At 65.2% G+C, this 230,686-nt stretch carries 195 protein-coding genes, 3 tRNA genes, 1 pseudogene and 2 other annotated features (2 of these 201 only partly in view); of the genes and pseudogenes, 90 read left to right on the top strand and 109 right to left on the bottom strand.

Translation table 11 applies throughout. The annotated features are described in order from the left end of the window. On the bottom strand, positions 1 to 13,478 hold the 5' end (the start) of the coding sequence (locus tag ACOOHB_RS17790; RefSeq protein WP_420446135.1) for a fibronectin type III domain-containing protein. Its footprint begins 13,789 nt before the window's first position; 13,478 of the gene's 27,267 nt are visible here — the first part of the coding sequence; the start codon lies at positions 13,476 to 13,478; its stop codon lies beyond the left edge, outside the window. Between the two features lie 526 nt (positions 13,479 to 14,004). Between ACOOHB_RS17790 and ACOOHB_RS17785 the strand changes: the two genes are divergently transcribed. The 3 genes from ACOOHB_RS17785 to ACOOHB_RS17775 all read left to right on the top strand — a co-directional run bounded on the left by ACOOHB_RS17785 (position 14,005) and on the right by ACOOHB_RS17775 (position 22,346). Further along, positions 14,005 to 17,001, top strand: coding sequence for a DEAD/DEAH box helicase family protein (locus ACOOHB_RS17785; RefSeq protein WP_420446134.1), 2,997 nt, complete (start codon positions 14,005 to 14,007; stop codon positions 16,999 to 17,001). Between the two features lie 20 nt (positions 17,002 to 17,021). Further along, positions 17,022 to 19,613 (top strand): DNA methyltransferase, encoded by a 2,592-nt coding sequence (locus ACOOHB_RS17780; protein WP_420446133.1) that lies wholly within the window; start codon positions 17,022 to 17,024, stop codon positions 19,611 to 19,613. 168 nt (positions 19,614 to 19,781) lie between these two features. Next, the gene (locus tag ACOOHB_RS17775) at positions 19,782 to 22,346 is read left to right on the top strand and encodes a DEAD/DEAH box helicase (protein ID WP_420446132.1); all 2,565 of its coding nucleotides are present in this window, start codon (positions 19,782 to 19,784) and stop codon (positions 22,344 to 22,346) included. 194 nt (positions 22,347 to 22,540) lie between these two features. Here the strand turns inward: ACOOHB_RS17775 and ACOOHB_RS17770 are convergent, their stop codons facing one another. From ACOOHB_RS17770 to ACOOHB_RS17760, 3 genes are all read right to left on the bottom strand, one after another. Continuing rightward, entirely contained in the window at positions 22,541 to 22,993 is a 453-nt protein-coding gene (locus ACOOHB_RS17770) for a TatD family hydrolase (RefSeq protein ID WP_420446131.1), read from the bottom strand. 150 nt (positions 22,994 to 23,143) lie between these two features. Then, on the bottom strand, positions 23,144 to 23,893 hold the full coding sequence (locus tag ACOOHB_RS17765; RefSeq protein WP_420446130.1) for a transposase: 750 nt from the start codon (positions 23,891 to 23,893) through the stop codon (positions 23,144 to 23,146). Position 23,894: 1 nt separating this feature from the next. Further along, the gene (locus ACOOHB_RS17760) at positions 23,895 to 24,467 is read right to left on the bottom strand and encodes an integrase core domain-containing protein (RefSeq protein WP_420445356.1); all 573 of its coding nucleotides are present in this window, start codon (positions 24,465 to 24,467) and stop codon (positions 23,895 to 23,897) included. On the opposite strand from ACOOHB_RS17760, the gene ACOOHB_RS17755 reads away from it, so the two are divergent. Beyond that, positions 24,457 to 25,026 (top strand): hypothetical protein, encoded by a 570-nt coding sequence (locus ACOOHB_RS17755; protein WP_420443610.1) that lies wholly within the window; start codon positions 24,457 to 24,459, stop codon positions 25,024 to 25,026. The two genes, ACOOHB_RS17760 and ACOOHB_RS17755, sit on opposite strands and share 11 nt — an antisense overlap. Here ACOOHB_RS17755 and ACOOHB_RS17750 read toward each other — a convergent pair. Together ACOOHB_RS17750 and ACOOHB_RS17745 are read right to left on the bottom strand one after the other, a co-directional pair. Beyond that, on the bottom strand, positions 24,954 to 25,277 hold the full coding sequence (locus tag ACOOHB_RS17750; protein WP_420443611.1) for a hypothetical protein: 324 nt from the start codon (positions 25,275 to 25,277) through the stop codon (positions 24,954 to 24,956). The two genes, ACOOHB_RS17755 and ACOOHB_RS17750, sit on opposite strands and share 73 nt — an antisense overlap. A 74-nt stretch (positions 25,278 to 25,351) precedes the next feature. Then, entirely contained in the window at positions 25,352 to 26,218 is an 867-nt protein-coding gene (locus ACOOHB_RS17745; RefSeq protein WP_420446129.1) for a transposase, read from the bottom strand. 493 nt (positions 26,219 to 26,711) lie between these two features. Between ACOOHB_RS17745 and ACOOHB_RS17740 the strand changes: the two genes are divergently transcribed. Further along, positions 26,712 to 27,170: a hypothetical protein gene (locus tag ACOOHB_RS17740; protein WP_420446128.1), complete on the top strand. Its 459-nt coding sequence runs from the start codon at positions 26,712 to 26,714 to the stop codon at positions 27,168 to 27,170. A gap of 34 nt (positions 27,171 to 27,204) precedes the next feature. Continuing rightward, entirely contained in the window at positions 27,205 to 27,699 is a 495-nt protein-coding gene (locus tag ACOOHB_RS17735) for a TIR domain-containing protein (protein ID WP_420446127.1), read from the top strand. Here the strand turns inward: ACOOHB_RS17735 and ACOOHB_RS17730 are convergent. Further along, a complete protein-coding gene (locus tag ACOOHB_RS17730) occupies positions 27,696 to 28,508 on the bottom strand; it encodes an RDD family protein (RefSeq protein WP_420446935.1) in 813 nt (270 codons plus the stop codon). The two genes, ACOOHB_RS17735 and ACOOHB_RS17730, sit on opposite strands and share 4 nt — an antisense overlap. Positions 28,509 to 28,758: 250 nt before the next feature. Between ACOOHB_RS17730 and ACOOHB_RS17725 the strand changes: the two genes are divergently transcribed. The 10 genes from ACOOHB_RS17725 to ACOOHB_RS17680 all read left to right on the top strand — a co-directional run bounded on the left by ACOOHB_RS17725 (position 28,759) and on the right by ACOOHB_RS17680 (position 37,756). Continuing rightward, the gene (locus ACOOHB_RS17725) at positions 28,759 to 30,297 is read left to right on the top strand and encodes an IS1182 family transposase (protein WP_420443206.1); all 1,539 of its coding nucleotides are present in this window, start codon (positions 28,759 to 28,761) and stop codon (positions 30,295 to 30,297) included. 211 nt (positions 30,298 to 30,508) lie between these two features. Next, entirely contained in the window at positions 30,509 to 31,156 is a 648-nt protein-coding gene (locus tag ACOOHB_RS17720; RefSeq protein WP_420446126.1) for a phosphotransferase, read from the top strand. Between the two features lie 352 nt (positions 31,157 to 31,508). Next, positions 31,509 to 31,820 carry a DUF3800 domain-containing protein gene (locus ACOOHB_RS17715; protein WP_420446125.1) on the top strand — a complete coding sequence of 104 codons (312 nt, stop codon included), beginning with the start codon at positions 31,509 to 31,511 and terminating at the stop codon, positions 31,818 to 31,820. A 32-nt stretch (positions 31,821 to 31,852) separates the two neighbouring features. Continuing rightward, a complete protein-coding gene (locus ACOOHB_RS17710; RefSeq protein ID WP_420446124.1) occupies positions 31,853 to 32,392 on the top strand; it encodes a phosphotransferase family protein in 540 nt (179 codons plus the stop codon). Then, positions 32,299 to 32,586 (top strand): helix-turn-helix domain-containing protein, encoded by a 288-nt coding sequence (locus tag ACOOHB_RS17705; RefSeq protein ID WP_420446123.1) that lies wholly within the window; start codon positions 32,299 to 32,301, stop codon positions 32,584 to 32,586. Before ACOOHB_RS17710 ends, ACOOHB_RS17705 begins: the two co-directional genes overlap by 94 nt. Next, positions 32,579 to 33,646, top strand: coding sequence for a protein kinase domain-containing protein (locus tag ACOOHB_RS17700; RefSeq protein ID WP_420446122.1), 1,068 nt, complete (start codon positions 32,579 to 32,581; stop codon positions 33,644 to 33,646). Before ACOOHB_RS17705 ends, ACOOHB_RS17700 begins: the two co-directional genes overlap by 8 nt. 2 nt (positions 33,647 to 33,648) lie before the next feature. Further along, positions 33,649 to 35,385, top strand: coding sequence for a tetratricopeptide repeat protein (locus ACOOHB_RS17695; protein ID WP_420446121.1), 1,737 nt, complete (start codon positions 33,649 to 33,651; stop codon positions 35,383 to 35,385). Between the two features lie 685 nt (positions 35,386 to 36,070). Continuing rightward, positions 36,071 to 36,289 carry a hypothetical protein gene (locus ACOOHB_RS17690; RefSeq protein ID WP_420446120.1) on the top strand — a complete coding sequence of 73 codons (219 nt, stop codon included), beginning with the start codon at positions 36,071 to 36,073 and terminating at the stop codon, positions 36,287 to 36,289. A 304-nt stretch (positions 36,290 to 36,593) separates the two neighbouring features. Beyond that, entirely contained in the window at positions 36,594 to 36,947 is a 354-nt protein-coding gene (locus ACOOHB_RS17685; protein WP_420446934.1) for a class I SAM-dependent methyltransferase, read from the top strand. Beyond that, positions 36,944 to 37,756, top strand: coding sequence for a phosphotransferase (locus tag ACOOHB_RS17680; RefSeq protein ID WP_420446119.1), 813 nt, complete (start codon positions 36,944 to 36,946; stop codon positions 37,754 to 37,756). Before ACOOHB_RS17685 ends, ACOOHB_RS17680 begins: the two co-directional genes overlap by 4 nt. 206 nt (positions 37,757 to 37,962) lie before the next feature. Here the strand turns inward: ACOOHB_RS17680 and ACOOHB_RS17675 are convergent, their stop codons facing one another. Further along, positions 37,963 to 38,286 carry a hypothetical protein gene (locus tag ACOOHB_RS17675; protein WP_420446118.1) on the bottom strand — a complete coding sequence of 108 codons (324 nt, stop codon included), beginning with the start codon at positions 38,284 to 38,286 and terminating at the stop codon, positions 37,963 to 37,965. 294 nt (positions 38,287 to 38,580) lie between these two features. On the opposite strand from ACOOHB_RS17675, the gene ACOOHB_RS17670 reads away from it, so the two are divergent. The 4 genes from ACOOHB_RS17670 (at position 38,581) to ACOOHB_RS17655 (ending at position 40,215) form a co-directional block, all read left to right on the top strand. Next, positions 38,581 to 38,778 carry a hypothetical protein gene (locus ACOOHB_RS17670; RefSeq protein WP_420446117.1) on the top strand — a complete coding sequence of 66 codons (198 nt, stop codon included), beginning with the start codon at positions 38,581 to 38,583 and terminating at the stop codon, positions 38,776 to 38,778. After that, entirely contained in the window at positions 38,775 to 39,203 is a 429-nt protein-coding gene (locus ACOOHB_RS17665; RefSeq protein ID WP_420446116.1) for an SRPBCC family protein, read from the top strand. The genes ACOOHB_RS17670 and ACOOHB_RS17665 overlap by 4 nt, the downstream gene beginning before the upstream one ends. Before the next feature lie 305 nt (positions 39,204 to 39,508). Next, a complete protein-coding gene (locus tag ACOOHB_RS17660) occupies positions 39,509 to 40,030 on the top strand; it encodes a hypothetical protein (protein WP_420446115.1) in 522 nt (173 codons plus the stop codon). 14 nt (positions 40,031 to 40,044) lie between these two features. Next, positions 40,045 to 40,215: a hypothetical protein gene (locus ACOOHB_RS17655; protein WP_420446114.1), complete on the top strand. Its 171-nt coding sequence runs from the start codon at positions 40,045 to 40,047 to the stop codon at positions 40,213 to 40,215. A gap of 354 nt (positions 40,216 to 40,569) precedes the next feature. Here ACOOHB_RS17655 and ACOOHB_RS17650 read toward each other — a convergent pair whose 3' ends face one another. Next, complete coding sequence (locus ACOOHB_RS17650) at positions 40,570 to 40,866, bottom strand: DUF1971 domain-containing protein (RefSeq protein ID WP_420446933.1); 297 nt, start codon at positions 40,864 to 40,866, stop codon at positions 40,570 to 40,572. A 396-nt stretch (positions 40,867 to 41,262) separates the two neighbouring features. On the opposite strand from ACOOHB_RS17650, the gene ACOOHB_RS17645 reads away from it, so the two are divergent. Beyond that, positions 41,263 to 41,418, top strand: coding sequence for a hypothetical protein (locus ACOOHB_RS17645; RefSeq protein ID WP_420446113.1), 156 nt, complete (start codon positions 41,263 to 41,265; stop codon positions 41,416 to 41,418). Here ACOOHB_RS17645 and ACOOHB_RS17640 read toward each other — a convergent pair. From ACOOHB_RS17640 to ACOOHB_RS17630, 3 genes are all read right to left on the bottom strand, one after another. Next, entirely contained in the window at positions 41,415 to 41,831 is a 417-nt protein-coding gene (locus tag ACOOHB_RS17640) for a hypothetical protein (protein ID WP_420446112.1), read from the bottom strand. The genes ACOOHB_RS17645 and ACOOHB_RS17640 overlap by 4 nt on opposite strands. A gap of 12 nt (positions 41,832 to 41,843) precedes the next feature. Continuing rightward, positions 41,844 to 42,521 (bottom strand): DUF433 domain-containing protein, encoded by a 678-nt coding sequence (locus tag ACOOHB_RS17635; protein ID WP_420446111.1) that lies wholly within the window; start codon positions 42,519 to 42,521, stop codon positions 41,844 to 41,846. 182 nt (positions 42,522 to 42,703) lie between these two features. Further along, on the bottom strand, positions 42,704 to 43,003 hold the full coding sequence (locus tag ACOOHB_RS17630; RefSeq protein WP_420446110.1) for an AAA family ATPase: 300 nt from the start codon (positions 43,001 to 43,003) through the stop codon (positions 42,704 to 42,706). Between the two features lie 155 nt (positions 43,004 to 43,158). On the opposite strand from ACOOHB_RS17630, the gene ACOOHB_RS17625 reads away from it, so the two are divergent. The 4 genes from ACOOHB_RS17625 to ACOOHB_RS17610 all read left to right on the top strand — a co-directional run bounded on the left by ACOOHB_RS17625 (position 43,159) and on the right by ACOOHB_RS17610 (position 45,495). Further along, complete coding sequence (locus ACOOHB_RS17625) at positions 43,159 to 43,842, top strand: DUF6338 family protein (protein WP_420446109.1); 684 nt, start codon at positions 43,159 to 43,161, stop codon at positions 43,840 to 43,842. A gap of 230 nt (positions 43,843 to 44,072) precedes the next feature. Continuing rightward, positions 44,073 to 44,270 carry a hypothetical protein gene (locus ACOOHB_RS17620; protein ID WP_420446108.1) on the top strand — a complete coding sequence of 66 codons (198 nt, stop codon included), beginning with the start codon at positions 44,073 to 44,075 and terminating at the stop codon, positions 44,268 to 44,270. Between the two features lie 201 nt (positions 44,271 to 44,471). Then, positions 44,472 to 45,095: a nucleotidyltransferase domain-containing protein gene (locus ACOOHB_RS17615; protein WP_420446107.1), complete on the top strand. Its 624-nt coding sequence runs from the start codon at positions 44,472 to 44,474 to the stop codon at positions 45,093 to 45,095. Between the two features lie 19 nt (positions 45,096 to 45,114). Next, positions 45,115 to 45,495: a HEPN domain-containing protein gene (locus ACOOHB_RS17610; RefSeq protein ID WP_420446106.1), complete on the top strand. Its 381-nt coding sequence runs from the start codon at positions 45,115 to 45,117 to the stop codon at positions 45,493 to 45,495. A 21-nt stretch (positions 45,496 to 45,516) separates the two neighbouring features. Here ACOOHB_RS17610 and ACOOHB_RS17605 read toward each other — a convergent pair whose 3' ends face one another. Both ACOOHB_RS17605 and ACOOHB_RS17600 read right to left on the bottom strand, forming a co-directional pair. Beyond that, positions 45,517 to 46,293 carry a dienelactone hydrolase family protein gene (locus ACOOHB_RS17605; RefSeq protein WP_420446105.1) on the bottom strand — a complete coding sequence of 259 codons (777 nt, stop codon included), beginning with the start codon at positions 46,291 to 46,293 and terminating at the stop codon, positions 45,517 to 45,519. Positions 46,294 to 46,300: 7 nt separating this feature from the next. Continuing rightward, the gene (locus ACOOHB_RS17600; RefSeq protein WP_420446104.1) at positions 46,301 to 46,888 is read right to left on the bottom strand and encodes an AAA family ATPase; all 588 of its coding nucleotides are present in this window, start codon (positions 46,886 to 46,888) and stop codon (positions 46,301 to 46,303) included. 217 nt (positions 46,889 to 47,105) lie between these two features. Between ACOOHB_RS17600 and ACOOHB_RS17595 the strand changes: the two genes are divergently transcribed. The 3 genes from ACOOHB_RS17595 to ACOOHB_RS17585 all read left to right on the top strand — a co-directional run bounded on the left by ACOOHB_RS17595 (position 47,106) and on the right by ACOOHB_RS17585 (position 49,811). Continuing rightward, the gene (locus ACOOHB_RS17595) at positions 47,106 to 47,351 is read left to right on the top strand and encodes a hypothetical protein (protein WP_420446103.1); all 246 of its coding nucleotides are present in this window, start codon (positions 47,106 to 47,108) and stop codon (positions 47,349 to 47,351) included. Between the two features lie 2 nt (positions 47,352 to 47,353). Then, a complete protein-coding gene (locus ACOOHB_RS17590; protein WP_420446102.1) occupies positions 47,354 to 47,734 on the top strand; it encodes a twitching motility protein PilT in 381 nt (126 codons plus the stop codon). Between the two features lie 385 nt (positions 47,735 to 48,119). After that, complete coding sequence (locus ACOOHB_RS17585) at positions 48,120 to 49,811, top strand: cation:proton antiporter (protein ID WP_420446101.1); 1,692 nt, start codon at positions 48,120 to 48,122, stop codon at positions 49,809 to 49,811. Between the two features lie 410 nt (positions 49,812 to 50,221). Here the strand turns inward: ACOOHB_RS17585 and ACOOHB_RS17580 are convergent, their stop codons facing one another. From ACOOHB_RS17580 to ACOOHB_RS17565, 4 genes are all read right to left on the bottom strand, one after another. Beyond that, a complete protein-coding gene (locus ACOOHB_RS17580) occupies positions 50,222 to 52,042 on the bottom strand; it encodes a nitrite/sulfite reductase (protein ID WP_420446100.1) in 1,821 nt (606 codons plus the stop codon). Then, a complete protein-coding gene (cobA, locus tag ACOOHB_RS17575) occupies positions 52,039 to 52,830 on the bottom strand; it encodes a uroporphyrinogen-III C-methyltransferase (protein ID WP_420446099.1) in 792 nt (263 codons plus the stop codon). The genes ACOOHB_RS17580 and cobA overlap by 4 nt, the downstream gene beginning before the upstream one ends. Then, positions 52,827 to 53,516: a precorrin-2 dehydrogenase/sirohydrochlorin ferrochelatase family protein gene (locus tag ACOOHB_RS17570; RefSeq protein ID WP_420446098.1), complete on the bottom strand. Its 690-nt coding sequence runs from the start codon at positions 53,514 to 53,516 to the stop codon at positions 52,827 to 52,829. Before ACOOHB_RS17570 ends, cobA begins: the two co-directional genes overlap by 4 nt. Before the next feature lie 115 nt (positions 53,517 to 53,631). Beyond that, positions 53,632 to 54,810, bottom strand: a complete 1,179-nt coding sequence (locus ACOOHB_RS17565; protein ID WP_420446097.1) for a trans-sulfuration enzyme family protein — start codon at positions 54,808 to 54,810, stop codon at positions 53,632 to 53,634. A gap of 328 nt (positions 54,811 to 55,138) precedes the next feature. Between ACOOHB_RS17565 and ACOOHB_RS17560 the strand changes: the two are divergent. Beyond that, positions 55,139 to 55,213: pseudogene (locus ACOOHB_RS17560) on the top strand (hypothetical protein); the annotation flags it as partial. 814 nt (positions 55,214 to 56,027) lie between these two features. After that, positions 56,028 to 57,026: a hypothetical protein gene (locus ACOOHB_RS17555; protein WP_420446096.1), complete on the top strand. Its 999-nt coding sequence runs from the start codon at positions 56,028 to 56,030 to the stop codon at positions 57,024 to 57,026. 54 nt (positions 57,027 to 57,080) lie between these two features. Here ACOOHB_RS17555 and ACOOHB_RS17550 read toward each other — a convergent pair whose 3' ends face one another. After that, positions 57,081 to 57,842, bottom strand: a complete 762-nt coding sequence (locus ACOOHB_RS17550) for an AAA family ATPase (RefSeq protein WP_420446095.1) — start codon at positions 57,840 to 57,842, stop codon at positions 57,081 to 57,083. A 136-nt stretch (positions 57,843 to 57,978) separates the two neighbouring features. Between ACOOHB_RS17550 and ACOOHB_RS17545 the strand changes: the two genes are divergently transcribed. Then, positions 57,979 to 58,443, top strand: coding sequence for an inorganic diphosphatase (locus tag ACOOHB_RS17545; RefSeq protein WP_420446094.1), 465 nt, complete (start codon positions 57,979 to 57,981; stop codon positions 58,441 to 58,443). A gap of 336 nt (positions 58,444 to 58,779) precedes the next feature. After that, complete coding sequence (locus tag ACOOHB_RS17540) at positions 58,780 to 59,022, top strand: type II toxin-antitoxin system Phd/YefM family antitoxin (protein WP_420446093.1); 243 nt, start codon at positions 58,780 to 58,782, stop codon at positions 59,020 to 59,022. Between the two features lie 247 nt (positions 59,023 to 59,269). On the opposite strand, the gene ACOOHB_RS17535 is transcribed toward ACOOHB_RS17540, so the two are convergent. Then, a complete protein-coding gene (locus tag ACOOHB_RS17535) occupies positions 59,270 to 59,647 on the bottom strand; it encodes a DUF2784 domain-containing protein (protein ID WP_420446092.1) in 378 nt (125 codons plus the stop codon). A 217-nt stretch (positions 59,648 to 59,864) separates the two neighbouring features. Here ACOOHB_RS17535 and ACOOHB_RS17530 point away from each other — a divergent pair, with 217 nt between their 5' ends. The 3 genes from ACOOHB_RS17530 (at position 59,865) to ACOOHB_RS17520 (ending at position 62,313) form a co-directional block, all read left to right on the top strand. Next, positions 59,865 to 61,244 carry a hypothetical protein gene (locus tag ACOOHB_RS17530; RefSeq protein WP_420446091.1) on the top strand — a complete coding sequence of 460 codons (1,380 nt, stop codon included), beginning with the start codon at positions 59,865 to 59,867 and terminating at the stop codon, positions 61,242 to 61,244. Between the two features lie 100 nt (positions 61,245 to 61,344). Beyond that, positions 61,345 to 61,695: a TA system antitoxin ParD family protein gene (locus ACOOHB_RS17525; RefSeq protein WP_420446090.1), complete on the top strand. Its 351-nt coding sequence runs from the start codon at positions 61,345 to 61,347 to the stop codon at positions 61,693 to 61,695. 45 nt (positions 61,696 to 61,740) lie between these two features. Then, complete coding sequence (locus ACOOHB_RS17520; protein ID WP_420446089.1) at positions 61,741 to 62,313, top strand: zeta toxin family protein; 573 nt, start codon at positions 61,741 to 61,743, stop codon at positions 62,311 to 62,313. A gap of 17 nt (positions 62,314 to 62,330) precedes the next feature. On the opposite strand, the gene ACOOHB_RS17515 is transcribed toward ACOOHB_RS17520, so the two are convergent. Next, entirely contained in the window at positions 62,331 to 62,612 is a 282-nt protein-coding gene (locus tag ACOOHB_RS17515) for a DUF2237 family protein (protein ID WP_420446088.1), read from the bottom strand. 143 nt (positions 62,613 to 62,755) lie between these two features. Between ACOOHB_RS17515 and ACOOHB_RS17510 the strand changes: the two genes are divergently transcribed. The 8 genes from ACOOHB_RS17510 to nagB all read left to right on the top strand — a co-directional run bounded on the left by ACOOHB_RS17510 (position 62,756) and on the right by nagB (position 71,462). Further along, positions 62,756 to 63,856 carry an ROK family protein gene (locus ACOOHB_RS17510; protein ID WP_420446087.1) on the top strand — a complete coding sequence of 367 codons (1,101 nt, stop codon included), beginning with the start codon at positions 62,756 to 62,758 and terminating at the stop codon, positions 63,854 to 63,856. Positions 63,857 to 63,992: 136 nt separating this feature from the next. After that, positions 63,993 to 65,408, top strand: coding sequence for an ABC transporter substrate-binding protein (locus tag ACOOHB_RS17505; protein ID WP_420446086.1), 1,416 nt, complete (start codon positions 63,993 to 63,995; stop codon positions 65,406 to 65,408). 46 nt (positions 65,409 to 65,454) lie between these two features. Continuing rightward, positions 65,455 to 66,426 (top strand): carbohydrate ABC transporter permease, encoded by a 972-nt coding sequence (locus tag ACOOHB_RS17500; protein WP_420446085.1) that lies wholly within the window; start codon positions 65,455 to 65,457, stop codon positions 66,424 to 66,426. Between the two features lie 44 nt (positions 66,427 to 66,470). Then, a complete protein-coding gene (locus tag ACOOHB_RS17495; protein ID WP_420446084.1) occupies positions 66,471 to 67,301 on the top strand; it encodes a carbohydrate ABC transporter permease in 831 nt (276 codons plus the stop codon). Between the two features lie 42 nt (positions 67,302 to 67,343). Continuing rightward, the gene (locus tag ACOOHB_RS17490; RefSeq protein ID WP_420446083.1) at positions 67,344 to 68,525 is read left to right on the top strand and encodes an ABC transporter ATP-binding protein; all 1,182 of its coding nucleotides are present in this window, start codon (positions 67,344 to 67,346) and stop codon (positions 68,523 to 68,525) included. Then, positions 68,522 to 69,469: an ROK family protein gene (locus ACOOHB_RS17485; RefSeq protein WP_420446082.1), complete on the top strand. Its 948-nt coding sequence runs from the start codon at positions 68,522 to 68,524 to the stop codon at positions 69,467 to 69,469. Before ACOOHB_RS17490 ends, ACOOHB_RS17485 begins: the two co-directional genes overlap by 4 nt. Further along, on the top strand, positions 69,466 to 70,671 hold the full coding sequence (gene nagA / locus ACOOHB_RS17480; protein ID WP_420446081.1) for an N-acetylglucosamine-6-phosphate deacetylase: 1,206 nt from the start codon (positions 69,466 to 69,468) through the stop codon (positions 70,669 to 70,671). Before ACOOHB_RS17485 ends, nagA begins: the two co-directional genes overlap by 4 nt. A gap of 5 nt (positions 70,672 to 70,676) precedes the next feature. Further along, entirely contained in the window at positions 70,677 to 71,462 is a 786-nt protein-coding gene (gene nagB / locus ACOOHB_RS17475) for a glucosamine-6-phosphate deaminase (protein WP_420446080.1), read from the top strand. Positions 71,463 to 71,540: 78 nt separating this feature from the next. On the opposite strand, the gene ACOOHB_RS17470 is transcribed toward nagB, so the two are convergent. Together ACOOHB_RS17470 and ACOOHB_RS17465 are read right to left on the bottom strand one after the other, a co-directional pair. Beyond that, entirely contained in the window at positions 71,541 to 71,912 is a 372-nt protein-coding gene (locus tag ACOOHB_RS17470; protein ID WP_420446079.1) for a DUF2237 family protein, read from the bottom strand. 62 nt (positions 71,913 to 71,974) lie between these two features. Next, complete coding sequence (locus ACOOHB_RS17465) at positions 71,975 to 72,592, bottom strand: TetR/AcrR family transcriptional regulator (protein ID WP_420446078.1); 618 nt, start codon at positions 72,590 to 72,592, stop codon at positions 71,975 to 71,977. Positions 72,593 to 72,814: 222 nt separating this feature from the next. On the opposite strand from ACOOHB_RS17465, the gene ACOOHB_RS17460 reads away from it, so the two are divergent. The 8 genes from ACOOHB_RS17460 to ACOOHB_RS17425 are packed head-to-tail and all read left to right on the top strand — an operon-like array spanning position 72,815 to position 81,962. After that, complete coding sequence (locus tag ACOOHB_RS17460; RefSeq protein WP_420446077.1) at positions 72,815 to 74,437, top strand: AMP-binding protein; 1,623 nt, start codon at positions 72,815 to 72,817, stop codon at positions 74,435 to 74,437. Beyond that, positions 74,434 to 75,228, top strand: coding sequence for an alpha/beta fold hydrolase (locus tag ACOOHB_RS17455; protein WP_420446076.1), 795 nt, complete (start codon positions 74,434 to 74,436; stop codon positions 75,226 to 75,228). The genes ACOOHB_RS17460 and ACOOHB_RS17455 overlap by 4 nt, the downstream gene beginning before the upstream one ends. Then, on the top strand, positions 75,225 to 76,238 hold the full coding sequence (locus ACOOHB_RS17450) for an LLM class flavin-dependent oxidoreductase (RefSeq protein ID WP_420446075.1): 1,014 nt from the start codon (positions 75,225 to 75,227) through the stop codon (positions 76,236 to 76,238). The genes ACOOHB_RS17455 and ACOOHB_RS17450 overlap by 4 nt, the downstream gene beginning before the upstream one ends. Continuing rightward, positions 76,238 to 76,999, top strand: coding sequence for an SDR family NAD(P)-dependent oxidoreductase (locus ACOOHB_RS17445; RefSeq protein ID WP_420446074.1), 762 nt, complete (start codon positions 76,238 to 76,240; stop codon positions 76,997 to 76,999). Before ACOOHB_RS17450 ends, ACOOHB_RS17445 begins: the two co-directional genes overlap by 1 nt. Continuing rightward, on the top strand, positions 76,992 to 78,161 hold the full coding sequence (locus ACOOHB_RS17440) for an amidase (protein WP_420446073.1): 1,170 nt from the start codon (positions 76,992 to 76,994) through the stop codon (positions 78,159 to 78,161). The genes ACOOHB_RS17445 and ACOOHB_RS17440 overlap by 8 nt, the downstream gene beginning before the upstream one ends. Next, positions 78,158 to 80,554, top strand: coding sequence for a xanthine dehydrogenase family protein molybdopterin-binding subunit (locus ACOOHB_RS17435; protein ID WP_420446072.1), 2,397 nt, complete (start codon positions 78,158 to 78,160; stop codon positions 80,552 to 80,554). Before ACOOHB_RS17440 ends, ACOOHB_RS17435 begins: the two co-directional genes overlap by 4 nt. Further along, complete coding sequence (locus ACOOHB_RS17430) at positions 80,551 to 81,417, top strand: FAD binding domain-containing protein (protein WP_420446071.1); 867 nt, start codon at positions 80,551 to 80,553, stop codon at positions 81,415 to 81,417. The genes ACOOHB_RS17435 and ACOOHB_RS17430 overlap by 4 nt, the downstream gene beginning before the upstream one ends. Next, positions 81,414 to 81,962 (top strand): (2Fe-2S)-binding protein, encoded by a 549-nt coding sequence (locus ACOOHB_RS17425; RefSeq protein WP_420446070.1) that lies wholly within the window; start codon positions 81,414 to 81,416, stop codon positions 81,960 to 81,962. The genes ACOOHB_RS17430 and ACOOHB_RS17425 overlap by 4 nt, the downstream gene beginning before the upstream one ends. Here ACOOHB_RS17425 and ACOOHB_RS17420 read toward each other — a convergent pair. The 6 genes from ACOOHB_RS17420 to ACOOHB_RS17395 all read right to left on the bottom strand — a co-directional run bounded on the left by ACOOHB_RS17420 (position 81,942) and on the right by ACOOHB_RS17395 (position 89,775). Beyond that, the gene (locus tag ACOOHB_RS17420) at positions 81,942 to 82,517 is read right to left on the bottom strand and encodes a hypothetical protein (protein WP_420446069.1); all 576 of its coding nucleotides are present in this window, start codon (positions 82,515 to 82,517) and stop codon (positions 81,942 to 81,944) included. The two genes, ACOOHB_RS17425 and ACOOHB_RS17420, sit on opposite strands and share 21 nt — an antisense overlap. Before the next feature lie 24 nt (positions 82,518 to 82,541). Beyond that, complete coding sequence (locus ACOOHB_RS17415; protein ID WP_420446068.1) at positions 82,542 to 83,492, bottom strand: membrane dipeptidase; 951 nt, start codon at positions 83,490 to 83,492, stop codon at positions 82,542 to 82,544. Then, positions 83,489 to 85,123 (bottom strand): hypothetical protein, encoded by a 1,635-nt coding sequence (locus ACOOHB_RS17410; protein ID WP_420446067.1) that lies wholly within the window; start codon positions 85,121 to 85,123, stop codon positions 83,489 to 83,491. The genes ACOOHB_RS17415 and ACOOHB_RS17410 overlap by 4 nt, the downstream gene beginning before the upstream one ends. Before the next feature lie 189 nt (positions 85,124 to 85,312). After that, the gene (proX, locus tag ACOOHB_RS17405) at positions 85,313 to 86,413 is read right to left on the bottom strand and encodes a glycine betaine/L-proline ABC transporter substrate-binding protein ProX (RefSeq protein ID WP_420446066.1); all 1,101 of its coding nucleotides are present in this window, start codon (positions 86,411 to 86,413) and stop codon (positions 85,313 to 85,315) included. 168 nt (positions 86,414 to 86,581) lie between these two features. Then, positions 86,582 to 88,552: an ABC transporter permease gene (locus tag ACOOHB_RS17400; RefSeq protein ID WP_420446065.1), complete on the bottom strand. Its 1,971-nt coding sequence runs from the start codon at positions 88,550 to 88,552 to the stop codon at positions 86,582 to 86,584. Beyond that, positions 88,549 to 89,775 (bottom strand): quaternary amine ABC transporter ATP-binding protein, encoded by a 1,227-nt coding sequence (locus tag ACOOHB_RS17395; protein ID WP_420446064.1) that lies wholly within the window; start codon positions 89,773 to 89,775, stop codon positions 88,549 to 88,551. The genes ACOOHB_RS17400 and ACOOHB_RS17395 overlap by 4 nt, the downstream gene beginning before the upstream one ends. 294 nt (positions 89,776 to 90,069) lie before the next feature. Here ACOOHB_RS17395 and ACOOHB_RS17390 point away from each other — a divergent pair, with 294 nt between their 5' ends. Beyond that, positions 90,070 to 90,312 carry a type II toxin-antitoxin system Phd/YefM family antitoxin gene (locus tag ACOOHB_RS17390; protein WP_420446063.1) on the top strand — a complete coding sequence of 81 codons (243 nt, stop codon included), beginning with the start codon at positions 90,070 to 90,072 and terminating at the stop codon, positions 90,310 to 90,312. Beyond that, positions 90,309 to 90,707 (top strand): PIN domain-containing protein, encoded by a 399-nt coding sequence (locus ACOOHB_RS17385; RefSeq protein ID WP_420446062.1) that lies wholly within the window; start codon positions 90,309 to 90,311, stop codon positions 90,705 to 90,707. Before ACOOHB_RS17390 ends, ACOOHB_RS17385 begins: the two co-directional genes overlap by 4 nt. 191 nt (positions 90,708 to 90,898) lie before the next feature. On the opposite strand, the gene ACOOHB_RS17380 is transcribed toward ACOOHB_RS17385, so the two are convergent. Both ACOOHB_RS17380 and ACOOHB_RS17375 read right to left on the bottom strand, forming a co-directional pair. Then, complete coding sequence (locus ACOOHB_RS17380; RefSeq protein ID WP_420446061.1) at positions 90,899 to 91,396, bottom strand: protein phosphatase 2C domain-containing protein; 498 nt, start codon at positions 91,394 to 91,396, stop codon at positions 90,899 to 90,901. A 308-nt stretch (positions 91,397 to 91,704) separates the two neighbouring features. Continuing rightward, a protein-coding gene (locus tag ACOOHB_RS17375; RefSeq protein WP_420446060.1) for an IS3 family transposase occupies positions 91,705 to 92,984 on the bottom strand; the annotation gives its coding sequence in 2 pieces (ribosomal slippage) (positions 91,705 to 92,705 and positions 92,705 to 92,984; 1,281 coding nt in all). Next, positions 92,578 to 92,706, bottom strand: a sequence feature (AL1L pseudoknot). (Overlaps the previous gene by 129 nt.) 90 nt (positions 92,985 to 93,074) lie before the next feature. On the opposite strand from ACOOHB_RS17375, the gene ACOOHB_RS17370 reads away from it, so the two are divergent. Then, positions 93,075 to 93,455: a hypothetical protein gene (locus ACOOHB_RS17370; protein ID WP_420446059.1), complete on the top strand. Its 381-nt coding sequence runs from the start codon at positions 93,075 to 93,077 to the stop codon at positions 93,453 to 93,455. Positions 93,456 to 93,679: 224 nt separating this feature from the next. Here ACOOHB_RS17370 and ACOOHB_RS17365 read toward each other — a convergent pair whose 3' ends face one another. Together ACOOHB_RS17365 and ACOOHB_RS17360 are read right to left on the bottom strand one after the other, a co-directional pair. Continuing rightward, complete coding sequence (locus ACOOHB_RS17365; protein WP_420446058.1) at positions 93,680 to 94,528, bottom strand: hypothetical protein; 849 nt, start codon at positions 94,526 to 94,528, stop codon at positions 93,680 to 93,682. Positions 94,529 to 94,738: 210 nt separating this feature from the next. Further along, positions 94,739 to 94,867, bottom strand: a complete 129-nt coding sequence (locus ACOOHB_RS17360; RefSeq protein WP_420446057.1) for a hypothetical protein — start codon at positions 94,865 to 94,867, stop codon at positions 94,739 to 94,741. 445 nt (positions 94,868 to 95,312) lie between these two features. Here ACOOHB_RS17360 and ACOOHB_RS17355 point away from each other — a divergent pair, with 445 nt between their 5' ends. After that, complete coding sequence (locus ACOOHB_RS17355; RefSeq protein ID WP_420446056.1) at positions 95,313 to 96,293, top strand: hypothetical protein; 981 nt, start codon at positions 95,313 to 95,315, stop codon at positions 96,291 to 96,293. Continuing rightward, positions 96,283 to 97,791 (top strand): hypothetical protein, encoded by a 1,509-nt coding sequence (locus ACOOHB_RS17350; RefSeq protein ID WP_420446055.1) that lies wholly within the window; start codon positions 96,283 to 96,285, stop codon positions 97,789 to 97,791. The genes ACOOHB_RS17355 and ACOOHB_RS17350 overlap by 11 nt, the downstream gene beginning before the upstream one ends. Positions 97,792 to 98,431: 640 nt before the next feature. Here the strand turns inward: ACOOHB_RS17350 and ACOOHB_RS17345 are convergent. Genes ACOOHB_RS17345 through ACOOHB_RS17335 form a run of 3 tightly spaced genes read right to left on the bottom strand, consistent with a single transcriptional unit; the run spans position 98,432 to position 103,026 of the window. Next, positions 98,432 to 98,611: a YegP family protein gene (locus ACOOHB_RS17345; RefSeq protein WP_420446054.1), complete on the bottom strand. Its 180-nt coding sequence runs from the start codon at positions 98,609 to 98,611 to the stop codon at positions 98,432 to 98,434. Positions 98,612 to 98,671: 60 nt separating this feature from the next. After that, positions 98,672 to 101,782: a type I restriction endonuclease subunit R gene (locus ACOOHB_RS17340; RefSeq protein ID WP_420446053.1), complete on the bottom strand. Its 3,111-nt coding sequence runs from the start codon at positions 101,780 to 101,782 to the stop codon at positions 98,672 to 98,674. Next, the gene (locus tag ACOOHB_RS17335) at positions 101,779 to 103,026 is read right to left on the bottom strand and encodes a restriction endonuclease subunit S (RefSeq protein ID WP_420446052.1); all 1,248 of its coding nucleotides are present in this window, start codon (positions 103,024 to 103,026) and stop codon (positions 101,779 to 101,781) included. The genes ACOOHB_RS17340 and ACOOHB_RS17335 overlap by 4 nt, the downstream gene beginning before the upstream one ends. 121 nt (positions 103,027 to 103,147) lie before the next feature. Between ACOOHB_RS17335 and ACOOHB_RS17330 the strand changes: the two genes are divergently transcribed. Next, positions 103,148 to 104,427 (top strand): IS3 family transposase gene (locus ACOOHB_RS17330; RefSeq protein WP_420446051.1). Its coding sequence is split into 2 segments (ribosomal slippage): positions 103,148 to 103,427 and positions 103,427 to 104,427, totalling 1,281 coding nucleotides; the frame shifts between segments, so codons are not numbered across the junction. Continuing rightward, positions 103,426 to 103,554, top strand: a sequence feature (AL1L pseudoknot). Its footprint overlaps the gene before it by 129 nt. Before the next feature lie 7 nt (positions 104,428 to 104,434). Here ACOOHB_RS17330 and ACOOHB_RS17325 read toward each other — a convergent pair. After that, positions 104,435 to 106,561, bottom strand: coding sequence for a type I restriction-modification system subunit M (locus ACOOHB_RS17325; protein ID WP_420446050.1), 2,127 nt, complete (start codon positions 106,559 to 106,561; stop codon positions 104,435 to 104,437). 279 nt (positions 106,562 to 106,840) lie between these two features. Here ACOOHB_RS17325 and ACOOHB_RS17320 point away from each other — a divergent pair, with 279 nt between their 5' ends. The 3 genes from ACOOHB_RS17320 (at position 106,841) to ACOOHB_RS17310 (ending at position 109,575) form a co-directional block, all read left to right on the top strand. Next, positions 106,841 to 108,028 carry a hypothetical protein gene (locus ACOOHB_RS17320; protein ID WP_420446049.1) on the top strand — a complete coding sequence of 396 codons (1,188 nt, stop codon included), beginning with the start codon at positions 106,841 to 106,843 and terminating at the stop codon, positions 108,026 to 108,028. Further along, positions 108,025 to 108,423: a hypothetical protein gene (locus ACOOHB_RS17315; protein ID WP_420446048.1), complete on the top strand. Its 399-nt coding sequence runs from the start codon at positions 108,025 to 108,027 to the stop codon at positions 108,421 to 108,423. Before ACOOHB_RS17320 ends, ACOOHB_RS17315 begins: the two co-directional genes overlap by 4 nt. A gap of 87 nt (positions 108,424 to 108,510) precedes the next feature. Continuing rightward, a complete protein-coding gene (locus ACOOHB_RS17310; RefSeq protein ID WP_420446047.1) occupies positions 108,511 to 109,575 on the top strand; it encodes a hypothetical protein in 1,065 nt (354 codons plus the stop codon). Positions 109,576 to 109,708: 133 nt separating this feature from the next. Here the strand turns inward: ACOOHB_RS17310 and ACOOHB_RS17305 are convergent, their stop codons facing one another. Both ACOOHB_RS17305 and ACOOHB_RS17300 read right to left on the bottom strand, forming a co-directional pair. Continuing rightward, positions 109,709 to 110,374, bottom strand: coding sequence for a hypothetical protein (locus ACOOHB_RS17305; protein WP_420446046.1), 666 nt, complete (start codon positions 110,372 to 110,374; stop codon positions 109,709 to 109,711). A 222-nt stretch (positions 110,375 to 110,596) separates the two neighbouring features. After that, positions 110,597 to 110,881, bottom strand: coding sequence for a hypothetical protein (locus ACOOHB_RS17300; protein WP_420446045.1), 285 nt, complete (start codon positions 110,879 to 110,881; stop codon positions 110,597 to 110,599). A 701-nt stretch (positions 110,882 to 111,582) separates the two neighbouring features. Between ACOOHB_RS17300 and ACOOHB_RS17295 the strand changes: the two genes are divergently transcribed. From ACOOHB_RS17295 to ACOOHB_RS17280, 4 genes are all read left to right on the top strand, one after another. Then, positions 111,583 to 113,238 carry an N-6 DNA methylase gene (locus tag ACOOHB_RS17295; protein ID WP_420446044.1) on the top strand — a complete coding sequence of 552 codons (1,656 nt, stop codon included), beginning with the start codon at positions 111,583 to 111,585 and terminating at the stop codon, positions 113,236 to 113,238. Positions 113,239 to 113,279: 41 nt separating this feature from the next. Beyond that, on the top strand, positions 113,280 to 114,410 hold the full coding sequence (locus ACOOHB_RS17290; RefSeq protein WP_420446043.1) for a DNA cytosine methyltransferase: 1,131 nt from the start codon (positions 113,280 to 113,282) through the stop codon (positions 114,408 to 114,410). 23 nt (positions 114,411 to 114,433) lie between these two features. Next, positions 114,434 to 116,434, top strand: coding sequence for an ATP-binding protein (locus ACOOHB_RS17285; RefSeq protein WP_420446042.1), 2,001 nt, complete (start codon positions 114,434 to 114,436; stop codon positions 116,432 to 116,434). Between the two features lie 303 nt (positions 116,435 to 116,737). Continuing rightward, positions 116,738 to 117,076 (top strand): hypothetical protein, encoded by a 339-nt coding sequence (locus ACOOHB_RS17280; protein ID WP_420446041.1) that lies wholly within the window; start codon positions 116,738 to 116,740, stop codon positions 117,074 to 117,076. 65 nt (positions 117,077 to 117,141) lie between these two features. On the opposite strand, the gene ACOOHB_RS17275 is transcribed toward ACOOHB_RS17280, so the two are convergent. The 3 genes from ACOOHB_RS17275 to ACOOHB_RS17265 form a co-directional block, all read right to left on the bottom strand. After that, positions 117,142 to 118,371: a GmrSD restriction endonuclease domain-containing protein gene (locus tag ACOOHB_RS17275; RefSeq protein ID WP_420446040.1), complete on the bottom strand. Its 1,230-nt coding sequence runs from the start codon at positions 118,369 to 118,371 to the stop codon at positions 117,142 to 117,144. A 132-nt stretch (positions 118,372 to 118,503) separates the two neighbouring features. After that, positions 118,504 to 118,656: a hypothetical protein gene (locus ACOOHB_RS17270; RefSeq protein WP_420446039.1), complete on the bottom strand. Its 153-nt coding sequence runs from the start codon at positions 118,654 to 118,656 to the stop codon at positions 118,504 to 118,506. A 1,067-nt stretch (positions 118,657 to 119,723) separates the two neighbouring features. Next, positions 119,724 to 120,032, bottom strand: coding sequence for an XRE family transcriptional regulator (locus ACOOHB_RS17265; RefSeq protein WP_420446038.1), 309 nt, complete (start codon positions 120,030 to 120,032; stop codon positions 119,724 to 119,726). A gap of 441 nt (positions 120,033 to 120,473) precedes the next feature. Here ACOOHB_RS17265 and ACOOHB_RS17260 point away from each other — a divergent pair, with 441 nt between their 5' ends. The 4 genes from ACOOHB_RS17260 (at position 120,474) to ACOOHB_RS17245 (ending at position 126,167) form a co-directional block, all read left to right on the top strand. Next, a complete protein-coding gene (locus tag ACOOHB_RS17260; RefSeq protein WP_420446037.1) occupies positions 120,474 to 121,508 on the top strand; it encodes a hypothetical protein in 1,035 nt (344 codons plus the stop codon). After that, a complete protein-coding gene (locus tag ACOOHB_RS17255; RefSeq protein ID WP_420446036.1) occupies positions 121,501 to 123,213 on the top strand; it encodes a hypothetical protein in 1,713 nt (570 codons plus the stop codon). The genes ACOOHB_RS17260 and ACOOHB_RS17255 overlap by 8 nt, the downstream gene beginning before the upstream one ends. Before the next feature lie 517 nt (positions 123,214 to 123,730). Beyond that, the gene (locus tag ACOOHB_RS17250; RefSeq protein WP_420446035.1) at positions 123,731 to 124,924 is read left to right on the top strand and encodes a hypothetical protein; all 1,194 of its coding nucleotides are present in this window, start codon (positions 123,731 to 123,733) and stop codon (positions 124,922 to 124,924) included. Positions 124,925 to 125,183: 259 nt separating this feature from the next. After that, positions 125,184 to 126,167 carry an SDH family Clp fold serine proteinase gene (locus tag ACOOHB_RS17245; RefSeq protein WP_420446034.1) on the top strand — a complete coding sequence of 328 codons (984 nt, stop codon included), beginning with the start codon at positions 125,184 to 125,186 and terminating at the stop codon, positions 126,165 to 126,167. Between the two features lie 93 nt (positions 126,168 to 126,260). On the opposite strand, the gene ACOOHB_RS17240 is transcribed toward ACOOHB_RS17245, so the two are convergent. Both ACOOHB_RS17240 and ACOOHB_RS17235 read right to left on the bottom strand, forming a co-directional pair. Next, on the bottom strand, positions 126,261 to 126,464 hold the full coding sequence (locus tag ACOOHB_RS17240; RefSeq protein WP_420446033.1) for a hypothetical protein: 204 nt from the start codon (positions 126,462 to 126,464) through the stop codon (positions 126,261 to 126,263). Continuing rightward, on the bottom strand, positions 126,461 to 126,661 hold the full coding sequence (locus ACOOHB_RS17235) for a hypothetical protein (RefSeq protein WP_420446032.1): 201 nt from the start codon (positions 126,659 to 126,661) through the stop codon (positions 126,461 to 126,463). The genes ACOOHB_RS17240 and ACOOHB_RS17235 overlap by 4 nt, the downstream gene beginning before the upstream one ends. A gap of 117 nt (positions 126,662 to 126,778) precedes the next feature. Here ACOOHB_RS17235 and ACOOHB_RS17230 point away from each other — a divergent pair, with 117 nt between their 5' ends. The 3 genes from ACOOHB_RS17230 to ACOOHB_RS17220 all read left to right on the top strand — a co-directional run bounded on the left by ACOOHB_RS17230 (position 126,779) and on the right by ACOOHB_RS17220 (position 130,574). Then, entirely contained in the window at positions 126,779 to 128,890 is a 2,112-nt protein-coding gene (locus ACOOHB_RS17230) for a hypothetical protein (protein WP_420446031.1), read from the top strand. Between the two features lie 234 nt (positions 128,891 to 129,124). Further along, complete coding sequence (locus tag ACOOHB_RS17225; RefSeq protein WP_420446030.1) at positions 129,125 to 130,312, top strand: hypothetical protein; 1,188 nt, start codon at positions 129,125 to 129,127, stop codon at positions 130,310 to 130,312. 189 nt (positions 130,313 to 130,501) lie between these two features. After that, a tRNA-Arg gene (locus tag ACOOHB_RS17220) sits at positions 130,502 to 130,574 on the top strand. A gap of 206 nt (positions 130,575 to 130,780) precedes the next feature. On the opposite strand, the gene ACOOHB_RS17215 is transcribed toward ACOOHB_RS17220, so the two are convergent. Beyond that, complete coding sequence (locus ACOOHB_RS17215) at positions 130,781 to 130,954, bottom strand: hypothetical protein (RefSeq protein ID WP_420446029.1); 174 nt, start codon at positions 130,952 to 130,954, stop codon at positions 130,781 to 130,783. On the opposite strand from ACOOHB_RS17215, the gene ACOOHB_RS17210 reads away from it, so the two are divergent. Together ACOOHB_RS17210 and ACOOHB_RS17205 are read left to right on the top strand one after the other, a co-directional pair. Beyond that, positions 130,942 to 133,113, top strand: coding sequence for a YncE family protein (locus ACOOHB_RS17210; RefSeq protein ID WP_420446028.1), 2,172 nt, complete (start codon positions 130,942 to 130,944; stop codon positions 133,111 to 133,113). The two genes, ACOOHB_RS17215 and ACOOHB_RS17210, sit on opposite strands and share 13 nt — an antisense overlap. Positions 133,114 to 133,303: 190 nt before the next feature. Beyond that, on the top strand, positions 133,304 to 134,338 hold the full coding sequence (locus tag ACOOHB_RS17205) for a TIGR03617 family F420-dependent LLM class oxidoreductase (RefSeq protein WP_420446027.1): 1,035 nt from the start codon (positions 133,304 to 133,306) through the stop codon (positions 134,336 to 134,338). Positions 134,339 to 134,368: 30 nt separating this feature from the next. On the opposite strand, the gene ACOOHB_RS17200 is transcribed toward ACOOHB_RS17205, so the two are convergent. The 9 genes from ACOOHB_RS17200 to ACOOHB_RS17160 form a co-directional block, all read right to left on the bottom strand. Then, complete coding sequence (locus ACOOHB_RS17200; protein WP_420446026.1) at positions 134,369 to 135,250, bottom strand: DM13 domain-containing protein; 882 nt, start codon at positions 135,248 to 135,250, stop codon at positions 134,369 to 134,371. A gap of 80 nt (positions 135,251 to 135,330) precedes the next feature. Continuing rightward, complete coding sequence (locus ACOOHB_RS17195; protein WP_420446025.1) at positions 135,331 to 135,837, bottom strand: disulfide bond formation protein B; 507 nt, start codon at positions 135,835 to 135,837, stop codon at positions 135,331 to 135,333. 54 nt (positions 135,838 to 135,891) lie between these two features. Further along, a complete protein-coding gene (locus ACOOHB_RS17190) occupies positions 135,892 to 137,472 on the bottom strand; it encodes an MFS transporter (protein WP_420446024.1) in 1,581 nt (526 codons plus the stop codon). Between the two features lie 98 nt (positions 137,473 to 137,570). Next, positions 137,571 to 138,401 carry an enoyl-CoA hydratase-related protein gene (locus ACOOHB_RS17185; RefSeq protein ID WP_420446023.1) on the bottom strand — a complete coding sequence of 277 codons (831 nt, stop codon included), beginning with the start codon at positions 138,399 to 138,401 and terminating at the stop codon, positions 137,571 to 137,573. Positions 138,402 to 138,483: 82 nt separating this feature from the next. Continuing rightward, positions 138,484 to 140,091 carry a S1C family serine protease gene (locus ACOOHB_RS17180; RefSeq protein ID WP_420446022.1) on the bottom strand — a complete coding sequence of 536 codons (1,608 nt, stop codon included), beginning with the start codon at positions 140,089 to 140,091 and terminating at the stop codon, positions 138,484 to 138,486. A gap of 13 nt (positions 140,092 to 140,104) precedes the next feature. Next, entirely contained in the window at positions 140,105 to 141,124 is a 1,020-nt protein-coding gene (locus ACOOHB_RS17175; RefSeq protein WP_420446021.1) for a phosphotransferase family protein, read from the bottom strand. Beyond that, positions 141,125 to 141,979, bottom strand: a complete 855-nt coding sequence (locus ACOOHB_RS17170; RefSeq protein ID WP_420446932.1) for a 3-hydroxybutyryl-CoA dehydrogenase — start codon at positions 141,977 to 141,979, stop codon at positions 141,125 to 141,127. It abuts the gene before it with no gap. Positions 141,980 to 142,058: 79 nt separating this feature from the next. Beyond that, positions 142,059 to 142,472, bottom strand: a complete 414-nt coding sequence (locus ACOOHB_RS17165; protein WP_420446020.1) for a cobalamin B12-binding domain-containing protein — start codon at positions 142,470 to 142,472, stop codon at positions 142,059 to 142,061. A gap of 9 nt (positions 142,473 to 142,481) precedes the next feature. After that, a complete protein-coding gene (locus tag ACOOHB_RS17160) occupies positions 142,482 to 146,186 on the bottom strand; it encodes an adenylate/guanylate cyclase domain-containing protein (protein WP_420446019.1) in 3,705 nt (1,234 codons plus the stop codon). A gap of 102 nt (positions 146,187 to 146,288) precedes the next feature. On the opposite strand from ACOOHB_RS17160, the gene ACOOHB_RS17155 reads away from it, so the two are divergent. Further along, positions 146,289 to 147,071: an ABC transporter ATP-binding protein gene (locus ACOOHB_RS17155; protein WP_420446018.1), complete on the top strand. Its 783-nt coding sequence runs from the start codon at positions 146,289 to 146,291 to the stop codon at positions 147,069 to 147,071. A 15-nt stretch (positions 147,072 to 147,086) separates the two neighbouring features. Continuing rightward, on the top strand, positions 147,087 to 149,639 hold the full coding sequence (locus ACOOHB_RS17150; RefSeq protein WP_420446017.1) for an ABC transporter permease: 2,553 nt from the start codon (positions 147,087 to 147,089) through the stop codon (positions 149,637 to 149,639). Between the two features lie 508 nt (positions 149,640 to 150,147). On the opposite strand, the gene ACOOHB_RS17145 is transcribed toward ACOOHB_RS17150, so the two are convergent. The 9 genes from ACOOHB_RS17145 to ACOOHB_RS17105 all read right to left on the bottom strand — a co-directional run bounded on the left by ACOOHB_RS17145 (position 150,148) and on the right by ACOOHB_RS17105 (position 162,837). Continuing rightward, positions 150,148 to 150,621: a hypothetical protein gene (locus tag ACOOHB_RS17145; protein WP_420446016.1), complete on the bottom strand. Its 474-nt coding sequence runs from the start codon at positions 150,619 to 150,621 to the stop codon at positions 150,148 to 150,150. 51 nt (positions 150,622 to 150,672) lie between these two features. Further along, positions 150,673 to 155,433, bottom strand: a complete 4,761-nt coding sequence (locus tag ACOOHB_RS17140; RefSeq protein WP_420446931.1) for an Lhr family helicase — start codon at positions 155,431 to 155,433, stop codon at positions 150,673 to 150,675. Beyond that, positions 155,403 to 155,606, bottom strand: a complete 204-nt coding sequence (locus ACOOHB_RS17135) for a CDGSH iron-sulfur domain-containing protein (RefSeq protein WP_420446015.1) — start codon at positions 155,604 to 155,606, stop codon at positions 155,403 to 155,405. Before ACOOHB_RS17135 ends, ACOOHB_RS17140 begins: the two co-directional genes overlap by 31 nt. Continuing rightward, positions 155,599 to 157,839: a HelD family protein gene (locus tag ACOOHB_RS17130; RefSeq protein ID WP_420446014.1), complete on the bottom strand. Its 2,241-nt coding sequence runs from the start codon at positions 157,837 to 157,839 to the stop codon at positions 155,599 to 155,601. Before ACOOHB_RS17130 ends, ACOOHB_RS17135 begins: the two co-directional genes overlap by 8 nt. An 80-nt stretch (positions 157,840 to 157,919) precedes the next feature. Continuing rightward, positions 157,920 to 159,389, bottom strand: coding sequence for an apolipoprotein N-acyltransferase (gene lnt, locus ACOOHB_RS17125; protein WP_420446013.1), 1,470 nt, complete (start codon positions 159,387 to 159,389; stop codon positions 157,920 to 157,922). Further along, positions 159,386 to 161,020 carry a protoporphyrinogen oxidase gene (hemG, locus tag ACOOHB_RS17120; protein WP_420446012.1) on the bottom strand — a complete coding sequence of 545 codons (1,635 nt, stop codon included), beginning with the start codon at positions 161,018 to 161,020 and terminating at the stop codon, positions 159,386 to 159,388. Before hemG ends, lnt begins: the two co-directional genes overlap by 4 nt. A 50-nt stretch (positions 161,021 to 161,070) precedes the next feature. After that, positions 161,071 to 162,219, bottom strand: a complete 1,149-nt coding sequence (hemE, locus tag ACOOHB_RS17115) for a uroporphyrinogen decarboxylase (protein WP_420446011.1) — start codon at positions 162,217 to 162,219, stop codon at positions 161,071 to 161,073. Positions 162,220 to 162,283: 64 nt separating this feature from the next. Next, positions 162,284 to 162,595, bottom strand: coding sequence for a type II toxin-antitoxin system PemK/MazF family toxin (locus ACOOHB_RS17110; RefSeq protein WP_420446010.1), 312 nt, complete (start codon positions 162,593 to 162,595; stop codon positions 162,284 to 162,286). Next, on the bottom strand, positions 162,589 to 162,837 hold the full coding sequence (locus ACOOHB_RS17105; protein ID WP_420446009.1) for a ribbon-helix-helix domain-containing protein: 249 nt from the start codon (positions 162,835 to 162,837) through the stop codon (positions 162,589 to 162,591). Before ACOOHB_RS17105 ends, ACOOHB_RS17110 begins: the two co-directional genes overlap by 7 nt. A gap of 72 nt (positions 162,838 to 162,909) precedes the next feature. Between ACOOHB_RS17105 and ACOOHB_RS17100 the strand changes: the two genes are divergently transcribed. The 3 genes from ACOOHB_RS17100 (at position 162,910) to ACOOHB_RS17090 (ending at position 166,937) form a co-directional block, all read left to right on the top strand. Continuing rightward, positions 162,910 to 163,107, top strand: a complete 198-nt coding sequence (locus ACOOHB_RS17100) for a hypothetical protein (protein WP_420446008.1) — start codon at positions 162,910 to 162,912, stop codon at positions 163,105 to 163,107. 404 nt (positions 163,108 to 163,511) lie between these two features. Beyond that, positions 163,512 to 164,981 carry an ATP-binding protein gene (locus ACOOHB_RS17095; protein ID WP_420446007.1) on the top strand — a complete coding sequence of 490 codons (1,470 nt, stop codon included), beginning with the start codon at positions 163,512 to 163,514 and terminating at the stop codon, positions 164,979 to 164,981. Between the two features lie 9 nt (positions 164,982 to 164,990). Then, positions 164,991 to 166,937 (top strand): Druantia anti-phage system protein DruA, encoded by a 1,947-nt coding sequence (locus ACOOHB_RS17090; RefSeq protein ID WP_420446006.1) that lies wholly within the window; start codon positions 164,991 to 164,993, stop codon positions 166,935 to 166,937. Between the two features lie 21 nt (positions 166,938 to 166,958). Here ACOOHB_RS17090 and ACOOHB_RS17085 read toward each other — a convergent pair whose 3' ends face one another. From ACOOHB_RS17085 to ACOOHB_RS17060, 6 genes are all read right to left on the bottom strand, one after another. Then, positions 166,959 to 168,182: a PD-(D/E)XK nuclease family protein gene (locus ACOOHB_RS17085; protein WP_420446005.1), complete on the bottom strand. Its 1,224-nt coding sequence runs from the start codon at positions 168,180 to 168,182 to the stop codon at positions 166,959 to 166,961. Continuing rightward, positions 168,166 to 173,697 carry a DEAD/DEAH box helicase gene (locus ACOOHB_RS17080; protein ID WP_420446004.1) on the bottom strand — a complete coding sequence of 1,844 codons (5,532 nt, stop codon included), beginning with the start codon at positions 173,695 to 173,697 and terminating at the stop codon, positions 168,166 to 168,168. The genes ACOOHB_RS17085 and ACOOHB_RS17080 overlap by 17 nt, the downstream gene beginning before the upstream one ends. Beyond that, a complete protein-coding gene (locus ACOOHB_RS17075) occupies positions 173,694 to 174,407 on the bottom strand; it encodes a hypothetical protein (protein ID WP_420446003.1) in 714 nt (237 codons plus the stop codon). Before ACOOHB_RS17075 ends, ACOOHB_RS17080 begins: the two co-directional genes overlap by 4 nt. A gap of 353 nt (positions 174,408 to 174,760) precedes the next feature. Then, complete coding sequence (locus ACOOHB_RS17070) at positions 174,761 to 177,679, bottom strand: hypothetical protein (protein WP_420446002.1); 2,919 nt, start codon at positions 177,677 to 177,679, stop codon at positions 174,761 to 174,763. Between the two features lie 213 nt (positions 177,680 to 177,892). Beyond that, a complete protein-coding gene (locus tag ACOOHB_RS17065; RefSeq protein ID WP_420446001.1) occupies positions 177,893 to 178,120 on the bottom strand; it encodes a type II toxin-antitoxin system HicA family toxin in 228 nt (75 codons plus the stop codon). Beyond that, a complete protein-coding gene (locus ACOOHB_RS17060) occupies positions 178,117 to 178,386 on the bottom strand; it encodes a type II toxin-antitoxin system HicB family antitoxin (RefSeq protein ID WP_420446000.1) in 270 nt (89 codons plus the stop codon). The genes ACOOHB_RS17065 and ACOOHB_RS17060 overlap by 4 nt, the downstream gene beginning before the upstream one ends. A gap of 82 nt (positions 178,387 to 178,468) precedes the next feature. On the opposite strand from ACOOHB_RS17060, the gene ACOOHB_RS17055 reads away from it, so the two are divergent. The 3 genes from ACOOHB_RS17055 (at position 178,469) to ACOOHB_RS17045 (ending at position 181,768) form a co-directional block, all read left to right on the top strand. After that, entirely contained in the window at positions 178,469 to 179,869 is a 1,401-nt protein-coding gene (locus ACOOHB_RS17055; RefSeq protein WP_420445999.1) for a glycosyltransferase family 4 protein, read from the top strand. 62 nt (positions 179,870 to 179,931) lie between these two features. Continuing rightward, a complete protein-coding gene (locus tag ACOOHB_RS17050; RefSeq protein WP_420446930.1) occupies positions 179,932 to 180,714 on the top strand; it encodes a class I SAM-dependent methyltransferase in 783 nt (260 codons plus the stop codon). After that, on the top strand, positions 180,704 to 181,768 hold the full coding sequence (locus ACOOHB_RS17045) for a prenyltransferase (protein ID WP_420445998.1): 1,065 nt from the start codon (positions 180,704 to 180,706) through the stop codon (positions 181,766 to 181,768). The genes ACOOHB_RS17050 and ACOOHB_RS17045 overlap by 11 nt, the downstream gene beginning before the upstream one ends. Here ACOOHB_RS17045 and ACOOHB_RS17040 read toward each other — a convergent pair. The 4 genes from ACOOHB_RS17040 to ACOOHB_RS17025 form a co-directional block, all read right to left on the bottom strand. Then, positions 181,749 to 182,378: a class I SAM-dependent methyltransferase gene (locus ACOOHB_RS17040; protein ID WP_420445997.1), complete on the bottom strand. Its 630-nt coding sequence runs from the start codon at positions 182,376 to 182,378 to the stop codon at positions 181,749 to 181,751. The two genes, ACOOHB_RS17045 and ACOOHB_RS17040, sit on opposite strands and share 20 nt — an antisense overlap. After that, positions 182,378 to 182,809, bottom strand: a complete 432-nt coding sequence (locus ACOOHB_RS17035) for a GtrA family protein (protein WP_420445996.1) — start codon at positions 182,807 to 182,809, stop codon at positions 182,378 to 182,380. The genes ACOOHB_RS17040 and ACOOHB_RS17035 overlap by 1 nt, the downstream gene beginning before the upstream one ends. A 44-nt stretch (positions 182,810 to 182,853) precedes the next feature. Next, on the bottom strand, positions 182,854 to 183,357 hold the full coding sequence (locus tag ACOOHB_RS17030; RefSeq protein ID WP_420445995.1) for a DoxX family protein: 504 nt from the start codon (positions 183,355 to 183,357) through the stop codon (positions 182,854 to 182,856). 66 nt (positions 183,358 to 183,423) lie between these two features. Continuing rightward, positions 183,424 to 183,924 (bottom strand): GNAT family N-acetyltransferase, encoded by a 501-nt coding sequence (locus tag ACOOHB_RS17025; RefSeq protein ID WP_420445994.1) that lies wholly within the window; start codon positions 183,922 to 183,924, stop codon positions 183,424 to 183,426. A gap of 70 nt (positions 183,925 to 183,994) precedes the next feature. Here ACOOHB_RS17025 and ACOOHB_RS17020 point away from each other — a divergent pair, with 70 nt between their 5' ends. Continuing rightward, positions 183,995 to 184,858, top strand: a complete 864-nt coding sequence (locus ACOOHB_RS17020) for a PAC2 family protein (protein ID WP_420445993.1) — start codon at positions 183,995 to 183,997, stop codon at positions 184,856 to 184,858. Positions 184,859 to 184,871: 13 nt separating this feature from the next. On the opposite strand, the gene ACOOHB_RS17015 is transcribed toward ACOOHB_RS17020, so the two are convergent. The 11 genes from ACOOHB_RS17015 to ACOOHB_RS16965 form a co-directional block, all read right to left on the bottom strand. Next, a complete protein-coding gene (locus tag ACOOHB_RS17015) occupies positions 184,872 to 187,160 on the bottom strand; it encodes a [protein-PII] uridylyltransferase (protein ID WP_420445992.1) in 2,289 nt (762 codons plus the stop codon). Beyond that, the gene (locus ACOOHB_RS17010; protein WP_420445991.1) at positions 187,157 to 187,672 is read right to left on the bottom strand and encodes a hypothetical protein; all 516 of its coding nucleotides are present in this window, start codon (positions 187,670 to 187,672) and stop codon (positions 187,157 to 187,159) included. The genes ACOOHB_RS17015 and ACOOHB_RS17010 overlap by 4 nt, the downstream gene beginning before the upstream one ends. Next, a complete protein-coding gene (gene larE, locus ACOOHB_RS17005) occupies positions 187,672 to 188,553 on the bottom strand; it encodes an ATP-dependent sacrificial sulfur transferase LarE (RefSeq protein WP_420445990.1) in 882 nt (293 codons plus the stop codon). Before larE ends, ACOOHB_RS17010 begins: the two co-directional genes overlap by 1 nt. A gap of 51 nt (positions 188,554 to 188,604) precedes the next feature. Further along, positions 188,605 to 190,470 carry an acyl-CoA dehydrogenase gene (locus tag ACOOHB_RS17000; protein WP_420445989.1) on the bottom strand — a complete coding sequence of 622 codons (1,866 nt, stop codon included), beginning with the start codon at positions 190,468 to 190,470 and terminating at the stop codon, positions 188,605 to 188,607. Positions 190,471 to 190,541: 71 nt separating this feature from the next. Then, positions 190,542 to 191,285 carry a chlorite dismutase family protein gene (locus ACOOHB_RS16995; protein WP_420446929.1) on the bottom strand — a complete coding sequence of 248 codons (744 nt, stop codon included), beginning with the start codon at positions 191,283 to 191,285 and terminating at the stop codon, positions 190,542 to 190,544. 18 nt (positions 191,286 to 191,303) lie between these two features. Further along, positions 191,304 to 192,152, bottom strand: coding sequence for a formate dehydrogenase accessory sulfurtransferase FdhD (fdhD, locus tag ACOOHB_RS16990; protein ID WP_420445988.1), 849 nt, complete (start codon positions 192,150 to 192,152; stop codon positions 191,304 to 191,306). 127 nt (positions 192,153 to 192,279) lie between these two features. Next, positions 192,280 to 192,699 carry a PIN domain nuclease gene (locus ACOOHB_RS16985; protein ID WP_420445987.1) on the bottom strand — a complete coding sequence of 140 codons (420 nt, stop codon included), beginning with the start codon at positions 192,697 to 192,699 and terminating at the stop codon, positions 192,280 to 192,282. A 1-nt stretch (position 192,700) separates the two neighbouring features. Then, positions 192,701 to 192,907 carry a DUF2191 domain-containing protein gene (locus ACOOHB_RS16980; RefSeq protein ID WP_420445986.1) on the bottom strand — a complete coding sequence of 69 codons (207 nt, stop codon included), beginning with the start codon at positions 192,905 to 192,907 and terminating at the stop codon, positions 192,701 to 192,703. A 129-nt stretch (positions 192,908 to 193,036) separates the two neighbouring features. Continuing rightward, positions 193,037 to 194,656 carry a chaperonin GroEL gene (groL, locus tag ACOOHB_RS16975; RefSeq protein ID WP_420445985.1) on the bottom strand — a complete coding sequence of 540 codons (1,620 nt, stop codon included), beginning with the start codon at positions 194,654 to 194,656 and terminating at the stop codon, positions 193,037 to 193,039. A 180-nt stretch (positions 194,657 to 194,836) separates the two neighbouring features. Further along, a complete protein-coding gene (locus tag ACOOHB_RS16970) occupies positions 194,837 to 195,874 on the bottom strand; it encodes a glycerate kinase (protein ID WP_420445984.1) in 1,038 nt (345 codons plus the stop codon). A gap of 5 nt (positions 195,875 to 195,879) precedes the next feature. Then, positions 195,880 to 196,497 carry a LytR C-terminal domain-containing protein gene (locus ACOOHB_RS16965; protein WP_420445983.1) on the bottom strand — a complete coding sequence of 206 codons (618 nt, stop codon included), beginning with the start codon at positions 196,495 to 196,497 and terminating at the stop codon, positions 195,880 to 195,882. A 223-nt stretch (positions 196,498 to 196,720) separates the two neighbouring features. Between ACOOHB_RS16965 and upp the strand changes: the two genes are divergently transcribed. Next, positions 196,721 to 197,350: a uracil phosphoribosyltransferase gene (gene upp, locus ACOOHB_RS16960; protein ID WP_420445982.1), complete on the top strand. Its 630-nt coding sequence runs from the start codon at positions 196,721 to 196,723 to the stop codon at positions 197,348 to 197,350. On the opposite strand, the gene ACOOHB_RS16955 is transcribed toward upp, so the two are convergent. Next, positions 197,335 to 198,297 (bottom strand): ribokinase, encoded by a 963-nt coding sequence (locus tag ACOOHB_RS16955; protein ID WP_420445981.1) that lies wholly within the window; start codon positions 198,295 to 198,297, stop codon positions 197,335 to 197,337. The two genes, upp and ACOOHB_RS16955, sit on opposite strands and share 16 nt — an antisense overlap. Positions 198,298 to 198,301: 4 nt before the next feature. Then, positions 198,302 to 199,453 carry an aromatic ring-hydroxylating oxygenase subunit alpha gene (locus tag ACOOHB_RS16950; protein ID WP_420445980.1) on the bottom strand — a complete coding sequence of 384 codons (1,152 nt, stop codon included), beginning with the start codon at positions 199,451 to 199,453 and terminating at the stop codon, positions 198,302 to 198,304. Between the two features lie 91 nt (positions 199,454 to 199,544). Between ACOOHB_RS16950 and ACOOHB_RS16945 the strand changes: the two genes are divergently transcribed. Further along, entirely contained in the window at positions 199,545 to 200,666 is a 1,122-nt protein-coding gene (locus ACOOHB_RS16945; protein ID WP_420445979.1) for an alcohol dehydrogenase family protein, read from the top strand. A 21-nt stretch (positions 200,667 to 200,687) separates the two neighbouring features. On the opposite strand, the gene ACOOHB_RS16940 is transcribed toward ACOOHB_RS16945, so the two are convergent. From ACOOHB_RS16940 to ACOOHB_RS16915, 6 genes are all read right to left on the bottom strand, one after another. Beyond that, positions 200,688 to 200,760, bottom strand: a tRNA-Thr gene (locus ACOOHB_RS16940). A 33-nt stretch (positions 200,761 to 200,793) separates the two neighbouring features. Beyond that, on the bottom strand, positions 200,794 to 201,753 hold the full coding sequence (gene rlmB / locus ACOOHB_RS16935) for a 23S rRNA (guanosine(2251)-2'-O)-methyltransferase RlmB (protein WP_420445978.1): 960 nt from the start codon (positions 201,751 to 201,753) through the stop codon (positions 200,794 to 200,796). Between the two features lie 7 nt (positions 201,754 to 201,760). Continuing rightward, on the bottom strand, positions 201,761 to 202,333 hold the full coding sequence (gene ispF, locus ACOOHB_RS16930; RefSeq protein WP_420445977.1) for a 2-C-methyl-D-erythritol 2,4-cyclodiphosphate synthase: 573 nt from the start codon (positions 202,331 to 202,333) through the stop codon (positions 201,761 to 201,763). 11 nt (positions 202,334 to 202,344) lie between these two features. Then, the gene (locus tag ACOOHB_RS16925; RefSeq protein WP_420445976.1) at positions 202,345 to 203,040 is read right to left on the bottom strand and encodes an IspD/TarI family cytidylyltransferase; all 696 of its coding nucleotides are present in this window, start codon (positions 203,038 to 203,040) and stop codon (positions 202,345 to 202,347) included. Between the two features lie 185 nt (positions 203,041 to 203,225). Then, complete coding sequence (locus ACOOHB_RS16920) at positions 203,226 to 204,050, bottom strand: hypothetical protein (RefSeq protein WP_420445975.1); 825 nt, start codon at positions 204,048 to 204,050, stop codon at positions 203,226 to 203,228. Positions 204,051 to 204,097: 47 nt separating this feature from the next. Further along, complete coding sequence (locus ACOOHB_RS16915) at positions 204,098 to 206,599, bottom strand: ATP-dependent Clp protease ATP-binding subunit (protein ID WP_420445974.1); 2,502 nt, start codon at positions 206,597 to 206,599, stop codon at positions 204,098 to 204,100. 165 nt (positions 206,600 to 206,764) lie between these two features. On the opposite strand from ACOOHB_RS16915, the gene ACOOHB_RS16910 reads away from it, so the two are divergent. Beyond that, positions 206,765 to 207,766: a polyprenyl synthetase family protein gene (locus ACOOHB_RS16910; protein WP_420445973.1), complete on the top strand. Its 1,002-nt coding sequence runs from the start codon at positions 206,765 to 206,767 to the stop codon at positions 207,764 to 207,766. 2 nt (positions 207,767 to 207,768) lie between these two features. Further along, positions 207,769 to 208,659: a dihydropteroate synthase gene (gene folP / locus ACOOHB_RS16905; protein ID WP_420445972.1), complete on the top strand. Its 891-nt coding sequence runs from the start codon at positions 207,769 to 207,771 to the stop codon at positions 208,657 to 208,659. A 31-nt stretch (positions 208,660 to 208,690) separates the two neighbouring features. Here the strand turns inward: folP and ACOOHB_RS16900 are convergent, their stop codons facing one another. After that, complete coding sequence (locus tag ACOOHB_RS16900) at positions 208,691 to 210,052, bottom strand: 3-hydroxyacyl-CoA dehydrogenase family protein (protein ID WP_420445971.1); 1,362 nt, start codon at positions 210,050 to 210,052, stop codon at positions 208,691 to 208,693. Between the two features lie 9 nt (positions 210,053 to 210,061). Beyond that, positions 210,062 to 211,216 (bottom strand): acyl-CoA dehydrogenase family protein, encoded by a 1,155-nt coding sequence (locus ACOOHB_RS16895; RefSeq protein ID WP_420445970.1) that lies wholly within the window; start codon positions 211,214 to 211,216, stop codon positions 210,062 to 210,064. 87 nt (positions 211,217 to 211,303) lie between these two features. Here ACOOHB_RS16895 and ACOOHB_RS16890 point away from each other — a divergent pair, with 87 nt between their 5' ends. After that, positions 211,304 to 212,005, top strand: coding sequence for a PaaI family thioesterase (locus ACOOHB_RS16890; RefSeq protein ID WP_420445969.1), 702 nt, complete (start codon positions 211,304 to 211,306; stop codon positions 212,003 to 212,005). Here ACOOHB_RS16890 and folK read toward each other — a convergent pair. The 7 genes from folK to ACOOHB_RS16855 form a co-directional block, all read right to left on the bottom strand. Next, positions 212,002 to 212,520 carry a 2-amino-4-hydroxy-6-hydroxymethyldihydropteridine diphosphokinase gene (folK, locus tag ACOOHB_RS16885; protein ID WP_420445968.1) on the bottom strand — a complete coding sequence of 173 codons (519 nt, stop codon included), beginning with the start codon at positions 212,518 to 212,520 and terminating at the stop codon, positions 212,002 to 212,004. The genes ACOOHB_RS16890 and folK overlap by 4 nt on opposite strands. Before the next feature lie 121 nt (positions 212,521 to 212,641). Beyond that, complete coding sequence (folB, locus tag ACOOHB_RS16880) at positions 212,642 to 213,019, bottom strand: dihydroneopterin aldolase (protein WP_420445967.1); 378 nt, start codon at positions 213,017 to 213,019, stop codon at positions 212,642 to 212,644. 8 nt (positions 213,020 to 213,027) lie between these two features. Next, positions 213,028 to 213,546 (bottom strand): hypothetical protein, encoded by a 519-nt coding sequence (locus tag ACOOHB_RS16875; RefSeq protein WP_420445966.1) that lies wholly within the window; start codon positions 213,544 to 213,546, stop codon positions 213,028 to 213,030. 80 nt (positions 213,547 to 213,626) lie between these two features. Next, positions 213,627 to 214,178 carry a hypoxanthine phosphoribosyltransferase gene (gene hpt / locus ACOOHB_RS16870; RefSeq protein ID WP_420446928.1) on the bottom strand — a complete coding sequence of 184 codons (552 nt, stop codon included), beginning with the start codon at positions 214,176 to 214,178 and terminating at the stop codon, positions 213,627 to 213,629. Between the two features lie 91 nt (positions 214,179 to 214,269). After that, entirely contained in the window at positions 214,270 to 215,202 is a 933-nt protein-coding gene (tilS, locus tag ACOOHB_RS16865; RefSeq protein ID WP_420445965.1) for a tRNA lysidine(34) synthetase TilS, read from the bottom strand. Further along, the gene (locus ACOOHB_RS16860) at positions 215,186 to 216,271 is read right to left on the bottom strand and encodes a zinc-dependent metalloprotease (protein ID WP_420445964.1); all 1,086 of its coding nucleotides are present in this window, start codon (positions 216,269 to 216,271) and stop codon (positions 215,186 to 215,188) included. Before ACOOHB_RS16860 ends, tilS begins: the two co-directional genes overlap by 17 nt. 8 nt (positions 216,272 to 216,279) lie before the next feature. After that, the gene (locus ACOOHB_RS16855) at positions 216,280 to 216,414 is read right to left on the bottom strand and encodes a hypothetical protein (RefSeq protein ID WP_420445963.1); all 135 of its coding nucleotides are present in this window, start codon (positions 216,412 to 216,414) and stop codon (positions 216,280 to 216,282) included. 78 nt (positions 216,415 to 216,492) lie between these two features. Between ACOOHB_RS16855 and ACOOHB_RS16850 the strand changes: the two genes are divergently transcribed. Next, positions 216,493 to 216,564 (top strand) — tRNA-Thr (locus ACOOHB_RS16850). Here the strand turns inward: ACOOHB_RS16850 and ACOOHB_RS16845 are convergent. The 8 genes from ACOOHB_RS16845 to betC all read right to left on the bottom strand — a co-directional run bounded on the left by ACOOHB_RS16845 (position 216,546) and on the right by betC (position 228,791). Continuing rightward, positions 216,546 to 218,237 carry a SulP family inorganic anion transporter gene (locus ACOOHB_RS16845; RefSeq protein WP_420445962.1) on the bottom strand — a complete coding sequence of 564 codons (1,692 nt, stop codon included), beginning with the start codon at positions 218,235 to 218,237 and terminating at the stop codon, positions 216,546 to 216,548. The genes ACOOHB_RS16850 and ACOOHB_RS16845 overlap by 19 nt on opposite strands. Beyond that, positions 218,231 to 219,514, bottom strand: a complete 1,284-nt coding sequence (locus ACOOHB_RS16840) for a hypothetical protein (protein WP_420445961.1) — start codon at positions 219,512 to 219,514, stop codon at positions 218,231 to 218,233. Before ACOOHB_RS16840 ends, ACOOHB_RS16845 begins: the two co-directional genes overlap by 7 nt. Positions 219,515 to 219,524: 10 nt before the next feature. Then, positions 219,525 to 220,247, bottom strand: coding sequence for a dTMP kinase (gene tmk, locus ACOOHB_RS16835; RefSeq protein ID WP_420445960.1), 723 nt, complete (start codon positions 220,245 to 220,247; stop codon positions 219,525 to 219,527). Next, complete coding sequence (locus ACOOHB_RS16830) at positions 220,244 to 221,698, bottom strand: MFS transporter (RefSeq protein ID WP_420445959.1); 1,455 nt, start codon at positions 221,696 to 221,698, stop codon at positions 220,244 to 220,246. The genes tmk and ACOOHB_RS16830 overlap by 4 nt, the downstream gene beginning before the upstream one ends. An 85-nt stretch (positions 221,699 to 221,783) precedes the next feature. After that, positions 221,784 to 224,597: a type I DNA topoisomerase gene (gene topA, locus ACOOHB_RS16825; protein WP_420445958.1), complete on the bottom strand. Its 2,814-nt coding sequence runs from the start codon at positions 224,595 to 224,597 to the stop codon at positions 221,784 to 221,786. Between the two features lie 66 nt (positions 224,598 to 224,663). Continuing rightward, positions 224,664 to 225,572, bottom strand: a complete 909-nt coding sequence (locus ACOOHB_RS16820) for a DUF368 domain-containing protein (RefSeq protein ID WP_420445957.1) — start codon at positions 225,570 to 225,572, stop codon at positions 224,664 to 224,666. Between the two features lie 101 nt (positions 225,573 to 225,673). Beyond that, positions 225,674 to 227,047 carry an ammonium transporter gene (locus ACOOHB_RS16815; RefSeq protein ID WP_420445956.1) on the bottom strand — a complete coding sequence of 458 codons (1,374 nt, stop codon included), beginning with the start codon at positions 227,045 to 227,047 and terminating at the stop codon, positions 225,674 to 225,676. A 193-nt stretch (positions 227,048 to 227,240) separates the two neighbouring features. Beyond that, positions 227,241 to 228,791: a choline-sulfatase gene (betC, locus tag ACOOHB_RS16810; protein ID WP_420445955.1), complete on the bottom strand. Its 1,551-nt coding sequence runs from the start codon at positions 228,789 to 228,791 to the stop codon at positions 227,241 to 227,243. A gap of 187 nt (positions 228,792 to 228,978) precedes the next feature. On the opposite strand from betC, the gene ACOOHB_RS16805 reads away from it, so the two are divergent. Then, a complete protein-coding gene (locus ACOOHB_RS16805) occupies positions 228,979 to 229,977 on the top strand; it encodes a glycine betaine ABC transporter substrate-binding protein (RefSeq protein WP_420445954.1) in 999 nt (332 codons plus the stop codon). A gap of 123 nt (positions 229,978 to 230,100) precedes the next feature. Beyond that, positions 230,101 to 230,686: the 5' portion of a choline dehydrogenase gene (gene betA, locus ACOOHB_RS16800; RefSeq protein WP_420445953.1), read on the top strand. It continues 1,073 nt past the right edge of the window; only the first 586 of its 1,659 coding nucleotides appear in the window; the start codon lies at positions 230,101 to 230,103; its stop codon lies beyond the right edge, outside the window.

The raw sequence follows: 230,686 nt of genomic DNA, 5'->3' as shown, positions 1-230,686 counted from the left end.
CTGATTGTCTTGCCCTTGTTGATGACTGCGTCGTTTGACAGCAGGTGACTCGTGGTACTGGCTGCGACCTGTACGCGGTGCTCGGTGGCGCTGTTGCCGATCGTGTACACGACGTCGTAGGACGTCAGCGGTGGTCCCGTGTTCACGGGCGGGTTCCACTTCACCATGAGCGAGGTGAGGTTCTCCTGGGTGACTTCGACGCCCAACGGCGGGCCTGGCAGCTCGGCCACATTCGAGACGACGATCACGAATGTCGCCGTGGTGCTGAGCACACGATCCGCGGTGCCACTGGTGACCTTGACGACGACTTCGTACTCGTTGTCCGCCGGAGTGCTTGCGTCCTGGGGGTCCTCATAGTCGGGCAGGAATGCGGCTCCGTCTTTGACCATCGACAGCACGCCGGCGGAAGTGATCGAGAACAGCGTCGAGTCGGCGCCGCCGTCGATCGTGTACGCGGTGATCGAGTCCTCGGCGTCGGTGTCCACTGCGACCACTTGCAGGCTCAGCGCAGAATTCTCGTCGAGGCTGACGCTCAGATTCGTGTTGGTGATCTGCGGGAGTGCGTTCTCGGTGGTGTCGGCAACAGAGACCGCCAGCGTGGTCGAGAGGCCCGCGTACTCAGCGTCGTTCGATGTTGCCGACAGCGTCACGGTGACGGTCTCGTCGATGGAGTCGATGTCGGGCAGCGCCGTCGCCGTCACGGTTTGAGCTGTCTGCCAGTTCAGCGCCGTGAACGTGAGCGGCGTCGGTGCGAAGGTCGCTGCGCCGGTGTCATCAGAGGTCACCGCCACCGATACGTCGTCGGTGGGCTGCGACTTCAGCTTCACCGTGAACGTAGCAGTGCTGCCCTCATCGACATCCAGCGTGGTCGCGCTCAACTCGATCCCGGCCGCAGCGGAGTCGTCGACGTTGACGATCACCGTCCCTGACAGCCCGTTGTACTCGGTGTCAGTCGACATTGCTGACAGCGTGACGGTCACGGTTTCATTCACCGCGTCGGTGTCCGACACGCCCGTGATGGTCACGGTCTGGGCCGTTGCCCAGTTCACGGTGGTGAAAGCCAGCGGCGTCGGCGCAGCGGTCGCCGCGGTGGTGTCGCCAGAGGACAGGGCCACCGTCACTGAGTCGTCGGGCTGGGTCGCGAGCTTGACGGTGAACGTCGCTGTGCCTCCCTCTTCGACATTCAGCGTGGTCGCGTTCAACTCGATCCCGGCCAGTGCGGAGTCCTCGACGTTCACGGTGAGGGTCTTGGTGACGCCGTCGTAGTCGACGTCGTTCGATACCACCGACAACGTGAGCGTCACCGTCTCGTCGTAGGCATCGTTGTCGTTGACGGCCCGCACCGACACGGCCTGATACAGGTTCCAGTTAGCGGTTGTGAATGGGAGCGTCGAGGTCGTGACGGTCGCCGCGCCCAAGTCACTCGAGGTGACTGTCACGGTGACTGAAGCAGCCGGCTGGGTCGCCAGCTTCACCGTGAACACGCTGGTGGCGCCCTCTCCGATATCCAGCATCGATGCGCTGAGCACGACGCTGGGGGTGTCGTTGTCGATCACGTTCACCAGCGCGGACGCAGACAAGTCGGTATAGACGGCGTCGCTCGTCAACGGTTCCAGTTGGATCTCAACCGATTCGTCCTTGCCGTCGTCGTCTTCGACGCCCGTCACTGTCACGGTCTGGGGGGTGCTCCAGTCCTGCGTCGAGAAGTTCAGCGTGAATTGATCAGCGGTCGCAATGTCGGAGTCGTCGGATCGCACCAGCAAGATGACTGACGTCGTCGGTTGGGTGGCAAGCCTCACCGTGAAGGTGGCGGTTCCGCCTTCGTCAACGTCCAGCGGGTTGGGGCTCACCACAATCTCAGGATCGGCCGGTGTGTCGTCGTCGGCCACCGTCACGGCCACCGACCCGGCCAGGTTCGCGTAGTCGCCGCCTGATGCCGACAGCGACACGGTCACCGTCTCGTCGTCGGTGTCCACGTCCGACACACCGGTCACGGTCACGGTCTGGGCCGTCGCCCAATCCGTGGTCGTGAACTCCAGCGGCGTCGGCGACACCGTCGCCGCACCCACATCGCCCGAGACCACCGCGACCGACACCGACGCCGAAGGCTGCGACGCCAGCTTCACCGTGAAGGTCGCCGTGCCGTCCTCATCGACGTCCAGCGTGTCCAAGCTCACGACCAGCCCGGCCGTCTCGTCATCGTCGACATCCACAGCGACCTCAGCGGTCTCGCCCCCATAAGCCAGATCCGTCGAGGACGCCGACAGCGACACGGTCACCGACTCGTCCCACGCGTCCAAGTCCGACACACCCGACACCGTCACCGTCTGCGCCGTCGCCCAATCCGTGGTCGTAAATGTCAACGACGAATGCGACACCGTCGCCGCACCCGTGTCGCCCGAGCTGACTGCCACCGACACCGACGCCGAAGGCTGCGACGCCAGCTTCACCGTGAAGGTCGCCGTGCCGTCCTCATCGACGTCCAGCGTGTCCAAGCTCACGACCAGCCCGGCCGTCTCGTCATCGTCGACATCCACAGCGACCTCAGCGGTCTCGCCGGAATAGTCCAGATCCGTCGAGGACGCCGACAACGACACAGCCACCGTCGCATCGTCCGCGTCCGCGTCCGACACACCGGACACCGTCACGGTCTGCGCGATCGCCCAGTTCTGGGTCGTGAACACCAGCGTTGCATGCGACACCGTCGCCGCACCCGTGTCGCCCGAGCTGACTGACACCGACACCGTCGCCGACGGCAGCGACGCCAGCTTCACCGTGAATGAGCCGTTGCCGTCCTCGTCGATCTCCAGGCCCGACACCGACACCACCAGGCCCGCGGTCTCGTCATCGGCCACCGACACCGCGACCGACCCGGTCTCGCCCGAATAATCCAAATCCGCCGAGGACGCCGACAACGACACAGCCACCGTCGCATCGTCCGCGTCCGCGTCCGACACACCGGACACCGTCACGGTCTGCGCGGTGCCCCAATCGGTGGTCGTGAATGTCAACGACGAATGCGACACCGTCGCCGCACCCGTATCGCCCGAGCTAACCGACACCGACACCGTCGCCGACGGCAGCGACGCCAGCTTCACCGTGAACGAGCCGTTGCCGTCCTCGTCGATCTCCAGGCCCGACACCGACACCACCAGGCCCGCGGTCTCGTCATCGGCCACCGACACCGCGACCGATCCGGTCTCGCCCGAATAATCCAAATCCGCCGAGGACGCCGACAACGACACAGCCACCGACTCGTCCCACGCATCCGCATCCGCGACACCCGACACCGTCACCGTCTGCGCGGTGCCCCAATCGGTGGTCGTAAATGTCAACGACGCATCCGACACCGTCGCCGCACCCGTATCGCCCGAACCGACCGACACCGACACCGACGCCGACGGCAGGCTCGCCAGCTTCACCGTGAACGAACCAGAACCGTCCTCATCGATCTGGAGCGTGTCCAAGCTCACCACCAGCCCAGCCGTCTCATCATCGGCCACCGACACCGCGACCGATCCGGTCTCGCCCGAGTAGTCCAAATCCGCCGAGGACGCCGACAGCGACACCGCCACCGACTCGTCCCACGCATCCGCATCCGACACACCCGACACCGACACCGTCTGCGCGGTGCCCCAATCGGTGGTCGTGAATGTCAACGACGAATGCGACACCGTCGCCGCACCCGTATCGCCCGAGCTAACCGACACCGACACCGTCGCCGACGGCAGCGACGCCAGCTTCACCGTGAACGAGCCGTTGCCGTCCTCGTCGATCTCCAGGCCCGACACCGACACCACCAGGCCCACGGTCTCGTCATCGGCCACCTCCACAGCGACCGACCCGGTCTCGCCCTGATAATCAGCATCCACCGACACCGCCGACAACGACACAGCCACCGACTCGTCCCACGCATCCGCATCCGCGACACCCGACACCGTCACCGTCTGGGCGGTGCCCCAATCGGTGGTCGTGAACGTCAACGACGCATCCGACACCGTCGCCGCACCCGTGTCGCCCGAACCGACTGACACCGTCACCGAATGCGACGGCTGGGTCGCCAGCCTCACCGTGAAGGTGCCGCTGCCGTCCTCGGCCACCTCCAGCGCGTCCAAGCTCGACACCGACACCACCACACCCGCGGTCTCGTCATCGGCCACCTCCACAGCGACCGACCCGGTCTCGCCCGAATAATCCAAATCCGCCGAGGACGCCGACAACGACACAGCCACCGACTCGTCCCACGCATCCTCATCCGCGACACCCGACACCGTCACCGTCTGCGCCGTGCCCCAATCGGTGGTCGTGAACGTCAACGACGCATCCGACACCGTCGCCGCACCCACATCGCCCGAGCCGACCGACACCGTCACCGACGCCGACGGCAGCGACGCCAGCTTCACCGTGAACGAGCCGTTGCCGTCCTCATCGATCTGGAGCGTGTCCAAGCTCACCACCAGCCCAGCCGTCTCATCATCGGCCACCGACACCGCGACCGACCCGGTCTCGCCCTGATAATCAGCATCCACCGACACCGCCGACAACGACACAGCCACCGACTCGTCCCACGCGTCCGCATCCGCGACACCCGACACCGACACCGTCTGCGCGGTGCCCCAATCCGCGGTCGTGAACGTCAACGACGCATCCGACACCGTCGCCGCACCCACATCGCCCGAACCGACCGACACCGACACCGACGCCGACGGCAGCGACGCCAGCTTCACCGTGAACAAGCCGTTGCCGTCCTCATCGATCTGGAGCGTGTCCAAGCTCACCACCAGCCCAGCCGTCTCATCATCGGCCACCGACACCGCGACCGACCCGGTCTCGCCCTGATAATCAGCATCCACCGACACCGCCGACAACGACACAGCCACCGACTCGTCCCACGCATCCGCATCCGCGACACCCGACACCGACACCGTCTGCGCGGTGCCCCAATCCGCGGTCGTGAACGTCAACGACGCATCCGACACCGTCGCCGCACCCACATCGCCCGAACCGACTGACACCGTCACCGACGCCGACGGCAGCGACGCCAGCTTCACCGTGAACAAGCCGTTGCCGTCCTCATCGATCTGGAGCGTGTCCAAGCTCACCACCAGCCCAGCCGTCTCATCATCGGCCACCGACACCGCGACCGACCCGACCTCGCCCGAGTAGTCCAAATCCGCCGAGGACGCCGACAGCGACACAGCCACCGACTCGTCCCACGCATCCTCATCCGCGACACCCGACACCGTCACCGTCTGCGCAGTGCCCCAATCGGTGGTCGTGAACGTCAACGACGAATGCGACACCGTCGCCGCACCCACATCGCCCGAGCCGACTGACACCGTCACCGACGCCGACGGCAGCGACGCCAGCCTCACCGTGAACGAACCAGAACCGTCCTCATCGATCTGGAGCGTGTCCAAGCTCACCACCAGCCCAGCCGTCTCGTCATCGGCCACCGACACCGCGACCGACCCGGTCTCGCCCTGATAATCAGCATCCACCGACACCGCCGACAACGACACAGCCACCGACTCGTCCCACGCGTCCTCGTCCGACACACCGGACACCGTCACCGTCTGGGCGGTGCCCCAATTCGTGGTCGTGAACACCAGCGACGAGTCCGACACCGACGCCGCACCCGTGTCGCCCGAACCGACTGACACCGTCACCGAATGCGACGGCTGGGTCGCCAGCCTCACCGTGAACGACGCCGTACCGTCCTCGGCCACCTCCAGCGACGAATCGCTCACCACCAAACCGGCAGTGTCGATGTCGGTCACCGACACCGCCACCGACGCCGTCTTGCCCGAATAGCCCAGATCCGTCGACGTCGACGACAGCGACACGGTCACTGTCTCATTGGACACATCGCTGTCGGCCACACCGGTCACCGTGACCGTCTGCGCCGCCGCCCAGTTCTGGGTCGTGAACGCCAGCGACGCATGCGACACCGTCGCCGCACCCAGATCACCCGATACCACCGACACCGTCACCGAATGCGACGGCTGGGTCGCCAGCCTCACCGTGAACGACGCCGTGCCGTCCTCGGCCACGTCCAGCGACGAATCGCTCACCACCAAACCGGCAGTGTCGATGTCGGCCACCTCTACCGCCACCGAAGCGGTCTCGCCCTGATAATCAGCATCAACCGACACCGCCGACAACGACACGTCAACCGTCTCATCCCACGCATCCGCATCCGCGACACCCGACACCGTCACCGTCCGAGCCGTCGCCCAATCGGTGGTCGTGAACGTCAACGACGAGTCCGACACCGTCGCCTCGGTCACATCAGCCGAGACCACCGACACCGTCACCGAATGCGACGGCTGGGTCGCCAGCCTCACCGTGAAGGTGCCGCTGCCGTCCTCGGCCACCTCCAGCGCGTCCAAGCTCGACACCGACACCACCACACCCGCGGTCTCGTCATCGGCCACCTCCACGGCGACCGATCCGGTCTCGCCCTGATAATCAGCATCAACCGACACCGCCGACAACGACACAGCCACCGACTCGTCCCACGCATCCGCATCCGCGACACCCGACACCGTCACCGTCTGCGCAGTGCCCCAATCGGTGGTCGTGAACGTCAACGACGCATCCGACACCGTCGCCGCACCCACATCGTCCGAGCCGACTGACACCGTCACCGACGCCGACGGCAGCGACGCCAGCTTCACCGTGAACGAGCCGTTGCCGTCCTCATCGATCTGGAGCGTGTCCAAGCTCACCACCAGCCCGGCCGTCTCGTCATCGGCCACCGACACCGCGACCGACCCGGTCTCGCCCTGATAATCAGCATCCACCGACACCGCCGACAACGACACAGCCACCGACTCGTCCCACGCGTCCTCGTCCGACACACCGGACACCGTCACCGTCTGGGCGGTGCCCCAATCGGTGGTCGTGAACACCAGCGACGAGTCCGACACCGACGCCGCACCCGTGTCGCCCGAACCGACTGACACCGTCACCGAATGCGACGGCTGGGTCGCCAGCCTCACCGTGAACGACGCCGTACCGTCCTCGGCCACCTCCAGCGACGAATCGCTCACCACCAAACCGGCAGTGTCGATGTCTGTCACCGACACCGCCACCGAAGCGGTCTCGCCCTGATAATCAGCATCCACCGACACCGCCGACAACGACACGTCAACCGTCTCATCGAGCGCGTCCTCGTCCGCGACACCCGACACCGTCACCGTCCGAGCCGTCGCCCAATCGGTGGTCGTGAACGTCAACGACGCACGCGACACCGACGCCGCACCCGTGTCGTCCGAACTGACTGACACCGTCACCGAATGCGACGGCTGGGTCGCCAGCCTCACCGTGAACGACGCCGTGCCGTCCTCGGCCACGTCCAGCGACGAATCGCTCACCACCAAACCGGCAGTGTCGATGTCGGCCACCTCTACCGCCACCGAAGCGGTCTCGCCCTGATAATCAGCATCAACCGACACCGCCGACAACGACACGTCAACCGTCTCATCCCACGCATCCGCATCCGCGACACCCGACACCGTCACCGTCCGAGCCGTCGCCCAATCGGTGGTCGTGAACGTCAACGACGAGTCCGACACCGTCGCCACCGACACATCATCCGAGACCACCGACACCGACACCGACGCCGACGGCCGGCTCGCCAGCTTCACCGTGAAGGTGCCGCTGCCGTCCTCGGCCACCTCCAGCGCGTCCAAGCTCGACACCGACACCACCACACCCGCGGTCTCGTCATCGGCCACCTCCACGGCGACCGATCCGGTCTCGCCCTGATAATCAGCATCAACCGACACCGCCGACAACGACACAGCCACCGACTCGTCCCACGCATCCGCATCCGCGACACCCGACACCGTCACCGTCTGCGCAGTGCCCCAATCGGTGGTCGTGAACGTCAACGACGAATGCGACACCGTCGCCGCACCCACATCGCCCGAGCCGACCGACACCGACACCGACGCCGACGGCAGCGACGCCAGCCTCACCGTGAACGAACCAGAACCGTCCTCATCGATCTGGAGCGTGTCCAAGCTCACCACCAGCCCAGCCGTCTCGTCATCGGCCACCGACACCGCGACCGACCCGGTCTCGCCCTGATAATCAGCATCAACCGACACCGCCGACAACGACACAGCCACCGACTCGTCCCACGCGTCCTCGTCCGACACACCGGACACCGTCACCGTCTGGGCGGTGCCCCAATCGGTGGTCGTGAACACCAGCGACGAGTCCGACACCGTCGCCGCACCCGTGTCGTCCGAACCGACTGACACCGTCACCGAATGCGACGGCTGGGTCGCCAGCCTCACCGTGAACGACGCCGTGCCGTCCTCGGCCACCTCCAGCGACGAATCGCTCACCACCAAACCGGCAGTGTCGATGTCTGTCACCGACACCGCCACCGACGCCGTCTTGCCCGAATAGCCCAGATCCGTCGACGTCGCCGACAGCGACACGGTCACTGTCTCATTGGACACATCGCTGTCGGCCACACCGGTCACCGTGACCGTCTGCGCCGCCGCCCAGTTCTGGGTCGTGAACGCCAGCGACGCATGCGACACCGTCGCCGCACCCAGATCACCCGATACCACCGACACCGACACCGAATGCGACGGCTGGGTCGCCAGCCTCACCGTGAACGACGCCGTGCCGTCCTCGGCCACGTCCAGCGTCGAATCGCTCACCACCACACCGGCAGTGTCGATGTCTGTCACCGACACCGCCACCGAAGCGGTCTCACCCTGATAATCAGCATCAACCGACACCGCCGACAACGACACGTCAACCGTCTCGTCCCACGCGTCCGCGTCCGCGACACCCGACACCGTCACCGTCTGCGCCGTGCCCCAATCCGCGGTCGTGAACGTCAGCACCGCCGACGGCGTCGCAGACACCGTCGCCTCGGTCACATCAGCCGAGACCACCGACACCGACACCGACACCGACGGCCGGCTCGCCAGCTTCACCGTGAAGGTGCCGCTGCCGTCCTCGTCGATATCCAAGGTGTTCCGACTCACGACCAGCCCAGCCGTCTCGTCATCGGCCACCGACACCGCCACCGAACCGGTCACACCCTCATAGCCCAGATCCGTCGACGTCGCCGACAGCGACACCGCCACCGACACATCGCTGGCATCGTCATCGTCCACACCGGACACCGTCACCGTCTGGGCGGTGCCCCAATCCGTGGTCGAGAACGTCAACGTCGAACGCGACACCGTCGCAATGTCGGTGTCGCCCGAGGTCACCGACACCGACACCGACACCGACGGCCGGCTCGCCAGCTTCACCGTGAAGGTGCCGCTGCCGTCCTCGTCGATATCCAAGGTGTTCCGACTCACGACCAGCCCAGCCGTCTCGTCATCGGCCACCGACACCGCCACCGAACCGGTCACACCCTCATAGCCCAGATCCGTCGACGCCGCTTCCAGCGACACCGCCACCGTCTCATCGAGCGCGTCCTCGTCCGCGACACCCGACACCGTCACCGTCTGTGCCGCCGCCCAATCCGTGGTCGTGAACGTCAGCACCGTCGGCGGCGTCGGTGACACCGTCGCCGCACCGGTGTCACCCGAGGTCACCGACACCGTCACCGACGCGGTGGGCTGTGTCGCCAGCCTCACCGTGAACGTTGCCTGGCCGTTCTCGTCGACATCGAGCGTCGAGCGGCTCACGACCAGCCCCGGTGTGTCGATGTCGGTCACCGACACCGCAACCGATCCGGTCTTGCCCTGATAGAGGGCATCCGAGGACGTCGCGCTCAGCATCACCGACAGCGTCTCGTTGGACACATTGCTGTCCGACACGCCCTCCACCAACACCGTCTTGGGAGTGCTCCAATTGGTGGTCGAGAACGTCAACAGCGTCGGAGACACCGTCGCCGCGCCGGTGTTGCCAGAGACGACCGTGACTGACACCGACGCGGTCGGGCGCGATGCCAGCGCCACCGTGAACGACGCCGAACCGTCTTCGCTGATGTTCAACGACGAATCTGTGAGCACAAAGCCGGCCGTGTCCGAATCGTCCACCGACACAGACACCGTCTTCGACAGACTCGAATAGCTCGAATCGGCCGACGACGACACCGCCACCTCCACCAGCAACGTTTCGTCGACAGCATCGTCATCAGCCACACCCGACACCGTCACGATCTGCGCCGTTTCCCATGTCGTGGTCGTGAACACCAGCGACGAATCCGACACCGTCGCCTCGCTCGGCATGCGGGAAAACACTGCGACGGTCACGGTGCCCGTCGGCTGTGTCGCCAGCTTCACCGTGAACGTGCCCGAACCGTCCTCGCCGATGTCCAGCGACGACTCGCTCACCACCAAGCTCGGCGCATCATCATCGGCCACATCCACCGACACCGACCCGGTCTCGCCCGAGTAGTCAGTGTCCGTTGACGTCGCCGCCAGCGACACTGCCACCCGCGCGTCTGCGGCGTCGGCATCGGCGACACCAGTCACCGTCACCGTCTGGGTCGTGCCCCAGTTCTGCGTCGTGAACACCAGCGGCGTCGGTGACACCGTTGCCACGCCCGTGTCGCCGGAGGTCACTGCCACCGACACGTTCGCCGTCGGCAAGGTCGCCAGCTTCACCGTGAAGGTGCCGTTGCCGTCCTCGCCGATATCCAGCGACGAAACACTCAGCACCAGGCCGGGATCGTCATCATCGGTCACCGACACCGCAACCGATGCGTCCAGATCCTCATAGTCCGTATCGGTCGACGTCGCCTCCAGCAACACCTCGACCGACTCGTCCGACGCGTCCGTATCGGACACACCGCTCACCGTCACCGTCTGGGTCGCAGCCCAGTCCTGGGTCGTGAACTCCAACGACGCATCCGACACCGTCGCCGCACCCACATCATCGGAGGACACCAACACCTCCACCGTCGCCGACGGCTGGGTCGCGAGCCTCACCGTGAACGAGTCAGAGTCGCTCTCGCCGATCTCCAGCGACAGCCTCGACACCACCAGATCGGGATGTATCGGCGTCGTAGCCGTATCGGTGACATAGGCACTGGCGCCTTCGGCGTTGACCGCTGCGACGCGGAATACGTACGCGACGCCCGGGCTCAGTCCTGTGAACGTCTGCCTCAGCGCCGTGCCGACGAATTCGACGCTCCAGTCGGGGCTGTCGACCACGCGGTAGTTGGCCTTGTACGAAATGTCCTGGGGGCCTGTCGTGGTCGAAGCCGCCCAGTTCAGCTCGACAGTCGAGGCGGTCGTCGCCACCGCGTTCAGGTCCAGCGGCGCGGTCGGCGGCTCGAGCAGATCCCGAACGTCGATCTCGATCTCACGCGACACCGACAGCGCCCGGCCACCCGTGCCGCTCGTCAGCTCGAGTGTCACTGAGTGCGTGCCGGCTTCGTGGTCGAGGACATCTACAGAGACGAGACGCCCGTCCGCTGTGACCGAGAACACGCCTGGCGGAACCGAGTCGATCACCACGACCTCGACTGCATCATCCTCGGCATCAGGATCGACCGCGGTGATCGCGACATCGAGACGTGAATTCTCATCGACGCCAACCGGTGAGATCGGATATTCGAGGATCGGCAACTGGTTGCCCTGTCCAGGCGGCAGCGTGGCGGCTGCTGCGGGCGCAACGGCCGGAGCGTCTTGCGTCGGCTCGTCTGACCATGTGCCTTCGCCGACTTCGTTGACAGCGCGAACCCGGAACTCGTATTCGGTGTCAGGTTCAAGGCCGTCCACGAGCACTGCTTGCGAGTTGGGGTCGTCGACATGGCCCCACAGCGTCCAGCCGTCCTGGTCGGCTTCGGTCCCCGCGTTCTTCGCGCCTGGCTCAAACCCAGGAGTGCCTGGTGCCGACCGGGCTCGAGCTTGGGCGGCAGCCGCCTGCCGGTATTCGACGTCGTAGCCGGCGATGGGCGCGCCGCCGTCGTCGGGCGGGTCCCAGTTCACCTCCACGGTGGTGTCGTTCACGGGCTCGGCGCGCACGGCGCGCGTTCGGCCGGGCTGCTTCGCGCACCGTGCCGGCGCCTCGGCAGCGGTGGCTGCCGCGACGACGTACGAGCCTTGGAAGCCGCCCGACGAGGCGACCTTCATGTAATGCCAGCCAGTGGCCTCTGCCCGAAACAGCAGCCACGCGTCATTATTGCGTGCGCGTGCGTCTCCGCCGTCGTCGAGGTCGTGAGCGTCGATGTACTTGCGGTTTGGCTCCTCAGCGACCAAGTCCGCCAGCGTCGCGTCATAGAGCGACGAACCCGAGTCGAAGTGGTCGCGGGAAAGCCCGTTTTTCGAAATGCGGCCCGTTCCCTTGGAGTACGTCCGACCCGCCGCTTCATACGCGCCGTACATCGAGCCGTTTGGATCGACATACATTGCGAGCAGTTCGGGATCGGTGAGCGATCCGACTCCTGCGCCGAAGCCGCGGACCTCGAGCACATAGTCCTCGCCGGCGACCAGTTCCACTCCCACCCAGTCGAGGTCCCAATGCGGCGAGATCTTGGCCCCGTCCTCCGCCTCGAAGCAGTCGCCCACTTCGACAACGGCCGCGGTGGTGAAATCTGCAGCGGGATCATCAGCACGGGGCGACGTGGTGCCCATGGTCAGTCGGTAGGTGAATCGTCCGCGTTGAATGGCTTCCACCCGCACGTAATACGTGCCTGCGGGCAACTCGGCATTCAGCATTTCTTGCGAATTCGCGACGTTCGTACTCGAGGCAAGAACGGTCAATGACGAATCTGCCTCTAGCCGCTCGACGAACAGGTCGGCGTCGGCGGCCATGTTGATCAAGGCGACGGCGACCAAGCGGTCAGTCATCAGCGTGAACGAGTAGTAGTCGATCGCGGCGCCGCCCCCGTTGAGCACGCCGTTCCATCGACCCGTGCGTATCGGGCCGAGCACTCCGAGATCGGTGACGTCGCCGAGATCAACCGCACCACCGGGCAGCGAGTCGTCGTCGTCATGATCCGAGCGGGCCTGAATGGTTTCTTCTGCCGGAGCTTCTTTCAGAGGAGTCTCGGTCTCGGGGGTGTCGCTCCGGCCATTCGGCTCGGGGGCGACCTCGTCAGACCCTCCCAAGAACTCTGTTCCCGGTGGCGCCTCAGTGGCCATCGCGCGCAGCCGATAGGTCATAGGCCCCGAATCGACCGCAGCCACCCGTACGAAGTACGTGCCAGCCACAAGGCCGACGTCGATCGCCTCGGTGGTGTCGCCCGTGTTGACGCTCGACGCCAGCACCGTGCCCAGCGAGTCCTCCAAGTACAGGTCGGCGTCGCTCGACAGCCTCTTGACACGAAGTTTCAGCAACTGCGGTTCGTCAACGGTGAAGCTGAAATAGTCGACAGCGTCGGCGTCGGCGTCGGCGTCGGCGCCGAGGCTGTCATCGACCAACTGGGCCGAGTCCCATGCCGCCGTGATGCCAAGGTCCGTCGCTCCGGAGCTGACACCGTCCTCGTCTACGGCAGCCTGCGCGCCCGCCTCCACCGCAGGCAGCAGCCCGACAATCAAGACCGCGCACAAAGCAGCCCAACCGGAGCGGCCACGAACACCAATTCCCCGCCGACGCTGCGCACGTGCTTCATGTGCGGACGCACGTGAAGAAGCGCCGGAGAAGAAACGCATGGAGAACTACCCGCTACCGCAGCACAGCGTCAGGCGTCAGCCCGGTCGATTGAGGGGGGGGGGGGGATGACCGCCTCGAGCGGATTCTCGTTGTGCAGCGCACGCCGCTGCGCACGCCGACCCTCGCTCGAAAAGACAGATTCACAGGCAAGACGTCGTCCCCGTTGGGTGCTACTCGTTCGGTCACAGATGGACAGCTAACGATAGTAGTTCTTATTACGCCAAAGTCAACAACATGGCCCGAACCGGCAAGATGTCAACAAGCTGAACCGCCTGATACGCGGGGTAGGAGCCGGTCGCTACGAGGGGATACCTCGGCGGACCCGCGGGCTGCCGAGGCTGGGATCGTGAATGATAACGGCAATTTCACACAGCAGCCGGCTGCTGCGGCGCCGAACTGCGGTTGACCGGAATGCCCGGCGACTTGGCAGGAGAGGCCACAGAGGCCGAGTTCGATCCGTCAGTTGACCCGATCCTCTGTTCGCCTTTCGAGGAGCCGAATCGCTATTGGCCGCTCGACCGGACGGGTCGCGCCCAGCGCGGGATCGAGCCCGAGTCGGGCCGCCGTCCTTCGATGCTGCTCAGCCCTGTGCCTGACGACGAGAAGTCAGGCCATCTGCAGCTCTCGCTAGGCGACGTGCATCTGAACCGGTTGATCAACGCAGTCCGCGAGAGGGTTTCGAAATGGCGAAACGGCGGCTACCAGGGTGCGACATCAGTGTCAGTGAGGTTGCTGGAGCACTGGGCCGACGAGCGGGGCTGCAAGCTGCGGCCGTTCTTCGCCCAGTGCGAAGCGATCGAGACCTTGGTGTGGCTGCGCGAGGTCGCCACTCGACAGACGCCAGAGCGGCGCGAGCTGGAGACGCTGTCTCGTCAACACAACGACGAGATCGTTCGCCACGCGGTGAAGATGGCAACCGGCACCGGCAAGACGGTCGTGATGGGGATGCTGATCGCCTGGCAGACCCTCAACGCCGCACGCACCACTCGCCGGCGCAATCTCATGCACGGCGAACGATTCCTCGTGCTCACTCCCGGTCTCACGGTGCGCAACCGCCTCGCCGAGCTGAAGCCGTCTAGCCCGCACAACGTCTACGACGACATGGGGTTGGTGCCTCGCGACTTGCGGCCGGTGCTGAACCGTGCCCGGGTCGAGGTCATGAACTTCCAGGCGTTCAACCGTCAGAACCTCAACACGCTGGGTTTCCCGCGCAGCGGATCGAAAGGCGGCCGAGCGCACCGTGACCTGATCGGACGGCCTACCGGAGACGAGCACCTCGAGAGCTACGAACAGTCCGCCCAGCGGATTCTCAAATCGCTGCTGACAGCGAACGCGTACGGCAACCTCGTCGTGCTCAACGACGAGGCGCACCACTGCTACCTGCCCAAGTCGCACGCCAAACGCAGTGCCGAGGACAAGAAGGAAGACAAGCGCGCTGCGGTGTGGTTCAACGTCTTGCGCAGCTTGCGAGACATGGGCCAGCTCGGCTCGGTGAACCAGTACGGGCAGGCCTCGGTTGTGTTCGACTTCTCGGCCACGCCGATGTGGATCGACACCTCAGGGCGGGCCACGCCGGAACCGTTCCAATGGGTCGCATCGGACTTCGGCCTGATGGACGCGATCGAATCCGGGCTGACGAAGGTCCCACGAGTGCCCGTCGACGACGACTCGATTCAGGAGCGAACCGTCTGGCGCAACCTCTATGAGGCGACCGACAAGAAGAAGATTCCGAGGCCCACCGAGGACGGCCCAGCCGCACTCATCCCCGGGCCGCTTCGCAACGCTCTTGACGCCCAGTACGACGACTACAAGGACCACTTGGCGCTGTGGTTACGGGTGCGGCCCGAGACCGCGCCGGTGATGATCGTCGTGGCGAACACCATCGACAACGCCAATGCCCTGTACGAGCACATCGCCGGCTGGGAGGACAGTGACGGCGTCTTGCGCGAGGGCGCCTACCCGGAGCTCTCCAATGTCGCGCAGGGGCAGTGGACAGACGATCTGCGCACCATCGTCGTGCACTCCAACCTTGACGACAGCAGCGACCTGCCGGCCAAAGCAGCGAAGCTGATCAAGGCTCAGGGGCAACGTCTCAATGAGCGGCGAGGGCGCTCCAAGGACGCGCTCGAGACAGTGCGAGAGGTCCTGAACACAGTCGGCAAAGCGGGACGGCCGGGCGCCCGGGTGCGATGCGTGATCTCGGTGGGGATGCTCACCGAAGGCTGGGACGCCCGCAACGTGTCCCACATCGTCGGCTATCGGGCGTTTTCGACGCAGTTGCTGTGCGAGCAGGTCACGGGCCGCGCACTGCGTCGCACCTCCTATGAGGACTTCCGATTCGACGGCACGGGAAGGCTGCGCCCCGAGTACGCCGAGGTCGTGGGCATTCCCTTCGAGTTCATGCCCTCACGGGGCGGCAACACCGGCACCCCTCCGGTGCGCCCGGTTACTCGTGTGCACACGGTGCGAGGGCGAGGGAAGTACCGAATCGTGTGGCCGCAGGTGCGTGAGTACCGGCGGGTCACGCCGAGCCTCAAGCTCGAATTCGATGAGTCCAAGTCCAAGGCGTGGAAGATGAAGCCGCAGTCGGTCGCGTCGATGACAGTGCTCAGCCCTCATGTCGGAGAGGAGAAGATCCTCCAGACCAAGAGCCGGCGCGGCGAGGCCGAATTCAGGATCGCCCAGGAGATAGTCGGGGAGTTCCGCAGCAGCACCGATGACGACACCGACGGCACGAGCCTGTCGCTGTTCAGGTCGGCTCGGCGCATCGTCGGTGAATGGCTCGCGCTCGACTATGTCGAGTGCGGCGACCCCGCAGCGTTGCTCGTGGAAGACGAGCAGCGGCGCGACGCGGTGCTCACGATCCTCGATGCATGCACCAGCGAACGCGGCCACGAGCATCAGCGAGTAGCAGTGCTCGACAGCCCGCCGCGGCTCGACACCAGCGATGTCGACTTCGATACGACGCTGCATCACATCCACGAGGCGAAGCGCAGCGAGCTCTCCCACGCAGCGTGCCATTCCAATCTTGAGAAGCAGGTTGCGGCGATCCTCGACACCCACAAGCGCGTCGAGGCGTGGGCACGCAACTTCCAGACCGGCTGGTCGGTGCCGTATTTCTTCAACGGCTCATGGCGACGCTACGAACCTGACTTCATTGCCCGTCTTGGGGACGGCACCAACCTGATCGTCGAATGCAAGGGCGTGCGTGACGACAAGGCGATCGCAGCCGACAAGTACGTGCTGGAGCACTGGATTCCCTGCGTCGCTGGCACGGCGGCACTGCCCGATGCATTGCGCCGCTGGTCCTTTGTGGAGATCCAGGACGCCAAGTTCGCACGGCACCAGATTGACCAAGTCGGCAGCGGCACGCACCAGGTCGAGTTCGCCTTGTCGGCGACTGAGTGAGGGTCCCGGAGAGCGCAGCGATGGCAAATGACTCCTACAGGCACAAGACGGCGACTCGGCGCAACAACCCGACCCCGGAGACCGAGTCGCTGATGACCGACGAGGACCGCAGGCCCAAGCCGTTCACAATCGACCGGCACGAGATCGCCACCCCCGTGCTCGCCTGGCAACGCGAGGGAGAGACGTCCGCGCTCAGCGGGGACGCGGCCGAGGACGAGCTGTTGCGCATGGAGGCCTTGCCGCTGTACGTGCGCGAGAAGGTCGCACCCTCCGAGTTCGCCAACCAGCTGCGCAAGCCCGACAGCGGAATCCAGCTCAGCACCGACGACTTCAACGGACTGCCCGAGGGGGCCGACCCGCTCAACTTCTACGAGCACTCCGGTAACTGGCAGAACCGTCTCATTCATGGTGACTCCGCCGACGTGATGAAGAGCCTCATCGCCAAGGACGGGCTCGCGGGGCAAGTCCAGATGATCTACTACGACCCGCCGTATGGCATGTCGTACCAGTCCAACTTCCAGCCCACCACCGACAACCTCGACGTCAAGGACAACGAATCCGCGGTACCCGCGGGAGACGCACTGCCTATTCGGGCGTTTCGGGACACCTACCGCAACGGCGTCCACTCATACCTCGACGGCATCCACAAGCAATGTGTCCTCGCACGCGAACTGCTTGCCGACAGCGGCTCACTGTTCGTCCAGATCGGCGACGAGAATGTCCACCGGCTTGGCGTGCTGCTGGACGAGGTCTTCGGCGCAGACAACCGCGTTGCAACCATCACCTGGCGTCCTACCGGCATGCCCTCAGCGAAGCTGCTAGGCGAGAGTGCCAGCTACATCCTCTGGTACGCCAAAGACAAGGAGCAGATCAAGTTCAATCCGATCTACGAGCCCCGCGACCGGCAGGAACAGATGGCGGATTTCACTTCATACGCTGGCGTTGCCGTTCTGGGAGCGCCGGATCGGAAGCCGTCGAAGGAAGAGCGTGAGGATGTTGCCCTCTTGCCAGAAGGCGCGCGACTCTTCAAGCGCTCACGACTGACTTCTCAGGGCTACTCGACAACGGGCAGGTCTGTCGACTACTGGTACAACGGCAAGTGGCATTCGACCGGGCCGACGAGCCAGTGGAGGGTCTCAGTGCACCCTCCGCCACAGAGCCACGCTGAACCTGTTGCAGATGACGAACTATGTCCGGGCGACCCAGACGGTCGCCAAGCCGAGTGCGGAATGTGTGCTCTCAAGCGTCAGGATCGACTCTCCGACCTTGGCACAACGCTCCATTGGAAGCTGTTTGAAGAAGAGCGACCCGGCCGCAAGGTCGACAATGTGTGGCACTCGGTGGCCGCGCCCTCCAAGAAGCGCTATGTGGTCCAAACAGCGGATCGCATCATTGAGCGTTGCCTGCTCATGACCACCGATCCGGGTGATCTGGTCTTGGACCCGACCTGTGGCAGTGGCGTGACCGCAGACCTCGCGGAGGAATGGGGTCGTCGGTGGATCACCTGCGACGCGCAACGTGTAGCGGTGGCCGTTGCACGATCTCACCTGCTTGCGCGCGTCTACACGTGGCACAAGATCGCCGACGCTGGGCTGGACCCAGCCTCAGGCTTCGTCGAAGAGACAATTCCCCATGTCACGGCCGCCACGCTTGCCTACGGCAGGGTTGATGACCCCGAGAATCAGATCCGGCTCGTCGATCGCACAAGTGTTGACGGCCGGCGACCCCGCATCTGCTCAGCCTTCACCGTCGAGTCGATCTCGCCGTACACCTACCTGCCGCTCGACGATGGCGGACTCAGCGACCTACCCACGGCAGACCCGACCGATGCCGAGACGCTGCTGCAGTTGCTGCGCAACACGCCTGTGTGCGACGCCGACGGGCGGCCGGTCTTCGATGTGGTCGAGACGATCCCTTGGCCCGACACGAAGCTCGTCGGCTACGGAGCACGCTGCGCGTCAGCAACCCGCGAGGGCGAATTCACCGCGGGCGTGATGATCGCTGCTGCAGATGCGACGGTCAACATCGAGGTCGCCCGGCGAGCGGCAATCGAAGCCCGCGACAACGACCCAACTTGCGAGAACCTGATCATCATCGGCTACGACTTCGAAGCCGGCATCTCAGCAGCCGTGGGTCCGGTCCACGTACACCGTGTCATCGCCTCCCGCGACCTACGCCTGCCCGAGACCGTCAGCCGTTCGGCGGACGGCGGCTCATTCGTGCTGCTCGCCGAGCCCGACGTGATCCTCGACACCAGCGACGAAGGTGTCACCGTCGAGTTGCTCGGCTGTGATACCTACGACCCCGCAGCGAACCGAGCACGCGGCTACGGCACCGACGACGTCGAGTGCTGGATGCTCGACACCAACCACGACGGGTTCTCGTTCCGAGTGCGCCGCGCCTATTTCCCAAACGGATTCCGCAAAGGCAGCGACATCAAGAAGCTCATCGCCAAGATCCCCAAGCGCGAACGTGACGAACTCGCCCTCGAGAACATTCAGTCCACCGTCTCTCAGCCGTTCACGCCGCCCGACCCAGGACGCAACATCGCCATCAAGGTCATCACCACCACCGGCGCCGAAATGACCACCACCATCGACGACGGCTGGTAGCAAGATGCCATTGAACGGCTGGGTTCTCTCTGTGACGTAGCGTATCGATTTTCTCTCAGCGCAGTCGTCGATGAGGTGGTCGCGGTGGATATCAAGTGCAGCCAAGTTACTCTTACTGTTCCTATAGCGGTGCCTGAAGAACCCATGAAATGATCGGAGTCGAGGCAAATGGCATTCAGAAGTCGAGGTGGCGAACAGAGCGTCTACGACACTCCGGAACAACTTCACCGCAACCTACCAAAGGGTCCTGATGCTGTCCCCAACCTCTGGACGCATCAAGGTGATGTGCTCAGGGCATATGTGAGCGAATATCAAGACTCACCGGATATCGCGCTTGAACTCCCCACTGGTACTGGCAAGACACTACCTGGCCTCTTGATCGCCGAGTTCGTTCGGAGAACTCGAAACTGCCATGTCGCTTATGCCTGTCCAACCCGCCAACTTGCGCACCAAGTTAACCGGGTCGCATTGCGCGAAGGCATAGCCACATCGTTGTTGATCGGGCCCCACGGTACTTGGGATGCACGGGCACATGCATCTTTTGCGGCTACCAACACGGTTGCGATTACCACCTACAGTTCGATCTTCAACTCAAGTCCCAAGTTACCCGCTCTTGGTCTCATAGTATTTGATGATGCGCACGCAGCAGAGCAATACGTCGCAGGAGCCTACTCCATACATATCGACAGGCGGGAAGATGAGGAACGTTATCAAGCAATTCTAGATGCGGTTAGATCCGCTCTTGACGGTGTGCATCTTGAACGTCTGCGAGACTCCGCCGCTGTTTCATCAATCGACATTGATCTACGTGTCGTCATTCCGGCGCAGGACATCAAGGTACAGCGGCGGTTGGATTCAGCACTAGCTGAAACTTCAACAGGCAATAGGCGGTTTCAATTGGCAATGGTTCGTGATGGAATAGCGAGTTGTATCGTGCTTGTTGGTCCGCGGTCAATTCTGGTGCGGCCGCTTATCCCGCCCACAAATCAAAATGCGCTCTTTCGCGACGCTAGACAGCGCATTTACCTCTCGGCCACACTGGGTAGCGGTGGTGAACTCGAGCGTGCCTTCGGACGGGAGCACATCACGAGAATTCCGCTCTCCGATGCGTCACCGACTCCACGCGCTGGACGTCGATTCGTGGTATTTGCGGACTTGATTGACGGAATCGAACGCGAAGAGTTCATGTCGCGTCTTGTGGAACTCGCCGGAAAGGCTCTGATACTAACGCCAGATGGCTTGACTCGAGACCGGCTTGTGAGTGCGCTCCAACCAGAGAATTGGCCACTCTACGACAATGAGAACATCGACACTACCCTTGACCAATTCAGAGAGCGGGAACACGGTATCTGTGCTCTAGCGGCTAGGTACGATGGCATTGATTTGCCCGATGATGAGTGCCGGCTCGTCATATTGGAAGGACTGCCCAACAAGACGACGCTGCTTGAGGCGTTCATGAGCGGTCGGGCGAGAGCCGGAGCGGCGCTAGCTGAACGCGTGAGGACTAGAGTTACACAAGCTGCCGGTAGATGTACCAGGGGGCCATCGGACTACGCTGTCGTAGCCGTTTTAGGCCCTGAACTCACAAATTATCTTATTGCGCCCGAAAATATGAATGCGCTTGATGCCGAAGCACAAGCAGAGATTCAATTTGGTTTGGAAAACAGCGCCATCTCATACGAAGAGGCATTGGAAAATGTACGGACATTTCTTGAGCGTGATGTATCTTGGTTTGAGGATGGGGAAACGGCCATCGTTGAGATGCGATATGCCCTCGATAGACAATTGCCTCAGGGCAATGACGCGTTGACGCAAGCCGTAGCATACGAAGTGGAAGCGTGTGCAGAAGCTTGGTCTGGTCGTTGGGCGGAAGCTAGTGCCAAGATGGAGCGCGCTGCAATTAAGGTAGGTGCAGGAGCTGGAGACACACGCGCATATAGAGCTATTCTCCTCTATCTTGCAGGAGCATGGGCATATAGTGCAAGTACTGTTCAAGACCAGCAGGCTATGGTTGCGCGCGCATCTGACTTGGTTAGACAGGCCGAAGAGGCCTCACATCCTGCCCAATGGGTCAGATTGATGTCACCTATGGCTTCGGATATTCCATCGAGAATGGCACCTGAGGATGATTTTGCCGCCCGCAAGATTGCCAAGATGCTGAGCAGGCGAGGTACAAGCGGCACTGAGCAGCGTATTGAGCGCATGATCCAAAATCTATCGCAGACTGGAGCTGCATCGTATGAACCTGGTATTACCGAGCTTGGTGTCCTCTTGGGGGCTGACGCATCGAAACCGTCCGCGAAGGGCAGGTGTGATTCGGCATGGTGTTGGGGTGATCATCGATGGGTGGCATTTGAAGCGAAGAGTGCACAGCAACCAAACCGGCCGATCCCACACAGCGACATCCGCCAAGTTTGCGATCAGCTGCGGTTAATGAGACAGGATCGCGATGCCGATGGAATCCCCTCCGGTAGTGCCGCCATATTAGTCACGCCCCGTCAGCTTCTCGCACAAGATGCAATCGGAGCGGCCGAAGAGCATGTGTACCTCGTTACGCCAGCAGAGATTCTGAGTATCGCGAAGGCGGTCGCAAAGGCATGGGAGACGCTGATTCGGCCGAGCAAGTCAACCGGTCAGAGCCTAGGCCGGCGGCAGATTTATAGACACTACCAGGAGCATGGACTCTTGCCATCGCTTGTGCTGGATCGGCTGACCTTGCGACAGGCTAGTTGAGAGACTCATCAGTTGCTCTTTGGCCTATGCAGCGCGTGAAAGGTCGGCGGCTGTTTAAGTCAACGGACACGCGGACCCTGATTCCATGACGCTATGTGTCGAATGCGAAGACAATTCCTCGGTGAAGTTCGTCGAGTATTGACTCGGCCCGGAGTGACCGGCCCGAGTTCGAGCACTTGATCCGAGCTAATGGGTCATTGGCGTACCGAGAAGATGATGCCTTGAGCCTTCGTAGGCAGTCGTTCCATTGCTCCAGCGTTGTCCATGAGTTGTCCAAAATTCTGCCACGCGCGGATGCGAAAACTCTGCTGTTGTTCGGCGAGAGCGCGTTCTACGCCTTGTACCTTGCCAGGTTGCGCGTCCTTTGCCCGATCGGCGTAAGGGTGATCAGTCTCTGGGAGCAGCCGTTCAGGAGGTATGAGAGCCAATGCGGGAGCAGTTCGTAGATTGCGAGCATTGATCGAGAAGTAGCAGCCGAGATCTACTGCCCGACGTGTCTGCGTGGTTGTGCCATTCCACCAGTGCAGAACAACTGTTGAGCAGCGATGGCCTTCGAGCATTTCGACCACCTGGCCCGTTCGGCCAGCGCTGTGAACGGACGCGATGCATGCCGCATCGTCGTGGGCCTCTAGGAGGGTGGTCGGCAATTGGGGTGTGGTGTGTGTTGTTTGTTGAGCGTGCGCGGTTGTCTGGTTGGTGGTTCGGGGTGGGTTGGGCGCGGGTGTTCTGCCTGATGATGCCCAGGCACATCGTCGGTCGGCCAGTGGGGCCCGGGGTCGCCGGTCGGGGCGGGTGTTTTACCTGATGATGCCGAGGCGGCCGGCGCGGTCGAGGTTGAGGGCGGCGATGCGCAGGTCGAGCCACAGGTTGGCCTTGTCGAGGCCGCGCCAGGGGACGTTTTTGGTGCGGGACTTGATCTGGGCGATCTTGCGTTCGGCCTGGGATCGCAATCGGTATCTGGCGAGAAACTCGGGTTCGTGGCGTTGTGCTCTTGCGGGGGCGAGGAGTTCTTCGTGGGGGTTGATCTCGATGATGCGGCCGCCGTCGCGTGTGGTGCATCGGGGCTTGAGCTCGCATGCTGAACAATCCGTTGCCGCGAACCGCACCTGGCGCCGTTTGGCGCCGTTCGGCGGCGGGATGGGTGCGGTGTTTCCTTGCGGGCAGGTGACCGTCGCTGCTTCGAGGTCGATGTCGAAGTCGGCTTTGGTGAGCTTGTCGCCGCGGGTCGGGATCGGCTGGGCGGGGGCGACGAGGTCGATGCCTCGGTCGGCCATCGCTTGACGGGTGGGCCCCGATCCGTAGTGGGTGTCGGCGATGATCTCGGCGACCGGGACCGGGTCGGCGTCGATGAGGTCTTCGATCACAGCGGCGTCGTGGACAGTCGCGAGCGTCGCGGTCGCTGAGCAGATCAGGTCCGAGTCCACATCCGCGGAGACGTGCAGCTTGTATCCGTCGTAGCGGTCCGAGCGGGAACGGTGCCCGTGCCGAGCGTCGGGATCTGAGGTGTGTCTGAGTCTTCCGCGGAGATCGGCTGAGAAATGAACCAAGTCATGCTGTGTTCTCGGGGTTGTTGGTGGTGGTCCGGCGGTTGTGGTCGAGCCGTCGTGTGCGGGCTCGTTGGAGGCCTTGCCGGCGGGCCTCGCGGATCGGTTCTCCTCGTTGGTGGTGTTCGTCGTCGGGGGTGACGTAGCCGATCGCTTCGTGCAGCCGGACTTCGTTGTAGTCGATCCGGATGCGTGCCAGCTCTGTGTCGAGCAACGCCGGGTCGGTGATCTCGTCGAGGTGGGGCCATTCGTGCTTGATGTGCCCGAAGAAGCTCTCGATCCAGGCTTGGTCGGTGGGGGTGCGGGGTCGGCCGTGGTGTTGGGCGATGGCCATCATCGCCATGTAGGCGCGGGTGTGGGGGCTGGTCATGGCCGGGCCGTTGTCGGACACGGCGAGCAGGATCGGCCGGTCGGGGTCGTCGATGTCGAGATCGAGGCGGTCGTCGGTGAGCAGCTCGTCGAGATCTTGGGCTAGCAGCGCCTGGTCGAAGATGACACGCACTTGGGTGGAGGTCTCCTCGGTCGAGACCAGGCTGGTGATCCAGTAGCGCGAGACCATGTCGACGATGGCGAACACGCAGCGCCGGGCCTGCCCGAAGTGGGTGACGTCCCAGATCCAGATCCTGTTCGGTTCGGTAGACCAGCCAGTGCGGCCACGGCGTGCGGGGCCGCCGTGGTGTCGGCGGCTGTTCGGGCAGCACAAGCCCGTGGGCAGCCAGAACGCGCCGGAACGTCGAGGGGGCCACCCACACCCGGCCCACATAGGAACCGCGGTGGGCGAGCTTGCGGTGCGACCGGTCGACCGGTCCCCACTCTTCAGCGACAGCGAGGACCTCCGCGACTTCGTCGGCCAGCAAGGCATGCACCGGCGCGCCGCCCGGGGCGAGGTCGCTGAGCGTGCCCAGCTCGCGTCGGCGGGCCCGCCAGCGGTGCACCCGGTCGTCGGAGACCTGCCACACACCGGTGGCCCATGTGTGCCAGAACCCGGCGGCAACGGCGTCGTCGACGGTGTTGAGGACCAGCTCTTTGGCCTCGGCGGGGACTCTCGCCGGGACCGGTCCGTTCAGTCCCAGCCGGATTTTCCCCGGACGATGGCCAACTCGATCGCTTGGACCTTGATCGCCTCGGTGAGCTGACCGATCTCTGCCCGGGCCGCTTCGAGCTCCCAGTTCCGTTCGGTGGCCGGGCGACCCGGCTTGCGGGCCAGCGCAGCCAGCGCCGCGTCCTTCACCGTCCGGCGGATGGAGATGATCGTCGACACATCGACCCCCCACTTCCGGGCCGCGTCGGCCTGGGTGATCTCTCCGCCCGTGACCTGCAAGTAGATCTCCCACTTCGTCTCCGCGGACAGCTTCTTCGGTCGACGCCGACCCTCGCTGACAGTCATCTGATGCTCCTTCACGCGTCAGCGAGAACACGATCAGACTTGGTTCATTCCACGGTGGACCCTCCGCGGCAAACTCAGACGCACAACAGATCGACCATCGAGATGACCCGGCCGGGGGCCACTCTTTGAGCTATCCGCGGGGTTTGGGCTCCGTCGTCGTCGGCGGCGATCTCGATGTCCTGGCCCGCCACGACCCTCAGCAGCTCGACCGCCCCAGCCAGGCCCGGGTCCCCGAAACGGGCGCAGAACCCGATGACGGTCTCGGCGTCGCCGAACAGCTCCGCGACCAAAGCGGCCCGTGCGCAGGGATCAGCCCACATGATCTGCGGTTTGCCTCGCCGGTCGTAGTCCTCACGCGACAACAGCCCCGCCAGCTCCGCTGCGGCCCCGGCGTCGATCCCGCCCAGCACCTCGATGCACTTGCGGACCCCGGACCTGATCAGCGTGATCGTGTCCTGGGTCAGCACCGAGTCCGCCACACCGGTCGAGTCCATCGTGCGGCGATGGCCGATCACCCCGGCGCGTTTGGCTGCGATCTTGACACGATCCCCCAAAAAGGACTCCATCCCGGCGCGAACCAGACGCGCCCGGAACTCCACCAGCACCACATGCGCTATCCCCCGATGCTCCAACGGCAAACCCAGCGCCGCTTTCCACGACATGTCGAACCGCGAACGGCGCTCCGCCTCGCGGTCCGACACGCCATAGAACAACTGCAACAACAACAACGCCGCCACCACCGACGGCGGATGCGACCGCCGACCACGGCCAGACGCGTACAACGCATCAAAATCGGCATCACAGAACAACTCGCCCCGAGCCTGCCCCAACGTCGCCAAGAAACCCTCAGTGTCGAGCAGGCCGCCCACCATCACCCCGACATCGAAAATCGAACCCTGACCATCAGCCGAACCGCGCACCCCACCATCATCCGCGATCACGCCCCCCAACACCAGGACCCACACCCGAACTTTCCGACCACCCTCCTAGATGTGCGGTCGCAGCACAGCGCCGCCCGTCCCCCACAGACGGACAATCAGGCAGGCCAACCCTTGGCCCAAGAACGACGTACAGGACACATGGCGGACAGTCCGCATCAAATGCGATGCGGAGCCGAAGAGTAAGCAATGAGGCCGAGAGCGCCGCTGCGGACGCCTCGTCCCAACGTCCGCCCAAGACGAAGCGGAAGGAGCAAACAAATGAACCTGCAGCGTCCTCAGACACCCTCAAGGCCAGGACAGCCCCCGCGACCCGGTGGACCACCCCCGCGGCCACAACCAGGGCCGCCGCCGAATCGACCCGGCAGTCCACCGCGACCCGGCCCAATCCCACCCCCGCACCGGGGCGGCATCTAGCCAGGGCCGTACTACTACGTCAATAGGCATCGGCTGGAAGCGTCATTCGGTCGGGCGAGCCGATCACAAAGGGTCTGACATGGCCGACAAGCTTCATGCTCACCTACAGATGATCCAAGGTGTCGTGACGCGTTTGGGTCACAACTCGTTCCTGTTGAAGGGCTGGAGCGTCATTCTTATCGCTGCGCTCTTGGCTTTCGCGGCGAATACTTCGGAAAGCCTCATTCTATTGGTCACTCTCGTCCCTATCCTAGCGTTCTGGGGCTTAGACGGATATTACCTCTGGCAAGAAAGGCGATACCGTGCTCTCTACAACCATGTTAGAACGCTCAATGCGGATGATCTTGAGTATGACCTCGATGTCAATGTGAGTCCCGATACCCAAAATGTGCGGTGGTTTCGTACCGTGTTCTCTCGCACCCTAGTTGGTTTCTACGGAACGATACTCGTGACAGTGGTCGTGATAATGGTTGTTTCGCTGGCAGGAGGAAGTGACGCCACTCCCCCTTGCCCCGCAGACTGTCCAGATACCCAATAAATTGCTCTATTCCCTTGTGGAGAGGAAATAAGATATGGCCCGCAAAGCGTTCTACAGCTTCCACTATGCAGCCGATGCCTGGAGAGCATCACAGGTCCGGAATATGGGAGTAGTCGACGGAAATCAGCCTGTTCAGGACAACAAATGGGAAGAAGTGAAACAGGGCGGCGACAAGGCAATCAAGGACTGGATCAACGACCAGCTGAAGGGGAGATCAGTAACGATTGTCCTGATTGGTGCGAACACAGCAGGCCGCAAGTGGATAAAATACGAGATCGAGCAAAGCTGGAAAGGCAAGAAGGGTGTTCTCGGAATCTACATTCACAATCTTCTCGACAGCAGCGGAAACAAGTCCGACAAAGGGGGCAATCCGTTTAGCGCGTTCAAGGTCGGGGACAAGTCGCTCGCTTCAATCGTCAAGGCGTACGACCCGTCGTACTCGACGAGCACCTACGTTTACGACCACATCAAGGGCAACTTGGATACTTGGGTAGAGGATGCCATCCGCATCAGAAACAACTATGGCTAGCGGTGCCTCTGCATTGTCAGGATCAGAATAGCGAGCATGACAACGCACGCAATTGTGACCACAGCAATGAACCATTTCTCCACTCTCTTGGCCCATGCTGCCCATCGTTGGGCTACCGATAGCGGCCGTCGGCGAGCTTGCCTCACTACTACTGAGTCGGCTGCCATGTCATGCCAGCCCTGCCGGGTTCTGCTCAACAGGATCGTGCCGCCACTCACGGCGGCGATTGCAATCGCTCTCCAATCTTCTCGCAGGTCTGGCCATAGCAAAAGCAGCGAAAACCCAATGCCCAACACGCTCCATCGATTGATCGCCTCCCGCCAGCTCAATGCTCGTCCGTCCTGGAACCGCACCACGCGGATTCCGGCCAACGCTCGCCCGGGTGAGCGCCCTTGTCCCATGCCCGCCAGACAGATCAACTCATACAACGACAAACTCGCGATCAGAAGCACAAGTTCACCGTCTGAGAACGACGAATCCGTGGAATCTGATTCTGCACTCTTCGCCGCATCCACGACCTCGACATCGCGTGCTTCACCACTGCATCCAGTGAATTGAGCGCAGTGCTTCGAGAGACGGTGTGCAGCGTGTCGGCTCTCGACTTGCGTCTCGCTGGGGCTTCCCCTCGCGTCAACCTCCCAGAGGCTTCGGAACCCATCCCCAGGCAGGCCCCAGAAGTAGCTCGCCCCGCCATAGAGAAGCGCCACAACAATTAGTGCCAAGAAGGTATCTGTCCCCCGCGCTACGAGCCGCGAGAGCGGCGCGGCGAGTTCCCGAGACTGTCCGTCGCCGAGCGTGATCTTGCCCATCGCCGTCGAGCGGTCCCCGTCGGGTGTCTTCTCCATGTTCTAAAGAATGCCGCGGCGCTCGAGAATGCGCGGCATCTGTTATCCCTGATATTGAAATTTCGTGAACCTGGTGTTACTTGGACTTCGCGCGGGGGTGATGCTGACTATTGCTGTCGTGAGTTGTGCGGAGGCCTCGTGGTACCTAGGAGACTGCTGATTTATTGGGCGCGATTTCCGCGTGCGGGGTGGGGGCGCGCGGGACAATGTCGGGGTGCAGGGCTCAGCGGTTCAGGATCGGGTGTTGTTGGACGCGGCGGCGGTGTGCGGGCATCTTGTGCCGCCGGGGTCGGTGTATGCGCTGTTGGCCGAGCATCGTGGCCGGCTGTTCGGTGACGAGTTGTTCGAGGATCTGTTCGGGTCGGGTCGGGGCCGTCCGTCGGTGCCGGGCGAGGTGATCGCTGCGGTGATGGTGCTGCAGGCTCTCGAGGGCCTGTCGGACCGTGAGGCGTGTCGGCGGTTGCAGACCGATGTGGCGTGGAAGGCCGCGGCAGGGCTGGCGCTGACCGAGGCGGCGTTCCATCCCACGGTTTTGACTCTGTGGCGCAACAAGCTGCGCGCGAGCGGCCGCCCGGATCGGGTGTTCGACGCGGTGCGGGAGCTGATTGCTGTGACGGGCGCTGTGGCTGGCAGTGCTCGGCGGGTGCTCGATTCCACGGTGCTCGACGACGCTGTGGCCCGTCAGGACACTGTGACGATGGTGACGAACCAGATCCGACGGGTCCGCAGGCTGGTTCCCGAACTGGGCGAGGTGCCGGTGCGCGAACGCAATCTGGACCCGGCGGGGCCGGTCGTGGACTGGTGCGATCCCGCCGACGCCGAGCGGCTGGTGTCCGAGCTGGTCGACGACGCTGTGGAACTGGCTGCGGCTGCGGCGGATCTCGATCTCGACGCTGCTCAGGCCGACGCGGTGGGCCTGTTGGGGCTGGTCGCGGGCCAGGACGTGGAGCCCGCCGGGGGGCCGGGACGGTGGCGGATCGCCCGCGGCACCGCGAAGGGCCGGGTGATCAGCGTGGTGGATCCCGAGTCGCGTCACACCCACAAGACCTCTCACAGCTACCGCGACGGCTACAAGGCCCACATCGCGGCCGAGCCCGACACCGGGCTGGTCACCGCTGCTGATCTCACCGGCGGCGACGCCGGCGACGCGGACGCAGCGATGGGGCTGCTCGACGGCGAGCCCGCCGGCACCACGGTGCTCGCCGACAGCGCTTATGGCACCGGGCAGCTTCGCGCCGATCTCGTCGAGCGCGCCATGGACGCGGTGATCAAGCCGCCGCCGCTGAGCGTCGCCGTCGAGGGCGGCTACAGCATCGACGACTTCGACATCGACTACAGCATCGACGCCGACACAGGCGAGTTCTCCGGCACCGTGGCCTGCCCCGAAGGCCACACCGTGCACATCACCCCCAAAGGCAACGCCCGCTTCGGCCGACACTGCGCCCGATGCCCCCAACGCGACCGCTGCACCACCGCGAAGAACGGACGCGTCATCAAGATCCACCCCCACCACGAACTGCTCAAAGCAGCACGCGTCCAAGCCCGCACCGACCGGTTCCAGCACCAATACCGCACCGTGCGGCCCATGGCCGAAAGAACCATCGCGTGGATCGTGCGCCGCAACCGAAGATGCCCCTACCTCGGCACCGCCAACAACCGGCACTGGCTGCGGCTGCGCGCCGCCGCGGTCAACCTCCAACGCCTCACCAGCCTCGGACTCCACCACAACGGCACCACCTGGGCCATCACCTGACCCAACCCCCACCGACAAGCCGAACCCGCAGCCCACAACCGAACCCCGCCGCGCCCCAACCCACGACCACAGCCCAACCAAGCCCAAAACACCGACACACCAACCGACTTACTCAGCAGTCTCCTAGGGCGTGCCGGCAACGCTTGGGCGTCTAGCCCTGAGACTGACGGAGGTTGATGACAGTCGGGGTTTCTCGTGAGAGGAAGTCCTGATGGACGATCGAGAGCAGCAACGCAAGATCCGGCATCGCCTGGCGGTGCTTCGCCACGCCGAGAGCTGGCGCTTGGGCTGCAGCGAGCTGGCGTCGGTGGGGGAGCTGTTGCGGTCCTATCACGACTGCGTCGCGGGATTCGCTCCCGAGACCGGCTTCGAAGAAGGCCCCCAGGCCGTCGCGGCGGGTCAGGTCGTGTGCCACGGGGACATAGCGCCGCGCAACACCGTGTTCGGGGACGGGCGGGCGACGGCGTTCATCGACTGGGGCGGGATCTTCGTCTCGACGCCGATGTGGGACCTCGCGCACGCCGTGTGGCAGTTCGCCCCTGTCTGCGACGATGCCGATCGGTGGCTGGATGGCTGGCCGAGCCCGCCCGACCGGTCGGCGCGCATCGCAGTGTTGGTCGGCGGCTATCGGCTGAGCGCCGACCGGGCCGATGAGCTCGCAGACATGGTCGTCGAGGTCATCGCCGGCTGCACACGAGCCGTCGTGCGCAAGATCGCTGCGGGGATCGGGGCGTTTGTCCAGATGGAACGCGAAGGCATCCTCGAGACGCTCGACAGCCAGCACCGAGCCGCCGAGCAGCAACACACGCTCGTCGCACAAGCCGCTGCTGCCGCCGGATTCGCCCACACCGAAGAGTGATCAACGGACCCTCGAGAAAACCGTGCTTGTCCTCTCGGAATCCGACTGTACGGTGCGACGGCAGTGAGTAACATGTTCGCAGCGGAGAGGACCGAAGTATTCGGTGCCGTGAGCTTGCTCCTCTGCTGACTCGCAGAACGTGCCCCGCTTCGGCGGGGCACGAACGCGTCGGGGGTCAGTTTGTAGCTGTGTCTCGTAGATGAGTGCGGAACTCACGGCCTCAGTCCCGTGCTCGTCGTCGGGGGAATCATCGTTCACGAGGAAGTTGCATGGCATCTACAGCAGCGTCTTGACACATTCCTGTTCCGCAAGCTCCGCCCTTTGAGGCACGACCACACCATGTTCGAGCTTCATGGTGGAGGACAGTATGCAGAACTGGACGAATCAGTGGCGCACGGCGAGCAGTTCGCTTGGTCGAATGCGAAATCTTGCTGACGTTCCGCTGTTCGCAGATTCTCGGGCCACGAGAGCCCTCCAGGCGGCGGATCTCGTTGCGTATGCGCTGTTCAGGTACTACTCGAAACCTGGTGGACGGCCCGATGAGCGCTACGCGCGCCGTCTCTGGCCGCACTTCGATGCCGACCGCGGACGAATGCACGGCCTCATCCACGACAGTGACTACTTCGGAAGCTGCCGGTGCCCCGCCTGCGCCAGCCGGCGATGAGTGGGTGACTGTCCGCGGTGAGCTTGGGGAAGATGTCCCGTCCCGGGAGCGAGCTTGCGTCAGTCGGGGAGCTGTTGGGGTCCTGTCACGACTGCGTCGCAAGGTTCGCTCCCGGCTCGGGCTTCTCCGAAGGCCCCCAGGCCGTTGCGACGGGTCAGGTCGTGTGCCACGGGGACATAGCGCCGCGTAACACCGTGTTCGGGGACGGGCGGGCGACGGCGTTCATCGACTGGGACGCGATCTTCGTGGCGTCGCCGATGTGGGACCTCGCCCACGCCGTGTGGCAGTTCGCCCCTGTCTGCGACGATGCCGATCGGTGGCTGGGTGGCAGCGCCGGCTGGGATGGCTCTCATCGTCCTGGCGGCTCGAGGTCGCGGTCCGATCGGCGCTGGACGACATTCCCAGTTGAGCGTTCCCGGGTGCTCCGGAACTCCACATCGCCGTTGACAACTTGGTCAACACTCTTTAGGCTGCACTTGTGGACGAGCAGTCGAGCATCGCACAGGTTCTCCGCAAGGCGCGAGAGGCCAAACAGCAGTCGCTACGGAGCGCTGCGGCTGATTTGGGCGTGAACCCGTCGTATCTATCGCGGGTCGAGAACGGCGCCCGTCCGCCGTCAGCCAATCTGCGGGAGCGGGCCGAAGGGGTGTACGGGATCGACGCCGACACGCTCGCGCTGTCGTCAGGGGTCGTCCCCGAGGACGTCATGGAGATCATCCGACAGCATCCCGAGGTGCTCGCCGAGCTGAGGGCGAAGTATGGCTGACGATCCGAACGTCTTCTTGGGCATGACGATCGGCAACCGCTACCGCATCGAGGAGTGTGTGGGACGCGGCTACTTCTCGTTCGTGTTCAAGGCCTTCGATCAGCAGGACCAGGTCCCTGTCGCAGTGAAGGTGCTCAAGCTGGGACATGCGGGTTCGACAGCAGCAGTACTGGAATTCGATACGGAGGGCCGTCTGCTCCAGTCGCTTCAGAGCAGGAGCAACATCGTCGGTCTCCACTCCTCAGGCATGAGTGCTGTGCCGATCAGCGTCCAAGGTGCGAGCACTGTCTTGAATGTGCGATTTCACGCGATGGAACTCGCTGACTTGGCTCTTGTCGACCTGCTCGTATATCGGGACCAGGTCAGCTGGCTGGACAAGCTCAGCATCTTCCGCGATGTCGTGTCCGGCCTGCATCAGATGCACATAAGCCACGTCGCCCATCGGGACCTCAAGGCTGACAATGTGCTCCTTTTCATGGTCGGCAACAGACGAGTCGCCGCCAAGGTGTCCGACTTGGGCCGGAGCCGGGACCTCTACGACAGTGCCAGGCTTGACCCACCGGCGTACGAGTGGGGACGAGGCGACCGGTTTCACGCCCCGCCTGAGCACTTTCTGGGCCTCGGGAGATCATCCGAGGATGATTTCAAGTACGCCGACTTCTATCTGGTCGGATCGGTCTTGTGCGAGATCATCTCCGGTCAGCAGATGAACTCGCTGGTGCCTCCCTCTAGCGCCACGTCACAAGCATTCCTTGCGGCTCTGCCAGCTGAGCGGGAGGCCATGTTCGGCACGTGGACGTCGCGAGCCGTGATGGAGTACTCCAACGCCATCTCCCTCATCTCAGGTGACGTCCCAGCAGCCATACGGCATCAGGTCGTCGAGCTGCTGACACAGCTCTGCCACCCGGTTCCGAGGATGCGAGCGACGAGACAGCGACGCGAACAGAACCTGCCGCGATGGGGACTGGATTGGGTGCTTCGACGAGTGGACATCATCATCAGGCGACTCAAGGCTGACAACAGAGTGCCTTCCAGAGTCGCAGCGCAGACGGGGCCATAGCGATGCTTGATCAGGCAACAGCGTTGATGGACCGCCGCGAGAGCGCGAACTTCTGGAGTCACGCAAGCTTCTCGCACTTCGGAATGCAGCACCCGGCTTTGCACAGCCCTCCTTCGACGGTGGTCGAAGTCGAGACCCCCGGCGTCGGCCAGTCGGAAGCCGAGTCCGCCAGCCGGGGCCTCTTCGACGCTCGATCGCTCGCCGAGAGACATCCTGAGTCCCCGACAGCCCTCGCGAGGCTGGCAGCGGCCGAGTTCGCTGCTGGCAATCGAGTCAGCGCTGAACGAGCATCAGCGAACGTGCTCAAGTGCGATTCCTTCGATGCCCCGGCGCTGGCCGTGGCGACCCATGTGCTCGCCTCGCTGGGCGAGTTCACTGACGCAGAGCGCGCGATACGCAAAGTGCAAGCGTCAGCTTCGAGCGACGAGCAGAGGAACGCAGCAGCCGGCATCGGTGCGCGCGTCTCGCTGCAATACCGCCCACCTGAAGAAGCGTTGGGGCTCTTGCACGACTGCGACGACCCGGCGGGTTTGACGCTGCGGGCATGGATCCTGTCGAAGATGGGAAGGCCCGCTGACGCAGCTCGGGACCTCCGCGCGTCATTGAAGGCGCTGCCGGACAACCCGATCGCATGGCACGAACTCAGCTACGCCCACACATTGCTGGGTTCGCACACCAAGGCCCTCAAGGCGTCGCTCATCGCAAGTCATCTCGCACCGGCGGACATGACCATCGTGGGATCGCTGGTCGCTCTCCTTGTGATGCGGGAGCGCTACGACGATGCCAGCCGAGCCGTCGACCGTCTCGTCTCCCACCGGCCCGACAATCTTCGTTTGATCCGTCTGCGGGCCGCCGTGCAGAACGTGTCGGGCGACACTTCAGGAGCGTTGCGGCGGCTGCGCAGGGCCATGAGAACCACGGCGTGGAAAAGCGCCGATCTCGCCCAGCGAGAGGAACTGCAACTCGATGCTCGGCTGCTGAGCCTCTACGAGAAGCATGCCGCGAACGGACAAGAACGAGCCACCATAGAGGCCATCGCTGCCCTGAAACGATGCGGCTACCGAAGCCTCGACATCGCGTGCTACATCGCTGACACGACATTCTCCGTAAAGGACCTTGAAGTACTTGAACGGGCGTACGGCGAACTCAGTGCCGTCCACGAAGAAAGCTCTTCCCTGCTCGGAATCGAGAGCACCATCGAATACCTCAGGTTTGACTTCGACGCGAGCACCGAAGCCGCAGTCGAACGTGCCCGACAGCAACCCGGCTCTGACACAGCCCAAATGCGCGCTTCATACATGCTCTTGATGAGTGCCGGCGACTACGAACAAGCCGCGAGAATCTGCCGCAACGGAATCCGGCTCGGTCTGCGCGGCCCAAGCCTCCGCAACAACGCAGCCTTCGCCCTGGCCATGATGGGCGACACCGGCGCAGCGGAGCGCATGCTTCCGGACACTGACGAAGCACCCTTGTCGTTGGCGACGGCGGGACTCATCTCAATGGTCAAGGGAAATGTGCGCAGCGGCGAAGCCATGTATGACGAATGCGCCTCGCTAGCGCGTTCGCAGGGAATGGACGACACCGCAAGGCAAGTCGACATGCACAAGATCTTGGCGCGAGTAGTAGTTGGATTGCCGATCCCGCCAGACGCACTCACGCCGTTCAGCGAACTGGTCGAGACTGAGCCCAGATATGCGTTGATACACAAGGCGCTCGACAGGGAAACCGGTCGCGCCTAAGCGCAAGGCCTTCAACGAGACGCTTGCTAGACGCTACGTGCCTCTCTTGTGATCTGCCGATCGGTGGCTGGCCGAGCCTGCCTGACCGGTCGGAGCGCATCGCAGCGCTGCTGGGCGGCTACCGGCTGGGCGCCGAGCGGGCCATGAGCTCGCCGCCAGGGTCGTCGAGGTCTTCGCCGGCTGCTGCCGGGTCCGCCCAAACCGAAGAGAGATCACCGGGCCCTCGAGAAAACCGTGCTTGTCCTCTCGGAAGCTGAGTGGACGGGCCGCAGCAGGCACGGGGCAGAGCAAGCCGTGCCTGCACGGTGTGAAGGGACTCAGCGGGAGGGGGTGGGCAGAGCGTCGCTCACTGCGCGTCGAACCGAGGATGACACCGAGCGATCCTCGGCTGCGGCAACCGCTCTGATCTATTCGTACACACTCGGCGGAAAGCGCACGGCGATCGGATCGGACAGCCTCGGTGTGCGTCGTTGCGCTGGTCCTTGGGGACGCAGGTTTTCTGGTTGGCTCTAGAACTCGAATTCCTCGGCGGGGGTCATGCGCTCAGCGTTCATCTGTCCTCCATGTATTGGGCGATGAGGTGCGAGGGTGCCTCGTAGCAGCCGTTCGCTAGCGTCGCCCGAGGAGCAAGTGCCAGCGCGAAATTGACAACGCGTTGACCCAGCAATCAGGAGGGAGTAGGCAAATGACTGCGACGTACACCGGGCCAAGAGAGATCGTCGTGCATCGGCCGACTCCTGACGAGGCACGGAAGGCGCTTGAAGCGGCGATCGCCGAGACCGGATTCACACGCGAGGAACTTGAGGAACAGGCATGTGCCGGTCGGTTCGAGACCGAACTGGCGCGTCAGACCTGGTTCTGCTTGCCGCCTCGTGCCGAACGACCTCGGTGCGCAGGCACGTGATTTCCCAGCATCGCTGACGGACCTGCTCAACGACAGTCAGTTCTATGAGACACAGTTGCTAGCGGAAATCCGCCGTAATCCAGACATTGCCCGTGATGCTGTCGCGAAGCTCGACCGCAGTACGTGAGCCCGTCCAGACTTCGTTTGGCGGAAACTCCGGCTGAGAAAGCGCGGCAGGTCAGCGTCAATCCCCGCCACGGCATACGCACTCTCGCGGTCTGTCCGGTGTGCTGAAGTGGGAGCCATGTCAACAAGTCTTGGCAGGAAGGCTCACATCGAGAGTCAGTTCGGCCGAGTGGCAGACATGTATGCGGTTTCCGAGCATCGCACCGGCTCTGATCTCGACGCATTGATCGAGTTCGCAGAACCCGTCAGCGATGACGTCGTCTTGGATGTTGCGACGGGCGCTGGTCATGTAGCGCTGGCCCTGGCGCCGTTGGTCTCATCAGTCGTCGCTGCCGACCTCGCCACGGGGATGGTCGACAAGGCACGTGAGCGTGGCGGCGCTCAAGGTGAAGATGCCCGGGAAGTGTGTGAGATGTTCCGCGGCGCGCCCGATGCAGCCAAGGAGTACTTCGAGATCGAGATCGTTGACGACGTCACCGAGAGCTTCAGCGATGACAAGATCGTCATCCGAGCGACGAGTCCGAGACTTTGACGGGCGAGCCGGAGCCCAAGGCTGGGCGTGTTACCGAGTTCGTCAGGATCGGTGACACGGTCCGGCGTCCTGCGACCGGTTCCTCCGCGTCGGTCCAGCAGCTGCTCACCCACCTCGAGCACGACGGCTTCGATGGCGCCCCCCGCTTCCTCGGCGCCGAGCCCGACGGCTCAATCGTGCTCAGCTGGGTCGAGGGGTGGGTGCCGGCCGATGCCGAGTGCTGGCGGCTGGGCCTCGGCGAGCTGGCGTCGGTCGGGGAGCTGTTGCGGTCCTATCACGACTGCGTCGCGGGGTTCGCTCCCGAGACCGGCTTCGAAGAGGGCCCCCAGGCCGTCGCGGCGGGTCAGGTGGTGTGCCACGGGGACATAGCGCCGCGCAACACCGTGTTCGGGGACGGGCGGGCGACGGCGTTCATCGATTGGGACGGGATCTTCGTGTCGACGCCGATGTGGGACCTCGCGCACGCCGTGTGGCAGTTCGCCCCTGTCTGCGACGATGCCGATCGGAGGCTGGGCGGCTGGCCGAGCCCACCCGACCGGTCGGCGCGCATCGCAGCGCTGGCGGGCGGTTACCGGCTGGGCGCCGGCCGAGCCGATGAGCTCGCCGCCATGGTGGTGGAGGTCATCGCCGGCTGCACACGGGCCGTGGTGCGCAAGATCGCTGCGGGGATCCCCGCATTCGTGCAGATGGAACGCGAAGGCATCCTCGCCACGCTCGACAGCCAGCACCGCGCCGCCGAGCAGCTCCACCCGCTCATCGCCCAAGCCGCCACTGCTGCTCGCCCTAGTTCGGCTCACTGCTCAGGATGATCTCCAAGCCTCAAGAAACGACGACCGTCCAATCGAGATCGGGAAGTACGCTGCCACGGGAGCTCGAATCGAGTTCCCCGCGGAGAGGACCCGAGTATTCGGTGCCATGAGCTTGCTCCTCTGCTTTCTCGCAGAACGTGCCCCGCTTCGGCGGGGCACGAACGCGTCGGCACGTTCGAGTCCACCACGACTCGCATCGGCGTGGATCAGCTTGCGCGGCGAGCTCTGCGGACTTGCCGTACCTCCTCAACGGCAATGTCGAGTGCCTCGTCTTCGCCAAGGTCTGAGTTGTTCGCAGCGTTCGCGGCGAGGTCAGCGCTGACAGATGCAGCGTCGGCTGAGTAGAGCGCCCAAGCCGACTGTCGAGTGATGCCTAGGGCCTTGCCGATGGCTTCCCATGTCGCGCCCACCTCGCGAGCCGCAGCCACCGTCTCGCGCTTGAGATCGTCGCACTCGTCGATGGCGCGCACGAGTTCCCGCAGCACTTCGATGGGCTTCGTCGGCAGGCGATCGTGAGCGATGAGGCTCATATTCGTCAGTTTAGCCTGACAACACAACCATGACCGTTGCGGATGTTTCGGCGCTTGTGCCCCGACTCCATCAGCGAGTTGCCGCAGTTCTATTGCAAGACCGCGCAGGTAGCCCACATCGACAAACGCTGCGCTGGTGGGCGGCTGTTGGCTGAATCGACGACCGAACTGCGCTCAGTTCCCTTCGTATTCGCGGGGGTTCGTGTCACAACTGTTCGCTAGCGTCACCCGAGGAGCAGGTGCCAGCGCGAAATCGGTAACGCGCTGATCCAGGAATCAGAAAGGAGTAGGCAAATGACTGCGACGTACACCGGGCCAAGAGAGATCGTCGTGCATCGGCCGACTCCTGACGAGGCACGGGAGGCGCTTGAAGCGGCGATCGCCGAGACCGGATTCACCCGCGAGGAACTTGAGGAACAGGCACGCGCCCGTCGGTTCGAGACCGAACTGGCGCGCCAGACGTGGTTCTGCTTGCCGCTTCGTGCCGAATGACCTCGATGGTGACGCCGGCCACAGCGCAGCAGGTGATGGAGTTCGTCCTGGACTTCGAGCGGTACCGGCAAGTCGACTCCAAGATCATCGCTGTGAGAGCCGTGGTTGGACCGGACGAGAGCGGGCGCGGCCGGGTGCGGTTGTGGACGCGGCTGAAGTGGACCCCTCCCGTTCCCGACTTGCAGCTTTTCGAATTGGAACGCTGGAGCCGGCTCACGTTTACGGGCGCTCCTGGTCAGCTTGCCCGGCTCGCCTTCAGATTCACGGGCACCGTCGAGTGCGAGCCGACTTCAGGCGGCACGCTGGTGACCCACTCTTACGATCTGGCCTTTCGCGGTCCGTTCCGCATGCTCGAAGTCCCGCATCGGCGATGGCTCCAGCGCGATCTCGACGAGGAAATGGCACGGCTGGCAGGCCTCCTGTGACCCGCCTGATCGGTCGGCGCGCGTCACAGCGCTGGTCGGCGGCTGTCGGCTGAGCGCCGGCCGGGGCGATGAGCTCGCCGCCATGGTGGTGGAGGTCACCGCCGGCTGCACACGGGCCGAGGTGCGCAAGATCGCTGCGGGGATCCCCGCATTCGTGCAGATGGAACGTGAAGGAATTCTCGCCACGCTCGACAGCCAGCACCGCGCCGCCGAACAGCTCCGCCCGCTCGTCGCTCACGCCGCAAGGCAACGCGTACTGAACAATCCAGTTGACAGCCTTCGTGCGTCTGTCCTAGGCAGTCGCGGTGACACTCGCTTCAGCGGCGCTCACCATCGCCGCACTGTTGATTCCCGGAGTCGCTTTCATCTGGGGTTACGAGCGATGGAATGAGGTCTACGCCCGACGCGCGCGGGACTGGCCGTTTCGTTTGGCGGCAATCTCCGTTGTCTATCTCGCCGTCGCGTCAGGCACGATCTACTGGCTGGCTTCCAACTACTGGGCTGATCTGGCGAAGCTCGAACCGGTTCCGAAGTGGCTCGCGTTCGTACCATTCGCTTACGTCGTCGGTGCTGTCGCGATGGGTTTCGCCCTGGGAGGCCTCGTACGCTGGGTTGGCGGTTACTACGGCATAGGTTCCTACGCGTCCGCCCAAGGCCCCAAGCGCGATCTGCTCATCTCACGGGCCGTTCCCTTTGGTGAGAACGGCGCTCCGATCGCACCTCACAGCGGCACAGAGGATTCCGGCGGCCCCGAGCTACGCACGAGCCTGCTCGTCAAATGGGACGACATCGAAACACTCGAATTCACCACAACCGACAGCGGATGACAGGAGGCAGCGCAATGACGAACCGAGCAGTCCCCGGACGCGTCGGGCTGATAGAGAAGCGCGGCGGTTATGCCCCCACACGAGACTGGCCTGAGGACATCCCGATCGAGGATGTCTATGGCCCGGTGAACGACAGCTCAGGTACTCCCGAGCCAGCCGACTCGACACAGAGCGACGACGCATAGCCAGCGCCGCAGCGTCGCACGGGGTCAGCCTGTCCGCGTGGCTCAATGCCGCTGCAGAGCGGGCGATCCGTATCGAGGACGGGCTTGCGGCCGTGCGTGAGTGGGAAAAGGAGCACGGCCAGCTCAGCGCCGAGGAGCTGGCCTGGGCTGACAAGGTGATCGCTTCCGACATGAGGGCATGAGTCAGCGGCGTGCCCGGCTACACGTGAGACACCGGCGCGCTGATTGCTGCTGAACGCAATGACCGACGGGTGTGGGCGTTGCATCAGGGGGTGCTCTCCGAAGGCCTGACGCCGACGGTTCCCGCGGTCGTGTTGGCTCAGGGTTGGCGAGGTCGTCCGCAGGCGTCTCGGCTCAATCGGGGGCTTCTGGCGTGCGTTCGTAGAACTGGACATAGAACGCGGCGTCGTGCGCGGGTTCGATGTGATGGTTGGTGCCGGGAATGATCGGAACGCGTTCTCCCGACGCTGCATGGACTCGCCGCGGCGTGTCATCGACGAACAGCACCGAGCCGTCGACCACGACGAGTTCGGCCCATGTCGATGTCACATGGGACTTGGTCAGCGCCGGGGGGACGTTGGCGGCGTCGAACGTGGGTGTTCGGCGAGCTGGCGTGGCCGTAGCGGGAACCCTTGGACTGTCTGGCGTGATGAGCCGAAACTACGCGACCAAACGCTCGCGAACCGCAGCCACATCCGGAAGCGAGACACCGGTTGCCGAAGAACCGCTGCAGGGCAGATCGGCCGGGCCGGCGAGTTCGCCGTCATGGTGGTGGAGGTCATCGCCGGCTGCACACGAGCCGTGGTGGCTCCCGATCGCTGCAGCTTCCTTCAAGCTTGCTCCACGGCGAGTGACTCAGAATCCACAGTCCGGCAGGTCGAAGACTGTTGTTTCTGGGATGTGTACAGGCGCATGCCGTCCGCAGTCGGCATCCGGGTAGCGCGTGTACTTACGGCATCGCTCCCCGTCGGGTCGCAGCCTGCGGCACCGCACCCTTACGTGTCTGCGCATACGGTCAGCTTAAAATGAGCCGCTCTTGATCTCCTGGTGAGCGCTGCACAGAGTGCGAACAGGCTGTACGACCGCATGGAGCAGGAGTGCCTTGGCATTGGGTTCGACTTGGACACGTCTCTGTGGGACGAGGCGGAAACCGCAGCGGTCATCCTCGGTGCAGTCCGTGCTGACCAAGGGCTGATTCGCTAGTCAATCGGCTTCAGACCATCCCGCCGGGTCAGAGACCAGAGTGACGGACCGCTCTCGATTCCAACCTTGCGCACGATGTCATCCCAATGACGCTGGATGAGCGCTGCCATCTGGGATTTGTCCATGTTCTTGGTGCTCGTGAGGAATACCGCTCTGACTGCTGATCGCATCAGGTGATCGCGCTCGTTCTTGTCGCGGCGGATCCTCTTGTCCCGCGTGATGAAGATCAGGTCACGGCCACGTGCGCCGAGCGCGTCGAGCAGGTCGGGATCCTTGACGGACACTGGGATCTCCGGAATCGCAGGGTGCCCAACCCAGTACACGAGTCCTGGGCGGAGGGCGTCAAGCTCGTAGGCGACGCCCAGGATGTTTTCGTCAATGAAGACTCCGCTGAACGTGCTGCCTTGCGCCATGGTGTTGCGAGCTCATGCAACCCGTGAGCATCTCAGGGTGTCGTCGACGATGTCGTCGCTGATGTCCCATGTCGCCTTGATGTCGTCACGCGCTTCGCCGGCGGCAATCGCCTCGGCGATCGCGGAGACCCGCAGTCGCCGGCCCCGAATCGTCGGCTCGCCGAACCCGAATTCGGGGTCCAGCACCACGTTCGGAGTGCCGAACAGGCGGAAGCGGCGCACCTCGTCGGTCTGCTCGTACTCGGCGTCCTGCTGGAAGCGCTGAACTTCCATCGAGAGCATGACGCTTTGGTTGGTGCGCACCACGAACCGCAGCGACGGGCTCAGCACCGTCTCGTCCTGGACGCGCAGCACCAGATCCCGGCCGTCTTCGCTGAGAAACGGGCGAGCGGTCGCAAGCGGATAGTCGGTGTCGAATGCCTTTCGCAGCGCCATGATCGCCGGTCTCATCCGCACGACCGCGATGCCGCGGCTTCGGTATTCAGCGATCAGCCGCGTTTCGACGAACTCGCCCCACGTGACCACATCTGACCCAGTGGTCTCCGCACGCACCAACGGCTCATACCGGCGACTGCGCCGCTCGTAGCCGTCGATCCAACGTCGCGCCGTGCCGACGCCCAGGTCGAGCAGGCGGTCTACCTGGCTCATCACGTACACCTCGCGATGCAGCAGGGACGTGACCTGACCCATGAGAACCTCCCGGAATGCGTGCTCGTCCTGAGGATGCCACGAACGCCGCCTATGCGCCGACTGGATTACGGCCGCAAGCGACCGCTCAGCCTTGCGGGCGCGGCGGTAGTCACCCTTGCCCCGTAGTCGCTGTCAGTCATCGCGCTGGCGTCATTCCCGCCCCGGCAGTGGGTCGGACCACCTCAGGATCGGCACTCAACCAAGGGTAGGTTCGATCCCCGATCCCCGATCCCCGATCCCCGGGCCGCATGAGCACTGAGCTCGTAGCGCAGACGCAATTGCCGGACTGCCTCGGGGTCGGGATCGGCGGACATCTCGACCCGGCCGTTGATGACGAACCGCCGGAAGACGTCGCCCCGTAGATGCACCGATCGAGGCCTCTGCTGGGCCAGCGCCTCGGTCACCGTCGACTTGCCCGACGCCGGGATGCCGGTGATCACAAAGATGTCGCCCTCAGGCAACTGGACACTCGGCTCAGGCATAAGCGGTGCAACCTAGGGGCATCTTGTCGGTGCGCGTGAGGTTGCGCGCGCGACGCAGAAAAACGGTTGTGACCGTCGTGGCGATCACTCCTACTCTGCCGCCATGACGCAACGACGACGTCGAGCGTGTCGCCACAGCGGTTGAGGGCAGCTCGGTGACCTCTGGCTACGAGGCCGCACTGCTGGTGCTGGTGCTGCTGCTCCCCGGGGCGTTTGCAGCCTGGGGGTTCGAGCGGCATGTTCAGCGTTACGGCCGGCGTCTGAACGACTGGCTCTTGCGATTGGCCGGCCTGTCGGCGGTGTGCCTCGCAGTGGGGGCGGGGCCGCTGTACTGGCTGATGGCCACATACTGGCCTGACTTCGCGGAACGCGAGACGTTGCCGTGGTGGCTGTACCTCGTCCCGGGCCTCTACCTCGTATTGCCCGCTTCGGGAGGGTGGGCACTGGGCCTGCTGGTTCGCCGCTCGGGCTCTCCGATGTCAAGGCTGCTCGGCCCGATCCGTGCTCCATCTGCTTGGGACCTGCTGTTCGACACCAGAGAGGCGGGATTCGTGAGGTACCGACTGCGGTCGGGTCGCTGGGTGGGTGGCCTGTATACGGATGCCGACCCGATCAGGTCCTATGTCGGGGCGGACGGACCGGTCCAAGACATCTACCTGGCGCACGCCGCTGAGTTCGACCAGGACACCGGATATCCGGTCAGGCTCGACAGCGGCTACGTGTGGACGGGCGGCGGAATTTTGCTCAAGTGGGCCGACATCGAGTCGTTAGAATTTCGGCAGATACGTGCAATGGGAACGGAGAATGCTGATGGCGAGAAAGCGCCGCTCCAAGCGTAGGCCGTCCCGGGATCAACACCGGATCGACAGGGGTGGCTACTCGCCCAAGACCCGCGTGAATCCAGCTGATGTTCCGAAGGACGTGTTCCGTCCCAAGAGATCAGACGAGCTCAAGAGCGGCGCCCACAGCTAGAACTCCCACGCTGCTCAACTCGCGCCGACGAGCGCTAGGCGGGGTCCAACGCGCAATCGACAACGCGGTGACCCAACAGACAGAAGGGAGAGGGCAAATGACGGCGACGTATAACGGGTCAAGAGAGATCGTCGTGCATCGGCCGACTCCTGACGAGGCTCGCGAAGCGCTTGAAACTGCGATCGCCGAGACCGGATTCACACGTGAGCAACTCGAGGCACAGGCACGTGCTGGTCGGTTTGGGACCGAGCTGGCGCATCAGACGTGGTTTTGCTTGCCGCCACGTGCCGAATGACCTCGGTGCGCAGGCACGGCTCTTCGCAGCACCGCTGACTCAGCTCAAAGCGGCACGACGATTCCGAGCGCAGCATCTCGGTGTGCCCTTCTCGTGATCCACATTGTCCCCGTGCCTGCTTGACAGCGTCTGACGCTCCGATATGGGCCAAATATGCAACGTTTGTTGCATTTATGCCCGTATTAGGGCTAGGGTGCCAGCATGGATTTCGTGCATCCGGTCAATGCCGTGATCCCAGGAGCGCAAGGACAAGTGCTTGCTGTGCTCGCCGAAACTTCCGCTGAGCTCAACCTGCGCACCGTGGCTCGGCTGGCTGGCGTGAGCGCATCACAAGCGTCGCGTGTGATTCCCGGCCTCGTAGAACTCGGTTTGGTGGAACGACGAGAGGTGCCGCCGTCGTCGTTGTTCCGCCTCAATCGCGAGAACGAGGCCGCTCGAGTCGTCGTCGAGCTCGCTCGATTGCGGGACAGCGTGCTCAGGCGAATCGGCACCGATGCAGGGGATCTGCCGCAGCCGCCTGCCAGCGTGATCGTTTTCGGGTCGTTCGCCCGCCGTGAAGCTGACCGGACAAGCGACATCGATGTCGTCATCGTGCGCCCCGACGAGGTGGACCCCGACGATGACACATGGACCGAAGGGATTGACCGATGGCGCGAGAATGCCCGAGCAGTCACGGGGAACGACGTCGAGGTCATCGAGTTCGGGCTGACCACTGCCGTCGGGAAACTGTCGGACGGCGGGCATGTGTGGGAAGAAATCGCCCGCGATGGCGTAGCCATCTTCGGTGCGTCCCTCGACGAGCTTCGGGACATGGCCGATGCCTAGGTCGACGCGGACAAGACCAGTGTCGACTGCTCAAGTGCGGGCATACGCCCGCAAAGCTCAAGAGTTCGTCGACGCCGCAGCGAGCGAACTCGAAGCCGGGCGGCACATCGCAGCGGCCAGCTTGGCAATTCATGCCGCGATCAACGCAGCAGACGCAGTGTGCGGTGCCCGCGTCGGCCAACGCGCCGCGGGCGAAGGCCACGACCAAGTGGTGTCGCTGCTCGCAACAGCTGGAGCCGACGGCAATGCTGTCGCCAAGGATCTGCGCCGGCTCCTTCCGCTCAAGACTCAGGCCGAATACGAACCGGAAGGCGTATCGCACGGAATCGCCGCCAAGGCAGTCGAACGCGCTCAGCGGTGTGTGACCATTGCGCGAGCCGTGGCCGCCGGCTTGAACTAGCAGCCTCAGACCGCCGCCTCATCAATCGACGGAACGGTCATCGTGACATGACGCCGAGCGGTCCAGCACGCAATCGAGGAACGCCAGCACAGAACTCCAAGTGTGTCGAGCAGCGCGTTCGTCGTAGGCGAGGGCTGCACTGGGCCGATCCGCAATCGACTCGTTCGTGTAGCTGTGTCGAACGCCCCCATGCACGTGCATCTCCCACCGCACGCCTGCGGCCGACATCTCGGCTTCGAAGGCGTGGCGGTCCTCGGCGGTCACGAGGGGGTCGTCGCTGCCGACGTGAATGAGGACCTCGCCGACGATCCTTAGCGAGTCCGCAGGCGAGATTGGCGTCAGGGCGGGATGGAGGCCGACGATGCCTCGGAGGTCAGCGCCCGTTCGCGCGTACTCCAGCACGATGGCACCGCCGAGGCAGTAGCCGACCGCTGCGATGCGGCCGGCATCAACCCGATCATGGCCGCGAAGGATGTCGTGGCCGGCGTGGACCAGCGATCGCACGGCGAAGGGGTCGGCGAGCAGTGCGTTGCGACGTTCGACCATCGCGTCCTGCGTCGGGAAGGGTGCATGCGGCCCGTGGTAGTCGAGCGCGAATGCCACGAACCCCTGCTCGGCGAATCGTGCGGCCCGTTCTCGCTGGTACCTGTCGAGGCCGCCGCCCTCGTGGGCAATGAGAACCGCCGGCATCGGGCCCTCGCCTGCCGGAAGGGCGAGCGTACCTTCAAGGTCGAGTCCGGCCGCCCGATACCGAAGCTCCTCGGTCGTCACGCCTGCCCCCGATCCGGTGTTACTCATCGCAACGTCATCCCTCCCGGTTGACCGTGTCGGGTGGCCACGCCGCCAGTGCGCCGGTCCACCCTTCGATCTCCCGTCGAGCGGACAGCCAGACGATTGGCAGCTCGGGACGCTGTTCGGCCAATGCCCGGACTCGCGGCGCGTGCTCCGGATGAGTTCGTATCGCCCAGCGGATGATGTGGTCGGGATCGTTCAGGATCGTCCGGAGGGGTGGCTCGCGAAGCCCGTTCCACAGCTCTGTTCGGTGCAGCGACCGCCGCAGTGTCCGCCGCACGATCCGCGAGGTCACTAGCCATCGCGGCAAGTCGAGAAAGATCAGCGCATCAGCACGTTCGGCCAGCAGCGGGCGGGCGACGGGGTATTGCCACTCGTAGACCCACTCGTCAACAGCAGCCAGCGCAACGATGTCGTCGCGAAACGTCGGTCTCGGTTGCCACTGCGGACCGTGGTGGAGGGCGTCGAGTTCCACATATGGCAGTGCGAAACGAGCCGCTACCTGGCGTGCAAGCCTCGAGTTGCCGGCGCCGGTTGCACCCGCCACCAAGACTCGCTTCGGCCGCCCGGGCAGTGGATCGGACCACTTCAGGATCGGCACTCCTCCAAGGGTAGGTTCGAAGCTTGTCGGCACTCGTGTGTCGGTTGGTTCTGTCGAGCGGATTCAGTGGAGCAGATCCCACCACGCCGCCCGACTGCTCTCCAGCCGTCAGAACCGCGGAGCGACCATGTGACCGTCGCTCGGCGTTTCCCGACATCGCCGGGTCCGGGCCGGCCAGAAATCGGCTTGGTAGGAATGCGGTGCTACCGTAAGTTTCGTGGCCGTGAAGAAGCTGTCGATTGCACTGGACGAATCCGTCGCCGAGAACGCGGCCAGTGCCGCAGCGGCGAGTGGGCTCAGCCTGTCTGCATGGCTGAATGATGCTGCGGAGCGTGCGATCCGTATCGAGGAAGGGCTTGCTGCGGTGCGCGAGTGGGAACTCGAGCACGGCGAGTTGACCGCCGAAGAACTCGCGTGGGCTGACGAAGTGCTCGCGTCGGTCACGAGGCCGGATGAGTCCTAGTGGTGCCCGGATTCACCTACGACACAGGCGCGCTGATTGCTGCTGAACGCAGCGAGCGGCGCCTTTGGGCGATGCATCGGAGGGCGCTCGAGAATGGCATCATGCCGACGGTTCCCGCTGCAGTGTTGGCTCAGGGCTGGCGCGGCGGTTCACAGGCGCAGATGTCGAGGCTGCTGTCGGGCTGCCGGATCGAATCGCTCAATGAGACTCGGGCTCGCTCTGCGGGCGCGGCCTGCGCCTCAGCGGGCACCAATGACGTAGTCGATGCCGCAGTTGTGGTCGGGGCCTCCGCTCGGGGCGACGTCGTGATCACCAGCGACGAGCGCGATCTTGGGCGCATCGCAGCGGCCCTCGGCGTGACGTTGAACACACGGCAGGCCTGAGACGCCAGAGGGTCTACATCTTCAGCAGATCCCGGACTATCGCGGGGCAATGCCAGGGTGCGTGATGCTCGGATCCACAAAGCATGACGACATGCCGATCACCGCTCATGTGTCTGCCGTCCAGGCGTTGGCTGTCACGATCCCCACGGCCCAAGGCTGGCCGTCGGGTACGATCCCAGCATCGGCGGCTACGTAGCAGGCACTGTCAGGTACCTCCTCTGCGACGGCGCTGTCCCTAGTGCCAGCGTCAAATCGACGAGATCGCCGACGACAACGGCAAGGGCGTCACGTTCAGCACCCCGAGTGCACGGGAGTTGAACGAAAGTGCGTGGCACCGACCACTCCGAACACCCCCAAGGGTCGGTAGCGCCAACTGAGGCGACACATGCTGCCTGAGCTATTGGTCCCGCTGGGACTGCTCATTGTGGTGGCCAAGCTGTTCGAAGGGGCGCTGGGACGGCTTGGCCTGAATTCGATCATCGCATACGTGCTGACCGGCATCTTGCTCGGGCCGGTCCTCAATTGGGTGACGCCCAACGACGAGTTGCAGCTCTTCTTGGGCCTGGGCATTTTCGTGCTGTTCTTCAACATCGGCTTCGACGAGATCGATGTACGGGGCTTCGTGTCGATCATTGGGGGCCGCTACTTCGCCGCCGCGATCATCTCCGTTGCGATATCCACGACGGTTGCCCTGTCGGTGACGTCAGACATCTTCGGCCTGAGCTTTTCGCTCAACCTTCCGATCACCGATGCGCTCGCCTTGGCGGGCGTGCTTTCGCTCTCAAGTCTGGGCCTAGTGGCCAAAGTGCTGTCCGACAGCGGGCAGCTACGCGAGAGCATCGGTCTCAGGATCTTCGCCGTTGTGCTCATCGCCGAAGTCATGACGTTGTTGGTGGTTGGCTTCACGGTTGGCGAACACGCCCAAACGGCAGATGCCGCCGCGGCGGTCGGGTTGATCGCCCAGATCGTGGGCTTCGTCCTGGTTGCCTGGCTGCTGTCTACCCGGGTGCTGCCGACCGCCATCGCGTTGCTGCAGCGAATATTCAACGTCCCTCAGCTGTCATTTGGCCTGTTGCTGGGCGGGCTGTTCCTGATGGTGGTCGGCGCCGAGCGCATGGGCCTGCACGGCACCATTGGAGCGCTGCTGTTTGGCGCAGCCCTGTCTGGCTTGCCTGAGCAGGTGCGCGGCGACATCATGCCCGGGCTGCGCAGCGCATCCGAAGGTCTGTTCGTGCCACTGTTCTTTGCGTCGGCCGGGCTGCACTTCGATCTGTCGTTCTTGGATCTGCCTGCGTCCACTATCGCCGCGCTGGTCATCATCCCGCTGGCGGGCAAGTTCGCCGGCGCTTTCATCGGTGCATATCTCGTGCGCATCGATGCGCCGCTGACGCTCGCCACGGGCTTGATGGCGAAGGGTGTCGCCGAAGTCGGCTTCCTGCTGGTCATGCTGGAAGGCGGCGTCATCGGTGCGGATGTCTTCTCGATGCTGGTGCTCGTGATGTTCGGGTACATGCTGCTCATGCCGCCGCTCATCACCGCCTCCGTGAACCATGCGCGGGCAACCGGCGCACCTGCGACGCCGCTGTGCATGCCGCCGTCATTCGCCCGCTATGCCCTTGCTGGCGTCCAGGCCAGCAGCTTGCTCGATGCAACGCGCATGTTCCCGGGCCCGGAAGTGCCCATTGAAGAATTCCTTGAGAATTGGACCGTCCCCGGGCACACCGACTATGTCGTGGTGTCCGACGGCGAAGCCGTGGGCATCGTCTCTGCCGCCCGTCTGAAGAGGGTTCGCCGCAGCACACGGGTCAGTACGCCGCTGCACAAGGTGATGCGCCCATGTCCAATGGAAGCTCGGCCCGACGAGCCGATCAGCGACGTGCTCGAACGCATGGCGAAATACGCTGTCAACGTGACACCGGTTGTCGACGGACCGGACGGAGAGTTCCGCGGCACCATCGTCACGCACGACGTCATTGACTTGCTGGCGCTGATGGACGAGATCAGGCCACAACCCGACCGCGTACACCGCGGGCAGGGCTCTGCTGACGGTACCGGTTCAGTTTCAGACCCAGCCTGACTCGGGCAGGCGACCTCACGGGCTCATCAAGTGCCATGACAGCGCTGTTGGCCTCTTCTCATCGCGCCGACGTTCACGCTGCAACATCCGCGCCACAGCACGCGCACTGCCGCAGTTTGCCCGTTGATTCACCCTGGGTATTGCGCAGGCTCTGGGGATCCTTGGATTCGGTGGAGGCGTGATGTTGGATTCATGCCGCCGGTCCACCGTGCGGCGCTGGCAACGCATGGCCCGTGCGCCACTTACCGGCTCGGCTAGTCATACGCCGATACGCTGCCCGACGCGCAGCCTGTTCCCAGCGCAGCCCACCGGAACACAAGCTCAGCACTGGCAACCTACGCACGAGCGTCCGCCCATCCCGACACCACGCTCTTCTGAGCTGTTCTGAACACCGCGCCAGCATCACTCGCTCAGAGGCACTCGGACTCGCCGACGGCGACCGCGAAGGGACCCGTCTCGTTGTAGTCGGCGAAGTGCTCCTCGGTGTCGAAGCGATCGAGGTCTCGCAGGCTGCGCGCCACCGCTGATGCGCCGCCCGCACGCTCGAGCCAGGTTGCAAACGTCTCGCCTGCATCCCGCTCCCCCACATAGCGCTCGACGATTCGCACGACCGCGTGCGGCGCATTCTTGGCGGGCAGTCGCAGCGCCCGGGACCCGAACTTGATCTGCTCTTGGCCGACATGACCACCGAGCAGCAACTGGTACCCGGGTGCCGACTTGGCCTCGACGCGCCGCTCGATGCCGAAGAAGCCGATGTCCGCGACATGATGCTGACCGCAGCTGTTCATGCAGCCCGAGATGTTGATGCGAAGCCCTGGCACTTCGGCCAGCCCGGCTTCTTCGAGCGCATCGGTGATCGCTTCTGCCAGCCCTCTCGACTGGGTCACTGCCAGATTGCACGTGTCAGCACCCGGGCATGCCACCACATCGCGCAGCAGCTCGGCGCCGGCCGAGGCCATGCCGATCTCAGCGAGCCGGCGGTAGAGGTCTCCCAGTTGATGCTCTTGCAGGTCTCGGAAGACGAGGTTCTGACGATTCGTCAGCCGCACGCTTGCCCCCAGGGCGCGCTGGGCGTCTGCGAGGGCGCGGAACTGTGCCGTGGTGATGTCGCCGAGGGGGGCATGTGCGTAGGCAGAGACGGTGCCGTTGGTGGTGCCGCGCACCACGTTGACCCGCTCCCAGTCGGCGTATTCGCTCGCCCCGTCGACCGGGCGGCGGGCAGCAATGGTCACAGGGACCGATGCAGCGCCGTGGCCCACGAGGCTGACACCGTCCGATGCCCGCCCCGCAGGCTCGTCGCCGTCGAGCTTCACGGCATCGGGAAGCCCGCCGGGCCAGCTCGTCGAGGCAATCAGCGTTCGGCGGATGCTGAGCACTCGACGCCGGACCTCGTCGATTCCTAGCGTGTCCACGAGCCACTTCATGCGGGCGCGGAGCCTGTTGTCGCGGTTGCCCGCTTGGTCGAAGACCCGCAGAATCGCTTCGATCGTCGGCAGCAGGTCTTCGCGTGGAGTGAAGTCCTCCAATGCCAGCGCGGCATGGGGGTTGGCCCCAAGGCCTCCAGCCACATACACCCGAAAGCCGGCTTGGCGCTTGCCGTGTTCGTTCATATCGACGGCCGCTACAACACCGACATCGTTGAACATGGCCTGGCCGCAATCGGTGTCGCAGCCCGAGAAGTTGATCTTGAACTTCCGGGGGAGCCGCTGGGCGATGGGGTTGCGCACGAAGTGCTCGTATGCGGCCTCGGCCCACGGCGAGATGTCCAGAATCTCATACGGGCACGCACCGGCCAGATGGCAGCCCGCTATGTTGCGCACCGTATCTCCGCATGCCTCCCGTGTCGTGAGGCCCACACTCGCCAGCAGCCGCAGCACTTCGCCCATCTGGTCGAGTTGCACGTAGTGCATCTGCAAGTTCTGACGTGTGGTGATGTGCGCCCAGCCCCGGCTGTAATGCTCGGCGAGGTAGCCGATCATCTCGAGCTGTTCGGGCCGAATCGACCCGTACGGCACTTTCACGCGCAGCATCTGGTTGCGTCCGCCTTGGCGCTGGCCGTAGACGCCGTTGGTCAGTCGATACGTCTTGTACACGTCCTCGTCGATGTGACCGTCGAAGTACTGCTGGGTGATCGACTCCCATTTGACGATGTCGCCCAGGAACGGCTCGGCGAGCTCCGTGTCGCGTGGTACGGGCCGCTGGTGAGCAGCCGGTCGGTAGAAAATTGTCATGCTGTGCCTCCGAGGGCGCCGTGGTGAGCAGTGCTGTTGTATGCGGATTCGTGGTGGGTGGTGAGATGGTCGCCTTGCCACACCGGCAACCCTTCAAAACCCGCGACATCGCCGATCACGATGGTTGCCGGGGCGGGAACTCGGACCTGTGCGAGCCGGGCAAGGGTGGTGCGCTCCACCTGTTGACTTGCGGTTGTGGCTGAGCCGATCACCGCGACCGGCTCATCGGGCGACCGGCCGCCTGCGATCAGCGACGTGGCGATGTGAGGCGCCAAGCGCACCCCCATGAGCACTACCAGCGTGTGGTCGAGCTGGGCGAGGGCGAGCCAGTTCACGCCCGCCACGTCGTGGGCGCTGGCAGCAGTTACGACGGTGAAGCCATGCGATCGGCCTCGATGGGTCAGCGGGATGCCGGCGGCCGCGGGAGCAGCAAGAGCGCTCGACAGGCCGGGCACTACTTCCACGTGATGACCGGCGTTGAGCAACGCGAAGGCCTCCTCGCCGCCTCGGCCGAACACATAAGGGTCGCCGCCTTTGAGCCGGACAACGACCTCGTAGAGAGCCGCGTAGTGGACCAGCAGGGCGTTGAGGTCGGCCTGGGCGCCACGCGGATCGCCCGGTCGCTTGCCGACATCGACCAGCGGTGTTCCCGACGGAATGAGATCGAGGACGCCCGATCCGACGAGCCGGTCATGGATCACCACATCGGCCCGTTCCAGCAGTCGCGCTGCCCGCATCGTCAGCAAGTCCGGGTCGCCGGGTCCTGCGCCGACCAGATACACCGTCATCGAAGCGTCACCGCTTGGGTCTGCTCTGTGTCGTCGGCTGCGTCAAGGCCGAGGGCGGCGCGCAGCCTCCGCCGTGCCCACGCGCCCCGGCCAGCCCTGACGGCGTCGAGGAGGCCGTCGTCGAGGGCTTCCTGCCAGCCCGGATGCTCCGACGTCCCGGTGGCTGCGCGCAGTTCAGCCCGTGCAGCGCTCAAGAGCCGAACGAGTTCCTCTGCACCGTCGTCGAGTTCGCGCCCGAAGCGGCTGCGCAGCCACGACGCCAGCGCCGGAGTGGCGCCTTGCGTGCAGACCGAGACCGACAGCGTGCCTCGTCGCGCTACAGCCGGCAGGATGAACGAGCAATTGTCGATGTCGTCGGCCGAGTTGACCCAGACGCCGCTCGCTTCGCCGTCCGCGAACACCTGCGCGTCCACCTCGAGTTCGCCCGTGCAGGTGAACGCCAGCCGGTAGCCCGCGACTTCGCCCTGCTGATAGGGCCGGCGGTGCCATCGCACGTCATCTCGCTCGGCGATTGCGGGGACCGCAGTCGGCGCCACGACGGTGACTGCCGCACCAGTGGGCACCAAGCGCTCGATCTTGCGTGCGGCCACGACGCCTGCGCCGACCACCAACACCCGACGGCCGCGAAGGTCGAGGTACACGGGGTACGAGTGCCAGTCGGCAAGGAACGGGGCAGGTGTTGACACGGGTGTTGACATAGGCGGCAGCCATATTACCGACAAATATGATCGAATTAGTCAGGAATTAGCTGCGGCGTGTCTGGCCAGCCCGATATCGGTCCCAGATTTCACACGGTGGCGATCACGAGCAGGTGTGTGCAGCCTGCAGTGCCGAGCAGATGTCGGCTGTCACGTCGTCGGGATGCTCGAGTCCCATCGACATCCTGATCATCCCCTCGCCGATGCCGATTGCTGCACGCTCAGTGGGTGCAAGCTGGGCATGGGTCATCGACGCAGGATGGTTGACGAGCGTCTCGGGACCACCCAGCGAAGGCGCCAAGTGGGCCAGATGCAGCGCTTCCACAAATGTGCAGGCTGCCTCGTAACCCCCGACGAACTCGAAGGTGACGCAGCCTCCGCCCGATGCCATCTGCCTGGCCGCGAGTTCGCGCTGAGGATGCCGGTCGAGTCCGGGGTAGAACACCTCGGCGACGGCGCTGTGGGCGCTGAGAATGCTGGCAGCCTGCAGAGCATTCGCACACTGGCGCTCGATGCGGACCCCGAGTGTCTTGAGGCCGCGCAGCGCATTCCAGCTGTCGAACGCCGACGCCGAACTGCCCTGCACCACCCCATAGCCCCACAGTTCGTTGACCAGCGTCTTCTCGCCAGCAATCACCCCGAGAGTGGCGTCGTTGTGGCCCGACAGTGCTTTGGTGGCCGAGTGGACCACGAGGTCCACTCCGTAGTCCAGAGGACGCTGGATGAGCGGCGTGGCCATCGTCGAGTCGACCACGGTGATTGGGCCGGCGATGGCGCCCAACGCATCGAGATCGGCCAGGGCAAGCGTCGGGTTGCTGGGCGTCTCGACGAAGACCAATGTCGTGCGGCCCGGCTCGACGGCGGCCAGCCATGCCTCGGTTTGGTCCACATCCACAAAGGTGACGTCGATCCCAAATCGCGGACATACCTGGGTGAAGAGCTGCAACGTGCCAGAGAACAGTTGACGCTGGGTGACCACATGGCTTCCTTGCGAGCACATCCCGAGCACCACCGTCGAGATGGCGCCCATTCCGCTGGAACTGCAGATGGCTGCCTCGGCACCCTCCAGTTCGGCCACGGCGTCGGCGAATGCCTGCACCGTGGGATTGCCGTACCTCCCGTAGAAATCGGTGACACGGGGACGTACGGCTCTGCGCGCGGCATCCGCCGCGTCCGCCGCCCCGAACGCTGTGGATGGCTCGAGTCCAGGCGCCAGTCCGCCTTCGGCGCTGCGGCCGGCCAACAGAGCGGCCGTTTCGGGATGGTGAGCGAGTCGGTTCATTGCTGTCTCCATATGAACGACGGCTACGCCATGGACAGCCGGAAGGCCAGTGGGGATACTTGATCGCAAATCGGGATCGGCCGCATCTGTGCCGACAGAAGAAGCGCCCGGAGCACCTGCCTTATTGCCGGACGCACTGCGCCGCGACCCGCCGCTACAGATGTCGGCAGACAAACTACAAGATGCGCGACAGCACCGATACCACCGATACCACCACAGTCGCCTCAACCGTCCCTGATGCACCGGTCGTCACCGTGACTCATGGACCCATAGGCACCACCAACGGACGGCTACATTGCGGAAACGTTGAACGTGTTTTCCAGCTTGTGGGGCTGACTACGGCGCCGGATCTTCACGGGACTGGGCAGCCAAGGGCATAGCCCTACTTGGGGTTCGGGCCGTTCGACGCTTGATCACGAGAATTGCCGGATCGCCATCGAGGGTGTGTACACGTGGGAAAGGTGGACGAAGAAATAGCGAGGTAAGAGCCTGATCCAGCGCTCCTCTGCCTCACCTTTTCCTGGCTCCGTTTCCCCTTCCAGCAGAGCCCTGACCTGTGGAAATGCTGCTTCAGCGGCAGTGCTGAGCGACGTGGCTCGAAGGCTGCCAAGGCAAGAGCGGAATTCGAGCACCACCGAGACACCTTCTTCATCCCGGGCTTCTGAGACCGACATCGGCCCGTCCGTCAAACCGGATGCGGCCGCCGTCCGTACAGCCTCACAGCACACAGGCGACCGCAGGCGAACGCTGAGCCGCTAGGCATTCTGCAACTGCTCGTGCACCTCGAGCAAGCCGGTTTCGCTGGTGCCCCACGATTCCTCGGCACCGAGCCCGATGGCTTGATCGTGCTCAGCTGGATCGAGGGGTGGGTGCTGACCGATGCCGAGTGCTGGCGACTGGGACGGGATTTTCGTCTCAACGCCGATGTGGGACCTCGCGCACGCCGTCTGGCAATTTGCCCCTGTCTGTGACGCTGCCGATCCCTGGTTGGCAGGCTGGCCCAGCACGCCCGACCGTTCAGCGCGCAGAGCAGCCCTGCACTCTCATTGCCCAGTCAGCGACCGCCGCTAGCGCAGAAGCGCAATTCCGCCCCAGTCGTTGATGACTAAGTGGCGGCAGATATCGGCTCGACACGCTCCGACAGCGGCGTTCGACTTGAGAGGCGCGTCGTCCAATAAGCAATTGGCAGAAATAAGCACGTCACTTATAATATTTACATGCTTATGGAGGTAATGCAGCTGTTCGACAGCGTCGGCATCGCCGGGACTCTGAGTTCAGACGCGCATACAACTGCTCATGCAGATGTCGTGCTCGACGCCGAGGTTGACGACATGCGGGTTCGATTCGCTGTCGAGGTGAAGAGCCGCGCTCCGTATCCCGGCGAGACCCGGCGATTGGAGCCCCAGCGAGATCGTCTCGCAGCCGAGGGTGTCCCTCTGCTCGTGGCACCGTTCATTACCGAGTCCACCGGGCGAGCGCTCACCGAAGCGCAGTGGTCGTGGGCCGACACCCACGGCAACGCTGATGTCCGTGCACGCGGAATCCGCATCAGTCGGCGCGTGCCGAGCCGTTCTGTGAGGAAACCGCGTCGCGGCTTGCCGACAGGATCCGGATCGTGGTCGATCATCCGTTCACTCATTTCCGAGGGCGTCGTGGAGGGGGAAACCGAGTTCGCCGAACGAGCTGGTGTCAGCCAGCCTCGGGTGTCACAGGTGTTGTCGGCGCTGTCGGCTGCTGGGCTCGTCGAACGCCAAGGGCGATCAAGATGGGCGGCGGACCGGCCAGCGCTGCTCGATGCCCTACTGAGGGACTATGCGGGAGCGCGCGGGTTCACCAGCTGGTTCTACTCGCTTGATCCTCCTCAGCAGACGTGCGAGCGAATCGTGGCCGCTGCAGAGTCCCTGCGAGCTGACGCCGTCATCTCGGGTGACGTCGCCGCTGACCGCCTGGTCCCGTGGCGCGTCCCGACGCACTCGACCGTGTACGCCGGCGATCACCGATTGGCTGCCCACCTCGAGATGACTCCCGCTCAAGGCCCCGACGACGCGAACGTCGAGTTGATCGTGCCGGCAGATGTCTCGGTACTACGTATCCGCCAGGACGGCGATCCGACTCTTGCCCATCCGACGCAGGTGATCTTGGATCTCCAGCGACTCGGCGGGACCGACCGACACGAAACCGCAGAGAGAATTCGTGAATGGCTACTAGCCCGCTAGAACAACTCGACTTGAAGTGCGCATCGACTGCCTGCCGACCGCTGTCAGCAACAACTATGCCGTCGTCGACGTTCTGACCCTCAAGATCATGGCCCGTACGGTACGGCGCGCAGACAGCGATGCTGTCGACGTCTGGCGCGCACTTGAGGTCTGCGCCGCTGCCGGCATACGCGATATCGACTTCGGTCCCAACGAGGAATCTGTCAGACAGGTCCTCAAGACACAGTTCGCGCGCTGCGGTGACGCGATAGATGAGATCGGCCGAGCGCAGAATCTCTCTAACGTCGAAGCCACACGCCGCGAGGACAGCCAGACGATTGGGAGTTCGGGACGCTGCTCGGCCAATCCCGGGATACGCGGTGCGTGTTCGGGTTGAGTTCGCATCGCCCAGCGGACGATGTGGTCGGGATCGTTCAGGATCGTCCGGAGGGGTGCCTCACGACTTCCATTCCAGAGCTCGGTTCGGTGCAGCGCCCGCCGCAGTGTTCGCCGCACGATCCGCAAGGTCATCACCCATCGCGGCAAGTCGAGAAAGATCAGAAGATCGGCACGCTCGGCCAGCAGAGGGCGGGCGACGGGGTACTGCCACTCCGTGACCCACTGATCCTCAGCAGCCAGAGCGATGTCGTCGTCGCGAAACGTCGGTCTCGGTTGCCACTCCGGACCGTGGTAAAGGGCGTCAATCTCCACATAGGGCAGCGCCAAGTGGGCCCCTACCTGCCGTGCAAGCGTCGACTTGCCGACGCCTGTCGCACCCGCCACCAAGACTCGCTTCGGCTTCCCCGGCAGCGGATCGGACCACTTCAGGATCGGCACTCCTCCAAGGGTAGGTTCGAAGCTCGTCGGCACTCGTGTGTTGGTTGGTTCTGTCGAGCGGATTCGGTGGAGCAGGTCCCATCCCAGCGGTTCGAAGATTCCCTGAGAGGCACCTTTGCGTTTGGAGCGCGCTCACATGAGGATTCAGATGTTCGTCGAGAACCCGGCTGGGTCGGTTACCAAGCACCTCCATGACGAGGACACGCTCGTCCTCGTCGGCGAGCAAACCATTGCCGTGCCGTACCCGTACACCTACGGATTCATCCCAGGGGTCGCCGCACCCGACGGCGACTGCCGCGACTGCTTCCTCCTCGACACCGCACCTGCCGCCACCGGCGACATTGTTGAAGTCGAACTCGTCGGGCTGCTCGAAGGGTTCGAGGAAACCGGGGACCAGTGCCTCGTCGAGGACCACAATCTCCTCACCCGTCGCGTCGGCGACACCCGCCCCGCCACCGTCGATGAGATCGAGACGCTGAAGGAGTTCATCACCTCGGTATTCGGCGACACCGGTCCTGTCATGCATGTCGGCGCGGTCCGGGACGCCCGCGACGCGGCTCAACTCCTTTCCGACCGCCTCGACTGCGGAGCGGTCATGTGACGGTCACCGTCACCGCACCCGAATCCGCGCGGCGGCGCGGTTGGCCATGATCTGTTCGACCGTTTCGGCCACAGTCAACCCGCTCGAATCAAGCCAGTAGCCGATCCTCGGCGATCGTCGACTTGCCCGACGCCGGGATGCCAGTGATCAGAAAAATGTCACCATCGGGCGACTGGGTAGCTGGCTCGGGCATAAGGGCCGCAACCTAGCGAGCGGCCCGCCGCGTGTCTCCCGAATAATGGCGTTGCGCGCAAGAACCTCTGGGTGAAAGACGCCGCTCGATTGCTGGCCCGAAAATCGATCGAGATCGCAACATCGATCAGATAATCTGATTTCATGACGGAGATCAGCGCAACCGAAGCCGCACGAGGCTTTGCGTCCGTCCTCGATGCCGTCGAGCACCGTGGCCAGCAATTCACCGTCGTCCGGCGCGGCAAGGCGATCGCCCGCATCGAGCCTCTCGGCCTCGGCGAAGGTCGTGAGGTCAAAGAGTTGCTTTCCGCCACACGTCCGGACCTGGCATGGGCCGATGAGCTCGCGGACTTACGCAGGCTGCTTGAGGTCGACGATCGCGCATGACAGCGCTGCTGGCAGACACGACCGTTCTCATCGACGCCGAACGTGACCGAGAACAACTCGACCGGCTCATCGGCGACGATGACACCGTGGCCATCGCGGCGCCCACGACCTCATCATCGCCGCCACCGCACGCGCGACTAACCGTACGGTCGTCACCGCCGACCCGAAGGGCTTCGAGGGCCTCAGCGGCGTCTCCATCGCCACGTAAGGTTGACGGACCGCTTCAGATTCAGGCGACTCCGCCCCCTCAGCGTGCAGCGCGCAGACGCAGGCGTGACGCAGCGGTGTACAGCAGCCACCCCCCGCACCACACCGTCACAGCGACCAGCAGCACGGTCTCGCCGCCGGCGTCGAGGCCGGGGGCGTAGAACGGTTCGACGAAGTACTGGGAGATGAAGCCGCCTCGGTAGGGCGTGTGACCCGCGAGGCGCCAGAGATCTTTCTCCCAGACCGTCAGCGGGCACGGCAGCCCGGGCAAGTTCACCGCCGCGATAGGCGCCAGCGCAACGAGGTACCAGCGCATCACCCGGGGACTGCGCGCAGCCAGCGGTGCGCCGAACACGATGAAGACGGCCAGCAGCCCGTGGGAAAGCGCCACAGCGGCCGCCAGCAACCATGCGACCACGCATCCACGCTATGCGAGCCACCTCGGCGGCTAATGACTTGACGTCAAAGAGCTGCTCGCTGGCGCAGGTGCCGACGCGGCATGGACCGGTGCGCTGGGCGACCTGCGTAGGTTGCAGGAGTCCGACCTGGGCAATACGGCGTCAAATTGACGACAACGTTGCGTCAATCAGGCGGCGCGCCTGGCTGTGTGCAGAACGGCGTAGTACGCCTGCGACATGGCAGCGCGATTCCCGTTGCGGACCCGCACTTGGGTCTTGGGTGCTCTTGCAGTCCTCGCGGCCGCAGCGTGCGGTTCGGCCGACCGGGTGGACCAAGTCTCGACTGCCGGGATGGACACTGCCGAGGGCTCGACAACCCCAACTGCACTGGTTGCTCCCGTGACGGCCGCACCGTCGCCATCCAGCGAACCGTCGCCAACGACGTCAACAGCGGCCTCCCCGCTCAGCGCATTCGTGGCGTGCGATGACATTCCCGAGCTGGAGAGCACCGTCGAAGGCAATCTGAGCGGTACCCAGAATCCCGATGACGAGCTGACTGGCATCATCCGGGACTACGGCGGACAGCACCGTGAGACATTTGCCGATCTGTGGATCGATCGGGCGCACGGCGGGGCGCTGGTGGCAGCGTTCACCGACGGTCTTGAGTCCCACCGCGAGGCATTAGCGGCCCTGCTGCCGGACAGCGAGCGGTTCGATGTCGTCCGGGCCGACTATTCCACTGCCGAGCTCGAGGTGGTCCGGGCCGAGATCCAAGCCAACGCAGAAGAACTCGAAGGAATAAGCCATTTTGGCATCCGGACGACGCGGAACCGGGTCGAGGTCGGCTTCGTCGACCCGCCCGACGCCACGCTGGACCGGCTCGCTGAACTTGTGCCCGCAGCGCCGGTGTGCGTCGATGTGTCCTACTGGCCCGAGCCGCCCAGCGGGCCGTTGGACATCGTCCCGCTGGTCAGTGCCGACGACCCGCTGGTGGTCTGCCGCGGCATCGGATCGGTGCGCTACTCCCGGCTGGTAGAACCGCTCTCGGTCGACCAGGTGGATCATCCCGCTGTGGAGGCGTTGCGTGACGAGCTTCGATCTCCGAGCCCCGAACCACTGCCCACGGGCGACTGGTCAGTCATGCGCATCGACGACGACCGCGCCACGTTCGCCATCGTGGACGGCGACGTCATCGTCGGGCGTGCATCGTTCCGCCGGGCCGGCGAGAGGTGGGTGCTGTCAGGCTTCGGCGGACCCAACCGCCCGTGCGAAGCACTCGTGGCGCTCCCGCCGGGTCTTGCCCATGTCGAGGTCCATCTCGATCCCGGCTCGCCGCCACAGCCCGCCGACACGAGCATTCACCTGCAGGTGAGAGAGATCGACTGCGCTGGGGGCCGCAAGATGGGCGACGCCCTCCGAGGACCGCAGGTCATCGAGACCGAGGACAGCGTGCTCGTGGCGTTCGCTGTCGTGCCGATCACCGCTGGCGCTGTCACCTGCCAGGGAAACCCCTCCACACGGGTCACGGTCGAGCTGTCTCAGCCCCTTGGCGAACGCGAACTGCTCAACGCTGTCCGGGTGCCGCCCGCTCCGATCGAAATCCGCCCCGACCGCTAGGCCTGACCGTGACGAGAGTGGTCCGTTGGCGGGCATCCGGCTCGTCACAGCCGAGATTTCATCAGTAGCGTTCTGCTACCATTGCTTTGGAGATTGCGTCATGGCCACCAGCACACCTGTCCGAGTCGACGAGGACATCCACGCGTTTGCGACTTCGGTTGCGCCGTTGATGAGTCGCAGCACGGCGCAGCAAATCAGTCATTGGGCGCGCATCGGACGGGAGCTCGAAGCGTCCCCGACGGTTTCGCTGCGAGCCATCGAGCAGGTGCTCGAGTGCGAGGCCTCCTACGACGAACTCAATAGTTACGAGCAAGCTGTCGTGCGAGCCGAATGGGCCGAACGAGCCGAGCAGCGCCGGCGAGACCTCAACTTTGCAGCGGAGTTCGCAACGCAAGGCCGGTCATACGTCGAGCTTGACGACGACGGCAACATCGTCCGGCACCAGCCGTAGCGGCCACATTCGCGCTGAGGTGTTCGCGCAAGAGCGGAGTTCGTGATGTCCGCACCCGTGATGTATGTCATCGCCGGGCCGAACGGCTCCGGCAAGAGCACCTTTTGTGAGCGCGTGCTTGCGCCGTCACTGCTGGAGTTCGTCAACGCCGACGAAATCGCCGCCGAGCGTTGGCCTGGAGCTGAAACCGAGCACGGATACGACGCGGCGATGCTGGCCGAACAGCGCAGGGAGGAGCTGCTGCGGGATCGCAAGTCGTTTGTGGCCGAGACAGTCTTCTCGCACGAATCGAAGGTTGATCTGCTTCGCCGTGCGTCGCGAACCGGCTACATCGTCGTGCTGCACATCATCATCGTCCCAGAGGACCTCGCGGTCGCACGAGTCGAAGATCGAGTTGCGAACGGAGGGCATGACGTGCCCGAAGACAAGATCCGCTCACGCCATCAACGACTGTGGTCGCACTTGGCGGAGGCAATCGGGATCGCTGACGAGGCCCATGTCTATGACAACACGTCAGCGACGAGACCGTTCAAGCCAGTGGCGCTGTACCGAACAGGCACCCTTGCACGCCAGCCGCGTTGGCCAACCTGGGCACCCCCAGAACAGACGAGCCGCTGAGCGGAGCTCCACCGCTTTCACTCGCACCGGTTGCATGCGCGTGTCGAGTTGTCGCAGCGCTCAGGCCTGCGCAACAGATGCGTGCAGCGCGCGGATCGGACTGGGTCGCCGCTGAAGTGGCGGGCCTCGAGGTCGCTGAGGTCTGCCCACTCCAGGGTGCGGGCATGGGTCGCTTCCAGTACGACCTGGGGTGCGGCTGCCGCTGTGAGTGCCTCCGTCCAGCGACCCGCCTCACCGTCCCGTGATCGGTGCCCAGTTCCCTGCGGAGCCGACGCACCGCACCTGCATTTCCACCGCACAAGGCATCAGATTCCTAGCGGCACCAGCGATGGTGGGGGACCCGGAGCCAGGACCGGGTGGAAGCGGTTCAGGTCTTGACAGTTATATTTTTGTTCACTAAACAAACATATACCGCGGAGGCGCGGTCGCAGGGGGGTACACGGTGCCGTTGCGTGTAGAGGCGAAAGTCGGACAACGAGACACTCGGGCCACCAATCGGCGGTTGGTGCTGCAGGCGCTGTTTCGCTCGAACGGTTGCAGCCGCGCCGATTTGACCCGAATGACCGGTCTCGCGCCGGCGACAGTCTCAGCCCTGGTGGCCGACCTTCGCGACGAGGGCCTTGCCGAGGAGTTGGGACGAGGGCCGGCCAAGGTCGGCAAGCCCTCCCAGTTGGTGGGGCTGAACACCGGCTCGCGCAACATCATCTGCGTCGACTTGAGTGACAGCTCGGTTCTGCGGGCCGCTGTGATCGATCTGGCCGGCGAGATCATCCACCGAGTCGAACGCGAGTTCCTCGGCGTCGTTGGCGAGGCAGCCGTCGCGTTGACCGAGGAGATCATCGCTGAGGCGATCTCGGCAGCCCCCGCACGGCTGCTCGGCATCGGTGTGGGAACGCCGGGCGTGGTGACGCCTGACGGCACCGTGGTTGAGGCTGTTGGCTTCGGCTGGCTCAACCTTGATCTCGCCCAGGGGCTTCATGACCGGTTTGGACTTGCGGTTGGGATCTCCAACGACGCCAATGCGGCCGCGCTGGCCGAATACTCCTACGAGTCAATCAGCCACAACCTGATGGTCATCCAGATGGGCAGTGGCGTGGGTGCCGGAATAGTCCTCAATGGCCAGCAGTACTACGGCGAGAGCTTCGCGGCCGGCGAGATCGGCCACATCAGCGTGGAGGACGACGGTCCGCAATGTTCGTGCGGCAACCGAGGCTGTCTAGAAACCTTCGTGTCGGCTCCGCTGCTGAACGCCGCAATCGCGTCCGGCGAGGATCCGCACCAGGTGATGACGGCTGCTGGGCGGCGGCTGGGACTCGCCCTGGCCGCAGCGGTCAGCGTGCTCGATGTCCACGACATTGTCGTCTCCGGGCCCGGGCTCCCCCTCCCAGACGAGTTGTGCCGGTCCGCTCTGGCGTCGCTGCGAGAGCACACCCTTGCCGGCCTCGGCCACTCGGTCAATTTGCGGCCGTCGAAGCTCGGCGGCGACACGATTCTTCTCGGCGCGGGCGTTCTCGTGGTGAGTCAAGAGCTGGGGGTGGCCTAACGGCCGCTCTGCGGCAGCAAGGGAAGCGAACAACGGCGAATGCCGGACCGTCGCTCTGTCATTAGTACACACGATCCCATCACGGGAGGGACCTAGGAGGCCATAAGCCATGGCAAAATTAATGAGATTGCTAGCGGTGTTTCTCGCATTCGGACTGGTAGCTGCGAGCTGCGGAGACGACGGCGCCGGCGCACAGTCGGCGCCGGTTGAATCGGAGTCGGTTGACTCCGAATCAGTTGAGGCCGAGCCAGCCGAGCCGGCCGAGCCAGCCGAGTCGGAGCCGGCTGAGTCCGCGCCGGTTGAATCGGAGCCGGCTGAATCGGAGTCAGTTGAACCGGAGCCCACTGATGCTCCAGAACCGGAAGCTGAAGAGGTCACGATTACGATTGAGAGTTGGCGTTCGGATGATCAGGCGATATGGGACGAGCAGATCATCCCAGTGTTCGAGGCCGCGTATCCACATATCGACGTGGTGTTTGCACCCACGACACCGCTGGAATACCCGCCGGCCTTGCGGACTCGTCTAGAGGGCGGCATTGCCGGCGACTTGATCACATGCTTCCCCTTTGATCGTTCACGGGAGCTCTTTGAAGATGGTCATCTGGCATCGTTGAGCGACTTGGATGGAATCGACAGCTTTGGTCCTTCTGCGCAAAACGCCTGGCTCTCAGCCGATGGGTCGACACCGTACTGTGTGCCTATCGCATCGATCATTCAAGGCTTCTACTACAACGTGGATGCACTCAACGAGCTCGGATTGAGCGTACCTGAAACCGAGAGCGAGTTCTTCGGAGTGTTACAGGCGATCCTTGACGACGGTACCTACACACCGATCGGAACAGGCCTTGCTGAATGGGAGGCCGAGCACATCCTGTTCCAGAACATCGGTGCGAACTATTGGAAGGGTGAAGAAGGACGGCTGGCCCTGATAAGTGGAGAAGACAAGGTCACCGATCAGGAGTACATCGACACGTTCGCCACCTTGGCCCGCTTGGGGCCCTACATGCACCGCGGGGCGTCCGGTATCACCTATCCAGATGGCAAAATCCTCTTTGAAACCGGCCAGGCAGTGATCTACCCCGGTGGATCTTGGGAGATTTCCGGCTTCGATGCGAACGCCGACTTTGAATTCGATGCCTTCCGGACACCCCGTCCGGACAATCAGGACCAGTGCTACATCGTCGACCACATCGATTTGGCGATTGGCCTGAATCCCGCGTCGCCGAATATTGATGCCGCTCGGACATTCCTGTCGTGGGTAGCGAGTCCTGACTTCGCCAGCATCTACGCTGGCGCCTTGTCGGGCTTCTTCAGTCTGCAGGACACACCGGTCACCTATGATCATCCGGTTGCTCAGGAGTTCGTGTCCTGGCGTGACGACTGCGAGTCAGCAAATCGTACCGGCTATGATTCCCTGGACTCAGGTGATCCGGAATTCCCCATTGAGCTCAGGGAAGTGAGCAATGCCATTATCCTCGGGAACATGACTCCTGAAGACGGGGCACAGAGGCTTCAGGACGGCTTGGATTCTTGGTACACGCCAGGAGGCTGAACATCACTGCTCGCTGGCACGTTGCTGGCAGGACATGGAGAGATTGTTGACCCCGGTTGACGCGGTTGATATTGAGAGACTTCCCTCGGGCGGGGGATCTGCAGATCGGCAGATCCCCCGCCCGAAACCTGCCACTCGCCGATGGAGCAGGCAGCGGCCAATACTGGTATTCATCGCGCCGGCGACGATCATCTATTCGGTATTCATGGTCTATCCGCTGCTGGACTCACTGCGACGAAGCTTCTTCGATGATGATGGAAACTACGCAGGATTGGCAAACTACGACACTCTGTTCACGAACCCCGCGTTTTCTGACAGATTTTGGGGCGCGCTAGGCCACAATTTCCAGTTCTTTGCGTTCCACATGGTGCTTCAGAACCCGATCGGCCTAGTCCTCGCGGTCTTGCTCACTGCTCAAAGCGTTCGGGGCCTCAACATCTATCGAACATTGATCTTCTTGCCGACGACGCTGTCGGTGGTCATCGTAGGGTTCATTTGGAGACTCATTCTAAGTCCGCTATGGGGAGTTACCGAATCGATAGGCATAGACACGCCACTGCTTGGCGAGTCCGGCACGGTGCTTCCGACACTTTCACTTATATCGGTATGGCAGTGGGTGGGGATCCCGATGATCTTCTTCTATGCCGTGCTCATCGCGATCCCGAAAGATCTGATTGAAGCGGCCCGAGTTGATGGAGCTGGATCTTGGCAGGTCTTCCGGGATATCACATTGCCGCTGATATTGCCCATGCTGGGAATTGTCTCCGTGCTCACGTACATCGGAAATTTCAATGCCTTTGATTTGATTTTTCAGGTCAAAGGCATTGTCGCCGGTCCTGACTACGCTTCGGACATCATGGGCACCTTCTTCTATAGAACGTTCTTCGGTGCCTCGGGGACTACAGGCAGCGCGGCTATGGGAGCTACCGTTGCGTCTGTGATGTTTCTCATCATCTTGGTTGGGGTGTTGCTCTATATGTTTGGCTGGCAACGACGCGTCTCGACATACGAGCTGTGAGCACTGGACCTAGGTTCTCTGCACCTCTTCAGAGGACTCGTCACATGAAGCGACCTATTCGCTGGGGGCGTTGGGGCGTTCATGCCGTACTGTTGTCCTACACCTTTCTCGCGCTCGGCCCGACCTTGTTGATCATCGCTAATTCAGTGAAATCACGGAAAGCGGTGTTCGATGATGCATTCTCGCTTCCGTCTCCCGGGAACTTTGACTTGGGGGGATACGAGACAGTATTGACCGGCTCGCGTTTCGATATTTACTTTCGCAACAGTCTTGTAGTGACCGTTGCTTCGGTTTTTCTGGTCGTGCTCTTTTCCGCTATGGCGGGATTCGCCCTCGCAGAGTACAACTTCAAAGGTAACACTCTGCTAGCTCTCTACCTGGCTATCGGAATCATGATTCCGATCCGCCTTGGTACCGTCAGCATTCTGAAATTGATGGTGAGCCTCCATCTCGTCAATACACTGTGGGCGCTTATCTTAGTATACACAGCGATGGGGCTGCCATTAGGCGTGTTCTTGATGTCCCAATTTATGCGACAAGTGCCGAGCGAGCTCAAGTCAGCGGCTCGGGTCGACGGTGCCAGTGAATATCGTGTTTTTGGACTGGTCATTCCCCTTGTCAGGCCGGGCATGGCGGCGGTGGCTGTTTTTACGATGTTGCCCGTTTGGAACGACTTGTGGTTTCCGTTAATCCTAGCGCCGTCTGAAGGAACCAGGACCGTCACGTTGGGCGCTTCGGCTTTCCTCGGTCAGTTCGAAAGAGATTGGAACGCTTTGCTCGCGGCTCTGACACTTGCGATGGTGCCAATTATTCTTCTCTACATAGTTTTCTCACGTCAGTTCCTCCGAGGACTCACTGAAGGTGCCATCAAATGATGATGCAGGCCATTGTGACCCGGGAACAGATGGGGGCTTTCCATGGCTGAGATGCGACTGTCGGGAGTTTCTAAGGTATATCCCAACGGATTCCGGGCCGTTAGCGATGTGAACCTTGACATAGCCGACGGTGAGCTCCTTGTTCTTGTCGGCCCATCAGGCTGCGGGAAATCCACGATACTGCGCATGATCGCAGGCCTCGAAGACATCAGCGAGGGCGTTGTCGAAATCGACGGTCGAATAGTGAACTCCGAAACGCCGCGTGAGCGTGACATCGCCATGGTGTTTCAGAACTATGCGCTGTATCCGCACATGACAGTGCAAAAGAACATCGGATACGCTCTTCGATTGGGCAAAGTTCCCAAGGTCGAGGCGGTTCGACGGATAGAAGAAACCGCTGCGATGTTGGAGTTGAGCGATCTGCTTGATCGCAAACCCGGTGTGTTGTCAGGCGGCCAGCGTCAACGAGTAGCCATGGGTCGTGCCATCGTACGAGAGCCTGCCGCGTTCTTGATGGACGAACCGCTGTCGAATCTCGACGCCCGACTCCGAGTTCAAATGCGGGCCGAGATCATCAGACTGCAGCGCAACCTCGGCACCACAACCGTTTACGTGACCCATGACCAGGTGGAGGCGATGACTATGGGCTCGCGCGTCGCTGTCTTGCGCGATGGCGTTCTCCAGCAGGTGGACCGGCCTCAGGTACTTTATGATCACCCTGACAACGTGTTTGTTGCGGTCTTCATCGGGTCGCCCTCGATGAACCTCTATCAAGGTCGGATAGAGCGAACTACCACGGCCGCTCGCGTCGTCTTTGGCGCTCATTCATTTCCGCTGCCCGAACAGCAGACGAAGGGCGACGAGTCCTCCGATATCGACGGGCAAGAAGTTGTGGTCGGCATTCGCCCCGAGTGGCTGGTCGAGCGGACCCGCGACAACGCCGACTGGCCTTCGGTTCGGGTGCGGGTGGATCTGGTCGAAGCGCTCGGATCGGAGCTTGTTGCCCACACCACCATCGACGCGGCCGGCGCTGAGATCGACACGCCCGAACTCGCCGAGGCGTCGGTTGGCGAACCCAGGGAGGGTGCCTTGTGCCTGGCCCGCCTGTCACCCACGAGTCAAGTAGCCGTCGGCGACACGATCGACCTGGCAATCAACAGGCCGAGCCTGCACCTGTTCGATACCGCGACCGGACGCGCTCTGCGTCTTGGCGAGGACCGGTGAGCCAAGCGATGGAGCTCAGTGGCGTTGTGATCGGCGTAGATGTAGGCGGGACGAAGACCCACGCGGCTTCCTTTGATGAGGACTTCAACGTTATTTCCGACCTGAAGGTGTCGACACTGACTGGGGGAGTGGATCAGGTCGGGGAGGGCATCATCGACACGATCGCCACGCTGCAGTCCGAGGGGCAACAACTCAAGGGTGTCGGGATCGGTCTGCCCGGCATTGTGGATGGCTCAGCCGGATCGGTTCGGCACGCGTTCAACCTCGGGATCGGTGATGACGCCCTCGACATCGTGTCCCGTCTGAAAGCCACCCTCAGGGTTCCCTGCTGGATCGCCAACGACGTCGACGCGGCGGCCCTGGGCGTCTATGAGATCCTCCGTCGTGACGATTGCGGCCTTCGTGACCTCGCATATCTGAACATCGGCACAGGCGTCAGCGCGGGCGTGATCCTCGATGGGCGCATCTACCGAGGCCAAAACGGCTTTGCCGGTGAGATCGGCCACCTTCTTGCCGATCCCGACGGACCGCAATGCGCATGCGGGCTGCAAGGCTGTCTCGAGGCAGTGGCGTCGGGGCCAGCCCTCGCCCGTCAGTGGCTTCCGTCGGGCCGGCACTCATCGGTGGAGGCGCTCTTCGCCGCCGCCGGCCGCGGCGACGACAAAGCGACGCTCATCCTGCGGCGTGCCGTCGAGCATCTCACCCGCGCCATCCATACTCTTGCGCTGACATTTGACATCGACCGCATCGTGATCGGCGGTGGCGTCGCCGACGTCGGCACCTCGCTGCTCATGGACGCCCTCCGACAAGGCCTGCGCCGCCTCCAGAGTCGATCTCCATACACGCGGGCACTCAATCTCGCTGATCGAATCATGCTCAAGCCTCCCGAACCGGTCGGCGTTATCGGAGCAGCCGCTCTGACACGCTGGAGTCGGTCGGAGTGACCGCGGTCAGGATCGTCGGAGGACGATGCCTCACCACATCAGGACTCGAGGCGCTCACCCTCACCTTCGATGGCGACACCATCACTGCGCTCAGCCTCGCCGACTCCGTCGCGTCCGCGTCCCAGAAAGACCCTGAGGACACCGCAACGATTGACGCGTCTGGGCTTATGGTCTCGCCGGGGTTGATCGACCTACAGATCAACGGCGGCTACGGCCATGACCTCCAGGACGACCCGGGGGTCGTGTGGGAACTGGGGCGCAAGCTGCCCCGCAGCGGAGTGACGTCGTTCCTCCCGACGATCATCTCCGGGCCCCGCAGCCTCAACAGCGCGATGCTGGAGGCGTTGCGGGCACGACCCACCGGATACTGCGGCGCCGAGCCCCTCGGAGCCCACTTTGAGGGTCCGATGCTCAACACGCGGCTTGCTGGCGTGCACCCGCCTGAACACCTGACCGGCGTCAGCGCCGATGTAATCAACGGCTGGCATCGCTCCGCGGGCGTCGCAATGGTGACGATCGCACCAGAGTTGGCCAATGCGCTCGACGCCATAGGTGAACTCCGCCACAGAGGCATCGTCGTCGCCGCCGGCCACTCGGCAGCTACCGCCGACGAGACGCTGGCGGCCATCACTGCGGGCGTCAGCACAGTCACCCATCTGTTCAACGCGATGGCCCCTTTCGGGCATCGACGCCCCAATCTGGTCGGCGTGGCCTTGGCGGACTCGCGCCTAACCGCCACCGTGATCGTCGACGGCGTGCACGTAGCACCCATCGCGGTGGCCGCGGCCTGGAACGCCAGAGGGCCCGATGGCATCGCCCTAGTGACCGATGCGGTAGCGGCAATGGGGCAGCCTCCCGGCGCCTACCGGCTAGCTGGCATTCCCACCGTCTTTGACGGAGCGAGCGTGCGGACTGCTGACGGTGTTCTGGCCGGCAGCGTGGTGAGCATGAATCACGCTGTGGCCAATCTTGCAGAGTTCACGGGCTGTGGCGGGCACGAAGCTCTAGCGGCCGCAACCTCCGTTCCGGCGGGGATTATCGGCGAGACCCGCCGCGGGCGTCTAGATCCGGGCTCGATCGCCGACTTCGTGCTCCTTGATGATGACTACCGGGTGCACGCGACGATTTGCGGTGGTCAAGTCTCATACGTCGACGATGCAGCTCAGCAGCGTCTCCGAGGATCGCTCGCAAAGGTCTCGTAACCGCAATGGAGATCGTCATCACTGGTTCCGCCCGGGAGGCTGCGATCATCGCGGCCGACGCTTTCGAGCGTCTGCTCTGGGGCGCCGATCGTGCGGTCATCGGGCTGGCCACGGGCAGCTCCCCACTTCCCACCTACCACGAGCTCATCGAGCGTCACGGCAATGGGCGAGTGAGCTTCGCTCGCACGCGAATGTTCCTGCTCGATGAGTACGTGGGCCTTGACCCCGAACATCCACAGTTGCTCCGAAGCTTTATCGAGCGCGAGTTCATCGACCAGGTGGACGTTCCAGCGAACGCTCTGGTCGTTCCGCAATGCGCCCCAGCGGATCTCGCCACGGCGGCAGAGACCTACGAGCGGCGCATCGCAAACGCCGGTGGAATCGATTTGCAGCTGCTCGGCATCGGCCGCAACGGCCATATCGGATTCAACGAGCCGCCGTCCTCGCTGGTGTCGAGAACACGCCTGAAGACACTCACCACGGCAACCCGCGAAGACAATGCCCGATTCTTCGGCAACGATCCGGACATGGTCCCCCACCATGGGATCACCCAGGGCATCGGCACCATTCTCGAGGCTCGACATGTTGTGTTGATCGCCACCGGTGAGGCCAAGAGCGAACCGATCGCCAAGGCTGTGGAGGGACCGGTGACTGCGATGATGCCAGCATCGGCTCTACAGCTACACCCCCACACCACGGTCATCGTCGACGAAGCTGCCGGCCAGCAACTGAGACATGCCGACTACTACCGCGAGATATACCGCAACAAACCCGTTTGGCAACATTTCTGATAGCGACGTTCCTGCGGGCGTTGCCACTGCCGCGGCGCGGCGCACAGAACGCAGCGCAAGATGTTCGCGGCGCTCGGATCAGACTGAGTCGCCGCTGAAGCGGTGGGCCTCGAGGTCGCTGAGGTCAGCCCACTCCAGGGTGCGGGCATGGGTCGCTTCCAGCACGACCTGGGGTGCGGCTCCCGCGGTGAGTGCTTCGGTCCAGCGGGCCGCGCACAGGCACCAGTGATCGCCGGGGGACAGTCCACCGAAGCCGCCCGCCGGCTGCGGCGTAGACAGGTCGTTGCCAGCCGCTGAGGAGAACTCGAGGAACTCAGCGGTCATCACGACGCACACAGTGTGGACTCCGTGGTCGCCGGAGTCTGTGTTGCAGCAGCCATCCCGAAACCAACCGGTGAGCGGGTCATATGAGCAGGGCTGCAGCTCACTGCCGAGAACGTTGTGGGCCACGGCGCCCAGTCTCTCAGGTCTCGCAAGATCCTGTGGCAGCCGTCGCGGCGAGTTCGGTGCTATCAGGCTGCGGCGGGGTCGCCGTAGAAGCTGCGGTACCAGGCCCTGGTCACGATGCGTGCGACCGTCTCGACGTCCACCGGCTTCGTGTTGAGCGCGGCGTGGGCGAACGTTGTGTAAGCGGTCTGTTCGACCAGGGAGGCCATTGCGCGGGCCACCGTGGCTGGATCGAACCCGTCGAGCTGGATGCGGTCGTCGTTCTCGACCGCATGCACGAACCGGGCGACGTGGCGTTCGCGCATGGTCCACCAGATCGTGGTGAAGCGCTCTTCCACGGTCGTGGCCTCGATGAAGGCTCGCATCACGCCGCTGTTGGCGTGGTAGTGCTGCAGATACCCGAGGTTGGCTTCGAACAGAGCGGTCTCAGGGTCCTCGGCGATGGGGGTCGACGACCGGCTGTGCTGGAAGAGTTCCTCGTGGATGTCCCGGATAACGCTCCCGAAGAGGTCCTCCTTGTTCTCGAAATACCTGTACAGGCCGCCAAGGGAGAGTCCGGCCTGATCAGCGACATCGCTCATGCGAGCATCGACGTAGCCGGCCTTGGTGAAAACCTTCGACGCTGCGTCGAGGATCGACTGTCGAGTTCGTTGACCCTTAGGCGTTGTCGGCTCAATGGCCATGGGCGCCTGCGTCGTCGGAAGACAAGTTTGCGGTGTGAGGCACCCGATTGGTCCCTGTGTGGCTGGTTGCTTCGCGGGTCGTCTCAGGCCTGGACACCCGCAAGAATCGATCCTACCGTCTCGTACGTGCGCCAATTAAACAAAAGCGATATCGGTTTTGTGATAGTTTCGCGAATCTGCAGAACTGCGGCGAGCGAGCCATATCGGGAATGGTGAAGAGCAGTGGTCGATGACGTCGCAGAGCGCTACCGACTCGCTGGATGGTGGACCGGCCGCCGGCTGGTTGACCGCTTCGAGTCGCACGTCAGCGAGGGGCCGGGCGAGCTCGCCCTCGTAAGTGGCGGCAGCACCCTGTCCCGGTCCGAGCTGTGGCACGCGGCCGGTGAGGCCACCGAGAAGATCCGCTCGGTAGTCGGCGGCGGCAGGCAGGTGGTGGTGATGAATCTGCCCAACTGCACGGCTTGGGTCGTGATGTTCCTGGCCACCTTGAGGGCGGGCCACGTTCCAGCCACGCCACCGGTCACCACACCCGAGGTCCACCTGCGCCACATCCTTCATCTGATTCAGCCTGCCTTGGTCATCTGCGCCGGCCAGAACCGGCGGGCGCGCCCGGATGAGGTGATCCGGCGAGCCGCAGCCGAGGCCTCCACCGGGGTCGCTGTGGCTGCGGCGGACGGAACCTTGCTGGCGGTGCACGGCCCGGCGGCCGCCCCAGACCGGACCGTCGAGGTGCCCGATACCACCGCACACCTGATGTTCACCTCGAGCACAACCGGGCCCCCGAAGGCCGTCAGTCACAGTGAGGACTCGCTGGCCGCTCTCAACGTGCAGTTCGCCGAGCGTTTCGGACTCGACCATCGCACGCCTGTGTTCATGCCGTCACCGCTCGGCCACAGCGTCGGCGCCATTCACGGCGCCCGCCTTTCGCTGCTTCTGGGCGCACCGCTCATCCTCCAAGACGAATGGGACCCCGTCGGTGCCCTGGAATTGGTGGCCCGCCACCGCGCCGACTTCACTGCGGCTGCGACCCCGTTCCTGTTGGATCTCGTCAATGCCCGGTGGCGTGGCCGCGAGCCCAAGCTGGCACCATTGCGGAGCTTCCTGTGCGGTGGGGCCCAAGTGCCGCCGGCCCTCATCCGGCGCTGCCGAACCGAGCTGCCGAACACGTTCGTAACACCCCTGTGGGGCATGACCGAAGGCGGCCTCACCACGTGTGTGGCCGGCTCGACCCCCACCCAGGTCGAGAACACGGTTGGGGTCGGGCTGCCCGGGCTGGAACTTCGAACCCTCGACGCCGACATGGGGCTGCAGGCCTCGGGGGCTGGCGAGCTCGTCATGCGCGGGCCCGGCGTGTTCAACGGCTACTACGGCCAGTCCGAGCTGTACGCCGAGCACATCGTCGGCGACGGGTTCTTCCGCACCGGCGACCTCGCCCGCATCGATTCCGACGGCTACGTCTCGATCACGGGACGGCACAAGGACCTGATCATCCGCGGGGCCGTGAACATCTCTCCCGTCGAGACCGAGAACGCGATCGCCGCCCATCCTGACGTGGTCGGCGTGGCCGTGATCGGGTGGCCCGACGAACGTCTCGGCGAGCGCATCTGCGCGGTCGTGCAGGCCGGCGCTCCTCTCGATCTCGACGATGTCCTCGCGTTCTGCGCTGAGCAGGGCCTGCCGCAGCGGTACTGGCCCGAACGGCTGATGCAGGTCGATCACTTCCCACGAACAGCCGCAGGCAAGATACGCAAACAGCAGCTCCGCGATGAACTCGTCAGAGCCTCCTCCCTGACTGCCGCAGCCGGCGTCGGCGGCGCAGGCTCGAACCGGGGCGCGGGCCAATGAGCACCGTCGAACTGAACGACATAGTGGTCAACTACCGGCGCCAAGGCTCGGGGCCGCCGGTAGTGCTCCTGCATGGGCTGGCCGAGGACCATCGCTCCTGGGACGCAGTCGCGGCCCATTTCGGCGAGTTCACCGCCTACTCAGTCGACCTGCGGGGACACGGTCGAACAACCCCCGGGCACGGCGCTGGCACCCTGTCGCAGCTGAGCGACGACCTGGCGGCGTTCCTGAGCGCCGTGACCGGTCCTGCCGCCGTCGTCGGCTACTCGCTGGGCGGCACCATCGGGCTCAAGGCTGCGACCGTTCACCCAACCCTGATCGGCCACCTGATCGTGGCGGCCACGTCGTCGGTGGTCGGCGGCGCCGCGGCCGAGTTCTTCGAAGGCCGAATCGCCCAGCTTGAAGCCCGCGACATGGACGGCTTCGTCGCTGGCCTGCGCGACGACACGGCCCGCCAGATCGTCACCGCGGCCGACATCGACGCTGTGACCTCCCGGCGGATAGACGCCGTCGGTTACGGCCACGGTTACATCAACGCGGCCCGAGCGATGATCGGGATTCGCTCCGAGCCGCTGAATCCTCTGCTGGCGCAGATCGAAGTCCCCGTCGACATCATCGGGGCATCGGGCGATGTCTTCTGCCCGCGCCGGGCATCCGACATCATCGTCGAGGGCGTCGACGACTGCCGGTACCACGAGGTGGCCGGGGCCGGTCATCTTGTCTCCGTCGACCAACCCGACGCCTACGGCAAGCTGATCGCCCAGCTCTTGGGTGAGAGGGGACTTCCATGAGGCGCCGCTACGGCATCTCCTTGGGTGTCAGCCCCCGCGAGCCCTTGAGCCGCACGGCCGAACTGGCCCGCGACATCGACGAAAGAGGTTTCGAGGCGCTGTGGTACATCGACTTCCAGCTCGGCATGAAGGACGTGTACGCGGCGATGAACCTGGCCGCGCTGTCAACCGAGAACGTGCTCATCGGGGCGGGCGTCACCAACCTCGTGACCCGCCACCCCACAGTGACCGCCAATGCCACCGCCGCGCTCGACGAACTCTCCCATGGCCGCGCTGTGCTCGGCCTCGGCGCGGGCTGGTCAGCCGTGCTCGGCGCCGGAGGCACGCCGTCGAGGTTGGGCGATCTGCGCTCGGGGATCGACGATTTCCGCCGACTCTTCAGCGGAGAGCCGTGCGATCTCGACGGCAACCAGGTCCGCTTGGCCACTGCGAAACGCCAGATTCCCGTCTACCTCGCCGTCTCGCAACCCGCCATGTTGCGGCTCGCCGGCGAGACGTGCGACGGAGCCGTGCTCATGGGCGCTGCGGACCCCGAGTTCTGCTCTTGGCAGCTCGACTACATCCACCAGGGGCTGGAGGCCGCCGGACGTGACCGCGGTCAGCTGACCGTCGACCTGTTCGTCACCATGTCGATCGGCGACGACGAGGCGAGTGCCACCGACGACGTCAGGGCATGGGCCACCAGCCAGGCGGCCACCTTTCACCCCTGGAAGCGCATGCCGCCCGCATGGGAGAGGTTCCGTCCCGAATTCGCCCGCGCCGCCGACGCGTACGGCCTCGTCGATCACCTCTCGCTGCAGGCAGGGCACAAGCACACGGTGTCCGATGAGTTCGTCAAGTCGGTGGCGCTGGTGGGAGACCTCGACACGTGCGTCGAGCGGCTGCGTCAACTCTGGCAGCTCGACATCGACCGGATCACGTTCGCTCTGCTGTCGGGCGGGCGCACCCAGCGCCTGGCCCAGCTGGCAGACACCGTGATCGGCGCCGTCGAAGCAGAGGGAGGAAGCTGATGGGGAACTATCCGCGGGTCGCACTGGTGACCGCGGCCGCCGGTGCCGGCATTGGAGCGGCGGTGGCGAGACGGCTCGCTCACGACGGGCTGGACGTCGTGGTCACCGATGCCCACGACCGCCGGTGCCGCGAGTTCGCCGACGTCCTGGCCGACGAGGTCGGGCGCGAGGTGAGCGCCTATCACCTCGACGTGACCGACCACACCCAGGTGCAGGCCGTCATCTCAGAAGTAGCGGCCGTCAAGGGTGGGCTTGATGTGCTGGTCAACAACGCGGGCTGGTCGAAGATCGAGCCGGTGGCCGAGATGTCCACCGAGACCTGGCAGCGCTGCCTCGACGTCGATCTGACCGGCACGTTCGTGTGCATGCGCTACGCGCTCGCCGCGATGATCGCCGCAGGCGGCGGCTCGATCATCAACATCTCGTCGATAGCGGCCTGGGAGATGTCGACTGAGCATGGCGCCGCTTATTCCGCGGCCAAGGCTGGCGTCCTTGCTCTCACCCGGGTGGCTGCGGCAGAGAACGGAGTCCATGGGGTGCGGGTCAATGCGGTGGCACCGGGTCTGATCTACAACGATTTCCTGCGCAGGATCTACCCGCAAGAGTTCTTCGACAGCTACCTGTCAGACAAGGCGTTCCTGGGCCGCATCGGGCAGCCCGACGATGTCGCGAGCATGGTCTCGTACTTGGCGTCGGATGAGGCCAGCTATGTGACCGGCGAGGTGTTCACCGTCTCTGGAGGGGTGTCGGCTCGTGGATGAAGGACCCCTGTGGTGGCCGGTGCAGCGGCTTGTCGACGCCTACCGCGGCGGCTCGCTGTCACCGGTAGAGGTCTCCGAGCTGGCCCAGGCGCGCATAGCCCAGGTCAACCCGACGCTGCACGCCTTCGTCCTCGCCACCTCCGAGCTGGCCCGCAAACAGGCCGCCGCGGCCGAGACGGCCTACCGGAGCGGCAACGCTGGCCCTCTCGCCGGTGTCCCTGTCTCGATCAAGGACGCCTTCCACATCTCCGGACACGTCACCACGCTGGGCTGTTTGGCCCACGCCAACGATGTGGCCCGGCACGACTCCGGTGCAGTGCGTCGCCTGCGCCGCGCCGGAGCAGTGTTCGTCGGCAAGACCAACGTCTCGGAGTTCTGCCAGTCGGCCACAACGGACAACCTGCTGGGCCCCGACACCGCCAATCCCTTCGACCCTCGTCGAACCGCCGACGCCCGCCGCCTGCACTCGGTGTTGTCCGCCGACGGCACCGGGACCCAAGACGCCTCGGCCGGCGTGGGCCCGCGCCGCATCGCCTGGTGTCCCAAGCCCGAGGGTCGCCCGATCGACGCCGACGTCGGCAATTTGGTGGCAACCGCGGTGACACAGCTCGCGGCCTGCGGCCACGACGTGAGCCCCACCGAACTGGACCTCGGGGGCTGGGAGGAGATATTCGGTCCGCTCGTGCTGGCTGAGGAGGGCGAGCGCCGCGGCCATCTGCTTGGTGGTCCCCATGAGTTGACCTGGTACCACCGGCGGTCCCTGGTGGCGGCCGAGCAGCTCGATCCAGATGTACTGGTGGCGGCCCGTTCCGCCTTGGCTCGCTACCGCGAGCGGGTGGACCGCTACTTCTGTGACTACGACGTGATCGTCACTCCGGCCACAGCCACCACCGCCTTCGAGCTGGGCTGCCGCCCGACGGCCGTCGCCGGAGAGCCGGTTTCCCGGCTGTGGGGGGCCTTCCCGTTCGCGGTGCCCTTCAACGTCTCCGGACATCCTGCGGTGGTGCTGCCCGTTGGGTTCGTCGACGGCCTGCCGGTCGCGATTCAGCTCGTCGGACGGCACGGGGGCGACGCCGAGTTGCTGTCGCTCGCCGAGCAACTCGAAACCGCACTGGATGTGCGTCCCTTGGTCCGCTTGTCGGCCCGCTGGTCAACCTCGTGAGCACTCGTCACGTCGGGCGATCGGTGCCAAGGCGCGAGGACCGTGGCCCGCTCACCGGCCGGAGCCGATACATCGCGGATCTGAAGATCGCCGGGATGGCAGAGGTCGCCTTCGTCCGCAGCACCGAGGCCCACGCCCGGATCGCCTCGATCGATACGTCAGACGCACTGGCCACCGACGGCGTGATAGCGGTGTTCACCGCGCAGGACCTCGCCGAGGTGAATGCCTTCCCTGACTACATCGGATACATCGGCCCGGTGGGGCAGCGGCCGCTCGCTTCGGACAGGGTGCGCTACGTCGGCACCCCGTACGCCGCGGTGGTGGCCACCGATCGCTACATCGCAGAGGACGCGACGGACCTGGTGGCCGCCGGAACGGAGTTTGAGCCACTGCCGACCGTGGCAGATCTCGACCAGGCTCTCGCGCCGGGCGCGCCGAAGCTGTACGACCACTGGGTCGACAACTGCTCGGTGGATCAGGCCGTCCACAGGCCCGAGGTGGACCGGGCATTCGTCGAGGCGGACCACGCCTTCACCGATACCTACATCAGCCAGCGCCAGTCGGGGCTGCCGATGGAGACGAGGGGCGTGGTGGCGGACGCTGCCGACGGAATGCTCACGGTCTGGTCCTCCACGCAGAGCCCTCACATCGTGCGGACCACGATCGCAGAAGCGCTGGGCATGCCCGAGGCAAAGGTGCGCGTGGTCCATCCCGCCATCGGCGGAGGATTCGGCGTCAAGACCCACATCTATCCCGAGGACGTGGTGGTGCCTTGGATCGCTTTGACGCTCGGCCAGCCCGTCCGTTGGATAGAGGACCGCATGGAGAGCCTCGTGGCGTCGGTGCACGCCCGCGAGCAGCGCCACGAGGTGGAGGCCGCCTACGACGATGACGGCACGATCCGAGCCGTGCGCTGCACGTCCACCCTCGACCTCGGCTCGGGCGAGATCTTCATGCCCGGCGTGTCACCGGTTTTCGTCACCAACGCCTGCTTGAGCGGGAGCTATGACCTCGCCAACGTGGCGACGCGCACTGTCGCGGCGGTGACCAACAAGACCCCTTCTGGCGCCTACCGCGGATTCGGGGTTCCCGAGAGCACCTTCGTGATGGAACGCATCATCGACCGGGTGGCCCGGCTGACCGGGACCGACCGGGTGGAGCTGCGCCGGAGGATGCTGCTGCGTCGCCCGCAGTTGCCCTATGTCATGCACGGCGGCGGGCGCGTCGACTCCGGCTCGCACACGGAGTGCTTCGAGCGGGCTTTGGAGCTGGCCGAGCCCGCACTGGCGCGGGCACGATCAGCCCACGCCGACGATCCCGATGTACGAGTCGGTGTGGGCTACGCCAACTACATCGAGCCGACCTCGCCGAGCTACTTCCTCACGACCGGCCACTGGGCGGGCGGCGACGCGGCCACGGTGAGGGTCGAACCCGACGGCTCGGTGCGCATCGCAGCCGGGCTCAGTGCGTTCGGACAAGGCGCAGAGACCGCGGCCGCGCAGCTCGCGGCCGACGCGCTGGGCGTCTCGCCCGACGGCGTCACCGTCGTGCTGGGCGACACCGAGCGATCGCCGTACGGCTTGGGCTCATGGGGCAGCCGCGGAGCGATGATGCTCACTGGATCGGTGCTGATGGCCTCGCAGCGGTTGATGGACAAAGCCCGTGTGATCGCAGCGCACATGCTGGAGGCGGCCGAGGCCGACATGGTGCTCACCGACGGTGCATTCAGGGTGGCAGGCAGCAGCCGGCCCTCGGTGAGCTGGGCCGAGGTGGCCACCGCAGCCTGGGTCCGCACAGTGGACTTGCCCGACGGCATGGAGGCTGGCCTGGAGATGTCTGGCCATTTCCAGCCGGAGAACCTGCAGCACGAGCGCGATGGCGCCGGCAGAGTCAATTCTGCCGCCGGTTGGTCGAACGGCACGCACATCGGGACTGTCAGCGTGCGGATCAGCACCGGCGAAGTGGCCATCGAGGACTTCATCGTGGTCCACGACTGTGGCACCATTATCAACCCGGCGATCGTGGAGGGCCAGGTCCATGGCGGTGTGGCCCAGGGGATCGCCGGCGCAATGTACGAGCACTTCCAGTACGACTCCGAGACTGCCTCCCCCAGGTTTGCATCGTTCATGGACTACCTCGTGCCGACATGTGCGGAAATACCGCACATGGAGGTCGATCACATCGAGACACCGGCGCCTGAGCATCCCTTGGGGGTCAAGGGCTGTGGCGAGGGCGGCACGGTCGGCCCGCCTGCGGTGGTGGCGGGCGCCGTCTCCGACGCCCTGTCGGAATGGGACATCGACGTGACAGCGTGTCCTGTCACGCCGGTCGCGGTCCGCGATGCGCTCCGGGCCGCAGGAGCCTTCGGCGATGCAGCGGTCACAGGCCCGTGAAACCTGCACCGTTTGACTATTGCCGGCCCGCAACGTTGGCCGAAGCGGTCGAGGCTCTCGGCTCCGATGAGTCCAGCCGGGTGCTGGCGGGCGGCCAGAGCCTGATACCGACGATGAACTTCCGGCTGACAGACATTTCGCTGCTGGTGGACATTCGTTGCGTGGCAGGCCTCGACGGCGTCAACACCGACGACAACGGGGTGGTCGTCGGGGCGGCAGCGACCCAGAGCCAGGTGCTGCGCGACGCCGCCGCCGCGGGGGCCGTGCCCGGTCTGCGGGCTGCGCTGCGCCACGTGGGGCACTTGCAGATCCGCAACCGCGGCACTGTCTGCGGCAGCATCGCCCACGCCGACCCAGCTGCCGAGCTGCCCGCCCTCGCAGTCGCCACTGACGCCGTGATCGGAGTTGCGGGACCGGACGGACACCGCTCTGTCGCCGCATCCGACTTCTTCTGTGGACCCTTCTGGACCGCGCTCGACGACGCCGAGCTGGTCACCGAGGTGCGATTCCCGTCACCTCCGACCGGCTCAGTGACCGTGGTGGACGAGATCTCCCGTCGCGCCGGCGACTTCGCCATCGCCGGGCTGGTCGCGGTCGTCGACACAGACGCCGGTGCAGTGCGCTCCGCACGCCTCGTTGGCTTCGGTGTCGGCGGCATGCCCTCCCGCCTGCCAACTGCCGAGGCGGCGATCTCGGGCTGGGCAACCGGTCACCCTGGAGACGGACTCATCGAAGCCGCGATGGAGGACTCCGCCGACGCTTTCGACGACATCCACGCTTCAGGCCGGTATCGCCGCGAAGCGCTAGCGGCGTTGGTCGTAAGAGTGGCAAGGGGCGTGCTGGCCCAACAGGGGGCCGCATGACGACACTCGAGGCGGTTTCAGAAGTCGGCGTCGAGGTGATGATCAACGGTCGATCCCACCGGCATCGCGTGCCGGTCCGGCTGCTGCTGTCGGACTACATCCGCGACGTCGTCAACCTCACCGGCACCCACGTCGGCTGCGAGCACGGCTACTGCGGCGCCTGCACCGTGATCGTCGACGGGGACGCCGTGCGGTCCTGCCTCATGTTTGCCGTCCAAGCCGACGGCGCCGAGATCCGCACCGTCGAGGACCTCGCCCCCGCGGGCTCGGATTCCCTTTCGCCGATGCAGCAGTCGTTCCACGACCACCACGCCTTGCAGTGCGGCTTCTGCACTGCTGGGTTCCTGATGACGCTCGAGAGCGTCGACCCCGAAGACTGGCGAGAGCCCGAACGCATCACCGAATTGCTGTCAGGCAACCTGTGCCGGTGCACCGGCTACCAGAACATCGTGGCCGCGGTTACCCATGCGTGGAACGCCGCGCAGTCGTCGTCAACACGGGCCGTGTCGATTGCCGAGGCCGAATCAGGCGACGCAGGACCGTGAGTCGATTTCGTCGAGTGTGGACTCGGCAACCAGGTACGTCGCGGCCGCAGCTTCAAGCCTGCTGAACCAGATCCGTTCGACGGCGAGGCCGTGCCGGTACGCCTCGTTGTGGGCGTCGGCGATCAGCGCCCGACGCGCAGATACCGCCTCGTCGTCGACCAAGCACAGCTCGATGGTGGCCACCGACGTATCACCCCGGGCATCGGCGTCAAATCGGGTGGGAGCCACGCCCCGCTCCAAACTCTGCTGAAGCGTCCCTGCGATCGCGGCCAGCGGCACTCCTGGCTCAAATGTGGTCGATGTGATGTCGTCATTGCGCGCCGCGAGCTCGGCTGCCGCTAGCGCGTCGGGCGCAGCCACCCACGACGAAGCCGGGAGAGCATGGGTCTCAAGCGCCTCGCAGAACGCGCGCACTGCCGCGCCGTGATGGATTTCTGAGAACGTGACGTTATGGGCGATGCGTTCGGCCGTGCCGGCGTCGCATCCGGCGACGCAGCCGGCCCGGTAGGCGAGATCGTGGATCTCTCGTGGTGCAACCGTGATGGTCGTGCTCATGTCATCGTCTCGCCCGGTGGTTCGTCATCCGAAGAGCTCTCCGAACAGGCGCAGCCAGTTGCCGCCCAGAATGGAGTCGCGTTCGGCGGGCGAGAACCCGGCATCGTCGATGCCAGCGGCGAGCGATGCGAAGTCCCTGGGTCCCCGAAACCACGCAGGCCATTCGGGAAAGTCCGGGACCGCTCCGGCATCTGCCGGGCGATCCCAGCGCCCGCTGCGCATCCAACCCAATCCGTCGTCCTGCCAACCGAGCACCGCATCGGTGCCGATGGCCACATGCTCTACGCCGACCTGGGTGGCCAGCCGGGCGATCATGGCGCAGTACTCCTGCCGCCCAACGTCGGCCCCGCCCATGAACAGCGGGTAGAGCGTGCATCCGATCACGCCGCCGCGCGCCGTCACCGCATCGAGCACCTCGTCTGGCTTGTTGCGGGGCGAGTCGCAGAACCACAGCGGGTTCCCATGGGTGACGGCGACGGGCCGGGCCGATGCGTGAACCGCATCGATGCTCGTCCGGTTGCCGACATGGGACAGGTCGATCAGCACTCCGGCGTCGTTGAGAGCCGCCACCATGCGGTGCCCGGCGCGGGTGAGACCACCGTCGCTGGGCTCCCAGCAGCTGGCTCCCAGGTGGTTGGCGATGTTGTAGGTGAGCTGCACGACTCGCACGCCGACGTCGGCGAAGATCTGAGCCATTTCGGGGTCGTCGCCGAGCATCGAGCTGTTCTGGAAGCCAAGGACCGCGCCGAGCACGTCGTCGGCCACCGCTTGGTGCATCTCGTCGACGTTGGTGACCACCCTGATCGCATCGGCGTTGTGCCGGCACAGATGGCGGAAGTCTCCGATGCGAGTCATCGCTCCGGCAAGGTCCTCCCATGCCCCCACAGTGGCGTGGACGATGTTCACGCCACCGGATCTGACCTCGTCGATGACGGATCGGGACCAGTGGTTGATTTGGAGCCCGTCGATGATCACCCGGACCTCCTTGGACGGGCGGTCCTCCCTGGACGGGCTGGCAGCACCCAATTGTCGTCCATGTCTCTTCCCCCACAGCCGAGGCGCGGAGCGCCCCCGAACAGCGTGACCCTCAGCCAGTCGGTCGACTTGGGCTTGAAGTTGTCCATGCCGTAGGTGGCGAGCTGGAACCGCTGCAGCAGCAGCGGCAGATAGCGCGAAGAGCAGGCGTTGTCACGCGGTTCGGTGTAGATGCCGTCGCTGAGGTTGAGCCGCTCGGCTGCCAGACGGTGATCGGGTTGATCGTCGAGGACGCGATGGATCGGCGTCATGCTGTCGTAACCGTCCAGCACTGCGCGCAGGCGCCACAGGCGCAGCGCGACGTCGATGGCGACATCGCGGTGTGACGGGTCGAGCTGGTCTCGGCGTGTGCGGCGTGGCTCCTCGGTGTTGTCGCTGATGACCCACCACCATCTCTCAGCCGATGTGTCGTCGAGGTCGAGCTGATTGAGCCACGCGAAGCGTGAAGACAGCAGGGCTCGCATGTTGCCGACGGTCATGCCGGGATCGAGTGAGCAGTGCTCGTCCACGGTGAGCAGGTCGTCGATCAGGTCGTCGTCGGCGTCGTGCAGTTCGGTCAACAGCGACACGACCAGCTCGGTGGTCTCGGGATCTTGGCGCTCCGACCAGCGGTACAGGGCATCGAAAGGCAGGGGCTCGCTCCGGCAGCGTTCGAATGCGTCGCGGATCCGCTCGACGGCTGAGGCCACTTCGACAGCGTTGAGAAACGGCCGGCAGTCGTCGTCGGTCCCGTGGACGAAGTGCAGGTGCGCCCGCTCGATCCACGCCTCGAGGCGAGCGAACCTGTCTTGGGTGCCCCGCAGCGATCGGACGTCGGCCAGTGCCAGCTCTCGAACGGCAACCCACGCGTGGAGCACCCTGGGGTGTTTGAACGCAAAGGGCACCAGTCCCAAGCCGGTGGCGTTGCCGAGCCCGAAGTACCGGCTCCAGTCGGGGTCGAAGGACGCTGCGGCGCTTGACCCTCTGGCACTGGCACAGTGTTCGACCAGGTCGTACCCGAGCTCTCGGAACATCCATGCGCACACGAACTGGGCTCGGTAGGGCACCTTGAGGGGATGGTCGCTGGGGTATCCCTCAAAGGAGCGCATCCCGTATTTGCCGTTGGCGTAGAAGGCAGTGCTTCGCAGGATGTAGCCGGCGTCGGCAACCTGTGCAGGGTCGGGCTGTTCGCCTTCGGCGAGGGCATTCACGAGATAGTCGAAGAAGCGCACGCTGCGATTGCCGCGCGTGAGCACGAGGACGCGCGAGTCGAATCGACCTGCCTCTTGGCGGGGGACCTCGCGACGGAGCATGGCTGCGAACTCGCCGGTCGGCTCGCCCTCGACGAGCGCGCCGGTGACCTCCCACCGATTGGCGATCACCCGGTCGGTGTGCTCGGTCTCGTCGATCGTCGTGGTGAACGCGATGAAGCTGAGCAGGTAGCCGCCGGCGTCGACCTCGTACACCGCTTCGCCGTGACCCCGGCCGTCGATGTCGAACCGGACTCGCCGGGCCTTCCAGCCGTCGCGCGAGGCTCGGCGCAGCATGGTTCGGCTGAAGCTGTAGCGAGTCAGTCGAGCCGCGCCCATCATCGCCGGCTGCATCACCACGTGCGCGGGCCGCAACCGGGACAGTCGCGCAGATAATTCAACCTGCAGCCGGTTCTCAGACACGGACAGCTTTCACCAGTGCATTCTCACGCATGATTTTGGACCGGTCGGGCGAAGTGGGAGGATCTTGCCCGACCGGCCCTGTGCTTGCGTGCTCGACCTCGTCTGCGGTCAGCTCGCGGCGGCGAGCGCGGCCTCAATCCACGGATCGATCACGTCGCGGTTGGCGGAAATCCAATCGGCGGCCGCAGTTGCGATCTGCTCATTGGAGTTGGCGCCCGCGTCGATGGCGACGGCCTGGACGGCAACCGCCAGCGGATCCAGCTCGAAGTTCTTGAGCAGCGACGCTGCGGCCGGGTTGGCGTTCAGGAATTCGATGTTGGCGGTCACCACGATGTCTGAGGGCGTGAACATTGTCGAGCAGGGATCGTTGGTGCATCCATCGCCGACCGCGGAGACCCCGTCCTGGCCTTCGAGGGCCTGGGCGGGCTCGATGGCGAGCCACAGAACATCTCGGCCTGGCACGAGCTTGCCGACGAATGCAGTGGGCGTCCACACGTACTGCAGCACGGGGCCGCCCCCGGTGAAGCTCGCCTGGGATTCCGCAAACAGCGCCGAGTGGGTGGCCGACACCTGCGCGGCGCGGTCATCCCAGCCGTTCTTGGCAAGAGTGTCGTTGATGACCTTCTGGCAACCCCAGCCGTCATCGCAGCCGTTGATGTCGGCCTTGCCGTCGCCGTCGCTGTCAAAGTGAGCGACCGCTTCAGGATTGTCGAGCAGTTCCCCGAGTGTCGAGAATCCGAACTGCTCGACACTGGGCTTGTCGACGAGCAGGCCCTGGAGAGCGCCCGAGGCCATCATCGTGCCGATGTAACGAGCCTTATCGCCGAAGGTCCCGCCGTCGGGGCTCTCGCCTTCGAGCAGGGGAGTGTGGTTGAGCGGCCACGAAGATCCCCACAAGTCGTAGTCGCCCTGAGCCACGGCCGGGTAGAAGGTCGCCGGCGCGATTTCCTCCGGATCGCTCACTTCGTAGCCGAGTTCTTCCAGAAGCTGCTGAATGACAAAGTTCTGGAAATTGGTCTCGATCCAGTTGCCCCGCGCCATGGTGACGCTCACGCCCTCACCGGGCAGCGCTGCTTCGGGTTCGGTCATTGCGGGTTCGGTCGCCGCTGGCTCGACGTCGGACGTGGAGATGTCATCTCCACAGGCGGCCGCGAAAAGGCCGAACGCCAAGAGCAGGACAATGAGAAGTCGTCCTCGATTGGTGTGCATTTGTGTGTCTCCCTGTTACGGGTCTCTTCCTAGCCCGAACGGGCCAATAATGCAATAGCGATGTCTCCTTAGTTTTTGTGTGCAAACGAGCAAACTCTGCCTCGTGTTGCGAGGTGCAACGCGAAGTCTCAGACCGAGGGCGGCCGGTGTACTGAAGGGCCGAGTTGGCTAGGGCACAGTGCTGGCGCGCCAGCCCCAAGCCGCGAGTATGAGGCCGCCAATGACGGTGAGGAAGGCGCTGGCCCCGGGCGAGAGCGCCGGAGTCGCGAGGCGGACGAACGTCGCGATCCAGGCAGTTCCAACCGCAGCGATCGCGCATCCCAGCCCGAACATGACGAGGCCCCCGAATCGCTGCGACGAGCCGCGGCGCACGATTCGACCGAGCGCCACCACCGAGCCGACCAACGTGAGCGCCAACACGATGTAGCCGATCCGCGGGCCGTCGGCATCCAGACCGCGGGCCGTCACGCGGCGGGTCAGGGCGAGGGCTTCGGCCAGCAGTTCGGCTGCGAGACCGCCTTGGTCGGCGCCCTCGGCCTCAGCTGCCATCTCGGCAGCGATCTGGGCTGCGTCGCTGCGCTGGTCGAGTATCCACGAACCCGACGCTCCTGCGAGTGCGAGAAACAGCGCCAGCACGATGATGCCGATCACTTCTTTGGTGCCGACACGTGCCGCTTCAGCGTCAGAACTTGCCCGCAGAGCCGCGACCGCACCTCCGACCAGAACGACCAGGGCGCCGAGCAGTGCCAGCCAGGTGCCCGTGCCATGGCTGTAGTTCTCGCCGCGTGGGGAGACGCTCAGATAACCGATGACGAGCGAGACCAGCACGAGACCGGCCGCGAGGAAGGCGCCGGCGCTTGCGAAGAACTTGGCTCGACTCCGGGGGCTCCACAGTGCCGACGCGCCGCCGATCGCGACTGCCAGACCGACGAGACCGAACAGGATTCCGAACCACGAGCCGCCGGTGGCGTCGAGCCCGCTGTGTGCTCCAGGGAGGTCGTTGTCGTCGAATCGGGCATAGCCCGACAGCAGACCGGCATCGTTGCCCCAGGTCAGAAACGTTGTGAACGCACAGAACAGGCCGCCGCCGATGGCCGCGACTGCGCCGATGCGCTGTGGGGCACTCAGTCCGGCCGGAGCCGGCGCAACCGCTGGAGGGGGCATCTCGGAATCAGCCTCCATGCCGGGCACGGGGGGGACCACCGATTCAGAGCGTGTGCTCCATGCGCTGCGCATCCGTGCGAAGAGGCTGCGGCGGTCGACCTTGTCATCGGGCTGGGAGATCCGATCCAGGAGCACCCCCACGAAGTAGAGGCCGGCACCGGCAGACGCGCCGATGGGGATGTCGGCGGTGTTGAGCGCGGTGAGGATCGGCTTGCCGAGGCCGCCGCCGGCAATGATCGCCACGATGCCCACCATCGACAGCGACAGCAGCAGGGTTTGGTTGAGTCCGGCCATGATCGCCGGCCGGGCCAGCGGCAGTTGCACTTCGCGTAGCACTCGGCTCTCGGTAGCACCGAACGCCCGGGCTGCCTCAACCACGTCCGCAGGGACTTGACGGAGCCCCAGGTTCGTGAGACGAACGATCGGAGGCAGCGCGAAGACCAGCGTGGCCAGCACTCCGGGGGTTCGCCGGACGCCGAACAAGAAGATGATGGGGAGTAGATAGACGAAGGGGTGGATGACCTGCATGCCGTCGAGGACGGGGCGCAATCGGCCCCAGAACGAATCGACGCGGGCCGCCAGAATCCCCAGCGGGATACCGATCGCGGTGCAGATGAGCACCGCCACGATGATCATCCCGACCGTTTCCATGGTGAGATCCCAGTACTCGTTGCCGAGCAGTCCGCACACCAGAAGGCCGGCCGCGCTGCCGAGCCCCACCAACACATTTCGTGTGGTCAGCCCCAGCAGGAAGAAGAGCAGCAGGATGATCGGCCACGGCAGCCATGTCTGGAGCAGGTTGTCAATGATGAGCTCGAGGAGCTTGTCGACGGGCCACTTGACGGCATCGAGGAATCCCTTGATATGGGTCGTCAGCCAGAAGACGATCTCCTCGATCCAGCGACCGAAGGGAATCTCCCAGACATCGAGGGTGCGGTTGTCCCAGAAACTGGTGGCGAGCGTGTTCGATCTCACTTCTGAGCACCCTGGGTCTTGGCGCGCTCGAGTTCTTCTGAGATGCTCTCGACCCGTCCTAGCTCGGCGAGGACTTCGAGGGGGCGCACCGATCCGGTGAGTCGGCCGTCGCCGTCGATCACAGCGATGGGCAGGCCCGATCCGAAGAGTTGGTAGATCTTCGCCAGGATGGTGTCGTTGGTTATCGTCGGTACCGTCTGGACGAGCCCGCGCAGCTCGCGGGTGCCGCCGCTTTGCGCCTGCTCGGCAGACTCGCGGGTCACCACGCCGAGGGGCCGCCCGTCAGTGTCGACCACATGGGCCGCGTCAACGCCGAGACGATCGATTGCGCTCAGTACGTCGGCGACTGCCGCGTCCTCCGCTACCGCCGCGGCGTCCTCGCGCACCGTCTCGACCGCCAGCACGCGGCCTTGGTCGACATCCTGGACGAACTCGGCCACGTAGTCGGTCTCCGGGCGCATGAGAATGTCTTGGGGCGTGCCGATCTGATGGATTGCGCCGTCTTTCATGATGCACACCCGAGAACCCACGCGCAGCGCCTCGTTGAGGTCGTGAGTGATGAACAGGATCGTCTTGTGGAGCTGGTCCTGTATCGCCATCAGCTCGTCCTGCATTTGGCGGCGGATCAGCGGATCGAGGGCACTGAAGGCCTCGTCCATGAGCAGGATGTCGGGATCGGTGGCAAGTGCACGGGCCAGCCCCACCCGCTGTTGCATGCCTCCGCTGAGCTGGCGGGGATAACTGGATTCATAGCCGCTGAGTCCTACGAGGGACAGCGCCCTCTCTGCCGCAGCGTTCCGGCCGGCGACGTCGATGCCCTTCACCTTGAGCCCGAAGGCGACATTGGAGCGAACGTCCTGGTGCGGGAACAGGGCGAAGTGCTGGAAGACCATCCCGGTGCTGTCACGGCGAAAGGCCTGGAGCTCTTTGGGTTCGAGGGCGGTGACTTCGGTGTCGTCGACGAAGATCCTGCCGGCGGTCGGCTCATGGAGTCGGTTCACGCAGCGGATCAAGGTGGACTTGCCCGAGCCGGACAGGCCCATCACGACGAATATCTCGCCCTCGGAGATGTCGATGTTGGCGTTGCTCACACCCACGACATGGCCGGTGCTCTCTCGAATCACGTCCTTCGAGTAGCCGGCTCTCAGCAGCGTCAGCGCTTCACCGTCTGGCTCGTCACCAAAGATCTTGACGACATTCTCGATCTTGACCTTGGTCGACATGCGTCACCCGCACTTCGGGCCAGAGCAAGTGCGAAACAACGGGAGTGAATCGTTGAGGCTCCTCCCGGCGGCGGCTCGCACGTCCTCGACGTTCATGAACTTAGTTGCACCGCGAGAAGCCCAGCGTCGAAGAAGACACGCACTGGTCTGTACCCACCGTCAAAGTGGCCGACCACATATGAACATGATGTCACTTTTTTACACCCGCCGGTTCGAAACCGTCGCCAGTGCGCAAGCACGTCCCACATCCCAGACTGACCGAGAGCTCTCGCATTATCTGATAATCTGATTTTTGTGACGGAGATCAGCGCAACGGAAGCCGCCCGAGGCTTGGCAGATGTCCTCGACGCCGTTGAGCACCGCGGCGAGCGGTTCACCGTCATCCGGCGGGGCAGGCCGGTCGCTCGCATCGAGCCCCTCGCCCGCGGCGAAGGGCTCGAGGTCAAAGAGCTGCTCGCCGGCGCACGTCCAGACGCACAATGGGCTGGCCAGCTCGCGGACATGCGCAGATTGCTCGAACTCGACGCCCGCACATGACAGCCCTATTGCTCGACACGACCGTGCTCATCGACGCCGAACGCGATCAAGAGCAACTCGATCGGCTCGTCGCCGACGACGACACCGTGGCCATAGCAGCGATTACGGCCGCGGAACTCCTTGTCGGCGTCCACCTTGCGACGCAACGGCACCGCGCCCTTCGACAAGCATTTGCCGATGCTGTCCTCGACGTCATCCCGATACTGCCCTACGACGTCGATGTGGCCGTAGTTCACGCAGAGCTGTTGGCCGAGACCCATCGATCTGGCCGGAGGCGCGGCGCCCACGACCTCATCATTGCCGCCACGGCACGCGCATCGAACCGGACCGTTATCACCGCCGACCCGACGGGGTTCGACGGCCTCACCGACGTCTCGATCGCCACGTATAGCTGACGGCCTTTCCGCCTCGCTTGCCGGCGATGAACTGGTCCACCACCTCGACCGGAGACGTGCCCAACGGTGATTCTGTGGTCATTCGTGCTCCTTGAGATTGACCGAAGCGATTCAGCCACGCACCGGAGTGCGCCAGCCGGACGTACAGCGAACCGGGCGGGTCGGGCTTGTCAGTCGTGATCGCTCTCCCTTTAGCCCAGATATTTCGTGATGTAGCCGTAGACGCTGATGTTGCGGTGAAGGTGCCCCAGAGTCCGACCGTGCCACGCTGCTTCGCCGTCGCGCCACAGCACCACGGCTCGGGTGTCTCCGGCGATCCCGACAACGAGTCCGCCTGATGGGGTCCACGCAGTAACGCACAGCGTCGACGCTGGGCATCGGCGGCCTCCGCTCCGGGAGCACCTCAGGTGCTTCGGAGCCAGCTCGAATACGGCCTCATGAGCCGCCTTGAACGCTGCGGACATCTCGTCGGGTGTGTCGATGCGGTGAGGCAGAGACTTGATCGCTGCTCGTGCCGCAGCTCGGCCACGAGGATGACCGCCCAGGCCGTCAGCGACAGCGATCAGCCACGAGCTGTCGTAGTGCAGGCGTATGCGGGCGTGGTCCTGGTTCTCGTCCCGCGGCCCGAGTTCGCTGAGCCACTCCGCGCTGACTGCTCCGCCGGAGAGGTGCCGCCCCTCGATGGTCACGCTGCTAGCGCTTCTTGTCGCTGTGTGCATGGCGACGCAGCCTGGCGTCCCGGCGGTAGGCGGAGCAAGGAATTTGCGGCCCGCCGCTTGGAGGTTCGCCGCCGAGTGTCGTCTCGTCAGTTGCGTGGCGCTGCGTTGCGGTTGCCGGTGAGCAGCAGAGCGAGTCCGATGGTGGCGACCGCGACGCCGCCCCAGGTGACCGGTGGCACCCATGGCAGTTGTGCTGTGACGCTGAACCCGAAACCCAAATCGTTGGTTTGGCGCCCGAATCCCTGGGCGACAGCGACGGCTGCGACGCCGACGATGAATCACACCGGTTTGCGTAGAGACTCGGGTTGTTGAGTCACGGCCGGGGTGGCTGTGACGGTTTGACAGTAGTAGGCGGTTTCGTGTTCGGCGGGTGTGGTGTAGTTGCCGCGGCCGGTGAGCAGGGCGCTGTGGCTGCGTCGGTGGTTGTACCAGTCGATGTATTCGAGGGTGGCGAACTCGACATCGCGCAGTCCTTGCCACGGTCCTCGTGAGTAGATCAGCTCCCATTTGAACAGGCCGTTGAAGCTCTCGATCATCGCGTTGTCATACGAATCGCCCTTGCTGCCGACCGAGGCGACGATGTCGTTGTCGTCGAGCCGCTGGCTGTAGCGGATGGACAGATATTGCGATCCCATGTCGCTGTGATGGGTGACCCCCTCGGTGCTGCGGCCGTCGCGGCGGCGCCCCGAGACGGCCATCTCCAGGGCGTCGAGCGCCAGCTCGGTGCGCATCGACCGCGAGGCCTGCCAGCCCAGCACCCGCCGCGAATAGGCGTCGATCACGAACGACACGTACACCCAGCCGCTGCGGGTGCGCACGTAGGTGAGGTCCGCGAGCCACAGCCGGTTCGGGGCCGGCACTGTGAAATCGCGGTTCACCAGGTCCGCTGGCCGGTCGGCGTCGGGGTCGCTGGTGGTGGTGCGCACCGTGGCGCCTCGGCGGGTCCCTTCGAGGCCCAGCTGGCGCATCAGCCGCTCCACAGTGCAGCGAGCCACCGTGATGTGCTCGACGCGGTTGAGGTGGTCCCACACCTTGGCCGCCCCGTACGCGTCGTAATTGTCCCGGTGCACACGAGCGATCTCTGCGCGCAACCAGGCGTCGCGCTGCGCCCGCGCCGACGGCGGCCGGCACCTGGCTGCGTAATAGGTGGACGGGGCGATCCCGACGCCGTGCTCGCACAGCACAGCGCAGATCGGCTCGACCCCGAACCGGCCTCGATGGGCGTCGATGAACGCCACTATCGCTTCGACTGGCGGTCGAGCTCCGCCCCGAAGAAAGCCGACGCCGCCTTGAGGATCTCGTTCGCGCGGCGCAGCTCACGATTCTCACGCTCGAGCTCTTTGATCCGAGCACGCTCCGCCGACGACACCCCAGCCCGGGTCCCGCCGTCGATCTCCACGCGGCGCAACCACAGCCTCACCGTCTCCGGTGTCGGCCCCAGCTTGGCAGCGACCGAGCAGATCGCCTCCCACTGCGAACCGTAAAGACGCTCGTTCTCGAGCACCATCCGCACCGCCCGCTCACGCAGCTCGGCGGGATATCTCCCATGTCCTGGCATAGCTCCATCCTCTCAAGGAACAGAGCCTCCACGAAACTCGGGGCGATTCAAACCGCCTACGAGACCGACACCGGGAGCCTGGGAGGGTCGATGAGAGCACCGGTGGGACGAGCGGCGCCCGAGTCGGAGGCTCTCGCTGTGACGCTGCGGAAGCTGGCTGATCGTCCGGCTGACCGGGCCAAGCGTGTACTGCGTTTCGTCGCCGATCTCGACCACTGCCTCGAACGCATCGTCGCTGCCTCGGCACCTGGGGCAGTTCATGTGTGGACCGTCGGCGACCGCCACGTCGGCGGTCGGCGTGTGCCGCTGCGCAAGATCTTTTCTGAGCTGGCCGCATCGCGGGGGCTCGACAAGAAGGGAGCGATCACCCGAATGCTGCCCTCGCAGCGTCGTATGGCTGCTCGCAATGAGCACGCTCCGATGATGGCCACAGAGGACTCGCTCGTGTTCGTGACGCCGTCAAGCCGATAGAGCCGCGGACCCCGACGACGCTCCACCTGGCCCTGGGGAGGCTCCTGCTGCGCAAGCGCGCCGCGGCAAGCCGCTGAGCAGTGCGCGGAGCTTTCGAGGGGCTTCGCAGCGCCTGCGCCTTGGCGGGGTGCCGGCAGGGCGCGTGGCTCGCGATCCGCTGCCGATTGCCGGCTGGGGCCGGGACTCGTGAGGTGCGATGTCGACCTCGACGCCTGAAGTCGGGGTCAGCGAGGACTCTCAGAGCGTCGCAACGGGTCGTTCGGGCCCCAGATGATCCCGGCGTGAAGCGGGCTGCGGGCCCGTTTGTCGTCGAGCACCTCGCGCGCAGCAACGACGGCGTCATGGGTGTAGCCCAGATCGTCGTGGCCGCGGTCCCTGTTGTCGCCGAAGGGACGGCGCTCCCTGGGGAGCCGCGAAGAGCGCAATGCGAGCCCCATGGGTTCCTCGCCTCGGCGCATCTCGTCGAGCAAGTCGCTCCACAGCTGTGACCCCTCTGTCTCCGGCGACACGGTGGGATGGGGCAGGTAGCTCACATCGCCCTGCTCTTGCGACTTGTCGTCGCGCAAGGGCCTCGGGTCGAGGTCTTTGGCCCAGCGGAGCCTCGCTGACGCGCTCGTCTGGTTCGTGCCGACCAGAGCCCGCAGGTCGGTGCCTCGGATCGCGTACGCCCATTCGCCGAACCTCGCCCCGACCGAGGGATGCCACCACGGCGGCTGCGCGCCGTCCCGAACGGCGGGCCGTTCGCGGGGATCGGGCAGCACGTAGACGACGTCGGGATGGCTGCGGTCGTCGTAGGCGTCGGCCAGGTACTCGAGCTGTCGGCGGTCGATGCGGTAGCACGGCGCGTCCGGGTCAGCGACCGACTTGGCCGCGGCGGCCGTCTCGGGTGCGACAGCCACGACCACGAACCACTGCCGCAACGCGTCGGACCACACCGGCAGCCGCCGCCGGTGCGCTCGGGTGAACACCGCCGCTGTGCCGACAGGACCGCCGCCGGCTCTGCCTCCGAACGCGCGAACGATGCTGAGCGCTGCCCACATCTGCACGGTCGGCTCGGGAACGATCTGCGGCACCAGAACGGCTCCTCGGCTCGTCGAACGCGTCAGCGCCGACCACGACAGTACGCGTCACCGCTGTCCCGCTGCTGCACGTTCGCTGTCGCCATAGCGCACGCCCGTCACGGACCTGAGACACGCAGTGCTCGGGGCCGGCCGCCCAGCACGTGCCGCTCGGTGCGGGAACTCTCCGGGCGTCCGAACGTGCCGGTGATTCATGACTTCAGATCATTCTGACCAGGACGTATTGATTTTTCGCACGGCTTTCTGGCCCGCCACCAGGTCCCAGAGCGCAATCTCGAACGCAGCAGCCGCAGCACCGCCCAACGACCAATCGAACGGCGCCGCGGCTGCCACAAGAACAACTCGACATGGAACGTACCCCACCCACCCCGATCCCGAGCCGGCCAACCGCCAGCCAAACGGACCGCCGCGCGCTGCGTCACGGCCGGCGCCGCGCCCAGTCGCGCCGATTCCCGATCCCCGCAAACCCGCATGAGTGCTGCGGAATCGCGCACCGAACCGCTCCGCACAGGGTTGCCACCAGGTGGCATCGCTCACCATTTGACGCAGCAGCCGCGGCACCGATCCACGAACAAGCGAACGGCACCACGGCTGACTCACAAGACACCATGGAACCTAAACGACCCGCCACCGAGCCGAGCCGGCCAACCGCCAGGCAACGGGTTCGTCGCGGCCGGATGTTTCAGCCGGCCCGGTGCGATGTGGGGTGCACGTACACCGTTGGGCGACCTGCACCGGCGCAAGCATCACATGACCCCACAGCAGGGTGGTGGTCACAGTGAGTCTGCGCCAAGCGGTCTTGCGCGCCGACATCGCGGTGGCGGGCTCCAGCGGCCGTGCTCTCGCTGCGGCGCAGACGCTGGTCGCGGATCGCGAATGGCTGCTCGCGATGTGGTTGCCGCTGGTGCTCGAGTTGGTTGACGCCCGGTATAGGTCCAATGCGGGCACAGCACGCAAGTTGAGTGAGCTGATCGAGCGCTGCTGTTCCTTCTTGGAGGCACATGGCAAGCGCTTCCTGAACGACATCGACGCCGACACGTTCGCCGAGTGGTACTGGGCGCCGAGCCGTGATCATCGCACGGGCCGGCTGCGCCCCGTCGCCCCTCCTACGGCGAGAAACCGACGGTGGGCGGCCTCAGTACTGCTTGCCGCGTTGTCCGAGTTGGGCGCTCCGATCGACATTGCGGACCTCGCCGGGCTCTCGATCACAGCCGCTGACGCGGGACCGCGGACGCTGTTGCGCGACGACGTCCAATGGGGTCAGATCGAGACCCACGCAAGCCCCGGGGTGCTCGAGTCTCGCCGGTCCCTCATGGTTGCCTTCTCGCGGGCCGGGGGCTCCGCGCCACAGATCGCGATTGTCGCAGCTGCCGATATCGATCTGGACGAGGGCGCTGTAACGCTCTGCGGGAGAAACGGGCTGCGTGTCAACCCTCTCGATGAGTGGAGCCTCAGCACGGTCCGCCGCTATCTGCGCTTCAGGCCGCCGGCAACGCTCGCCGAGCCACTGTGCGTCGGTCCCGGCATCGCTGCAGACAGGGCCGTGCACGTCGTGTCGGTGCGCCTCCGTGGCGCTCTGCGCGACGCCGGCCTCGGCGGGATCCGGGGGATCACCCCATCGTCGATCCGGCTCACCGCTGCACGGGCTGTGCTCGACAGAGACGGGCTCGAAGCCGCAGCGCGCTTTTTGGGCGCGACCAGCCTGGACCGGACCGCCGCGTCGCTGGGCTACGACTGGGCAGGCCGCTATGGCCGCTAAACGCGCCCGCAAGCGCACCCGGTCGCAGCCAGCGTTCAAGAGCTCGTCGATCATCTCTGAGCTCGATCTGGATCTGACGATCGACGACATCTCGGTCGAGGACAAGCGCCGTCCGCGCCAAGACTCCAATTCGAGCTCCGGCAAGCGCACTATCAACGGCGAGACCGCTGATCTGTCCGGAGGTCAGATCAGCGAAGTCACGATCTCGATGTACGGACTGGCGCTTATCGCCCGCAAGCTGGAAGTCAGACTCGCCCGCAACCCGCACGACGGCGGGCGGCGCCGCGAATGCAAGGTTCTGGACGTGCTGTTGGTGTCGATCATGTCGTGGACCTTCGGCAGCACGCGCGCTGCCTGCCGTCACTTCAAGGACAAGAGAAACTGGCGGCGCTGCCGAGCCGCTCTGCGCCGCGCGTACCCAGGTCTCGACGAGGACCTGTCCAAGCGGGCACCTTCACGTGGACAGGTGAGTCGCCTGCTCAAGCGCATCAGCGAAGAACCAGAACTGGAACTGGTGCGCGACGCCGTGCAGCAGATGGCAGTGACCGCAGCTCAGTTCATCGGAATCTTCGACCAAGCGGCCAAGTTCTCCAGCCCCTCCAAGCAGAGCTGCATCACAGGAGACGGCACCGACCTCAAGAAACTCCGAGGCGACAAGCACTTCGAGTGCGTGCTCGTCTCGGCCCGCAACGAGCACCCCGGCGAACGCGTCGTGCTCGGTTCCGACGTGCTCGCTCCCCCCAGGACCAAGGAGCGCAAGGCAGAGGCAACCACCGCGACTGACATGGTGCTCAAGATCAAGAAGACACTCGACAGCCAATCCGGAGGCCTCTTCGGATTCGTCTACGACATGGCACTGCACTCAGCCGACTTCGACCGCTGCCTCAGCGCCGGTATCATCGCCATCAGCAAAGTCCAACGCACCTCCGCCGGCCAATACGCCGCCCTCAACATCGGCAAATGCAAATTCAGGCTTGCCGACGGCACACGGCACCCCATGCCCGTCATCGCCATCGACGGAGCACCAACCATCGCCATAGCCGAAGCAAGCGGCACCACCTACTACGCCAAACTCGACCGCATCAAAACGGTACGCAAAGAACGCGCCAACGACATTGTCATCTGGGGCCACTGGGCCGTCCCATCAATACAAGGCGTCCCCGCGAAACTCTGGGGAGCCATCGTCCTGCTCCAGCACAACAGCACCAAGGACGACATCGCCAAAGGCAAACCCCGCACCCGGGCCCTGCGACCGATACCCGAGAGCGACCCTTACTTCGACGAGATATTCGGGCTGCGCCCAGACATCGAATCCACCAACAACCACATGAAGTCCCGCCTTCCAGGGCGACGCGCCAAACACCTCGACACCAATCGGGTCAAGCTGGATCTCATCATGTACCAGCTCCACACCATCGTCACGGCGCTCATCAACTACCACAAGAGAACGAGCGCAGACCTCAGCGGCTGGATAGGCAAACACAAGATCGACCTCTGACGGTCGACATCCGCCAGCAACCGAACAGAACCCACTAAGCGACAATCCGTCGCGTACGCGCACGACCCATCCGCACCAATAGCGGTGTGCGCAACTCCCGCGAGCGGCCTCATTAACCTCCGACAAGCGTCAGACGATGAAAAATGGCGTTGACACCCAATTTCGCGCCACAAAAACGTCCAGCGTCCGCCCTCGTGGGACGTGCGCGAAATTCCATGTTTGAGTCGTTTCCGCAGGTCAGAGCCTTGCCGCCATTTGTGTTTCTTGACACGAGATCGCGGTTTGCTTGATTTTGGAACGCGATAGCACCATTTTCGGAACGCGAATTGTCTGGTTGCGGAACGCGATTTGCCGCTGTTGGGATCGCGCTTGCGGCGCGTCCGAAGAGGTGGAGGCTGCATCGGTCATGTCGCTGGAGGTCTGGGGCAAGCGCTCACCGTTCGCCGCAGGCTCTTCTGGGCATTGGCCTCTTCCCTCGAACTTGCCAACGGACTGTGGAGCGGATGTCTGGTCACCGGCGTAGCAGCCCATGCCGTCTGGGCGACATGGCGAATGATCCGCAACTTGGTGCCAACACGAGGCAGGCCGGATTCGGCATCAACGTGAGGTCATGCGGCAAGCCCCTCCTTCGGAACACCTTTCAGCAGTAGTCCAGCACCTGAGCGTTACCGGCATTGACTCTCACGATATGAACTGCGTTGATGGCGTCTTGCTTGTTGACGTAGGTCTCGCTGGCAGCGAGGGTCAACCCATTGCTGGCGACTATCCGCCAGAAATACGGTTGAGCAGAGTTGTTGCTGCGCACAATCTGAAATTCCATTGTCCCTCCATCTCCTTGATGTCCACCGTTGTGATTCGAGGCGAATGGGAGCGTACCGATCTAGGCCCGCGGTTCAGATCGGTTGTCAGTTTCACCGCGGATCGCCGTGAACAGTTCCTTGGCGAGCCCTCCGAAGATCACGGTTTTGAAGTCGGGGTCGCTGAGGCATCGGTTGACGAACTGGTCGTTGCCGGCCATGCGTTCGAGCATGATCGTGGCGAGCTGTTCGAACACGGCGAGCTCGAAGTTGTCGTAGGTGTTCGCGAGGGCGGTCTGACGGATCTTGTCGGACTGTGTGGCGTCTTCGCGTATTTGAGCGAGGAACAGCCGCTCCGATTCGGTGAACTGGGTTCCGAACCGTTCGTTGAGTTGTTTGATGACTTCCGACAGGGCCGCGGTGACCTCATCGAGGCCGCCGGTGCCAGTATCGGTGGGGCTGGTGACCCCGCCCTGTTCGTCGCCAGCGAGCTCGATGGCGCCGGAGGACATCTGCTGCAGCCGGTAGTACTCCAGTTCGACATCATCGGCGATGTCGAAGTCCTCCTCGGCGGGCACATACAGGGACGGCAACAGAGCCCTTCCGAACGCGGCGAGCCGTTCCAGCTCGCCGTCGCTGTAGGGGATGATCTGGCTGAGGAACCCGTAGAGCTTCACGAACGCCGACAATCGATCCCGGAACATCTCTTGGTCGTCGTCGAGTTCGCGGAATCGGCCACGGGCGGGCGCGAGTGCCTTCTCGAGCAGCGGGTGATAGTCAGCTGACTGCTTCGCGAACGGCAGGAAGAACACCCGGGCGAACTCGTCCACTTCGTCCTGGTGGTACACCTGCATCCCGTCGAGCTCGTGGCGCAGCTCTTCGAGCTTGTGCGGGTCGGAGGTGGCGAGCAGTTCGGTCTGGTCGTAGTACGGGGCGAAAGCTTCGCGGATGTCGTCGGGGTCGTTGACGAAATCGAGCACGAACGTGGCTTCCTTGTAGGGAGCGATCCGGTTGAGCCGTGAAAGGGTCTGAACGGCGTGGAGCCCTTCGAGCTTCTTGTCGACGTACATGGCTTGCAGCAGCGGCTGGTCGTAGCCGGTCTGGTACTTCTCAGCGACGAGCAGCACGTGATAGTCGGGCGAGTCGAACCGTGCCGGCAGCGCCGCTTCGCTGATCGGCTTGCCGGTCACGACGTCGATGTTCATGCCCGGCTCGGTGTACTCAGCGTCGTTCTCGGGATCCACCACGGTGCCGCTGAACGCCACCAACGACCGCACGTCGTCGTAGCCACGCTCGGCGATGTACTCATCGAACGCCTGCTTGTACCGGACGGCGTGCAGCCGAGACGAGGTGACGACCATTGCCTTTGCGTTGCCTCGGATGCGGTGCCGCACCTGGTTGCGGAAGTGCTCGATGATCACTTCGGTCTTCTGGGCGAGGTTGTACGGATGCAGAGCGGCGAACCGGGCGAGCTTCCTCGCTGTCTTCCGCTTGGGGAACTCAGGGTCGTCCTCGGCTTGCTGCACGAGCTTGTAGTACGTGTCGTAATCGGTGTAGTTGGTGAGCACGTCGAGGATGAACTTTTCCTCGATCGCTTGGCGCATGCTGTACACGTGGAACGCCCGCGGCGGCTCGTCGCCGTGTCTCGGGCGGCGGCCGAACAGTTCGATGGTCTTGCCCTTCGGGGTGGCGGTGAAAGCGAAGAACGACAGGTTCGGCTGCGGGCCGCGTGACTCAACAACAGCGTTCAGGCCGTCCTCCCAGTCCCCCACCTCGTCGCTGTCGCTGCTGGCGGCTTGGCCTCGGGCGCCGAGAATCGACTTCATCTCCTTGGCGCTGTCGCCGCTCTGGCTCGAATGCGCTTCGTCGACGATGACTGCGTACTTGCGGCCGGCGATCTTGCGTGCCCAGCCGGACACCTCCGCGTGTTCCTCGTCGGTGGCGTCCTCCGGCGTGATCGCTCCGGCGGCAGACAGAAGACCACGCATCACGAACGGGAACTTCTGCAGGGTGGTTATGACGATCTTCGTCCCGTCGGTCAGTGCTTGGCCGAGCTGCCGGGAGTTCTGATCGATGGCTTGCACGACGCCTTGGGCGTGCTCGATCTGGTAGATCGCGTCCTGCAGTTGGCTGTCGAGCACACGCCGGTCAGTGACAACGATCACGCAGTCAAAGACCTTCTCGTCTTGGTCGGTGTGGAGGCTGGCGAGCTGGTGCGACAGCCACGAGATGCTGTTCGTCTTGCCGGAGCCGGCGGAGTGCTGGATCAGGTAGTTGTTGCCGGGCCCTTCACGGCGGGCCGCGTCAAGCAGTCGTGTCACTGCGTCGAGCTGGTGGTAGCGGGGGAAGATCACATTCTCTCGCGGCTCCGTGCGCGGCCCCTTGGCGTCAACGATCTTCGCGTCACGTTTCTCTACGAACACGTAGGAGCGCAGGATCCGCAGGAACTGGTCCCGCTTGAGCACTTCCTGCCAGAAGTAGCCGGTGCGATACCCCGACAGATGCTCAGGGTTCCCGGCGCCGCAGCGCACCTCACCGGGCCGATCCCCGCGGTTGAACGCCAGGAACGTCGTACCGCTGCCGACGAGACGGGTTGTCATGTGGACTTCTTCGGGGTCCGCAGCGAAATGCACCAGGGTGCGTTTGCGGAACCGGAACAGCGGAGCGTTCGGGTCGCGGTTCTGCTTGTACTGCTGCACCGCGCTGCGCCACGTCTGCCCAGTCATCGGGTTCTTCAACTCGCATGTCGCGACCGGGACACCGTTGAGGTCGAACAGCAGATCGATCTCGTCGCCCTTGCCCGGATGGCACAAAGCCTGCCGAGTAACGGTCAACTCGTTGCGGTCATACCGAGCAACCGCCTCAGGATTCAGGCCATGCGCCGGCGCGAACCACGCCACCCGCAACGTCCGGCCCTGGAAACGGAAACCGTGGCGCAGCACATCCAGCGTGCCCTTCAAGTCGAGCTCGCGGACCAACTGCTCCACCAGCAACCCGTCGAGATCGGCGCCGTGCAGCTGCGACATCGCCTCCCACTGCTCAGGCTGCGTGTCGCGGACAAACGACGCCACACGCTCAGGGAACAACGCCCGAGCCGGATCCCATTCCCCCTTGTCGCCCGAACGCCAACCGGCATCCACCAGCATCGACTCCACCGTCGCCTCGAACGCAGCCTCAGTCTTCTGAGTCGTCACGCCTCCGTGCCTCCTGACATCGCCGGAACCTCGCCCCGGACATCGATCTTCCCCGTCACAGCCGCAGTCACCAGCGAAGAGCGGTACTCCTGCGAGCGCTCCATCGCCATCTCGACGTCTGCCGACAGCAGCGCGAGGTGTTCCGTCGCGTGATCGAGATATGCAGCGATAGCCCGTTGTTCCCGAATTGGCGGATACGGCAACCACTTCGCATACGCGTCAGCACGCGCAAGACCCGGCACGGCAGAGTCTTTCGACACAGCAGCAAGGTCTGCGCTGGCGAGGACGTAGTACAGCCATCGCAGATGTGCTTTTGTCTGGCGTGCATCTACGAAGTAGGTCGTGTCAATCGCGAATGCCGCCGCATCGCTGAAGTTGACCTTCCCGTGCGATCCTTTGCGGCCGACGACGATTGCCGGGCACAAGGTATTGGATTCGATGTGTGTCCCTACGACACCATTAGATCCGAAGACAGGGACATCGCCATCGATCCGCTCGTCAGCCTTCAGCGAGTCGCCGTACGCCAACTGGCACACATTTCGGAAAGAACGCACCTCCCAGTGCTCCGGCACGTCGCCGATCCAGCCCACGCCTGACGGTTTGGTCGCGGTCGCAGGTGCGATCCCTGCGGCTTGTGCCGCTTCGGCCGGCAGCCCACCGGTCACCGTCTGGGTGATCAGCGCTGACCGGTACTCGTCGAGCCGTTCGATCAGCAGCCGGTTCGCAGCGACCAGCTCGTCGATGCGGGCAGTCGCACGATCCAAGAACGCAGCGATCTGGCGCTGCTCAGCGAGTGGCGGCAAGGGGGTAACCGCCTCCGACACGGCGGCATTTTGCACTCCGTAGCGAGTGACCCCTGTAGACGCGACTTGAAGCTGCTGATTCACGGCCGCTGACTGCATGGCGCGGAACAGGAAGGATGGCTCAACGAGGGCAGACGGGCGGATGATGCCGAGGTGGTAACCGCACACGAAGTCACGGGCAACCTTCTCGACGAGCGCTGGGACAGCGATGTCCCTCCAGTCCTCTGAGTCTTTCGTAATGAGGACATCGCCTACCTGCAGCCCAAAGCGAGCTATCTCGTGAGCGCTGGCCGTGGCGGACATGAACTCGCCGCTGTCTTCCCTGATACGTTCCTGGTAGTAGACGTCGGTGTAGTTGCAGAGCCTGACCGACAGTTCGTCGTCGCTCGATTTCTTGTCGACGCTGCTGGTGAAGTACGAGGCCACCTGTTGCAGCCGCACAGCGCTCCAGTGTTCCGGTATCTGGCCCAGCCATTCGATCTCGGAGTCTCGATACTCCGGATACGGCTGTGTGAATCGCCCCGAGTTTCGTGGAGGCTCTGTTCCTTGAGAGGATGGAGCTATGCCAGGACATGGGAGATATCCCGCCGAGCTGCGTGAGCGGGCGGTGCGGATGGTGCTCGAGAACGAGCGTCTTTACGGTTCGCAGTGGGAGGCGATCTGCTCGGTCGCTGCCAAGCTGGGGCCGACACCGGAGACGGTGAGGCTGTGGTTGCGCCGCGTGGAGATCGACGGCGGGACCCGGGCTGGGGTGTCGTCGGCGGAGCGTGCTCGGATCAAAGAGCTCGAGCGTGAGAATCGTGAGCTGCGCCGCGCGAACGAGATCCTCAAGGCGGCGTCGGCTTTCTTCGGGGCGGAGCTCGACCGCCAGTCGAAGCGATAGTGGCGTTCATCGACGCCCATCGAGGCCGGTTCGGGGTCGAGCCGATCTGCGCTGTGCTGTGCGAGCACGGCGTCGGGATCGCCCCGTCCACCTATTACGCAGCCAGGTGCCGGCCGCCGTCGGCGCGGGCGCAGCGCGACGCCTGGTTGCGCGCAGAGATCGCTCGTGTGCACCGGGACAATTACGACGCGTACGGGGCGGCCAAGGTGTGGGACCACCTCAACCGCGTCGAGCACATCACGGTGGCTCGCTGCACTGTGGAGCGGCTGATGCGCCAGCTGGGCCTCGAAGGGACCCGCCGAGGCGCCACGGTGCGCACCACCACCAGCGACCCCGACGCCGACCGGCCAGCGGACCTGGTGAACCGCGATTTCACAGTGCCGGCCCCGAACCGGCTGTGGCTCGCGGACCTCACCTACGTGCGCACCCACAGCGGCTGGGTGTACGTGTCGTTCGTGATCGACGCCTATTCGCGGCGGGTGCTGGGCTGGCAGGCCTCGCGGTCGATGCGCACCGAGCTGGCGCTCGACGCCCTGGAGATGGCCGTCTCGGGGCGCCGCCGCGACGGCCGCAGCACCGAGGGGGTCACCCATCACAGCGACCGCGGATCGCAATATCTGTCCATCCGCTACAGCCAGCGGCTCGACGACAACGACATCGTCGCCTCGGTCGGCAGCAAGGGCGATTCGTATGACAACGCGATGATCGAGAGCTTCAACGGCCTGTTCAAATGGGAGCTGATCTACTCACGAGGACCGTGGCAAGGACTGCGCGATGTCGAGTTCGCCACCCTCGAATACATCGACTGGTACAACCACCGACGCAGCCACAGCGCCCTGCTCACCGGCCGCGGCAACTACACCACACCCGCCGAACACGAAACCGCCTACTACTGTCAAACCGTCACAGCCACCCCGGCCGTGACTCAACAACCCGAGTCTCTACGCAAACCGGTGTGATTCAGTGTCACGCGATGACCTCGCCGAGCATCCGGGTGATGTCGCTTTCGAGGCTGCGCAGGTCCGCTTCGATGGCTTCGAGCGGTCGGGGTGGTTCGTACACGTAGAAGTGCCGGTTGAGCGGGATTTCGTACCCGATCTTCGTCTTGGCGGAGTCTGACCAAGCGTCAGGGATGTGTTGCAGGACTTCGCGTTCCATGTATGCGTCGACGTCCTCACGCAGCGGGACGGTTTCGGTGCCGCGCAGGTCTGGGCCGGGCTCTGGTCTGCCGTCGCGGTCGGTGCAGATCTCGGCCTCCGGGTCGCGTTCGCTCAGCGCTGACACGACGGCTTTCATCTCGGCGGCAGTGAGCTTGAAGTCCGAGCCGGGGAAGCCGTCTCTGCCTCTGGCCTCATCGAGATCACCAAGGAAATCGTTGCGATCACGATTCAGCATCTCGCCGGTGTAGTCGCCGAGCGAGCGCAGTAACGACCGGATGCTCGCCTGTCGTTCTCGTCCGGCCTTGACCTCAGCATCATGCGTCGGCCCGGCTTTCTTCTTGCTCTTGGCGAGGTTCTGGAATGCCCGCTCGTCCTCGATCCGGGCGATGCGTTCAGGGGTGGCAGCGAAGTTGAGTCGCAGTGGCTGTTCGACGGTGATCTTGCGGTACCCGAAGTCTTCGTTGGCGAACACCTTACTGACGACTCGGGGCCGGGTGCGCGGCTGGTGTGTCACAGGGTCCTCGTCGGTGAGGTCCCGTGTCTCGCCGTCGGTGAAGTCCCCGTGGATGCAGGTCAGGTCGTTGATCTGCTCCGCAGAGATCTCGTTGCGCTTGTTGCCGAGGCTGCGGCGCATTTTCACGAAGCACTGACGGCCGTCGATGAGCTGCACCTTGCCGGCCCGGTGCGGTTCCTTGCGGTTCGTGAGCACCCAGATGTACGTCGAGATGCCGGTGTTGTAGAAGAGCTGGTCCGGCAAGGCGATCACCGCCTCGAGCCAGTCGTTCTCGATGATCCACTGGCGGATGTTGCTCTCCCCTGAGCCGGCATCGCCGGTGAACAACGGCGAGCCGTTGAACACGATGGCGATGCGGGACCCGCCCGAGCCGTCGTCTTCGACCGGCTTGCGCTTGGACAGCATGTGCTGCAGGAACATCAGCGACCCGTCGTTGATGCGCGGCAGACCCGCCCCGAACCGCCCGTCGTAGCCGAGGGTGTCCCGTTCTCGCTCCACGACGGTTTTCTGCTGCTTCCATTCGACGCCGAACGGCGGGTTGGCGAGCATGTAGTCGAACGTCCACGATTGCCCGTCGGAGCGACGGGTAAACCCGTCCGCCGTGAACGAGTCGCCGAGGACGATGTTGTCCTCGGATTCTTCGCCTTTGAGCAGCATGTCGGCCTTGCACACCGCCCACGCTTCGTCGTTGAGGTCCTGGCCGTACAGGAACGGGTTGGCGTCCTGGTTGTGCTTGCGCAGAAACTCGTCCGCGACCGACAGCATCCCGCCGGTGCCGCACGCCGGGTCGTACACGGTCTTGACGATGTGCTCAGTGCTCAGGTCCTGCTCGCCGGACAGCAGCAGATGCACCATCAACTGGATCACCTCACGAGGCGTGAAATGCTCCCCCGCTTCCTCGTTGGCCTGCTCGGCGCCAATGCGGATCAGCTCCTCGAACACGTACCCCATCTGCAGGTTGTCGACACGCTCCGGCGACAGGTCCACCGCGGCGAACCTCTTGACGACCTCATACAGCAGGTTCTTGTCGTCCATGCGGAAGATCTGCTCAGCGAACCCGAACCGGTCCATGATGTCGGCCACGTTGCCGGAGAAGCCGCGGATGTACCGATCGAGGTTGTGCGCCAGCAGATCAGGATCGTCGAGCAGCCGGTCGAAATCCAGCCTCGTCGTGTTGTAGAACGGCCGACCGGACGCCTTCACCAGCAGCCGGCGCTGCACATCCTCGCTGTGGCTCCCCGACGAAGCCGCCGCAGCCAACACCGTCTCCTTCGTGTCCGCCAGCACACAATCGAACCGGCGCAGCACCGTCAACGGCAAAATCACCTTCCGGTACTCGTTGCGCTTGTACGGGCCGCGCAGCAGATTGCAGATCCCCCAGATGAAACCGGCCAGCTCGCCGTGGGTGCGTGCGTTCACGAAGGGCTCCTAGACATCTCGAGCGGGCGGCTGCCGCAGCATGCCTCCGCCGCAGCGGCTGCGGTTCCGCAACCCAGCAGGCTGGGAAGCACCCGAAGGGCATCGCTGTCGCTCACGTGAGGCATGGCGCCACGAAACTAGTGCTGCTGAGGCCTGGCGCAGAGTGGCGCCGCTGGGTGTGGCCGCGGCTTCGACATGTGGCATGGGCGTGTCTCTCGTGGCACCAGGCGCAGCCGCGTATCGCGATCCGATACCAGGGATGCCCGCTATCGTCTTGCCGTGGTCGTTGATGGGGAGCGACCGGCTGGTGGCCGGACATTGCGATTCACTGGGGGGAGATTCTCGGCTGAGCGCTTGTCTGATGAGGCGTTCGCAGCGGCAGCCAAGTCGCTGGTCGCGTTCCGGGAAGCGGTCGTCGAGCTAGCCAAGCAGGAACACCAGAGCAACCGTCGATCATCCGAAGGCGGCATCCCCGCGACCATCAGCGGGTTCCATTTCTGTGTCACCGATCTCAGGGGCGGCAGCTTAGAAGTCGAGGTGCGACCTGACACCGAGCAGAAGATGTTCGAGGTCGAGGACCCGTGCAGCAGGAGCGCTGACCGGATTGAGACCGCCATCGACGAACTCGGGCGCGACAGCGACGGCAACAGCGAGACGCTGCCGTTGTTGTCCACGGGAGTGCTGCTGCTGATTGCAAAGATCGGAACCCCCTTCAACGACAGTGAGGCTGTCTCGTTCACCAGCCGCCGCGGCACTGCACGACTGGGGCGACATGAATGCGAGGCTCTGCGCAGGCCGAGATCGATGTGGGACGTCCCATTGGACCTGGTAGCCGGTCGTGTGCTCCGCGTCTCCGCCGATCGGTCACGGGCATCCGTCAGTGTGCTCGGATGGCAGGCGGCTCGTCCTACGAGTATCTACTACAAGGGTCTCGCAACAATCGACGACATGAAGGTCGCTCTGACTGAGGATGACGAAACTGGTTCGCTCGTCACAGTCGCCGGCCCGTTCATCTGGTCCGCCGGAAAACTGAAGCCACGAGGCTCGGCATCCTCACTACAAGAGGTAAAGGTCCACGACAAGGAAGTTGCCGAGCAGATGAACGCACTCGTGCGAGAGATCGACGAGCTCCAAGAACTCGATGACGGCTGGTACGACACCGATGGCGTCGACGGGTCAGCCCCGCATGCCGGGGCCATCCTCGGCGCCCGCCGGCTGATCGCCGCGTTCCCCCACTACGGGTTGCCCTACCCGCATGTATTCCCAGCCGTCGACGGTGGGGTCTCCATGGAATGGACGCTCGGCGACGTCGAGGCCTCGATCCGGTTCGAGGATTCCAGCGACACCGCAACGGTCGCATCATGGGACGCCTCAACCGATGAGCACCGCTACGAAGAGGACATCAACGTCGACTGCTCGTTCGTGAGGGACTGGCTGCTCGGCTTCACAGGACAGCCAGCGCGGTGACCTGGCCGCCGCTGGTGGCCGGCGAGGTCCAGATCACCAGCCCGTCCGAAAAGCTGCGTCGGCAGATCAACTCCAAATTGCTGCGGGACGGAACAATCGGCTCCGACACCTTCAAACCCAAGGACGCGAAAGCATCCACCTCCATGGACTCCGTTCTCACACCGCAACAAGCGCATGACGGCTACCCGAACGACACCGCCGGGAGCTGCTTCCTCACCGTCGGAGAAGTCGTCAACTGTGGGTTGCGAGCCATCGACGATTCCATTCTCCCCGACGTGCCTTACGGACACGCATATATCGACCTCCGGGGCCTCGGGCGTAGCGCCCGAGACAACATCGCCAAGAAACTCAAGCGGATCGCGACGGGCAACGGGATCTGGCGACCGTCCATCTGATAGCCAGACCCGGCCAAACCGAAAGCCGCTCTCGTCGGTCGAGGATTGAACCGCTTGGCGTTGCGGACCGTTCCTATGGTGCATCCCATGAGATTGTTCCCGCGACGTCGCCCAATGCTCAACCCGCTTCCAGGGTTTTGGCCTTCTGAGCGCTTGTTCTACGAATCCGCGGCGAGCGTTGTCGTTGAGCATGAAGACGGATGGGATGTGCGCACTCGGCATCCCGGCCATCGATTTGTTGCTTGGGAGTTCGCAGTTCGTTACGAGACTGCGTGCCGACTCGCGGAGTTGCACTACACCCAGATCTGCGACGGGCCGACGAACGAGGAGTACGTAGTCCGAGTCGCTGAGATCGAACGGCTGCTCGGCGAAGCTGACCGGCTGTCGCAGCTGGAGCGTTCGATGCGGCCGGCGCTTCCTGACAATGCGACCGCGATCCGATTGCTTGCCGTTTCGCCTCGCCCGCAGCCGATCATGCCTGAGGCGTCACGGCTCGAGTCGCTGGCCGAAGAGCATTTGCCCGATGTTGACCATGTGCGGTCCGAGATGGCTCGTCTGGAAGCCGCGTCGCCTCCGTTCAACCCGCAGGTCCATGAGTTCCTCATGGAGGTAGACCGCCAGATCCCCGGTGCCGGCATCCATTCAGCCGTGTGGGTCGGTTCCGACAGGTACGACTACCCCTTCGATTACGACTTCGAGAGGGTGCTGCGGCCGCTCCGGTATATCCCCACCTATCTCAGCTTGGCTTGGGGCGACCCCATCCATGTGCGCGCAGTCGTCCAGAACGCGACGGCGCACCTCGAAGGCTGTGTCAAGAAAGCACTGGACAAAGCAGATGCCAAGCAGCCCCTCGGGGCACTCCTCGGCACTCCTGCTGCGAAGAACCTCATGTCCGCTGACTCGCTCGCCGGTGCAAGCGAGTTCGTGAGGCTGGTAGGCAACCCGTCCAAACACGACTACACCAACGACCGCCACCACGGCTCCGTGTTCATCTACGAAGATGCCGTCCTCGCCTACTTCCTATCTCGCCGCTTCGGAGCCCAAGCGCTGGAAGCTAGCGGACAACTTGACGACCTGGTCGCCGCCGCCGAAGACGCGACACGTCACGACCGCTACTTCCGCGGAGCACAGCTGCCCATCTACAGCAGATGACATTGCAAGCGCCCACTCAAGACCTGCGCCTCATCGGCATCGCCTGAAGATCACTGGGTCGGCGACGTCTCCAATGCCTGCTGTGCATCTATTCGGTGGCGATCTTGTGCTTGGGGGCTCCACCCGTGGTTCCTCAAGGGTTCGTTGACGATATGGCATCACGCATTTGAACGAATGCCGTGGCCAGCTGTTGGCTCAACTTTGGCAGATATTGGAAGTGCGGCATCATATGGCGCTCTATCAAGGAGCTCTGCGTCTTCAACATGACATCAGCCGCGTCCGACCACGCTCGCTGGATATCAGTCCGATCTCGTTTGATACGAACGAGCGTCAGTAGCGGTATCCCAACGCACGTAAACAAGAGAACCTGAGTTGCGGCGTACTTGTTCTCATCCACTGGGACCTCAAGGATGCCGCCTCCCTTGGACGGGCTCTTGCAACCAGTGAGTTCGCCTGTGCTGTCGTCATACGCAGGCATACTGTGAACGAGCGAGTTTCTGACGGCCTGCCCCATCTCCATGCAAAGAGCCCATATCTCGAAACTGGGATCTGACGGGAAGAGATTGCGCAGTTCCTCCACCAGCGTGCTGGTGGTGCGCCCCGGCTTGTCATGTTCGCACCACGCTTCAACGCCAGCAGGAAGCAGCCGGATGAATTTCCCTGACTCATTCAGCAGGGAACCTCCGTGTATGTCGCTCCGTTGCGGGAGACGATCAAGGCGAATGTCCGCGAGTCCATCGAGGCCGCTGGTTCGTGCACACTCACGAACTAGCAATGCCCACAAGGTCGCTTCGTTCATGCCGTGGACTACCTTGCCGATGTCCAAGACATGACGGCTGTAAGCCGGTAGGCGTGACTCCGCTTGATCTATCCACCTAGATGCACGTCGTCGAGCCATGCTTATTCTCCTTGTGAGCGTAACGCTCATGGTCGGGTTCGGCCCCAGCCGCCTCCGTCGCGATCAGGCTCCGCTGAGACACCCAAGCGCCATTTCCATGCTCTGGAGCTCGACCTGATGCCGTTATGCGAATGCGTATTCGAGCACACCCAAACGGTGCGGTGAGGCGCCGATCCGTTCCAGCGAGAAATTGCCGCTGCCGAAGCGTCGCAGGCCAAGCTCGTATGCGACGTCCATGTCTTCGACGATCTCGACGACTGCGCCGTCGCGCATCAGAGCCATCTTCCCAGAGTGCTCAGCTTCGAGCTTCCCCTGATGCCGTTCCACGAACGCGAAATGGTTCAAGACCGCCTGATCGGACATGTCCGGATCAGGGCCGAATAGGGCCTCAGTACTTTGTTCGCTCATCAGACAAGCAGCATAGATGACGCATCAAACCTGAGACACGGAAGCTGGCAAGCGGGCAGCAGGACTTGCACGCGGGCAGCGCTTCCAGCAGCTTCTGGATCGGGCTTGGTTCGCCGGAAGCAGATCCGGCTCAGCCGAAGCGAACCGGATTCACTTTGCCGTACTTGTCCTTGACTCCGAACTCGGCGGCGGCAAGGTCGCCTTCCGGCATCCGTTTCACCTGCACGAACCCCGTTACAGGCACTCAGATGAAAACGGCCAGCTCGCCATAAGTGCGCGCGTTCACAGAGACCTCCTCGGTGCCGCAAGCCGGCCCATGATGCCAGCGCTGTTGATCAGCATTCGGGGAACCGAGCCAGCGACAGCAACGCGAACTGGGCAAGGCATGGAGCCATGAAGCTGACGCGAGCGCGTCATGAAACGGAAGGTGTGAGTGCCGGGCGCGCATGCTGGGGCGTCAGGTCCGCAGAGGTCCTGCAGGTCAACGGACATCACTATCGTCGTGCCGTGATCGATGCACTCGCCAAGTGCGAGCCCCATGACGAGCTTCGATCGGCCGTGGGAACATCTGCACTCCCCTCGTCCGGTTCTATGTGGTGGCGACTGAGGTCTGCTGATCCGCTGGGAGAACGCTGGCCCGAGATTCGGCATTCTCATCACAAGAGGAAGGCACCCGCCACGAAGGAGGTGATGTCGGCGTGATGATCCCCCAAGTGCTCCAAGACGCTTGGATTGAAATGGGCATCACAGGCGACGAACGTTCTCTGTGCGCCACAGCATGGGCGCTGGCTTGCGATGGTCACCTCGCGGACGTGAGCCGCGCCGAGCGAGACCTCATTGAGGTTGCGTCGCCATCGCCTCGGACAGATGCACTAAAGGACTTGGCGGCCGCGATCCGGGCGGGTGATGACCCCTTGGGTGCAACGTTCGCTTCGCTGCGGTCGGCGGCACAGCGCCGTCGGCATGGTGCGACCTACACGCCCGCTGCGATCGTCGGACCGATGGCGGAATGGCTGGCAAACCACAAGCGGGCTGAACGAGTTGTTGACCCAGGGGCTGGGTCTGGCCGATTTCTCTGTGCTGTCGGCCGACACGTTCCCGACGCACAACTGGTGGCCGTCGAGATCGACCCGCTTGCTGCCCTGACGGTCCGAGCGAACTTGACCGTACTGGGTTTCGACGAGCGTTCAGAGATGCACGTCGGCGACTACCGCGCGCTGGACCTGTCGCCTGCGACCGGCCCAACGGCTTTCATCGGAAACCCGCCCTACGTGCGTCATCACGACATCGATCCCGCATGGAAGGCATGGTTGCGAAAGCGAGCTGCCGGCCTAGGCCTCAAGGCATCGGCGCTGGCGGGCATGCACGTCCATTTCTTGCTCGCAACCGCGCATCTCGCTCGGGCCGGCGACTTCGGCGCATTCGTCACCTCGTCGGAATGGCTCGATGTCGGCTACGGGCAGTTGGCACGAGACTTGGTTGCCGGGCCACTCGGCGGTCTGTCCCTGCACGTCATCGACGCTCGGACGCAGGTGTTCGCAGATGCCGCCACCACGGCGACAGTGACTGCCTTCGAGGTCGGCGAACCACAGCGCCCGATTCGCATCCGCCGGATCAACCGGCTCGAAGAACTCCGGGGCTTGGCTGGGGGCAAGAGCTTCAGCCGCGAAGAGTTGCGAAGAGAGCCTCGCTGGTCGGCTCTGCTGGTGCCGCAGGCATCGAATCCCCGTGGTTTCGTCGCGCTCGGAGATTTCTGCCGCGTGCACCGAGGAACCGCCACTGGCGCCAACGCAACATGGGTCACCTCGCAGGACGACCCGCAGCTGCCTGCGACAGTGCTCTACCCCACCGTCACGAAGGCGTTGGAACTCTTCGCCACGGCATCGGGAGTGCTGACCGACAGCAGCGATCTGAGGGCCGTGGTCAGCCTGCCCGAAGACCTCGACTTCCTCGACAGCACCGACCGCGAGCTGGTTGAGCGATTCTTGGAAGTCGCGCGTCGAGCGGGTGTCGCTGACGGCTATATCGCACGTCACCGCAAATCGTGGTGGTCGGTCAAGCTGCGCAGCCCCGCCCCGATCTTGGCTACATACATGGCGAGACGACCCCCGGCGTTCGTTCGCAACCTCGTCAAGGCACACAACCTCAACAACGTGCACGGCATCTACCCCGCCGCTTCGCTCTCCGAGACAGCGCTATGCAACTTGACCAAGGCACTGCGCGACCATGCAACGCTGTCAGGAGGCCGCACCTACGCAGGCGGATTGACCAAGTTCGAACCCTCCGAGATGGAGCGCATCATGGTCCCGCCACCCGCTTGGCTGGAGTCGGACGAGCCATGGCCGTCGATTGCGTAGAGTCCGCTGGCAGCCGAGGAGTGGATGGGGAGTGCCTGCTGATGGGCGAGCATGAGCAGAGTGCAGTCCGGGGCCAGCGCACTGCGCTCTCGCCGTCCCATGCCGCTGAGTCTGCTCGCCCGCCCGGCCACGGCATCGCTGCCGTCGATGTTTTTTGCGGCATCGGCGGCCTGTCCTTCGGTTTATCTGCTGCGGGTGTTGATGTCGTGGCAGGTATCGACGTCGACGGTTCTTGTCGGTTCCCGTTCGAAGCCAACATGGCCGGCGCACGGTTTGTGGAACGGGACATTTGTGATGTCACGGCTGAGGAACTGTCCGATCTGTGGCCTGAGGGCGCTACGAGGCTCTTGGCCGGATGCGCGCCGTGTCAGCCGTTCTCGTCGTATCGCAAGGGCGTGAGCCCGTCGAGTGACCAGCGCTGGGTGCTCTTACGCGAACTCGGCCGACTCGTCGAGGAGACGCAACCGGAATTCGTCACCACCGAAAACGTTCCCCGCATTCAAGGCAAGGCAGTATTCGAGGACTTCGTGGAGATGCTCAAGGGTCTCGGCTACTCCTTGGACAGCCATGTCTGCAGGTGCACGGACTACGGGCTCGCGCAGAACCGCCGCCGCCTCGTGCTCGTCGCTTCTCGGCTGGGCCGTGCCAAAGTCCCGGAGGGGGATCAGCGCGACCGTCCCGCCGCGACTGTCAGGCAGGCGATCGGGGGCCTTCCGCCAATCGAGGCTGGCGACACCCATGAAGCCGATCCGGTGCATCGAAGCCGCGGCCTTTCAGCGCTCAACCGGAAGCGAATGGCTGCGTCTGAGCCGGGTGGAACCTGGCATGACTGGCCGGAAGAACTGCGAGCCCCATGCCATCGGCGTCCCAGCGGCGCTGCGTTCAAGAACGTGTACGCCCGGATGCGCTGGGATAGGCCGTCCCCAACGATCACGACCTACTTCCACAACTTCGGAGCGGGGCGCTTCGGTCACCCGGAACAAGACCGGACCATCTCCCTGCGCGAGGCAGCCATCCTCCAAGGATTCCCCGACGACTACCGTTTCGCACCTGACGGGGAAGTCGCGCCGCTGACGACCTTGGGCCGGCACATAGGCAATGCCGTCCCGCCGCCGCTCGGGGAAGCCGTCGGCAGAGCCTTTCTCAACTCATTCGCAGAGGTAAGCACGTGATGACGGAACAACCACCTTTCACCATGAGCATCGACATGTCGGTCCTTGAGGCGCTCGGCATCAAGCTGTACAGCAACGCAGCCGCTGTCCTCACCGAGCTCGTCGCCAACGCGTACGATGCCGACGCAACACTGGTTCGGATCAGCTGGGACGTGGGCGAGTCCGGCGTGGTTGTTTCCGATGACGGTTGCGGAATGACTCAGCAAGAACTCAATGATCGTTTTCTGAAGACTGGCTACCAAAAGCGGGCCGCGGAAGGCCCGCACTCTAAGATGTGGAACCGGCCGTTCATGGGCCGCAAGGGCATAGGAAAACTGAGCGCGTTTTCCATTGCAGACGAGATCTTCATCTATACGACTAAGGACGGCGAGAGCACAGGTTGCCGGATTTCGGTTAACGACCTCAGGGAGCAGATTTCGCTAGGCCACGCGTATCATCCAGAGAAGGTTGAGACTACCGAGGATTATTCGGGCGTTGGCACAACAATTGTTCTGAAACAGCTTACGAGCAAACGCGTCAGGCTCACCGCGGCAGCACTCCGTAAGCGGCTCGCTCGCCGATTCGACGTGCTCGATCAGACACCGCCTGAAGAGGGCGGCTTCGGAATCGAGATAGATGGACAACGATTGACATTCGAGGATCGGCAGGATCTCAAGCGGCTCGAATTCCTATGGGAGTTCGGCGAGCAGCGTCTACCAGAAGATGCACTACCGAACGATGTGGAGAGATTTGTCCTTGATGAGTGCAATGTTGGCGGCCGTGACGGCTGGGAAGTGCGAGGCTGGATAGGTACGGCCCGCACTCCTTCAGACTTAGCCGATGACGGCGAAGCAGGGTCACTCAAGAACATCATGGTGTTGGCCCGCAAGCGCCCCATCCATGAAGGCATTATCGACAAGCTTGATTTTGCTCGCGTGTTCGGCAACTACGTCACAGGTCAGATCGAAGCCGATTTTCTCGACGTTGATAGCGAAGACGATATCGCTACCAGCGATCGTCAGCGTCTTATTGAAGACGACCCGAGAGTGCAGGGACTGCATACGTTCCTACGAGAAGCCTTCAAGACAGCGTCAAGCCAGTGGAATACTGCGCGGCCGAGACGGAAGGCACATGACGTTTTTCGCGAATATCCGTTGCTGAAGCAATGGCATGATGATTTGCATCAGTGGCAGCAAGCCGCGGCACACAAGATAATCGCAACGATTGCCGCGCTACATATGGATGACGAGAATGGGCGATCACGGCGCGCCTCGCTATATAGGCATGGTGTACTTGCGTTTGCCCGGATCGGGCTCCGGGAGAATGCACAGGAACTTGACAAACTTTCTAGCGTCAATGCCGAGGAACTTCTTAGACTCCTAGGCGCTCAAGGAGAATACGAGGCAAGTCTATGGATGGACATTCTACGCGGACGTGTTGAATCCATTCGTCAGTTGGAGAATCTTACCGATGAGAACGAGGTAGAGCGCGTAGTGCAAAAGCACCTCTTCAAGAATCTCTATCTCTTGGACCCTGCATGGGAGCGCACTACTGAGGACTCCTATATGGAGGACGATCTTCGCAACGTTGACCCTGGAATTCTGGCGATGGATGACGAAGGCAGAGAAATTCGGGGTCGCCTCGATATCCGTTACCGAAAGTCGTCAGCGGGTTCTCATGTGATAGTTGAGATGAAGCGCAGCAAGCGGCCAATGAGCGTAGACGAACTCTCTGCTCAAGGCCAGAAGTACTTCACGGGTTTGAGATCTATCCTCACGCAGAGGAATCGCGAGAACGAAAAGATCGATGTCGTATTTGTACTCGGATCGCCGCCCAAAGTCGTTTCACTCCTCAACTTCCAGAGCGCATCGGAACTAGTGAATCATGAACTCAAGAAGTTCAACGGACGAATCGTTTTGTACGAAGAACTCATTGCAAATGCTCGCTCTCAATACTCTGCATACTTGGAAAAAAGTGAAGAAGCTAGCCGACTGGAGAGGCTGCTGTCGTCGCTGGAAGAGGACACAGAAGCACCTCCGCCGTAGTTGGCTACCATTTCGAATTGCAAAGCTGGTGCACTTGCCAGTATCAAGATCCTTCTCTGTACTTCAGGCCACCGAAGGTGGCCTTCGCCAAGAAGACGATGGTCAGCCGATCACGGCGTCCGTAGCTGGGTTCTGGACCGTAGTGACGAATCGAATGCGGCGATTGTTCAGACGGGGATCTCGGCACGGTGGATAGGGCCTGCTGGTGCGCGGCAGGGAAGCGACGGTGGACGGAAAGGATGTTCGGGACGGCTCGTCAGGCGTAGAGATGGAGAGCATCGATGTCGGCGGCGGCTGTTGGGGGTGGAGCCTGGTGGAGCGGTCACTGTTGTGGCGGTCCAAGCCCACGGATCGCAGGCGTTGACACTGACGTACCGCTGCGCCGACGGATCGTTGAGCGAGCGGGTGCCGTTCCGTGATGACGAAGCGGGGTTGCGCCTCGTAGCACCCGAAGCCGGCGGGTCGTTCATCTTTGACGGCGACGGTTGGCTCTTTCGGCTGGCCGCTGAGGCCCGGCGCATTCGGTTGGCGCATCTGTTCGATCCTTACTTGGCACTGGGTGCAAGCCGGGTACGGCCCCTGCCGCACCAGATCGAGGCGGTGTCGGGCACATGTTGCCGCGCCGGCCGGTCGCGTTGCTAACGGGTCCCCGTCAGATCAACTCGCGCATCCGAAGCCGTCGTTGTCTCGGTCGAGTCGGTAGGGGTCTACGCCGATTTCTTTGATGTGCTCGGGTTTCTGTTCCGATGTGAGGTCCCCGCAGTTGAGTGCGTCGCCGGGTCGGTTGGGCAGGCACGGTTCGTAGGCAGGGTGGCAGTCGTTGACGGGCTCAGGCTCGGTGTCGGTTTGCGCCGGCGCAGTTCCATCAGCGACGGTCTGCACTTCGGGCAGGCTGCTGAGGTCGTTGTCGTCGCAGCCGGTGAGGACGTTGCGGAGCGTGTCGGCTTCGGTCTGGTCGATGCGAGGTCCCAGCGGGTTTTGACCTGCACCCACGCTGCGGTGTACCAGCAGTGCACGCCTTGTGCGGGCGGCAGCCATTCGGCAGGGTCACGGGCGCCCTTGGAGCGGTTCGAGCTGGCTGACACGGCGATCAGGGAGTCGGCGTAGCCGAGGTCGTTGGCGTAGGCCTCGCGACGATCCTCGGTCCAGTTGCGCGCACCGGATTCCCATGCCTCGGCCAAGGGCACCATGTGGTCCACGTCGAAGCTGCTGCCGTTGCCGCTGGCGGTCTTGCCGTCGTAACGACTCAGCCACTCCCCGCCTGACAGCGAACAGCGCGCCCCGACGCTCGGAGCGGCCACAGCCTCAGCGATCAGCACCTCACGACGCGCATCGCAGCCGTCGCCGTCAGCGTCGACCCAGTGCTTGAACAGGGCACGGTCGTAGCCGCCACTGGTTTCGGCTGTGACGTCCAGCGCGTCGAGCAGTGACAAGATACGAGCCACACTCGATGTTTCAGCAGCGCCGACCGATGAGTCGTCTGCTTGTGGCTCGTCTCCCTCAGCAGGCTCCGAGATGTCCTGCTCGGCCGATTCCTCAACAGGTTCGCCAGACTGATCGTCCTGCTGTCCAGCGGAGTCAGCAGCGCTGGTCGTCGGCTCGTCAACCGTTGGAGGTTCGCTCGAGTCGGCTGCTCCCCCGCTGATGCCGTTCCCCGGTGATTCGGGCTTGGCGCCGACCACAGTCGTCGGAGTCGCTGCAGGGATCGTGCCAACGGTGATGCTCGCCTGTGTCGTTGCCGTCCGGTCACTGCGACTGTCATCAACAGAGGTCCCGCATGACGCCAACAGCAGCGCCATCACTGCGACAACGGACAGTGCGGCACTCCGAAGACGATCTCGAGATGCTCGCTCGGCCACGCCAAGTCCGCCGCGGTCGCCAAATTCGGCACACATGCTGTGAGGCGGGCATGGCTCGGTGTTTCGCTTTGCCCTCATGAAGTGCGGCTCCTCGTTCTCAGGGGTTGCGGTGGCACATGGGAAGGTAGAGGGCTCCCGCCTGGCTTTGGCGGCGTTGCCGGGTGCTTCGGCGGGACCAGACGCACAGAAGCGAAGATCATGTCCGCACGGTCAGCGTTCCTTTCGGCCAGCCGTGGCAGGCATGTCGGATCCGATGATGAGTTGTTCCGCTACGACGTTGGTCTCGTAGTGGTTCACCGGTGGCGGTGTGCGGACGTGCCCGATGGGCAGCAGAAGCTCGCATGAGGCATCGATCCAAGGCACTCAATCTCTGCCCTCATGATCCGCTGTGCTCTGCGCAACTGCGAGCTGCTCCGACACGACTGCCGGCGGGCTTGCCGGCTGTGGTGCCGTGTCGGCGATGGCAAGGGGCTGTGCCTGTCCTAAGGCGAGCGCAACTGCCAACACAGCCGCCGCGAGATAGAGGCAGGAGCCCCACAGCCTCACGCGAGATGCTTGCCGCCCGTATCGCGCAGCCTTCATGTTGTCGCGGGAAGCCTCCCTCCCGTCTCGGGCGGACTCCCGGTTCTCTCGGGCGGACTCCAAGTTGATCTTGGCAATTTCCAGCAGCAGGCTTTCGTGCTCCGCATCTTGCGGCTGTTGTGAACGAGGCGGAACTGTCCGACTACCGGTCGCGTCGCTTCCGGTGTGATGGTGTCGAACTGGCCGGTGTCTCCGGCAGTGCCTCGGGTTGTTGCTTTCTTCATTTGAGATGGAATTCATTACGAGCTTTACGGTGGCACTTTGTCGGCTCGCGTCGACAAGCCTCACGAAACCGCTTCGCGTCGAATCCTCACTTGCGGGTCTGCGCACACAGATGCGCGACATGGGGTGCCGCGGAGGCCGATATCGCCTTGGTCAGCAGATGCGCCAGACACTCAATGCACGGCGGGCTCGATCGTCCGCAGGGTCGCCTCGTGTCAGGCGTTCGCCCACTGTTCCATCAGTTGCCCATGACCCGGCAGCGGCCATCCGGGCGGCAGCCGATCATCGCTGCGCTACGATCCGCGGCAGCCGAGTGTGCCTCCGGCGGCGATGCGTACAGCGCGGCAGTGGGGAAGGCACACGCAGCGAGTTCCGTCAACGTCCAACGTTGACGCATCCCAGCACATGGCTGCCAGTCTCGGAATCTGGTGTTCTGCACGGACTCGGGCAGCGGCCATGTCATCACGATGCCTCCATGTCCTCGCTGGTGGGCACTCACCCCGGTGGCCGGTCAGTTGGTTAAGGTGGGCTGGTTGCCCGTGGCGTGCTCGGAGCCGGTTCAGCGCCCCGTGGAACCCCGACGTCTTGTCAATGAGCCCAGCTGCAGTCGGTGGCCGTTGTGGCCTCTAGTGACGGTGTTCGGTTCCCCATAGTTGGATGCTGAGTCCGTGTTCGATGCGGGCGAGGGTGGTCATGTCGCTCCATGTTCGTCCGTGGAGGATGTTGTGCAGGGTGGCGGGGGATGTGCCGGTGGGTTGTGCGGCGTCGCGCAGGCTGAGTTCGTGTTCTGTCAAGTGTGTGTTGAGTCGTTGAGCGATCGCTTTGGCGAGGCGTGCTTCGGGTGGCGCGTCGTGGGCGAGTTTCCCGTTGGGCCAAGTTTGTTCGGGTGCGAGGTAGTCGCTCGGATGCGGTTTGAGGCCGCCGGATCGGGGCATCGGCCCGAACGCTAGTTGTTGATGCACGCACGGCTGAAGGTGCGGTGGTGCCGCCGCAGATTCGTGTCACAGCCCCTGCATAACGTTCAATGCAATGAACACTATGCAGGGGGAAGGGCACCCTTCGGAACCGCCCATCGCCGCAACGGCACCCGCTCGATGCGAACACGGCGGCCCGGTCGCGGGAAACGCCGACATGCGCGCACGACCGCGTTACGCGGGGCTCTTCGCATCGCTGCTTGATGGGTCGGACTGCCGGAAACCCCCGTGTTTGCTGGACTTTTGGGTTTCTGGCCCCAGGTCGAGGGTTGGCAGTCCGCCACTTGACGCCGCTTTGCCGCGATCGTGGTGTACGGCATCGAAGAGTTCACGGGCCGGAACGCCCGCCCGCCCTACAAGACGACAGTGCGTTCCGGCCCGTATGTACCCGAAGGGTCCACAATGCAACGTAGCAGCAGTCAGGTCCGTCCGCTGGTCCCTGTTCGGGCGTGCGGGTTCCTCAGCGATCAGCCTCGCTTGTTCGCTGTGGGGGGCTGTGGGGGGCTGCCGCGGCTGCCGATCGTGCTTCGGGCGGCGGAGCTGGTGATGGTCGGCGTGCAGCAGATCGCGGCGTGGGTGCCGGTGCTGCTGGAAGCGCTGGCGGTCCGTTACAGGGCCAATTCGGCTACCGCTGGCAGTGTCGCTGCGAAGTCGCGGAAGCTGCTGCGCTATTTGATCTCCGCGGGGGACGGCACATGGGGCTCGGTGACCCCAGAGATGTTGCTGAGCTGGTGCTGGGCGGCAAGTCCGGACCAGTCGGGGCGGTACCGGGACGTGTCAGCGGGCACGGCGCGGATGCGCGCATGGGTTGCGGGTGCGCTGCTGGACGCGGCAGAGAGCCTCGGCGCGGGCATCGACGCCAATCGGCTGCGTCCGAGGCCGATCAGCCAGCAGCCGAGCGCGGCCGCGATGCGTCCGCTGACCGAGGCCGAGGCTCGCTTGGTGCGGGCCAACTCCCGCAGCGGGATCATCGCCACGACACTGCCGGTCCTGGTGGGGCTCGCGTTCGCGGGAGCGTCGGCATCCGAGATCGCTCGGGTCGCTGCCGCGCACATCGACGCGGACCGCGGATTCGTGCGTCTCAGCGGCGACCGTGCGCGCGTCAACCCGATCGACGAGTGGGCGCGGACCGAGATCGCGTTCCATTTGCGGAACTGCACTGACCTTGACCCGCACGCGCTGCTGTGCATCAGCGCCGGCCTGACTCTCGACCGGGCGACCCACTCCGTGACTGTGCGGCTGCGCCGGGTCCTGGTCGATGCGGGGATCTCGCACCGGCGCGGCGTCACAGCGCGCTCGATCCGCTACACGACCGCGCATCGCATCTGCCACGCCCACGGCCTCGTCGCCGCCGCGCGGTTCCTGGGCGCCAGATCGCTCGACGACACCGCAGCCGTGTTCGCGCGCGCTCTGCCAGAGGATCCCTGCCATGGCTGATGAGCCCTCTGAGGATCAGCCTCGGGCCTACCAGCCGCTGTTCGCCGACGGGGAACCGATCCGCGTCGCGGACCTCGCCAAGGCAACCGCCAACAGCCGGCCCGACGACGACGAGGCGTCCGCCGCCGAGAGCAACGGCAAACGCCTCAAAGAAAAGAAGGGTGCTGCGTTTCCGCTCACCCCCGATCAGTGGCTGCACTCCGTCGCGGCGATGAGCGGCACCCGACAGGTCGCCAAGCGGTTCGATGAACTGATCGACGACGCACGGCAAGGCCAGAACCGCGGACGCAAACGCGACTACGACGCATACGACGCGCTGATCTTCCTGTGCGGCACATTCCTGTACGGCGGCGCCAGCGGTGTCCACAACAAGAACTTCCCGCACCGCGCCGGAGGTCCCGCGCAGCGACTGGTCGACCAGCTCAACCTGCAACTCGAACACGACCGGCCCGACGACCCCGCCTGGCGGCTCAACCCCAAAGGCTTCAACCGAAGCCAGCACCGGCGGGTGCGGGAGGACTTCCTCGACGACGACGTCGTCGACGAACTCGAACGCTTAACCCGCCAGATCTGCGTCGAAGCAGCGCTCAGGATGGGCCAGTTCCGGCCCAGGGCGGGCACCTACACCCAGCCCGACACCACACAGACGGTCGCCGCCGCCGGCACCGTCGTGGGCGGCCTGTACAACAACGGCGACCCCGACAAGATCAACCATGGCACAGGCAAGCCCAAACGGCACGACCCCGAAGCGTTCACGCCTCGCAGCGCAACCGGCAAGAAGCCCAAACCACCGAACTACGAATGGGTGCTGGTCATCACCCGCACGCCCCATCCCAAAGAACGCATCATCCTCGCCGTCAACATCAAAGGCGAGGCGCAGAGATCCAACAGCGACGCGACGCTCGCCGTCGACTCGCTCCTGCAGCTCATCGAAGAACACCCCCGCATCATCAAAGGCCTCTACGCCTTCGGATACGACGGAGCGCTCTCAGCCGAGGACCGCGACCGGCTCCTCAAAGCCGGCGTCCAGCCGGTCTCCAAGCTGCGCCGCATCAGCGAGACCGTCCCCTTCATCCACAACTTCGGCCCCCACCGATTCGTCCACCCAAACGAAACCGTCGCGCACACCGCCGAGGTCATCACCATCGACGGCAACGCGACCGTCGTCATGACCGACGGCGACGGGCACGACTGCTACGTGCCGCTCACCTGCACCAACCGCCGCCGAACCAAGCAACGCACCGGCGGCTACGCCGTGAACAACACCTACGCACTGCCCCAAAACCCCATCGTCCCCCGGCACCTACAAGGCGCGACCATCACGATGCGTATGGACACCCCCGCAGAACAACTCCGAGAACACGACCCCGACGGCAACAAGAAACACAAGAAGAACCCCACGCTGCACCCCCAAACGCTCTCAGCATTCCCCGAAGCCGACCCCCACCACCAGAATCTCTACGGCGTCCGCCAAGACTGCGAATCCGCCAACCGGCAATTCAAAGCACTGCTGCGAGACAAGCGCAGCATCACCACTACGCGCAACAACAACCGATACCAAGCCATCGGCTACCAACTGCTCATAGTCACCAGCGCCCTGCTCGCGCACGCGGAACGCACCGGCAGCCAGTACACCGACATCTTCGGACAACGCCTCGTACCCCCACCCGAACCCACGTCACTGCCCACACAGCTCGCAGCCTGAACCACCACCCGGCGCCACCAACACGAACACGCTGACGCCACCCTCACCGCCAAGAACTGCGCCACGCGAGCCGAGCAACCCAACTCAGCCAACGTACCCGGACTCCCGCGCCCCGAACGGTGCCCGCGGTCCGACGAATTCCGCGCAGTATTCCGCGCAGTATTTCGCCCTACAATTCGCGCTCGTCCCGCCTGTGAGTGTGAGCGGAGAAAAACATCCATTTCTCCTGCAACGCGGCCGCTGCTTGCAACTGCTCGCCCAAGAGCACTGTCGAAGCCGCTCCATGGATCGCTTCATGGACGAATGGGCAGCACAGTGCGGTGCGTCATAGGCACTGAGGCTCATGCAACAAGCTCGCCGGGCGTCCGCAACATGCTCGAATGCGTCTTGGTGCCGATTCGGCGGGCCGCTGCCCATAATCTCTCCGCCTGGCAGTTTCACCCGCCTGATGTCACACCCCACCGGGATGATGGTGGGAAACCAATTCGCTGATGTCACCGATCAAAGGACACCCAGCATGACCATCACGACTCGATCTCGCCGACAAAGCCGAGCGGTGTTTGCGCTGCTCGCTGCAGCGCTGCTCGCTGCAGCGTGCTCCGACGATCCCGACACGTCGCAGCCGCCACCGGGCACCGAGGCACCCGAGCCGGCATTTGTGACTGTCGAGCCTGCCGACACGACGTCGGCGACCGAGCCTGCTGTCGTCGAGTCGACTGTGCCCGACGCGACGTCGGCGACCGAGCCTGCTGTCGTCGAGACGACTGTGCCCGACGCGACCGAAGCTCCTGAGCCGACCGCTGACACGGTGCCCGCGGACACGACCGAGGCCGACTCAGAAGAGCCGGTCACCGACGATCCTGATGGCGACGGCCCGGCCGGAGCGGACGAGCCGGACACGACCGAAGCTCAACCCGATGACGCTGATGACGAGGTTGGCGCGCAACCCGAAGACGAGACGTCCGCGTACAGCGTGTTCCCGGCCCGCGCCTACTTCGACCATGCCGCGATCCGGGCGCTGTTCCCGAACTGTCCGCCGCCGCCCGGAGGCTCGCTCGCTGGGTGGATCGACGACCTGTTCGACCACTGGGGCGGTGTGTACGCCGGATGGGACACCGACTCGGAACGTCTCAGCGGACTCCAGATCGCCTCGGGCTGGTGGACCGACGAACAACTCGCCGATTGGTACCCCGGCGGCGGCATCACCGCCACGTCAGCACGACGCGACGGCACCTACGACCGAGAACTCGACACCGTGAAGCTGTGGCCCGTCGGACCCGCGCCGGCGAAGGGGCCGGTTGCGCACGCCCACTACCCGTACCGCTGGCCCGATGGCACCTACACATTCCGCGACCTCTACCTGCGCGCCGAGTCGCGTGGCTACAGCGCCGACGGCGCACCCGCGGGCCAAGGAGTAACGCTGACTCACATTCGCGATGACGGGATGCCCGGCAATGCCCCGAACCCACCCGATGTGGACGTCGCAAACTTGCTGATCGAATGGATGCTGTACCGCTACACGCAGCCGCCGACGACCGGCGAGCCTGCGGCGTACGCGATGCGCACGCTGCTGGAAGCACACAACCCGAACTGTGTGGCGGCTCAGATGCGCTCAATCTGCGATTTCGACGGCAAGATCAATGAGCCGCTGCTGCACCGCGAGGATCGTTTCGGTCGGGTGCTGTGGTCGCTGGTGTGCCCCCAGGCGTGACCCGTCGGGCTGAGCGCTGCGGCCCATTGTGTGTGCCTGAGCGTGATCGGGAATCGCTGTAGCCTGTTGCCCTAAGTCGGCAGGAGTGCCCATGCATCAAGCAGAAGAACGGTCTGAGAGCATCGACCGTGTGCTCGCTCAGTCACTGCCGAAGCCGGGCCTTGCTGAAACGCTGCGCTATTGGCGGCTCTCTCAGCCGCTCACTGCGACTCCCGCGCCGCAAGCTGACAGCGAACTGCGCACCGTTTCGAGTTGACGCATGCCCAACAGGGCGCAGATCCAGCATGAGTTGAGTGCGAGCGCTCAGCAGAACAACGGTGTCCCAGACCACGACTCTGTGCGGCGTCGCCACATGGCACGCGTTCATCTACTGACCGGCCGGCCGGTCATCCTCTACTACAGCAACTGGACGGGTTCGGGCCAGATTTCAGACAAAGCCCCGATCCGCCTTGATGACATCCATGGGTTCATGGGTGCTGTGCAGGATCTCGACGGCAGCGACCTCGACCTGATCCTGCACACCCCCGGTGGCGACCCCAACACCGTTGAGACGATCGTCAACTACCTCCGTCACAAGTTCGACGGCGAATTGCGTGCGTTTGTCCCGCTTGCAGCTATGTCGGCAGGCACCATGCTCGCATTGGCCTGCGATCAAATCTTCATGGCGGCACATTCGCGTCTTGGTCCTATCGACCCGCAGGTACTCCAACCGCTCGGCAACCAACTCGCGAGAGCCCCAGCTAGCGCAGCCTTGCGTCAATTTGAGCGGGCACGTGAGGACATCATCAAGAACCCTGGGGCTGCCTCGGCTTGGGAGCCGATCCTCGACAAGTACGGAACTTTCTTGTTGGATCAGTCACGAGCAGCCCAAGCCCTCTCACAAGAATTGGTCGAACTATGGCTCATAAAGTGGATGCTCAACGGCCACTTATCTCAGACGGGCACGCATGGCCCTCGGAACTTGCGCGACAGACTGTCGAGTCGTCAGAAGAACTGGACTGCTCGTCGCAAAGCGTCGGAGATTGCAGCGTGGTTCGCCAGCTACGACAAGCACCACTCACACGGAAGGGGAATCGGTCGCGACCTCGCACGCGCCCAGGGTGTCGTCATCAGCGACCTTGAGAAGTCCCAAGCCATCCAAGACGCAGTACTCAGCGTGCACCACACACTGATGCTCACATTCGAAGTATCCCAAGTGGTCAAGGTCATCGAAAATCACCTCGGCGACTCCTACTTCGCGTAGACGCCCGTTGGTCTCAGGGCCGCCCTAGGCCAATAGCTGAAGTCGAATGCCTGATCGTTCAGCTCCCGCACGCGGGTGCGGAAGATTCGACGACTAAGCGCCAACCGGCTCAGCGGGGATGCCGACTCGTTCCTCGATGCGGGCCACCCGCTCGCGCACCCCTGCGACATCGCTGGTGAGCGTGTCGAGCTTGCCGTTCACCTGAGTGAAGTGCTGAGCCGTCTCGGCACGCCATTCTGCTACCGCACCTGCGAGCGCATCAACCTTCTTGTCGGTCGCTTCCATCTTGGTGCTCAAGGTCGTGAGTTTGGCATCCACAGCAGTTCGCTTGTGTCTGCCGCATCGATCCTGGCCGCGATAGCCGTGAGCTTGGCATCTAGCAGTTCGCTTGTGGATACGTTCGACCACCGCATCAACGACCAAAACGCGGCGACGATCAGTCCGACTGTGGTCACGACGAGTGTGAGATACGGAAGGATGTCGCCCCACTCCATGACCTCAAGCTAACAGCCGCCACCTGGCCGGCCAGCAGCAGGCCATTGGGGTGCAGCGAACGGGCCGATGCCCATGCTCTTCGGGTGTCCGGCATTGCCTGACCCTGGAGGCTCATCATGCACGCCGATTCGCTGACCGTTGCCAACCCACGCCGCTGGCGCTACGTCGGTGTTGCGCTGTTCGCTGCACTCGTCGTCACGGCGATTGCGTCTCTCACAACTACCCGAGACGCGTCCGCCAGCCATGAGACGTGCACGTTCAATGACATCACGTTCACGACCACCTGCTTCCCTGGGCATCACCCGAAGCCGCCGCCGCCTCCGCCGCCTCCACCGGATCCGCCTGATCCACAGGACACGTCGGCTCTGACGGAGCAGGATCCGAACGCGGGGGAGGGAGAGGGCGGTTTCTCTGACCCCGGAGGCGCCACGGACACGGACCCGATCGACAGTTGCGGCTTGACATGCGAATGGCACGTATGGGTGCCGGACCCGCCTCCGGTGATCGGTGTGCAGGTAGTGCAGGTAGTGGCGCCCGTGCAGGTAGTGCAGGTAGTGCAGGCTGTGCAGGTAGTGCAGGTAGTGCAGGCTGTGCAGGTAGTGCAGGTAGTGGCGCCCGTGCAGGTAGTGCAGGTAGTGCAGGCTGTGCAGGTAGTGCAGGTAGTGGCGCCCGTGCAGGTAGTGCAGGTAGTGCAGAACGTGCCTGTGCAGGTAGTGCAGAACGTGCCTGTGCAGGGTGTCGTCAACCCACCGCCTGTGGCTCCTGCGGCTCCGTCGGCTCTTCCTGCGCCGACCCCGCTTCTGGCGTGCAACTCGACGGAGTTCACCGGCTCGTTCACCGGCTGGTTTGCGAATCCGCCGTCCGGATGGGGTCGGGCGGCTGAGTACGAGGTCGAATGGCGTCACGGCAGCGATCCTTGGGAATCAGAATCGGTTGCGTATTCCGGCAACCAGGTTCTGTTCGACGGTGACGACAACCCCGGCGACAGCGTCGACGTCCGTATCCGCGGCAGAGGACGTCAACGGCGATACCGATTGGGGCAATGGTCCGCATGGTCCGCGTGGGGCCAGTGGAGCAACTGGGCCGAGTTCAGCACTCCGACGTGCCCGCCGCCGCCGTTACCGGTGCCGACTGTGATGGCGTGCCGCTCGACGGCCGGCATCGAGGTCACATGGACAGTGCCTCCCGGCACCGGCGTCGGCACCGGCTGGGGGGTCGATGTGAACGAGTGGACCGGCATTATCGGGCCCTACACCTCCTACAGCATCACCAGTTCAAACGCGTTGCCATGGGCAGACCGAGCAGTGACGCTCCCTGTGCCTGCCGGGCAGGCATACATGCTCACTGTCGTGGCATACGACGCAGGCCCGCCGGCCCGCTGGGGTTCTTACTCCACCTTGTCCGATGACACCGCGGCCGATCAGCCCGAAGCAGGCTGCGGACTACCGCCGCTGCCTGCCGTGCCTGGGGGGCTGCCCGACCCGGCACCGGCCCTCGCATGCCTCGCAACGGAGTTCACAGGCCGCTTCACGAGCTGGGCTGACTCGGCGCCGGCGAACTGGGAACGCGAAGCCGAATACGAGGCCGAGTACCTGCACAGCGGCGGTTCGTGGCAGACAGCCACGGTGACGCGGCTGCAGAACGCTCAGGTGCTCATCACCGGGCCAGCTGATCCGGGCAACACCATTGATGTGCGCCTGCGTGGCCGCGGCCGTCAACGCGAGCGGGTCAACGGCACATGGTCGGCATGGACGCCATGGGGAACATGGAGCGGCTGGCACCCGCACACGACTCCGCCATGCCCGCCGTTGACGCCGCCGGTCGCTCCTGAACGGCCGACTGTGACCTGCACGGGCAACTCAAATGGACCGTCGGACGCGACGATCGCATGGACCCCTGTCGGCACCGACACTGCGCTTGTCGAGCACCGATACGAGGCGAGTTGGTACTTCAACCTGCAGGACGTCAATGCCAGCGTGCGGCAGACCGTCATCGTCGGCCCGCATGCAACGCTGTCCACGACGATCACCGTCGACACCGACGACGTCGCAGACCCCAGCGAATTCGACGAACCGTTCGACCTGCTCTCGATTCGGGTGCGCGTATCAACACGAATCCGTGCCTCGATCAACGATCCGTGGTCGCCGTGGAGCAACTGGTCGGACCCGTCCGGACCGCCCGACATGGTCCCAGGCCAGGTGCGCTGCGTGGTGATCGTCGCCAGCTGAGCAAGACCGCGGACACAAACGTGGCCACGACGCATACGACGCGCTGATCTTCCTGTATGGGACATCCCTGTACGGCGGCGCCAGCGTGATCCACAACAAGAACCTCCCCCACCCCGCCGGAGATCCCGCGAGCGACTGGTCGACCAGCTCAACCTGCAACTCGAACACGACCGGCCCGACGACCCCGCCTGGCGGCTCAACCCCAAAGGCTTCAACCGAAGCCAGCACCGGCGGGTGCGAGAGGACTTCCTCGACGTCGACGAACTCGAACGCGCCACCCGCCAGATCTGCGTCCAAGCAGCGCTCACGATGGGCCAGTTCCGGCCCAGGGCAGGCACCTACACCCAGCCCGACACCACACAGACGGTCGCCGCCGCCGGCACCGTCGTGGGCGGCCTGTACAACAACGGCGACCCCGACAAGATCAACCATGGCACAGGCAAGCCCAAACGGCACGACCCCGAAGCGTTCACGCCTCGCAGCGCAACCGGCAAGAAGCCCAAACCACCGAACTACGAATGGGTGCTGGTCATCACCCGCACGCCCCATCCCAAAGAACGCATCATCCTCGCCGTCAACATCAAAGGCGAGGCGCAGAGATCCAACAGCGACGCGACGCTCGCCGTCGACTCGCTCCTGCAGCTCATCGAAGAACACCCCCGCATCATCAAAGGCCTCTACGCCTTCGGATACGACGGAGCGCTCTCAGCCGAGGACCGCGACCGGCTCCTCAAAGCCGGCGTCCAGCCGGTCTCCAAGCTGCGCCGCATCAGCGAGACCGTCCCCTTCATCCACAACTTCGGCCCCCACCGATTCGTCCACCCAAACGAAACCGTCGCGCACACCGCCGAGGTCATCACCATCGACGGCAACGCGACCGTCGTCATGACCGACGGCGACGGGCACGACTGCTACGTGCCGCTCACCTGCACCAACCGCCGCCGAACCAAGCAACGCACCGGCGGCTACGCCGTGAACAACACCTACGCACTGCCCCAAAACCCCATCGTCCCCCGGCACCTACAAGGCGCGACCATCACGATGCGTATGGACACCCCCGCAGAACAACTCCGAGAACACGACCCCGACGGCAACAAGAAACACAAGAAGAACCCCACGCTGCACCCCCAAACGCTCTCAGCATTCCCCGAAGCCGACCCCCACCACCAGAATCTCTACGGCGTCCGCCAAGACTGCGAATCCGCCAACCGGCAATTCAAAGCACTGCTGCGAGACAAGCGCAGCATCACCACTACGCGCAACAACAACCGATACCAAGCCATCGGCTACCAACTGCTCATAGTCACCAGCGCCCTGCTCGCGCACGCGGAACGCACCGGCAGCCAGTACACCGACATCTTCGGACAACGCCTCGTACCCCCACCCGAACCCACGTCACTGCCCACACAGCTCGCAGCCTGAACCACCACCCGGCGCCACCAACACGAACACGCTGACGCCACCCTCACCGCCAAGAACTGCGCCACGCGAGCCGAGCAACCCAACTCAGCCAACGTACCCGGACTCCCGCGCCCCGAACGGTGCCCGCGGTCCGACGAATTCCGCGCAGTATTCCGCGCAGTATTTCGCCCTACAATTCGCGCTCGTCCCGCCCTCGTAGCTCAGGGGATAGAGCGTCGGTTTCCTAAACCGTGCGTCGCAGGTTCGAATCCTGTCGAGGGCGCTGTCTGAAACTGATGGAGTTTCTTGAGAGTCAGGGTTTCTCGCGAGAGGAAATCCTGATGGACGATCGAGAGCAGCTACGCAAGATCCGGCATCGCCTTGCGGCACTGCACCACGCCGAAGAGGTTTCGGGCAATGTCGCGGCGACGTGCCGCTGCTACGGCATCAGCCCACCCACGGCACCTGGACCCAAATCAAGGACCCCTGTCAGAGCTGCCGGACCCCAAGCGCTGGCACAAACGTGTCGATCTGACGAATGAAATCCTCGAATACCTCGAAATAGGGCACAACCGACAGCCGCGGCACACCTCGCTTGGCATGGTGACGCCCATCGAGATCGAGACCCGACACCAACGACATCCGGCGGCGTGAATCCAACATCCCGCCTACGCGACACCCGCCGCATCAAGGGCTGGTCAGCTCGAGGAACAGCCGCTGTGGCGGTCTTCTTGGCAGCGCTGCTCGCGCTGTGGCTTGGCTTCCCCAGTCTGTCGAACGCACAATCCGCGGCGACGGTGTCGGTGGAACTGTCACCGGGCCGTGCCGTGCCAGCGAACACCGCCATCGACGTGACGGTGTCGGTCAGCAATCTTGAGGCCGACAGATCGGTCACGTTCCGGGCCGATGTGAAGCACTACGGCGCCGACAAGGACGAATGCGAGGGCAGCGGCATCGGCGCGGACACTCAGCACACGGCCCACAACGGCGGCTTCGTTGTCTCGGCCACAATCAGTGCGCAGTGCCCGGTGGGCGGACCCTATGTGCTCAAGATCAATCTGGTCCGGCCAGGCGCCACGCCGTCAGATCCCGAAGTTCAGCTTGCGTCCAGCAGTACCACGTTCGTGGTCTCGAGGTACCTGGTTGCGGGGGTGACGCCAGGCCCGCCGCCCCAGCCCAAGCCCGACGCATGGTTCGATCCCGATCCGCGCTCGTTGGACATGCGCGTGCACGGCGAGTGGCAGCGGATACTCGTTCGCAGCGATGTTCTGCTGTCGATGTTCGGGCATGCCTACGTCTATGTCAACGCCGCCCAGCCGGGCCAGTTCGCATCGCACGCGCAGCCCTACAGCGCCACCGAGCCGCCGTCGGTCGATCCTGCCCAGGCGTGCACGGCGCAACAAGACGACACCTCCGGATGGCGTCGCGCGATCGACCAGTCGCTGTGGATCGTGGCCTGCAAACCGGGAAGCGCCGTATTCATCTTGACAGACGAGTTCGAGCCCGGGGCGCTGTACCGCTACGAGTTCACCGTCGCTGAGGCGGATGACACGCACGCCGACGAGGACGGCGATGATGACGACGACGACGGCGGCAGCGGTGGCGACGACGGCGGCAACGGCGACGAGACCAACACGGTCGCGGTCGACCCGGCGGCGTCCGAGTGGGGTGTGCTGCCGGACAACAAGTTGCTTGCCTCAGACAACTCGGCGGCCCGGGCAATCTGGTCTGACGGGGTGACGATGTGGGTCACCAACCTGGGCGGCTACGTGTACGCCTACAGCCTGGCCGACATGACCCGCGACGCCTCCAAGGACATCAGCGCGCTGGGCTCGGCGGGCAATCACCACGCGAACGGCGTGTGGTCCGACGGCACGGTCATGTGGGTGAGCGACGACAACGACGCCAAGATCTACGCCTATGACCTGCACACGGGCGCCCGTGTGACGGACCGCGACATCGACTCACTGGACAGTGCGCACAACAACCACCCCAAGGGCCTGTGGTCCGACGGGGTGACGATGTGGGTGGCCGACCACAGCGACGACACGATCTACGCGTACGACCTGCACACCAGCGCTCGCAGGTCCGGCCAGGACATCACCGGGCTGGGCTCGGCGGGCAACGGCCGGGCTGCTGCTCTGTGGTCCGACGGCATGGTCATGTGGGTGAGCGACGACCACGACGCCAAGATCTACGCCTACGACCTGCACACGGGCGCCCGCAAGGCCGACCTGGACCTCGACGGGTTGCTCGCAGCGGGCAATGACAGTCCCAAGGGCATCTGGTCCAACGGCAGCATTATGTGGGTGGCCGACAACTCAGATGGCCGCATCTACGCCTACGACATGCCAGAGCTGAGTGCGGAGCCCGTCGCGTCAACGGTTCCGCCGTCGCACGATGGCAGCGACGACGGCAGCGGCGGCGATGACGGCGATGACAGCAACGACGACCCGACGCTGACTGCGGAGTTCGTCGCGTCGACGTTTCCGCACACGCACGATGGCAGCCGCGAGTTCACCGTGCGTGCGCAGTTCAGCGAGCCGATCGCTGTCAGCTACCGCACGCTGCGTGACGACTTGCTGGAAGTGACCAACGGCAGTGCCCTCAAGTTCAAGCGCGTCGATGGGCGCAATGACCTGTGGGAGATCCACGTCAAGCCGAGCGGCACTGGCGATGTCACGCTGTTGCTGCGGGCTGCAACCGAGTGCGCCACGTCGAGCGACGGGCAAGCACGCTCCCAGACTCAGGTGTGCACCGCAGCGGGAATGGCGCTCTCGCACGATCTCACCCTGACAGTGCCACAGCAGGTCCCGTCGTAGCGGGCGGATCGTCCCCGCGGTCTGCTTGGGCCCTCTAGGCCGGCATCACCAGCCTGGTCACCCACGTCCGCGACAGCCCGTACTGGGCGGCCACATCAGCAAGCGCCGGGCAGATGCAGCAATATGGCTCGGCGATAGGGCTCGTCGAAACGACTCGTCGACACAGCTCGCTGGAGAACAGGAGTGCCTTATGCACGTCAGCGCGACATTGCCCCAGCACAACCTGCGAGATGTGCCAGACGAGGTGCGGCGGATCGAGGCCGACGGTTACGACTGCGTTGTCACCATGGAGAATCGGCATGAGCCGTTCATCCCGCTTGGCATCGCTGCGGTGCACAGCGAGCGGGTGCGGCTGTCGACCAGCGTGGCCATCAGCTTTCCTCGCAGCCCGATGGTGACGGCGTCGACTGCGTGGGATCTGCAGGCTGCCTCGAACGGACGGTTCGTGCTCGGCATCGGCAGCCAGGTCAAGGGGCACAACGAGCGGCGGTTCAGCGTGCCGTGGTCGGCGCCGGCTCCACGGATGGCCGAGTACGTGCAGGCGCTGCGAGCCATCTGGCACACGTGGGCCACGGGCGAACGGCTCAGCTACGAGGGCGAGCACTACCGCTTCTCGCTCATGACGCCGAACTTCACGCCCGAACCGCTCGACGGTCCACCACCGCCGATCATGATCGCTGCGGTCGGTCCAGCCATGCTGCGGGTGGCCGGGCAGCACTGTGACGGGGTCCGCCTTCACGGTTTCTGCACGCCCGACTACTTGCGAGAACACGTCATGCCGCAGCTGCAGACCGGACTCGACCGGGCCGGGCACAACCGCAGCGACTTCTGGGTGACCGGCGGCGGATTCATCTGCACCGGGCCCGACGACGAGACCGTGGACCGGATGGTCGAGTGGGTTCGCTACCGGATCGGTTTCTACGGCAGCACCCGGGCGTACTGGCCGGTGCTCGAACAGCACGATCTGGGCGAACTCGGCGAGAAGCTCAACCATCTCTCACGCAACGACGGCTGGGGCAAAATGGCCGGCTGCATCGACGACGACGTCGTTCGGCTGTTCGCCGCCGTCGGACGACACGACGAGATCGCCAGCGCCATCGCGGACCACTTCGACGGGCTCGTCGACGAGGTCAACGCCAACGTCGCCGCCGACATCGGCGCCGATCTGCCGCCCGACGTGATCCAAGACATCCAGGCCGTCCCGACCGCTGGCAACTCAGCCTGAGCACGAGCGTCATCGCGTCCGCTCGAACAACTAACCCATCGGCTCCAATTCGGCCGTACCGAAGACGACGCTGAAGCGGACACACCAGATCGCCACCGTGCGGTAACGGTCGAGGTCCACACCGGCGGGGATCTCGTAGTTCTGCGCCCCGATGTTGCCCTTGAGATCGCCCAAGTCGACGAAATCGGCTGCGAGATCGCCGACCGAGGCGTCGGGGCCTGCCGCCGTCAGGTACACGTTGAGATCGGGACCGTTGTCGGTGGCGAAGTCGTCGTCGAACCGCAGGAACGTCTGGGTGCCGTCAGTGATCACCACGGCAACGCCGGAGGCGGGATGCGACCGGGCCCCGAACGTGCCCACTGAGGTCACCCGCACGCCGCCGTCATCGGCCATGTCGACCGCCTCGGGTTCATCAAGCATGTGCTCGGCTACTGACATCGAGTGCTCGGTGATCTGCTTCTCGGCTTCGGCAGCCTGCTCGACTTCAGTCGGGGTCATCAGCCGCTCACGCTCGGCCTGCAACTCCGCAAGCTCGGCCTGCAGCGCATCCACCTGCTGGTACATGGCCTCCATGGCCTCTTCGGTGTCCTGTGCCATCGCGGCATCACGCACGCTGACGATCTCTGATTCCAGCTCGGCGATCTGCTGGTCGACCGCGGCGCGCTCGTCGTCAGCGGCCGCTGCGTCAGTGTCGTCGCCCCGCGCCTCGCTGATCAACTCGTCGATGTCGGCATCACCGCCGACGAACTCGGGGGCCTCCTCGTCCACCACCTCGTCTACGAAGATCAGGTGGAAGCCAAACACGAAGAAGGCCAGGAAGAAGGCCAGCGCGGCTAACACCGCAGTGCCGGCAGCAGCAGCCCAGCAGCCGCCTGTGGTCCGGGGAATCAACCTGTTCAGCAATTGCCTCATCGCTCGGTCGCTCTCCTGTTAGTCATGCCTTCAACCGTAGGAGCCAAGTGCACTGGTGCATGGTCACCAGCCGCACAGGGTCAGGAACGGCGACGCGAGAGGTTCAGGAGCACTCCAGCCAGGACGAACACGCTGCCGGCCATATACGGGATCGACACGAAGCCGAACTCCCATGCGTACCGAACTGTGCACGGGCTGGTGAGGCTGCACGTCGTGGCGCCCTCGAGGCCTGGGAAATGCTGCAGCAAGTAATGCCAGGTCGACATCGCGGCGCCGGCAACGCACATCGGCAGCCCGTGGCGGTACACCCCCCGGTCGCGGACGAGCAGGCCGATCACCAGCACGAGCGCCAGCGGGTACATGGCGATGCGCTGGAACCAGCACCAGCGGCACGGCTCGAGGTGCGTAATCTCCGACAGGTACAACGAGCCGAGCATGGCGCCCACCGCCAGCGCCGCGGCCATTCCCGTGACGGCACGAGCACTCAGTTGCCGTCCACGTGCGCGGCGGAACAACACCACAGCGGTCGCCGCATTGCAGGCAAGCGCTACCACCGCGAACAGCCGGAGCATCTGGTCCAACGACACAGGTAATCAGCGTGTCATACGCGATTGCACGGCACCATTCGCAATATGTGATCGTTAGCTGCGCGAGCGATCAGGTCGTCCGATGGGAACCCACAGCGACACGAACGCCACAATTGCGAAGACCAGGAAGAACGCCAGCACATGCTGGTAGTAAACGAGCGCTCCGTCGCCGGATTCGTCCTTCAGCAGCGCGAACAGGCCAGCAATGCCAATCGCAGAAGCCGCATACCGCAGCGTGTTGAATAGTCCGCTGACCTCGCCGAAGTACGACTCGTCCACCCAGGCCAGCGCCACGCTGTTGAGCAGCGGCACACACATGCCCCAGCCCAACCCAAATAGGGCGATCGTCGGCGCCATCTCGCGGAGATAATCCGCCTCGGTGCCCAGCCGCACCACCTGCCATCCGATGGCCAGGATCTGTATGGCCGCACCGGTGCGGCACAGGGTGATCGCGCTCCATCGTTCGCCCAGCCGGCTGAAGAACACGGTGGACGCGCCCGCCACGATGGGCCCGACCGTGACGCCGAGTCCGACTTGGTACTCGGAGTACCCCCAGAAGTTGAACATGAACAGCGGCCAGATCAGCCAGATCGCCTGCGACGAGACGCCCACCAGGAAGTTGGCCAACTGCGTCACCCACACGCCCCGTCGACGCAACAAGTGCAAGTTGAGCAACGGCTCGGGATGGCGCAGCGAGTTGTTGACGAACCAGGCGAACGCGCCCACACCCACGGCCGCCACGGCGAGCGTGACCGGTGACGTCCAGCCCCAAACCCGGCTGCCCTGCATGATTGCCGTGACCAACGCGGCGAGCCCCACCGTCCCTGCTGCCGCGCCGGTGACGTCGAGCCGGTGAGAAATCTCGGGAGTCGGGAGTTCGGTGAGGACCCGCCGCGCCACCACGAACATCAGCGCGGCCACGGGAGCACTCACGAAGTACAGGACCCGCCAGCCGGCTGCCCCCAACAGGACCGCGGCCACCCCAGGAGCGATGCCCGCAGCCAGCGGACCGGCAGCGGACCACAGACCGACAGCGGTGGTGCGTCGTGACGTAGGAAAGAGCGGCAGCACCAAGCTGAGGGAGGCCGGCAGGATCGCGGCGCCGCCGACGGCTTGCAGCACCCGAGCCAGATTGAGCGTCCACACGGTGGGCGCCAACGCCGAGGCGACCGCGGACAGTGCGAACAGCACCAGCCCGGCCTGGAAGATCAGCTTGCGCCCGACGCGGTCAGCCAGGCGGCCTGCCAGCGGCAAGAACGCGGCTGTGCCGACCATGAAGCCGGCGATGCCCCACCCCACATCCGCGGCGGTGGCACCGACGTAGCTCTCCTGGATTGCGTCCAAGGCGAGGTTCGTCGCCGTGCTGTTGAAGCCGACGAGCACCGTGCCCAGCGACGCCACGGTAAGCGCCCGCCACGCCCGACCCGATACCGCTTCGCGGGCTCGGGGACGACTCGGCGGACCCGCAGCAACAGCGGGCGCCATCCGGGGCGGCGCGACCGAGCCGTCGCGCTGATTGGGGTCGACGACATCAACCCCATCGCGGCGCTCGATAGCCGGCGCTGCCGCGGCGACGCGAGGCACCTGCGGCACCCGCGCCGGATCGACCCAACCGGGGTCGATCTCGTTTCGCATCCGCATAAGCGTACGGCGCAGCCCGCGCCGCCGACCGCAAGAATCGAACGGCGATTAGAGAAGCCGTTTTACGCCCGCTCCTCTGGCGGGCGCGTCAGCTACCGGCCGTGGAAGACCGGTTCGCGCTTATCCACGAAGGCCTTCGCCGCTTCCTTATGGTCGTCGGTCTGCCCGCAGTGGATGTGGTGGGCGGCCTCCATGTCTAGGCACTCGCCCATGTCGCCGTTGACGGCCCGATTCAGGTTCTCCTTCATGTACCGGAATGCCACGGTCGGCCCGTTGGCCAGCCGCCGCGCAATGGCTCCCACCTCGTCCATCAGGCTCTCGGCGGAGAACACGCCGTTCACCAAGCCCAGCGACACCGCCTGGTCCATGTCGACCCGGTCAGACAGGTAATACAGCTCGCGGGCCTTGGCCGAGCCGATGAGGCGCGACATGAACCACGTGCCGCCGTAGTCGCCGCTGAAGCCGACGCGGGCAAATGCCGTCGTGATCACGGCGTTGGGCGCCGCGTAGCGCAGATCGCACGCCAGTGCCATGGACAGGCCCGCGCCCGCGGCCGCACCGGGCAGCGCGGCGATCGTCGGCTTGGGCATCTCGTACAGCTTCCCGGAGGTGTCGCGCTGACTGCGCCGCTGCCCGTGCACCCGGGCGTCGTACTGCAATGGGCTGCCGCCGCCCTCGCCGCCAGCGGCGGCCATGCCCTTGACGTCGCCGCCGGCGCAGAAGGCCCCGCCGGCCCCGGTCAGCACCAGTGCGCCCACATCGGAGGCCACCTCGGCGTCGGCGATCGCAGCGACCAGTCCGTCCATCATCGGAGTGGACATCGCATTGCGGCGCTCGGGACGGTTCAGCGTGATGGTCATCACGCCATCGGTGATCTCGACGATGATGTCGTCGGTTCCGGTGTCGAAGACTCGATCTGTCATGACGCTCCCTTTGTCCCCCGCAGTATCGCGAACACCTGCGAGACGCGCTGAGCTAATCACCGGCCCAAGCCAGCGGCGCCACCTACTCCTCTGACTCGTCCTCTGACTCGAAAGAGCCCAGTTCCAGCTCGACCTTGCGAAGTCTTCCGTCCAGGCCGATCACGCCCATCTCGACCTGATCCCCCGGCAGCCGCGCCAAGATCTCCACCACCAGGTCGTTGCTCGTCCGGATCGTCTCGCCTTCGAATTCGACGATCACGTCGCCCCGCTCGATACCCGCCCGATCGGCAGCTTCGCCAGGGTCGACGCCGACGACTAGCGCCCCGTAGGTGACCTCGGGCGCGACCTCGATATCGGCGAGTTCGTCGTCGGGCTCAGGTCCAGGCTCCACCGTCTCGGGACCCAAATCGCCGATTCCGCCGTCGGGCTCCGGCTCCGAGTCGTCGGCATCGGGCGGGTCGTCCTGATTGATCCAGTCCTCGACCGAGACGATGCGCACGCCGAGGTACGCCTTGGCCTGCACTACACCCTCGAGCAGCAGGTCGATGATCGGTCGAGCATGATCGATCGAGATGGCGTATCCGATGCCCTCGGCGAGCCTCCCGGCAATCGCCGTATTGACCCCGATGACTTCTCCGGCGGCGTTGACGAGAGGTCCCCCGGAGTTGCCCAGATTGATCGCAGCGTCGGTCTGGATGAGACGCACCAACCGCTTCCCGTCCTCAAACACGATGTAGCGGTTGAGTCCCGACACGATTCCCGACGTGACGGTCGGCTCGCCGATGATGTCGAGGGCATTGCCGATGGCAATCACCTCGTCGCCGACTTCCACACCGTCAGTGGAACCGAGCCGCACCGTCGGCAGGCCGTCCCGTTCGATCTGAAGCACCGCGAGATCCCGCGTGGGATCAGTGGCCATGACCCGGGCAGGCACCAGCTCTCCTCCGAAGAGCCGCACGTCCACCGTGATCGCATCCTTGATCACATGCTCATTGGTGACGATGCGCCCCTGCGGCGTCACGATGAAGCCGGAACCTGCGGCTTCGCCCTCATCGGTCGCGACCTTCACGATGACCACCGACTCCTGGACTTCGGTGAGAACGGCCTTGATATTGATGCCTTCGATGCGGCTTCCCAACGGCGAGCCTGGCTCGATCTCCTCGCCGGTCAGCAGCCGCGCCCAGTACTCAGCGACGACAGTGGGTTCGAGCAGCGGGTAGGCGTCGTCCTCGTAGACAAGAGCGCTGTCGCTCACCGGCTCGTCATCGGCGGCGGCCGAGTCAGGACTGGTCGACTCGGGAGCCTCCTCAGGTGTGGTGCTGGTTGCCCCAGGCATCTCGGACGTGTCGTCGGCAGCCGGCGACGCCGAGCCAGTCTGCGTCTCGGCCGCCGCGACTGTGCCGGTCGGCCTGGCGACATCGGAGTCGTCGCCGCTGAGGGCCACCAGCAGGATCAGTCCCGCGATCAGCGCCCCCGCCAGCGCGCCCACCGCTCCGGCAATTCCGGCCAGCAGGCATCCCGACCGCGCCAGCGGCTCTCGCACCGACGTACCTCGCGACGACCCATCCTGCGTATCGGCCACCGGCTCAGCAGCGGGCGCCGGTTGAGCATCGGCCGCCGGCTCAGCTTCGGGTTGGGGATCCCGCGCCGGATCGTCGGGTTCGGGTCGGCTGTCGGGTCCCTGTTCCATCAGCGATCAGCCGTCACCGGACGGCGAGCCGTTCGGCTGCGCTCGCCGACAGGAAATCGACGCTTTGGCGGAACACGTCTGTGTCGGTTTCTTCAGCGTCGGCCATCACGCCGCGCAGGTACCGGTTCAGCACTCCTTCGGATATGGCAGCCAACCGCCAATACGAAAACGCACGGTAGTAGTCGACATTCGACACGTCACGCCCGGACGCATCGGCGTACCAATCCAGCATGTCGCTGCGGGCCGCAAAGCCGCCCGCCTGCGTGGGTGCAGACGTGCCAGCCGACGGTTCGTCGGGTGACACCCAGTTGTTCATGAGGAACCCCACGTCGGCCATCGGGTCGCCGAGCGTGCACAACTCCCAGTCGAGCACCGCCACGATGTCCCCGCCGCTCGTCAGCATGTTGCCCAGCCGGTAGTCGCCATGGACGATGGCCGAGCCGATCTGTTCGGGCTTGCGGGCGTCCAGCTCGGTGGCCAATTCGTCCATGATCGGCAGTTCGCGCGTCTTGGACTGCTCCCATTGACGGGTCCACCGCCGCAGCTGCCTCCCGAGATAGTCCTCGCGGCGACCCAGGTCGCCCAGGCCCACGTCATCAGGCTCGACGGAATGCAGCAGGGCCAGCACATCGGCCACTCTTCGGCTCAGCGACATGCGCTCGCCAGCAGGCACCAGCGCTGACTCCTCAGCGGAGTGCAGCACTGCGCCTTCCTCGTAGCTCATGACGTAGAACGGCGCCCCGTTCACGTTCTCATCAGTGCAGAGCGCGATCGTACGGGGCACCGGCATGTCGGTCTGCCCCACTCCCGAGATGATCTTGTGCTCACGGGACATGTCGTGCGCTGTGGCCAGCACGTGCCCCAGCGGCGGGCGGCGCAGCACCATCGAGTCGCTGTCGGCGCAATGCACCCGGTAGGTCAGATTCGAATGCCCGCCTGCGATGAGCTCGAAGCGAAGCGGCTGCGCGGCCTGCGGAACGTGGGTGGCGAACCAACTGCTTACCGCCGGGGCATCGATGCCCGCGGGAGACATCTAGCCGCCGTAGGTGTAGAAGCCCCGGCCGGTCTTGCGACCCAGCAGGCCGGCGTCGCACATGCGGCTGAGCATCGGCGGCGGTGCGTAGAGCTGCTCGCGGAACTCCTCGTAGAGCGACTCTGCCACCGCCTGGGTCGTGTCGAGGCCGATGAGATCGCACAGGGCCAGCGGGCCCATCGGGTGATTGCACCCCAGCACCATGCCGGCGTCGATGTCCTCGGTCGAGGCGAAGCCAGATTCGAGCATCCGGATGGCGGACAGGATGTAGGGGATCAGCAGGGCGTTCACCACGAATCCGGCCCGGTCCCCGCTGTCCACCACCCGCTTGCCGAGCCGTTCAGTTGCGAACTTCCGGCACTTCTGAGCGGTCTCGGTGGCGGTCAGCAGCGAGGAGATGACTTCGACAAGCCCCATCACGGGCACCGGGTTGAAGAAGTGCATGCCGATGACCTGCGAGGGCCGGTCGGTCGCCATGGCCAGCTTCATGATCGGGATGGCAGAGGTGTTGGACGCCATCACAGCGTTGGGATCGGTGAGCACCTTCGACAGCCTCCCGAACACATCCAGCTTGGCCGCCTCGGACTCGACGATCGCCTCAATCACAAATTCTCGATCCGCCAGATCGTCGAGGTCGAGCCCGAACGACATGGCGCCGAGCGTCGTTTCCCTCCCGGCTTCGTCGAGCTTGCCGGTGTTGACCGCTCGGTTCAGGCTCTTCTCGATGCGCGCCATGCCGGCCGCGAGTGCATCCTCGTCGACTTCGACAATCTTGACGTCGCAACCGTTGCGAGCAGCTACTTCGGCGATGCCGGACCCCATCAGGCCGCAGCCCACCACCCCAATTCGCTCCATAGGCACGACGGGCAATCTACCGGTCTGTCTGCGTTTGCCTGCCGGTAGGTCGGTCTTTGCTCAGCCAACGCTCGCGTTGTCACCCGCGAAATCGGTCGATGGCGTCACGCACGGCGGCCACCACTTCGTTGGAGGTCGCGCCCGGGGTCAGCACCGCTGCCACGCCGGCCTCAGCCATCGCCTCGATGTCAGCACCGGGCACGATGCCGCCGAGAATGACCGGAATGCTCTCGGCACCCGCTTCGCGTAGGCGTTGGACAACCAGCGGCATCAACGCCTCATGGGCGCCCGACAGCATGGAAACCCCGATGGCGTCGACGTCCTCGTCAATGGCGGCAGCGACCACGCTCTCTGGGGTCTGGAACAGGCCGGTGTAGATCACCTCGAAGCCGGCGTCGCGCAGCATCCGGGCCACGACCTTGACCCCGCGGTCGTGGCCGTCGAGACCGAGCTTCGCAATCAGCACCCTTCCGCCCTGAGCCTGCCCAGACATGCGGCGACCCTACAGGTCCGCCTCTCCGGGAAACGGAATCGCCTCGGGCAGCGGGCCGGTGATGACGGGCACCGCTGCTTCGAGCCCCGCGGCCAACCGAAACGCCGTTTCCCAGCCGCTCGGGCGTGCACCGAGCTGGGCCATCGCCACCTCCGCCTCCGAGCGCAGCGCTGCCGTGTCGGGCGCTTCGAAAGACTCGTGGCCGATGGCGCGGGCCAGCCGCACCACCGCTTGGCTGAGCCGGCTGTCGGTGGCGTCGATGAGCACCAAGGCCTGCTCAAACGCAATCTCCATCGCCGGTCGATCCGCGTCGCGCGCATGCGCCAGCGCGCGGGCCACCAGGGCGGTGCGCACATCGAGATAGGTACCGGTGCCGCTCGCCATGGCGAACCGGGACTGCTCCAGCGCATCAATCGTGCGCCCGACAGCCGTATATGCGATGGCCAAGCTGGAGTGCAGGTAGGTGGACGGCAAGTCGTCGGAGCTCACGGCTTCGAGTGCTGTGATCGCATCCTCCGGCCGGCCCAGCTGCAACAGCGCGAGCCCCAGGGAGACCTCCAGGTCGAGCTGGCCGACTACGGCGGTCCGCTCTGTTCGCCTGGTGGGCTCGGGCTGGCTCGCCCCAGCGTGCGGATCGTGCCCAGACGTCCGGTCCCAGCCAGCGCGCACCAGATCGTCCGTGACTGTCTCGGGGTGCCCCATCTGGACCGCGGCGCCCGCTCGGACCGCCCGGGCGAATCCTTCAAGCGGACGACCTGGCATGTCGCTGGCCCGCTGGAAGCACTCCGCCAGCACCGCCCGGCTGCGCTGAAGCTCGCCCACTGCGGCATAGGACCGGCCCAGCAGGCCCAGCGCCTGCACGACGCCGAAGTCGCTGTGCACATCACGGAAGACCTGTTCCGCGGCGCGAGCCCGTTCCACAGCTGCAAGCGCCCGCCCCGACCACAGCCCGAGCGACGCCAGCAGCAGGTCCATCATCGCCTCGGTGAACCGCTCACCGCGCTCGTGGGCGATGGTGTACACCGAGCCAGCCAGGTCCTCGGCCTCGTCGCGATCGCCCGAGTGGAAGCGCAGGAACGCCAGGAGACCTTCGGCGGTCGCCAGGCCGACGGTGTCGCCCAGGTCGACGAATCGTTCGATTGCGGTGGTCAGCCGGCGACCGGCCTCGGAGATCAAGCCCTGCTCGAATGACAGCCACGCGAGGTTCTGCAAGCACCACGCCACGCCGCTCTCGTCGCCGAGATGAGCGAAGGTGCCGTTCGCCTCGTTGATGTAGCGGTCGGCACGTGCGTAATCGCCCGCCCGCAGCGACGCAATTCCTCGAAGCCGCAGCGACTCGGCGGCCTCGCGCACTTCGCCCATGGTGCGGAATTGGTCCAGCGCCTCGGCCAGCAGCTTGTCGGCGGCGGCATGCTCGTCGCCGGCGAGCGCAACTTCGCCCAGCACCCGCAACCCGTGCGCCGCTGCGACCCGGTTGCCGTTCAGGGTTGCCATGGCCCGTGCGAGCTCGGCATCGGCCCGGGCGCCATGCAGCTCGCCGAGCCTCAGTCGGGCCGCGGCCCGGCCTAGTGCCATGTCGATGAGCCGCGGGTCGGCGTCACCGAGCATCTCAATGGCGCGGCGGTAGAACTGCGCCGATGCGTAATGGCTGTCGCGGGCGGCGGCCCACCTGCCGGCCCGCCCGAGCCACTCGATCGCCACCTCAGTCATGCCGCCTTCGAAGGCGTCGCCGTCTCGGTGATCTCGCTCGTTAGCACCAACCCCGAGCTCGACGGCCGAAGCGAAGTGATCGGCGATCAGCCCGACCGCCTCGCTGGAGGGGTCCTCGCGGTTCTGTGCCAGCCACAGCGCGACATCGAGGTGCCGCTCTGCCCGCGCCACCTTGGTCAGCATGCTGTAGGCCACATCGCGCACCACGTCGCTGCGGAACGTCCAGCCGTCTACCTCGCTCGTAAAGATGTCCTTGTCGACCAGTCGCTGAAATATCGCTGGGTCCTGTTCTGCGTTGGGGTCGGGTTCGGGCGACGCTGTCATCTCCAGCAGCTCGCTGATCGAGCCGCCGCCGCCGATCACCGACGCAGCGTCCACCAGCCGGCGTTCGGGTGGGCTGAGCGTGTCGAGACGGGCCGCAACCAGTCCCCGCAGCGTGTCGGGCATTTCCGCCAACGAGCGTTCCTCGTGGTCTGGCCGAGCGCCGGGACCCACCACGCCCGACTCACGCAGCAGGACGCACATTTCCTCCAGGAAGAAGGGGTTGCCCCCGCTGCGCTCATAGAGCTGCTCTGCCACGTGATTGGGAACGCTCACGCCCAGCAGCTCGGTCACCAGGTCGGTGGTGGCCTCGCGGTTGAGCGCGTCGAGGTTCAGCACCACCGTGCTGTGGCGGCCCGGCGGGACCGTCCAGCGATGCTCGTCCATGTTCCAGCGGGCCGTCGTGATGACGATGAAAGGCTGGTTGGCCAGTGCCGCCAGCAGCTGTTCGAGCACTCTGAGCAGCCGTTCCTCTGCCCAATGCACATCGCTGAGCAGCAGCACCACGGGCTGGCGCCGCGCCAGCGCCCCAAGGAATCGACGCAGGGAACGGAACGTGGCTTCGGCGCGCCATTCGATCTCGGCGGGATCGCCGGTGCCGACCCGCCCGAGCACGGCCAGCACCACATCGGTGATCTCGTCGATCTCCTCGAACGTGACGGCGTCGGATGAGCTGGCAACGCCGTTCGGGTTGCCGTTTGTGTTCTGCAGGACATCGGCCACGAGCGACGAGATGCGCCTGGTGGCCAGCACCGTCGAGTCGCGGGCGCTCACCCCCGCTGCAACCGCGATCGCATCGCCCAGGCAGCGCAGCGGGTTGGTCTCGTCATAGGGCAGCGCCATGCTCTCGAGCACCATCGCGCCATGGCGTTCCACGGCGCCCTCCGCCGCCTCACGAGCCAGGCGTGTCTTGCCCATGCCGGCCTCGCCCACGATCTGGCACAGCTGAGCACGCCGCCGGGCCACGGAGGTGTCGATTGCGGAGTCCAGCAGGGCGCTCTCGAGATCGCGCCCGACCAGCGGCGACAGCGACGCGCTGCGGCGGCGGCCGGGCGGCGCCAGCTCGCCGCTGGCCGAAAACACCGTCACCGGCTCGTCGCGACCCCGCAGGCCGATCTCGCCCCGCGGCGTGTATGCGACGATGCCCACCGTGGCTGCCTGGGTGGCGTCTCCCACCAGCACTTCGCCCGCTTCGGCGATGGTCTGGAGACGGCTCGCGATGTTGACGGTGTCACCCATTGCCGTGTAGTCGCCGCCGGCTCGCAAGGCGCCCACCAGCACCTCGCCCGTGTTGATGCCGATACGCATCTGGAGGTCCATGCGGCGCTCGGCGCTGAACGCCTCCAGCGATCGACGCATCCGGAACGCGGTGCGCAGCGCCCGCTCGGGATCGTCCTCGTGCGCTGTGGGCGCGCCGAACAGGGCGAGGATCGCGTCGCCGATGATCTTGTCGACGGTGCCTCCGAACGCGGTGACATCGCCCACGAGCCGCCCGAAGCATTGGTCGACAAGATGCTTCAGCTCTTCGGGGTCGGCGGACTCGCCCATCGAGGTGAACCCGACCAGATCGGCGAACAGCACCGTGACCACACGGCGTTCCTCGGTCTGGACGAGCAGGTTGCCGCAGCTCGGACAGAAACGTGCGCCCGGCGGGACCTCAGTAGCGCAGGCAGGGCACGTCATCACGGCATTCTAGAAACGGCGCCGGAAACGGACCGCATGAATGTTTCCTGAGAACGCTTTGTCCGCGAACGACACGGGCGAAACGCTCAGTAGCGTTCGGCCATGCCTCGCCCTCGAACAGCCACTGCACCTCATCACGCCGTGCAATTCGCCGACGACTCCGCCGTTGCCGCGCAGGCGGTGGATGCCGCGAAGATCTACGGCTCGGGCCCCACGGCGGTGCGAGCCCTCGACGGGCTCAACGTGAGCTTCGCCCGGGGCGAGTTCACCGCCGTGATGGGGCCATCGGGTTCGGGCAAGTCGACGCTCATGCACTGCATGGCCGGCCTGGACACGCTGACCTCGGGCGGGGTCGTCATCGACAACGTGCCGCTCGCCGACCTGTCCGAACGAGAGCTGACGCTGCTGCGACGCGACCGGGTGGGCTTCATCTTCCAGGCCTACAACCTGGTCCCCACGCTGACGGCGTACGAGAACATCGTGCTGCCGCGCCGGCTCGGCGCGCGCGAAGTCGACCGCGAATGGCTCGACGAGGTGGTGGACGCAGTAGGGCTGACCGACCGCCTCAGCCACCGGCCCAGCGAACTCTCAGGCGGCCAGCAGCAACGCGTCGCAGTGGCCCGGGCGCTTGCAGGACATCCTTCGATCGTCTTTGCGGACGAGCCCACCGGCAACCTCGACAGCCGAACGGGCAATGAGATTCTGGAATTCATGGGGACCGCCGTGCGGCAACTCGGACAGACGATTGTGATGGTCACCCACGATCCTGTGTCGGCGTCATACAGCGACCGGGTGGTGTTCCTCGTCGACGGTCGCATCGTGAACGAGATGAGCAACCCACAGGCCGACGACGTGCTCGACGTGTTGAAGCACCTCGGCGACTGAGGCTGCGCCAGAACGATGCTGAAGCTCACTCTCAGGTCCTTCTTCGACCGCAAGATCCGCCTGGCACTCACGACGTTCGCCGTGGTGCTCGGTGTGGCCTTCGTGTCGGGATCGTTCGTGCTGGCCGACAGCCTGCGAGCGGTCTTTGACGACATCGCGGAGGAAGTGGGCGCGCCGATCTCCGTGCGGGTGCGCGGCATTTCAGCGATCGAGAGCAACGACCTCAGCCGCCCCCCCTCGCCGGACTCCCTCGTCGACGAGCTTGAAGGCGTCGATGGGGTGGCCAGCGTCACCGGCATCGTCGAGGGCTTCCCATTCGTCAGCATCGCCGACGGCGAGTTGGTGCGCAGTCAGGGACCCACACTTGCCTACAACTACGAAGCTGACGCCGTCTCGGCGATCGAGATCGTGCGAGGCGATGCACCGGGGACCGGCGAGGTCCTCTTCGACGAATTCGCCGCCGATCGATACGACATCGCGATCGGCGACGTCGTCAATGTCCGCACCCTTGCCGAGCCCGAGGACTTCACGGTGTCGGGCATCGCCAGCTTCGGCGACGAGGACTTCGGCGCCGTATTCGTGCTGTTCGACACGCCGACGGCCCAGCGCCTGTTCGGTCTTCCCGACAGCTTCTCCTACATCAATGTGAGTGCAGCGGGGGCCTTGAGCCCTGACGAGTTGGCCGAACGGGTCAATGCAACCCTGCCCGCAGACTTCGAGGCCGTCACCGGCGAGGTCGTCTCCGACGAGTTCAGTGCGTTCTTCGATGTCATCATCACGGTGTTCCAGAGCGCGCTGCTGGCGTTTGCGGCCGTCGCGCTTGTGGTGAGCGCCTTCATCATCAACAACACGTTCTCGATTGTGTTGGGGCAGCGCATCAAGGAGTTGGGACTGCTGCGCTGCCTGGGCGCGTCGGGCCGACAGGTGCGCACGTCGGTGCTGGTGGAGGCGCTGCTGATCGGCGGTGTGGCCTCGGTGGCGGGTCTGTTCGGCGGTCTCGGCGTGGCGGCGCTCATCAACCAGATCATCAGTGCTGCCGGCGATGGCGGCGGGTTGCCGAGCGGGGGGATCATCTTGGCGCCGCGTACCTGGATCGTGGCCATCGTCGTGGGAATCGGAGTGACGCTGCTGGCATCGCTGTCCCCGGCGCGACGGGCGGCCAGCATCCCGCCGATTGCCGCTCTCAGCGACGACTTCGTGCTGTCCGTGACGCGCACCCGCCGGCGCGTGCTCGTTGGCCTGGCATTTGCCGTCTTGGGCGGGCTGGCAGTGATCCTGGGAGTGCTCGGTGCAGGAGACACCACGACACGCCTGCTCGCGCTGGGAACTGGGGCGCTCTTGCTGTTCATTGCGGTGGCGCTGCTCAGCCCGCAGGTTGCCGCGCCGATCGCTCGGGCGGTGGGTGCGCCCATCGCCTGGATAGGCCGCATCTCGGGAACGCTGGCGCGCAACAACGCTGCGCGCAACCCGCATCGCACCTCGGCCACTGCTGCCGCGCTCATGGTGGGCCTGGCGCTGGTCACCATGGTGCTGGTGGTGGGGACCAGCTTCAAGAAGACGGTGACCTCGCTGCTGGAGACCTCGATCACCGCTGACTACTACGTCGCACCTGCACAGCAGCAGGGACCGGGCGTGTTCAGCCGCCAACTCGCAGTCGAGCTGAACGAGTTGCCAGAGGTGGATCTGGCGATCAGCTTTCGCGGCGGGCCGGGCACGGGCGCGCGGGCGCTGATCGGCGGCGCTGGTCGTGACGTTGCCGGGGTCCCCCGTGCCGCGTTCGGTTCGGTCGTGCATGCGGGCATCATCGATGGCGCCTACGACGGACTCGAGAACGACGGTGTGCTCGTGCATACCGACCCGGCGACTGATCTCGGGCTGTCGCCTGGCGACACGTTGACCGCGGTATTCCCTGACACCACGCGGACCCTCACCGTTGTCGGCGTCTACGACGACGCCAGCATCGTGGGCAACTGGGCGGTTGACCTGTCGACCTACGAGGAGGTGTTTGGGTCATCAATGCAAGATGACGTCTTCGTCGCCGCCTCGGTGGCGCCTGGCATCGATCCCGCCAGCGTCCGTCCTGCGATTGAGACCGTCACCGATCGCTACCCCGAAGTGACGCTGCGGGACGCCGACGAGTTCGCCCAGAACGCTGAAGACCAACTCAACCAGCTCTTGCTGACAGTCAACGCTCTGCTGCTCTTTGCAGTCGCCATCGCCGTGCTGGGCGTGGTCAACACGCTCATGTTGTCGGTCTTCGAGCGCACCCGAGAGATCGGGCTGCTGCGAGCCGTGGGGATGACGCGGTGGCAAACCCGGTGGATGATCGCGGGGGAAGCGGTGATCGTGGCGGTATTCGGTGGCCTGATGGGCATCGTGCTCGGGCTGGTACTGGGTGCGGTTTCGGTGGCGGCGATGCCCGAGTCGTTCGTGAGCGAGTTCGGCGTTCCCATCCTGTGGTTTGTCCTCATCCTGGTGTTCTGTGTGGTGATGGGCACCATGGCAGCGATCCTGCCCGCCCGCCGCGCCGCCCGCATGGACGTCCTGCAGGCCATCTACCACGCCTGAGCAGCGGTTCGCCGCGTCGCGCTGGCTCAGATCGCTACGGGACGATGTGACACCCTGAGGCGAGACTCACGCTGTCCATTCGCGATGTCGAGGAGCTCCCAGTGCCGTTCGCCGAGTACCGCCGATCCCTGCGTACGACCTTCAGCAGTGGACAGGCGACGGAGCACAGCTACCGGCCCCCTCGACGTCCAAGAACTCCCAAGCTCGTAGCGGCAGCTTCATGCCATCGGTGATCGAGAGCCTGCGCAATGCCCGAGGCAAATCAGCGATCTGTTCTCGATGGCGGCGTCGTTCAGGACCGCTGGTCCGCGCGCTGAACACGCATGCGCTCGCGCTTCGTCAACTCGTCTTCAGCGTCGTCCAGCATCGATTGGGCGTGCGGTCGCGCCGAGAACTCATCGTGCAGATCGGTTAGTGGTCGTAACCGGAGATCACGACGCCGACGGAACCGAACCATGCCACCGACGTTAGTTTCGTCGAGCAGCCATCGCATGGCTCGGTCAGGACTTCAGGTCCGCTGAGCGACATCGTGCGGCGGCTTGAATCGCTGCACGACCTGTCCGTGTGCAATTGCTCGCTCGCGTTCTGAGATCATCTCGTCGATGCGCTTTGCGGCAGCGCGGTTGTCGACGATCTTTGCTTCGACCTCGTTGGGGTATGCCTCGTAGAACTGCATCGCAAGTCTGACCTGTCGAACACACAAATCGGCCTCGATGCACACTGTTTCGACAGGGTCGTGCTCGTCGGAAGGCACTTCGTGCAGTGCTCGAATGACCTGCCAGACGTCCGGACCGTCGGCCAAGCTGGCCCGGCGTCCCGACGGACCGTCCATGTACACGATGCCGGGGAACTGGCGGGTCTTCAGGCCCTCATCGATGAGCGAGGCGGCCAACACGGGAGGCGGTAGGTCACTCGCCTCACCCTCGGCGCGCAGACGTTCAGCGAGATCCTCGGAAATCGGAAGAGACACCGCGCGTGCCATGACAAAGAGCGTAGGCGTGTGCCTCGTGCATCAGCTAACGGTTTTTCGCGATCAAGCGCGCAGCGTGGGGCCTCGGTAGCCGGGGGTGAAGCCGTTGGCCAGCAGGGTGTCGTGCATCGGGCGCTCGGCGGCTGGAGCGGCATCGATGCGCGCTAGCTCGACCTTGGCAAGACGCCCGATGGAGAGCGCGTCGCGGAGCGCATCGATCCAGCGCAGGTCGGTGTTGGCGTGCTCGAAGGTGTGCAGGCTGCGGCCGCCCCGGTCAAGCATGACGAGCGGGAAGCCGTCGCAAAGCACCACTTGGCCCCCGGCGGTTCGACTGGGCCGGCCATCGCTTTGCGGCCAGCTGAGGGCGGCGCCGTAAGGCTGGGCCGGATCTGCCGCCCCCAGCATCACCATGTCGCCGGAGCCCTCGCGGTGGTCCCGCAGGCGCTCCACCGCCGCGGCGGTGGCGAACTGAGCGGCGCCGAGGCCCTCCACGAAGTGACCACGCCGCACACTGCCCCGCTCCTCGAGCGCACGCAGGATGCCGTAGGCCGCGGCGAAACCTCCTGGGTGACCCTCGGCCAGCACGCCGGGACGGGTGACGATGCCGTGGCGTTCCAGCAGCGCTTGCGCCGCACCGTGGGCACGCTCAGTCGGCGACGGTGCGGGTTCGCGCAGCGACGACACCAGCGACCAGCGACCCGCCGCGCTCGGCGGCCCGCCGGCACGCAGGCGTCCCGGACGGGGCCGATGACTAGGACCCGAGCGTGTCAGCACACCCGATCGGCCTCGTGACGCACCAGCTGCGCGCCTGCCGGGCCGCTTGGCCTTCGCCGCTCGGCCCTTGCGTGGACCGAGGGCTCGCAGCGGGGCGAAGGTGTCATTGGTGACCAGACCGGCCCACACCAAGTCCCACAAGGCTGCCAGCACCCGCTCGGACAGTCCGGACAGATCGGCTGGCGCATCGCCTGAGGTGGCAGCGTGCACCGCCGCGAACAGATCAGTCCAGAACGCGGCGCCGCGCTCGCCGAGGTGATGGAGCACGGCTGCCGCCACGGGGTCGTCGGGCTCGTCGTCGGGCGGCGGCGCCAGGGTGGCGATCTCGTCGCGCCAGTAGAGGCGGATGCGACCGTCGTTGGGGCCGAGCGATCCCGCACCAATCCACACCAGCTCTCCACTGGCCAGCAGCGCGTCAAGATCGGTCCCGCTGTAGCGGGCCAGGCGAGCCGGCAGCACGTCGGTCTCCAAGATCGACGCCGCAACTGGGGCGCCCGCCAACTGGGTGATGGCATCGGCCAGCGCATCGGCACCCCGTCGGGGCCGGTCGATGCTGTGCCAGGCGGACAGAAAGCGGGCGTAGGCCTCGGGCGGCACCGGTTCCACCTCGCGGCGCAGTCGGGCCAGGGAGCGCCGGCGCACGGTTCGCAGCACCGTCATGTCGCACCACTCGGTGCCCGTGCCGTCAGGCCGGAACGCACCCCGGGTCACCCGGCGGGCCGCCTCGAGGCGGTTGAGCGCCGCGGTTGCCCGAACCTCCGGAATGCCCAGTCGCTGCGCGGCCGACTCGGCTACAAACGGCACATGCGTTGCTGCGAAGCGAGCAACCAATTCGTCGAGCGGATCGGTGCCTTGATAGGCATCGACTGTCAGCGCAGCCGGCAGGCCGACCGGCAAGGCGCACCCCAGTGCGTCACGGCAGCGCGCTGCGTCCTCGACGGCGACGTAGCGGGTCTCATCGGCAATGCGAACCTCGACCGCACGGCGCTCGGCCACCAGCTCGGCCAGCCAGCGCTCTCCCGGCGGCGAGCCTGACGGGTCCGGCTCGCAACGGTGCGTGATTTCCAACGCCGTGAGATCGCCAACTCGGCTCAGCACATCAGCGAGCTCGTCCCCATCGCGGGCACGGCGGCCGTCAGCCAGGCGCTGAAGCTCGAGCTCGAGGGTTGCCAGTACCTCGGCGTCGAGCAGCTCGCGCAACTCTTCGGCACCCAGCAGGTCGGCCAGCAGGTCGCGATCCAGCGCCAGTGCCGCGGCCCGGCGTTCAGCCAGCGGCGCGTCGCCGCCGTACATGAAGATCGAGATCCAGTCGAAGAGCAGGCTCTGGGCCATCGGTGAGGCACCGTCGGTGTCGACGGTCACCATGCGGATCTTGCGGGACTTGATGTCGCCCAGCACCTCGGTCAGCGCCGGCACGTCAAACACTTCCTGCAGGCACTCGCGGGAGGTCTCCAGCAGCATCGGGAAGCTCGGGTATTTCGCCGCAACCTCCAGCAGTCCTGCCGAGCGCTGGCGCTGCTGCCAGAGCGGGACCCTCTCGCCCGGCCGTCGGCGCGGCAGCAGCAGGGCCCGGCCGGCAACCTCCCGAAAGCGAGACGCGAACAGTGCCGTCGAGGGCAGGTGGTTCACGATGGCTTCGCGCACCTCGTCGGGATCAAGCGCCAGATCGGGAGCATCGAGGCCCGGCCTGCTTTGCAGACCCGCCTCGTCGTCTGGAGACCAGACGTCGCCCAATCGAAGCACGATGCCGTCGTCGCTCCACAACAGCTCGACTGATCCTTCGCCGCTGTGGGCAGCCCCTTGCGCGAGCTTGGCCTGCAGCGCAATGCCCCACGGGGCATGCACCCGGGCGCCGAACGGGGTGAGGATGCAGATCCGCCAGTCGCCGATCTCGTCACGGAACCGCTCCACGACGATCGTGCGGTCATCGGGCACAACGCCAGTCGCAGACCGCTGCGCGTCCAGATACCGCAAGATGTTCTCTGCGGCGGTGCGGTCCAAGCAGTTTTCGCGCTGCAGACGCTCAATGAGCCCAGTGACTGCATCGTCAGAGCTGTCGGTGGCGAAGTCGAGCGGCAGTGGGTCGGGCAGCGCGTCGCCGACCGAGCGGATGAACGCCCCCACCGCCCGGCCCAGCTCGAGCGGCCGGCCGGGCCCGTCGCCGTGCCAGAACGGCATCTTGCCAGGCTCGCCCGGAGCGGGTGTGACCACGACACGGTCGAAGGTGATCTCGGCAATTCGCCAAGTGGACGCCCCCAGCAGGAACGTCTCGCCCACGCGGGCCTCGTACACCATCTCCTCGTCGAGCTCACCCACACGCGATCCGTCGGTGGTGAACACCGCGTACAGACCCCGGTCGGGAATGGTGCCGGCGTTGGTGACCGCCAAGCGGCCTGCCCCCTGGCGAGCACGGAGCATCCCGGTGGTGCGGTCCCAGACGATGCGCGGCCGCAGCTCGCGGAATTCCTCTGACGGGTAACGGCCGGCGAGCAGGTCGAGCACCGACGAGAACACCTCTTCGCTGAGCTGTTCGTAGGGAGCGGCACGGCGCACGACACCAAGCAGGTCGTTCATCGACCAGTCGTCGACCGCGACCATCGCCACGATCTGCTGGGCCAGCACGTCAAGCGGCTGGCGGGGGAAGCGGATTGATTCGATCTCGCCCGTTCCCATTCGCTGTGCCACCACTGCCGCCTCGACGAGATCGCCGCGGTGGCGAGGGAAAATCTTGCCCACGCTCGGCGCGCCGACTTGGTGACCCGCGCGCCCGATGCGCTGCAGTCCCGCCGCCACCGACGGGGGCGAGGCCACCTGGATCACCAAGTCCACCGCGCCCATGTCGATGCCGAGCTCCAGCGATGAGGTGGCCACGATGGCGCGCACACGGCCCGCCTTCAGGTCGTCTTCAATGCCCAGCCGCTGCTCGCGGCTGAGCGACCCGTGGTGCGCCCTCACCAGCTCAGCACCCTCCGGCGGTGAGGTGCCTTCGGCCTCTGCAGCGCGGTTCAGACCGTCGAGATGCAGTTCGTTCAATCGCGAGGCCAACCGTTCGGCCATCCGGCGAGCATTGGTGAAGATGATCGTGGATCTGTGCGCGTAAACGAGCTTCAGCAGGCGCGGATGGATGGCCGGCCAGATGCTGTTGGAGTGAGTCTGCGGCGCTGTGTCTGATGGCGCCACCTCACGCGGCGCTGCGAAATCATCGTCGTGATCGACACGCACGTTGCCGTTGGGCGCTCCTGCAGCGCTGGCAGCTGCCAGGTCGCCCATGTCGGACACCCCGACGATGACCTCCACGTCGAGCTGAGAGCTCATGCCCGCATCGGTGATCTCGACGTGTCTGGAGGCCGGCTGGTCGGGATCGTTGCCACCGAGGAACCGGGCGACCTCAGACAGTGGTCGTTGGGTAGCCGACAAGCCGATCCGCTGCGGTGGCTCGACGGTCAGCTCGCACAGCCGCTCCAGCGACAGCGCCAGGTGCGTGCCCCGCTTGGTGGCGGCCACCGAGTGGATCTCGTCGACGATGACCCAGCGCACCCATCGCAGCGTCTCGCGCGCCTTCGAGGTCAGCATGAGATACAGCGACTCGGGCGTGGTGATGGCGATGTCGGGTGGCCGGGTGATGAGCCGGCGTCGCTCAGCGGCGCTGGTGTCGCCCGTGCGCACGCCGACGGTCGGTGTGTGCACATCGGTGCCAAGGCGCTCGGCGGCCAGGCCGATGCCAGCCAACGGCGCTCGCAGGTTCTTGTCGACATCGACTGCCAGCGCACGCAGCGGCGACAGGTACAGCACCCGGGTGCGTTCGGCCCGTGGCGGCTCGGACTCGGACATGACCCGATCGATGGCCCACAGGAACGCGGCGAGCGTCTTGCCCGAGCCCGTCGGAGCGGCGATCAGGCAATGCCGGCCTTCCGCGATGGTCTCCCATCCCGAGACCTGACATTGCGTCGGCGCGGCAAATGTCGAGGAGAACCACGCCGCAGTGGGCGTGGAGAACGCCGCGAGCGAAGGGTGCGTGTCTAGCTCGGGGGATTGAGAGTGCCGTCGAATCCCTGATTGTGGCTGCCGTCGCACATCGGCTTCGTGTCCGACTGGCCGCAGCGGCACAGGGCCACGACCGAGTCGCTGTCGGCCACCGAGTTTCCTTCGTGGTCGGCGATCTGGCACGAACCGCGAACCAGCAGCGGTCCGTTGTTCAGCACTGTCACCGTGACATCAGCCATGTGGTTCTCCCGAGTTCACCTCGACCGCATCGGCGTTTGCGGCGTTGGGGCCAGTGTTGCACGACTCGGCGCCGCGCATGATCTCCGCCCCGAGCGGATCGGGCAGCGGCTGTGAGTACACCACCGCAACTCTCTTGGTCGCGCGAGTCAGCGCTACGTAGAGAGCCCGCAGGCCCTGGGGTTCCTCATCGACCAACGCGCCGGGTTCCACCACCACAACACCGTCGGTCTCGAGGCCCTTGCACAGGCGCACGGGCGCCAAGGTGACGCGCGGATGCAGCGCACCGGTGGCGTTGCGGCTGGCCGCGGTGGCGCGGCCGAAGTCCACACCAGCATCTGCCAACAGCGCTGCGATCTCGTCCATGAACTGGGCGGGCGACACCACGAGCATGCTCCCGCCGTCAAGCGCCACAGCCTCGGATTTCACCGTCTCAAGCACTGTGTGAGCCAAGCTCTGGGACGCAGAAACAAATCGAGGCGGCGATCCGTCGATGCGCACGGCAGCAGGCGGCGCGAGACCGGGAGCAACTGCTGCGAGCACACGGTTGGCGAGATCGAGGCTGGGCTGGGGAATGCGATAACTGAGGGTGAGCTCAGCCAGCCGCGGAGGCACCGGACCCGACGGCAGGTGAGCGAGAATTTCCTGCCAACTCGGCGGCGCGAGGGCAGACGTGGCCTGGGCGATGTCGCCGACCAGCGTCATCGAGCCGTTGAGCGAGCGCCTGGCAATCATCCGCAGCGCCATCGGTGGCTGGTCCTGGCACTCGTCGACCACGATGTGCCCGTACGTGCGCATCTCGGTGTCGCTGCGTCGCTTGCGTGAGCGCGACCGTGGTCCCAGCACGGAATAGGCCTCGTCGAGCAGCGGAACGTCGGCATCGCTCCACTCGTAGTCATCTTCGCTCTCGCCGCGGGGCCGATACAGCGATTCCCATTCGGCGTCACTCAGCACGCCGGCCGCCGCTGAACGAAGCAGCGCGCGTGAGCCGAACAGGTCGCGCAGCAGCTGTGCCGGCGTCAACAGCGGCCACATGCGCTCGAACGCCGCCAACACCTCAGGGTGACGGGCGAATCGGTCACGCAACTTGGTGGGGTCGGGCCGACGCCGGTGAGAGGCCGACATGGCCGCGTACACCTCCTGCTCCACGAAGGCACGGCCCGCGTTGTGATGGCGGAACCGACGACGAGCCTCGGCCACGATGGCGCGTGACGTGCTCTTGGCGAGGGTGACGTAGCTCAGCCCGAACTCCAAGCCAAGGTCGCTGCGGAGAGCTCGTTGGCGATTCCTCACGGCGTTCACGATGACCTGCGACATGCGGGCATCGCCCTTGGCGCGGGCGACGTCGGGCGCGTCTGCAAGTCGAATCCTCACCTCGGGGAAGATCTCGTTGAACAGATCGGCCAGCACGAACAGGTGCACGCCGACCTCGCCCAGGCTGGGCAGCACGCGCTCGACGTAGCGCAGGAAGAGCCGATTTGGGCCGACAACCAGCACGCCTTGGCCTGCGAGCGGGAAGCGGTACGTGTAGAGCAGGTAGGCGGCACGGTGCAGCGCCACGATCGTCTTGCCGGTACCGGGGCCGCCCTGGCAGACCAGGATGCCTTTGCGTGAGCTGCGGATGATCTCGTCCTGCTCGGCCTGAATGGTGGCAACGACCTGCCGGAGCTGGCCGTCTCGACGCTGTTCGAGGGCCGCGTAGAGCGCCCCGTGGCCGTTCAGCCGCGGTCGGCCATTGTCGGAGGAGTCGCCGTCGAGAGCGTCGAGGTCGAAGACCTCGTCTTCCAGATCTGCAAGGACCCGGCCACGGCACACGAAGTGGCGGCGCCGCAGCAACCCCAACGGATCGCCGCCGGTCGCACGGAAGAACGACTCCGCGACCGGGGCCCGCCAGTCCACCACGACGGGCTCCTGACGTTCGTCGGCAACTGCCAGCCGGCCGATGTAGAAGGTCTCGCTGGGGCCGGTGGCATCGGGATTGGGAGCGTCGTCGCTGGTCTTCACCGACCGGTCGATACGGCCGAACACCAGAGACGACGAACCCAGCTCGAGCTGGCTGAGGCGCCCTGCCACGGCGTCCTCGATGACATCGCGTTCGAACCGCGCCTGCCGAGTGCCGCCGCGGCCGACTTCGACCATGTCGCGCAACCGCGTCGCTCGCTCCCGGGAAGACTCCAAGAGCGCGTACGCGCGGTCGATATGTGCTTGTTCTGCCTGGATTTCCGGATGGCTCACGCTTGGCTCGTCACCGTTTTTGAGGCTGATCAAGGCTACTTGGGGCGGGTGGTATCGGCGCGCCTATTGGCGCGCGCAAATCACACAGCGCGCCTCTTCGTGCGCGCAGCTGTCGCGGCGCACGATGCCAGAACGATGACAGCGACGAGCATGAGGGGCAACGAGCCCAGCACCGTCGCCGGGGTGGACCCCGAGCGCAGGTCCACTTTGGCGGCCAGAACGATGGATTCGCGCAGCTCGCTGCGGTGTGTGATCTCGCCGGATGGGGACACGATCGCGCTGTAGCCGGTGGTGGAGGATTGCAGCACCCAGCGACCCGACTCGACGGCTCGCAGCCGGGCGCTGGCCAGCGACTGCGCCGGTACCACAGAGGTGCTGTAGGACGACGCGAGCGTGGGGTTGGTCACGATGCGACCGCCCGCACCGACACCGTCGCGAACCAAGTCGCTGTAGTACACCTCGTAGGACGTGACAGCAGCGATGTCGCCCAATGAGGTCGTCAGCAGGCCCGGACCGTCACCTCCGATTGCCTCGCGGGAAATCAGCGATAGGTCGGCGAACCGCTCCACCACGCTGCGCAGCGGCACGTACTCGCCGAAGGGAACCAGGTGGGCCTTGTCGTACCGGTCCGACAGTCCGGTGGCGGGATCGATAGCAACGGTCGCGTTGCGGAAGCGCTGGCCGTCGGGCGTTCGCTCGTAGAAGTTGGCGACGAGCACCAGATCACGTTCCGCAGCCAGCGACTCCAGTTCAGCGAGGCGGGTTGAGGTTTCGAGCGGTCCGTCGCTGGAGGTGCTGCTCTCGCTCCACAGCATCAGATCTGCGTCGCCCTGCCAAGCCGCAGTGGTCTCCAGGTGCCGAAGCCGCACGCTGCGCTGGGGCGTGTCGACGTTCGTTCCCACCTCGCCGCCGGCCTGTACGACCGCGGCGGTGATGGTGGCATCGACGGTCGTTGCGGGCCAGGCCAGTGCCGCGAGCGGAATGCCGATAGCAGCCACTCCCGACCACGACACGTCACACCATTCCCGGGCACAGAGCCGCTCAACGATGACAGCCCCCACGCCGACGAGAGCGATCACGCCCAGCGGACCGGCCAGGACGGCGACGCCCAGCCATGGTCCTTCGACCTGTCCCAGCGCCAGGTTGGACATCGGGACGCCGCCGAATGGCACGCTCCAGCGCACCGCCTCGCCCACCACGAGCGCTGCGGGCACGCCGAGGGTCCGTCGCCAGCCGCTCGGGGCGACGAGCGAGGCCGGGAGCGCCATGATCAGCGCTTCGACCGGAACGGCTGCAATCCAGCCCGGCACGGTCAACTCGGTCATCCAGAACAGCCCCAGCACGTAGGCGCCCAGCCAGAAGGCGGCACCAACCTCGAGCCGGTCGCGCCAGCGTTCCGCGCCCCGCTGGCAAAAGCGCAGCCAAAGCCCGAGGCCGATCGGACCGAGCGGCCACAGCCCCCACGGCGGCAGCGACGCCATGGTGAGCGCTCCGAGCACGAGCGCTAGGCCGTCGCGCAGCAGCCGACTCGACACGGCTGGCCGGCTCACGGCGAGGCGGTGGTGCGATCCAAGCCGAGATGCTGCACCACTGCTGCTGCGGTTTCGTTGCCTTGCCTTATGCAGGCGGGAATGCCAAGTCCCCGGTAGGCCGCACCGGTCACGAACACACCGGGGAGTTCGCGGGCGAGTGCCTCTTCGATGCGCTCGACGAGACGGCCATGGCCCGGTCGGTACTGCGGCAGGGATCGCTCCCAGCGCGAGACGCGCCATGCAGTGACGGCACCGGGTTCGCGCAAGCCGCGCAGCGGCGGGAGGCTCGACAGCTCGGCCAGCACGGTGTTCAGCAATTCAGTGTCGTCGAGGCGCGTGTGGCGGTCGTCGCCATCCCGGCCGACCGAGACACGCAGGACCATGCCGGCGATATCAGGTCGCCGAGTCTCGCCGACGCATGCATCGCCGACGTCTGCCTGTCCTTGGCCGCGGTCGGCGCTGCCTGCGCGGTCAGCACCCTGGTTCGCGCCCGTCCAATGCGGCCACTTCGCCGACCCGTAGCTGCAGGCCGTCGTCAGCCAGCCGGTATCTCGGGTGACCAGAAAGCCGGCCTCCTGTGGTGCTTCGATCGCATCGGGGCGCACGCTGAGCGTCGTCACGGCAACTGACGCGTAACCGATGCGCGCGAGCGCAGCGGCAGCGTTGGGCGCGCCCGGCAGCATCTGCGCCGCCGCGTGGGCGGGTGCAGCGACGATGACCGCGTCTGCGTCGAGCACCTCGGACCCGGTGTCCACAGCGAACCGTGTTCCGGGGCGCCGGATTGCCTCCACCGGGGTGCCCAGCCGCAAGATGCATCCATCCAGCCGCTCCATCAGGGCCTGGACCAGCCGACCCATCCCGGCTTCGAAGCTGCCGAAGATCGGTGCCGGGCTGGATTGGCCAGAAGCACTTGCGCCGGGGGCCGGTTGCATCCGGCGCAGCCCCCGCATGAGCGAGCGGCTGCGTCCGAGCGCTTGGCCCAAGATCGGCGCCGACATTGCTGCGTCCAGCCGGTCGATGTCGCCGGCGCTGATGCTGCCGAGCAGCGGATCCACCACCTTGTACGCAACCGCCGCTCCGAGCCGGGAGCGCACGATGTCGCCCACGGTGGCGGCACCGGGCCGGACGCGCACAGTGCCGGACGCGCTGACGGCGCCCTCGCCGTGTGTCACCACGCCGATCCCGTCAGGACCCAATCGGTGTGCGGTGAACCGGCGCGGCAGGACATAGTCGGCTGCGGCGCGCAGCGTGCCCGCCGGACCCAGCAGCGGGGAACGCAGCAGCGGTCCGAGCCGAGTCGGCACCCCGCCCACCAGTCCATCAGGAAGGGGCGTGAGCTGCGGACCGTGTGTGCCCAGATGCGCCACCGAAGCACCGCCGACCGCTGGCGATATGCGCTCGGCCGAGATTCCCAGCTCGTCGCAGAGCTCGATCGCCCAGGGCACCCGCAGCAAGAACGCATCGGCGCCCTCGTCGACGAGCCGACCTTCGAAGGGAACCGAGAGGATCTTGCCGCCCAGGCGCTCGGCGCTGTCGATCAGCACCACCCTGGGCACCGCGGTGCCGGCGTCAGCGGGATGCAGCAGGCGGTACGCAGCAGTCAGCCCGGTGATGCCGCCGCCGACCACGACGACCCGCCTAGGTGCCATGACTACAGGTCACCATGACTACTGGGTGCCATGACGAGGGCCCCGCTCGCTCACTCGTGCTGGCTTGCGTGCGCCGGCTGATACGCATGCACATGGTCTGTCAGGCGCTCCAGCACAGATGGGTCGGTCTCGGGCAGCACGCCGTGGCCCAGGTTGAAGATGTAGCCGGGCGCCCCGGTGCCCTCGGCCAGGATGCGGTCGGCCGCAGCGCGAACGGTCGGCCAGCCGGCAAGGCACAGCACCGGGTCCAGGTTGCCCTGCAGTGCCACGCCGGGCCCCACCCGCTGGCGAGCGGCGCCCAAGGGCACCCGCCAGTCCACCCCCACCACATCGGCGCCGACCTGAGCCATCTGGTCAAGCAATTCACCAGTGCCGACGCCGAAGTGCGCTCGCGGCACGCCGAGGTCGGCCAGCTCGTCGAACACACGCTTGCTGTGCGGCGCCACGAACGCGGCGTAGTCGGCGGGCGACAGCGTTCCCGCCCAGGAATCGAACAGCTGCACCGCGCTGGCGCCGACAAGCACCTGCGATCGCATCGAGGCCACGGCGATGGAGGCAAGGCGTTCCATCAGGTCGTGCCAGAGAGCCGGATCGGTGTGCATGAACGCCTTGGTCAGGGCGTGCTGGCGGGACGGGCGGCCTTCGACGAGGTAACTCGCCACCGTGAACGGCGCCCCAGCGAAGCCGATGAGCGGTACATCGAGCTTGGCTGCCAACAGCCGCACCGTCTCGAGCACATGAGAGGTGTGTGCTTCGGGATCGAGCTCCGGGAGACGGTCGAGGTCGATGCGGCTGCGCAGCGGCTCGGCGACCACGGGACCCACGCCGGGCACGACGTCGATCCCGAAGCCGACCGCTGCGGCGGGCACGACGATGTCGGAGAACAGCACCGCCGCGTCGACGCCGTAGCGACGTACCGGCTGCAGCGTGATCTCCGCAGCGGTGGCCGGGTCGGCGATGGCGTCGAGGATGCTCCCGGGGCCGCGCAGCGCCCGGTATTCGGGCAGCGAGCGGCCAGCCTGGCGCTGGAACCACACGGGCACGCGCTCGGTCGGCTCGCAGCGGGCCGCCTGCAGATACAGGCTGTCGCTCAGCCGGCGGCTGGGGTGGTCAGCGGGCAGCGGCCCGGCGAGCGAATCGTGCGGCGGTTGCGCTGGCGCATCAACTGGCGCATCAAAGGACTCAGCAGTGTCTGCCATGCGCTGCGAACGGTACCGGCACCGGCTAGCGGCTCTTTGCTCCGGGGCACCGACCGCGGGTTGCTCAGCAGTCCGCCATGGCGGCCAGCGCTGTGCAGATGTCGGTTCGACGATGCGGCAGAGCGCTCACCCGTTCGACCAAGTGCGACTTCAGGACCACTCGAAGGTTGTCGAATGAAGCAGCACACGGTTGGGCGAGGCCGTCATCGGCGTCGAGGGCAACTTCGGTCGCGATGCCCCTGACCGTGCGCGTGATCGGGGCCACGACGAGCTTGTTGAGGACCGGGATCGCCTCGTTGCGGGTGATGACCAGTACCGGCCGCCGACCGCCGGGGCTCTGCGCCCACCAGACATCGCACTGGGCGGGCGCTACCACGGCTCTTCAGCGATCATCGACTTGGTGCTCTCGGCCGCCCATCGCAACTCGTCTGGGGTCTCGGGGATCCGACGATATGCCTCGGCGATGGACTCGCCCACGCGACGACGACGGCGGTTGTCGATCATCTCCTCCAGTGCGCATCGCACGGCATCGGAACGGGATCTCGCGTCTCCGCTCGCCACCAGCTCATCGACCTCGGCTAACAGTTCGTCATCAATTCGAGCCACCAGTTGTGTCATACAAAAAGTATAACGAAATGCATTACACGCCAGCCGCCACTTGGCGAACACTTGAGTGGAGGCGTAGAAGCCGTGTTCTTCATGGTTGCTGGCGTCGCAGCGATGGGCTGGCTCCGACGACGCCGCAATCTTGGCTTGCAACCGCTCTCTGAACTGCATGACGAGTTTGCGAAGCGCCCCGGTGCCGAAGCGCTTCTGGCAGATGCAGAGGAAGAACTGACGTACCGCGAGCGGAACGACGCCGCCTATGTCAAACAACCTCCGGTCTAGACACAGACCAGAAGCACACCAGCGCCGACCGGACCGCAGGACGCCGTTCGTTTGTCGAATGGCATGCCCGTTCCGACACCTCCGGTGCCGCCAAAGGCTCGGCCACTTGAACTTTGATCGATCCAAACATCATTGCCATCGCACTACGGGCAATCAGCCTGCCGCTGTCGACGGTTGTCTCGGTGGCCGCAGCTTCTCGCCGCCTATCGTGCTCACAGATTGGCTCGTCGTGCTTGCAGCCGCTCGCCAGCTCTCGCATGTGCCAATCTGCAAGCGCCGTTCGGACCTGCTGGGCCACACCCGGAGGAGCCCGGCGGCACGGTTTGAACGAAGAGCGACGGTGCCGCATTCGACGTGAGCCCGTCGTACTGAAGCGTGCTGATCGCCGAGGGGGGAACTCGATCATGGGAACGCGAACAGGGGACGACCTGGGTCTGTCACTTGTCGAGGTCGGCAATTTCTTGCGTGCTACTCGTGATTCTGGGTACCGCTCAGCTGCCACGGCGGTATCGGAATTCGTAGACAACTCGATTCAGGCTGGGGCTGAGCTAGTCGAGGTGCATGTCACCAGAGGCGATTGCGCCGAATACCCAGTCGAGATAGTCGTCGCAGATGACGGCACGGGCATGAGTGCTGCCGATCTGTCGAGTGCACTCGCATTCGGAGGCAGTTCGCGCTTCGATGATCGGTCTTCCTTGGGTCGCTACGGCATGGGACTTCCGAATGCGGCGCTGAGCCTCGCCCGCCGCGTCGAAGTGTTCAGCTGGCAGTGCACTGGCGGCACATACCTGAGCACGCTTGATCTTGATGAGATCGCCGCCGCCGATGACAACCGGCTAGTGCTTCCGTCGAAGGTTGAGCGCCCGAGGCTCTCAGGGAGCGGCCCGCATGGGACGGTGATTCATCTTCGCAGGTGTGACCGGCTCGGGTATCGCCGTCCATCGACCATCGCGAAAAAGCTGTTGGAGTCGTTCAGCCGTACATACCGCCATTTCCTGCGCAGGGGGTTGGCGATTAGTGTGAACGGCGAACCCCTGTCCCCCGTCGATCCGCTCTTCTTGGAAACCGGCGGGGAACCTTCGGCGATGGTGTTTGGCGAACCGCTGAGGTACCACCTGTCGACGGATACCGGGCGGGGAACAGTCGAGGTACTGTTTTCCGAACTTCCGGTGGAGGCGTGGTGCGATCTCCCCGCTCAAGAGAAGCGTCGGCTTGGCATCACCAACACAGCCAACGTGGCGATCGTGCGTGCCGACCGGGAAGTCGATTCCGGTTGGTGGTTCATGGGCAACAAGCGACGCCAGAATTACGACGACTGGTGGCGATGCGAGATCCGCTTCGACCCGGTGCTTGACGAGCTCTTTGGCATCACACACACGAAGCAACAGATCACGCCTTCCCCGTACCTGCGTGACCTGCTCTCAAAGGACCTGGAGCCGATAGCGAACGCTCTCAACGCCCGCGTTCGACGCCGTTTCGAACTCGCGAGGACCCGTGGACCTCTGGCGGATGCCGCTAGAACTGCGGCCTTGTGCGCAAGATCGCTGCCCCCTCTCCGGGGCGGGCCGAGCGCATCGCCCGCCTACCAGATCGATGTCGGCCAGATTGTCGGCACTCCTGCGTTCACCCTCGAAGCGGTCGGACAGGACATCTCCGTGGTCCTCAACGAGCGTCACCCGCTCTATCGAGATGTGCTTCGGCCGCTCGCAGAGAGCGCAACACCGGCAGATCATCGCACCGCGAAACGCGTCGGCTTAGTGCTCCTTGCGATGGCACGAGCGGAGGCGGCGGCCGACCCTATGTCCGGGCGCGACGAGGCGGAGTGGTTCCGTCGCGAATGGTCTGACGTCGCAGCGACGTTTCTGAATGCCTGAGCGCTCTCGATGCCTTGGTTGACGCTCCAATGCCCCGAGGAACTGCCGCCGAGCGATCGGCACAAGCTGATATTGCTGGCGCGAGCGATCACCAACGACGAGGCTTTGCCGAGTCTCGATAGCGACGAATTTCACCGTGTCGCCGCCGAAGCGGCCGGGCGTGTCCTTATCGACCTCCACCGGCAGGGTTGGTCTGTACGTATAGGCGATCTCGCCAGCCTGGAGGTCCATCCGCCGAGACAGTCGAATGACGCCGATTGCGAGAAGCGGCGGGTAAGGAACCAAGAACTCGTCAAGAGAGACGAGCAACTGCGCAGACCAGCTGTTTCGCGTTTCGTGCGAAACATGGAAGCGCCTCGGGAGCACCGGGGCCGCTTGGTGTCCATCTTTGACCTGATGCGCGACGGGGGCGAACTGGCTGCATCGCTGAGGGACCTACGCATCGCCGAGACGAGAACGGATGAAGTGCGTTCTGTGGATGAAGTGCGTTCTGCGATTGATCCGTATGTGCAGATCGTCGTTCCCACCAAACGCGATCATTGGACGGGGCTTCGCCTGGGCGATGTGTGGCGGTACTTCCGGCACACGTGGTCGAATCAGCACACGACGGTGCCGGGCCGGACATTGGCGTTGCTTGTTCGCGACCGGGCAGCTGACTGTCACCCCGTGATTGGCATCGCGGCGCTCAGCAGCGCGATCGTGCAGATGGACCAGCGCGACCACTGGATCGGGTGGCGGCCGCAGGACATAGTTGCCGAGTTGGCTTACAACCCCAAAGCAGCGCACGCACGTTGGCTGGTCAGCCGGCTCGAGCAGCGCAAGGACGAGATCTATGTCGATGATCTGATACGGGACGAACTGTTCTGGCCCAAGCTTTGGGACTGCCCTACCGCCGAATCGATTGACATCCTGAGATCTGAGGCCAAGGCACGACGCGCCGACCACCAGCGGCTCGCTCGCCGCGCGCACATCGACATGCTCGACCGAAGCCACCCGGACTACTGGGCCGACCGCGCCGAGTCTGACCTGTACCGGAGCAAGCGCTGCCTGCTTCTCGCTGACCTGATGCGGGATAAGGCAGCACTGCTGGGGTTCCTGTACCCGAAGCCGCGCGCTTCGGGGCTTCGCTCCGCGGTGGAGGACCCGGCCGCCCGTCGAGCGATCAAGTCGATAGCTCGACGCGCCAAAGGGGACACCATCGGCACCGAGGTAGCCGACCTCACGGTCTGCGGTGCTGTCGCGCCGTATAACGAGGTGATCGGCGGAAAGCTCATCGCGATGCTGGCGATCAGCCCCACCGTGGTGCGTGCCTATCACCGCAAATACCGGCACTATGAGAGCGAGATCGCGTCGTCGATCGCCGGCCGTCCTATCAGCCGTTCGTCGCGGCTTGTTTATGTCGGCACCACGTCGCTGTACGGGACGACGTCAAGCCAGTACAACCGGGTCAGCATCCCAGCCGAGGTGCTCGACGCGACTGGGGACCTTCGATTGGAGCGCTTGGGGCGCTCGCGGTCATTCGGCACGTCACACTTCTCAGCTGCAACCGTCGCAGCTCTAGTGCGGCTCTGTGAGCAGACCAGCAATGGCGCTCGCGTGAACAGTCTCTTCGGCGAAGGGGTAAACCCGAAGATGCGCAAGGTGCGCGCCGGGCTCGACACGCTGGGATGGCCCTCAGATCAGTTGCTTCGCCACGGCCGCAAGCGGTTGATCTACGGCGTTTCGCTGGTGCACAACCTCCGCGACTACCTCCTGGGGATGAATTCGCGGCCGCGCTACCTGGCGCGGAACACTCTGACCGATGACGTCCGACGCATCGCGGACTGGTGGGCGCAACGCTGGCTGTTGGGACGCATCCAGTCCGATTGCGTTCTCAGCCGCGTCGCATCGCATACGACGCAGCGACCTGTCAGCCACGGAGCACGCGTCCCGTTGCCCCTATCGGCTGACCCATAACCAAGCCTGGTGCCGTCAAAGCTAAGGCCCGCTCGCCCGGCGCTCCACATGCACCTCAGAGGCAGACACAAGCGACACAACAGCCGAGTCGGTGTCAGCGGCTGGGCTGACGTGCGCGTCGAGTATGCGCAACCATGAGCCCGGCGCGAACTCAGCTGATGTGTCAGAGCCGAGAAGCAGCATGTCTTCGCCGCTAGATGAGCGAATTGTCCATGTCTTCGGTCCGGTGACTTCGACGACTTCTCCTCGCGAGTCCCCGATGCCTTCGTCGGCCGCTGTGAACGCTGGTGAGTTCCAGTACGGATCGCACAAGTGGCGGACAGGGCAGTAGCGGCACCGCTGCTCGTCGGGTCGGGCCTCGGGTGGGTTCTCAGAAAGCTGTGAGACGAGATGTTCGAGACGAGCGACCGTGCGAGCCTCGAGAGCATCAAGCTCGGCTGCGGCCGGCACTTCGACTTCGATGTCGCAGGTGGGATAGGACACGCTGAGTCGCGTCGCGTAGGGGCGTGCCGGATCGGGGCGGTCACTGCGAGACCACAAGAGGGCGTACATGCGGAGTTGGTCAGCGTGGTCGGTTGATGGCTCTCCCGTCTTGTAGTCCACAATGTGGACATCGCTGCCTGTGAGCGTCACCAGGTCCGCTCGGCCCGTCATCCCAAGTTCGGAGGACGTGAGCGTCATCTCGGTGTAGGAGCCGTCGGGCAGATGCTGGAGCGCCGTCGCTCCCGATTTGGGCCCGGCGGGCGCCTTTGTCCGGTGTGGCCGTGGTGCGAAGTTGGATCGTGACACAAGGGCCTGTGTGTCTGTCCGCAATTGAGCGGACCTCTGTTCGAGTTCTCGCGTGATGTGGTCGATTTGGCCGCGGCACCGCGGATTGTCCTCCAGCCGCCGCATTTGTTCGCGGACGGCGTCACGGATGACGGCGCTGTAGCCGCCGAGGGATCGCATGACCATCACCGCGTCCGAGTCTTGTGGGCTCGTGCAGCCGTTGTCGGCAAGCGCGCCGATGATGGTCTCCAGGCTTCGGTGGGCGACCTCGCCTGCCAGCGCAGCGATGTTCGGACGGTCCGGGTACCCATTTCCCGGCCACAGGTCCGCATAAGCGGCCCTTCTCAAGCCCCATCGCCTGGGACAGTCCTCAGCCTCGGTGACACTCGAGTAGCTGAACCACTCTGGCCCTTCCGCCCAGACGCCCTCGATGCCTTCGATCCCCGACAGGACGCGTCGATCAAATGTCGCGGACACGTCGGATGATCTGGAGACTGGCATCGGGCAGGTTCTGACCGATGACCATCTCATCGACAAGTTCCACTTGCGTGCCGACGCTGTGTTCCTTTGCATCGCGCAAGAGAGGATCTGCGGGGTAGTCGGGAGTCAGGGGCCCGTAGGTGCCGATGATGAGAGTGCGGTCGCCCTTGATGGCCGCGATCGGTGCGACAACCTCGCCGATGCCTAGGACCGAAACGGGGTGCTGTCGTCGAAAATCGACCTGTTCGATCCCGTGACGCGTGAGATCCTCGAAGAGCCGACTGACGGATTGCTCGACCCGTGCCGCGTCCAAGACTGGTTCGTTGTCGTGCAAGAGATACCCGAGCAGGCTCGCGCCGACGAATCGGTCGAGGCGCTCATGCTCAAAACGGTTCTTGAAGCTTCGCAGGCACCGATAGCAACTCCGGTCGCACTGGACTGGGCAGTGTTCGAGCAACTCCAGAGCATCTGAAAGGATCGCCTGGCTCAGTCGCCCGACTTCTCGGGCGAACCCTGCGCCTCCCGCGAGCGTGTCGTACAGATAAATCTCCGCTTCGAGGCCGAGTTTGCCGAGTTCGGTGAGCGCTGGTCGGTATTCCGCTTGGAGTTCGCCGACATCGATTTCGAGCCGTCGGGTTGCTGCGATCGTGATTGCCTCCGCGATCGTGCGCAGAGCGACTTGAGTCGGCCGGCTGCCGGGTCGAAGGGAGATGGGTTCGTCCACGCGCAATGCGATCAGAAGCACGTCCGACACGAAATCGGTGCCGAGCACCATCCCGCTTGTGACCATCCCTCCTTCGCAATCGGGATGGTCCCGGTCGGGAAATGGCTTGGCATGCCCAGAGCGGATATCGCCCGCGGGGCGCGCCGTCGGCCCGATCAAGCCGCACCGGAGACAGTACGTGTATCCCTTCTTCTTCGGTCCGGTGTTCGTGACGAGCAGCAACGACCTGGCGTAGTGCTGCCGGACTCGCTTGGCGACCGATTGCCAGTCCGATTCGTCCGCCGGGGACGATGCGACGAGTTGAGCGCGGGTCGCGTAGCTGCGCGCCGGTTGATCGTCGGGCGAAGTTCCCTCAGTCTGGGTATAGGGGTGAGCGAATCCCGGGGGACGCATCCAGTGGCGCGCCTCGCCGAATCGGTCCCGTGCACCGCATGCGGGACAGTCATCCACTTTGCCTCGCTCGGACTCAGCTAGAGGCACGGTCTTTGCGAAACGGCACACAGGGCACTCGAAGTAGATGCGGCGCTCCTGCCATGCGGAATACCTTCCGGAGAACATCGGGGAGTACAAAGCGCCCGAAGTCCACAGCTTTCCGTCGATCCAGACTTCTCTGCCAGGTGCGTACTGCGTCAACGCGACTGGTAATCCCTGGCTCGGTGCGTAATGGAACGCCGGACGATGCACCGTGGAGCCTTCGACGTCGAACACATGGAACGACACCACGTCGGTCGGGAACGCATAGCGGGGCAGCACGCCCTTGTACAGAAGCCGGTCGAGCAGATTCTCCTTGACGCGTCGAGGATCTGTCTTTTCTTCCCCAGATTCTGCGGGAAGCTCAGCGGACGGGTCGTCGTCCTCTTGGCGCGCCTGATCGGATCTTCTGGGGGTCTGCGTGGCACTGTCGTCGTCTGGATCCTGGTCGAGTGCACGTTTGAGCTCGGTGATCGTCCGCTCAACGAAGCCGTCGAGGATGCCCTGTCGGTCGGTGTCGGATAGTTCCTCGGGAAGCCACGAGTCGAGTTCTGACCCGAGTTGGGTCTGCTCTTCGGCGAGCCACCGGGCGAAATCGTTCAGGTTCAGAGGTGCTGAATCCCCCATGAAGTCGTCGACTTTGCCGAGGACCTCGAAAAGCTGCGGCTGGGACGCGGGTTCAATGGCGGGCAGCCGAACCGAGTGGTAGCGCTGTAATAGGTACGCGGTCACGTGCCGGCGGGCGATGTCGGCGTTGTCGAGGCACAGGATCGGATCGTCGACTGCGCCGCGGATCATCTCGTCGGGGTGGCTGAAGTAGTGCTCGTCGTGGCTGTCCGCGCTTCCGAATCCGATGACAGTCGCGACAGTGTTGCCTCGTCGGCCTGCCCGGCCAGCGCGCTGCTGGTAGTTCGCTCGCGCCGGGGGCATGTTCCGCAGCGCGACTCCTGACAGCGATCCGATGTCGATGCCGACTTCCATCGTAGTGGTGCACGACAAGACGTCGACAGCAGAACGGCTCACGCCGCCGATCGCTTCCGTTATGTCGATGTCCTGAAAGAGGAGTTCGTGTTCCTCTGCTTTGGAGAACACTGCGTCTCGGTGGGCTTCGCCCAGTTGGGCAGTGTGCTCTGCTGCGACGAGGACGGTCGGCGGTTCCATGTGCGATGCGAGCACACGGGTCGTGGCTTGCCGGTAGTAGCCCTTTCGCGCCATGAACACCGTGTCTGTGTCGGGATCGATCTCTTTGACGTCCTTGCGGCGACACGCAACGCATCGGTCTTCACCCGGGAACGGTCGCTGTGTCGTCTTGCACGTCTGGCAGTACGCCCAGCCAGGTCCGGTGTCCAAGGTGAGCCGCGAAGCTCTTATCCGCCAGGTTCTGCCGAAGGGTTCGCACAAATTTTCCAGCAACACCGGAAGCCAGGTGATTTCGAATTCGCGGTAGGCGTCGCTGTCTTCGAACCATCTGCTCAGCGGGCGGAACCCGCCGCGGTGGCCTCTGACTTTGTCCATCCACCACTTGTCGGGCATGTCCCCGAACCACAGACCGGGGCCAGTCCAGTGACTGATCCACAACCGCACCAGGGCAAGACGCTTCTCTTCGGTGTCGAACGGTTCGAGCGGTGGCAGCGCAGCGAGCAGCCCGGAGCGGTCGCGTTCGACTAGCGATGCAAGCGCGAGCGACCGCAAGCCGGTCCACTTGTCTCGGACCGTTGAGACGATCGCCAACAGCAGTGACTCCGGAGGCTTCGCCGATCTTGCTTCGAAGTAAAGCTTCAACAACACATCGAGATCGCGCAGATCTGGTTCCTTCAAAGCGTCGAGATCGCGTTGCAGTTGCATGGATTCACCGGATCGCGACTCGAAACGAAGCCGGACATCGCACATTCGCGCGCCGAGCATGACAGCGAGATACAGATCGTCAAGGTTGAGATTGGACCCAATCAACTCGTGGCGCCGAAATTCGCGCAGACCGAGCAGCATGAGCGGCCGTATAGCGTCGAGTGTCGCATACTTCTGAAGATTCGGCGCGAGCCGGGCGGCCATTTGGCGAGAGTCGGAGAACGCCAGCACCTTCTTGCCTCGCAATGGGGCGAACGCGGAGACAGGCCGCGAACCCGGTGACTGAACTTCGAGCTGGCGGGCAACGACTGCTTGGAACGGCTGATCGCCCTTCGTCTGATGATCCTGAACTGATGACTGGCCGAAACTCGCCTGCTGACCGCAAACCCCGCATGGCCGGAATTCGCCGCCTCGGCGACGCGATCGGCCGTCGTCCTCGTCGTCATTCTCGACGGCGCCCGCTTCACGGTCTATCGGCAGGAACACGGTCCTGAACCTGTCCCCGTCCTCCATTGGGTCCAGGCGACCGGTCACAAGGTCCAGGTCGAAACGCTCAGCCACGCTCTGCATGGGATCTTCCAAGCAGATGTCCAACGGTTCGAGTTCGAAGACCGCGCCCGTTGCGGACTCGAAGTGCTCGCCGGGTTCGGGCCACAAGAACTCCGGTTCCAACAGGTTGTTCGTGTATGCCCTCGCGTACGCGGAGCCGCAGTTTCGGCACGTGTACAGCTCCAGGACACGCGCTCCGCATTCGCAACTCTCGCGAGGCTGGGAGTACAGCTTTCCAACGGGTCCCGCGCCTACGGTTTGCGTGCAGTGCGGGTCGAGACAGACCCACAATCCGGGCAGACCCCGCAAGAACGTATGTATCCGACAGGGCAGCACGGGGCGCGCTCCCGTGGAGGGCCGTGCCATGCTGCCGAGCGCGATCAATGCGGTCAGTGCCTTGTCTGCATAAGCGCTCGAGGAGTCGAACACGTCTTGAGCCAGTTCCGCCAGTGGTCGCGCTTGCTGCATTGTCCGGTTAATGAGCCGGCCCATCGGCGGGTAGGTATCCACGGCACGGTGCAGCAGTTGCCCGACGCTTTCGTCGCCGCCTATGGCGCGCCATTCCAAGAAGCCCTCGACCGCTCGCCGACGGATCAGTTCGTCGGTCGAGTGCAGGTCCATGAGCGGGATAGCGGTCAATTGGCTTATGTCGTCCTCGGAACCCGGCGCGTCCACAGGTCTCCAGTCGAGTTGACCCGCGATGCTTTCGAAGTCCGCTGCATCCTTGCCCGACAGCTCTGCGGCGAACTTGCGGGCAGCGTTCTGATCTTCGAAGCTCGCGCTCGTGCAGATGACTTGGACGCGATCCGCTTCGATCCCGAGTCGTGCCCGCAGCCGCCGTATCAGCAGCGCGACTTCGGCACCGGCAGCGCCTCGGTAAAGGTGGGCTTCGTCGATGACCAGAACGAAACGTTGGTCAGGATTTGTGTTCAGCCATTCCTTGGTGGCCTCGAAGATCGGTCGTTCGAGGGGTCGCATCAGCATGTACTCGAGCATGGAGTAGTTGGTGACCAGTACGTCGGGCGGAGCTGCGAGAACCTCATGGCGTGTGAACAGCTCGGAGTCGTCAGGGAGGGTGATTGCGCGCACGAACTCGCCGTTGCGTTGCCAATGGCTCCTCTTGGATCCGTACCAAGTGCGCAGGTCCGGCTTGGCCGGCCACTTGCCCTGCTCCTTCAACTCGCTGATCAGCTTGCTGGCCTGCTGCGCCGTCACGCCGGACCCTGCCGCTCGCTCGAGAAGGTCGACGTAGAACGTCTCGATCGGCTTGAGGCGTGTCCTGTCTTTTTCGCGGGTCCTGACTCCCGGATACAAGGTTCGGCTGGTGTAGCGGGCGAATCGGGCGGGTCTGTTGGCCCATTGAGTGAACTGCTGAGCGATGCGTGGGTCGCCGAACAGGCGCCGGAGCCGCCCTAGCTGGTCGTTGACGAGCGCATTCATGGGGTAGAGAACGAGAGCGCGCACTGCCGGAATCACGAACGAGTCGGGTAAGTCGCACGCTTCGATCGCCAGCTTGGCCAATATGGGCGACAGGAACGTCTCAGTCTTGCCGGAACCGGTGCCGGTGGTGACCACGAGGCTCCGGTTCTCCAGAATCGTTCTTGTGAGGGCTGATGCCTGATGTTCGTACGGAGGGTCGTGGAGATACGCGACGCCGCCGTCGTGAGCGCGCGACGCCAACTTCAAGATTTCATCAGCGGCCGACGGCAGACCCAACTCGTTGAATCTCGGGCCTGTCGTATAGCGAGGAGTGGATTCCAGGTAGGGCTGCTGGGAGATGACGCCTGGTTCGTTCAGGAGGGCTTGGCGTTGCTCGACAAGTCGCTTGTCGCTGATGTGGTATGTCGCTTCGATATGGTCCCGCAGCGCAGCGCCTATCTTGTCGATCGTTTCGCCGATTGTTTCGTGATTCGTCTCGGTCACTCAGGTTTTTCCTCTTGCTCGATTCGACTCTGCATCCACAGGTGCCCGCATGCGAATGGCACCTCGTCTCGGGCGTCCGCCGTAGAGAACTCATAGCCGAACAGCGCCCATGGGACCCGCACCGGTTGTCCTAGCAGATCCCAGCGTCTCTGCAGCCATTTCGGCGGCGGGGCCGGCAGGCCTAGCTGTACCCCGCCGCGGCCGGTTCCGCGGACTCGAAGTTCTTGGGCATTGCCGTTCACGAAATCGATGGCTGCCTGCAGACGCCAAGCCTCGTCACAGCCGCGCAGAACCCCGATCGGGTCAAGGGGCAGATCGAGCAATCGGTATTGCTCATCGTCGTGCACTTCGACAAGGCACCAAAGATCCGAACCGTAGCGCTGGCGACGGCGGGCGACGAAGACTCCACTGTCCGAAGCAACCGCCGGACGCCACCGGCCCCGGTAGTACCGCGGCGGAGACTCGGGGTCGAGGATACGGAAGTCATCTGTGGCTGCCGACAACGGTCGCTGCTGTAGCTCACCGAGGTAGGAATCGACGAACTCCGCCGCAGGGACTGTTTCCGGCTGTCCTGTCCAGTCGGAATCGGATACCTCGTCGAGGCCGTAAGCATCGAGTGAAGCGAAGACTTCGTCGTCGGGCTCGACGATTCGACGCAGATACCCCACCTCGGCGATCTGGTCCTGCAGAGCCTCTCCGACGATTGGCACATTGTCCGGTCGTGTCCCGAACAGAACAAGGCCACCTGCTGGGCGTCGCACGAATCTGGGACGACCCAGATAGATCACGCGGTGCCGTCTCCCGGACTGCTGTTCTGTGGCCTCGACCAAATCGCCTGCGGCGACCAGAGAGTCAAGTATCTCTACGAGCGACTCGTTTTCTAGTGGAACCAGGGGACTCAGCGCATCCCGAACCGCCCCAATGAGTTCCGATGGGGTCGACGGACACATGAGCGAAGCGGCTCTTCGCAAGCTGGCGGCAAGAAGTTGACTGTGGTCGCTTGCAGACGCAACCCCAAGAGCTGTCGAAGCCGCATCGAGGGCCATGGGAGGCCTGATCGCTCTCAATCCCATTCCCAGACCCGCCCTCGCTGCTCGGCGACGATGGCCAGCATTCGGGCACCCCGAAACAGGAGGGGGCGCTCCAGCACGACATTGAAATTCGGTCCCTCCGCTCCGCTCGACTCACCGCGCAGCGACTCAGGAGCGGACGCGAGACGAAGCAGCAGTTCGGCCAGCCGAAGCCTGGAACCGTCTGATCGCACCTCTCGCAATTCCTCAACGTCCCCGCCAGTACCGAGGTGATGGACAAGTTGCGTGATCGTCCCAATGCGCAACGAACGGCCGAGAACCGCCCCGTAGCGCTCTATGGGCGGGTCGAGGGATTGACTACCGACACTTGCCAACTCCCTGACCTGTTCACGAAATGGCTGCCAGTCTGAAGGCTTCGCTAGCCCTGCCTCGAGTTCCGCGATGCTTAACGGATTGCCCTTCGCATGCTGGCGTTCGAGCTTGGCCCATGTCCCTCCTCCTACCATTGATCCGATCGCGCCCCCGATGGCTCTCAACACGGCATCTCGGCGGTCGTGCGCCAGCCAATCGCCGGGGCATCTCGACCCTGACCACAAGTCTGCGAGCTTTACGAGTTGAGTCACGATCGCCCCTGACCGACCGGGAATGTCGAGAAGCACGTTGCCGCGCACGCGACTCAGCAGTCGAAGATGGCGCACCGTCGGCGGCAGGATCGCACGGGCTTCGTGGCCATCGAGCCGTGCAACGAACAAGCCGCCGTCGGCATCGAAGAAGTCGAAGCCATCCGAGTCCACAGCTGTTGCCGGCTTGCGGTCGAACGGCGCACGGAACGGGTAGCGGGAAACCTCCACTCTTCCGCCAGTGTCGGCAGATTGGTAGAGGCGCAGAACGCTGCGACCTCGTGCTCGTCGAAACCCCCACCGCAACGGTTCAAGTTCTCGTTCAAGCTCGACGCTGACGTGACCGAGTTCGTCATCACCGAGACCCAGCCGGATCTGGGTCGCGTCGTCGTAGGCATTTTGGAATTCGGACCGTCGGGCTACCTGGGTCCTGAAGACTTCCGGCCATCGTGCTGCTGCGACCGGCAATTGAACCCGAAAAGCACATCGCGCAGTGGCCTGCTCGTCTGTGCTGCTCAACGCAACGCTGACGCCTGTACGCAACCCGTGCGGTCCGTCCGCTTCGACGGTCGCGCGTCCGTCCCAGAGATCCTCCAGCGATGCGCCCTGTGGACGAACGCGCAGACGCAGCGGATCCCTGAACGTGCCTTCGGTTCGCTGTGCCTCTGCTTCGCGCATGCGGATCCCGACTCGGAGATCAGGAATCGACCGGGTTCCATCGGGTACAAGGAACGACAGCCGCAGGTCATGCCAGCCCGGACCCAACTCCGCGAGTTCCAAGGCGACAAGGCCATCCTCCGGTTCTCCCCAGGGGAAATGAATCTGCTCGGTACCGTTGAGCGTGGCTATGAAAGTGGTGATTTCGTGGTCGGATAACAGTCCCAGTATTGGATCGTCTCCGCTTATCCACTCGCCGAACCCGGTGCCGTCCCATGCTGCTGGCACCAAGCCAATCGGTGTGATCGCGACACCAGTTTGCACGTCGCATCCCAATGCACGGACGATCTCGGTGACAGCTGAGCCGATGTCTTGGGGTATGTCCATCGACAAAGCGGCAGCGCCGATGCAGTCAACCGGCTCTACGCGGATCCAGTCGACTGACGGTGCTTCCAAGCCTGGACCCAACAGTATGTAGTGGGCACCGGGCCGAACTGAGCCCGACCGGACCAGGAGCCCCTTGTCGTCGAGGCCTCTTCGGAACAGCCAGCGCTCCGCTGGAGGTGTGCGTGCCTCATCAGCCAACAAGCCCGATGCTTGGGACGTGGCTCGATCCAGTTCGAATACTGGTTCGTCAAAGCCGGGCCACTCAGTGAGAACGACCAGCTGTCCCGAGTCGAGCAGCCACCCGGTGGCACGGCGTCGTCCCCCGGTTCCGACAACGCGGCATCTGGCTCGTTCAATCTGTTGTCGAAGCTCCGGATGCCTGCGATAGAGCGTTGTGAAATCTGGCACTCGCAGACGCAGTTGCCAGCCGGCATCCCCAGGATGCAGCCAGAAATCCACCGGAGAGGTGGGAAGGGGGCGTCCGTCGGCGGTGCCCATGAATCGCTGCCGTGTTTGCTGGTCGCGCGAAGCGCCCCTAATGCGGATGCGTTCCGCCGAAGACTTGGCATCAGAGAGCCATTGACGCGCATGGCGAACCTCATCAAGATCGCGTTTGATGCGCTCAAGGGTCGGCGGTTCGATTGTCGGAGAATCTGTGCCGCGGGCCAGCAGGGCCGCTGCTACATGCCCGAGAAGTCCAGTGTTCTGCGCGAACTGCTGGAAGCGCTTTGACGCCTTGTGCGCATGGGCGCCGAGAAAAACACCGAGGTGCTCAGCGTCATCGAGCAATTCGCTGGTCAGCGCCCCTCGACATTCGTAGAGCAGCCGTGCGAGCTGACGCTGGAGATCGGTGGGAAGAATCGCGTGGGTAATAGGCCAGCTGATGATGTTCCTGTGCTCGGCCCAGCGTCCTTGGGGCCTGGCGCCGAAGTAAGTCCGTTGGAACTGTCCAAAAGTGGATTTGACGTATGGCCGCCCGACATGTCGCTCCCAACCGGGAGCGCGGCGCTCCAGGGTTGGCCAGTACTCGTCCCCCTGGTAGCGATATCCAACCTCGGTCGCGTACACGACGAATGGCAGCCAATGTTCTTGTGACGGATACGCCTGCGAGATCCAGGATTCGACGGCATCCCCGAGGACGGACAGATCCCCTTGGGCAAGACCGTGTTCGATCGCATAGACACCGTGTGAAGTCGGGAGCCGCTGACGGGTCTCTGCCAAGGCTTGGAAATGGGCATCCAACCGCGCATGCAACGCCGACAAAGTGGTTGCCACCTCGGTCCTCACTAACGCGACGCTATTGATGGCTGGGACCACAGCGCCATTTTGCACGCGGGGTGCAACAGCATGCCCCTTGACCCTTCCACCAAGAAGGAATCGCGAGGCTCTTGGCCTCGCGAGTACATCAGTACGAGGTAAGAGCCGCCAACCCACATGCGCTGCGAACGGCGCCGGCGCGGATTCACAGTAGGCCGTTCGGGGCTACCGCCAAGGCCGGCTTCAGCGGCTTGCCTGATCCCATTCCTTGCGAGAGATTCCTGCCTCCTCAAGAATGACCGCAAGCAGCTGAGGCCTGATGTCGGGGCCGTGCGGGTTCGGCAGTCGCAGTTTGCGCTTGCCCTTGTGCATCATCTGGTGCTTGCTGCCATGCCACGGACCGCTCCAGCCCAAGCGCCGCAGGGCCTTGATCAGCTCCCGGCGGCCTATTGGCCCGAGCCGCTGGCTCATCGGGTGGCGTAGAGGCTCACCCCGTCAATGCTGGGAACGTCGTCGTCACCGTGCTCGATCTTGAGAGCAGCCCAGTCGATGAGCACTTCCAGCAATTCTGTCCTCGCCGCTCGTGCATCAGCGCCCTGAGCCCAGACGCCATCGAGGCCAGCGACGGTCGCTACGACCCCAACCGGGTCATCGATTTCTCGCAAGCTGGCGTGCTTGGCGGCGGCACGCCGCGGCACCGGCAGGATCGGCCAAAGCAGGTTGCCCAGTAGCCTCACGCAACCTTGACGAACTCGCCTGCTTGCTCCGGCGCTGCTGGGCACTCGCCTGCTGGGTTCTCGCACTCAGACGGAGGCTGCGATGGGTCCCGACGCCGGGCCAGCAGACGTGCGGTCCAGTGACGCGCCGGCTGACAGCGGTCCGCCCCTGCGCGTTGCGCTGCTGACCTACCGCGGTCACCCCTGGGTCGGCGGCCAGGGCGTCTACGTTCGTCACCTGGCTCGCGAGCTGTCGGCGCTCGGCCACAGCGTCGAAGTGTTCAGCGGGCCGCCCTACCCCCACCTCGACGCGGGCATCAAGCTGACCGAACTGCCCAGCTTGGACCTGTACCGCATGCCCGACCCGTTCCGGGTGCCCAAGGTGGCGGAGTTCCGTTCGCCCGTCGACGTGCTGGAGTACGCCATCACGTGCACAGCATCGTTCGCCGAGCCGTTGACCTTCAGCCTGCGAGCCTTCAGGGCCCTGCGCAGCCGGCTCGACGACTTCGACCTGGTGCACGACAACCAGTGCCTGGGCTACGGCATCGACTGGCTGCGACGGGCCGGCATGCCCACACTCGGCACCATCCATCACCCGATCACCGTCGACCGGCGGCTCGAGATCGCCCACGCGCCGACGCGAGGCAAGCGGCTCGCCATGCGGCGCTTCTACGCCTTCACCCGGATGCAGAACCGGGTGGCCCGGCGCCTCGACCGCATCGTGACCGTGTCGACCAACAGCTTCGACGACATCGTGACCGACCTGCGCGTGGATCCCACCCGCCTGAACATCGTCACCGTCGGCGTCGATTCCGACCAGTTTCGACCCCTGCCCGGCGTGACGCCTGTGCCGGGCAGGCTCATGACCACCGCCAGCGCAGACGTGGCCATGAAGGGCCTCGTCTACCTGCTCGAAGCACTGGCAAAGCTGCGCACCGAAAACCCCTCGCTGCACCTCGTGGTGATCGGCCGACCGAAGGACGACTCGGCGGCAAGCCGGCTCATCGACCAACTCGACTTGGCCGGCTGCGTCGAGTTCGTGAGCGGCGTGCCCGACGAGCGCATCGTCGAGCTGTACAACGAAGCCGAGCTGGCTGTGGTGCCCTCGCTGTACGAGGGATTCTCGCTGCCCGCCATCGAAGCCATGTCGTGCGGCGTGCCGCTCGTGGCCACCACCGGCGGCGCTTTGCCCGAAGTCACCGGCGCCGACGGCGAGACGTGCCTGCAGGTGCCGCCCGGCGACTCGGAGGCCCTCGCAGCGCGCATCAGCTGGGCGCTGTCACAGCCCGACCTGCGTGCCACCGTGGGTGCGGCTGGCCGGGCACGGGTGCAGGCCAACTACTCGTGGGCGGCGACGGCCCGCAAGACCGTCGAGCAATACCGGGCATTGCTGGCAGATGCCCCGGCCCGTAGGCCGCTCACGTCCCAGATCACGAGGCTGAGCCGAACGGTGAAGCCATGGCCCGAGCGGCCCGTGAGCGCAGCGAGCAAGAGCGGGAGATAACAAGTGTCGCAACGAGAAGGCTTGGCGATCCGCGCATGCTCTCAGGCGCTCGCCGGCCGCTGATGCTCACCGTCGACTACGAGCGTCTCGGGGCCCAACGCGGCGACCGGGTGCTGGACCTGGGCTGCGGCGCGGGCCGCCATGCGTTCGAGAGCGTCCGGCGAGGCTGCGTCACGGTCGCCTCGGATCGTGATACCGACGAGCTCCGCTCCGTCACGGACATGTTCGCGGCCATGGATGACGCCGGGGAGATCGACTCGCAGGCCCCGCAGCGGATCAGCCACGCAGTCGTGGCCGATGCCACCGCGCTGCCCTATCCAGACGGCAGCTTCGACCGGGTCATCGCTGCGGAGGTCCTCGAGCACATCGACGACGACGTGACGGCCATTGCAGAGCTGGCACGAGTGCTTCGGCCAGGCGGCACGATCGCCGTGACGGTGCCGGCGCGCAGCGCCGAGCGAGTGTGCTGGGCGCTATCGGGCGACTACCACGCACCCGCAGTGCCTGGGGGCCATGTTCGCATCTACAGCTCTTCGGAGCTTCGGGCGAAGCTGGCCGCAGCCGGACTGGAGGTCTCCGACAGCCACGGAGCGCACGGTCTGCACACGCCCTACTGGTGGCTGCGCTGCCTGGTCGGTCCCCACAACGACCAGCACCCGCTCGTTCGGGCATTCCATCGGCTGCTGGTGTGGGACATCACCGCAGCACCCCCGCTGACGCGCACGCTCGACCGGCTGCTCAGCGCCGTGCTGCCCAAGTCGCTCGTGCTGTATGCATACAAGGCACCGGCACGCTGCCGAGCGCTGGACGACGCCGACCTCGTGGGAGCGGCACATGCCGCCTGAGTTCGCACCCCTCGGGGCCCGCAGGGGTCCCCTCGGTCTGGTTGAGAGCGCCGCACCGCTGTTGGAGGCCGCGCACATCTCGCCCACCGCAGATGCCATCGAGGCCTGCCAGCAGCCGAGCGGCCTCATCCTGTGGTTCGAAGGCGGGCACGCCGATCCGTGGAATCACGTCGAGGCCGCCATGGCGCTGGCGTCAGCGGGCAGGCACAGCGCTGCCGAGGCCGCCTACGAATGGATGCGGGCGAACCAGCAAGCTTCGGGCAGCTGGCACAACTACTACACCGCGCATGGAATCAAGGACGCCAAGGTCGACACGAACTGCTGCGCCTATGTGGCCGTGGGCGTGTGGCATCACTGGCTCTGCACCGCAGACCGCGGCTTTGTCGAGACGATGTGGCCGACGGTGGCACGTGCCCTCGACTTCGTGGTGGGGCTGCGAACCGCCAGCGGGCACATCCCCTGGGCGGTGCATGCCGACGGCACGCCGTGGCCGTATGCGCTCCTGACCGGCTCGTCGTCGATCGTTCATTCGCTGCGATGCGGGCTGGCGCTGGCGAGCCTGCTGGGCCGCGCGCGACCGGCGTGGGCTCGCACGCTGGCACGCACCGAACGTCAGATCCGCCACCGACCCGATGGCTTCGAGCCCAAGGATCGCTGGGCGATGGACTGGTACTACCCGGTGCTGTGCGGAGCCCTCGACGGCGCGCAGGCCCGGGCCCACCTCGCCGCAGGCGCACCGAAATTCCTGCTTGGCGACCACGGCGTGCGCTGTGTGGCCGATCAGCCCTGGGTGACCGCTGCGGAGACCTGCGAGTGCGCGCTCGCGTACCTGCGCGCCGGTGAGAGCGCTACCGCCCGTTGGCTCATTGAGGCCACTGAGCCACTGCGGACGGTCGACGGCGCCTACTACACGGGCTGGGTCGTGCCCCACGGCAAGACCTTCCCGCACGAAGAACAGTCGACCTACACGGCGGCGGCTGTGCTCCTGGCCACTGACGCCCTCGACCGCCGCACCGCAGCTGCCGAGGCACTCATCACTGCGCCCCGGCCCTGATCGGTCTGCCCAAGACGCGCAGGCTGCCTTCGGCGGCGTGCTCAGCGAAGCCGTCGGCAAGGGCCCGCAACCAGATCTCGTAGGGAGGACGACCGCCATCGGCGGGATCGGGAAACACGTCGTGGATGGCCAGCAGGCCTCCGGGCATCACCTTGCGCGACCAGGCTTCGTAGTCGGCGTGGGCCGGGGCCTCGCCGTGACCGCCGTCGATGAACACCAGGGCGGCATTGCCCCAGTGGGCCGCGATCGTGACCGAGTCGCCCACGACGGGCACCACGGTTTCTTCGAGACCGGCGCGCTCGATGGTCTGGCGCAGCAGCGGCAGGGAATCCATGCGACCGGTGCGGGGATCGACCATGTCCGCGTCGTGGTGCTCCCAGCCGGCCTGCATCTCTTCGGATCCGTGGTGATGGTCGATGGTGAACAACACACCCCCGACCTCCGCCGCGCCAGCGCCCAGGTACACGGCCGACTTGCCGCAGTACGAGCCGATCTCGACGAGCGGTCCGCGTGTCGCCGCCTCGATGGCGGCCCGGTACAGCGCCAAGCCCTCGGTGTGGGGCATGAAGCCCTTCACCTGCTGGGCCAGCACAGCCAGCGCAGGGTTCATCAGCGCTCCGGTGTGCCGGTCACCGGACCCGACGCTGGACGGGCGAACAGCACACGGTCCAGCAGCAGGAATTTGCCCACCCACAGAGCACCGAAACCGACCAGGTTGGCCGCGGAGACGGCCACGGTGGAAGGCCACCACCCTTCGGCCAGCGCCACGAACAGCGACGAGACGCCCAAGCCGGCGAGGCTGTAGCTCCAGAACGGCAGGATTTCTCGGGTGACCGAGTGCCGGTCGGTGCGAGCCCACACCCAGCGCCGGTTGGCGTAGTACGCGGGTCCGGCCGCCACGCACACTGCCACCACGTTGGCGACCACCGCGGGCCATCCCAGCACGGCGTACCCAACAACCAGAACGCCTTGCGTCACGACCACCGTGCCCACTGACACGGTGCCATAGCCGACCAGCCGACCCAGCAATCCCCCACTCATCGCCGAGGTCTCATGGCCTGGGCCTCACGGGTGAACCCCAGAGGTCACGTCTCCGCTGGCGCATTCGGTCGGTAGAACGCGGCCAACAGCAGGATCGTCGAGACCAGCCCGCCGGCGATAGCGATGACGAACCAGACAGGTCCGTTCCAGTCGAGACCCAGCGCGTTGTCGAGTGACCAGTCCCCGGGCCCGGTGGCCGCCAGTGACGCCGCAGCCACAGCGAGCACGAACACGTACTCCCAGCCCTCGCGGATGATGAAGAACCCGTTGCTCCGGTGGCCGACCCACCCGGCCGTCGACATCACGCCGATGAACGCCATCGCGCTGAGCGGCGTCACCAGTCCGAGTGCCAGGCCGAAGCCGGCGCAGATCTCGGTGAGGGCCGCGAGGTACGCGTGCAGCAGACCAGGGCGCAGACCCTCGGATTCGAACCAATTGCCGACGCCTTTGATGCCACCCCGGAACTTGGCGATGCCGTGCAGCGCCAAGGTGACGCCGACGATTACTCGCAGGACGAACAGGCCCAAGTTGATGCTGTCAGGATCCATGATTCCGGGGTCCCCCAGTGGTGCGTGGCAGTGGTGGGTGGCGCAACGTTTGCGCTCGAACGGTACTCACAGGTCGAGCCGGTAGACGTTGGTGGTGCGCTGCGCAAAGCCGAGCCGGGCGTAGAGGCGGTTCGCGGCCTCCCGATCAGGTCGCGAGGTGAGGTCGACGGTGCGCGCGCCGGCCTGTCGAGCAATCTCGATGGCCCGCCGGTTCAGCGCTGCTCCGATGCCGCGGCCGCGCGCTCCTTCGTCCACCACGACGTCTTCTATCCAGGCCCGCACGCCGCTCGGCAGTGGGAACAGCACGAGAATCATCGCGCCGACAATCTCATCGGATCCGGCCTCATCAGACCCTGCGCGGGCGACGAGCATCGTGTTGGCCGGATGGCCGACGATGCCCTCGAGCGTCTCGGCATCAGGCGGCGGCGAGCTCGACAGCTGCGGATGCAGCCGCGCGAAGGCGGTGACCACAGCGTTGTCGACACGCTCGCACACCTCGACGCGAACATCGGCATGGTGCGCGCCCGCGTCGGCGGTGTCGCCTCGAGCACCGGCGAGATCAGCCACGGTGCGCATCGTAGGGGCAGACCCGAGCGTCGGGGTCGGCCTGCATGGGGGTGCCGGTAGCCTCGCCGCCGTGGGCCATCTCGAGTGGTTCGAACGACCCGAACCCAGCAGCGACTCCGTGCTCATCGCAGCATTCTCCGGCTGGAACGACGCCGGCGATGCGGCCACCGAGTCGGCCAAGTACCTGCGGCGACGCTTCCGCTGCCATCCCGTGGCCCAGATCGACCCAGAATACTTCTACGACTTCGCCTCGGTGAGGCCCAGCGTGCAGGTCGTCGACGGCGAGCGGCAGATCGACTGGCCCACGCCAGATGTGCGGATCGGCGAGGCCGACGACGGCCGCACGGTGATCACCGTGCTGGGTGTGGAACCCCGGCTGCGCTGGCGCACCTTCTGTGACGTGATCATCGAGATGGCGAATTCGCTGGGCGTCTCCACCGTCGTCACGCTGGGCGCTCTGCTCACTGACACCCACCACAACGCCCCGATCAACGTCGTGGGCGCCTCCAACAACGCCGCCCTCAACCTCACCATGGGCCTGCGCCAATCCACCTACGAGGGCCCGACAGGCATCATCGGCGTGCTCAACGACGCCTGCCATCGAGCCGGCTTCGCCAGCGTGTCGTTCTGGGCGACCGTTCCGACCTACGTGCACAACTACCCCTCGCCGAAGGCCGCCTTGGCACTGGCTGAGCGGGTCGCCCGATTCATGGGCATCAACTTGGGCGAGTCGGAACTGCACAGCGCCGCCGCCAACTACGGCCGCCAGATTGACGAGCTAGTGGCGGGCGACGACACCCTCGCCCAGTACGCGCAGCAGATTCTCGAGGAGTCCGCCGCCGAAGCAGTCGAGGACTTCAGCGAGATGGTCGAGAACCCCGACGGCCTCTTCGACGAGCTGGAGCAGTTCTTGCGTCAGCAGGAACCAGACTGAACAGCTGCGTCGCTCAGGCCAGGACGTGGCGCAGGGACAGCTCAACCTCTCGCTGGTGCGCCTCGTCGATGACCGGACCATCGGGACCGACCACGTAGAACGAGTCGACCACTTCGTTGGCCAACGTCTGGATCTTGGCGGACCGGATGTCGAGACCCATCTCGGCCAGCACTCGGGTCACTTTGTACAGCACGCCGATGAGGTCCTCAGTGCGGACCTCCACGATCGTTGCTCCCGTGGCCGACTCGGCGTCGAACGTAACACTGGTGGCGGCCCGTGTCGCTGAGAGCGCCCGGCGCCGCCGGTACACGCGGGCACGCTCCGCTATGCGCGCTTCCAGCGCCAGGTGGCCTCGCAGCGACCGGCGCACGTCGTAGGTGACCCGGTCCCAATCGACCGGCGTGTCGGGCGGCACGATCCGGAATGACGACACCGCCATGCCCGCAGGGCTGGAATAGGCGTCCGCTTGCAGCACGTCGAGCCCCCGCAGTGCCAGCACGCCTGCCGCGCGGCTGAACAGGCCGCGCTCGTCGGGTGCGACCACGGTGAGGACGTTGCCATCGACTCGCAGTGCCGTTTCGCCGGCCGACATCAACTCCACGACGTCGGTGGTGAGCAGGCGGCGGTGAGTCGACGGCGTCGAATCGGAACCGCTCAGATGTTCAGAGGTCATCTCTACGAGTGCGGAGACCAGGTTGGCGGTCCAGTCCCCCCACGCCATGGGGCCGGTGGCCAAGCAGTCGGCCTCGGTCATGACCGCCAGAAGCTCCAGGAATTCCTGGGTCTGGGCGGCACGGGCGACGGTGGCGACAGTCAGCGGGTCGTCGAGGTCGCGACGGGTCGCGATGTCGGTCAGCAGCAGGTGGTGCTGCACGAGGCGCACCAAGGTGTCCGCGTCGGTGGAGTTCCAACCGCAGCGCCGGGCGATGGGGCCCGCCAGGCGCATGCCGGCCTGGGTGTGATCGCCCGGATATCCCTTGCCGATGTCATGCAGCAGCGCTCCCATCAGCAGTAGGTCGGGACGCGCCACCCGGTGGGTGAAGCGGGCCGCCTCGGCGACGGCCTCGAGCAGGTGCCGGTCCACCGTGAAACGGTGGTAGCGGGAGCGCTGAGGGCGATTGCGGTTCGGCGCCCACTCGGGCAGCACCCGGGTCCATACGTCGAAGTAGTCGAGCGTCTCGATGACATCGATAGCGCGGTGTCCGCAGCCCAGCAGCTCGACGAACAGCGTTCGCGCGCCGTGGGGCCACGGGTCCGGGAACTGCGCCTGGCGCTCGGCCAGCTTGTCGAGGCTGGCTCGGCTGATCGGGATGCCCCCGCGGGCCGACTGCACCGCTGCGTGCAACACCAGGACGACGTCGGCGGCTGGATCGCCATCGATCACCAGCTCTCCGTCGCGGACTGCCAGTCCGGCGATGTCGACATCCGGCGCCACAAAGGCGGTGCTCTGGCGGGCAATGGTTGACCACAGCTGGTCAGACAGGAACGTGATGATGCGCCCCGCCTGCGCGATGTCGGCCATGAAGGCATCGGCGTCGACTGCGCCGGATCGCTCGGCCACCGCGTCCTGATCATCGGCGGAGAGCACATCGCTGCGCAGACCGGTGGTCCGGTGCAAGTCCACCCGGGACCGCAGCAGCGTCTGGTAGGCCTCATCGAGGCGTTCGGTGTCCGCAGCGAGCAGTTCAACCCCCGCCAATTGCGCCCACCTGATCGCATGCGCGTCGCGCATTCCGCCGCGGCCCGTCTTGAGATCGGGCTCCAGCAGGAACGCCACCTCACCGCTCTGGCTGTGCCGGCGGCTGACAGAACGGCGCAGCTCGTCGAGCCGCTGTGCTGCGTTGTCGCGCCAGTCGGATTGCACGCCGGAGATGAGGCGGGCTGTCAGGGTTGCGTCGCCGGCCAAGTGGCGGGCATCGGCGAGCGCCGTGGCCGTGTCTGTGTCGGATGCTGCCAGTTCCAGCGTCCCCGACATCGAGCGCACGGCGTGGCCGAGTTTGAGCTTCTCGTCCCAAATCGGATACCAGAGGCGGTCGGCCAGGTTGCCCGTATCGACATCGTCGTGCAGCAAGAGCAGATCGATGTCGCTGCCGGGGCACAGCTCGCCACGGCCGTAGCCGCCGACGGCCACGAGGGCCACACCCGTGCTGGCGCCGCTCGCGCCGCCCAGCCCGCACTCGGCGGCCTCAGTCGCATAGCTCTCGGCTAGCCAGGAATCGGTGAGCGCAGACAGCGCCGCGGGCAGTTGGTCGGCGGCTGCCGTTTCGATCAACCCAGCGCGGCGCTCGCCGAACGACGTCATCGTTGTCCCTCCGCGCGCCGACGCTGCAGCACCTCGTATGCCTTCGCTGCTCCCCACCCGATGCCGATCGGTCCCAGCCCCGGATCGATGTCGGCGAACGATGCCGGTGTCAGACCGTAGGGATCGTCGGGGAAACGTGACGCGTTGAAGTCGTCCCGGCCGGGCTCCGGTACGCCGCCGTCCGCGAGCACCCGAGTCGGGAATCGCACTGCGGCGCGCAGCACGCTCAACGGCGTGGATGTCTGCGCGTCGACGTCGGTTGCCAGCAGATCGCGCAGCGCAGGGCCAGTCTCGGCTGCGCACTGCAAACCAGCGGCACGCGCCGGTCCGCTGAGATCCACAGCGGCAACGCCCCCGCGCTCGCAGGCATCGGCCACGCAGCGCTCGACCCAGCCGGGCAACGCGGCGATAGCGAGATCGGCCAGTAGCTCTGCGGCTTCGTCCACTGATCCCCCCAACGCGGTGCCGGGCGGCACCGCCGGGGCCTCGGCACCGGTCCCGGCTGCGCTCATCAGTCGGCCTCTGGGGCCGAGGCGGCAGAGATGTCGCTCGCCAGCGCGCCGTTGAGATTGCCCGAGCGGAAGCCCTCCAGGTCGAGCGTGACGTAGCGATAACCGACGGCGCGCACCGTCTCCACTAGGGCTTCACGCCGGCGAATCGCCTCGGCAAGATCGTCGAGCGGCAGTTCGATGCGTGCCGTGTCGCCGTAGTCGCGGACTCGCAGCTGACGGAAACCCAGCCGGCGCAATCCAGCCTCGGCCCGATCGAGCCGTGCCAGCAGCGGCACCGTCACCTGCGTGCCGTAGGGCACCCGAGAGGCCAGGCATGCGGCAGCGGGCTTGTCCCAGGTGCGCAAACCCAATTCGGCGCTGACACGCCGGACGTCGACCTTGGCGAAACCGGATTCGACGAGCGGGAATCGTGCTCCCCGTTTCTGTGCCGCGTGCTGGCCCGGCCGGTGATCTCCCAGATCGTCGAGGTTGACGCCGAGCACCACCACCGCGTCGCGTTCGGTTGCCAGGGGCTCGAGCTGGTCCATGAGAGCTGATTTGCAGTGGAAACAACGGTCTGCGTCGTTGACGCGATATGCAGCGCGTGCCATCTCGTCGGTCTCGACGGTCTGCCACGCAAGTCCCCACTCCGCAGCCAGTGCCGCGCAGTCCCCAGCCTCATCGCTCGCGAGGCTCGCCGAGACCGCCGTCACGCAGAGCGCATCGTCTCCGAGAACGTCGTTGGCCGCCCATGCCACCAGCGCCGAATCGACGCCGCCGCTGAAGGCCACGACCACTGGTCCCGAATGCTCGAAGAAGCCACGCAGCAGGCTGATGGAGGCTTCGGCCGACGCCGACGCGTCCTGCACGCTCAGCCCTCCGTCAGCATGCGAGCTGGCCATGTCGTCGCTCCCAGTCCTCGGCCACAGTCATCGGTGCGGAATCTCCTCTGCTTAGAGCCGCTCGGCGGGGATTGCGAAGAAAAGATCGGCGCCGCCGGTCACTGCGGGCACCAGGCCACGAGCGGTCGGCAGGATCTGGTCGGCGTAGAAGTGGGTGGTGGTGATCTTGTCGGCCAGGAACTGCGGCGATGCGGCGCCGGCCGATCTGGAGGCTGACGCTGCGGACGCGGCGTCACGAGCCTGCTCGACCGCTAGTCCCTGCTGTGCAAGCAATCCGGCTGCCGTCTGAGCGCTGCGGGCCAGCAGCCAGCCCCCGACCACGACGCCGGACAACCGCATGAACGGCGAGGAGCCGGCGGCCACATCGTTCGGCGCCGCGGAGAGCTGACCGCCCAGCCACATGGCTGCGTCACCCATCGCAGCGACGCCATCGCCGAGTGCGGCCCCGATGGCGGCCAGATGGGCGTCGTCACTGGTGCCCAACTCGGACGCCGTCGCCCCCATGTCGCCGATCAGGCGTGCCATGGCCTCGCCGCCTTCAAGCGGCAGCTTGCGGAAGGCCAAGTCGGCAGCCTGGATGCCGTTGGTGCCCTCGTAGATCGGGGCGATCCGGCTGTCGCGCCAATGCTGTGCAGCGCCGGTTTCTTCGATGTAGCCCATGCCGCCGTGCACCTGCACGCCCAGCGAGGTCATCTCGACGCCAAGGTCGGTGCCCCAGCCCTTGCTGATCGGCGTCAGGATCGCCGTGAGCTCATCAGCTCGCTGCCGTTCGGTTGGATCGGTCGCGACGATGGAGCGATCGATGGCCGCGGCGTTCAGGTACATCACGCACCGCATGGCCTCGGCGTTGGCGCGCATCGTCAGCAACATGCGCCGCACATCGGCATGATCGACGATCGGCGACGAATCGCCTGGGGGCAGCTCGGCGCCGATCGCCCGCCCCTGCTTGCGGGTCAGCGCGTACTCGCGCGCCTGCTGGTACGCCCGCTCGGTGAGTGCCAGGCCCTGCAGGCCCACCGACAGGCGAGCGTTGTTCATCATCGTGAACATGGCACGCATGCCGGCGTTCTCGGGGCCGACGAGATAGCCGACAGCACCCTCGTCATCGCCGTAGGACATCACGCAGGTCGGGCTAGCGTGAATGCCGATCTTGTGCTCAGTGGACACCGCTCGCAGGTCGTTGCGCCGCCCGAGCGAGCCGTCGGGGTTGACGAGGTACTTAGGGACCAGGAACAGGCTGATGCCGCGAGTGCCCGGAGGTGAGTCCGGCGTGCGTGCCAGCACAAGGTGGACGATGTTGGAGGTCAGCTCGTGCTCGCCGTAGGTGATGAAGATCTTGGTCCCGGTGATGAGGTAGCTGCCGTCAGGCTGCGGGATGGCCCTGCTCGTGAGGGCGCCCACGTCGGAGCCGGCGTGCGGCTCTGTCAGGTTCATCGTGCCGGACCACTCGCCGCTGATCATCTTGGGCAGGAAGGTCTGCTGCAGGGTTTCATCGGCGTGGTGGGTCAGGGCGTCAATGGCGCCCTGGGTCAGCAGCGGGCACAGGCTGAACGCCATGTTGGCCGCGGTAAGCATCTCCTGGACGGCGAGTCCCACGCACCACGGCATCCCGCCGCCGCCGTAGTCGGGATCGAAGCCCATGCCGTTCCAACCGGCATCGACAAACTTGCGATAGGCCTCAGCGAATCCGTCGGGATGAGTGATGACGCCGTCGTCGAAGTTGAGCCCTTGCTGGTCACCGGTCGCGTTGAGCGGCGCCAACTCGGCGGACATGAAGCGGCCGGCTTCATCGAGGAGTGCGCCTGCGGTCTCCATGTCGGCATGCGCGAAGCGTTCGTGGGCGACCAGAGCTTCCAGATCGGCCACGTGCTCAAGCACGAAGAGCATGTCGTCGATAGGAGCGGAATAGTCGGACATGGCGGCCTCAATTCAGTCGCGACCGAAGCACCGCCGGCGCCTCACGGGCGGCGCACCGGCACGCGAACAGGTTACGGCGCGCCCTGCGCGGGCTGCGATCCGCCGAGGCCCCCCCAATGGTTTGAACGACGGCCGATACGTTCCAAGACAGTCTCGGGGTCGGCAAGCAGGCCGGTGTAGAACCTGCCGAACTCGGCATAGACAGCGCTGGCTTCGTCGTAGCGCATCGTGTAAACGACGTCTTTGAGGTCGTCGAGGTGCTCGCCGAACAGCGTCACGCCCCACTCGAAGTCGTCCACTCCAGTGGATCCCGTCACAACTTGCAGGATGCGGCCCCGGAATTGGCGGCCCGACTTGCCGTGTTCGTACATCAGCTCGCGGCGAGTGTCGTAGGGCAGCGTGAACCAGTTGCCGCTGCCTTCGGATACGGCGCTGCGGCGTTTGGACATCGGGTAGAAGCAGAAGGCCCGCTTGCCCTCGGGCGGCAGTTGCGGGTACAGCCGCGGGGTTTTCATCTCTGGGGGCAGGTCGGGGGCGTACTCACTGGTCTCGGTCATGGACACGTAGCTGTCGACCACTTCCATTCCGGCCTGCTGCAAGTCGGCTTGGAGCGTGCGCAGCTGCCACAGATCGGGTCCGAGCGCCATGAAGCCGATGTCGGCCTTGTGGCCGAGCACTGCCACGGTGAGCACTTGGTGATCTCCGCTCGCTGCGGTCTTGACCGCTGCGAGCACGGCACGGGTGTTCGTGTCGGGTGAGAGCTTGCAGAACAGGTGCAGCACACCCCATCCGACGGACGTCGTCACTTCCGGCATCACCGACACCGCCGCAGCCTATGAATGAACTCCGGCGCTCGCGGGGGACTCGCCGAGTCGTGCCGGTATTCCGGCCAGATTGCCGCAGTAGACGTTGAGCTCGTCGCCACGCGCGAAACCCGCCAGCGTGATAGCCGCCGCCCGGGACGCCTCGATGGCGAGCGAACTGGGGGCGCTGACCGCGACGAGGGTGCCGATTCCCGCCGCCCAGGCCTTTTGCACCATCTCAAAGCTGGCGCGGCCGCTGACGAACAGGGCGGTGGCAGCTGAGTCGTCGCGCCCATCGAGCAATCGGCGGCCGATGACCTTGTCGACGGCGTTATGGCGACCGATGTCTTCTCGCACGATGTCGACGCTGCCGCTGATGTCGAAGGTCGCGGCGGCGTGCAGCCCGCCTGTTCGGCCGAACATCTCCTGGGCCGCGGGAACGGCGGCCAGGGTTAGGTGAACGGCATCGACGCTGAATTGTTGGGTGCCCGCCAGCGGGCCCATGCGTGCGGCCATGTCGGTGATGGTGGTGCTGCCACAGATCCCGCAGGCGGCGCTGACGTTGCCAAGGCGGGGCGTGGGCACTGGCGCCTTGCCGCCGGTCTCGACGGTGACCACGTTGTATTCGAACTCGGCCGCCGGCCCTTCGCCGCAGTAGCGCACTCCTGTCACCGCCGCGCCGCCGAGCAACCCATCGCCCGCGCAGAACCCGACGGCAAGCTCGTAGTCGTGACCTGGGGTGCGCATCGTGGTCGCCACCATGTGTCCGTCGAGGCGGATCTCGAGTGGCTCCTCCACCACGACCTCATCGGGCGATCGTCGCCATTCGCCCTGTCGCAGCCGGTCCACCAGCACCCGCATCGTGCGCCCCCGCCGCATCAGGTCAGGGTACCGGCACCCCCCGCATCGTTTCGTCCGTGCCGGTACCCGATCGCCGGCGCACAGTACGGATTGCTACCCGTCTGTTCACAGGCGTGAACCGGCATCCACGTTCCCTCCATCGGGCTCAGTCGGCGGTTCCTCGTTCGACAATCCACTCGGTGGGTTGACCGGTGATGTCAGAGATGAGATCAAAGTCGGCGTCGTAGTGCAAGACGATCAGGCCGCGGTTTTCTGCAATTGCGGCAACCAGCATGTCAACCAGCGAGACGGCCCGGTGGTGTCCGCGGCGCGCCAGTTGGCGCTGTATCGCGAGTGCTCTGCCGAGGTCGCCGTCACTGGTCGGGGCCACTTCGAAGGCGGCAGCTCGCATCATGATCTCGTCGTAATCAGCGGCATTGCGAGCGCTGAACCCCAGCTCGTAGATCACCGGAGCGCACAGCGCAACCCGCCCGGACGCGACTATGGGAATGGCCGCTTCGCGGACCTCCGGGCGTTGGAAGCGTCCGAATGCGCTGGTATCGGCGAGATGAGTGGCGCGGGCCACGTCAGTGCTGCCCACCCCACGCGTGTTCCGCTGCTGCGAAGTCGAAACGGCCGGGCTCGGACAGCATTTCAACGAGTTCGAGGCGAAGTTTCACGTTCACGATCTCGCGCAGCGAGGCATCGATGGTCTCGCGCAGTGTCGCTGTCCCAAGAATCTCCGCAGCCTGAGCAGCGATGTCTCGATCGATCTCCACAGATGTCTTCGCCATAGGCAGAAGATATCAGGAAGCTGGCGGCGACGACGGGGGCGCGAAGCGGCCCGGGCGTTGACCCGGGCTACTTCATTGGGTTGTGCAGTGTTGGATTGGGGTGTTCGTGGGGGTCTGTGAAGGCTCCCGCTAGAAGTCCATGTCCGGCATGCCGCCGCCGCCGCCACCGGAATCGGGCTCCTCGCAGATGACCGCTTCGGTGGTGAGGAATAGTGCGGCGATCGACGCAGCGTTCTGCAGCGCCGACAGCGTCACCTTGGCGGCGTCGATGACGCCTGCTCCGACGAGGTCCTCGTACACGCCAGTAGCAGCATTGAGACCTATCGAGCCCTCAAGCTCACGGACCCGGCTGACCACTACGCCGCCCTCAAGGCCGGCGTTCTCGGCGATCTGCCTCAGCGGTCCCGACAGCGCACGCTGGACAAGCCGGGCACCGGTGGCCTCGTCACCATCCAGGGCTTCCGCTGCTGCCTGCACTGCCGACTCAGCCCGCACCAAGGTGACACCGCCACCAGCCACCACGCCGGCCTCGATGGCCGCCTTGGTGGTGCTGACCGCGTCTTCGATGCGGTGCTTCTTTTCCTTCAGCTCGACCTCGGTGGCCGCACCGACGCGCAGAACTGCAACGCCGCCGGACAGCTTCGCCAGCCGCTCCTGCAGCTTCTCGCGGTCGTAGTCCGAGTCGGAGTTCTCGATCTCGTTCTTGATCTGCTCGATCCGACCCCGCACTTCGGACTCGTCGCCAGCACCCTCGATGATGGTTGTCTCGTCCTTGGAGACGACCACTCGGCGGGCGGTGCCCAGCAGATCGAGCGTGGTGTTCTCGAGCTTGAGACCCACGTCCTCGCTGATGACCTGGCCACCGGTCAGAATCGCCATGTCGGCGAGCATGGCCTTGCGGCGGTCGCCGAATCCGGGAGCCTTCACAGCCACTGAGCGGATCGTGCCGCGGATCTTGTTCACGACGAGCGTGGCGAGGGCCTCGCCCTCGACGTCCTCGGCGATGATGACGAGCGGCTTGCCTGCCTGGGTCACCTTCTCGAGCACCGGCAGCACGTCACGCACTGCCGAGATCTTGCCCTGCATGAACAGGATGTTCGCCTCCTCGAGCACGGCTTCCTGCGTGTCGGGATCGGTGACGAAGTACGGCGAGATGTAGCCCTTGTCGAAGCGCATGCCCTCGACGAGATCCATCTCGAGGCCGAAGGTCTGCGATTCCTCAACGGTGATCACACCGTCCTTGCCGACCTTGTCGAACGCGTCGCTGATCAGCTGGCCGATGTCGCTGTCGGCGGCAGAGATTGCCGCCACCTGGGCGACATGGGTCTTCGAATCGGTGACGCTGATCGCCATGTCTTCGATAGCACCCACGGCGGCTTCGACGCCGGCCTCGATGCCCCGCTTCACGGCCATCGGGTTGGCACCTGCAGTCACGTTGCGCAGGCCGTCGCGCACCATCGTCCATGCCAGCACGGTGGCTGTGGTGGTGCCGTCGCCCGCAACGTCGTCGGTCTTCTTGGCGACTTCCTTGACGAGTTCGGCTCCGATGCGCTCCACCGGGTCTTCCAACTCGATGTCCTTGGCAATCGACACGCCGTCGTTGGTGATCGTGGGTGCACCCCACTTCTTGTCCAGCACGACGTTGCGACCCTTGGGGCCCAACGTGACGCGCACTGCGTCGGCGAGCTGGTTCATGCCCGACTCGAGCGCGCGGCGGGCCTCGTCGTCGAACGTGATCATCTTGGCCATATCAGGTGGCTCCTGTCCTCGGTGACACTGTTTTGATTGGTCAATCGGGTTGATTGGTCAATCGGGTTGATTTGTCAATGGGCCTATTGGTGCATGGGCAACTGGGTGACGGGGCGCCACGTCGCTGCTGCACCTCATGACGCGGTTAGCACTCTAGAGCTGAGAGTGCTAACCGCCAACTCAAGAGACCAGATTTGCCGCCAGATCAGAGGCGGCATCGCGCACTGCCGACAGCGTGTCGCCCATCGACCGCTCCGCCCCGTAGCGCTCGGTCAGCACTACAAGGTGCGTGAGGGGGGACTCGCCTGTGGGTGGGCGCCAATCCGCAGGATCGGTACCTGGATCTCGAGCGCCCACGACGACGCCCACTGGCACTCCGGCCTCGGCCGCCATCTCCAGCACGCCGCCCACGACTTTCCCGTCGAACGAACCTGCATCGAGCCGTCCTTCGCCGGTAATGACCAGATCGGCGCCTTCGATCGCTTCGGGCAGGCCAACCTCGGTTGCGACGACCTCAAACCCGGGGGCCAGCTCGGCCCGCAGGCCCGCCGCCAGACCGCCCGCCAGGCCACCGGCCGCGCCCGCGCCGGGCATCTCGGTGACGTCGATCCCATAGCGCTCGTGGTACAGGTCGACGAGTCGTTCCAGGCGGCGGGTCAGCAGCTCGATCTTCGGCGGCGAAGCACCCTTCTGGGGTCCGAAAATGCGTGCGGCGTCACAGAAGCGGGTGCGCACATCGCAGGCCACCACCACCGAGACGCCGGCGAGGCGAGCCAGCGGTGACATGGCGTCGAGCGCGCCGAGACCGCCATCGGTGGTGGCAGAGCCACCCACTCCCACGATCACGCGCCGGGCGCCGCTGGCGACAGCCTCCGCGATCAGCTCACCGGTGCCAGCGGTTGTTGCCGCGAGCGGATCGTTTCCCTCGGCTCCGCCAGCCAGCAGCAGTCCGCTGGCGCGAGCCATCTCCACAATCGCGGTGTCGCCGACGAGCCGCCATTCGGCTTCTACCAATGTCCGCAGCGGCCCGGTCACCAGCGACGTGCGATTCGGTCCGCCCAGCGCTTCGAGCGTGCCTTCGCCGCCGTCCGCAACAGGAAGGCATGCCACGTGAGCGTCAGCGCCGGCGTGCCGACGTACCCCCGCCTCGATAGCTGCTGCTACCCCTGCGGCGGACGCTGTGCCACGGAACTTGTCCGGGCACACCACGACCCGCATGTCGCCTACTCAGCCAGATCGGTCCCCAGCGCCACCAGCACGTCGGGTGTCTCAAAGTCCGACACGGCCGATGTGTCCGCCAGCATCGGGAACACGTCGTTGTCGGCGTCGAGCTCCAGCACTCCGGCGATCGCTCGCGCTTCGAGCAGGGAACCCGGCTGGTAGTAGATCCGCGTCAGGTCGAGCGGCGTACCCACGTAGTTAGTCGGTGAATTGGTGATGTAGCTCAGCGTCTTGAATCGGTCGGTGAGCCGGCCCGCAGCTCCGCGCACGGTCGTGGAGTTGGCGACCTGGACCGATACCTCGGCCGCCGGTCTCGGCTGGAACGGTTCTGCTCCCGCCGAGGTGGTGTCGGTGGAAGGGTCCTCCGTGACAGGCGGCTCGACGGTGGTGACCGGGTCGGTTCCGGTGGCGCCTGAAACAGCGGTCGTCGGCGTCGGCGCCTGTGTTGCGGGCGGGAGTGTGTCCCCTAGCTCGGCCGCCGGCGTCGTGTCGGGCACGACAGCGTTGTCGGGATCGTCGACCGAGCGGAGCAGCAGTACGCCCACGACGACGGCCACCAGCACCAGCAGCAGTCCGCGCACCGCTGCGCCGCTGTTGGATTCGCCGGCTTGGCTGTTCATCGGGTGACCTCCCGTCGGTGTACGGCCCGGGTTCCTCCCGCCGAGGCCGGCGTGCGCTGCAACTCACGTTGGTTGGCCGCGCTTATAAATGACGAAGAACCGCATGGCAGCGGCAGTGTTGTGAGCGTAGGGCCAAAGAAGCGCTTCCGGGTGTACCCCTGAGCACCTAACTTGCGCACGGACCCCAATCCCACCGCAGAGATGAGCCCGTGAGAGTCAGCCCATGAGTATCACCATTGTCGACCATCCGGTAGCCGCCGCTCTTCTCACTCGACTGCGCGACAAGAACACCGCCGTCGAAGAGTTCCGTCAGCGACTCGACGCGCTGACGTTCTTGCTGGTGTCAGAGGCACTCGCCGACGCGGCATGTGTCCCTGTGCCAGTAGAGACGCCGCTCGGACCCGCTGAGGGCTCGCGGCTCGAACCGATGCCAGCGATCGTGCCCGTCCTGCGAGCTGGGCTGGGAATGCTCGATGCAGCGCTGAGACTCTTGCCTGCCGCACCGGTGGGGTTCATCGGGATGCGAAGGATCGAGACACCCGACGGCGTCGGCCACGAGCGCTACCTCGAATCGCTGCCGACCGTGTTGGAAGATCGACCAGTGCTGGTGCTCGACCCGATGCTGGCGACGGGTGGCTCGGCGGCCGAGGTGATACGAGTGCTGGCAGCGTCGGGTGTGGGCCCGGTCACGATGGTGTGCGCCCTCGCTGCACCCGAGGGAATCGCAGCTCTGCAGGCCAGCGCCTCCAATGTCCGCGTGGTGACGGCCGCCGTCGACAGCCATCTCGACGAGCGGGCGTTCATCGTGCCGGGACTCGGCGATGCCGGTGATCGTCTCTACGGTCTGGCCTGAGCGGCAACGTCCTCGAAGCCCCGCAGCTGCGCCATCATCGGCAGACTCGGCTGCGCACCAGCGACCCCCACCGCCCACGCGCCGGCCCGCACGGCGAACTGGGCCGCCGCATGCGGACCGGCACCCGATGCCATGCCGACCGCGAACGCCCCCGCAAATGCGTCTCCCGCGCCTGTTGCGTCGACAACGGCGACCTGCGGCGCCGGCACGTTGATGTGTTCACCGATGCCGTCTGAGTCCCGCGTCCGTAGCGACGGCGGCACCGTACGAGACGCGCGGACCACACAGCCAGCCGCGCCCCGAGTCTCGACGAGCACGACATCGGGGCGCAGCTCGGCAGCACTGCCGCCTGAATGCGATTGATGCAACTGCTCCGCTTCGGCCCGGTTCACGATGACGATGTCCGCCAGCGGCAGCACCGCGGGAGCGACGTCGTTGTAGGGGGCCGGGTTCAGCACCACGATCACCTCGTGCTGACGGGCGATCTCGGCTGCCGCTCGGGCCGCGTCGACGCTCACCTCACCTTGGAGCAGCAGAGCGTCCGCCCCAGCAATCTCGCCGGCGGCCGCCTGCACGCCTTCAGTATCGAGAGAAGCGTTGGCACCGGCAGCCACCACGATCGACACGTCGTCGGGATCGACGGTGATCACCGCCAGGCCGGTTGGAACGTCGACACTCGCCACGTGCCGGCAGTCGATCCCCTCGGCAACGAGACCCGAGCGCAGCCAGCGTCCCTGCTCATCGTCGCCGACACAGCCGACCATGACCACGCTCGCGCCTAGCCGGGCCGCAGCGACCGCTTGATTGGCGCCCTTGCCGCCGCGGAACCACTCAATGCGATCGGCGTGCATTGTCTCGTCAGGCGACGGACGCCTGGGCACCCACAGCGTCACGTCGGCGTTCAGGCTGCCGATCACGGCGATGCGCGGTGCGCTCGACTCGGTCACCGGATCAGCGCTCGCTCGGTGGCCGCTCGTCGTGAAGTGCTGACAGCAGCAGCGTCCCGAGATGTGCCACAGCATCTTCGCTGTGTACCGAGGCGATTCCGGACGGCTCGGTGACGAGCGGCCCAGGCCGATATCCGCGGCTCCGAACACCGCGCTGAGTCGACTCGACGAGCTTCAGGTCCTCCGACACCGTGGTGTTCCAGTCCAAGTCGATGATCTTGCGCTGCACATCGGTCGGCTCGGCGCCGTCGAACCACCACTCCCGAACCAGCAGAGTCCGATCCGGTGCACAGGGCACCCAACGGTAGGTATTGAGCGCTTGACCGGGATAGCACTGGATCGAAGAGGCCGGCCAGATGTAGAACGCGGCATAGTCGTCGCTGGCTTCGGGGCGCTGATAGAAGGACCGCTCGCTCTCGACGCCTCTGGCCGTATGGCGGATCACTGTGCAGTCCGGAGTGATCCGGTAGCTGGCAGGGTCAACAACGCCGGATGTGAACGATCGATGCACGTTCGGGCAGTGGTAGCACTCGTTGTAGTTCTCCACTGCGATTTTCCAATTCGCGGCGATGAGTTGCGTTCGGCGCCAGGTCCGGATGCGGGTCGAAGCTTGAGGGGCGATCGCCAGGATCTCGTCAGCAACGCCGGGCGCGTGCTGCGCCAGCGGGAGCGCGTCTGGATCCACATTGACAAAGAGGAATCCGGCGAGCCCCTCGACTGCGAGGCGTGGGATGCAGAGCTCGCCGACGTTGCGACTGCGTGCGCTGAGCAGCCTGCCATCCAGCCCGTACACCCAGGCGTGGTACGGGCACGTGATGACACCTGGGGCTTCTGCTACGTCTCCACCCGGGTGTTGTGGCGGGAACAATTCGTGACCCCGGTGCTGGCAGACGTTGAAGAAGGCGCGGATCTGGCCGCCGTCGTTGACGACGAAGACGGACTCGTCGCCGACCGTCGCCGTGAGGACCTGGCCGGGCTTGCTCACCTGGGACCGATGACCGACGAGCTGCCAGGACCGAGCGAACACGGCAGACATCTCGGCAGCGTGGATCGCCGGATCGGTGTAGTAGCGAGTCGGCAGCGCTCGCGGCCGAAGGCTGTCAGCAACCCCACGGTCATCGCCATCGGTCGGAACGTTGCGGTCCGGCGAATTCATGCAGCAATTCCGATCATCTGCGATTTCGCGGTCTCCACTGGCCGATATTCTGCCGCGCACTCATGACCGAACATGTCCATCTCGAATCCGCATGACTGTCGCCACCCCACCATCGGGCGAGCCATCTAGACCGACGATGCGCGCAGCGCTGCTCGTCGGCAGCGGCGGACCCGAGATGCTGGAGGTGCGAGACGACGTGCACGTGCCGGTGCCTGGTCCCGGTGATGCGCTGATTCGGGTGTCGGCGTGCGGCATGAACAACACCGACATCAACACCCGCGTGGGCTGGTACAGCCGCGCGGTGAACTCGCCAACCAGCGAAGGCGGATATGCCGAGGCGAGCGTCGATGAGGCCGCGTGGGGGCGCACGAGCCTCCAATTCCCCCGTATCCAGGGCGCCGACGTGGTGGGGCGTGTCGTCGCAGTGGGCCCAGACGTCGCCGACACTGCGCTGGTCGGGAAGCGAGTCATCGTCGATCCGTGCCTGCGCGATCCCGACGATCCGTCCGATCGCAGCAAGGCCGGGTATCTCGGCAGCGAAGCCGACGGGGGGTTCGCCGAGTTCGCAGCTGTGCCGATCATCAATGTGCACCCCATCAACTCGGATCTCTCCGACGCCGAGCTCGCAACGTTCCCGTGCTCATCGGTGACCGCAGAGCACATGCTGGCGCGCATCGGTCTACGCAGCGGCCAGAGCATCGCGGTGACCGGTGCCAGCGGCGGGGTCGGCAGCGCCCTGGTGCAGCTCGCGAAGCGGCGCGGCGCACGCGTGGTCGCCGTGGCCAGCAGCTCGAAGATCGCCCAGGTGCGCGACATCGGCGCTGATGCCGCTGTGGCTCGCGAGACCCCATCAGTCGCTGCCGCAGCGGTGTCGGCCAACGGCGGTCCATTCGACGCTGTCGCAGATGTGGTCGGTGGGGACAGCTTTGCGGGCTGGCTCGATGTGCTCACCCGCGGGGGGCGATACGTCACTGCGGGCGCCATCGGGGGACCGATCGTGCAACTCGATTTGCGGACCTTGTACCTCAACGATCTTGAGTTGTACGGAGCGACCATCTACGAGCCGGGCATCTTCACTGATCTCGTCGGGTACATCGAACGAGGCGAGATCCGGCCGATTCTCGGCGGCACCTATCGGCTTGAGGAGATTCATGCCGCCCAGGAGGCCTTCGGCCGCAAAGAGCACATCGGCAACCTGGTGATCACGCTGTGAGCAGGTCGTGCCTGGGGGGCGAGCCCGAGGTGGGAATCGAACCCACAACCCCCGCTTTACAAGAGCGGTGCTCTGGCCGTTGAGCTACTCGGGCAGCCGCCCCAGCGTATGGCTGAGCACTGTGGGTTCAGGTCGAATCCCGGGCGCGAGCGCGGGCGCGGGCGATGTCGAATAAGGCGACGGCCGTCGCCGCGGCCACGTTGAGCGACTCGATACGCCCGTAGACCGGAATGGAGATGACCTGATCGCAGCGGTGCTCGACCAGCGTCGAGAGACCCCGTCCCTCGGCGCCGACGACGACCACCACGGGTTCGTCGGCGACACGCAGGTCCTCGAGACCGTCGCTTGCGTTGCCGTCGAGTCCGATCGCCCACAGGCCGGCTTCACGCAGCTGTTTCAATGCGGCGGGCAGACCTCCGACCTGTGCGAAGCGCAGGTGCTCGATTGCCCCAGCAGCCGCCTTGACCGCTGCGGGCGTCAGGCTCGCAGAACGATGGCGTCCCAGGACGACTCCCGTCGCGCCGGCAACTTCGGCAGTCCGCAAGATGGCACCGAGATTGCCGGGGTCAGTGACGCTGTCGGCGGCAATGAGCAGCGGAGCAGCCCCGCGATAGGGCCGAGCCAGTTCTGCCAGCGGCACAGGCCGAATTTCCTGAGCCTTGGCGATGACGCCCTGCGGCGATTCGGTGAGCGCCTGGTCACGCAGCTTGCGACGACTGATCTCGCGCACCGGCACCCGACGATCGGCTGCCAGATCGGCGATCTCTGCCAGCACTGCGGACTCGTGCGCGTCCTCGGCCAGCAAGACTTCGTGAATCTTGCGGTTGCCGGCCCGCAGCAGCTCTCGCACGGCCTGACGGCCTTCGACGTGGTCGCCGCCGAGACCGCGGGGCGCGGATTGTTCGCGATTGGTCGAGGGGTCGCGACGCTGCGGATTCCCGCCGCGCCGCGCACCAGGGCCACTGCGCGGCCTCGGTCCGGCTCCGCTTCGCTGCTGGGCACTCGGACCGCCTCGACCTCGCGGTGGAGCGTTGCGCGCTCCCCCTGGGGGCGGCTGCCCCCGACGGCGTTGCGGTTGCCTGCTCATCGGACCGTCATTCAAGCGTGCCGGATTCAAGCGTGCCGGATTCAAGCGTGCCGGATTCAAGCGTGTCGGCGCCCGGCCGGGCGAACACCAGGGCCACGGCGTGCGCCACGATCCCATCGCCGGAGCCGAGCCCTTCGGTCCGCTTGCCGCAGACCGTGACCGGTCCGCCCGCAGCGCTGCTGAGCCGTTCCTGCATCTGATCACGGTGTGGGGCGATCATCGGCCGGTCGCAGATGACCGTGCAGTCGGCATTGGCCAGCTGCCAGCCGTCTTCCGCGAGGCGAGCTGCGACCTGGGCCAGCATCTCGATGCTGTCGGCGTCGCGCCATCGCTCGTCGCTGTCAGGAAAGTACGAGCCGATGTCGCCGAGTCCGGCTGCGCTGAGCATCGCATCGATGACGGCATGCGCAACCACATCGGAATCGCTGTGACCCTCAAGCGACCGCTCGCCAACAAATCGGACCCCGCCCAGCACCAACGTCCGCCCAGGGTGGTCGGCGGCATCAGCAAACGGATGCGCGTCATAGCCGTGACCCACGCGCATCGCCGGACCAAGCCCGCCGCTGTCAGCCGTCGTCACGCTTGTTGACGCTAGAGCCCGTTGTCTGCCACGCGGGCTCGCAGCAGGGCTTCCACGATCACAAGGTCCGCCGCCGAGGTGACCTTGTGAGCCGCAACCTCGCCAGGAATGGCCATCACCGCCCCACCCGCCGCCTCGACCAGCGCCGCATCGTCAGTGGCCTCAGGTTCTCCCGCATGCGCCGCCACCAACACCTCCCGGCGAAACGCCTGCGGCGTCTGCACAGCAAAGAGCTCCGAACGATCCACGGTCCCCACAACCAGACCACCGCCATCTCTCCAGTCCGAAACCCGCTTCAGCGTGTCGCTCACCCCCAACACAGGCACAGCAGCATCGACCCCACCCTGCACAGCCGAAATCACCGAAGCAAACAACTCCAAAGAAGCCCCTGGCCGAGCCGCATCATGACAAACCACAACTTCCGCTCCGTCAGGAATGGTCTCAAGCCCGGCCCGAACCGATGCCGATCGGGTTCCCCCACCAGCCACAACGGTGTCAACGCCCTCAGTGCTGCCAGCGAGCTCACCGACCATGCGAGCGGGAACCACCAAAGTGACTCCGTCACAAGCCCCCCGCGCCGCCTCAACACCCCAAGAGACCATCGACCGCCCAGCAATAAGTGCCCAAGCCTTCGAAGCCCCACCAGCAACAGCACCGAACCGAGTCCCCGACCCTGCAGCCAAAACGATCGCCCAAGCCCGAACCACCAAGCCAGTCTGCCCCGCCCAAGGACCCGGAAGAACGAGGGCTGCGTGAGGGCGGGGGTGCCCGCGCGCAGTTATGCAGCGCCCCTGCGACCCCGCGCCCGCTCAATGAGCGCTGCATCTGTTTGAAGCACGGGTACCACCGCCCTCATGCAGCCCGGGCAACGACGGCGTAAGCCCACGAGCGACTATCGGAAGGTCAACCCGCGCCGCCGCCGACCGCGCAAGACAACAACGATCACAACGGCAACAACGATGCCCAGAACGATCCACCAGGCGATAGCAATCCGAGCCCCACGACTCGCCCGCTCAGCCAGACGCTCCGCCTCAGCATCGGCCGCAGCAATCTCAGCATCGAACAGTTCCCCGGACACCAACAGCTCGCGCAAGCCACCTTCGTTCAGCGTCATGACGCCCTCGGCGGGCAGCCTCCCCGCGCCCTGAGGCACCGTCGCCTGCACGACAAGCGTCACGAGCTCGTCAAGCGGCGCACCGGCACGCGCCTCGATCTCATCGATCGGCATCCCGAAGAGCTCACCCTCAAGAGCGTCCGCAGTGGCAGGGTTGACAAGCTCGCTGACCGGCCGATTGAGACCGATGCCCACAGCCAGCAGGTAACGCACGTGCGCCCCATCGCGTTCGGCCGTCACCGTGACCGACCTGAACAAGCCGGCAGACCCGTCCGGCGGCCGATCAATCTCGGCGAGCACCTCTGCCAGCTCACTTTGGTTCGCGAATCGCTTCACGGAAACGACCTTGAGTCGTTCGCCGAGCAAGGTCTGCTCGCGCTGGCGGGTGATCTCCCACCCAACCAAATCATCGAGGACGAGTAACTCGCCCAGATCGGGCGTGGTACGCATCACCTCTTCATCGAAGGTGACGGCCACGGTCACCCGGCCCGCTCCGTCGTGCGCCATGTCTATGTCAACGAGGATGTCCGCGCGGCAGCCCGCAAGCGCTATCAGCGCCGTCGCGACGATCAGCCAACGGCTCACCTGGCGTTGAATTGCCACGCCGCCTCGCCGCCGCTGAGGCGCTGCGAGCGACGGCATGTGCGGGCCTATTCGGCCGTTGCGGCCTCTTCGAGCTCGATCGATCCAGGGTCGAAGCCCTCGATGGCGCGGAACACGATCTCGTCGTCCTCGACGTCCACCACGATGATCTCGCCGGCGTGGAATTCCTTGTAGAGGAGGCGCTCGCTCAGCGAATCCTCGACGTGGTGCTGCAAAGCACGGCGCAGCGGCCGGGCTCCGAGCTGCGGGTCGTACCCGGTACGGGCCAGCCATTGCTTGGCGGCATCGGTGAGCTCCAAGCCCAGGCCCTGTGCCCGAAGCTGGTCAGAGGTGCGCTTGATCATCAGATCGACGATCTGCACCACCTCGTCGACGCTCAGTTCGTGGAAGACGATGGTGTCGTCGATGCGGTTCAGGAACTCAGGGCGGAAGTGCGCCTTGAGCGCTTCGCTGACCTTCTCCTTCATCCGGTCGTAGCTGGCGTCCTCATCGGCGGTTGCGAAGCCCACCCGCGCCTTGCGCAGGTCGGCGGTGCCCAGGTTGGAAGTCATGATGAGCACGGCGTTGCGGAAGTCGACCGAACGGCCCTGAGCGTCGGTCAGCCGGCCCTCTTCCAGGATCTGCAGCAGCGTGTTGAAGACGTCCGGGTGGGCCTTCTCGATCTCGTCGAAGAGCACCACCGAGAACGGCTTGCGACGCACCGCTTCGGTGAGCTGGCCGCCCTCGTCGTAGCCGACGTACCCGGGCGGGGCGCCGACGAGGCGGCTCACCGTGAACTTGTCCATGTACTCGGACATGTCGAGGCTGATCAGCGAACCCTCGTCGCCGAACAGGAACTCCGCGAGGGTCTTGGCCAGCTCGGTCTTGCCGACGCCCGAGGGGCCCAGGAATATGAACGAGCCGCCTGGACGCTTGGGGTCCTTCAGGCCCGCACGGGTGCGGCGGATGGCCTGGCTGACGGCCTTGATGGCGTCGTGCTGGCCAATGACCCGCTTGTGCAGCGCGTCCTCCATCTGGAGGAGCTTCTGGGTCTCTTCCTCGGTGAGCTTGTACACCGGGATGCCGGTCCAGATCGACAACACCTCGGCGATGGCTTCCTCGTCGACCTCGTCGAACAGGTCGTGGCCCTCGGCTTTGGCCTGCGCGAGGACGACGGTGCGCTGCTCGAGCAGCTCCTTCTCCTCGTCGCGCAGTGCTCCGGCCGTTTCGAAGTCTTGCGATTCGACCGCCTGCTTCTTGCGCTCGGTGACATCGGCCAGCTTGGACTCGATCTCCTTGAAGTCGGGCGGCGTCGACATGCGCTTGATGCGCAGTCGCGACCCGGCCTCGTCGATGAGGTCGATGGCCTTGTCAGGCAGGTGACGGTCGGCGATGTAACGGTCGGCAAGATTCGCCGCGGCCACCAGCGCCTGGTCGGTGATGGTGACTCGGTGGTGCTGCTCGTAGCGATCGCGCAGCCCCTTGAGGATCTCGATGGTGTGAGTGAGCGTGGGTTCGTCCACCTTGATCGGCTGGAAGCGGCGCTCAAGCGCTGCGTCCTTCTCGAGATACTTGCGGTACTCCTCGAGCGTGGTGGCACCGATGGTCTGCAGCTCGCCGCGCGCCAGCATGGGCTTGAGGATCGACGCAGCGTCGATCGCACCCTCAGCGGCACCGGCACCTACCAGCGTGTGCAGCTCGTCGATGAACAGGATGATGTCGCCGCGGGTGCGGATCTCCTTGAGGACCTTCTTGAGGCGCTCCTCGAAATCGCCCCGGTAGCGGGAACCCGCCACCAACGCGCCGAGGTCCAGCGTGTAGAGCTGCTTGTCGCGCAGCAGCTCGGGGACGTCGTTGTTGACGATCTTCTGGGCGAGGCCCTCGACGATGGCCGTCTTGCCCACGCCGGGTTCGCCGACAAGCACCGGGTTGTTCTTGGTGCGGCGCGACAGCACTTGCATGACGCGTTCGGTCTCGCGCAGCCGCCCGATGACCGGGTCGAGCTTCTTGGCCCGCGCGTCAGCGGTCAGGTTGCGCCCGAACTGGTCGAGCACCAGCGAGCCGCTCTGGCCACCCTGCTCGCTGCCTTGCCCCGACGAGGCGCCCACGGCTTCGCGGCCGCTGCCGGAGCCGCTGTAGCCCGATAGCTGCTGAATGACCTCTTGACGGACCTTCGACAGGTCGGCGCCCAGCTTCACCAGCACCTGCGCTGCGACTCCCTCGCCCTCGCGGATCAGTCCCAGCAGCACATGCTCAGTGCCGATGTAGTTGTGGCCCAGCTGCAACGCTTCGCGCAGCGACAGCTCCAGCACCTTCTTGGCGCGCGGCGTGAAGGGAATGTGGCCGCTCGGCGACGAGCTGCCCTGTCCAATGATCTCCTCGACCTGGCTGCGCACGGCCTCAAGCGAGATGCCCAACGACTCGAGCGCCTGGGCTGCTACGCCCTCGCCCTCGTGGATCAGCCCCAGCAGGATGTGCTCCGTGCCGATGTAGTTGTGGTTCAGCAGGCGCGCTTCTTCTTGCGCCAACACCACCACTCGGCGGGCCCGATCGGTGAAGCGTTCGAACACGGGGCCTCCTGGTCTGAGCCTTGCACACGGGAGCTTCGGGTCAGGTGAGCGCAGTGTAACGCTGCCCTGCAAGATCGCTCCTTCGCTGTTCTGGGGCCCTTGCGAACCGCAAACGCGGGGTGTTTCGAGCGCGGCAAGCCTGTCTCCGTCGTTTACGGTTGCGCTGTGGCGCCGCTTTCCCCGTTGCAGGCCCGACCCACCGCAGACGATGACTTGGCCCGTGTCGAGACGGCGCTGCGGGCCGCTGCGGTCACTGGCGACGAGTTTCTCACCGAGGTGACCTCGCACCTGATCCCCGCGGGCGGCAAGCGACTACGGCCTGCGTTCGTTATTACGTCGGCGCTGGCGCTGAACCCACAAGGGGCCGCGCCTGGTGCAGTCACCGACGAGATGGTGTGCGGCGGCGTGGCCGTCGAACTCGTGCACCTGGGCTCGCTGTACCACGACGACGTCATGGACGACGCGCAGACCCGGCGCGGCATCGAGGCGGTAAACCATCGCTGGGGGAACCTGAAGGCGATCCTGGCCGGCGATTTCCTTCTGGCCAAGGCGTCCGAGATGGCGGCGTCGCTCGGCACTGATGTGGCAGCTCTTCTGGCCGCAACGATCGGGCGCCTGTGCGAGGGGCAGGTGCGCGAGCTGCAGCTGATCTACGACCGGAGCCGTACCGAAGACCAGTACTTCTTGGCCATCGGGGGCAAAACCGCCGAGCTGTACGCCACGTCGTGTCGCATCGGCGGTTTGGTGGCGGGCGTCGACCCCGCCGCTCTGGAGCGCCTGACAGCCTTCGGGCTGGCGTACGGCATGGCGTTTCAGATCGTCGACGACGTGCTCGACCTGGTGGCCTCCGACGAGCAACTCGGCAAGCCGTCGGGCAACGACCTGCGTGAGGGCGTCTACACGCTGCCGGTCATCCGGATGCTGGCGAACGGGCATCCAGTCGGCGATCTGCTCGGCCAACCCCTCGACAATGCTCAACGGGACGAGGCACGGGCGATCGTGGTAGCAGGAGGCGAGATCGCTACCTCGGTGGAAACGGCGCAGTCCTACGTGTCGCAGGCCCTTGACGTTGTGGCACCGTTCGACGCGACACCCGGGGTTGTCGGCCTGCGGGCCGCTGCGTCGAACCTTCTCGGTGCCCTGCCCCGCGCGGCGGGCGCAGTCTGAAGGTGACCGAACCGCAGATGCAGCCGGGCTGGCCGATTCTGCGCCGCTATCGCTACGGGCGGTGGGACCCCGGGCACGGTCCGTGCTGGAAATGGGGCACCCGTACGTACGTGATGGGCATCATCAATGCCACTGAGGACTCGTTCTCCGGCGACGGCGTAGCTGACCGGCTTGACGACGCGCTCGCGTTGACGCACGAGCTCGTGGCAGGTGGGGTCGACATCATCGACGTCGGCGGCGCTTCCAGCCGGCCGGGTGCGGAACCCACCCCCATCGAGGTGGAGCGGCTGCGGGCTGTCCGAGTCATCGAGGCCGTTCGATCCGAGCTGGACCGCCTCGGAGCCGACCTGCCGATCTCGGTGGACACGACATGGGCGGAGGTGGCTGAACCTGCGGTTGATGCCGGTGCCACGGTGGTGAACGACATCACGGGCTTTCGCCTCGATCCCGACATGGCGCCTTTGGTTGCCGACCGGGGGGTCGCCGCCGTACTCATGCACAATCAACGAGGCCGTCCGCACACCGACCTCGTCGCCGACGTGACGGCCGGGCTGGAAGCCACCCTGGCGATCTGCGCCGACGCTGGCGTCGGCACCGACCGCATTGTGGTCGACCCGGGTTTCGGATTCGGTTTCGGCGTCTCGCAGAACCTGGAGATGATGCGCCGCCTGCCGGAGTTGTGGGCACTGGAACTCCCCTTGCTGATCGGCACGTCGCGAAAGTCGACGATCGGGGCAGTCACCAACACCGAGCCCGGCGATCGTCTCTTCGGGACCGCTGCCACCATCACTGCCGCCATCTGTGCGGGCATCGACATCGTGCGGGTCCACGACACCACCCAGATGACTCAGGCCATCCGCATGACCGACGCCATCATCCGCCCGGCCTGCTGAGCGCGGGCCGTCACCCCTCAGGCTGGGCGGCTCAGCCCTCCATTGGGGCCCCGGCAACTGGTGCAACAGTGCCGTCGGGCATCAATTGCTGGCGGGCGCCATCGGCGGACCGGCTGTAGAAGGTTGGCTGGCCGGATGCCTCGAGCGTGGCCAGCATGGCCGGCAGCGGAGCGCCGACACCGTGCAAGAAGTCCATCACCCGGGCGGGTCCGAGATGGTCGAGCATCTCGAAGGGTCCGTGCACCCAGTTGAAGCCCCAGCGGATCGCGTTGTCGACGTTGGCAATGTCGTCGGCGATCTCGGGCACCAGGTCTGCCGCGTACGCCAGCGTGCCGCCGAAGATGTGCCTTACCAGTTCGCCCTGTGGCGAATCGGCGAACATCACCGCGCCGAGTTCGACGGGGACGCCTTCAAGATCGGGTTCAGTGGCCGCTCGCCACTCGCCGGTCACGAGATCGAACGTCTCGGTCTTGCGGGAGCCGTCGTCAAGTCTCAGGCGCCGACTGAAGCCGCCGCCGGTCTTGCGCCCGAGCTGGCCACGGGCGGCCATCGCCTGCTCTGCAGCGGGGAACTGGGCGAAGTCGAGTCCCCGGTCGCCCGGCGGCAGGTTCTGGGCCAAGTTGGCCCCGACCAGCTCCATCACGTCGAGGCCGATGAGGTCGATGAGCCCGTACAGGCCTGTGGGCGGCAAGCCCACCGGTGCGCCCAGGATTGCGTCGATGGTCTCGGGGGTCATGCCGTCGGCGAGGAACTCCTTGGCCTGGTGCAAGCCGGACAGCATGAAGTAGCAGCCGATGCGATTGCCGATGAAGTTGACGGTGTCCTTGGCATGCACGACGCCCTTGCCGAGCCGCTCAGCCCCGAAGCTGGCGAACGCGTCGATCACCTCGGGCTCGGTGTCGGCGCCAGGCACCAGCTCGAACAGCTTCATCACCTGCACCGGATTGAAGAAGTGCGTGATGGCCACGTCGCGCCGGAATCGCTCGCTCATGCCCTCGCTGATCTGCCGTAACGGGATGCCCGACGTGTTCGATGAGATGACCGAGCCGTCGCTGCGGGCGGCTTCGAGGCGCTCGAACAGCTCACGTTTGGTGGCGAGGTCCTCGATGACGGCCTCGCACACCCAGTCGTAGCCGGCGATGTCGTCGAGATGGTCGTCGACCGTGCCGATGCTGACGAGTTCCTGGAAGTCGGCGTCGACCGAGTCGCGCGCTCGCGGCGCTGCGGCCTCGTCGACGTCGAGCAGCAGCACGCGGCAGCCCGCCTTCGCCGACACGGCCGCAATGCCGGCGCCCATCGTGCCGGCCCCGATGATCGCTACTGAGTTGATGCGCCTCGCAGGCTCGGCCGAGTTGATGCGCCTCGCAGGCTCGGCCGAGTTGATCTCTCCCATGCCTGCTGCCTATCGGGTGCCGGTGATTTCGCGGCCGATGATCTCTTTCATGATCTCGGTGGTGCCGCCGTAGATCGTCTGCACCCGGGCGTCGGCGTACGCCTTGGAGATGGGGTACTCCGACATGAAGCCGTAGCCGCCGAACAGCTGCAGGCAGCGAGTGATGAGCTTCAACTGCATCTCGGTGACCCACCACTTGGCCTCTGCGGCGTCGGTAGCGGTCAGCTCGCCCTCGTTGAGCGCCTCAATCTGGCGGTCCACGAACACCCAGGCGATGTCGAGCTCAGTCTTCATCTCGGCGAGCTCGAAGCGGGTGTTCTGGAACGAGGCGATGCTCTGGCCGAAGGCCTGCCGCTCGCCCACATAGTCAACGGTCCAGTCGAATGCCGCCTGCGCATGTGCCACGCCAGTCACCGCGATGGACAGCCGCTCCTGGGGCAGGTTGCGCACCAGACTCGTGAAGCCGTTGCCCTCGCCGCCGAGAAGGTTTTCTTCGGGCACGAACACGTCGTCGAAGAAGAGCTCGGCGGTGTCCTGAGACTTCAAGCCGAGCTTGTCGAGGTTGCGTCCCCGCTCGAATCCCTCCATGCCGTCTTCGAGCACGACCAGCGACATGCCCCGGTGCTTCTCACTGGGATCGGTCTTCGCCGCCACGATGACGAGGTCGGAGTTGATGCCGTTGGTGATGAACGTCTTCGAGCCATTCACGACGTACCCGCCACCCTTGCGGATTGCAGTCGTGCTCATCGAAGCCAGATCCGAGCCGATGCCCGGCTCGGTCATCGCAATGGCGCTCATCAGATCACCGCTGCACAACCCCGGCATCCACCGCTCGGCCTGGGACTCATCGCACAGGTTGATGAAGTACGGCAGGCAGACGTCGTTGTGCAGCGTCATGCACATGCCTGAGCCAGCCACACCGGCGGACATGATCTCCTCGTTGAGGATGGCGTTGTAGCGGAAGTCCAGCACTCCGCCGCCGCCGTAGCGCTCGTCGACGGCGGTGGCCAGCAGGCCCACGTCTCCCGCCTTGCGGAACATGGCCTTGTCGACCTTGCCGTCGGCTTCCCACTTCTCGTGGTTGGGGACAATCTCGCGCTCGGTGAAGGCCCGGGCCGTTTCACGGAACATTTCGTGCTCTTCTTCAAAGATGGTGCGCCGCATGGTCCGAGCGTATGCCCCTGTGCCGCGGCGGGCCACGGCCGGGCACCGCAGGCACACATCAGGGCGGCACAGATAGCGTCTCGGCCCGTGACCCAGCAGGATTCGCAAAGCGAACCGGCCAGCGCCGTCGGGCCTGGATATGACTGGAGCGCCGTCGAGCGGGCAGCCGCTGCGATGCGCCGGCTGAACCAGGCATTGGCGGGGAGGCGGGTCCCAGACGAGGTGCTCGACGAGGTCACAGCGGCTGTTGAGGCTGCAGCTGACCGGCTGGAACAGGGCACGCTGCGAGTGAAGCTCGACGACATGTTGAGCCGGCCATACCTCCGTGAGATCTACGAAGGCCAGTTCTTCCCACTGCCGCTCGAGGTTGGCGACGAGATCGAGTTCGACCCCTTCTCCATCGGCGGAGGGCAGTTGCATCCGGCGTCGGTGGACGTCAGGTACTTCAAGGAATCTGACGAGGCGGTTACCGGCCACGCCGTCGTCGACCCGATGTTTGCCGGACCTCCCGAACGCACCCACGGCGGCGTGGTGGCGTTGATCATTGACGAGCTGATGGGGGCGCTGAACCGGATGCGGGGCCGCCCGGCCTATACCGGCCGGCTCACCGTCCACTACCGCGCCGCGACTCCGCTGGGCGAGCCGCTGCATCTGCGGGCGTGGATACATGACACCTCGGGACGCAAGATCGTCCAGCACGCCGAGGTGCACGGCCCCGAGGGGCTCTGCGTCAACGCCGAAGGCCTGTTCATCCTGCGCGCCGACGCACCCCCGGTCCCGGAGGCCTAGCTCCGCTCTGTTCGGGGCGAGTCTGCGGCCAGGTCTCGCAGCCGATCTGGGCCCGCGATGCGCTCGCAGTCCTGGTCGGCCACGGCCGCCAACTCGCCGACAGTGACCATTTCTGGTGCGAGCTCCGCCAGCGGGTCGAGCACGAATCGGCGCTCCCGCAGGCGCGGGTGCGGGATCACCAGTTCGGGATCACGCTGGACGAGGTCGCCGAACAGCAGCACGTCGGCGTCGAGCGTGCGCGGTCCCCAACGCTCCCGTCGCACGCGATGGGCGGCCGCTTCGAGGGCCCGGCACCGGGCAAGCAGCTCATAGGGGCCCTCAGCCACACGCAGCTCAGCCACGAGATTCAGGAACGACGGCTGTGACGGGCCGATCGGCGCGCTGCGATACACACCCGAACTGGCCACCAGCACGCCAGCGTCTGCCAAGGTCTCGAGCGCATCGGCCAGTTGCGCAGCGGGGTTGCCGATATTCGCGCCCATGCCCACGAATGCCCTCACAGCGGCGTTGTTCACCGGCTCACACTGACTTGGCGCACCGGCTCACACCGAGTTGCCCTCATCGGCTTACGCCGGGTTGGCCTCATCTGCTTACGCCGGGTTGGCTCATCGGCTTACGCCGGGTTGGCTCATCGGCTTACGCCGGGCGACGGCGGGTGATGCGCACAGCGCTTGTGGCGAGATCGGCCGCAACGGGCGGTCGGAGCTTGGTGACCGTGACGGTGGCTGCCGTCACAGCGTCGAGGCTGCACAGGTCTGCTGCAATCAACTCGGCCATCCGCTCGAGCAGCTGGGGCGCTTCGGCGGCGCACAGCGCGACGACGCGATCGCACGCGCCGCCGTAGTCGATGGTGTCGGCCAGATCGTCCGAGGCACCCGCACGGCTCAGGTCGGCGTAGAGGTCGACGTCAATGCTGAGTGGCTGCGGCGCGGTGCGCTCGTGGGCAAGCGCACCAACCACGCACATCACCCGCAGGTCGCGCAGCTCAATGCGGTCGCCGTTGGGTGCAGTCACGACTGAGTTCAGCCTTGGGCTTTCCGATCAGCGAGGATGCCCAACGCCACGTCAACGACGCGGCGCCCCTCGGGCCCGACACGCTGGCCGAAGATCCGCTCGGTGATGGCCGTCGCCTGCGGACCGGTGGGCACCTTGCCCGACAGCAGCAGGTACGAGGCCATGAACCCGCAGACGTCCTCGCCGACCCGCTCCTTGTGCAGCACCACCCGCTTGCGCTCGCCGGCCAGCCGTGCCAGATCGTCGTGGACTGTCTGCAGGTATTTGGCCATGTCGTCGAATGTGGGCCAGGGCCGGTGCAGATACGGCAAGCTCAGCTCGTCGTAGTTGTGAAGGTTGTGCGGCGCAGCGATCAGCGAGACGACCATGTCGAACCCGTTGCGGCGCAGCCAGATGATCTCTTCCTGACGACGGACGCGCCTGTGACTGGCGCCATAGCCGCCGGGACGCTCGCAAACGGCGAGGCGCTCGGCGACGATCCAGTTGAAGTTGCGGGGCTGAATGCCCTCCGCCCACTTCCCTCTCATAGCTCGCCGTCCCTGCAAGCGTGTACGGAGCCGAATTTACCGGTGTCGCACCGGCCCTGCACGGCGAACACGCAGGAGTTTCAGGCGTCTTCGGCTACGGAAGCGTCGTACGCGCGAATCTCGGCCAAATTGCGGTATTTCTGAGCCAAGTCCAGCCCGTAGCCAATGACCCACACAGGCGGCAGGCGGAAGCCGATGTAGTCGACGAGGCCGTTCAGGCTGCCGTTGTGCTCGCGGGTCAGCAGCGAGCACACCGCCAGGCTGGCGGGGCTGCGAGCCAGCAGGCTGCGACGCAGGTACGACAGCGTGAGACCGCTCTCGACGATGTCCTCCACCAGGATCACGTCCCGTCCCGCGATGTCGATGTCGAGATCCTTAAGAATGCGAACAACTCCGCTGGAACGGGTGCTGCTGCCGTACGACGATACGGCCATGAAATCCATCTCGACCGGCAGGTCAATCGCGCGGCTGAGATCGGAGGCGAACATCACGGCGCCCTTGAGAACCGCCACCAGCAGCGGTTCACGGCCGGCGTAGTCGGTGGTGATCTGCGCGCCCAGTTCGACGACCCGCTCGGCGATCTCGGAGCCAGAGACGAGTACCTCCCCGACACCCGGATCGCCTGCGAGCATCGAGTCGAGGTCACTCTGAGGCGACGGCGAGGCCGGTGCGAGCGTCACGTGAGTCGAACCTAGCTGTTTCGCGTTGCGGACGGCGGAACGGTCACCCTTCCAGCCGGAGCTGGTCGGCTGATCGGGTCACCCGGCGGCCGCCTCCGACCTCGGTAGCCCGGTGGGTGTGCCGGGCCACCTCCAGCACCCGCTCGACGGTGGCGGCATCAGGCGGATGATCGGTGCGCAGCCAGGCCCGCACGGCTCGCCGGGCCAGAGCCAACGGTGCGGTCCGCAGTTCGGCGGCGCTGGTGGGATCGATGTCGGCAGCCAGCACATCGAGCAGGTCGGCCTCAGTGGCCGCCAGCCCGGCTGCACGCGCCAGCAACGGCACGACATCGCGGTCGGCGATGTCGCAGAGGAGCGGGATCATCTCGTGGCGGACGCGGCTTCGCCAATAGCGCGGGTCGGCATTGGAGGGATCCCGTATCGGCTCGTAGCCGGCGATCTCGCAGACCCGGTCGGTGTCCGCACGTCGCAGTGCCAGCAGGGGCCGGCGGTCGGCTCGCATGGCAGCGAGCGCATCGAGCGCTCCGCCGCGCAGCAACTGCAGCAGCACCGTCTCCGCCTGGTCGTCGGCGGTGTGGCCCAGCAGCGCGTCGGGTCCGAGAGCGGCGTTGCGGGCCTCGCGAGCGCGCGCCTGCAGGTTCGCCCCCGCAACGAGCCCGAGCCGCACGACTCTCAGTGAGGCACCGAGCCGGTCGCAGAGCGCCCCGACGCGCTCCGCCTCCGCAGCCCCATCGGTCCGGATGCCGTGATCGATGTGAACAGCAGTGACAGCGGAAACGCCAATGCCGCCTCGCAGCGCGAACCGGCATGCCAGTACCAGCAGGGCGGCCGAGTCGGCACCACCCGATACCCCACAGACAAGCTCGCGGCGCTCGAATTCGCCGAATGTGCAGCGATCGATCAGCTGATCCAGTTCTTCGGCCCCCGCAGCGGGCGCCAACGGTTCGCCGTCGCAGGCTTCAGGCGGCCGGGACACGCTCCAACCACGCTGTCGGGTTGCGAATCTCCGTCATCGACGGCAGATGCTCAACGCGCTCCCAGATCCGGTTGACGGCCTTCGGTCCGCGTTCGCCCTCGATCGCGGCGATGAATTCCTCGCCCGCCTGGTACTGGGCAAGCTTGGCCTCGATGCCCAGCAGGCGTTGGATCAGCCGGGCCATGCCGCGAGCGTTTCGGCGCCGGTGCGCCATCACTACGGCGAATCGCTCCGCATCGGGAATGTGCCCGCGGGCGGCTCTGGCCATGGTCACGTCGCCGTGCCCCTCGACGAGGCTCATCATGCCGCCGACCTGGGCGATCAGGTTGCGCTGTTGCTCAGTGGCGAATACAGCGGCCAATCCTCCTTCGCCCAGCAAGTCCTGACCGCCGCGGCGCTGTGCGACCAGCGCGCGAAGGCCTTCGCGCAGTCGTTCGGGATCGGGCTGAGCTTCGTCGACAAGACCATTCACGAGCTGCAAGAAGTGGGGGCGCAGCCAGGGCACACCGGTGAACTGCGAACGGTGCGTCAGCTCGTGAAGCGCCAGCCAGAGTCGGAACTGCGCTGGGGGGAATGCGTAACGCTTCTCGGTGAGCAGGATGTTCGGACCGACGAAGTAGACCGTGTCGCCCTCTGTCTGGGCGGCGGTGCCGTTGCTTTCATCGTCGGAAGCCCACAGCAGGTCGTACTGTCCCAGCACCCGGCGGGCCATCCACCCGAGCACCGAGCCCAGCTCAACGGCGCCCAGCGTGCGCGTCACACGTGATGTCTCCACCGGCTCATCGGGGGTGGCCGGGGCACCGAGCAGCGGCTGCAGCAGCCGCCGGAATGCTGCGATGTTGGCGTCAATCCAGCCCTCCCGATCGATGACCTCAGCGTGAGCCTCTCCCGGCGTCTCCAAACCCGTCTCAATGGCGACCAACTCGGCCGCAACCGGCACGAAGCGGGCGAAATCCGCACGCAGCGGCTCAGCCAGATACGACTGGTACAGCGGCTCGGTGCCCGCGACCCGCACCGCGATGCGGCGCGCCAAATCCCAGTCGACGTGCTCGTCGGCGGGCGCTGTCACCTGCCTGCTCAGCGCTTGGGGTACCGCGGAGCAGTCACCGTCTTCACGTAGCCGACGATGAGCTTCGCCACGGTCAGCACCGTCACGATGGTGAGCGGGACCGCCAACCAGTAGTGCCAGACCTGCGCAGCAAGTGCGTTCATGGCGCAGATATTAGTGGTCGGTTGCGCCGGAACCCCCTCGTGGGGTGCCGTCACCCGCTGCTACCGTGACCGCCTGTTGCCCGAGTAGCTCAGTGGCAGAGCGGCTCTCTCGTAAAGAGCAGGTCGTGGGTTCAATCCCCACCTCGGGCTCGTTCGCCGACCGCGGGCTCGACGGCATCGGGCGCTGCTGACGGGGCGGCAATCAGCGAACGGGCGAGCTGACGTGCATCTTCGAACGTGCCGACGACATGGGTCTCGGGCACTGTGGAGAGCATTCCGAGACCGTCAAGAGTTCTGAGGGGCGCACCTGTGAGCCCGACGATGGCTGTTGCAGTGCCCTGCTCGTGTGCAGTCTCGATCAGGTAGTCGACCACGAGCGCGGCGCTGTCGTCGATATACACGGTGTCGGTGAAGTCCAGGATCACCAAAGCGTGGTCCGCGATGTCCGCGCCGATGGTGTGAATGAGCTTGTGCGACGAAGCCACCGTGAAGCTGCCTCGTAGTGCCACCAGAACAACGCGCGCGTCGAATGCCCCGTAGGCGCTCCCCATGAACGTGCGGTCCAGGAGCGGCGTGGAGATCACCCGATCCATTTCGAGACGCTCGAATTGCCGCAGACCGGCCAGCGCTGCGGTAATGAACCCCAAACTGACGGCCGTTACGAGGTCGAAGAACACCGTGAGCACGAGCGTGATCAGCATGATGACCAGATGCTCACGCTGTACGCGGTGCAGTCGCCGGACGAATCGCCAGTCGATGAAGTCGAATCCGACACGCATGAGCACAGCCGCGAGCACCGCGTGAGGCACCCACCGCACGTGCGTGCCAGCGCCGAAGACCAAGGCAAGCAGCACCAGCGCGCACAGCGCTCCGGACCATCGGGTCCGCGCGCCGGCGCGGATATTGGCAATGGTGCATACAGAAGCACCGCCGGCGAGCCCTCCGAGGACACCGGTGGCGATGTGCCCGAGACCCTGGCCGAGCAGGTCGCGATGCGAATCGTGCGGCTGACGTGTCATCGACTCGGCTATGCGGGCCGTCAGCAGCGTGTCAATCGAGCCGACAAGGGCAATGGTCGCTGCGGGCTGTATGGCTCGAAACAGGCTGGCGAGTGCAAATTCAGGTGCATGCAACTCGGGTAGTCCCGTTGGCACGCTCCCGATAGTCGGCGCATCCACCAGCCAGAATGCGCCGACAAGCGTGCCCACAGCGACCGCTGCGAACATCGGCGGCACATAGCGCCGGAACCTCTTCGGCCACACGAACATGACGCCAAGCGCGACCCCAGCAAGCACCAGCGCCGTCCACTCGACGCCGCCCCACGCAGCACGCCATGTGCCCAAGGTCGCAAGGACGCCCCCGCCCTCGACCGGCAATCCAACCAGCGGCCGCGTCTGCATCACGATGATGATCACGCCGATGCCGGTCATGAAACCCGAGATCACCGAGTACGGGGCATACGCGATGAAGCGCCCCAACCGTGCCAGACCGAGCAGCACCTGGAACACACCGGCCAGCATCGTGATCGTGAAGACCTCGGCGAGAGTGTCGGCGTGGTTGGCGATCACCGCTGTTGTCGTGACCGCCATCAGTGCCGTCGGGCCCGAGATCATGGTGCGCGTTCCGCCGACAACGGCGGCCAGGAAACCCAGCGCTATCGCCCCGTAGAGACCTGCAAGCGCACCGAGACCCGCCGCCACGCCGTAGGCCAGCGCCAATGGCAGCATCACCATCGCGGAGGTCAGGCCTCCGAATATTTCCGCAGTAACAACGCGGACGACATCGCGGTCAGGCGTGTCGGTTCGGCGGCGAAGTCTTACCAACTCGTCCGCCCCAGCCGGATGAACAGGCAGCTCAGCGTGAGTCGCTGGTTGGCGTTGAAACGCAAGGCCTCTGCAGCATCGCCGACGGCAGCCAGCTGCTCTGCAGCGGTCCCCGCTGCCAACGTGGCGTTGCGGGCCTCATCGCGAATCTGTGCGGACAGCACTGCGAATCCCATCGTGAGTTCGTCAGTGCGCACTCGCCGCAGCTCGCGGCGGTGGCGCTCGTCGAGCGAGCTGCGGCCAACGTTCGTCCCGTACAGCTCGGCCCGCTCATCGGCGTCCGCACGTTCGGCCTCGTGGCGGGCTTCAAGTGGTGCCGCTGCCTGCTCGGTCGCCTCCAGCGCTGCATCGACAGCAGCCATAGCGGCAGATGCCGTGCCATCGAGCGAGTCGCGCAGTCCCCGCCAAGTGTCGATCCTGGAAGCAGCGTCCCCGTCGGAGGCAAGCAGGCGAGCTCGATCGATCGAGCCTCCGGCGGCGACCGCTGCGAAATCTGCACGGCTGTCATCGATGCCCTCGGCAACGAGCAGTGCCCGCAAGTCGGCTTCACCCAGCGCCTCGAAGTCAATGCGGACGCAGCGGGATGCCAGGGTCTCCATCGGCCGGTTGATTTCCTCGGCGAGCAGCACGAACACGCACGACGGCGGCGGCTCCTCGACCGACTTGAGCAGGATCGGCGCGATCAGTACCGCTCGGTCCACTTCAGGAAGCACGATGACTTTGAGCTCCCCGGCTGCCGGGACAACCGCTGCTGCACGCACGGCGCCGCGGGCCTGCTCGGCAGTCATCGCAGCGCCGACGCGGTCGAAGACGAGCAAGTCGGGATGCTGCTCGGCGAGTGCGAGGCGTCGCTCCCGCTCGGGTGTTGTACTGCGCGCCGCGAGCAGTTCGCCTGCGAACCGGCACGCCGCACTCCGCAGTCCCGCACCAGCGGGACCCACGAACAGGTACGCGGGCAGCGGCGACTCGAGCGCCGACTGCAGACGGGAGACTGCTGCGGATTGCCCGACGATGCCGTCAAGCAGGTTGCCGACCGGTGCCTCGTCAGTCGGCGGTGCGTCGAGCCGTGACGCGGCGACAGGGGTTGGAGGCGGGCTCTCGGCCGGAGTTCGGGCGGATTCGGTCGCAAGCTCCCCCAGGTCAGATTGCTGCGCCGCTTCGTCGAGAGGGCGAGACGGTTCCGGCGGCGCCGACGGCGGGTCGTCGAAGTCGAAGAGCGACAGCGCGGCGGGCTCCGTTGTGCCCGGCTGATCGTCGCCGCCGGACGCTGAGGCCACGATGACCGGCCTAGTCCTGCATCGCGGGATGCTCAGCGACGGCATCGATGACCCGCGCAGCAACATCATCGACGCTGCCAGTGGCGTCCACGCGTACCCACCGCTCGGGTTCTGCCTCGCAGAGCTCCCGGTAGCTGCGCCACACACGCAGCGCAAACTCCAGCGCTTCACCCTCCAGCCGGTCCGGCTCTCCGGCTTCGGGCTGGTCCACGTGCGGGCCAGCCTCCAGCAGCGACATCTGCTCACCGCCAATGCGATCAAGGTGGTGAACCCGACGATCGGAATCGACGAGCGGCACGTCGAGCAGCACGACGACATCGGGAAGGATGACCTCGGGCAACTCAATTGATGCGCCCGCCGGCCGCCGGGAGGCGTAATCGATCAGCCCACGCAGCTCGTCCAGCGGCAGACCCCGGCCGTAGCCCTGGTAGGCCAGCGTCGAACCGTACGAGCGATCAGTGACGACGTCGCGGCCCGCTTCGAGTGCGGGAGCCACCACTGTGGCGATGTGCTGCGCCCGATCGGCAGCAAAGAGCAGTGCTTCGGTGCGCGGCGCAGGCGCGCCGTCATCGGAATCATCGAGCAGCAATCCCCGCAGCGATGCGCCGAGCGGTGTTGCGCCGGGCTCTCGGGTGAGCACCGCGTCGCGTTCGGTGGCCAGTCGCTCGGCCTGCGTCGACTTGCCGCTGCCGTCGAAACCCTCCAGCGCGACATATCGACCGCGGGCAGTCATGACCCTTCCCCAGCGCCGCCCGCCCCCTGTGGCGCCCGACGTCCCTCGCCCCGGCGGCTGCGCAGCGACAGACCGGCGAGCACGCCCGCCATCAGGATCAGCAACGCTCCCAGCCACAGCGCCCCGCGCACACCGGGCAGCGCCAGCGCCGAGTCGCCGAACCTGATCTCGTTGTCGAAGGCGACGTCGAAGAGCCAATTGAAGCCGTCGGACAGGAACCCTCCCGCCGCCATGGAGATGAGCAAGCAGAACCGCACCAGCGTGTACATCGCCGCGAACACCCGGCCTCGCAGCACCTCCTCCACGTTCTCGTGCAGCAGCGTCAGGCCCGTCACGTACACCGAACCGGCAGCCAGCCCCAGCATCAGAACTCCTGCCAGCACGAGCAGCGAGACGGACACCGAGGCGGCGAACAGCAGCGACCCTCCGGCTACGAAGACCGAGAGCACAAAGAGGCGGGCACGTCCGGCGCCGGCAAATCGGGAGTCATGTCCGAAGCGATTCGCTGCACTCTGCATCAGGGTGACAAGAGCAACCCCGCCACCGACGCCGACGCCCATCGCCGCGAGAATCGAACTGAAGCCGGCACTGCCTGCGCCCAGCACCTCGTCGTTGTAGACCGCGCCCAGCGGCACCAGCATTCCCCCGCCGATCATGCCAGTGCCCAAGCCGACCAACACGGCGCGCACCTGTGGGCTCAGGAAGATGAAATCCCAGCCTTCGCGCAGCTCGCGGAAGCCCTGACTCCAGTTGATGCGACGCCCGCTGTCGCGCTTGCGATGCGCAGCGGTGATGTGCGGGGACAGCGGCAGCGTCGCGATGAGCGCCGCGGCCACCAGGAATGTGGCGGAGTCGATAACCAGCGACATCTCCACCTGGCCGATGTCGGTCCAGCCGAACACCGCGCCGAGCTTGGCCATGCCCGCAAAGGCGGCGGCACCGAGGGGGAACGTGCCATACGCGGCAACGAGCCCCAGCGAGTTGGCGGCGGTGAGGTGCTCGGTGGGCACGATGTTGGGAACGATGGCTTCCTTGGCCGGACTCCACAGCGAAGTTGCCAGCTCCAAGACCAGCGATGCCAGCACCAGACCCCACACTCGGTCGATGAACGGGATCGTGAGCAAGACGCTGGCGCGCACGATGTCGCATATCACCAGCAGCCGCTTGCGGTTGAAGCGGTCAACGATGATTCCGCCCGCCGATGCCAGGAAGAAGCCGGGAAGCACCCGCGCCGTGACTACAAGCGCGATCGCAGATCCGGGCTGGTCACCGCCGATTCGCCGCGCCACCTCAATGGTCGCCAGCAGCCCGATCCAGTCGCCAAACGAGCTGGCCACCTGCGCGATCCACAAGCGCAGGAAGCCCGGCGCAGCGAACAGCCCCGATCCCGATGCGGCAGGGCCGGACGTATCCGAGCCGTCGAACGACGGGATCGAGCGATCCGAATTCATGACACTCAGCAGACTAGGAGCAAGGGCGCGCAGCCCTTTGGCCCTGAGCTGGGGGCGGCTCCGACGCCGGGCCGGGCGAGCGTCATCAATCGCTTGATGGGCGAGATTGCTTGCGTGGCGGTGACTTCTTGCGGGCAGCAGATTTCTTGGCGGCGGATTTCTTCTTGGCACCAACCTTCTTTGCCGCCCGCTTCTTGGCCGAAGATTTCTTCTTGGCCGGCTGCTTGCGCCGGGCTGCGCTCTTCTTGGCTGGCCCCTTCGCCCGCCGCATCGTCAGAAGCTCGGTCGCACGCTCGACGGTCAGCGTCTCAGCATCGTCGCCCTGCCTCAGCGACGCGTTGTACTCGCCATCGGTCACATATGGTCCGAATCGGCCGTCGCGCAGGGTGATCGCTTTGCCGCTATCGGGGTCCTGACCGATCTCGCGGCCTGTATTTGCGGCTTGCTGGCCGCGCCGGCGGCGGGGCTGAGCCAGCAGCGCCAACGCTTCTTCCAAGGTCAGCGTGAACAGCTGCTCCTCGGACTCAAGACTCCGGTTTTCCGCGGTCTTTCCGGAATCCGAGCCCTTGGTCAGGTACGGCCCGAAGCGGCCGTTGCGCACCACGATCTCTTCCCCATCAGAGGGGTCAACTCCCACCGTGCGCGGCAGTGACAGCAACTGCAGCGCATCTTCAAGCGTCAGCGTCTCAGGCGACTGGGGTCCCAGCAACGATGCCGTTCGAGGGCGCTCGTCGGTCTCGTCGGGCCGTCCCACAGAGACATAGGGGCCGAAGCGGCCGGGCCGCACGAGGATGTCGAGTCCGGTATCGGGGTCGGTGCCCAACACCCGTTCGGTGGGCTCAGACAGCAGCTCGAGCGCTCGCTCGATGGTGAGCTCGTCGGGGGCAAGGTCGTCGGGCAGCGGCCGTGTCGCTTCGCCGCGCCGCAGGTACGGACCGAAACGTCCCACTCGGGCGACCACCGATTCGCCGTCGGCATCGACGCCGATGGGGATGCTGTTGATCTCCGCCGGATCGATGTCTGCGAGCCGGTCATCGGACACCAGGTAGCGCAGACCGCGGACACCTCCGGGCGTCTTCGCATCCTGATCGCCGAAATAGAACTCGGTGAGCCACGGCTCGGCGTCGCGCTCGCCGCTCGCGATCTCGTCGAGGTTTTCCTCCATGCGGGCAGTGAGCGCGTAGTCGACCAGATGGTCGAAGTGCCGCTCCATCAGTCCAACCGTCGCGAAGGCAGTGAACGCCGGCACCAGCGACGACCCCTTCTTCCACACGTAGCCACGCGCCTGGATCGTCTCGATGATGCTGGCGTAGGTGCTCGGGCGGCCGACGCCGAGTTCCTCAAGTCGGCGCACCAGTGAGGCTTCGGTGAACCGGGCCGGCGGGTTTGTGCTGTGTTCGGCCGGTTCGAGGGACACTGCGGTGGCTGAGTCGCCAGCGTCGAGGTCGGGCAGGATGCGCTCAGGCTCCTCGTCGGGACCTGATGGCGGCGGCGCGTACAGGAGCCGGAAACCGGGGCTGCGCACCACGGTGCCAGCGGCGGACAGCTCAAGGTCGTGCTGGCCGGTTGCCGATGAACCGGCTGACAGTGCCGGCGCCAACTCACAGTTCGCCGTGCCGGCCAGCCGGATCGTGACGGTCTCGCCGGTGGCGTCGATCATCTGGCTCGCGATCGTGCGCTGCCAGACCAGGTCGTAGAGGCGTCCGGCGTCGCCGCCAAGATCGGTCACGCCGCCGGGCGCGGGCCAGTTCTCGCCGGCTGGGCGGATCGCCTCGTGGGCTTCCTGGGCGTTCTTGACCTTACGGGTGTAGATGCGCGGCTTCGGCGGAAGGTTCTCGGCTCCGTAGCGGCCGACGACGGTCCTGCGGGCTGTGTCGAGGGCTTGAGCCGACAGCGTGGTGCTGTCGGTGCGCATGTAGGTGATGCGACCGTTCTCATACAGTCGCTGGGCAGCGGCCATGGTGCGCGAGGCCGAGAAGCCCAGCCGGCCGGCGGCGGCCTGCTGCAAGGTCGAGGTGATGAATGGCGCGGGAGGCCGGCGCCGGTACGGCTTGGACTCCCGGGAACTCACGGCGAATCGCGCCCCGCCCATGGCTTCGGTCAACGACGCCGCAGCACCGCCGTCGAGCACGGCAACCTCGGTCGATCGCAGCGCACCTTGCTGGTCGAAGTCGCGGCCAGTCGCAATGCGGCTGCCGTTCAGCGAGATGAGCGACGCATCGAACTGCTCTGTGCTGGATCGCCCTGGCCCACCGGCGGCCGCAGGCTCAGCATCGAGCGTGGCGGTGATGCTCCAGTACTCGGCGGCTCTGAACGCCATCCGCTCTCGCTCGCGCTCGACGATGAGGCGGTTGGCCACGCTCTGCACCCGTCCTGCGGACAGCCGCGGCGCGACCTTGCGCCACAGCACCGGCGAGACCTCGTAGCCGTAGAGGCGGTCGAAGATGCGCCGGGCCTCCTGCGCGTCGACGAGCCGGCGATCGAGGTCTCGGGGATTGTCGATAGCTGCCCGGATGGCCGCGGCGGTGATCTCGTGGAAGACCATGCGGTGCACCGGAATCTGCGGGTTGAGCACCTCGAGCAGGTGCCAGGCGATGGCTTCGCCCTCGCGGTCCTCATCGGTGGCGAGATACAGCTGGTCCGCTGAGCGCAGCAGGGATTTCAGACGCCTCACCTGATCGCGGGCCGTCACCACGTAGAGCGGCTTGAAGCCGTCGTCAGGATTGACTCCGAGCGTTGCCCACTGCTCGGACTTGTAGGCGGCGGGCACCTCGGAGGCATTGCGTGGCAAGTCACGAATGTGGCCGACCGAGGACTCGACCACGTAGTCGTCGCCCAAGAAGCGCGAGATCGTGCGCGCCTTCGCAGGCGACTCGACAATGACAAGAGAAGTGGCCATGTGCATCCGAGGTGGGCGGAGCCGGACGGTAGCGGAACAGTCTCGACTATCAGCGGCGAAGTGCCGTCACGCAGGCCTCTGGCGTGCTCCGAAACGGTGCAGGCCCGCGGCAACGGCGCCAGCCACCGTAGCGACAACGATCGCTCTCAGCAGGTCTGACGCGGGCGGGGCGCCGAGCGCGGCATTACCGAAGCCCTCAGCGTCGGCATCACCGACCGGCCATGGCCACAGCACCCGCAGGGACCCGGCCATCATGCCCATGAGGACCACTATCACGGCATCTCGCCACCGCTCCAGCACGTATTGGAGAAGGCGGGAGAACAGCCCGAGCCCCAGGGCGGCACCGAGTGCGAACAGCGCGACGGTCCCGAGTTCTCGCTCGGCCACCGCCTCGGTAATCGGGTCGTAGAGCCCCAACAGCAGCAGCACGAAGGCGCCGGAGATGCCGGGCAGGATCATTGCGCAGATCGCCAGAGCGCCGGCTGCGATGATCGTCACCGCAGCGGGATCGGTGACGCTGCCCGTCCGGACGCCCAGCAGCACGAACACCCCGACGGCGACAGCCACGAACAACACGACGAGCCCCGCTCGCCAGCGGCTCACCTCACGTCTGGTGGTCACGACGGTCATGGCAACGAGTCCGAAGAACGCCGCCGAGAGGCCTACCGGCTGTTTGTCGATTCCGAGCCGCACCAGCTCCACGAGCGCCAGGACCGCTATGGCGATGCCCGCCGCCAAGGCGGCGAGAAAGGCCCATTCGGCTCGCCAAGCCATGGCTAGGGCTGCTCGCAGCCGTCCGCGAAACAGCCATCCGGCAGCCGTGCTCAGGTGTGCGATCTGACGCACCAGCCGGTCGTAGATCCCCAGCAGAAGCGCCACCGTGCCGCCCGACACGCCCGGCACGACATCCGCGGCACCCATCGCCAGCCCACGCGCCAGATTCGTGAGCACATCGGCGAACACTCGGGGAAACATCGAGTTGAAGCTAGACGCGGAGAGTCCCCGGGCCTCAACCCGGGGACTTCCGCTGACAGCAGAGCAGGTGGTTGCTGGGCGACTCAGCCCATGGCCGAGTGTCAGCCGCTCGATACCACGTCGTCCAGTGCCATTCCGGGGCCTCCGTGTTCGGAAACGTCGAGACCCACCATTTCCTCCTCTGCCGTCACTCGCAGTCCGATGGTGGCCCGCAGGACCCCGAACAGGATCATCGAGGTCACGATGACCCAGATGGCCACGATGACCACCATCAGGAACTGCACGATCAGCTGCTCGATGCCGCCGCCGTAGAACAGACCGGCGTTCTCCCGGCCCAGGAAGGCATCGTCGTACCGGGCGAACAGGCCGATGGCCAGGGTTCCCCAGATCCCGGCAGCGCCATGGACGGCGAAGGCGCCGACGGGATCGTCGATCTTCAGCTTGCGGTCCACGAATCCGACAACCAGCACCACGATGACGCCCGCAATGAAGCCGGTGATGATGGCGCCCCAAGGAGTCATCGTGCCGCAGCCTGCGGTGATGCCCACGAGACCCGCCAGCACACCATTGCCGGCCATCGGGACATCGGGACGGCCCGTGCGGAACCAGTTCAGTGCCGTCGCGCCGATCGTTCCAGCGCAAGCCGCCAGCACGGTGTTCAGCGCCACGAACATCACGGTGGCGTCGGCTGCAAGCTCCGAGCCCGGGTTGAACCCGAACCAGCCGAACCACAGGATGAAGACGCCCAAGATGGCGAGCGTCACGTTGTGTCCCGGAATGTTCCGTGACGTGCCGTCCGCGCTGTACTTGCCGAGACGCGGACCCAGCATCCAAGCGCCGACGAGCGCTACCCAGCCGCCAACGCTGTGCACGATGGTCGATCCGGCAAAATCGCTGTAGACGGCATCCCCGATGGAGATCTTGGAGATGAGACCACCGCCCCAGGTCCAGTGGACGACAACGGGGTAAATGATCGCTGTCATCACCAGGCTGAAGATGAGGTAGGTGCTGAACTTCGTGCGCTCGGCCATGGCGCCCGAAGCGATCGTGACCGCCGTGGCCGCGAAGACCGCTTGGAAGAAGAAGTCGGTCGAGCCGGACAGGCCCTCGGAAATGTCGAACAGGTCGATTCCCGACAGCGCGAACGCGCCCCAGCCGAACAGGTTGTTGCCGTCGCCGCCGTAGGCCAGCCCGTAGCCCACCAGGAAGAACGCCAGAATGCCGATGGATGCATCGGCAAGGTTCTTGGCCATGATGTTGGCGACGTTCTTCGAGCGCGTCAGTCCCGATTCGAGCATGGCGAATCCGGCCTGCATCAAGAACACCAGCACGCCGGCGATGAACACCCACAGGTTGTCCATGACGGCCTGCACCATCTCGACGGACAGCGAGTCGTCCTGTGCGCCAACTGGCCCTGCAAACAGGAGCAGGCCGCCGATGGCACCCGCGGCAGACACAAGGATCTTGCGTTTCATGGCCAATCTCCTAGGACTCGGCTCTCGACAAATGGCTGACTTCGGCGAACCTAGGAAGGGCGTGTTGCGCGGGAGTCACCCCGTTGTGACCGCTCGATGCACAGTGCGGGTCGGCGCTGTTGCCGAGATGTTTCGGCTGCGTTGCGGGCCCTGTCAGCCGGCACCGCCAGCCCGCTCCGGAATGCCCGTGGCGCTAGCTCTGCTCGTCGGGAAAGCGGAGCCGGGGGCCGGCTTCAGCCCAGTCCATGTGATCGCGGATGTAGGTGTTCGCGGGGTCCGAGGGAGGCGAGAAGTCCCAGCCCTGCGGTGCCGCGGCGTGCACAATTCGCCGAGCGCGCTGGGATGCGAGCACCTCCGAGCGGATCGCCTCGGAGTCCCAGCGCTCTGCCACTTCCTGCGCGAACGACGCCGCCAAGTCAGACTCGTTCGGTGAGCTATCGCCAGCCCCCTCGGCGGGATCGGCCAGGTTCTGATGCTCGGCCGGATCGGCCAAGTTGTGATGCTCGGCCGGATCGGCCGAGATGTCGTACAGCTGCGGCGGATCGGTGTCGCAGTGGATGTACTTGTAACGGCCGCGGCGGATCATGAACATGGGATGGGAGGTCAGCTCCCCCATGTACTCGCCGATGGTCTCATCGACCGAGTCGCTACCACCGGTCGCCGCGGGCCACAGGCTGCGACCGTCGAGCGGAGCGCCGAGCTCGGTCGGCCGACCCCCTGCGATGTCTGCCAGCGTCGGCGCCAGGTCCAGCAGGGAGCACACGTTCGGCACAGCACCCTGGGTGATGTCGGGTCCGGCCATCACCAGCGGGACACGGGCGGACCGCTCCAGGAACGACATCTTGAACCATGCACCCCGGTCGCCGAGCATGTCGCCGTGATCGCTGGTGGCGATGACCACGGTGTCATCGGCACGTCCGGTCTCTTCTAACGCCCCCAGCAGTTCGCCCAGCCACCAATCGAAGTAGCTCGTGTTGGCGTAGTAGGCGTGGCGGGCAGCGCGGCACTGCTCTTGCGTCCAGCCGACGGTGTCGGCCTCGATGCCGGCACGGATGCGCTCCGTGTGCGGGTCAAGCTCGGCAGGGGACGGGCCGGGCAGATCGATCTCGTCGTGGTCGTAGAGGTTCCACCACTCGGGGCGCGCAACGTAGGGATCGTGCGGGTGGATGAACGCCGCGGCCAGGAAGAACGGGCGGTCATCGGCCTCGCGAGCCAGGTCGTACAGGCATCGGCGTGTGGCGAATCCCACCTCGGAGTCGTAATCGATCTGGTAGGTGGCGAGCGCCTGGCCGGCCTCGGCGAGGCTGTCCATGTTGTGATACCACTTGCCGATCCGTTCATCCGCGTTATCCCAGTTGGGAGTCCAGGCGAAGTTCGCCGGGTAGATGTCGGTTGTCAGGCGCTGGCTGAAGCCGTGCAGCTGGTCGGGGCCGACGAAGTGCATCTTCCCCGAGAGCACCGTCCGGTAGCCCGCCAGGTTCAACCAGTGGGCGATGGTGGGCGCTGACGCACTCCATTCGGCCGCGTTGTCCCATGCGCCGATCGCCGACGCGCGCCTGCCGGTCATCATCGAATACCGCGAGGGTGCGCACAGCGGCGAATGGCAATACGCAGCGTCGAACCGGACCCCGCGCGCTGCGAGCGAGTCCATCGACGGCGTCTGGACGACAGGGTGGCCGTAGGTGCCGGTGAAGTGCGGCGCAAGCTGGTCGGCCATGACCATAAGGATGTTGGGAGTCTTCATCGGACCGCACAGTACGCCCGCCTGTGCGGGGCCGAGCAACATGCTTCGCTTTCCGCTGTCTTCGGGTCGTGCGGTACGCGCGCATGTGCGCGGCACCAGCCCGTTTTCGTCGTGCTAGGTTGATCAAAACCGTCCAAATGGCCTGTTTTATTCGGGGAAGGACGGGGAAGGAAACCGGGGGGTGCCCATGTCCAAAGTACGAAAGACCGACGCACGAACGCGTCGGCATCGAAAGATCGGCAGCTGGAAGCTGCCCATCGCATTGATCGCAGGTCTCGGACTCTTCGCAGCTGCGTGCACGGGCGGCGACGATCTCGGCTCGCAGGAGTCGATCACGCTGGCTGCGAATCCGTGGAACGGCTCGGCCGTGAACGTGGCAGTCGCCGCGCAACTGCTCGAGAGCGAACTCGGCTACGACGTCGAGATCGTGGAGATCGACGAGAACGCCCAATGGGCGGCCATCAACACCGGCGACATCAGTGCCTCGCTGGAAGTCTGGCCGTCGGGTCACGCACAGAACGTGATCGACTTCATCGACAACGCTGGCGCCAATGTGGACAACGCGGGTCTGCTTGGCCCGATTGGCAAGATCGGCTGGTTCATCCCGACCTACATGGTCGAGCGCCATCCGGAGCTGGCTACGTGGGAGGGCTTCGCCGATCCTGAGCTGGCCGGCTTGTTCGCCACCGCAGAGACCGGCGACCTGGGACAGTTCCTGGGCGGTGATCCAAGCTTCGTGCAGTACGACGAAGACATCATCAACAACCTGGGCCTGCCATTGCAGGTCGTATATGCCGGGTCCGAAGCTGCGATCTTGGCTGCGGTCGACGCCGCGTACAGCCGGGAAGAGCCGATCCTGGTGTACCTGTGGACGCCACACTCAGCGTTCAACAGTTACGACCTCACCAACGTGCTTCTGCCCGATTACAGCGACGCCTGCTACGGCACAGCTGATGCCGGCGGTGTCGACTGCGACTACCCGGCCGATGTCCTGTTCAAGATCATCGATGCCAGCCTCGCTGACAACGCCCCCGCAGCAGACCAGTTGCTGCGAGCCATGAACTACGACAGCGCTGACCAGATCGCGATGCTTGCCGCCGTCGAGGGTGAAGGCATGTCGGTCGACGACGCCGCTGCGCAGTGGATCGCAGACAACGAGGCAACCTGGAGCGCCTGGCTGCAATAGCCGGGCAGCGCACAGGTTGCAGCCGGTCGCTGACCCGTCGGCGTCGGCCCACCGGGGCTGGCGCCGACGGGGCTCGTCTCGCATGTCACAGTTCTGTGCATCAAATCATGAACAATGCGGTCCATGGAAGATCCTGTGTATGACTTCGTGATCGTCGGCGGCGGATCGGCTGGCTGCGCGCTTGCCAATCGGCTGAGTGCGGACCCCAGCACCAAGGTGCTCGTGCTCGAAGCCGGTCGCCGGGATTATCGCTGGGACGTGCTCATCCACATGCCTGCGGCGCTGGCGATGCCGATCGGCAATCGCTTCTACGACTGGCAGTACGAAACCGAGCCCGAACCGCACATGAGCGGTCGGCGGGTGTACCACGCTCGCGGCAAGGTGCTCGGGGGCTCCAGCTCCATCAACGGGATGATCTTCCAGCGAGGCAATCCCGCCGACTACGACAAGTGGGCCAGCCAGCCCGGCATGGCGTCCTGGGACTACCGGCACTGCCTGCCGTACTTCAAGCGGATGGAAAAGTGCCTGGCGGGTACCGACGAGTGGCGCGGTGGCGATGGCCCGCTGGTGCTCGAACGGGGCCCGGCGGCGAGCCCGCTGTTCGAGGCGTTCTTCGAGGCCGCGCAGCAAGCCGGTTACAAGCTGACCGATGACGTGAACGGCTTTCGCCAAGAGGGCTTCGCTGCGTTTGACCGGAACATTCACCGCG

The sequence above is a fragment of the Candidatus Poriferisodalis sp. genome (assembly GCF_965215815.1).
Taxonomy (GTDB): Bacteria; Actinomycetota; Acidimicrobiia; order Acidimicrobiales; family Poriferisodalaceae; genus Poriferisodalis.
Note: the sequence above shows the minus strand (reverse complement) of the source record. Positions and strands in the feature narration are given on the sequence as shown.

What these genes read in the sequence shown, in the direction of transcription:
- ACOOHB_RS17785 (WP_420446134.1), top strand. Translation starts at nt 14,005, where the DNA reads ATGCCCGGCGACTTGGCAGGAGAGGCCACAGAGGCCGAGTTCGATCCG.
- ACOOHB_RS17780 (WP_420446133.1), top strand. Translation starts at nt 17,022, where the DNA reads ATGGCAAATGACTCCTACAGGCACAAGACGGCGACTCGGCGCAACAAC.
- ACOOHB_RS17775 (WP_420446132.1), top strand. Translation starts at nt 19,782, where the DNA reads ATGGCATTCAGAAGTCGAGGTGGCGAACAGAGCGTCTACGACACTCCG.
- ACOOHB_RS17755 (WP_420443610.1), top strand. Translation starts at nt 24,457, where the DNA reads ATGGCGAACACGCAGCGCCGGGCCTGCCCGAAGTGGGTGACGTCCCAG.
- ACOOHB_RS17750 (WP_420443611.1), bottom strand. Translation starts at nt 25,277, where the DNA reads ATGACTGTCAGCGAGGGTCGGCGTCGACCGAAGAAGCTGTCCGCGGAG.
- ACOOHB_RS17740 (WP_420446128.1), top strand. Translation starts at nt 26,712, where the DNA reads ATGGCCGACAAGCTTCATGCTCACCTACAGATGATCCAAGGTGTCGTG.
- ACOOHB_RS17735 (WP_420446127.1), top strand. Translation starts at nt 27,205, where the DNA reads ATGGCCCGCAAAGCGTTCTACAGCTTCCACTATGCAGCCGATGCCTGG.
- ACOOHB_RS17730 (WP_420446935.1), bottom strand. Translation starts at nt 28,508, where the DNA reads ATGGGCAAGATCACGCTCGGCGACGGACAGTCTCGGGAACTCGCCGCG.
- ACOOHB_RS17720 (WP_420446126.1), top strand. Translation starts at nt 30,509, where the DNA reads ATGGACGATCGAGAGCAGCAACGCAAGATCCGGCATCGCCTGGCGGTG.
- ACOOHB_RS17715 (WP_420446125.1), top strand. Translation starts at nt 31,509, where the DNA reads ATGGTGGAGGACAGTATGCAGAACTGGACGAATCAGTGGCGCACGGCG.
- ACOOHB_RS17710 (WP_420446124.1), top strand. Translation starts at nt 31,853, where the DNA reads ATGTCCCGTCCCGGGAGCGAGCTTGCGTCAGTCGGGGAGCTGTTGGGG.
- ACOOHB_RS17700 (WP_420446122.1), top strand. Translation starts at nt 32,579, where the DNA reads ATGGCTGACGATCCGAACGTCTTCTTGGGCATGACGATCGGCAACCGC.
- ACOOHB_RS17695 (WP_420446121.1), top strand. Translation starts at nt 33,649, where the DNA reads ATGCTTGATCAGGCAACAGCGTTGATGGACCGCCGCGAGAGCGCGAAC.
- ACOOHB_RS17690 (WP_420446120.1), top strand. Translation starts at nt 36,071, where the DNA reads ATGACTGCGACGTACACCGGGCCAAGAGAGATCGTCGTGCATCGGCCG.
- ACOOHB_RS17685 (WP_420446934.1), top strand. Translation starts at nt 36,594, where the DNA reads ATGTATGCGGTTTCCGAGCATCGCACCGGCTCTGATCTCGACGCATTG.
- ACOOHB_RS17675 (WP_420446118.1), bottom strand. Translation starts at nt 38,286, where the DNA reads ATGAGCCTCATCGCTCACGATCGCCTGCCGACGAAGCCCATCGAAGTG.
- ACOOHB_RS17670 (WP_420446117.1), top strand. Translation starts at nt 38,581, where the DNA reads ATGACTGCGACGTACACCGGGCCAAGAGAGATCGTCGTGCATCGGCCG.
- ACOOHB_RS17665 (WP_420446116.1), top strand. Translation starts at nt 38,775, where the DNA reads ATGACCTCGATGGTGACGCCGGCCACAGCGCAGCAGGTGATGGAGTTC.
- ACOOHB_RS17655 (WP_420446114.1), top strand. Translation starts at nt 40,045, where the DNA reads ATGACGAACCGAGCAGTCCCCGGACGCGTCGGGCTGATAGAGAAGCGC.
- ACOOHB_RS17640 (WP_420446112.1), bottom strand. Translation starts at nt 41,831, where the DNA reads ATGGCGCAAGGCAGCACGTTCAGCGGAGTCTTCATTGACGAAAACATC.
- ACOOHB_RS17635 (WP_420446111.1), bottom strand. Translation starts at nt 42,521, where the DNA reads ATGGGTCAGGTCACGTCCCTGCTGCATCGCGAGGTGTACGTGATGAGC.
- ACOOHB_RS17630 (WP_420446110.1), bottom strand. Translation starts at nt 43,003, where the DNA reads ATGCCTGAGCCGAGTGTCCAGTTGCCTGAGGGCGACATCTTTGTGATC.
- ACOOHB_RS17620 (WP_420446108.1), top strand. Translation starts at nt 44,073, where the DNA reads ATGACGGCGACGTATAACGGGTCAAGAGAGATCGTCGTGCATCGGCCG.
- ACOOHB_RS17615 (WP_420446107.1), top strand. Translation starts at nt 44,472, where the DNA reads ATGGATTTCGTGCATCCGGTCAATGCCGTGATCCCAGGAGCGCAAGGA.
- ACOOHB_RS17605 (WP_420446105.1), bottom strand. Translation starts at nt 46,293, where the DNA reads ATGAGTAACACCGGATCGGGGGCAGGCGTGACGACCGAGGAGCTTCGG.
- ACOOHB_RS17585 (WP_420446101.1), top strand. Translation starts at nt 48,120, where the DNA reads ATGCTGCCTGAGCTATTGGTCCCGCTGGGACTGCTCATTGTGGTGGCC.
- ACOOHB_RS17580 (WP_420446100.1), bottom strand. Translation starts at nt 52,042, where the DNA reads ATGACAATTTTCTACCGACCGGCTGCTCACCAGCGGCCCGTACCACGC.
- cobA (WP_420446099.1), bottom strand. Translation starts at nt 52,830, where the DNA reads ATGACGGTGTATCTGGTCGGCGCAGGACCCGGCGACCCGGACTTGCTG.
- ACOOHB_RS17565 (WP_420446097.1), bottom strand. Translation starts at nt 54,810, where the DNA reads ATGAACCGACTCGCTCACCATCCCGAAACGGCCGCTCTGTTGGCCGGC.
- ACOOHB_RS17555 (WP_420446096.1), top strand. Translation starts at nt 56,028, where the DNA reads ATGCTTATGGAGGTAATGCAGCTGTTCGACAGCGTCGGCATCGCCGGG.
- ACOOHB_RS17545 (WP_420446094.1), top strand. Translation starts at nt 57,979, where the DNA reads ATGAGGATTCAGATGTTCGTCGAGAACCCGGCTGGGTCGGTTACCAAG.
- ACOOHB_RS17540 (WP_420446093.1), top strand. Translation starts at nt 58,780, where the DNA reads ATGACGGAGATCAGCGCAACCGAAGCCGCACGAGGCTTTGCGTCCGTC.
- ACOOHB_RS17530 (WP_420446091.1), top strand. Translation starts at nt 59,865, where the DNA reads ATGGCAGCGCGATTCCCGTTGCGGACCCGCACTTGGGTCTTGGGTGCT.
- ACOOHB_RS17525 (WP_420446090.1), top strand. Translation starts at nt 61,345, where the DNA reads ATGGCCACCAGCACACCTGTCCGAGTCGACGAGGACATCCACGCGTTT.
- ACOOHB_RS17520 (WP_420446089.1), top strand. Translation starts at nt 61,741, where the DNA reads ATGTCCGCACCCGTGATGTATGTCATCGCCGGGCCGAACGGCTCCGGC.
- ACOOHB_RS17495 (WP_420446084.1), top strand. Translation starts at nt 66,471, where the DNA reads ATGAAGCGACCTATTCGCTGGGGGCGTTGGGGCGTTCATGCCGTACTG.
- ACOOHB_RS17490 (WP_420446083.1), top strand. Translation starts at nt 67,344, where the DNA reads ATGGCTGAGATGCGACTGTCGGGAGTTTCTAAGGTATATCCCAACGGA.
- nagB (WP_420446080.1), top strand. Translation starts at nt 70,677, where the DNA reads ATGGAGATCGTCATCACTGGTTCCGCCCGGGAGGCTGCGATCATCGCG.
- ACOOHB_RS17465 (WP_420446078.1), bottom strand. Translation starts at nt 72,592, where the DNA reads ATGGCCATTGAGCCGACAACGCCTAAGGGTCAACGAACTCGACAGTCG.
- ACOOHB_RS17455 (WP_420446076.1), top strand. Translation starts at nt 74,434, where the DNA reads ATGAGCACCGTCGAACTGAACGACATAGTGGTCAACTACCGGCGCCAA.
- ACOOHB_RS17450 (WP_420446075.1), top strand. Translation starts at nt 75,225, where the DNA reads ATGAGGCGCCGCTACGGCATCTCCTTGGGTGTCAGCCCCCGCGAGCCC.
- ACOOHB_RS17445 (WP_420446074.1), top strand. Translation starts at nt 76,238, where the DNA reads ATGGGGAACTATCCGCGGGTCGCACTGGTGACCGCGGCCGCCGGTGCC.
- ACOOHB_RS17425 (WP_420446070.1), top strand. Translation starts at nt 81,414, where the DNA reads ATGACGACACTCGAGGCGGTTTCAGAAGTCGGCGTCGAGGTGATGATC.
- ACOOHB_RS17420 (WP_420446069.1), bottom strand. Translation starts at nt 82,517, where the DNA reads ATGAGCACGACCATCACGGTTGCACCACGAGAGATCCACGATCTCGCC.
- ACOOHB_RS17410 (WP_420446067.1), bottom strand. Translation starts at nt 85,123, where the DNA reads ATGATGGGCGCGGCTCGACTGACTCGCTACAGCTTCAGCCGAACCATG.
- proX (WP_420446066.1), bottom strand. Translation starts at nt 86,413, where the DNA reads ATGCACACCAATCGAGGACGACTTCTCATTGTCCTGCTCTTGGCGTTC.
- ACOOHB_RS17395 (WP_420446064.1), bottom strand. Translation starts at nt 89,775, where the DNA reads ATGTCGACCAAGGTCAAGATCGAGAATGTCGTCAAGATCTTTGGTGAC.
- ACOOHB_RS17385 (WP_420446062.1), top strand. Translation starts at nt 90,309, where the DNA reads ATGACAGCCCTATTGCTCGACACGACCGTGCTCATCGACGCCGAACGC.
- ACOOHB_RS17370 (WP_420446059.1), top strand. Translation starts at nt 93,075, where the DNA reads ATGAGAGCACCGGTGGGACGAGCGGCGCCCGAGTCGGAGGCTCTCGCT.
- ACOOHB_RS17350 (WP_420446055.1), top strand. Translation starts at nt 96,283, where the DNA reads ATGGCCGCTAAACGCGCCCGCAAGCGCACCCGGTCGCAGCCAGCGTTC.
- ACOOHB_RS17345 (WP_420446054.1), bottom strand. Translation starts at nt 98,611, where the DNA reads ATGGAATTTCAGATTGTGCGCAGCAACAACTCTGCTCAACCGTATTTC.
- ACOOHB_RS17310 (WP_420446047.1), top strand. Translation starts at nt 108,511, where the DNA reads ATGAGATTGTTCCCGCGACGTCGCCCAATGCTCAACCCGCTTCCAGGG.
- ACOOHB_RS17305 (WP_420446046.1), bottom strand. Translation starts at nt 110,374, where the DNA reads ATGAACGAAGCGACCTTGTGGGCATTGCTAGTTCGTGAGTGTGCACGA.
- ACOOHB_RS17300 (WP_420446045.1), bottom strand. Translation starts at nt 110,881, where the DNA reads ATGAGCGAACAAAGTACTGAGGCCCTATTCGGCCCTGATCCGGACATG.
- ACOOHB_RS17295 (WP_420446044.1), top strand. Translation starts at nt 111,583, where the DNA reads ATGATCCCCCAAGTGCTCCAAGACGCTTGGATTGAAATGGGCATCACA.
- ACOOHB_RS17290 (WP_420446043.1), top strand. Translation starts at nt 113,280, where the DNA reads ATGGGCGAGCATGAGCAGAGTGCAGTCCGGGGCCAGCGCACTGCGCTC.
- ACOOHB_RS17285 (WP_420446042.1), top strand. Translation starts at nt 114,434, where the DNA reads ATGAGCATCGACATGTCGGTCCTTGAGGCGCTCGGCATCAAGCTGTAC.
- ACOOHB_RS17275 (WP_420446040.1), bottom strand. Translation starts at nt 118,371, where the DNA reads ATGAGGGCAAAGCGAAACACCGAGCCATGCCCGCCTCACAGCATGTGT.
- ACOOHB_RS17265 (WP_420446038.1), bottom strand. Translation starts at nt 120,032, where the DNA reads ATGCCCCGATCCGGCGGCCTCAAACCGCATCCGAGCGACTACCTCGCA.
- ACOOHB_RS17260 (WP_420446037.1), top strand. Translation starts at nt 120,474, where the DNA reads ATGCAACGTAGCAGCAGTCAGGTCCGTCCGCTGGTCCCTGTTCGGGCG.
- ACOOHB_RS17255 (WP_420446036.1), top strand. Translation starts at nt 121,501, where the DNA reads ATGGCTGATGAGCCCTCTGAGGATCAGCCTCGGGCCTACCAGCCGCTG.
- ACOOHB_RS17250 (WP_420446035.1), top strand. Translation starts at nt 123,731, where the DNA reads ATGACCATCACGACTCGATCTCGCCGACAAAGCCGAGCGGTGTTTGCG.
- ACOOHB_RS17245 (WP_420446034.1), top strand. Translation starts at nt 125,184, where the DNA reads ATGCCCAACAGGGCGCAGATCCAGCATGAGTTGAGTGCGAGCGCTCAG.
- ACOOHB_RS17235 (WP_420446032.1), bottom strand. Translation starts at nt 126,661, where the DNA reads ATGGAGTGGGGCGACATCCTTCCGTATCTCACACTCGTCGTGACCACA.
- ACOOHB_RS17230 (WP_420446031.1), top strand. Translation starts at nt 126,779, where the DNA reads ATGCACGCCGATTCGCTGACCGTTGCCAACCCACGCCGCTGGCGCTAC.
- ACOOHB_RS17215 (WP_420446029.1), bottom strand. Translation starts at nt 130,954, where the DNA reads ATGTTGGATTCACGCCGCCGGATGTCGTTGGTGTCGGGTCTCGATCTC.
- ACOOHB_RS17205 (WP_420446027.1), top strand. Translation starts at nt 133,304, where the DNA reads ATGCACGTCAGCGCGACATTGCCCCAGCACAACCTGCGAGATGTGCCA.
- ACOOHB_RS17200 (WP_420446026.1), bottom strand. Translation starts at nt 135,250, where the DNA reads ATGAGGCAATTGCTGAACAGGTTGATTCCCCGGACCACAGGCGGCTGC.
- ACOOHB_RS17190 (WP_420446024.1), bottom strand. Translation starts at nt 137,472, where the DNA reads ATGCGAAACGAGATCGACCCCGGTTGGGTCGATCCGGCGCGGGTGCCG.
- ACOOHB_RS17185 (WP_420446023.1), bottom strand. Translation starts at nt 138,401, where the DNA reads ATGACAGATCGAGTCTTCGACACCGGAACCGACGACATCATCGTCGAG.
- ACOOHB_RS17180 (WP_420446022.1), bottom strand. Translation starts at nt 140,091, where the DNA reads ATGGAACAGGGACCCGACAGCCGACCCGAACCCGACGATCCGGCGCGG.
- ACOOHB_RS17175 (WP_420446021.1), bottom strand. Translation starts at nt 141,124, where the DNA reads ATGTCTCCCGCGGGCATCGATGCCCCGGCGGTAAGCAGTTGGTTCGCC.
- ACOOHB_RS17170 (WP_420446932.1), bottom strand. Translation starts at nt 141,979, where the DNA reads ATGGAGCGAATTGGGGTGGTGGGCTGCGGCCTGATGGGGTCCGGCATC.
- ACOOHB_RS17165 (WP_420446020.1), bottom strand. Translation starts at nt 142,472, where the DNA reads ATGTCTGGGCAGGCTCAGGGCGGAAGGGTGCTGATTGCGAAGCTCGGT.
- ACOOHB_RS17160 (WP_420446019.1), bottom strand. Translation starts at nt 146,186, where the DNA reads ATGACGTGCCCTGCCTGCGCTACTGAGGTCCCGCCGGGCGCACGTTTC.
- ACOOHB_RS17155 (WP_420446018.1), top strand. Translation starts at nt 146,289, where the DNA reads ATGCCTCGCCCTCGAACAGCCACTGCACCTCATCACGCCGTGCAATTC.
- ACOOHB_RS17150 (WP_420446017.1), top strand. Translation starts at nt 147,087, where the DNA reads ATGCTGAAGCTCACTCTCAGGTCCTTCTTCGACCGCAAGATCCGCCTG.
- ACOOHB_RS17145 (WP_420446016.1), bottom strand. Translation starts at nt 150,621, where the DNA reads ATGGCACGCGCGGTGTCTCTTCCGATTTCCGAGGATCTCGCTGAACGT.
- ACOOHB_RS17135 (WP_420446015.1), bottom strand. Translation starts at nt 155,606, where the DNA reads ATGGCTGATGTCACGGTGACAGTGCTGAACAACGGACCGCTGCTGGTT.
- hemG (WP_420446012.1), bottom strand. Translation starts at nt 161,020, where the DNA reads ATGGCACCTAGGCGGGTCGTCGTGGTCGGCGGCGGCATCACCGGGCTG.
- hemE (WP_420446011.1), bottom strand. Translation starts at nt 162,219, where the DNA reads ATGGCAGACACTGCTGAGTCCTTTGATGCGCCAGTTGATGCGCCAGCG.
- ACOOHB_RS17105 (WP_420446009.1), bottom strand. Translation starts at nt 162,837, where the DNA reads ATGACACAACTGGTGGCTCGAATTGATGACGAACTGTTAGCCGAGGTC.
- ACOOHB_RS17095 (WP_420446007.1), top strand. Translation starts at nt 163,512, where the DNA reads ATGGGAACGCGAACAGGGGACGACCTGGGTCTGTCACTTGTCGAGGTC.
- ACOOHB_RS17090 (WP_420446006.1), top strand. Translation starts at nt 164,991, where the DNA reads ATGCCTTGGTTGACGCTCCAATGCCCCGAGGAACTGCCGCCGAGCGAT.
- ACOOHB_RS17065 (WP_420446001.1), bottom strand. Translation starts at nt 178,120, where the DNA reads ATGAGCCAGCGGCTCGGGCCAATAGGCCGCCGGGAGCTGATCAAGGCC.
- ACOOHB_RS17055 (WP_420445999.1), top strand. Translation starts at nt 178,469, where the DNA reads ATGGGTCCCGACGCCGGGCCAGCAGACGTGCGGTCCAGTGACGCGCCG.
- ACOOHB_RS17050 (WP_420446930.1), top strand. Translation starts at nt 179,932, where the DNA reads ATGCTCACCGTCGACTACGAGCGTCTCGGGGCCCAACGCGGCGACCGG.
- ACOOHB_RS17045 (WP_420445998.1), top strand. Translation starts at nt 180,704, where the DNA reads ATGCCGCCTGAGTTCGCACCCCTCGGGGCCCGCAGGGGTCCCCTCGGT.
- ACOOHB_RS17040 (WP_420445997.1), bottom strand. Translation starts at nt 182,378, where the DNA reads ATGAACCCTGCGCTGGCTGTGCTGGCCCAGCAGGTGAAGGGCTTCATG.
- ACOOHB_RS17035 (WP_420445996.1), bottom strand. Translation starts at nt 182,809, where the DNA reads ATGAGTGGGGGATTGCTGGGTCGGCTGGTCGGCTATGGCACCGTGTCA.
- ACOOHB_RS17030 (WP_420445995.1), bottom strand. Translation starts at nt 183,357, where the DNA reads ATGGATCCTGACAGCATCAACTTGGGCCTGTTCGTCCTGCGAGTAATC.
- ACOOHB_RS17015 (WP_420445992.1), bottom strand. Translation starts at nt 187,160, where the DNA reads ATGACGTCGTTCGGCGAGCGCCGCGCTGGGTTGATCGAAACGGCAGCC.
- ACOOHB_RS17010 (WP_420445991.1), bottom strand. Translation starts at nt 187,672, where the DNA reads ATGAGCGCAGCCGGGACCGGTGCCGAGGCCCCGGCGGTGCCGCCCGGC.
- larE (WP_420445990.1), bottom strand. Translation starts at nt 188,553, where the DNA reads ATGGCCAGCTCGCATGCTGACGGAGGGCTGAGCGTGCAGGACGCGTCG.
- ACOOHB_RS17000 (WP_420445989.1), bottom strand. Translation starts at nt 190,470, where the DNA reads ATGTCCGACTATTCCGCTCCTATCGACGACATGCTCTTCGTGCTTGAG.
- ACOOHB_RS16995 (WP_420446929.1), bottom strand. Translation starts at nt 191,285, where the DNA reads ATGCCGGAAGTGACGACGTCCGTCGGATGGGGTGTGCTGCACCTGTTC.
- fdhD (WP_420445988.1), bottom strand. Translation starts at nt 192,152, where the DNA reads ATGCGGCGGGGGCGCACGATGCGGGTGCTGGTGGACCGGCTGCGACAG.
- ACOOHB_RS16980 (WP_420445986.1), bottom strand. Translation starts at nt 192,907, where the DNA reads ATGGCGAAGACATCTGTGGAGATCGATCGAGACATCGCTGCTCAGGCT.
- groL (WP_420445985.1), bottom strand. Translation starts at nt 194,656, where the DNA reads ATGGCCAAGATGATCACGTTCGACGACGAGGCCCGCCGCGCGCTCGAG.
- ACOOHB_RS16970 (WP_420445984.1), bottom strand. Translation starts at nt 195,874, where the DNA reads ATGCGGGTCGTGGTGTGCCCGGACAAGTTCCGTGGCACAGCGTCCGCC.
- ACOOHB_RS16965 (WP_420445983.1), bottom strand. Translation starts at nt 196,497, where the DNA reads ATGAACAGCCAAGCCGGCGAATCCAACAGCGGCGCAGCGGTGCGCGGA.
- upp (WP_420445982.1), top strand. Translation starts at nt 196,721, where the DNA reads ATGAGTATCACCATTGTCGACCATCCGGTAGCCGCCGCTCTTCTCACT.
- ACOOHB_RS16950 (WP_420445980.1), bottom strand. Translation starts at nt 199,453, where the DNA reads ATGAATTCGCCGGACCGCAACGTTCCGACCGATGGCGATGACCGTGGG.
- ACOOHB_RS16945 (WP_420445979.1), top strand. Translation starts at nt 199,545, where the DNA reads ATGACTGTCGCCACCCCACCATCGGGCGAGCCATCTAGACCGACGATG.
- rlmB (WP_420445978.1), bottom strand. Translation starts at nt 201,753, where the DNA reads ATGAGCAGGCAACCGCAACGCCGTCGGGGGCAGCCGCCCCCAGGGGGA.
- ACOOHB_RS16900 (WP_420445971.1), bottom strand. Translation starts at nt 210,052, where the DNA reads ATGGGAGAGATCAACTCGGCCGAGCCTGCGAGGCGCATCAACTCGGCC.
- ACOOHB_RS16895 (WP_420445970.1), bottom strand. Translation starts at nt 211,216, where the DNA reads ATGCGGCGCACCATCTTTGAAGAAGAGCACGAAATGTTCCGTGAAACG.
- ACOOHB_RS16875 (WP_420445966.1), bottom strand. Translation starts at nt 213,546, where the DNA reads ATGAGAGGGAAGTGGGCGGAGGGCATTCAGCCCCGCAACTTCAACTGG.
- hpt (WP_420446928.1), bottom strand. Translation starts at nt 214,178, where the DNA reads ATGCTCGCAGGCGATCCGGGTGTCGGGGAGGTACTCGTCTCTGGCTCC.
- ACOOHB_RS16855 (WP_420445963.1), bottom strand. Translation starts at nt 216,414, where the DNA reads ATGAACGCACTTGCTGCGCAGGTCTGGCACTACTGGTTGGCGGTCCCG.
- tmk (WP_420445960.1), bottom strand. Translation starts at nt 220,247, where the DNA reads ATGACTGCCCGCGGTCGATATGTCGCGCTGGAGGGTTTCGACGGCAGC.
- ACOOHB_RS16830 (WP_420445959.1), bottom strand. Translation starts at nt 221,698, where the DNA reads ATGAATTCGGATCGCTCGATCCCGTCGTTCGACGGCTCGGATACGTCC.
- topA (WP_420445958.1), bottom strand. Translation starts at nt 224,597, where the DNA reads ATGGCCACTTCTCTTGTCATTGTCGAGTCGCCTGCGAAGGCGCGCACG.
- ACOOHB_RS16820 (WP_420445957.1), bottom strand. Translation starts at nt 225,572, where the DNA reads ATGTTTCCCCGAGTGTTCGCCGATGTGCTCACGAATCTGGCGCGTGGG.
- ACOOHB_RS16815 (WP_420445956.1), bottom strand. Translation starts at nt 227,047, where the DNA reads ATGAAACGCAAGATCCTTGTGTCTGCCGCGGGTGCCATCGGCGGCCTG.
- betC (WP_420445955.1), bottom strand. Translation starts at nt 228,791, where the DNA reads ATGAAGACTCCCAACATCCTTATGGTCATGGCCGACCAGCTTGCGCCG.
- ACOOHB_RS16805 (WP_420445954.1), top strand. Translation starts at nt 228,979, where the DNA reads ATGTCCAAAGTACGAAAGACCGACGCACGAACGCGTCGGCATCGAAAG.